Genomic DNA, 179574 nt, shown 5'->3' on the forward strand with positions numbered 1-179574 from the left:
GCCACCGACGACGTCAAGGACCCCTGGGACGAGGACGACGACACCGCCACCCCGGCACCCGTCGCCCAGACCCAGCCCGAGCCCGAACCGGAGTCAAAGCCGGAGCCCGTGCCTGAACCGGAGCCTGTACCGGAGCCGGAATCGACGCCCGAGCCCCCGAAGCCGGCGAGCGCCATACCGCCTGGCGATCAGGTCAAGGACCCCTGGGACGAGGACTGAGTGACCCAGGACGAGAGGGGCGTGGCCACGGCCGCGCCCCTCTCGCATGCGCCCTCCGCCCAGACGACACGAACTGAGCCCCCAGCTCACAACTGTCCCCTTGGGCACGGGCGGCGAGGATCCTGAGCGCCACCTATCGTGTCCCGAGGCCGTCTCACCACCTGCCGACGGAGGACCCATGACCATCTGCCTTGCCTACGCGCCGACCGAGCCGGGTCGTGCCGCCCTGCGCCACTGCGTCGCCGAGGCCCGCGCGACGGGCTGCGACGTCCTGGTCGTGAACGCGGCGCGGGACTGGCACGACACCCCCGCCGAGCTCGACGACGACGCCGTGCGGGAGGTCGAGGAGCAGCTCGACGGGGCAGGGGTGACCTGGCGGTGGCACGAGGGGCCGCACGGGCTGAGCGGCGCCGACGAGATCCTCACCGCGGTGGAGGAGGTCGACGTCACGCTCGTCGTCATCGGTGTCACCGACCGCTCTCACGTGCAGAAGCGCATCGTCAGCGACACCACCAAGCAGGTCCTGCTGGACGCGTCGTGCGCGGTGCTGGCCGTCCGGGCCGATCATGAGGCACCGGCGTTCGCCTGACCCGGGTCGGTCCGAGGCTCTCGGCCCCAGGAGGCTCAGGTCAGGTCGGAGCGGTGGAAGTTGTGGAACGAGCGGCTGGCCGTCGGGCCCCGCTGCCCCTGGTAGTGCGAGCCGTAGACCGCGCTGCCGTAGGGGTGCTCGGAGGCCGAGGTGAGCCGCATGAAGCAGAGCTGGCCGACCTTCATGCCCGGCCAGAGGACGATCGGCAGGGTCGCCACGTTGGACAGCTCCAGCGTCACGTGACCGGAGAACCCGGGGTCCACGAAGCCGGCGGTGGCGTGGGTGAGGAGCCCGAGGCGGCCGAGCGAGGACTTGCCCTCCACGCGCGCGGCCAGGTCGTCCGGCAGCGTGACCGCCTCGAGGGTCGACCCGAGGACGAACTCCCCCGGGTGCAGGACGAAGCCCTCGCCGGACTCGACCTCGACGAGCCGGGTGAGCTCCGGCTGGTCCTGCGCGGGGTCGATCACGGGGTACTTGTGGTTGTCGAACAACCGGAAGTAGCGGTCGAGGCGCACGTCGACGCTCGACGGCTGCACCATCTCCGGTTCGTAGGGGTCCAGGACCACGCGGCCCTGATCGATCTGGGCCCGGATGTCGCGGTCGGAGAGCAGCACGACGGTCACGCTACCGCTCCAGGCCCCGCCGCGGCCGACGACGACCCGAGAGCGGTGACGGTGGTCGGGCGGTTCGGTGGCGGGAACGCTCGAGAGTTTGGGTATGCTGGCTCCCACGTCAGCACGCTGGTGCTGGTCGCGGGTGTAGTTCAATGGCAGAACAGCAGCTTCCCAAGCTGCCAGTGCGAGTTCGATTCTCGTCACCCGCTCCATTTGTCCGGCTCGTGCCGATTGCCCCTTCGCAACTGCCCCTGATCTGTGGGTTCGCGTGGATTCCGCGTGGCAGATGCTCCAATATGGCCCTATGCATTCACGGACTGGGGTCGCCGCAGCACTCGGCGTACCACTGGTCCTCCTCCCGGCGGTGGCCTCCCTCGTCCTTCCTGGCGTGGGAGCTCCCCTGCTCTGGATCTCCGCGCTGGTCGCCTCCGCGGCCGCCGCCGTCGCCGGCCTGCGCAGTCGTGGCCTGGACCGCGCCGGGTGGTTGCTCTTCGCCGCGGCGATGGCGCTCAACGGGGTCGCCAACCTCCTCTACGTCGCGGTCGGCCCGGGCCTCGGGCTCACGCCCTCGGTGATGTATGCCGTGGCCACCTGCCTGATCCTGCAGGCCGTGGAGTGCTTCGCCGGGGACTCGGCCCGCAGGCTCACCACCACGATGATCCACGCCACGCTGCTCACCACGTGCCTGTGGACCGCCGTCTGGCACTTCGACCCCCAGCGCTGGCTCAGCGGGTTCGCCCTCGGACCGGGGCTGCAGCCCGCCCTGGTCGTCATCGGCCTCGTCGGTGGGATCGCGGCCGCCATCATCAGCTGGCTGCTGGTCGTGCCGGCGCACCGCGGGCGGGCGCGCGGCATCCAGACCGTGGTCGGGGTGTCGGTGCTGGCCTCCACCGTCGGCGACCTGCTGACCTATCTCCTGCCGGGCGGGGGCGCCTGGGCCGTGTCCCAGAGCCTGTGGATCCTGCAGTGCGGGCTGCTGACGTGGTCGGCGATGCTCGTCTCCCGGCGCCCCGCCGCGCCCCTCGCCCGCACGCTGCACGACCCGCACCGCGACCTCTTCGTCGTCAGCGGCCTCAGCCTGCTCGTGGGGGCGGCCCTCATGCTCTCGGTGGGCTCGCTCGGGATCGACGCCGGGACGGTGCGCGCCCTCTGCTTCATCCTCTTCCTGCTCGTCGCCCTGCACCTGCACGAGGGGCACCACTCCCGCCAGCTGGCGAGCTCGGTGCAGGAGCAGGAGCGCCACATGCGGCTGCTCGTCAGCGAGACGCGCGACATCATCATCGAGCTCGACCGCACCGGCCGGGTCATCTTCGCCTCCCAGGCGCTCAGCACCATCCTCGGCCTGCGCGAGAGCGACCTCGCGGGGCAGCACATCAGCGACGTGCTCCCCGACGTGTCGCCGGAGGTGCTGGCCCACCTGACCTACGCCCCCAACGCGCGCATGCAGTCCACGCTGCGGCTCGAGTCGGCCCTCACCACCACCAGCGCCGCGGTCGTGCACGTGGAGTCCGTCATCACTCCCCTCGCCCGGGGCTACCTCGTGGCCGTCCGGGACGTCTCCGAGCGGGTCGGCCTGCAGTCGCGGCTGCAGCACGTGACCTACCAAGACGTCGTCACCGGCCTGCCCAACCGGACCAGCCTCGACCGGGCCGTCCGGCACCGGCTCTACGAGTCCGCCACCGGTGAGATCTCCCTGCTGCTCGTCGACCTCGCGACCGCCGGCCTCGCCGACAACACCGTGGGCGACGACGCCCGCGAGGAGCTGCTCCGCACCGTCGCCCGCACCATGCGCGCGACGATCCGCACCGGCGACTCCCTCGCCCGGTTCAGCGACCAGCGGTTCGCCGTGCTGCTGCGGCAGGGCACGGACGGCGCGCAGGCCCTGGCCGAGGCGCAGCGCATCGTCGACGCCGTCAACCGCCCGGACCTGATCCCCGACATCACGCTGCGCACCAGCGGCGGCCTGTGCATCGGCGGGCACACGGGCCTCGAGCTGGTGCGCAACGCCGAGCTCGCCCTGCGCCAGGCCACCCGCGAGGGACCGGGCACCGTCCGGTCCTTCGAGCCGACGATGCTCGCCCAGTTCGCCCGGACCCGGGACCTGCGCCGCCGCCTGGCCCGACCGCCGGGGCCGGACCGGTGGACGGTGCTCTACCAGCCGATCGTCAACCTCCGGGCCGAGCAGGTGACGGGCGTGGAGGCGCTGCTGCGCTGGACCGACCCCGAGGGCGACTTCATCGGCATCGAGGAGGTGATCCGGCTCGCCGAGGAGTTCGGGTCGATCATCTCCATCGGCACCTGGGTCCTGGAGCAGGCGGTCGACCAGGCCCTGCAGTGGTTCCGCCTCGGGAACCCCCTCACGGTGGCGGTCAACATCAGCGTCCACCAGCTCGTCGCCCCGGGCTTCGCCGGCACCGTGCACCGCGTCCTCGACGAGTCCGGGCTCCCGCCCGAGCTGCTGATCCTGGAGATCACCGAGACCGTCGTGCTCGAGCAGACCGAGGAGACGGTGGCCACGCTGGAGGAGCTCCGCACCCTCGGCATCCGGGTCGCCATCGACGACTTCGGCACGGGCTACTCCGGCCTGGCCAACCTGCGCGCGCTCCCCCTCGACATCCTCAAGATCGACCGGACCTTCGTCCAGGGGCTCGGCGAGTCCGGCGGCGACGAGGCCGTGGTCGCCGCCGTCTCCCGGCTCGGGCGGGAGCTCGGGCTGACCATCACCGCCGAGGGCATCGAGACCCGCGCCCAGGAGGCCCGCGCCCGGATGCTCGGCATCACCGCCGCCCAGGGCTACCTCTACGCCCGACCGCTGCCTGCCGGACAGATCCTGCCGCTCGCCGAGCAGCTCGCCGGCGGCGTGGTGCTGGACCTGTGACGGGCGTGGCCGTCATCACGTGTTCCGCGAGTTCCTTGCGAGCGCCTACTCGCCAGTAGCATCATGGGACGACCCGTGAGCCGCGCGGGCACGTCATACCTGCCGCACCACCGCACCACCTGACAGGCAGGACGTCACGGAAGGGGACCCCCTGATGGGGCACTACAAGAGCAACGTCCGAGACATCGAGTTCAACCTCTTCGAGGTCTTCGGGCGCCAGGAGGTCCTGGGGCAGGGGCTCTACGAGGACGTCGACACCGACACCGCCAAGGAGATCCTGCACGAGGTCGCCCGCCTCGCCGAGAACGAGCTGGCCGACAGCCTCATCGACTCCGACCGCAACCCGCCCGTCTACGACCCGTCGACCTACTCGGTGACCATGCCCGAGTCGTTCAAGCAGTCGTACAAGGCCTACATCGACGCCGAGTGGGGCAACCTCGACGTCCCCGCCGAGCTCGGCGGCATGGTCGTCCCGCCGTCGCTGCGCTGGTCGCTCGCCGAGCTCGTCTGCGGCTCCAACCCCGCCGTCCACATGTTCGCCGCGGGCTACTCGTTCGCGAACCTCCTCTACTACCTGGGCAACGACGAGCAGAAGAAGCTCGCCAAGCACATCGTCGACAAGGGCTGGCACTGCACGATGGTGCTGACCGAGCCCGACGCCGGGTCCGACGTCGGCGCCGGCCGCACCAAGGCCACCGACAACGGCGACGGCACCTGGAGCATCGACGGGGTCAAGCGCTTCATCACCTCCGCCGAGTCCGACATGGTCGACAACGTCGTCCACTTCGTCCTCGCCCGGCCCGAGGGCGCCGGCCCCGGCACCAAGGGCCTGTCGCTGTTCATCGTCCCCAAGTTCCAGGTCGACCTCGAGACCGGCGAGCTGGGCGAGCGCAACGGCGCCTACGTCACCAACGTCGAGCACAAGATGGGCCTCAAGGTGTCCACGACCTGCGAGGTCACCTTCGGCCAGAACGGCACCCCGGCCGTCGGCACCCTGCTCGGCGACGTGCATGACGGCATCGCCCAGATGTTCAAGGTCATCGAGAACGCCCGCATGTTCGTCGGCACCAAGGCCATCGCCACGCTCTCGACGGGCTACCTCAACGCGCTGGAGTACGCCAAGGAGCGCGTGCAGGGCTCCGACATGACCAACCCGGCCAAGGACGCCCCGCGCGTCACCATCACCCGCCACCCCGACGTGCGCCGCTCGCTCATGCTGCAGAAGGCCTACTCCGAGGGCCTGCGCGCCCTCGTGATCTACACCGCCACGCAGCAGGACACCCTCGCGATGGCCCAGGGCGGCGACCCCGGCGCGGAGCTCCCCGAGGGCGACGACGCCGCACGCCTGGCCATGAAGGTCAACGACCTGCTGCTGCCCATCGTCAAGGGCGTCGGATCCGAGCGCGCCTGGGTGCTGCTCGGCACCGAGTCCCTGCAGACCATCGGCGGCTCGGGCTTCCTGCAGGACTACCCGATCGAGCAGTACGTCCGCGACGCCAAGATCGACACCCTCTACGAGGGCACCACCGCGATCCAGGGCCAGGACTTCTTCTTCCGCAAGATCATCCGCGACAAGGGCACCGCCCTGGCCAAGGTCGCCGAGGAGATCCAGGCGTTCGCCGAGAACGGCCCCGAGGCGCTGGCCGAGGAGCGCGTGCAGCTCGGGAAGGCGCTCGAGTCCGTCCAGGGCATCCTCGGCTACATGGCCGGCGAGCTGATGGACTCCGACCCGCGCAAGGACGGCGACGTCCGCAACGTCTACAAGGTCGGCCTCAACACCTCGCGCCTGCTGCTCGCGGCGGGCGACCTGGTCGTCGGTTGGCTGCTGCTGCGTCAGGCCGAGGTCGCCCAGGCGGCGCTCGACGCCGGCGCGTCCGGCAAGGACCAGGACTTCTACACCGGCAAGGTGGCGGCGGCCTCGTTCTTCGCCAAGACCGTGCTGCCGCAGCTGCGCTCGCAGATGGTCATCGCGCAGATGACGGACCTGTCGATCATGGACGTGCCCGAGGCGGCCTTCTGAGCCGAAGCCCCCGTATGCCGTGAAAGACCGCCCGCCGCCTCGCGAGTCCTCGCGAGGCGGCGGGCGGCTCGGCATACAGGGCCTGGATCGAGCGGCGCCTCAGAGTCGGCAGAGCGCCCCAACACTCGGACCTACCTCAGGTAGTCACACTCGCCGGGGTTGGCACGCCAGGCGAGTGTGACTACCTGAGGTAGGTGTGACGAAGGCGGGTGGATGTGCCTAGCCGCGGTGGGGCTGCAGGGCGGCGCCCACGAGGCCGGCGGCCAGGGTCGCGCCCGACGCCGGGTCGATCACCAGGAACGCACCGGTGGCCCGGTCGTCGAGGTAGTCGTCGACAGCGACGGGCTCGGCCAGCCGCAGCTCGACCCGCGCGATGTCGTTGAGCTGCACCGGGGCTCCCGGCGCGACCCACGTGAGCGAGTCGACGTCCCAGTGGTCCCCGACGGTCGTCAGGATGCCGCGGGTGGTGCGGGTGCCGGCCTTGACCAGGACCCGCTGCCCGGCGGACGCCGGACGCTCGTCGAGCCAGCACACCGTGCCCGAGATCTCCTGCACCGCACGGGGGCTCGACGCGACCGTGGACAGCACGGAGCCGCGCCCCACGTCGAGCTCGTCGCGCAGCCGCACGGTCACCGACTCTCCGGCGCCGGCGACCTGCACGGAGCCGGCCGGGGTGTCGATGCCCGTCACGACGCTCGTAAGTCCGCCTGGCGTCACGGTGATCTCGTCACCGACGGCGACCCGGCCGGACGCGATCCGCCCGGCCAGCCCCCGGTAGTCCGGGTGCTCGGCGGTCCGCGGACGGATCACCAGCTGCACGGGCAGGCGCAGGGGGCGGTCGATCTCGGCCGCCGCGTCGTCGAGGTCCTCCAGCAGGGTGAGCAGCGGCGGCCCGGCATACCAGCGGGCGACCCCCTCGGAGCCGACCGGCTCGGTGCTCACCACCCCCTCGCCCGTGAGCGCCGAGATCGGCACGATGCGGACGTCGCCGAGACCGAGGCGTGTGGCGATGTCGGCGACCTCGCGGGCCACCTCCTCGAACCTCCCCTGGTCCCAGGCGATCGCGTCCATCTTGTTGAGCGCCACCACGACGTGCGGCACCCCGAGGAGGGCCATGACGGCGAGGTGTCGCCGGGTCTGCGGCAGGACGCCGTTGCGGACGTCGACCAGCACCAGCGCGGCGTCCGCGGTGGAGGCGCCGGTGACGGTGTTGCGGGTGTACTGCGTGTGACCCGGGGTGTCGGCCAGCACGAAGCTGCGCCGCGGCGTCGTGAAGTAGCGGTAGGCCACGTCGATGGTGATGCCCTGCTCGCGCTCGGAGCGCAGACCGTCGGTCAGCAGCGCCAGGTCGACCTGCTCCGAGCCGCGACGGCGGCTCGCGGCCTCGATGGCGTCGTAGGTGTCGGCGAGGATCGACTTGGTGTCGTGGAGCAGCCGGCCGACCAGGGTGGACTTGCCGTCGTCGACCGACCCCGCGACGACCAGCCGCAGCTGCCGACGCGTGGCCGAGATCTCGTCGATGACCCCGGTCGCGTCATACGTGCTCGTGCCCATCAGAAGTAGCCCTCTCGCTTGCGGTCCTCCATGGCGGCCTCGGAGAGGCGGTCGTCGGCGCGGGTCGCGCCACGCTCGGTGAGCCGGCTGATCGACACCTCGGCGATCACGTCGGCGATCGAGACGGCCGTGGACTCCACGGCGCCCGTGCACGATCCGTCCCCGACGGTGCGGTAGCGCACGGTGCGGCGCTCGACCGTCTCGCCCTCGCGGGGCCCGCCCCACGGGCCGCTCGTCATCCACATCCCGTCGCGGGCGTAGACGTCGCGGTCGTGCGCGTAGTAGATCGACGGGAGCTCGACGCCCTCGCGCTCGATGTAGTGCCACACGTCGAGCTCGGTCCAGTTGGACAGCGGGAAGACGCGGGTGTGCTCGCCCGGCGCGTGGCGCCCGTTGTAGATCTGCCACAGCTCGGGGCGCTGCGTGCGCGGGTCCCAGCCGCCGAAGGCGTCGCGGATCGAGAACACGCGCTCCTTGGCGCGGGCGCGGTCCTCGTCGCGGCGCGCCCCGCCGAGGACGGCGTCGAACTTCTCGGCGTTGATGGAGTCGAGCAGCGGGATGGTCTGCAGCGGGTTGCGGGTGCCGTCGGGGCGCTCGGTCAGGCGGCCGTCGGCGATCCACTCCTCGACGTGCGCCACGACCAGCTGCAGCCCGTGCTCGGCGACGATGCGGTCGCGGAACTCGATGACCTCGGGGAAGTTGTGCCCCGTGTCGACGTGCAGCAGCGTGATCGGCAGCGGAGCCGGCGCGAGCGCCTTGAGGGCCAGGTGCAGGAGCACCGCGGAGTCCTTGCCGCCGCTGAACAGCAGCGCGGGCCGGTCGAACTCGGCCACCACCTCGCGGATGATCTGGATGCCCTCGGCCTCGAGGGAGTCCAGCGTCGTCAGCGTCCGCGGCGCCGTGGTCAGGGTGGTCGTCATCGCAGCCCCTTGTCGGTGAGCAGGGTCCGGAGGGCGGAGACGCTCTCCGTCAGCTCCTGGTCGGTCGTGTCCAGCCGTATGTCGGGAGCCACCGGCGGCTCGTAGGGGTCGCTGACACCCGTGAGGGTGGTGACCTCGCCACGGGCGGCGGCGGCGTAGAGCCCCTTGACGTCGCGGCGCGCGCACTCGTCCACGGGGGTCGCGACGTGGGCCTCGAGATAGGTCACGCCCGACGCCTCGTGGTCGGCGCGGACCGCGGCGCGCGTGTCGGCATACGGCGCGATCACCGGCACGAGCGCGACGACACCGTTGCGGGCGAGCAGCCGCGCGACGTAGGCCACACGCTGCACGTGCGTGTCCCGGTCCTCGCGCGAGAAGCCCAGTCCCGCAGACAGGTTGGTGCGGATCTCGTCGCCGTCCAGCACCTCGACGCGTCGGCCGTCGGCGCGCAGGTCGCTCGCGAGCGCCTCGGCGATCGTGGACTTGCCGGCGCCCGAGAGGCCGGTCAGCCAGACCGTCGCGCCACTCACAGCTGGATCCCGCACTCGATCTTGGCGGTGCCGCTCCAGCGGCCGGCGCGGGCGTCCTCGCCGGGGGCGACCCGTCGGGTGCAGGGGGCGCACCCGATCGAGGGGTAGCCCTGGTCGAGCAGCGGGTTGCGGACGACGTCGTGGCGCTCGGCGTACTCCGCGACGTCCTGGTCGGACCAGGACGCCAGCGGCGCGACCTTGACGATGAGCCGGCGCTCGTCGAAGCCGATCACCGGGGTGTCGCGGCGGGTCGGCGACTGGACGCGGCGCACGCCGGTGGCCCAGGCCTCGAGCTCGCCGAGGGCGTCGTCGAGGGGATGGGTCTTGCGCAGGGCGCAGCACAGGTCGGGGTCGCGGTCGTGCAGGGCGACGCCATGCTCCGCGTCCTGCTCGGGGACGGTCTGGGCGGCCGTGAGGGTGATGACGTCCAGCCGCGTGCGACGCACCGTCTCGTCGCGGGTGGCCAGCGTCTCGGGGAAGTGGTAGCCGGTGTCCAGGAAGTACAGCCGGGTGCCCGGCGCCACCTGGTCGACCAGGTGCCCCAGGACGCCGTCCTGCATCGACCCGGCGACGGCCCAGCTCTCCCCGAACTCGCCCGCGGCCCAGGCGACCACGTCGTGGGCCGAGAGGGTCTCGAGGTGGGCGGCGTCGCGCTCGACCAGCTCGCGCAGCTCCTGCTCGGAGCGCAGGGTGGTGACGCTCATGACACGACTCCTTCGTGCGACAGACCGACGAACCGGACGACGAAGACGCGCGTGCAGTCCAGGCACCGCCAGGCGCCGCGGGGCTCCTCGACGGGGCGCAGGTCCTCCTCGGCGCAGTAGGGGCAGTGCATGACGGCCGCCCGCTGGGCGCCGTCCGCCCCGGGGACGTGCGAGCCCGCACTCACGACAGGGCCTCGTCGTCCACGCGGATCGTCCACTGGGCGAAGGTCTCGTCGTCCTGGCGGTCGGCGACGTACCTCCGCACGACGCGCTCGACGTAGTCACCGAGGTCGGCCTCGGTGACCTTGTGGCCACGGATCTTGCGGCCGAAGCCCGCCTCAGCGCCGAGCTGGCCACCGAGGTGGACCTGGTAGCCGGGGACACGGTTGCCGTCGCCGTCGCGCACGATCTGGCCCTTGAGGCCGATGTCGGAGGTCTGGATCCGGGCGCACGAGTTGGGGCAGCCGTTGAGGCTGATCCCGACCGGCTGGCCGAGCTCGGGCTCGATGTCTGACAGGCGCACCTCGAGGTCCTCCACCAGCGAGGTGGCGCGGTCCTTGGTGTCGACGATCGCGAGCTTGCAGAACTCGATGCCGGTGCAGGCCATGGTGCCGCGGCGCCAGGCGCTCGGGCGGGCGGGCAGACCCAGCGCGTCCAGGTCGGTGACCAGGGCCTCGGCCTGCGCGGGGTCGACGTCGAGGACGACGACCTTCTGCAGCGGGGTGAAGGCGATGCGCCCGCCGCCGTGCCGCTCGACGGCGTCGGCGAGACCGCGCAGGGTGGTGCCGCGGACGCGACCGACGGTCGGGGTGACGCCGACGTAGACGCGGCCGTCCTTCTGCTCGTGGATGCCCACGTGGTCGATCGGCTCGCGGGGCGCCTCGGCAGCGGGGCCGTCGACGAGCGCGCGGTGGAGGTACTCCCCCTCGAGGACCTTGCGGAAGCGCTCGGCGCCCCAGTCGGCCATGAGGTACTTCAGGCGGGCGCGGTTGCGCAGGCGGCGGTAGCCGTAGTCGCGGAAGATCGCGCAGACGCCCTCCCACACCTCGGGGATCTCGTCCAGGGGGACCCAGGCGCCGAGGCGCTGGGCGAAGTGGGCGCTGGTGGACAGGCCGCCGCCGACGAGCAGGTCGAAGCCCGGGCCGTGCTCGGGGTGCACCACACCGACGAAGGACACGTCGTTGATCTCCGGCACGGTGTCCCACTGCCAGGAGATCGCGGTCTTGAACTTGCGCGGCAGGTTGGACAGCTCGGGGTTGCCGATGTAGCGGCGCTTGATCTCGAGGATCGCGGGCGTCGGGTCGACGAGCTCCGCCGCGGCGATGCCGGCGACGGGCGAACCGAGGATGGCGCGGGGCACGTCGCCGCACGCCTCGGTCGTCGACAGCCCGACCTCCTCGAGGGCGTTCCAGATCGCGGGGACGTCCTGGATGCGGACCCAGTGCAGCTGGATGTTCTGCCGGTCGGTGACGTCCGCGGTGCCGCGCCCGTAGCGCTCGGACACGTCGGCGATGGCCCGCAGCTGCGGCAGCGTGAGCGCCTGGCCGTCGACGCGGATGCGCATCATGAAGTACTCGTCGTCGAGCTCGTGCGGCTCGAGCGTGGCGGTGCGGCCGCCGTCGATGCCAGGACGGCGCTGGGTGTAGAGCCCCCACCAGCGGAAGCGACCGCGCAGGTCGTCCGACGGGATGGACGCGAATCCCTCACGGGCGTAGATCTGCTCGATGCGCTCGCGCACCGCCAGCGGGTCCTCGGCAGCCTTGAACTCCTCGTTGTGGTTGAGCGGCTCGCGGTGTCCGAGGGCCCACTGCCCCTCGTTGTCCCCGCCGGCGCGGGGCCGAGCGGCACGCGTGGTGGTGGTCGTCATCTGGGGTCCTCTCCGGGCGGTATGCCGAGGCGGGTCGTCGCTGGGCGGGCCGGGGGTCCGGCGGTGCGGGGACGACCCGGGTGAGGGTCGTCGTGCGTGTGGGGGGTGGCGGTCGCCCGCGTCGGGCCGCCGTGGGTCGGTCGTGGGCGTCTCGTGGGGCGTGGATAGACGCGCTCAGCGACCGCGACAGCTCGTCGCACCCAGCCGGCACAGGTCGACGTGACGTCGCGTCACGGCGTGGAACTCGGTGCTGGCCATGACACGACCATGCCACAGCGGGAACCGCGATGCATAACGAGACCGTCCCCCAACGATAATTTCTCATTATGCGAGAGGAGGAGGCGCCCAGCGGGTCCTCCGCCGCGCGACAGGCGCCTCGGCTACCGTGTCGCAATCCCGCAGCCCGCAGCCCCCAGCCAGGAGAAGCACCATGCTCGACACGATCGACGGCCTCCCCGTCCACGCCCTCGTCGTGCACGTCGTCGTGGTGGTGGCTCCGCTGACGGCGCTGCTCGCCGTCGTCTACGCCGTCGCCCGGCGTCGGCGGGCCGGCCTGCGTCTCCCCCTCGTCGTCGGCGCCGTGGTCACCGGGGCCTGCGGCTGGGTCGCCGGCCAGTCCGGGCACCGCCTCGAGGCCAGGGTCACCGGCGGCAGCCCGCCCAACGAGCTGCTGCAGCGGCACACGCAGGCCGGTGAGCTGCTGCAGCCGGCCTGCGTCGCGTTCATGGTGCTCGTGCTGGTCGCGGTGGCCGTGCTGAGCCGGCTCGACGGCGGCACCCACGGCACCGCTCACGCCGGCGGGCCCGACGGGCAGCCCCGCGCGCCGGAGAGGTCGGCCGGGCGGCGCCTGCTCGCCGGAGCCCTGGCGGGACTGCTCGTGCTGGCCGCCGCCGCCCTGACCTACCAGACCGTCGTCACCGGTCACGCCGGCACCAAGGCGGTCTGGAGCAGCATCGTCGGCTGAGCCCCAGGCGGGGCCGAGCGTCAGGCGTCAGGCGAGGGAGTTGGCCTTGAGCCACTCGTTCGCGACGTCCTCGGGCTTCTTGTGGTCGACCGAGACCTTCTTGAGCATGTCCGTCAGCCCCTGGGTGTCGAGCTTGGCCGAGACCGCGTTGAGCGCATCCTTGCCCCTTGCGTCGAGCTTGCCCTTGACCGCGAGGGGCAGGACGTTCTGCGCGGCGAAGAAGTTCTGCGGGTCCTGCAGCACCTGGAAGTCGTTGACCTGGATGGCCGGGTCGGTGGTGAAGATGTTGGCCATGTCCACCTGGCCGTTCTTGAGGCCCTGGACGGCGAGCGGCCCGCCGGCGTCGAGCTTGCGGAACTGCTTGAACTTCAGGCCATAGGTCTTCTCCAGCCCCGGGATGCCGTAGGAGCGCGACTGCCACTCGGCGGGCCCGCCGATCGTCAGCTGCTCGGACTTCCCCTTGAGGTCGGCGATCGACGTGACCCCCAGCTCCTGGGCCTTGGCCCTGGTCATCACCACGGCGTCCTTGTCCTCGGCCTTGGCGGGCTCGAGGACCTCCAGGTGCGCGGGCAGCCCGGCCTTGAGCTCGGTGATGATGCCGGCGGAGTCGTTGGCCTTGGCGTCCTTGTTGAAGTAGCGGTCGATGGCGCCGGAGTACTCCGGGATGACGTCGATCGAGCCGTCCTTGAGGGCGGGGATGTAGGTCTCGCGCGAGCCGATGCCGAGGCGCGTGTCGACCTGGACGCCCTTGGCCTTGAGGGCTCCGGCATACAGCTCGGCGAGCAGCTTGGACTCGGGGAAGTCGGCCGAGCCGACGGTGATGCCGCCGCCCGAGCCGCCGGCGGCGGTGGTCGACGAGGAGCTCGTGGCGAGGGGGTCGCTGCCGCCGCCCCCGCAGGCGGACAGCCCGAGGGCGAGGACGACGCCCGTGGCCAGGGTGAGGGTGGTGCGCGTCATGGTGGTCTCCTCCAGGTGGGTCACGCCGCGGGCGCGGTCGTGCGGTCGGTGGTGGTCGAGGTGGCGTCCGAGGTGGTGCCCTCGGACGGGTCCGACGGCCGTATGCCGCCCCGGCCCGCCCGGTTGCGCCGTGAGGTCGTCGCGCCGGTGAGCCCCCGCGAGACGACGAGTCGCTGGACGAGCGTCAGGACCAGGTCGACGGCGAGGGCGAGCAGCGCGACGAGGATGCCGCCGCCGGCCATCTGGGCGTAGTCGCGGGCCGCCTGCCCGTCGATCAGGTAGCGCCCGAGGCCGCCGATGGACACGGTGGCGGCGATCGTCGCGGTGGCGATGACCTGCATGGTCGCCGAGCGGAGCCCGGACATGATCAGCGGCATCGCGCACGGGACCTCGACCTGGCGCAGGACCTGCGCGCCCGTCATACCCATGCCCTTGGCGGCGTCCCGGGCCGCGGGGTCGACCTGCTCGACCCCGCTGTAGGTGCTGGCGAGGATCGGCGGGATGGCCAGCACGACCAGGACGAGGACCACGGGGACGAGGAAGGCGGCGTCGCCCTGCAGGCGTGGGCCCAGCAGGATGATCGCGAGGAAGAGCAGGCCGAGGGTGGGGATCGAGCGGGCGCCGTTGAGCAGGTTGACGACGGCGACCTTGCCCTTGCCGGTGTGCCCGATCCACAGACCGAGGGGTATGGCGATCAGCGCCGCGAGCAGGACGGTCAGCGCGGTGTAGGCGAGGTGCTCGACGATGCGGGTGGGGATGCCTTCGGGCCCGGACCAGTGGGTGGGGTCGGACAGCCAGCCGAGGAGCGAGGAGATCATGCGCGTGCCTCCGCCCCGCGGCGCCAGGGCGTGAGGGCCCGGGCGACCAGGTTGATGACCAGGTCGAAGAGGAAGGCCAGCAGGACGCACGCGACGATCCCGACGACGATCGGGTCCATGAAGCCGGTGGAGAAGCCGTCGGTGAACAGGGTGCCGAGCTGGGGCATCCCGATGAGGGCGGCCACGCTGACGATGGACACGTTGCTGACGGCGGCGACGCGCAGGCCGCTCGCGATGACCGGCACGGCCAGCGGCAGCTCGACGGTGAGCAGCCGGCGCACGCGCCCGATGCCCATGGCCGTCGCGGCCTGACGGACGTCGTCGGGCACCGAGGACAGGCCGTCGACGACCGTGCGCACGAGCAGGGCGACGGTGTAGAGGGTCATCGCCACGACGACGTTGACCGGGCTGATGATCTGGGTGCCGAGGATCAGCGGCATGAGGATGAACAGCGCCAGGGAGGGGATGGTGTAGAGCAGTCCCGAGCCGATGACCAGGGGCTGGCGCACCCATCCGTAGCGGGTCGCGAGCCAGCCGAGCGGCAGCGCGACGAGCAGCCCGATGATCAGCGGCACGCCGGACAGCCAGACGTGCTGCAGGGCGAGCTGCAGGATGTCGGTCAGGTTGTCCCGCGCCCAGGTCATCCCACGCCCTCCTCGACGGGCGACGCCGTGACGGGATCTGCCTCCGGCTGCGACGCGTCCGGCTGCTGCCGCTGGATCTGCGCCAGGACGTCCTGGGCCAGCACGGTGCCGACGAAACGACCGTCGGCGTCGGCGATGACGCCCTTGCCCGTCGGCGAGGACAGGGCCGCGTCGAGGGCGGCGCGCAGCGTGCCACCCTCGCGCCCGACGGTCCCGCCGCGGTGCAGCAGGGTGCGGTCGAGCGTGTCCCGCACGGCCTCGACCCGGACCCAGCCCTGCGGCCGGCCGTCCTCGTCGAGGGCCAGCACCCAGGGCTCGCCGGCCGCGACCTCGCGGAGCCGCCCGGCGGAGTCGCCGACGCGGACGGTGGGCTCGTCGAGCAGGGGCAGGCGCGGGGCCTTCTGGAAGGCCAGGCCGCGGTAGCCGCGGTCGCGCCCCACGAAGTCGGCCACGAAGTCGTCGTGCGGGTCGCGCAGCAGCCGCTCGGGGGTGTCCAGCTGGGCCAGGGTGCCCCCGACCCGGAGCACCGCGATCTGGTCGCCGAGCTTGACGGCCTCGTCGATGTCGTGGGTGACGAAGACGATGGTCTTGCCGAGCTCGTCCTGCAGGCGCAGGAACTCGTCCTGCAGCTGCTCGCGCACCACGGGGTCGACGGCGCTGAACGGCTCGTCCATCAGCATGACCGGCGGGTCGGCCGCCAGGGCGCGGGCCACCCCCACGCGCTGCTGCTGGCCGCCGGACAGCTGCGCCGGGTAGCGCCGGGCCAGGTCGGGGTCGAGCCCCACGACCTCGAGCAGCTCCATCGCTCGCGACCGGGTGGCGGCCTTGTCGCTGCCGAGCAGCCGCGGCACCGTCATGACGTTGTCGAGGATCGTGCGGTGCGGGAACAGGCCCGCGTGCTGGATGACATAGCCGATGCCGCGCCGCAGCTCGTCGGGGTTCATCGACCCGGTGTCCACGCCGTCGATCGTGATGGTGCCGCTGGTCGGCTCGATCATCCGGTTGATCATCCGCAGGCTCGTCGTCTTGCCGCAGCCCGAGGGCCCGACGAACACCGTGATGCGGCCGGTCGGTGCCTCGAGGGTCAGCCCACCGACGGCCGTGGTGCCGCCCGGGAAGGTCTTGGTCACGCTGTCGAAACGGATCATGCCGAGAGGCTTCCTGACGTGAGGGGACGCGCGTTGGGCAACCGTACCCACCAGCCGGGCCGCGGTGCGTCCTAGCGCGCGGTGAGCGCGTCGTCGGCCTGGCGGGTCCGCGCGGCCCTCGCGGCGACCATGGGCCCGGCGGCGCGGACGGCATACAGTCCCGGTGTGCGCACGCGAGGAGTGGTCCTGGCCGTCGAGGCCCTCCTCGACGTCCCCGGCGCGACCGCCCGCGCGATGTCGATCGAGGGGCGTTCCGCCGGGCACCCTCGCTACGAGCGCCCCCTCCCTGGCGAGGGTGCCGTCGAGCGGCTCGGGGCCGCACGGGCCGGTGTCGTCCAGCCGTATGCCGACGCCCGGCCGGCCCTCGACCACCTCCTGGCGGCGGGGATCCGGGTCGCGGTGCTGGTGCGGCGCGAGGACCACGTCCTGCGCCGCGGGCTCGAGCGGCTCGGCCTCGACGAGCGGGGGGACCGCCGGGTCCTGGTCCTCGGGCCGGACGCCCTGGCGGGATCAGCCGCGGCGTCCGACCTCTGCCGCGCGGCCTGCGCAGCCCTCGGCACGCGCCTGGACGAGACCGTCGTCGTCGGCGACGCCCCTCTCGTCCAGGGCGCCCTCCACGCGGGCCTGCGGGCCGTGTGGATCAACCGGGCCGACCGCCGCGAGCTGGAGGACGTCCCCACCATCCCTGCGCTGGACTCCCTCCCGACCGCGCTGGCCCTGGACTGACCGGATCGATCGGCCCAGCGAGACCACGCGCGCAGGACAACGATCGACGCTTCGCGAGCATCGGGGGATCTAGTCCGAGTCAGTGGGTATGCAGGCGACATCGAGGTCCCGCGATCCGCGGGCCCGCCAACGCTCAAGCCCCGGGCGTTCGCCACCAGCAGGTCATCACACCCCACGAGAGGGGCTGCCATGTCGAACCCCACGTTCGATCCCCGCACCACCAACGCCGAGCCGTCCACCAAGGACGTCGCCGCCGACGAGGCCAAGAACGTCGCCGGCACCGCCCAGCAGGGCGGCCAGCAGGTCGCCGACACCGCCAAGGTCGAGGCCCAGCAGCTGGCGGGCGAGGCCAAGGGCCAGGCCCAGGACCTCTTCCACCAGGTGCGTTCCGAGGCCACCACGCAGATCTCCGGCCAGCAGCAGCGCCTGGCCGGCTCCCTGCGCACCATCTCCGGCGAGCTGGACCAGATGGCCCACGGCGCGGACACCGCGACCGCGTCCGGTCTCGTCTCCCAGGCCGCCGGCACCGTCGACCAGGTCGCCGGCTGGCTCGAGAACCGCGAGCCCGCGGACGTCCTCGACGAGGTCCGCCGCTACGCCCGCCGCAACCCCGGCACCTTCCTGGCCGGCGCCGCCCTGCTCGGCCTGATCGGCGGCCGTCTGACGCGTGGCCTGCAGGCCGACGCGCAGCGCAACGAGGCCTACGACGCGCGCTACGACACGCAGCGCCGCTCCTACGGCTACGTCGAGACCACCGCCCCGCGCGCGGGCTACGTCGAGACCACCTACCCCGAGGGCACCCGCGTCGAGGGCACCAGCGTGGGCGCCCAGGACTACGCCCGCGACGGCTACGGCACCGAGGTCTACGACCAGGAGGTCACCACGACCACCTACGCCCCCGAGACGACCACCTACGTCGAGGGCCGTGGCGACGAGCGCCCCGGAGCGGGTGACCTGCGCCGATGACCCAGTTCGACAACTCGCACGGCGCCACCGCCGCAGGCGCGGACCCGTTCCCGCGGGAGCCGCTCGCCCCGGGCGACGTCCGGCCCGCGGAGCCCCTCGAGGGCTCGCACCAGACGTACGAGAAGGGCGAGCTCTCCGCCGTCGGAGCCCTGCTCGGTGACATCGCCAACGACATGACGACGCTCCTGCGCCAGGAGGCCGCCCTCGCCAAGCTCGAGGTGCAGCAGTCGGCCAAGTCCGCCGGCAAGGGCGTGGGACTCCTCGGCGGGGCCGGGGTGGCAGGCCACTTCGTCCTGCTGTTCCTGTCCATCGCCCTGTGGTGGGGCCTCGGCACGGCGATGGACAACCACGTCCTCTCCGCGCTGATCGTCGCCGCCATCTGGGCCGTGATCGCCGCCGTCCTGGCCTCCATGGGCCGCAAGGACCTCAAGAACGTCAAGGGAGCACCGCGCACGATCGAGACCGCCAAGCAGGTCCCCGATGCGCTCAAGGGAAACGAGAACCGCGCATGAGCTACGACAACACCCCCACCAGCAGCAACGACCCCGAGCAGCTGCGCCGCGAGATCGAGCGCACCCGGGGCAACCTCAGCCAGAACGTCAACGCCCTCGGTGAGGCCGTCGACCCGAGCAACGTCGCCAAGCGTCAGGCCGAGAAGGTCCAGGACCGCGTCGTCGGCGCCGGCCGCGGCATCAAGGAGCGAATCATGGGTTCGAACGACGACGAGTACTACTACGCCGACGGTCGCCGTCGCTACTACGCCGACGACACCCACCAGTCGGGCCCCGGCGTCGGCCAGCGCCTGAGCGACACCGGCGACCGCGTGTCGGGGGCCGCCTCCGACGCGGGTGACCGCGTCCGCGACGCTGCCGGCACCGCTCGCGACAACCTCGAGCAGGCCCCGGCCGTGGCGCGCCGCAAGACCCGCGGCAACCCGATGGCCGCCGGCCTGATCGCGCTCGGCGCGGGCTGGCTCGTCGGCTCCCTCCTCCCGGTGTCGGAGCGCGAGCGCGAGCTCGCCGTCCGCGCCAAGGAGGCGGCGCAGGACAAGGGCCAGCCCCTCGTCGAGGGCGCCAAGTCCGTCGCCCAGGACGCCGCCGACAACCTCAAGGCCCCCCTGCAGGAGGCCGCCGAGTCGCTCAAGGAGAGCGCCCAGGAGAGCGTCGACAAGGTCACGGGCGAGGGCCAGGACGCCGCCCAGGAGGTCAAGGCTCAGGCCCAGGACTCCAAGGAGAACGTCCAGCAGAAGCAGAAGAACAGCTGATCGCAGCACCACCTAGCAACGCTGAGCAGCACCGAGGGGTGGGTCCGGGCCTGATGGCCTGGCCCACCCCTCGGCCGTGCCCGCACCTCGTATGGCGGGGCGCGGGTCCCGGCATACGGGCTAGCTCTTGGCCTTGCCGCCCTTGCTGCGCTTGTCGTCCTTGCTGCGCTTGTCGTCCTTGCTGCGCTTGTTGCTCTTGCTGCCCTCGTCGCCGTCGATCAGCGAGGCCGCGTGGTCCGGCACGTAGCGCTGCAGGTCGCGCGGCGGCCGCTCGTAGCCCTTGGCCTCGGGCCGCACCGGGATCGTGACCTCCGGCGGGTCGATGTGGAGGTAGGGGATCGAGTCGAGCAGGTGCTTGATCACGTTGAGCCGCGAGCGCTTCTTGTCCTCGGACTCGACCACGTGCCAGGGCGAGCTGGGAAGGTCGGTGTGGGCGAACATCTGGTCCTTGGCCCGGGAGTAGTCCTCCCAGCGCGTGATCGACTCGAGGTCCATGGGCGACAGCTTCCAGCGCCGCATGGGGTCACCGAGCCGGGAGCGGAAGCGCTTCTCCTGCTCGACGTCGGACACGCTGAACCAGTACTTGCGCAGGATGATCCCGTCGTCGAGGAGCATCTGCTCGAAGACGGGGCACTGCTGCAGGAAGCGCTGGTACTCCACCTCGGTGCAGAAGCCCATGACCCGCTCGACGCCGGCCCGGTTGTACCAGCTGCGGTCGAAGATCACGATCTCGCCGGCGGCGGGCAGGTGCTCGACGTAGCGCTGGAAGTACCACTGGGTCCGCTGGCGCTCGGTCGGCGCGGGCAGGGCCGCGACCCGCACGGTGCGGGGGTTGAGGTACTGCGTGATGCGCTTGATGGCCGAGCCCTTGCCGGCCGCGTCCCGCCCCTCGAAGACGATCACGACCCGGTTGCCGGTCTGCTTCACCCACTGCTGCATGGTCACGAGCTCGGACTGCAGTCGCTCCAGCTCGTCCTCGTAGGCCTTGGAGGGGAGCTTGGGCGGCTTGGTGGCGTGGGCCTCGGGGTTGTTTCCGGTGGACTTCTGCGTCATCTGCCCATTGTCCCGGCGATCAGTAGCGGTCGCGCGGCAGGGTCGTGTCGTGGTGCTCGATGATCGCGTCGTGACGGGTGTGGCGGCGCTGCTGGTTGATGATCAGCGACAGCACGAGCGACAGCGCGCCGGCGCCCATCAGGATGAGGCCGATCATGCCGAGGTCGATGCTCGGGATCGCGTCCTGGACCGCGAACTTCAGGACCGCGCCGACCACGAGGAGAAAGATGCCGAGGCCGATGCCCATGGGGTGCTCCGTAACGTCCGGCCCCGTCCGGGTGACGGGGCGATGCGCCCATTACGTACCCTTTGGGTTGCCGTTCGTCACTCATCGTCAACACGTTCACCCTTTTAGCGGTCACGTGCCACGCAGATCGAGCCTGAGCTCGGTCGTCGCCCCGTCCACGAGGACGACCGGGATCCCCCAGTCCTGCTGGTAGAGATGGCAGGCCGCGTGCTCGGGCACCTCGCCGGTGACCGGGTCGCCGTCGCAGGCCGCGGCCCGGACCGAGACGTGCAGGATGCCGTCGCCCACCCGGGGGTCGAGGTGCAGCCGCCGGGTCAGCCCCTGGGCCGTGCCCGAGCCCTCGCGCAGCAGCGCCTCGGGCGAGCTCGACACCATCAGCTGCGTCGGGTCGCCCCAGCGCAGGTCGAGCTTCTGCCCCGTCGGGGGCACGAAGTCCACCACCAGGTCGACCTCACCCGGGGCGATCTCGGTGCGGGGCCGCTGGGTGGTGTGCGCGAGACCGTCGACCCGGCGAGCCACGGGCGGTATGCCGATCCGCTCGATCCGGTGGGCCGCCGACTCGACGACCAGCAGGGTCTCGTCGTCGTCCACGAGGACGTCGCTGGGCTCGGCCAGGTCGCCGAGCAGCGTCGACACCTCGCCGCTCGCGGGGTCGTAGCGGCGCACCGCGCCGTTGTAGGTGTCGGCGACGGCGACCGAGCCGTCCGGCAGGACGCCCACCCCGAGCGGGTGCTGCATCAGGGCCTGCGCGGCCGGGCCGTCGACGTGACCGAAGTCGAACAGGCCCTGCCCCACGACGGTCTCGACCTGGACGGCCGGGGCGAGATCCGCTGCTGCGACGGCCCCCTGGCCGCCGGTCGGCGCCACGGTGACGCGTCGCAGCGCGGAGGTCTCGGAGTCGGCCACCCACAGGACCTCCCCGTCGGCGGAGACGGCGAGCCCCGACGGCTGCGCGAACCAGCAGTCGCCCCCGCCCCCGTCCCGGATCCCCTCGGCCGAGGTGCCGGCCAGCACCTGGATCTCGTTGTCCGCCGGGTCGGCTCGCAGGTCGAGCGACCAGAGCTGGTGGGTGCCGGCCATGGCGACGACGAGCCGGTCCTGCCACCAGGCGAGGTCCCAGGGGGTCGACAGGTCCTGCGCGAGCGCCGGTCCCCCGCCGGTGCGCTCGCGCAGCTGGGAGCCGGTGCCGGCGAGCGTGGCCCACTCCCCCGACGCCAGGTGCAGACCCCGCACCTGGTGGTTGACGCTGTCGGCGACCGCGACGTCCACGCCGGTGCGGGCGGCCAGCTCGGGTGGCAGCAGCAGCACGCCCTGCGGCTCCGCGAGGGGCGGCTGGGCGGCATACCGCCTCTGCTCGGTCACGAGATCGGGTGCCAGCCGGACGATCTCGTGGTGCGCGGTGTCGGACACGAGCACCGAGCCGTCGTCGAGCCGGACCGCCTTGCCCGGGAAGCGCAGCGGCGAGGTGGGCGGCGGCGGGGCGACGTAGGGGCCGTCCCCGCGGCGCAGGGTCCCCTTGGCGTCGTGCTCGGCGAGCAGCTCGCGGACGAGGACCTCGAGGCCGTGGGCGTGACCCTCGCCCGACATGGACGCGACGACATAGCCCTCGGGGTCGATCACGACGAGGGTCGGCCAGGCGCGCGCGGTGTAGGCCTGCCAGGTGACCAGGTCCGGGTCGTCGAGGACGGGGTGGTGCACGGCGTAGCGCTCGACGGCGGCGGCGAGCGCGTCGGGGTCGGCCTCGTGGACGAACTTGGGCGAGTGGACGCCGATCAGCACGAGGCTGTCGGAGAACTCCTGCTCCAGGGGCCGCAGCTCGTCCAGGACGTGCAGGCAGTTGACGCAGCAGAAGGTCCAGAAGTCGAGGACGACGACCTTGCCCCGCAGCTCGGCGAGGGTGACCTCGCGCCCCCCGGTGTTGAGCCACCCCCGGCCGACGAGCTCGGGGGCACGGACGCGGGCACGACGATCAGCCATGACACGCAAACCTACCCCCGGTGAAGGCATCGACCGGCCCTCGTCCGCCAGGCTGATGCCTTTACCCCCGGCGGGTCTGGTCGTGGCCGGCGATCCGGCCCAGCCGCTCGTTGTAGGCCCGCAGCTCGGCGTCCTCGTCGCGCTCCGCCTCGCGGTCGTAGCGCCGGGACTCGCGCGAGTCCGAGCGCACCCAGTCCGCCACCACCAGCAGCGCCAGGATCATGGTGGGGAGCTCACCGATCCCCCAGGCGATGGCGCCGCCGTCCTGCTGGTCCTGCAGGAGGTTCCAGCCCCAGCCGAGCTGCAGCGCCTGGTAGAAGGTGGGCGCGAGCAGCGTCGTCCCGGACATCAGCGCGATCCCGAACCACGCGTGGAAGCCGAGCGTCCCCAGCAGCAGGACCAGGCGGCCCGGCGCCGGCCACTTGCGCGGGCCCGGGTCGACGCCGATCAGCACCCACGCGAAACCGTAGCCTGCCAGCACGAAGTGGACGACCATGAGCACGTGCCCGGTGTGGGTGCGCAGCGCGAGCTCGAACAGTGGCGTGAAGTAGAAGACGATCAGGCTCGCGTAGAAGTTGATCGCCGCCACCAGGGGGTTGGCCATGAACCCCACCCAGCGGGAGCCGAGGGCCGCGCTCAGCAGCTCGCGCAGCCCGAACGACCCGTCGTGCCGCGGCCTCAGGACGCGCAGCGCCAGCGTCGAGGGCGCGCCGAGGACCAGGAGCATCGGGACGCCCATCATCAGCGCCATGTGCATCGACATGTGCCACGAGAAGGACACCTTGCCGAGCACCCCGGGCCCGCCCTGCGTCGCGAGCAGGAAGATCGCGTGCCCGGCGAGCCAGGCCAGGGTGCGGGTGACGGGCCAGCGGTCGCCGCGCCGGTGCAGCACGCGCACCCCGTGCAGGTAGAGCCCGACGGCGATGAGCGACAGCGACAGCCACAGCCAGTCGACGCGCCACGTCGCCAGCCAGGACCAGCCCTGCGGCACGGCCGGCGCCGGGTAGCCCGTGAGCGACTCGGCCGCCGTGATGCCCGCCTGGACCTCGGGGACGGGCGGGGCCGACCGCGACAGGGCGACCCCGAGCCCGACGGCGAGCCCCATGACGGCGAGCTCGATGGCGGCGAACCGGGCGAACCCGGCGGCCAGGGCGGGGTTCTCCCGCAGGCGAGCGACATACGCGCGCCGTTGCCGCAGGCCGACCAGGGCGAGGGCCACGAGCAGGAGGACCTTGAGCACGATGAGCAGGCCGTATGCCGACGCGAGCCCCCGCCACGAGCCGACCCGCACGGCGGCGTTGAGCAGGCCGGACAGCGCGACGAAGCCCAACGACCAGGTCGCCACGTGGGAGTAGCGCTCGACGGTGACGCCCAGGTCCCGCCCGCGCAGGAGGGGCCGCAGGACGAGGATCCCCAGCAGGCCACCGAGCCACAGGACGGCGCCGAGCAGGTGGTACTGCAGCGACGTCACGGCCGTGTCGTGCGCGACCGACCCTGCGGCGTGACCCGCGAGGCCGAGGGGGAAGAGCGCGAGGAGGCCGAGGACGAGCATCCAGGCGAGGGTGTAGCGCGAGCGGCCCACGGCGGCGCCGGTGGTGACGACCATGCCGATGAGAGCCGAGACCACGGTGGCCCGGATGGCGTCGAAGCTCATCGCGAAGGCCCCGAACTGGTCCCCGAACTGCGGGTCCGTCGGGGACATGCCGGCGGCGTCGGCGAACGTGAGGACCACCCCGGCGAGCCCCGCGACGACCCAGATCATGCCGGTCAGGCTGGCCGCGCGGGCCGCCGTCACGCGCCGGGTCCCCTCGCGGTCGTCGGGCACCAGCATCGTGCCGACGAGGAGCAGGCCGACCGTGGCGGCGAGCGCGACGTCGTGGACGGCGCGGACCAGGGGCAGGCCCCAGCGGACCGAGGGGCCGGCGTCGCCGAGACCCGTCACGAGCTCGGTGAAGGCACCCGTCGCGAGCCCGCCGGCCAGCAGCGCGACCAGCGCCCCGACGAGAGGGACCGTCGCGATCACCGTGCGGGCCTCCCGAGAGTCGTCCCGGTGGGGCGTGGACGGGGACGCGACCTGGGTGCTGCTCACCCCTCCAGCCTAAGGCGACGCAGGGACGCGGTCGGCTCCGCCCGTCGTTAGGGTGGGGCCATGCCCATCCACCCGGCACCACCCACGGACCTGCCCGGCCTCGTCAACGCCTTCGCGCACACGGGACAGGCCGTCACCGACCTCGGACGCGGGCTCACCGACGAGCAGCTCGCGCTCCCGACCGACTGCCCCGGCTGGACGGTCAAGGACCACGTCTCGCACGTCGTGGCCGTCGAGTCCCACCTCGAGGGGCTGCCCGAGCCGCACGTGGACGTGCCCGGCTACGACCACGTCCGCAACGACCTCGGCCACTTCATGGAGGCCGGCGTCGAGGCGCGCCGCTCGCGCGCCGGCGTGGACGTCGTGCGCGAGCTGGAGTACGTCCTCGGCCGGCGGGTCGCGACCGTCGGCAGCCCGGGACTCGAGCTCGACTCCATCGTCGCCGGCATGCAGGACCGACCCACGACCATCGGCGAGCTGCTCCGCATGCGCACCATGGACATCTGGGTGCACGAGCAGGACATCCGCGCAGCCCTCGACGAGCCCGGCAACCTGGACTCCCCCGCCGCCGCGGTGTTCGTGGCGTCGGCGGTGCGGACCGTGCCCCAGGCCATCGCCCGTCGTGCCGAGGTGCCCATCGGCGACACGGTCATCCTCGAGCTCACCGGCCCCGTGACCGCCCGCATCGGGGTGCGGGTCGAGGACGGCACCGAGGAGGACCCGCGCCCCCACGGCGTCGTGCTCTTCGGCGGCGAGGGGGACCAGCAGTCGTCAGGCAACACCACGACGACCATGCGGGCCATCGACCCCAACACCCAGATCACCACGGCCAAGCTGTCCACCAGCGCGTTCGGACGCCTCGCCGCGGGCCGCCGCTCGGTCGACGAGGTGACCTACACCGTGGCCGGGGGCGACGAGGACGTGGCGCGGCGCGTCCTGGCCAGCCTCCGCTTCACCCCCTGACGAACGCCGCCCACCCGGCACACCCCGTCCGCCCCATCCGCCCCGTCCGCCCGAGCGGTCTCGCGAGAGTTGAGGCTTCAGCAAATTAGTTGTATGCTGCAAGCAAATGAATACGCCACACCCTGCGCCTGAGCATCTCCTCGGCCCCTCCACCGATCTCGGTGCGAGCATGACGCGGGCGGCCAAGGCGAGCATCGTCCTCAAGCACATCTCCCCCCTCCCGATGTCCGGGATCGAGCATGCCGCGCTGCCCGTCCTCTTCGCCGCCCACGACCAGCCCCGACGGGTCTCCGACCTCGCCGCCGCCTGCCACCTCGACGTCTCGACCACCAGCCGTCAGGTCAGTGCCCTCACCGCGCTCGACCTGGTGACCAAGCAGGCGGACGACCGGGACCGCCGGGCCCAGGTCATCGCGATCACCGACACCGGTCGGGAGCTCGTCATACGACTGCGCGAGGAGCGCGCCGCCCGGTTCGCCCAGATCCTGCACGACTGGGACGCCCACGACATCCAGGCCCTCAGCGGCCTGCTCGACCGATATGCCGACGCCGTCGAGCGTCACCTGCACTCTCAAGGAGCCTGATGGCCAGCACCACCCCCGCCTCCCCGGCAGCGTCCGGGGAGCTCTCCCACAAGCAGATCGTCACGATCATCCTGGGCCTGATGGCCGGGATGTTTCTCGCCGCGCTCGACCAGAACGTCGTCGGCACCGCGATCAAGACCATCGCCGACGACCTCCACGGCCTGGACCAGCAGGTCTGGGTCACGACGGCCTACCTGATCACGTCGACGATCTCGACCCCGATCTACGGCAAGCTGTCCGACATCTACGGCCGCAAGCGCTTCTACCTCGCCGCCATCACGATCTTCGTCGCCGGCTCGCTGCTCTGCACGATCCCCCAGACGATGTACCAGCTGGCCGGCGCCCGCGCCGTGCAGGGCCTCGGCGCCGGTGGTCTCATGTCGCTGGCCCTCGCCATCATCGGCGACGTGGTCCCGCCGCGCGAGCGCGCCAAGTACCAGGGCTACTTCCTGGCCGTCTTCGGCACCTCGAGCGTGATCGGCCCGGTCCTCGGCGGGTTCTTCGCCGAGCGCGACTCCATCCTCGGCCTCGCCGGGTGGCGCTGGATCTTCTTCATGAACGTCCCGATCGGCCTGATCGCCTTCGCCGCCGTCATGGCGACGCTGCACCTCAACCACACCCCGCGCAAGGCCCGCATCGACTGGGCCGGGGCCACCACGATCATCGTCGGTCTGGTGCCGCTGCTCCTCGTCGCCGAGCAGGGCCGCACCTGGGGCTGGACCTCGGCCGCGTCCCTGGCCTGCTTCGCCATCGGCCTGGCCGGCATCGCGGCCTTCATCTGGTCCGAGGCGCGCGCCGGTGACGACGCCCTGATCCCCCTGCGCATCTTCCGCAACCGCACCATCGTCATCTCGCTCACCGGCGGCTTCGTCATCGGAGCCGGCATGTTCGGCGGCATGATGTCGATCCCGCTCTACCTCCAGATCGTGCACGGCTCGTCGCCCACCACGTCGGGTCTGCAGATGCTCCCCATGGTCGTCGGGATGATGCTGGCCTCGATCGTGTCCGGCCAGCTCATGAGCAAGACCGGACGCATCAAGATCTTCCCGCTGATCGGCGTGACGCTCATGACGATCGTCCTCTTCGCGCTGTCCCGCATCACCGCCGACAGCAGCCTCACCTGGGTCATGACGCTGATGTTCTTCTTCGGCCTCGGGCTCGGCAACACGATGCAGCCCCTGACCCTGGCCGTGCAGGCCGCGGTCGAGCCGCGCGAGATGGGTATGGCGACCTCCTCGGCCACGTTCTTCCGCCAGATCGGTGGCACGCTCGGCGTCGCGATCTTCTTGTCCGTGCTGTTCAACTCGCTCGGCGACAGCATCAAGGACGCCTTCACCAGCGCCGCCAAGGACCCGAGCTTCCTTGCCGCCCTGCGTGACCCGGCCGTGTCCGCCTACTCACCGGAGTCGGCGGGGCTCGTCAAGGGCATGGCCAGCGGCCAGGGCGCCAGCGGTCTCGGCAACGTCGGCGCGGACTCCTCCATCATCGACAAGCTGCACCCTGCCCTGTCCCACCCCATCAAGGCGGGCTTCGCGACGTCGATGGACCACGTCTTCCTCCTCGGGGCGATCGTGTGCGGGATCGGTGTCCTGGTCCTGGCCTTCCTGCCGAACGTGGTGCTGTCCAACCAGTCGGCGCAGGCAGCGATGGCCGCCCAGCGGGCCAAGTCCGACCGGGGCCTGCTGCCGCTCGGTGACGACGCCTCCGAGTCGGACAAGCGCCTGCACGACAGCCTCGAGAAGTTCCTGCTGGACGCCGCGGCGTTCGAGACCGGCGGACACACCTTCGACGAGCTGCAGGACACCTGGGACCACCTGGAGGACCACCAGCTGGACCCGCACCGCAAGGGTCGCCACCGCGCGTCCGACCCCGCCACCCACTGATCCGCTGATCCGCTGGTCGGCCTGAGGTGGTCACATCCGCTTGGCGTGCCAACCCAGGCGGACGTGACCACCTGAGGTAGGTCCCCTCGGGGTCGGGCTATCGTGACGAGCATGAGCGAGACTCCCGACAGCGCTTCTCCGCGCACCCGCTGGGCCGAGCTGGTCGGCGACGACGGGGGCGCGGACTACGAGCGCCGCATCCAGCAGGTCCTCGACCTGACCTATGCCGCCGGCGGGAACCCGCACGGCGAGGCCGAACTCGTCGTTTCGCTGCTGCCCGAGGGCGGCCGCGTGCTCGACGCCGGTTGCGGCACCGGCCGGGTCGCCGTGCGCCTGGCGGAGCTCGGCCACCCGGTCGTGGGCGTCGACGCCGACCTGTCGATGCTGCGGGTCGCCGCCGACCGCAACCCACGGATCCCCTTCTGGCTCAGCGATCTCGCCGACCTCGACGTCCCGCAGGGCATCATCGGCGCGGGCTTCGACGTCGTCCTCCTCGCGGGCAACGTCATCCCCCTGCTCGCGCCAGGCACCCTCCACCAGGTCGTCCGCAACCTCGCCGGCGTCCTCAAGCCGGACGGGGTGCTGGTCGCCGGGTTCGGGCTCGACCACGAGCACCTGCCCGCCGGCGTCGAGCCCACTCCCCTCTCGGACTACGACCGAGCCTGCGCCGCAGCGGGACTCGAGCTGTCCGAACGCCGTGGCACCTGGGAGGGCGGGGACTTCACCGGCGGGTCGTATGCCGTGAGCCTCCACCGGCACGCCACCAAGGCCCCCAGCCCCCTGGGGCGACTGCGGTCGTTGCTGCACCGCTGACGCACCCGTCCCAGTAGCGGACGGTCCCGCCTCGCGGCGACCCCGTGAGGCACAGTGGTGCGCGGACCGCAGCGGTCCGGCATACGACGACATCACTCGACCCACGGGAGCCACCGTGCCCAGCCAGGCCACCGAACCCACCTATGTCCTCACCCTCACCGCGCGCCCCGACGTCGTGGGGATCGTGCACGGGGTGAGCGGGTTCCTGGTCGAGCACGGCTGCACGATCCTCGAGTCGAGCCAGTTCGGCGACCCTGAGGCGGACGCGTTCTTCATGCGCGTGCAATTCAGCGGGCCGGTGCCCGAGATCGACCGACTGCGAGCGGACTTCGCGCCGGTGGCCGAAAGGTTCGCGCTCACCTGGGACCTGCAGGACGCCGCCCGCCCCACCCGCACGCTGCTCATGGTCAGCCGCTTCGGCCACTGCCTCAACGACCTGCTCTTTCGCGCCCGCATCGGCGCCCTCAACGTCGAGATCCCTGCCGTCGTCTCCAACCACGAGGACTTCCGCACGCTCGTCGAGGGCTACGGCATCCCCTTTCACCACGTCCCCGTGACGCGCGAGACCAAGGCCGAGGCCGAGGGGCGCCTGCTGGAGCTCGTCGACGAGCTGGACGTCGAGCTGGTGGTGCTCGCTCGCTACATGCAGGTGCTGTCGGACGACCTGTGTCGCGCGCTGGACGGGCGGGCCATCAACATCCACCACTCGTTCCTGCCGAGCTTCAAGGGCGCCCGCCCCTACCACCAGGCCCACGCCCGCGGCGTCAAGCTGATCGGCGCGACCGCGCACTACGTCACCGCGGACCTCGACGAGGGGCCGATCATCGAGCAGGACGTCGCGCGCGTCGACCACTGGGCGGCGCCGGAGCGGATGGTCGCCATCGGTCGCGACGTGGAGACGCAGGTCCTCGCCCGCGCGGTCGAGTGGCACGCCGAGCACCGGATCATCCGCGACGGCCACCGCACGATCGTCCTGCGCTGACGCCCTGGGCGCTCACGCGCACGCAGCCGTCGCACCCGACCATCGCACCCGCCGTCCCCGGTCTGGACCTCCAGCCCCCGTCTTGCCGTGCAGCCCCCGTCTCCTGCTGCAGCGCAAGACAGGAGACGGTCGCCGAGACAGGAGACAGTCGCCGAGACGGGAGACAGTCGCCGAGACAGGAGACGGTCGCCGAGACAGGGAACGGACGCCGAGACAGGAGACGGTCGCCGAGACAGGAGACGGTCACCGAGACAGGAGACGGTCACCGAGACAGGGAACGGACGCCGAGGCGCCAGCACACGCAATGGCGGGGCCGGACGCGTCGCGCCCGACCCCGCCGTCATACGACTGAGACCGCTCAGCCCCAGACGAGCCCGCGGGCCGGGTCCTCGAGCACCTTGGCGACGTCGGCCAGGAACCTCGAGCCGAGCTCGCCGTCGATCAGCCGGTGGTCGAAGGACAGCGCGAGCTGCGTGATCCAGCGCGGCACGATCTCCTCGGACCCGTCGGCCGCGGTGACGACCCAGGGCTGACGACGCACCGCGCCGAAGGCCAGGATCGCGGACTCGCCGGGGTTGATGATCGGCGTGCCCGTGTCGACGCCGAAGACGCCGACGTTGGTGATCGTGATCGTGCCGCCGGACATCTCGGCGGGCTGCGTGCGCCCGGCCCGGGCGGTCTCGACGAGCGAGCCCATGGCCTGCGCCAGCTCGAGCATCGACAGGCGGTCGGCGTCCTTGATGTTGGGCACCATCAGACCGCGCGGCGTGGCGGCCGCGATCCCGAGGTTGACGTAGTTCTTGTGCACGATCTCCTGGTTGGCCTCGTCCCAGGTCGCGTTGACGCCGGGGTTGCGGCGGCTGGCGACGATCAGGGCCTTGGCGACGACGAGGAGCGGCGAGACGCGGACGTCCTTGAACTCCTTGTCCTTCTTGAGCCGGTCGACCAGCGCCATCATCTCGGTGACGTCGACGGTGATGAACTCGGTCACGTGCGGCGCCGTGAACGCCGACCCGACCATGGCCTGCGCGGTCACCTTGCGCACGCCCTTGATCGGGATGCGCACCTCGCGCTCGGCGTCGCCGGCCAGACCCCTCGAGCCGTATGCCGGAGCGCCCGCCGCCTCCTGGGGCTGCGCGCCTCCCGCGAGGTAGGCGTCGACGTCGGCGCGCGTGACCGCGCCGCCGTCACCCGTGCCGGTGACGGCCGTGAGGTCCACGCCCTTGTCCTTGGCGTACTTGCGGACGGGGGGCTTGGCGAGGGCCTTGCCGGGACGGGATCCCGCGCCGTCGGCGACCTCGACCGCGACGCCGTGCGGGTCCACGACGGTCGGGTGGGTCATCTCGGTGGCCGCCGCGACCTGCGCGAAACCACCCCAGGACTCGGGGTTCTTGGTCTCGCTCGGGGTGGGCAGCGGGCCGCGCTGGTGCTTGCGGGGGCGGCGCTTGGCGTCGGTCACCTTGGGGCCGTAGCCGACGAGGACCGCGACGCGCTCCTCCTTGGGGGCGGCGGACGTGCCCGTCCCCATGGCCTCGTCGACCTGGGCCTGGGTGGCCGCGGCGGACGCGTCGTCGGGCTCGGCCGGGGCGTCCCCACCGCCGGTGCCGTCGTCGATGGCGATGATCGGGGTGCCCACGTCGACCGTCTCGCCCTCGGGCGCCATGATCTGGGCGACGGTGCCGGCCCACGGGATCGGCAGCTCGACCAGGGACTTGGCGGTCTCGATCTCGACGACGATGTCGTTGACCTTGACCTCGTCGCCCTCCTTGACCTTCCACGTCACGATCTCGGCCTCGAGCAGACCCTCACCGGGGTCCGGGAGGTTGAACTTCCTGATTGCCATGTGAATTCGCTCCTCTCGGGCTCAGTGGGCCAGGACGCGGTCGACGCCGTCGAGCACGCGGTCGAGGTCGGGCAGGAAGTGCTCCTCGTACTTCGAGGGCGGGTAGGGCAGGTAGTAGCCCGTGACGCGCTGCACCGGCGCCTCGAGCTGGTAGAAGCAGCGCTCCTGCACCTGGGCCGCGATCTCGGAGCCGAGACCGAGGAAGGACGCGGCCTCGTGGACGACGACCAGCCGACCGGTCCGCTCGACCGACGCGCAGACGGTGTCGATGTCGAGCGGGCTGACCGAGCGCAGGTCGATAACCTCGAGCGAGGTGCCCTCCTCGGCGGCCGCCGCGGCAGCCTGGATGCAGGTCTTGACCATGGGGCCGTAGCAGACGACCGTGACGTCGGTGCCGGGCACGATCACGTTGGCGCCGTAGAGGCCTCGCGGCGCGGACGGCGCCTCGAGGTCGACCTCGCCCTTCTCGTGGTAGCGCCGCTTGGGCTCGTAGAAGATCACCGGGTCGTCGGACTCGATGGCCTGCTGGATCCCCCAGTAGGCGTCCTCGGGGTTGGACACGAAGACCGTGCGCAGCCCCGCGGTGTGGGCGAAGTAGGCCTCGTTGGACTCGCTGTGGTGCTCGACCGCCCCGATGCCGCCACCCATCGGGATGCGGATCACCATGGGCAGCCGGAGCTTGCCGCGCGAGCGGTAGTGCATCTTGGAGACCTGGGACACGATCTGGTCGAACGCCGGGTAGACGAAGCCGTCGAACTGGATCTCCGCGACGGGGCGGTAACCCCGCAGCGCCATACCGACGCTCGTCCCGATGATGCCGGACTCGGCCAGGGCCGAGTCCATGACCCGGTGCTCGCCGAAGTCCTTCTGCAGGTGCTCGGTGATGCGGAAGACGCCGCCGAGCTTGCCGACGTCCTCTCCGCACAGGACGACCTTGGGGTCGCGCTCCATGGCGGCGCGGAGGCCGGCGTTGATGGCCTTGGCAATGGTCAGCTTGGTCATCGTTCAGTCCTCGAAGCTCGCGGCGTAGGCAGCGAACTCCGCGCGCTGCTGCTCGATCAGGGCGTGGTCGTCCTCCACGTAGACGTGGTCGAACATGCCGTGCGGGTCGGGCTCGGTCATGCCGATCGTCCCCGTGCGGATCTCCTCGGCCAGGGCGTCGGCCTCGCGCTGCAGGTCGTCGAAGAACGCCTGGTCGGCCTTGCCGGAGCGGATGAGATAGGCCCGCAGCCGCTGGATGGGGTCGCGGTGCTTCCACACCTCGACCTCGGCGTCCACGCGGTACTTCGTCGGGTCGTCCGAGGTCGTGTGTGCGGACATGCGGTAGGTGAAGGCCTCGATGAACGACGGGCCCTGGCCGTCGCGGGCCCGGTCGAGCATCGCCTTGGAGACCGCGTACGACGCCAGCACGTCGTTGCCGTCGACGCGGATGCCGGGGAACCCGAACCCGTTGGCGCGGTGGTAGAGCGGGCCGCGGGTCTGGCGCTCGTTGGGCTCGGAGATGGCCCACTGGTTGTTCTGGCAGAAGAACACGATGGGGGCGTTGTTGACGCCGGCGAAGACGAAGGACTCGTTGACGTCGCCCTGCGCGGTGGCCCCGTCGCCGAAGAAGGCGACGACCGCGGCGTCGCGGTCGGGGTCGCCCGTGCCCACGTCGCCGTCCAGCGTGATCCCCATCGCGTAGCCGGTGCCCATGAGCACCTGGTTGCCGATGACGATCGTGTAGAGCTGCATCCCCACCTCATTGGGGTCCCACCCGCCCTGGTCGACGCCCCGGAACTGCGACATCACCTGCAGGGGCTTGACGCCGCGGCACCAGCCGACGCCGTGCTCGCGGTAGCCGGGGAAGGCGTAGTCCTGCTTGCGCATCGCCCGGCCGACCCCGATCTGGGCGGCCTCCTGGCCGAGCAGCGAGACCCACAGGCCCAGCTCGCCCTGACGCTGCAGCGCCGTGCCCTCGGTGTCGACGCGGCGGATGAGGAACATGTCGCGGTAGAAGCCGCGCAGGTCCTCGTCGGTCAGCCCGTCGAGATAGCGGGAGTACTCCGGGTGGTCGATGCGCTCCCCCTCGGGGGTGAGCAGCTGCACCATCTCCGGCCCGCCATAGGCGTCACTGCCGCCTGGGCGGGCGACGACGTTGTCGCTCATGGGTGATCTCCTTCGATCCTCGGGCCGGGCAGGGTCGCTGCTCGGCCCGGCTCGGGGCCACGACGGGCGGGGTCACCGCCCAGGTCCGGCCTCGTCGAGGTGACGACGTCGGGCCGGTCGCTCGTGGCGGTCAACACGTCCCGTCGGACGCTTGGGCCTGGCGAGGGCAGCGTACCTGCCCGCCACGCCCCTGTCGCCAGCCGGGTCAGGGCGCGCTGCGAGCAGGGGTGCCGCGCGGGGCGCTCGCCGGGGACGCAGCCGGGGGCGCCGCCGGAGCGGTCGTCGCCGTGGGCGAGTCCTCGCCACCGACCCCGCCGGTGCGGCTCGGGCTGGGGCCGGGCTGCGGCGACGCGGTCGGGGCGGGCGACGTCGGCACCGCAGTCGTGGGCGTCGGCGTCGGTGTCGGCAGGGGCCCGACGATCGACCCGGGCGTGGTGGGGGTGCCGGGTGTGGGGGTCGGCGAGCCGGGACCCGTGGGGCTCTGGCCGGGGCCGGTGGGGGTGGTGCTGGGATCGGTGGGCGTGGAGCCGGGCGTCGTCGTCGGGTCCGTGGTCCCGGGCGCGGGCTCCGTGGGGGTCGGCGGGCTACCCGTCGACGGCTCGGGCACCGGCTCCGTCATACGACGCATGATCGGGTCCTCCCCGACCGGGTCGGGCTCGGCGGGGACGTCGCCCGGCGGCTGCGTGGGAGGCGGCGTGCGGTCGGGCGTCGTCGGCGCCTGCGCGATGAGCGGGGACGCGTTGCTCGCGCCGTCGTCGACGACCGGGCCGGCCTCGGGGGCCGGGACCGGCCCCAGGTCGGCCATGGAGGCCAGCACCTCCTCGGCGTCGACGCCGGTCAGCGGCTCGGCCACCTCGAGCAGCGGCAGCAGGGCCGCCAGGGCCTCGAGGCGCTCCTGCGCGGGCTCGATCACGGTCTGCTCGAGCACCTGGCCGCGCGGCGCTGCGGACAGCAGGACGACGCCGTCGAGCGGGTCCGAGGGAGCCACCGGCGCCTCGGGTCGTTGGGCCTGCTGCACGACGATCGCCCGAGACACGGAGGGACCCTGGGCGATCAGGTCGTCCGTCGATCGGCCGGGCTCGTATGCCGGTCCCCCGGTCGCCGTCAGGCCGGGGGTCGTGGTCGACCCGCCGCCGAGCACCCCCTCCAGGGTCCCGGGGCCGGTCATCAGCGACAGGCCCGCCAGGCCGAGGGTGGCGGAGACACCGAGAGCCGACAGGGCGAGGGCCGGCCTCCAGGCCGCCCCCCCCTGCCGTCTCGTGGGCCTGTGCCTAGACCCGGGTGTCTCCATGCTCTCCATGGTGCGGTCACGGCACGGTCACCGACAAGTGAACCGGAGGCAAACCGTCCCTGCTGACTAGTCACCCGGCTGGACGCGCGTCCGGACACGGTCAGCGACCTCGAGCAGGCGCGTGTTGGCCTCCTCCTCGCCGATGGTGATGCGGACGCCGTCGTTGCCGTACTGCCGCACGACCAGCCCGGCGTCGCGGCACGCCTCGGCCAGCTCCGTGCAGTGCTCCCCCACCGGGAAGTACACGAAGTTGGCCTGGGTGTCGGGCAGGCGCCACCCCTGCTCGGCCAGGCCACGCGTCACACGGTCACGCTCCGTGACCAACGCCTCCACCCGCTCGTCCAGCTCGGCGAAGAGGCCGAGGCTGGCGACGGCGGCGTCCTCGGCGATCCGCGAGACGCCGAAGGGCAGGGCGCACTTGCGCAGCGCCGCCGCGACCTCGGAGGGCGCCACGGCATACCCGACCCGCAGCCCGGCGAGGCCGTAGGCCTTGGAGAAGGTCCGCAGCACCGCGATGTTGGCGTGGTTGCGGTAGAGGTCGAGCGCGTCGGGCGTCTCGGGGTCGCGGACGAACTCGAGGTAGGCCTCGTCGATGACGACCAGGACGTGCGGCGGGACCGCGGCCAGGAAGGCCTCGAGCTCGTCGGCGTGGACCGAGGGCCCGGTGGGGTTGTTGGGCGTGCAGACGATGACCAGGCGGGTGCGGTCGGTGATGGCCGCGGCCATGGCGTCGAGGTCGTGGCGCTGGTCGGCGGTGAGCGGCACCTGCACGCTGGTGGCCCCGGCGAGCGCGGTGACGATGGGGTAGAGCTCGAACGAGCGCCAGGCGTAGACCACCTCGTCGCCCGGGCCGCAGGTGGCGGTCACGAGCTGGGTGAGGACGCCGGACGACCCGGTGCCGGTCGCGATGTGGTCGTTGGGCACCCCGAGGAAGTCGGCGAGCGCCTGCGTCAGCTCGGTCACCGCCATGTCCGGGTAGCGGTTGACCGTGGTCGCGGCCGACGCGATGACCTCGAGCACGCTCGGCAGCGGCGGGTAGGGGTTCTCGTTGCTGCTGACCTTGTAGGTCGTGCGGTCGGGCAGCTCCGGCGCCGGGCGACCGGGGACGTAGGCGGGGACGCTGGCGAGCGCCTCGCGCAGCCGCACCTCGCTCTCGGGGGTGGCCGCGTCGTCGCGGTCGGGGCTGAGCTCGCTGGTGGCGGCATCGGCTGCGGTCATGGCACCACCATATGCGGGGGCCGACATGTCACCATATGGCCATGAAGAACTTCGCGATCAAGACGCTCGTCAACGGCATCGCGCTCTGGGTCGCGGCCATGGTGGTCTCCGGGATCCACCTCGGCGAGGACAAGCCCTCGCTCGCCACGCGCCTGCTGTCGATCCTGCTGGTGGCCATCGTGTTCGGGCTGATCAACGCGGTCGTGAAGCCGGTCGTCAAGCTGCTGTCGCTGCCGGCGATCATCCTCACGCTGGGGCTGTTCACCTGGGTGATCAACGCCCTCATGCTGCAGGTCACGTCCTGGCTGGCGGGTCCGCTCGGGCTGGACTTCCGGGTCGACAGCTTCTTCTGGGACGCGATCCTCGGCGCCCTGGTCGTGGCGTTCGTGTCGCTGCTGCTCAACATCCTGCTGCCGGACGCCGACGAGGTCTGAGCCCCCACCATTGGTCACCACTGACGCTGTGGATCGTTCAAGGGGTGCGCGATTCATCCATCGGTGACCAATCACGCTGTGGATCGTTCAAGGGGTGCGCGATTCGTCCATTGGTGACCAATGACGAGGGTGGTTGTGGTCGTGGTGGTGGTGGTTGTGGTGGTGGGGCCGGCTCAGGCGCGGGGGTGGCCGTCCACGAGGTATGCCGTGCCGCTGCCGGCCGGGGTGGCGGCGAGGCGCTCCAGCAGGGTCACGACATACGGCGCGCAGTGCTCCCGGACCTGCTCGGGCGTGGCCCAGTGCAGGGCGCGGATCTCGCGCGGCTGCAAGGTGACCCGGTCCACCAGGTCGGCCGGGTGCACCCCGCCGTCGAAGACGAACAGGGTGGCGTCGCTCCAGCCGCGATAGGGCGGGAGCCAGTCGACGACGAGCAGGTCGCGGGCCGGCAGGTCCAGCCCGAGCTCCTCGGCGACCTCGCGCTCGGCCGTGGCGGACGGCGGCTCACCGGGGTCGACGATGCCACCGGGCAGGTCCCACTCGCGCTTGTAGGTCAGCTCGCAGAGCAGCACACGCCCGTCGGGGTCGCGCAGCAGCGTCTGGGCGATGTTGCGCTTGGTGGGCATGGTGGTGTTGAGGACGCCGAGGAAGCCTTCGCGGGTCTCGGGGCCGGGGTCGCTCGCCAGGCGGGCCATGACGACGCGGTCGCCGTGGCCGGGACCGATGCCCCGCATGGTGCCCTCGTGGCGCAGGCCGAGGCGGGCGGCCACCCGGTGCGTGACGACGTCGTCGGGGTCGTGCAGCGCCTGGACGCGGCGCCACCCGCGGGCGATCCCCGCGGCGACCTGCTCGCGCAGCGCCTCGACCTCGGCCAGGTCGTCGGGCGAGTGCCCGGACAGGTCGAGCTCGACGATCCCGCCGCCGATCTCCCGGACGATCACCGGCGCACCAGCAGGTCGCGGACGGCCTCGGCCACCTCGATGACCAGGTCGCGGCTGGCGCGCGAGACCCCCATGGCGTTGACGTCGCCGTGGGTGCCGTCCTCGTCGACCCGCAGCGTGACGGGGACGCCGGCCTCCTCGAGGCGCGCGGCATAGGCGAGGCCCTCGTCGCGGAGCACGTCGAACGCCGACACCAGGACATAGGCGGGCGGCAACCCACCGAGGTGGCGCGCGAGCAGCGGCGAGGCGTCGGGGTGAGACGCCTGCTCGGGCTCGCGCAGGTAGTGGGAGGCGTACCAGTCCATCGTCGCCTCGGTGAGGAAGAAGCCGGTGGGGAACAGCGCGTAGGACCGCGACTTGCGGGACCAGTCGGTGACGGGGCTGACCAGCACCTGCAGGTCGGGACCGCCGGCCTCGTCCTCGACGGTGCGGTGGCACACGACGGCCGCGAGGTTTCCGCCCGCGCTGTCGCCCATCACGGCGATGGGCGTGGAGGCGTCGCCGCCGAGCTGCTCGCGGTGGTCCCGCACGTGGCGGAAGGCCGCCACCGCGTCCTCGACGGCGCACGGGAAGGCCGACTCCGGCGCCAGGCGGTAGTCGATCGAGACGACGGTCAGCCCGGCATAGCGCGCGACGAAACGGCATACGGGATCGGTGCTGTCGAGGGAACCGGCCACGAAGCCGCCGCCGTGGAAGTAGACGACGACGCCGCGGGGCGGCTCGCCCGGCGTGGGGTCGTAGGTGCGCGTGCGGATCGAGCCCGCCGGGCCCGGGAACGCGTCGTCGCGGATCGAGGCGACGTGGGGCTGGTGGCCGAAGAGCCAGGCCTCGGTCTCGATCTCGGCGCGCCACTGCTCCGGCGTCAGCTCGGCCGCGTCGCTGCCCGGCGCGAGGTCGAGCATCCGCAGCGCCACCTGGACGTCCGTGCGCAGGGTGTGGCCGTCGACGCGCTGCGGCCGGCCCGCGACGAGGCGCAGGACCGGCCGGGGCAGGCGCGCGACGCCACGCAGCACGGACTGCGTGGCGCGCAGGGTCAGGGGACGGCGGGTCGAGGGCACGTGCCCATCATGCCCGCGACTCCCCGAACTTGACCGCCGCAACACCCGCGAGGATGAGCGCACCGCCGGCCAGCTGCACGAGGCCCGGGAGCTCGCCGAGCAGGAGCCAGGCGATGAGCACGGCGAACACCACCTCGGTGAGCCCCACGAAGGACGCGACGGTCGAGCCGAGGCGCCGCGTCGCCGCCACGCCGAAGCCGTAGGCCACGGCCGCGGCGAGCAGGACCAGGCCGAGGACGGGCACCCACCAGGGCGCATCCAGGCCGGCGAGGACGACGGGGGCGGTGGTGGCGACCATCGGGATGGCGCCGACCGCGCCGGCCAGGCCGAGGACCGCGCCACCGACGACCATGCCGCCGGCCGCGAGGGCGATGGGCGGCAGGTCCTTGGTCTCGCGGGCGCCGAGCAGGAAGTAGGTCGCGTTGCAGCACGCCGCCGCGAGGCCCCACAGGAGGCCGACCGGGTCGATGCCGATGCCGCCGAACAGGTCGATGACCAGGGCGAGCCCGGCCATGGACAGGGTCGCGCCGAGCAGCGTCGCGGGCGAGGGGGTGCGGCGGGTGCGGAGCCACAGGTAGCCGACGATGAGGACGGGAGCGAGGTACTCCAGCAGGAGGGCGACGCCGACGGACAGGTGCGTGACGGCGTTGAAGTAGAAGAGCTGGCTGCCGGCCACGGCGACCACGCCATAGGCCAGGATGACGCCCCAGTTGTCAGCGAAGGCGCGCAGCCGGTGGCGCATCAGCCAGAGTGCGGGTATGCCGAGGGCGAGCGCGGCTCCGGCGATGCGTGCGGTGACGGCGGCGCCGGGGCTCCAGCCCGCCTCGAGCAGCGCCTTGGCGAAGGACCCGGACGTCGCGAAGCCGACCGCCGAGATCAGGGCGAGGACCAGGCCGCGCGAGACGCCGCGCGGGCGGCTCGGCGTCGGGCGCTCGGTGGCCTGCTCGTCCGGGACGTGGGGCAGCGGGTCGACGTCGACCTGGCCGAGGCGCAGGGAGTCCACGACCGGGTCCGCGGGGGTGGGGGCAACGGTGAGGTCGGTGGGGTCGACGCGGTCGGTGGTGCGGGTCATGGCGGTCATGGGCACTCCTCTCGAGGGCTTCAGGGCACGACGGTCGTGACGCACGTCAGCGAGCGTTATGAGCAAAGTGGGTTTACGCTCATGACGCTAGACCTGCTCCCCGTAAGGAGTCAAGATGACTTTTGCCCATGACACCCGCGACGCTCTGGTATCGACGGCCGCGCTGGTCAACACGGGCGTCGAGCCGGCGACCCTGCGGACCCTGGAGGACCTCGAGGAGTTCGTCGGGCAGTTCGGCTACACCGGGGCGCGGGCGCACGACGAGCGCGAGCTGGCGGGCGTCATACGGTTGCGTCGCGAGCTGCACCGGCTGTGGGAGCTCGACGAGGAGGGCGTGGTCGGCCTGGTCAACGACCTGCTCGCCCGCCACCAGGCGCTGCCGCAGGTGGTGCGCCACGAGGGCTGGTGGGACTGGCACCTGCACGCCATCTCCAGCGAGGCGCCGCTGGCCGACCGCATCGCCGTCGAGTCCGCGATGGCGATGGTCGACGTGGTGCGGTCCGGCGAGCTCGACCGGCTGCGGGTGTGCGAGGCCGAGGACTGCGACGGCGTGATCGTCGACCTGTCCAAGAACCGCTCGCGCCGCTACTGCGACCGCGGCTGCGGCAACCGCATGGCCGTCCAGGCCTACCGCTCCCGCAAGACCTACCGCGGGTAGAGGCATCGACCGGCCTTCGTTCAGCAGGCCGATGTTCCCGAGGCCGGCTGATGGGTCTACCTGAGGCAGTCACGTCCGCCCGGGTTCGCACGCCAGGCTGATGTGACCAAGGCGGGCTGATCCTGCGGCCCCGTGCGCAGCCGGGAACTCACATGCACAACGCGCGATCTGGAGCGGTCGGCCTGCGCGTTTGCGCCGTTGTGCGTGCGAGTTCTGCGGTCGGGGCGAGGAGTGGGACCCGCTGCGGAACCAACTGCTGCAGATGCGCGGCACTCCCGACACCCACCTGTTGCGGCACAACGGAACTCGTGGTCAGCCCAACCGGGAGTGCAGCAGTTGTGCACGGATGGGGACCGTCCGCGCATGGGGTGGCCGGCTCGTCATACGGGCTGGCGGGAGCCGGAGACGGCGACCTGGCGTGAGGCCGGCGTCCGGCATACGACCACGAAGCATGCTCAGGCGGAGGGCCCGGCGACATCCGGCCCCGGACGCCCCCTCCCCGCACGCGACTCCCGCACCAGGGCCAGGAAGTCGTCGACGTCTCCCGGGGTGACGGTCATGCTGCCGGGAGGCTCCTCCCCTGTCAGGTCCTGGATCGCGACCGACAGCCGCTCCATCTCGGCGTCCAGGTGCGACGCGGCGTCCGCGGCGTCCCGCAGGCCCTGGGCGATCTCGGCCGGGACCTCGTGGTCGTACTTGTAGAAGATCTTGTGCTCCAGGCTCGCCCAGAAGTCCTGCGCACTCGTGCGGAACTGCATCTCGACGGGCACCTGGACGCTGCCGTCCGAGAGGAACACCGGGATCTCGACGATGGCGTGCAGCGAGCGGTAGCCGCTCGGCTTGGGACTGGCGATGTAGTCCTTGACCTGGAGGAGCCGGACGTCCGACTGGCGGCAGAGCAGCTCCTGGATCCGGTACACGTCCGGCGTGAAGCTGCACACGACCCGGACCCCGGCGATGTCGCGGATCTCCCGCCGGAACTCGTCCAGGCTGGGCCCGCAGCCCGTCTTGCGGGCCTTGGCGATGATGCTCTCCATCGACTTCAGCCGGCTCGAGACGTGCTCGATCGGGTTGTAACGGTGCAGCTGCTGGAACTCCTGCTGGAGGATGCGAACCTTGGTCTCGATCTCCTGGATCGCGAACTGGTACGCCGTGATGAACTTCGTCAGCTCGACGCGGGCCTCGCTGAGCGAGGTCAGGATCTCGGGCAGCTCGGCGGAGACGTCGTCGCCACGGCCCGGACGCTCGGAGAGGGGATCGTCCACCCGGTCACACTAGACGTGCTCTGCCGGACGTGCGCCAGACCGGTCGCAGTGACTCAGGGCGAGGTGCGCGCCCGCGCGACCCGTCGCAGCGTGGACCCGGCGAAGAACGCGACGAACCGGGCGGTGGTCCGAGCCCTGCGGGCACGGGTGAAGCCGCGGCCACGCACGGCGCCCATCAGGCTCAGCAGATCTCGCCGGCCGATCCGCAGCACGACGGGCAGGGCCGGCCCGGTGCCGTCCTCCCTCTGCACGGTGGCGCGCAGGGTGGTGAGGTCGCGGAGCACGGACGCCGGGGCCCGGCCGCTCATCGTCTTGCTCCCCGACAACCGCCACGGCTCTCCGGCGTCGCCGTGGAGGTGCAGCTCATAGCTCATCGCCTGCGCACTCCCGTCGGCAAACAGGGACAGCGTGCCCGCGGCGGGCGCGGAGACCAGGTGCCCCTCCACGTCGACCGTGCCCTCCACCGCGAGCGTGTGGGTGGGGTCGGCGAGGAAGAGGTCGATGCTGCGCGCCACCGCCGTGAGCTGCATCGTCACGCGCGGCAGGCCCGGCGCCGAGGAGACCATGCGCTCGCTGAAGGTGACGCCGCCTCCGCTGGTCACGGCCCTGAGCTCGGCGGAGAAGCTCGACGCGGCGTCCTCCGGGACGACCCTCGAGGTGACGTCGGGCCACTCGGGAGCGCGCCAGTGGGGGCGCCCGTCGCGACGGATGATGGCCTCCAGGGACTGCTCGGCCGCCGCCAGGATGGTCGCCGAGGGGTTCACGCCGGTGGACGCCGGCAGGACCGAGCCGTCGACCACGAACAGCCCGGGGTATCCGTGAACCTCACCGACCTCGTCCACCACCCCGGTGGCCGCGTCCAGGCCTGGCGGGACGCCGCCGAGGGGATGCACGGTGGTCGTCCTGCGCAGGAGCGACCAGGTGACGGGGTTGTAGAGCCGGGCGTCGAGCAGGCTGGCCAGCAACGGCCCGACCCGGCGCTGCGAGCGGATCAGGTGGGTCTGCCAGCGGTTGCGCCAGGAGAGCACGGCCTTGCCGGACCTGTCGAGGCGCAGCGTCCCCTCACCGGAGTCGTGCCCCATCGCGAGCACGGTGAACATGCGTCGAGGGTCGGGGCCCGCGAACCGGCGCCGCCACCACCTGCGGACCTGCCGGCCGGGCACGATGGCGCCGAAGAGCTCCTGCAGGGCGACGGGGAACGCGCCGTCCTGCACCTGGTACCAGACCGAGCCCCGCCCCTCGGGCACGTCCAGGATGGTGGTGCTGGTGATCGTCGGTCCGGTCGTCATGTCGCCGCGCTCCTCGCGCAGCTCGGCGAGGGTCAGGAAGTCGCCGTTGCCGGAGAAGCTGTGCCCGAGGAGCGGCGAGAGGTGCGGGAGGGTGCCGGTGACGTCACGCGACCGCAGGAGCAGCTCGGTGGTGGCGACGGCGCCGGCGGCCAGGACGACGCGAGGGGCCCGCCACTCACGCGGGGCGACCGTGGCGTCGCTCGGCGTCCGCGCCGTGACGACGTAGCCACCGTCGACCGGCGTGACGGCCGTGACCTCGGCGTCGGTGATGCTGCGCGCGCCGTGCGCCTCGGCTACGGCGAGGTAGGTGACGTCCAGGGAGTTCTTGGCCCCCTGGTTGCAGCCGAGGACGCACTCCCCGACGAAGGAGCAGCCGCGCCGAGGCACCCCGTGACGATTCGCGCGCCATACCTCCGGGTCGCCGAAGGTCACGGCCAGGTTGGGACGCACCGTCGCGTCCGGGCGGCCACGCAGGGCCATCAGCTGCTCGACCAGGACGGTGCGCGGCGTCGGCTCCCCCGTCCTCGGGTCGTCTCCCACCGGGGACACGTCGAGCATGTGGGCGGCCAGGTCGTAGTAGGGGTCCAGCCCGGCCCGGCGCAGATGGGCCGGCCAGCGCTCGCTGAACGCGGCGTCGAAGGGCCGGGCGAAGACGTTGGCGTAGGCGAGCGATCCACCTCCCCAGCCGGCGACCTGCACGGCGAGCATTCCCTTGAGCCAGCGGATGTCGTAGAGCCCCTGGCCGATCCGCCACAACCACCCGGCCGCCAGCCGGGGATCCCGGGGGAAGTCGCCTGGCCCCCAACGCCGTCCACGCTCCAGGACGATCACGGTGGAGCCCGCCTGGGCGAGCCGGGCCTCCGCGACCGCACCGCCGAAGCCGCTGCCGACGACGATCACGTCGGCGTCGAAGGCGTCGAAGGTGCCGAAGGTGTCAGGCATGGCTCGCCTCCTCCCAGCGGGTCCCCTCCCACGGTAGACCTGCCTGCTGAGGGTGGGGAGGGGCCTCGGGCACCGCGTCGGCGTGGCACCGTGGCAGGTGCGAAGGCACATCACGGTGCTGGTCGCAGAGGGCGCAGGAGGACCTTGGATGACCACGCACGACCACACCTACGACCTGACCGTGACGTGGACCGGCAACCGGGGCACCGGGACCGGCTCGTATGCCGGGTACGCCCGCGACCACGAGGTCAGCGCAGCGGGCCCGACCCCCATCGCGGGGTCCGCCGACCCGGCCTTTCGCGGCGACCCGTCCCGCTGGAACCCCGAGCAGCTGCTCGTCGCCTCGCTCGCCCAGTGCCACATGCTCTGGTACCTCCACCTCGCGGCGCAGGCGGGGGTCACGGTGGTGGCGTACGAGGACCACCCGCACGGCGTGATGAGGACCGGGGCGGACGGTGCGGGGCAGTTCGAGCGGGTCACCCTGCGGCCACAGGCCACCGTCACGGCCGGCAGCGACGTCGACCTGGCTCGGCGGCTGCACGCTGACGTGCCCGGCCTGTGCTTCATCGCGCGGTCGGTGAGCTTCCCGGTCGACCACGAGCCCGAGATCCTGGTCGCGCGCGAGCCCGGGTCCGAGGCCGGGTCCGAGACCGCGCCACCGGAGCCGGCCGCGGCTAGGGTCGAGGAGGCAGTACGTCCCGCACCGCAGGAGAAGCACTGACATGAGCGACGTCCAGGTCACCGACAACGCCGACGAGCACCGCTACGAGGCCCGGATCGACGGGGAGCTGGCGGGTTTCGCCGAGTACCTCCTCACCGACGAGCTCGTCGTGTTCACCCACACCGAGGTGGACCCGGCCTACGAGGGCAAGGGGGTCGGCAGCGCCCTGGCGCGCTACGGCCTCGACGACGTGCGCGAGCAGGGGACGCGCAAGGTGATGCCGCAGTGCCCGTTCATCAAGGGGTGGATCGAGCGGCACCGCGACTACGTGCCGCTCGTCTACGGCGCTTGACGTCAGGTCCACGTGAGGTGATCGGCTGGTCTCCCGAGCCGCTTACGGCGACGCCACCGCACCCGCAGGAGACGCCATGACCTGGACCATCGACGACGACACCGTCCGCGCCCTGCTCACGCCCGGCGACGCCGTCGGCTGGATGGAGGAGGCCCTCGCCCGCCACCACGCCGGCACCCTCGAGGCGCCACCTCGTCTGGCAGCGCCGCTCGGGGGTGGCCGGCTCGTCCTCACCGCCGGGCACAGCGGGGACGAGTTCTACGGCTACCGCACCTACGACACCCTCCCCACGACCTCCGACGAGCAGGTCACTGTCGCGCACGACACGACGACCGGGCGCGTGCTGGCCGTGCACGTCGGGCATGCCCTCGGGGCGTGCTGGACCGGCGCTCTGGGCGGGGTGGCCACGCGGCACCTCGGGCCTGGGAGCGATGACGTGACCGTGGGGATCGTCGGCGCCGGGACGCAGGCGTGGGCGCAGCTCTGGGCCCTCACGGCGAGCCTCACCCCGAGCGCCGTGCGCGTGACCTCCCGCACGCCGGCGGGCCGCGAGGCGTTCGCCGACCGCGCCCGGCGCGAGCTGGGGCTCTCCGTCGAGGCCGTCGCGTCGCCCCGGGATGCCGTCGCCGGTGCGGACGTCGTCATCCTGGCCACCTCCAGCAGCTCCCCCGTCATCGACGCCGCCTGGCTCGACCCCGACGTGCTCGTGATCACCGTGGGGCCCAAGCAGGTGGGGCGCGCCGAGCTCGCGGTGGACCTCGTAGCGTGCGCCGACCTGGTGGTCACGGACTCGCCGGCCCAGCTGCGGGCCTACGACCCGCCGGCGCTCGTGGCCGACGCCGGGATGGCCGACCGCGTGGCGTCGCTCGGGGAGATCGTGGCCGCGTCGGGAGGGCCGGCAGCAGAGGGTTCGACAGGGCCGCAGCGTCGCGGGCGGCGCGTCTACCTGTCCGTCGGCCTGGCCGGCACCGAGGTGCACCTCCTCGGTCGCCTCTGGGAGCAGCACGGGCGACAGGCCCCGGTATGACGCCACGCCGCCGCCTCGCGGTGATCTGCGAGGCGGCGGCGCTCCGGCATACGGCCTCGAGCCCCAGACATCGCGGAGACCTGGGCACCGTGCTCGGTGCCCAGGTTTCCGCGATCCCGAACCGGCAGGATCCGCCTGAGGCAGGTCAGGAGCCGGAGCCGGCCATCTGACGACCCGTCTCGAGGTAGGTCTTCATGCCGGCCAGCACCCACGGCCAGCCGCCGCCACCCTGCGCCGCGTCGCCGCTGCCCTCGATGTCCTGCGCGGTATTGGGCGCGCCCGTGCAGTCGTGCGTGAGGGTGAGCGCCGTGAGGGGGCCGTCATACTCCGTGAGCTCCCAGGTCAGGGTCGTCTCCTGCTGGTGCCACGCGGCGATCCAGCTCTGGACGAGCCTGCGGGGCGGGTCGGACTCCAGGACGCGTCCGGTGACGGCGATGTCGCCCATCCCCATCTGCTTCATCTCCTCGGTCGTGTGGCTGACGTAGTCGCCGCCGTCGCGAAGGTCGTACTCGACGATGCCGCCGTAGCCGTACTTGGTGCTGAGCTCCGGCGTCGTGATGGCATCCCACACGCGCTGGGCGGGGGCCTCGATGTAGACCCGGAAGACCTGGATCTCGGGGGCCTGGCGCTCGGTCGTGGCGGTGCCGGCGGTGCTGGTGGTGGTGCTGGTGGTCTGGGTGTCGCTCATGGGGATTCCTCCAGTGATCGTTTGAGGTCGATGAGTGCTGAGACGTGGTGCTGGGTGTACTTGTCGATCCAGCGGTCGTGGATCAACCGGATGGGGACGGGGTTGAGATGGTGCAGCTTGGTCCGCCCCTGCTTGCGGGTCGTGACCAGCCCGGCGTCCTCGAGGATCCGCAGGTGCTTGGCCACGCCGTATCTCGTCATCTCGGTGCGTCGCGCGACGACGGCCTCCAGCTCGCCCTGGGTCCGACCGTCCTGGTCGAAGAGGGCGTCGAGGAGCAGCCGCCGCGTCGGGTCGGCCAGCGCCTTGAACACCAGGTCGTCATCCACACCTCGACCATAGGTGACCAAAAAGTCACCTGTCAAGGGATAGCGCGTCGCACGTGCGACGTCAGCGCTCCGAGCGCGAGAGATGCCCGCCCGTATGACGGGCCCGCCGCGTCGCGGGGACCTGGGATGCGCCGGGGCGCGCCGGCATACCGGCGTCGCTCGAGGTGGGTCGGCCGAACCAGGTCAGGGCGCCAGGTCAGGCCGTGATGACGCGGGTGCCGGCGACCCGATCGTGGGGCGGGCGTCCAGCCCCGGCCACCGTCATCGCGACCATCACGACGAGGAGCACGTCCACGAGGATCGTGCCTCCCATCGCCACCGCGTCGCCGCCGTCGAGGCGACCGCTCGCTGCGCTGAACGCGACCAGGTGACCCAGCGACCAGGGGATCGCGATCTTGGCGGTGTTGCGCGCGAGCGCCCTGCCGATCCCGGGCGTTCCCGAACCCGTCGTGACCCGCAGGCCCTCGCGCCGCTTCCCCCAGGTCGCGGCGCTCGGGCCCGACTCGGCACGAGCCGCGATCAGGGTGGCGAGCACCGGCGGCACGGAGCTCAGGATCCCGAGGAAGACAGGGTGGTCCGACCACCCGTTCATGACGGCGACGACGCCGATCGGCACCGTCGCGACCGCGATCGCGAGATAGCCGAGGCAGTCCCGCCCGTACGCACGGGCCCGTCGTAGCGCAAGCGGGTGCAGGTGCATGGTTCACCCCACGGTCGGTCGGGAGGGTCCGGGCACCCAGCCTACGCACGCCGGGCGGTGCCGGGGAGGGGCTCATCCGGGCCGGTTCAGCGCTCCCAGCGCGACAGACACACGGCCGTATGGCGGGCCCGCCGCCTCGCGGGGATCGGTGATGCGCCGGGCGGTCGGCATACGAGATCGGCCCCGAGCGCGGAGACCTGGGCACCATGCACGGTGCCCAGGTCTCCGCAATCTTGGCGTGGGACAGATCCGCCTGGGTTCGACACATCAGCCTGGCGTGCCAACCCAGGCGGACCTGACTACCTGAGGTAGGTCAGACGTGGCGGCGGCTCGTGATCACGCGGAACCGGTTGGCGACGAACGCCGCGTCGGAGTAGGCCGCGTTGGCCGCCGGGTTGGCGCCGGTGCCGTGGTAGTCCGAGAACGCCGAGGTCTGGTTGACGAAGACCTGACCGGTGAGGTTCTCCGAGAGGGCGACCCCGCCGTCGGCCGCGGCCTCGCGCGCCTCCTCCAGCACGGCCTGCGAGGTGGAGTAGACCGACGCCGTCATCGCGCCGTGCTCGGCCACCGTGTCGGCGAGCTGGGCGAGCGACTGCTCGGTGGACTCGGTGGCGATCACGAACGACACCGGCCCGAAGTACTCCTGGGTGTAGACGTCCTCGTGCCGCACGTCGAGCTGCACGATCCCGGGCGTCCGCACGACGGCGTCCGGCCACGCGGGGTGGGTCACGGCGCGCGTGTCGAGCACGACCCGCCCCTCCCCCTCGGCGGCGATCTCGGCGAGCGACCCGGCGTTGGAGCGGACCTTGTCGTTGACGGTGGCGCCGAGGACCTCGACGGCCTTGGCGTCGTCGCCGGTGAAGCGCGCGACCGCGGCGCCGAGCCGGTCGGCGAACTCGTCGGCGGACAGGTGCCCCTCGTCGGTGTCGACGCCGGTCTTGGGGACGTAGATGTTCTGCGGGGCGGTGCACATCTGCCCGGAGTAGAGCGAGAGGGAGAACGCGAGGTTGCCCAGCGTCGCCTTCAGCGCGTCGGTGGAGTCGACGACGATCGTGTTGACGCCGGCCTTCTCGGTGTAGACGAGCTTGCCGCGCGCGGCCGCCTCGGTCTCGAGCCAGGCGCCGAAGCCCGGCCCGCCGGTGTAGTCGATGATCGCGATCTCGTCGCGCTCGGCGAGGTCCTTGGCGAGGGTGCCGCCGTCGCGGTCCGCGGCCAGCTGCACCAGCGCCCGGTCGAAGCCCGCCTCGGCCAGGACGTCGCGGCAGACGGCGACCGTGATGGCCAGCGGCAGGATCGCGCGCGGGTGGGGCTTGATGACGACGGCGTTGGCGGTGGCCAGCGAGGCGAAGATGCCGGGGTAGGCGTTCCACGTCGGGAAGGTGTTGCAGCCGATGACCAGGCCGACGCCACGGCCGACGACCTTGTAGTCCTTCTGCAGGCGCAGGGGCTCGCCCTTGGCGGGCTTCTCCCAGGTCACGGACGCGGGGATGCGCTCCTGCTCGACCAGGGCGGCGGTCACGGCCTCGAGTGCGCGGTCCTGCGCCTCGGGGCCACCGGCCTGGAAGCTCATGACGAACGGCTGACCGCTCGTGTGCATGACCGCATTGGCCATCTCGAAGGACCGCTTGTTGAGCCGGTCGATCATCTCGACGCAGACGGCCGCGCGGACCCGGGGACCGGCGTCACGCCAGGCGCGCATGGCCGCGCGCGCCGCCGGGAGCGCCTCGTCGAGGTCGAGCACGGGATAGGTGATCGCGAGGGTCGGGCCGTATGGCGACACCTCGTCACCCACCCGATCGCCCGTCGACGGCTGGTCGTCCAGCGGCGCGAAGGCGGAGCCCACGTGCGCGTCATACGCGGCGAGGCCGGACTCGGCGGAGCCCTCGCCGTAGACGCGGGGGCTCGGGGAGGCGGGATAGCGGGAGTAGAAGCTGCGGGTGCGCAGCGCCTCGGCGGCCTCGTCGAGGGTGGCCGCGTGGGCGTCGAGGAATGGGTGGCTGGGCGTCGTTGCCTGGGTGGTCACGTCCCGATCCTAACGAGGGGTTCGCCTCGCCGCGAGGCTGCCGACGTGCCACGATGCGTGCATGAGTGACCACGCGAGCGAGCAGTCGAGCACCACGCCCGCAACGGGGCGGATCGCGGTCGTCGGGGCCGGGGCGATGGGGTCCGGGATCGCCCAGGTCGCCGCGCAGGCGGGGCACGAGGTCGTGCTCGTCGACGCGCGGGACGGCGCCGCCGAGGAGGCGATCGAGCGGCTGCGGGCGACGCTCGGCCGACTCGCCGACAAGGGCCGCATCACCGCCGACGAGGCCGCTGCGGCCGCGGGTCGGCTGCGGGCCGCCGAGGACGTCCGGTCGCTGCCGGCCTGCCGGCTCGTGATCGAGGCGGTGGTGGAGGACCTCGAGGTCAAGCGTGAGATCTTTGCCACGCTGGCCGCCCGCCAGGACGCCGACACCATCCTCGCCTCCAACACCTCGAGCCTGTCGATCACCGCCATCGCCGAGGGCATCGCGCACCCCGAGCGCATCATCGGCCTGCACTTCTTCAACCCCCCGCCCCTGATGGCGCTGGTCGAGGTCGTGCGGGGCGCGCGCTCGGGCGCGGACTCGGTCGAGGAGGCCTGCGAGCTGGTGCGCGCGTGGGGCAAGACGCCCGTGCGGTGCGCCAGCACACCGGGATTCATCGTCAACCGGGTGGCGCGGCCCTTCTACGGCGAGGCGCAGCGGATGGTCGCCGAGGGCATCGCCGACGCGGCGACCATCGACGCGGCGCTGCGCGGGGCGGGCTTCAAGATGGGGCCGTTCGAGCTCACGGACCTCATCGGGCAGGACGTCAACCTCGCGGTCGGCACGTCCGTGTGGGAGCAGACCGACCACGACGCGCGCTACGAGCCGACGGCCTACCAGCAGGACCTGGTGGCGCGAGGGGCGTTGGGGCGCAAGACCGGTCAGGGCGTCTATCGGTATGACGACAGCGGCCGGGCGCTGGACGCGTCGCCGGACGAGGCCGCGGTGGAGCTGCTCGTCGGCGGCCCGGTGCGGACCGACCCGGTCGCCCGCACGCTGGCGATGCTCGTCAACGAGGCCCTGGCGGTCGTGGTGCGCGGCGAGGCGTCCGCCGAGGACGTGGACACCGCGATGCGCCTCGGCACCAACTACCCGCGCGGCCCGATCGAGTGGGGGCGCGAGATCGGTTTCGACGTGATCAAGGACCAGCTCGAGGAGCTGGCCGCGATCTATCCGGGCGGCCGCTACCGACCGTCCAAGGCCCTCACCCAGGACCTACCTCAGGTAGGCACATCCGCCGGGGTTAGCACGCCAGGCTGATGTGACGACCTGAGGTAGCACATCCGCCGGGGTTCGCACGCCAGGCTGATGTGACGACCTGATGGTAGGTCACGACGAAGGAGTCGCATGCTGGATCCGGATCTGGCCCACGTCCGCACCATGTGGGACGAGGACGGCGCCTCGCGCCACCTCGGCATCGAGCTCGTCGAGGTGTCGATGGCCGACGGCCTCGGCCGGGCCCGCACCCGCATGGCGGTCACCGACACCATGGTCAACGGCCACCGCATCATGCACGGCGGCTACATCTTCACCTTCGCCGACTCGACCTTCGCCCTCGCCTGCAACGCCGGCGGCGAGCTGACCGTGGCGGCGGGCTGCGACATCGACTTCGTCCGCTCCGCCGCGCTGGGCGACGTGCTCCTCGCCGAGGGCGTCGAGCGAGCGCGGTACGGCCGCAACGGGATCACCGACGTCACCGTCACGCGCGAGAGCGACGGTGAGCTCATCGCCCACTTCCGTGGACGCTCCCGCGCCCTCAAGCCCCGACCGAGCGCCTGACCCACGCAGCCACCGGACCAGCAGCCATCGCCCGAGCAGGCCACGACGAAGGAGTCGACATGACACTGCCCCCCATCGACGAACGACCCGACCTCTACGACGACGCCGAGCGCTGGTCCGTCGACGAGCTCCGCGCACACCAGCTCGAGCGCCTCCAGACGACGGTGCGGTCGGCATACGACCACGTCCCCCACTATCGCCGCCAGCTCGAGGAGCGCCAGGTCCACCCCGACGACATCACGGCGCTCGAGGACGTCCGGCTCCTGCCGTTCACGTCCAAGAAGGACCTGCGCGACAACTACCCCTTCGGGCTGTTCGCCGTGCCGCGCGAGCAGGTCGTCCGGGTCCACGCGTCGTCCGGCACCACGGGCAAGCCGACCGTCGTGGGCTACACCCGCGAGGACATCACCACCTGGGCCACCCTCGTCGCCCGCTGCATCCGCACCGCCGGCGGACGTCCTGGCGACCTCGCCCACATCTCCTACGGCTACGGCCTGTTCACCGGCGGCCTCGGCGCGCACTACGGCGCGGAGCACCTGGGCTGCACGGTCGTGCCGGCGTCGGGCGGCAACACCGAGAAGCAGATCCAGCTCATCCAGGACTTCAGGCCGCGCATCATCTTCGTCACCCCGTCCTACTTCCTGTCGATGATCGACGCGATGGAGGCGCTGGGCATCGACCCGCGCGAGACCTCGCTCGAGCTGGGGCTGTTCGGCGCCGAGCCGTGGACCGAGGCGATGCGCCAGGAGATCCAGGAGCGGGTGGGCATGCACGCCACGGACATCTTCGGGCTGTCCGAGCTGATGGGGCCCGGCGTCGCGCAGGAGTGCGTCGAGACCAAGGACGGCCTGACGCTGTGGGAGGACCACTTCCTCGCCGAGATCGTCGACCCGTTGACCGACGAGCCGGTCGCCGACGGGGAGCAGGGCGAGCTGGTCTTCACGTCGCTCACCAAGCAGGCCATGCCGGTGCTGCGCTATCGCACCCGCGACCTCACCCGCCTGCTGCCGGGGACCGCGCGCCCCGCGATGCGCCGCCTGGAGAAGATCACCGGCCGCACCGACGACCTCATGATCGTGCGCGGCGTCAACGTCTTCCCCACCCAGATCGAGGAGATCGTGCTGGGCATCGAGGGGCTCTCGCCATACTTCCAGTGCGTCCTCACCCGCCCCGGCCGCATGGACGAGCTGACCATCCGGATCGAGGCGCAGCACGGCGTCGGCGAGGAGCGGAAGCGGGCGATCGAGCGCGAGCTCAAGCACCACATCAAGTCCCGCATCGGCACCACGGCCCGCATCGAGATCCTGCCCGAGGGCGGGGTCGAGCGGTCGGTGGGCAAGGCGCGCCGGATCGTGGACGAGCGCGGGATGTCCTGACCACCGTCCGGCCACCGCGAGTAGCACCCCAGGTGCTACCTTTGCTCGTATGACGCAGACCATCGGCATCCGTGAGCTGCGGCAGCACGCCAGCCGCTACGTCGCCGCCGCGCACGCGGGCGAAGAGATCCTCGTGACCGACCGCGGCCACCCGATGGCGCGGCTGGTGCCCCTGTCGCCGCTCGAGCAGCGCATCGACTACCTGGTGCGCAAGCACGGCGCCCATCCCCCCGCCGATCCGAGCATCAAGGCCTGGGAGATCGAGCCCGCACCGAACGACGGCACCGACACCCAGGCCATCCTGGACGAGGGCCGGGCCGACCGCTTCTGATGGCGACCTATCTCGACACGTCGGCACTGGTCAAGCTCTGCACCACGGAGGCCGAGTCGCTCGCGCTGAGGCGGTGGCTGGCCGACGCTCCCCAGCCGCTCGCCACGTCCATCGTGGGCGAGGTGGAGCTCGGCAGGAGCATGGCCAAGGTCGGCGGGGCTGCAGCGTCCGTCGCCGAGACGCTGCGACGTGCTCTGGTCATCCTTCCGCTGACCCCCGCCGTGGCCGAGCGGGCCCGCCGGCTGCCGCCGGGCGTGCTGCGCTCGCTCGACGCCATCCACGTCGCGACCGCTCTGGAGCTGGGCGAGGACCTCACCGCGGTGGTGAGCTATGACCAGCGGATGATCGACGCGGCGACGGCGGCGGGGCTCGAGGTCGTCTCGCCAGGACGGGACTGACGCGAGGGGCGGCGGCCCGTGCGGAGGGGGCGCGGCATACATGACACGATGCGCCCGTGAAGAAGACCGAGGCCGTCCGTGACGGCGAGCGCTGGTGGTGGGGCCCGCAGCCTCCGGGCGACCACCCCCCGCAGGTGATCGACTCCTGGCTGGTGCAGGAGGGGCGGTCGCGGCGCCCGGAGCGACACATCCAGCGGTTCGCCGCGACGGCCGAGTTCTTCGTGCACTTCCAGGACCTGGACGTCGTCGTCGACGAGGTCTTGGCACGAATCCCTCGCGCCGACAGGTGGTTTCCGCGGCTGGAGGCCTACAACGACGCCGTCGCCCTGTGGCTGCGGCCCGCGAGCGACACCCCCACCCAGATCTCGCTGTGGATCGCCGACGTGCCGGACCCGCGCAAGTGGCCGCACATCAAGGGCCCTGACCTGGTCGTGCAGCGCCAGCTGCAGCTGCGGGCACGCGAGCTCGGCGCCGACGACGCACTGCTGTGGCGGGTCGAGGAGCGGCTGCCCGAGGCCGTCGAGGCGACCTACTCAGCCCTGGTGTGGTGGGACGGCCAGCACTTCGTCACGCGCCCGCTCGACGAGCTGTCCCTGCCCTCGGTCACGATCGAGTGCCTCGAGATCGCCCTCGCCGACACCCCGCACCCGCTGACGCGCGGTCGCGTCTCGGTCGACGCCCTGCTCGACAAGCCCGTCTGGGCGGTCAATGCCGCACGCGGGGTCCAGGCCGTGACGAGCTGGGTCCTGCCCGACGGCGCGATCCGCGACACCCCGCACGGCGCCGTCACGTCCGGGCTCGACGACCTGCTCCGCACCGCCCTCGAGGAGACCATCGGGCCGTTGCCCGAGCAGCTCACGACATGATCGTAGAACCGCTCGGTCTCGCCGTCGACCCCGGCGCTGCCTACACCGCGCTGTTCGGCGAATCCCGTTGGGCCTGCTGGCTGGACAGCGCGCGGGCCGAGCCCGGTCTGGCCCGGTTCTCCTATCTCGGATCGCCCGGGCCGGAGGGTGAGGTGCTGACGTATGACGTCGGCCGGGGCCATGTCGTGGTCACCGCCGGTGGCCGCAGCCGCCGCGAGGACGGGACGATCCTGGACGCGTTGCGGCGCCGGGCCGCGCCGCCCGAGGATGCCGCGCCGCCCGAGGATGCCGCGCCGTTCGAGCTGGTCGACGGGTGGGTGGGCTACCTCGGCTACGAGCTGAAGGGCGACCTCGGCGCCACCAACCGCCACACGTCGCCCCACCCCGACGCCGTGTGGATGCGCTGCGACCGGCTCCTCGCCCTCGACCACGAGACCGGCGACGCCTGGCTGGTCGCGCACGGCGACTCCGCTGCCGCCTGGGCGGCATGGGCGCGAGATCGATTGTCGGGCGCGGCTTCTCGCGCTCCGGGGATCACCCGAGCGCTATGGCCGGATGACGAACCGCGCCGCCCCACAGCGCATCTCGCTCGCGACGTCGCGCAGTACCGCCAGGACGTCGAGGCCTGCCTCGACGCGCTGCGGCGCGGCGAGTCCTACGAGATCTGCCTGACCGACACGGTTCTCGCGGAGTCGCACGACGACCCGTTCGACATCTATCTGCGGCTGCGCCGGCTCAACCCGGCCCCGCACGCGGCCTACCTCCGCCTCGGGGACCGGCACGTCCTGTCGGCCAGCCCCGAGCTGTTCCTGCGCGTGACGCGTGACGGCGAGGTGTCCACCAAGCCGATCAAGGGGACGGCAAGGCGTCATACCGACCCCACCCACGATGCCCGTGCCGCAGCCGATCTCGCCGCCGACGCCAAGACCCGTGCCGAGAACCTCATGATCGCCGACCTGCTGCGCAACGACCTGTCACGCGTCTGCGACCCGGCGACGATCCACGTGCCTCGACTCATGCACGTCGAGTCCTACGCGACCGTGCACCAGCTCGTGACGACCGTGCGCGGGCGGCTTGCCGAGGACCGCACCGCGATCGACGCCCTCGAGGCGTGCTTCCCCGGCGGGTCGATGACGGGCGCCCCCAAGCACCGCACCATGCAGATCATCGACGAGCTCGAGACGCGGGCGCGCGGGATCTACTCAGGGGCACTGGGTTTCGTCGACCGCAGCGGCGCGGTGGACCTGTCCGTCGTGATCCGCACCGCCGTCATGCACCACGGGCAGGTCGAGATCGGCGCGGGCGGGGCGATCGTCCTGGACTCGGACCCGCAGGCCGAGACCGACGAGATGCTGCTCAAGGCCGCCGCCGTCCTACCCGCCCTCCGACCCTGACCTTCCCGGTCGCGATCGGGTGACTTCACTGCTCGTCTACCCGCAGCAGACTCACCCGATGCCGCGGGGTGGGGCCAACAGGCGCGTCAGGGCTTTCGCGCCACCTGGTCGGCCCAACGCCCGAGATCGCCGAGCCAGCCGATCGTGCCGATGCTGGTGTAGACCACGTCGAAGTGACCGGTCACGGCGGCGCGGGCGTCGAGCACGTCCGATTCGACCCACGTGACCTCGGTCCCGGTCGTGGCGGCGAGCCGACGCGCGGCTGCCAGCGACGACAGCGAGAAGTCGACCCCCGTCATACGACCGCCGGCGCGGGCCAGGCTGATGGTGTCGGTGCCGATGTGGCACTGCAGGTGCACGACGTCGAGGCCGCGCAGCGAGCCCTGCGGCAGGTGGGCGGCGAGGGCGGGCAGGTCGTCGCTGACCACGGTGGAGAGGTATGCCGGGTCCTCGGCGTAGCGCTCGATCCCGTAGGCGACCTCGTGCAGGCCCGCCCGCTCGTCCCAGTTGGCGCGGTTGGCGTCCCGGGCGACGGCCCAGTCGACGTCGACGTCGGTGCCCTGCTGCTCGCTCATGGCCAGAACCTACCGGGGGCCGAGGCATCAGCCTGGCGAACGAAGGCCGGCCGATGCCTCGGCCCCCGGCGGGTCAGGGCTGGGCGGCGAAGACGCCGATGACGGGGTTCCACTCGGTGACGTCGATCCCGGCGACGAGGCCGTGCTGCTGGAAGGGATCGTCCCCCAGCAGCGAGCGCACCTCGTCGGCGCTGTCGGCGCGGAGGATCAGCAGCGCCGACGCCGGCTTCACGTCGACGTAGGGACCGGACGCCTGCAGCGACCCCGCCTCGGCGAGCCGGCCGAGGAACGCGCGGTGCTCGGGCCGGATCTCGTCGAGGCGGGGGTCGTCGGAGTAGGAGTAGCGGACTGCGTAGTAGGCCATGGCCACACCCTAGGCGGCGCTGGGGTCCTCCCACCCGTCGGCGCCGGCCCGCTCGGCGCCGATGGTCGTGTCCGGGCCGTGCCCGGTGTGCACGATCGTGTCGTCGGGCAACGCAAAGAGCCTGGTGCGGATCGAGTCGACGATGGTGTCGTATGACGAGAACGACCGTCCCGTGGCGCCCGGGCCTCCCTGGAAGAGGGTGTCACCGCTGAACACGCGCCCCAGCTCCGCGCTGTAGAAGCAGGTACCGCCCGGCGTGTGCCCCGGCGTCGCGATCGCCCGCAGCGTCACCCCGCCCACGGTGATCTCGGTGCCGTCGACGATGTCCTCGTCGGGCTGGCGCGTGTCATAGGTCTGCTGCCACAGCTCGAGGTCGTGCGGGTTGAGCCAGATCGGGGCGCCCGTGGCCTCCGCGAGAGCGGCCGCCTGGTTGACGTGGTCGTCGTGCGCGTGCGTGCACACGATCGCCGCCAGCCGACGCTCGCCGACGGCGGCGGCGATGGCCGAGGCGTCATGCGGGGCGTCGAAGACCACGCACTCGTCATCGTCGCCGACGATCCACACGTTGTTGTCGACGTCCCAGGTGCCCCCGTCGAGGGAGAACGTCCCCGACGTGACGAGCTGCTGGACCTGCACGTCGCCGGCCATCAGAGCGTCACCACCGAGCGGAGGACGTCACCGCGCTTCATGGTGGCGAAGGCCTCCTCGACGTCGCCCAGCCCGATCGTCTCGGACACGAACGCGTCCAGGTCGAGCCGCCCCTGCAGGTAGAGGTCGACGAGCATCGGGAAGTCGCGGGAGGGCAGGCAGTCGCCATACCAGCTCGACTTGAGCGCACCGCCCCGACCGAAGACGTCGAGCAGCGGCAGCTCGATGCGCATGTCGGGCGTCGGCACGCCCACCAGGACGACCGTGCCCGCGAGGTCGCGGGCGTAGAACGCCTGCTCGTAGGTCTCGGGGCGACCGACGGCCTCGATCACGACGTCAGCGCCGTTGCCGTCCGTCAACGCCTGGACCGCCTCGACGACGTCCCCGTCGGCCGGGTCGATCGTGTGCGTCGCCCCCAGCTCGCGCGCCTTGTCGAGCTTGCGGGGGTCGGTGTCGATGCCGATGATCGTGGCCGCGCCCGCGAGACGCGAGCCCACGACGGCCGCCATACCGACCCCACCGAGGCCGATGACGGCGACCGAGTCGCCGCGGCCGACGTTGCCCGTGTTGATGGCTGCGCCGAGCCCGGCCATGACGCCGCAGCCGAGCAGGCCCGCCGCCTCGGCCCCGGCGCGCTCGTCGACGCGCGTGCACTGGCCGGCCGCGACCAGCGTCTTCTCCGCGAAGGCCCCGATCCCCAGCGCCGGCGTCAGCTCGGTGCCGTCCGTGAGCGTCATCTTCTGCGTGGCGTTGTGCGTGGCGAAGCAGTACCACGGGCGTCCGCGGCGGCAGGCCCGGCACTCCCCGCACACCGCACGCCAGTTGAGGATCACGAAGTCCCCGACCGCCACCTCGGTGACGCCCTCACCGACGGCGCTGACCCGGCCGGCGGCCTCGTGCCCGAGCAGGAACGGGAACTCGTCGTTGATCCCGCCCTGCTGGTAGTGGTAGTCCGTGTGGCAGACGCCGCACGCCTCGACGTCGACGACGGCCTCGCCGGGTCCCGGGTCCGGGACCACGATGTCGACGAGCTCGACCGGCTCGCCCTTGGCTCGGGAGATCACTCCCTTGACGGTGGTGGGCATTGGGGCGCCCCTTCCTGGCCTCGCGGCCGGTTGTCTCTCCGCCCACCATCCCAGTGCCCAGCCCCGATCCGGTCAACCTGCCGTATGACGCCCGCCGCGATCGCCGGCCTCCGCGAGTCCCGGGCGGTGGGGCGAGCAGCGGGGCACCACGAGCGGGGTCCCGGACTCGGGGTCGGGGATCACGCTCGCGTCGAGGGCGAACACCTCGCGCACCATCTCCTCGGTGAGCACGTCGGCGGGTGCGCCCTGCGCCGCGACGACGCCGGCCCGCATGGCGACGAGGTGGTCGGCATACCGCGCCGCCAGGCCGAGGTCGTGCAGCACCATGACGACCGTGGTGGCCCGCTCGGCGTTGAGGGCGGCGACCAGGTCGAGCATCTCGATCTGGTGGGTGAGGTCGAGATAGGTCGTCGGCTCGTCGAGCAGCAGCAGGTCGGTCTCCTGCGCGAGGGCCATGGCGATCCACACGCGCTGACGCTGGCCACCGGACAGCTCGGCGACCGGGGCGTCGGCGAGCGAGCTGGTGCCCGTCTCCGCCAGGGCCCGCTCGACGGCCTCGGCGTCGTGCGCCGAGCTGCGCCGCCACAGCCCCTGGTGGGGGTGCCGGCCGCGGCCGACGAGCTCGGCGACGGTGACCCCCTCGGGCGCGACGGGGTGCTGGGGCAGCAGGCCGAGGGTGCGGGCGACGGTCCGGGTGGGCTGCTCGTGGATGGGGCGTCCGTCGAGCAGCACGGCTCCGGAGAGCGGCCGCAGCAGGCGAGCGAGACCGCGCAGCAGCGTCGACTTGCCGCAGGCGTTGGGGCCGACGACGACGGTCACGCGACCGTCCGGGATCTCGAGGGTGAGGTCGCGGACGACCGGCTCCCCGCCGTAGCCGAGGGTCAGGTCGCGGGTGGCCAGTCGGGTCATCAGAGGGTTCCTTCGGTACGGCCGCGGGTCATCAGCCAGAGCAGCACGGGGGCGCCGGTGACGCCGGTGACCACGCCGGCGGGCAGGTGGACGTCGGGGATCACGTGGCCGCCGATCAGGTCCGCGGCGACCACCACGACCGCGCCGACGAGGGCCGCGCCGACGATCGTCGGGCGACCGCGGTCCAGAGCCCGGGCGATGGGCCCGGCCATGAACGCCACGAAGGCCATCGGCCCCACCGCCGCCACCGCGAGCGCAAGCACGACGACGCCGACGGCGAGGAGCAGGTCCGCGGCGTGGCGCCGTCCCCCGAGCCCGAGCGCGAGGTCGTCGCCGAGCTGCAGCGCGGGCAGGTCCCGGCTCGCGACCCAGAGCAGCAGGTATGCCGCGACCGACGTCACGGCCAGCCACCGGATCGTCGTCCAGTCCGCCTGGCCGAGGCTGCCGGTCAACCACCGGAGCACGAGCTGGGTGTCGAACTCGTCGGCGCGGGTGAAGAGGTAGTGGACGACCGAGGCCAGCACCGACGAGACGCCGACGCCGACCAGGACGAGGCGCTCGCCGGTGGACTGCGCGACGACCCGCACGAGGACGGCCACGACCAAGGCCCCCGCCACGGCCAGGAGAGACAGCGTCGGCCCGCTGAGGCCGAGCACCACGATGCCGACGACCGCGGCGGCCGAGGCGCCCATGCCGACGCCGACGATGTCGGGGCTGGCCAGCGGGTTGCGCAGGACGGTCTGGAAGGTCGCGCCGGCCGCGCCGAACGCAGCACCGGCGAGCAGGCCTAGGACGGCCCGGGGCAGGCTGCTCTCCATCAGGATGAAGCTCGCCCCCGGGATGACCTCGCCCCGCAGGATCGCGACGGCGTCGACGACGGGGATCACCAGGTCCCCCAGCAGGGCTCGCGCGACGGCCAGGCCGAGCGCGAGGACCGCGAGGACGACGAGGAGAACGCGGTGGTGGGTGCGCCGGCTCAGCGAACGCCGCGCGTCGCGGGTCGCGGGCTCCCGCACGGCGAGGGTGCTCACAGCCGCCCCCGTCGCACGGCCCACACGAAACCGGGCAGGCCGACCATCGCCGTCATGATCCCGACCTGCACCTCCGACGGCGGCAGCACCACGCGTCCCACGGTGTCGGCGGCGGCCACCAGCGCCGCCCCCAGCACGGCGCTGAGCGGCAGCACGCGACCGTGGGCCGGACCGACGACGGACCGGGCGGCGTGCGGGACCAGCAGCCCGACGAAGCCCACGGGCCCGGCGAGGGCGGTGGCGCCGGCGGCCAGCAGCACGGCGACCGCACCCACGGCCCAGCGGGTGCGGGTGGGGTGGGTGCCGAGGGCCGCGGCGACGTCGTCACCGAGCGCCAGCGCGTCGAGCCGCCGAGCGAGGACCAGCGACAGCACCGCCCCCACGACCAGCACGGGACCGACGGCGGCGAGCAGAGCGAGGTCGCGCCCACCGATGGTCCCCACCTGCCAGAAGCGGAACGCCTGCAGCGTGCCGTGGTCCCCCAGCAGCAGGGCCGTCGACACCGAGGTGAGCGCGGCGGTCACGGCCGCGCCGGCGATGGTGACCGAGCCCGGCCGCAGGCCCCCGCGCGACACCGCCGCCAGCAGGTGCACGACGATCGCGGCGACCGCTGCCCCCACGAACGCGGCGCCCACGTGCGCCAGCGGCGCGGACAGGCCGCCGATGCTGATCGCCACCACCATCGCGAGCGACGCCCCGGCGGACACCCCGAGGATCCCGGGGTCCGCCAGGGGGTTGCGCGTCAGCCCCTGGAAGCAGGCCCCCGAGAGCCCGAGCGCCGCGCCCACGACGACCGCCAGCACCGTCCGGTCGACGCGCGCCATCGCGATCGCGTACAGCGGGTCGGCGGGGTCGAGCAGGGCGCTGGGCGCGACCGCCCGCGAGCCGACGAGCAGCGACGCGGCGAGCGCGACCAGCAGGACCAGCAGCGGTGAGAGGGCCCGGACGGCGGCCGGCGCGGGGACGGCCCGGCTCATGCGCCCTTGACGGCCTTGACCACGCCGGGGAGGTACTTGTCGATGATGAACGGCATCGACAGCGGGCTGGGGTTGGTGACCGACAGGCCGATCTGCTTGTCCACCTCGGCGTAGGCGTGCCCCGACTTCAGCGCCGGGATCTGGCCGATCAGCGGGTTGGCCTTGAACGACGCGATGTCGGCGGGCTTGTCGGCATACGTGAGGAGCACGTCGGACTGGATCGTCGAGGCCTGCTCGGCTGAGACGTTGCCGTAGAACTGGCCGGGCTTGACGGCGGTGCCGACGATCGGCGCGCTCCTGAGGCCGAAGGCCTCCAGGGCGCGGACCCGGTTGTCCTCCTTGCCGTAGATGCCGATCTGCGACAGGTCGGTCGTGGTGAGGTAGGCGAAGACCATGGTCTTGCCGGCGAGCTCGGGGTGAGCCGCCTTGGCGTCCGCGACGACCTTGTCGGTCTGCGCGCGGACGGCGGTGGCCTTGGTGGGGCGGCCGAGGGCCTTGCCGACCGTCTCCAGCGAGGTCGTCCACGGCGTCACCCACGGCGCACCCGGCTGGGCGACGACCGGCGCGATCTTGGACAGCTTGTCGTAGTCCGCCTTGGTCAGGCCGGAGCTGGTGGCCAGGATGACGTCGGGCGCGAGCTTGGCGATCTCGGTGACGGGGATGCCGTCGGTGTCGTCGTAGCGCGTGGGGGTCTTGCCGCCGAGCCTGGCCACGGCCGCGTCGAACCAGTCGGTGGACTTGCCGGCATTGCCGCCCCACGTCATCGCGGTCGCGCCCACCGGCACCACCCCGAGCGAGACCGCCATGTCCTGGTCGACCCAGCCCACGGTCGCGACCCTGGTCGGCTCCTTGCTGATCGTGGTCTCGCCGAAGGCGTGCTTGATGGTCACCGGGAAGGCGCCCTGCTCGGCGGCGCTGCCCTGGGACCCTGGGGACGCGGTCGCGGACGTGGCCGCGTTGCCCCCGGACGTTGACCCAGACGAGCCCGCGCCGCAGGCGGCGAGGGCGAGCGTCGCGGAGGTGAGCACCAGCAGGGAACGGCGGGTCAGGGGCACGAGAGGTCCAATCGTCGGTAAGGCTTGCCTAAGTTAGGCAAACCTTAGCCCTATCGCTCGGCGGCGTGCGACCCGTCCCACAGCGCGCTCGTAGGCCGGACCCCTAGGGTGGGGAGCATGCGCGTTCTCGTCAGCGGTGGCGCCGGCTACATCGGCTCGCACACCACCCTCCAGGTCCTTGCCGCCGGTCACGACGTGGTCGTGGTCGACAACTTCTCCAACGCCAAGCCGTCCGTGATGGCCCGGCTCGAGGCCCTCGCGGGGCAGCCGATCGAGGTCCACGGCTTCGACCTGACCGACCGCGACAAGACCGAGCACCTGTTCGCCACCGAGCAGTTCGACGCGGTCATCCACTTCGCGGGGTTCAAGGCCGTCGGCGAGTCCGTCGAGAAGCCGCTCGAGTACTACGAGAACAACCTCGACTCGACCTTCTCCCTCGTGCGCGCGATGCAGCGCCACGGCGTCAAGAAGCTCGTGTTCTCCTCCAGCGCAACGGTGTACGGCGAGGACGCGCCCGTCCCGATGAAGGAGGACTTCCCCACCTCCGCCACCAACCCCTACGGCTGGACCAAGGTGATGATCGAGCAGATCCTGCGCGACGTCGCCGTGGCCGACCCCGAGATGCGGATCGCGCTGCTGCGCTACTTCAACCCCGTGGGCGCCCACCCGTCGGGCACGATCGGCGAGGACCCGCAGGGCATCCCCAACAACCTCGTGCCGTTCATCGCGCAGGTCGCCGTGGGCCGCCGCGAGCACCTCAACATCTTCGGCGATGACTACGACACCCCCGACGGCACCGGCCTGCGCGACTACATCCACGTGGAGGACCTCGCCGCCGGCCACGTCGCCGCCCTCAACCGCCTCGGCCAGGTCGACGACGCCGTCTCCACCTGGAACCTCGGCACCGGCCACGGCACCTCGGTCAAGGAGATGCTCGCGGCCTTCAGCCGCGCCGTCGGCCGCGACCTCCCCTACCAGGTCGCCCCGCGCCGTCCGGGCGACATCGCAGCCTCGTATGCCGACCCCTCTCGCGCCAACCGCGAGCTCGGGTGGCAGGCCACCCGGACCGTCGACGACATGTGCGCCGACACCTGGCGCTGGCAGTCCGGCAACCCCGAGGGCTACCCCAGCTGACCGGTCTCTCCGGCGCGTGCCGAGGCGTGCGCCGCAGAGTGGTCGCAGAGTCGACGTCTGCGACCCCCTGACGTCGGGTTCGTGACCACTCTGTCGCGAGCCCGCGCGGCTAGCGAGACGGTGCGGGACCGGCATACCTGCCGGCGCTTGTGAACTCTGTCACAAGCGGCCCCGGAGGCCCTGGGTCGTTGGGGATGGCGGTGCCGCGAATACCTCACGGGCGGACCGGCATACGAGCTCCGCATCGATTTGCACAACGCCCGTGTTGTCAAAAACCGCAGGTCACGGGCGGGTTGCAAACCCTCAGCCGGGTCCGGGGGGCTACCCAGCCTGAGTAGGCTCGACGGGTAACCAAAGGTCTGACCTCCGGAGATGTCATGGACAACCTGGACCTTGCGCGATGGCAGTTCGCCATCACCACCGTCTATCACTTCCTCTTCGTGCCGATCACCATCGGCCTGTCGGCGATCGTCGCCGGCTACCACAGCGCCTGGGTGCGCACCCGCAAGCCGGAGTACCTCCGGCTCACCAAGTGGCTGGGCAAGCTGTTCACCATCAACTTCGCCCTCGGTCTCGTCACCGGCATCGTCCAGGAGTTCCAGTTCGGGATGAACTGGTCGGACTACTCGCGGTTCGTCGGCGACATCTTCGGCGCCCCGCTGGCGTTCGAGGCGCTGCTGGCGTTCTTCCTTGAGTCGACCTTCCTCGGCCTGTGGATCTTCGGCTGGGGCCGGATCCCCGAGAAGCTGCACGCGTGGACCATGTGGATCGTGCACATCGGCACCGTGCTGTCGGCGTACTTCATCCTCGCCGCGAACTCGTTCATGCAGAACCCCGTCGGCTACCGGTTCAACCCCGAGTCCGGTCGCGCCGAGATGGCCGACTTCGTCGCGGTGCTGGTCAACAAGGTCCAGCTCGTGACCTTCCCGCACGTCATCCTCAGCTCCTACATGACCGGCGGCGCCGTCGTCGTCGGCGTGGCGCTGTGGCACTGGCTGCGCAAGGGCCCGATCGCCGACCGTGACCGCGAGATGTACCGCAAGGCCGTCCGCGTCGGCGCGATCGTCTCCCTGGTCGCCTCGCTCGGCGTCGTCGTCACCGGCGACCTCCAGGGCAAGGTCATGACCGAGGTCCAGCCCATGAAGATGGCTGCGGCCGAAGGGCTCTACCGCACCGAGAAGTCCGCGCCCTTCTCGATCCTGACGATCGGCTCGCTCGACGGCCAGGACGCCACCCGCATCATCGAGGTCCCCGGTCTGCTGAGCTTCCTCGGCACCGGTTCCTTCGGCGGCGAGGTCAAGGGCATCCGCGACGTGCAGGCCGACTACCAGCAGAAGTACGCCGGCAACCCGCGCACCGCGGACCAGGCCACCAACTACGTCCCCAACATCCCGACGACCTACTGGACCTTCCGCCTGATGATGGGCGTCGGGTTCGTGTCGATGGCGCTGTCGGCGCTGGCGCTGTGGGTGACGCGCAAGGGCAAGACCCCGCCGAGCGCCCGCTGGTGGAAGCACGTCGTGATCTGGAGCCCGCTGCTGCCGGTCTTCGCGATCTCGTTCGGCTGGATCTTCACCGAGGTCGGCCGCCAGCCGTGGATCGTCTTCGGCGAGATGACGACCGCCAACGGTGTCAGCCCGTCCGTGCCGGCCTGGTCCGTCCTGGTCTCGATGGCCGTCTACACCCTGCTGTATGCCGCGCTGATGGTCGTCGAGGTCAAGCTCTTCCTGAAGTACACCCGAGTCGGGGCCGAGCCGGTCGACGAGTCCTCACCCGCCGACGCAGGCGAGGACAAGCCCCTCGTCTTCGCCTACTGAGGTCGTTGGAGAGACACCATGGAACTCACCGTCATCTGGTTCATCCTCATCGCCGTCCTGTGGACCGGCTACTTCGTCCTCGAGGGCTTCGACTTCGGCGTCGGCATGCTCCTCCCGATCCTCGGCAAGGGCCGCGACGAGCTCGACACCGACAACCGACGCCGCGTCCTGCTCAACACCATCGGCCCCCACTGGGATGGCAACGAGGTGTGGGTCCTCACCGCGGGCGGCGCGACCTTCGCGGCCTTCCCGCACTGGTACGCCACCCTCTTCTCCGGGTTCTACCTGCCGCTGCTGCTCATCCTCGTCGCCCTGATCATCCGCAACATGGGCTTCGAGTACCGGCACAAGCGCGACGACGACACGTGGCGCCGCAACTGGGACCTGTGCATCATCATCGGCTCGTTCCTGCCGGCGCTGCTGTGGGGCGTCGCGTTCGCCAACATCGTGGCGGGCGTCCCGATCAACGCCGACAAGGAGTTCACGGGCACCCTGTTCACCCTGCTCAACCCGCTCGGCCTGCTCGGCGGCGTGACCACGCTGCTGCTCTCCCTCACCCACGGCGCCGTCTTCGTCGCGCTCAAGACGAGCGGCGAGATCCGTGACGAGGCGCGGGCCTTCGCCTGGAAGTCCGGGATCGCCGCGGCCGTCGTCGCCGTCGTGTTCCTCGTCTGGGTCATGATGCTGACCGGCAACGCCGCCTCCTGGATCCTCGCGGTCCTCGCCGCCGTGGCGCTCGTCGTCGGCCTGCTCATGACCCGCCTCGGCCGTGACGGGGTGGCCTTCACCGGCACCGCCGCCGCGATCGCGCTGGCCGTGTGGGCGCTGTTCGCCGCGCTGTTCCCCGACGTGATGCCCTCCTCGACCAACCCGGCCTGGAGCCTCACCCACGAGAACGCCGCCAGCACCGACCTGACGCTCACGATCATGACGGGCGCCGCCCTGGTCTTCACGCCGATCGTGCTGGCCTACACCGCGTGGACCTACTGGATCTTCCGCAAGCGCATCTCCACCCACCACATCCCGCCGGCGCACGAGCCGCGCGAGGTGGGCGAGCTGGAGGCGCAGGCAGCGGCGACGGCGGCTGCGCCGGCTGCGGGCGGGACGCGCACCACCGGGGACGACCACGTCGCCGGGGGCGAGCACCGCGACCGCTGAGTCCGCCCGGACCTCCCAGGATCGTGAGGGTTTCGTCCAACGATGTTGGAGGAAACCCTCACGATCTTTGTGGAGGGAGGTGAGCGACCCTGTGACGACGACGACCCTGCGACACCGATGACACCGACGACGAGGAGCTCCCCCGCGTGAAGCCCTTCGACCCCCGCCTGCTGCGGCTGCTGCCCGGTGCCCGACGACCCGTCCTGGCCCTCGGCGCGATCGGGGTGGCTCAGGGCGTCGCGGCCATCGTGCAGACCTTCGCGGTGGCGGCGGTCGTGGTGGCGGTGGCACGGCATACGGCCCTGTGGGGACCCCTCTGGCTCCTGGCCGCCGTGCTCGTGGTCCGCGCCCTGCTCACCGGCGCCACCGAGCTCGTGTCCTCCTGGGCCGGGACCGAGGTCAGCGCGGGCCTGCGGACCCTGCTGCTGCGCACCTGGCTCGGCCGGTCCGCCGACCAGCGACCGGATCCCGCCACCGCCCAGACCCTGGCCGCGCAGGGCACCACCAGCGTCGAGACGTATGTCGCGCGCTACCTGCCCGCGCTCGTGGCCGCCGCCGTGCTGCCGGTGCTGGCGGTCGTGACGCTGGCCTTCGTGGACCTGTGGTCGGCGCTCATCGTCGTGCTGACGCTGCCGCTGCTGCCGCTGTTCGCCGCGCTGATCGGCAAGGCGACCGCCGACGCGTCCGACAAGCGGTGGCGGGCCCTGGCCACCCTCGCCGGGCACTTCGTGGACATGATGCGGGGGCTGCCGACGCTGTCGGCCTACGGCCGGGCGAGCCGGCAGAGCGCCACGATCCGCGAGGTGTCGCAGCGGCACCGGACCGCGACCGTGGCGACGCTCAAGCTGGCCTTCCTGTCGTCAGCGGCCCTCGAGCTGCTCGCCACCATCTCGGTGGCGCTGGTGGCGGTCGCGGTCGGCATCCGCCTGACCTGGGGCGACATCGGTCTCGGCACGGGGCTGGCGGCGATCCTGCTGGCGCCCGAGGCGTACTGGCCGATCCGGCGCGTGGGTCAGGAGTTCCACTCGGCCGCGGACGGGGCGCAGGCGCTCGACGACATCCTCACGGCGACGTCCCCCACTCCCACCCCCACCCCCACCCCCGCCGACCGGTCAGTTACCGACACCCCCACCACCGCCGAGCGGTCACTTCCCGACACGACACCCCGTCCAGAACTGACCAGTCGACGAGAGCAGCCCGCCGAGCGGTCACGTCACGACACGGGGGTCGCCCGGCTGGAGGGCGTGACCTATCGCTATCCCGGGGCCACGCGCGACGTCCTGCACGACCTCACCCTCACCGCGGCGCCGGGCCTGACGGTGATCACCGGGCCGTCGGGAACGGGCAAGACCACCGCCCTCGAGCTCCTCTGCGGGCTGCGCGAACCCACCACGGGCACAGCATCCCTCGTCCCGTCGCACCTGGTGACGCAGCGCCCCTTCCTGACCGCCGGCTCCATCCGGGCCAACCTCACCCTCGCCGACGAGGCGGACGACGACCGGCTCTGGTCGGTGCTGCGGCAGGTCGGGCTCGAGGACCTGGTCCGGGGGCTGCCGGACGGGCTCGGCACGCCGCTCGGGGACGACGGGTTCGGGCTGTCGGCGGGCCAGCGGGCGCGCCTCGGGATGGCGCGGGCCCTGCTGTCGACGGCGCCGCTCGTGGCCCTCGACGAGCCCACAGCGCACCTCGACCCCGCGTCCACCGCGCTCGTCGACGACGTCGTGCGCTCGCTCGCGCGCGACCGGGCGGTCATCGTCGTCACGCACCGCGCCAGCCTGGTCGAGCACGCCGACCACCTCGTCACCCTCTCCCCCGTCGTCCAGGAGGTCGCGCGATGAGCTCGGTATGGCGAACGCCCCCGGGCATCCGGGGCTCCGCGCTGATCGGCGGTCTGGCCACGGCCAGCGGGATCGCGCTCACGACGACCTCCGGGTGGCTGATCGTCGCCGCCTCGCACCGGCCGCAGATCCTCACGCTGATGGCGGCGATCGTGGCGGTGCGGGCGTTCGGCATGGCCAGGCCGGCGTTCCGCTACTGGGAGCGGGTGCGGTCGCACGACGCCGCGCTCGGTGACCTGGCGGACCAGCGGGTCGCGGCGTATGACGCCCTCGTGCCCCTCACCCCCGCCCGGCTCGGACGGCGGTCCCGCAGCGAGGTGCTGGGCGGCGCCGTCGACGACCTCGAGGACCGGGTGTATGCCGAGATCCGCGTCGTCGTCCCCGTCCTCGGGTCCCTCGTGGCGGGGCTGCTGACGGTGCTGGCGACGGCGCTGTTCAGCTATGTCGGGGCGGTGATCGTCGCCGCCATGCTCGTGGCCTGCGGGCTCGTCGCCTGGCTCGTCCTCGCGAGCGAGCGCGCGGCGCAACGAGACTGGCTGGACGCCCGGGCCGAGGTGTCCCGCGTCGCCGGCCTCGTCACCGCCAACGCCCTGGAGCTGCAGGCGATCGGGGCGACCTCCGCGTCGGGCGTGTGGATCCAGGCCGCGCAGGCCCGGCTGGCTGCGGCCAACGCCCGGCGGGCGCGGGGACGAGCCCTCGGCATGGCGCTCACCGGGATCGCTTGCGGCGCAGGCACGGTCGCGATGGCGGTGCACGCACACGGGCTGGTGGCGGGCGGGTTCAACGACGCCATCGCGGCCCTGCTCGTGCTGACCCCCGTGGCGGCGGCCGATGCGTTCACGCCGGTGCCGGACGCCATGGGCGCCTGGGCCCGCGCCGAGGGGAGCCGGGTCCGGCTCGACCGCCTCCTCGCCCAGGACCCGCCCCTCGGAGTGCACGGATCCGTCGAGGCGCCAGGGGATTCCGGCATACCCCCGCGGTTGGCTCTCGACGAGGTCACGGCGCGCTGGACGGCGGACCGCGACGCCGTCGGACCCGTCACCGCCGCCATCGAGCCCGGCGAGTCCGTGGTGATCACCGGCCCCAACGGCGCCGGCAAGTCCACGCTGCTCGCGGTGCTCGCGACCCACCTCGACCCGGCGTCGGGGAGTTATCGCCTCGACGGCCTCGACAGCCGGTCCGCGTCCGTCGAGTCGCTGCGCGCCCGGGCCGCAGTGCTGGACGACGAGCCGCACGTCTTTGCGTCGACCGTGCGCGAGAACCTTCGTCTCGCCCGCCCGTCCGCCACGGACGACGAGGTGACCGCGGCCTTGGAGCGCGGCGGGCTCGGCGGGTGGCTGCGCGGGCTGCCCGAGGGGCTCGACACGATGCTCGGCACGGGCCACCGCGGCGTCTCCGGCGGTGAACGCGCCCGCCTAGGGCTGGCTCGCGCGATCCTGTCGGGGCGGCCGGTGATGCTGCTCGACGAGCCCGTCGCCCACCTCGACCACGCCACCGCCAACGAGGTGCTCGACGACCTGCTCGCCGCGCGCGAGGGCCGGACGCTGGTGATGGTGAGCCACCGCGAGGACGCCGTGGCGGGGTTCGGGCGCGAGCTCCGACTCGGTTGATCCCGCGCACGTCCCCCCGCGCACGTCCCCCCGCGCACGTCCCCCGACCCTGCCCCCGCCCCCGCCACGATCGTGAGCGTCTCGTCCAAGAATGCTGGAAGGAACCCTCACGATCTGGGTCATTGTGCGGGGGTGCGGGTGGGAGGTCAGGGGCGCGCGAGGGCGGACCGCACGGCCGCCTCGATAACCCCGTCGTCCGCACCCGCGGCGCGCGCCGTGGCGACGAAACCCAGCGCCAGCTCGTCCAGCCCGGGCCCCGAGTCGGCCACCACCAGCGACGAGCGGGCGAGCTCTGCGGCACCGGCAGCGACCGTCGTCCCGGCGCGGCGGGCCGTCCGCACGATCCCGGACGCCTCCAGCTCCTTGTAGGTCCGCGCCACCGTCCCGGCCGCCACCCCGAGGTCGGCGGCCAGCTGCCGCACGGGCGGCATCCGGGCCCCCTCGGTCACGACGCCGCTCGCCACGTGCACCAGCACCTGACGCCGCAGCTGCTCGTAGGGCGGCGTGGGGTCGGCCGCGTCGACCCGCAGACCCACGCTCATGCCGACACCTCGGTGGCAGGGCGCGCCACCAGCGAGTCCCGGTGCGGGGCAAGGACCCTCACGAGGCTCCACAGGGTCAGCACACCCACGACCGCGGCGACGGCACCGACGACGGTCCCGGATGCGCCGAAGGGGTTGGTCGCGCACATCCCGTCCCCGGCGTGGGCCAGACGCATCCAGGCGATCAGCAGGGCCGGCACCGCGAGCGCCCCCGAGGCCAGCCCGGCGCCCGCGACCAGCGCCCCGGACGACCACCGTCGCAGCGCGTCGTCCGCCCGCACCAGGTCGGCGTCGCTGCCGTCACGCGGACGCCCCGCGACGAGGCGCAGACCCCAGGCCGTGGCGGCGAGACCGACGAGCCAGACCAGCAGCGCCGGGGCGAGGTAGAACGAGCCGAACCACGGGCTCGAGCCCCCGCTCGCGGCCCAGCCCTCGGGCGTCGTGCAGGCATAGGTCAGCTGCCGCCCGTCGGCCCCCTGCAGGCGCAGGCCGATGATCACGGCCGCCAGCAGGGCGAGCGCCAGGATCCCGGACACCACCGCCTGGCCGCGCGGCACGTAGTCCCTCACCCGCCGGTGCTCGAGCCCCGCGGCGGGGCCGGTCGCCATACGGCCGATGGAGAGCTGACCGAGGACCAGGGTGAGCAGGCCGACGACCACCCCGGCCACCGGTGCCGTCGCGATCAGCCGACCGCGGCCCGTGGCGGCGAGCCCCACCACCGCCAGCAGCCCGAGCAGGACGGCCAGGAGGCGAGAACGTCGGACGAGAGCCTGAGCACGCAGGAGACGTCCGAGATGGTCGTCGACGACCACCGGGCGCCCGCCGAGGCTGAGGACCAGCGCGGCCACGAGGCAGGCGCCGGCCAGCACGACGACCACGACGAACAAGGGATAGAGAGCCAGCATGACGACCTCCTGCTTGTGCCAGATGTTTGACACAACGAACTGTGCGCCTGCCACGTCTTTGTGTCAATAGGGAAGCACAAACAACCGCGAGATACTGGCAGGCATGGCCGACTACCGCATCTGCGTCATCTGCTCGGGCAACATCTGCCGCTCCCCCATGGGCGAGGTGATCCTGCGCCACCTGCTCGACGAGGCCGGGCTGGGTGACCGTGTCGAGGTCGACTCGGCCGGCACCGGCGGCTGGCACGAGGGTGACGGCGCCGACCCGCGCACCCTCACCTCGCTGACCAGCGGCGGGTATGACGGCTCCGCCCACCGCGCTCGCCAGTGGCAGCACGCCTGGTATGCCGACCGCGACCTCGTCCTCGTCGCCGACCGCGGGCACGAGCGCGAGCTGCAGCGGCACGCCCCGACCGAGCAGGACCGCGACAAGGTCCGGTTGATGCGGGAGTTCGACGACGACGCCGTGGCGGCGGGGACGCTGGAGGTCGACGACCCGTACTACGGCGACGCGGCGGACTTCGACCGGTGCCGGGACGAGGTCGAGGCGGCGATGCGCGGCGTCGTGGAGCACGTGCGCGAGCAGCTCGACGCCTGAGCCGCGGGCCGGCACCGGTCGCGCACTCGCCGGGCGGCAACGGCGCCGGACGCCCACTCGCCGGACGCCGAGGGGTCGCAGATGCCGGGAATCACGGCGTGTCGCGCGACTATGCGACCCCTCGGTGCGGCGGCGCGCGGCGTCATACGGGCTCGATCTGCCTGACAAGCCGCACCCGCTCTGCTGGACTGGACCCCGTCGCCACCGACCGACCCGCCCGGCCACCCGTCAGACCAGACCGCCAGAACAACTGGACCAGCCAGACTGCCGAGGAGCACCCATGTCCGTCCGCGAGACCCCCTGGCCGCTCGGCACGCCCTGCTGGCCGGACCTGATGTGCGACGACCCGAGGGCGGCGGCGCGGACCTACGCGACGCTCTTCGGGTGGGAGATCGAGGAGGGGCACGACGGCTACCTGCTCGCGCTGCGTGACGGCAGGCGGGTCGCGGGGATCGGGCCCAAGCCGCCGACCGCGCCGTGGCCCGCGGTGTGGACGACCTACCTCGCCGTCGACGACACCGACCGCGTCGCCGCCCTCGAGCGGGAGCACGGTGCCGAGCAGCTCCTCGCCCCGACCGACATCCCGGGCCAGGCGCGGATCGCCCTCCTGGTCGACCCCGCCGGCGCCCACCACGGGCTGTGGCAGGCGGGCGGCCTCGTCGGGGCCGAGCGCTACAACGAGCACGGGTCCCTGGTGTGGAACGAGCTGATGGTGCGCGACCACGAGGAGGCGATGGGCTTCTACGGCGAGGTCTTCGGCCACTCCTACGAGGTGATCGAGGAGGACGACGGGTCCTTCGCCTACGCGCAGGTGGTGACCGCCGACGAGCGGCTGGTGTGCGGGCTGGGGCGCATCGGCGACGAGTACGGCGACCAGTTCCGCCCCCACTGGATGACCTACTTCATGAGCGACGTGCCCGCCGCCACCGTCTCGGCCGTCCAGCGGCTCGGCGGGCGGGTGCTGATGGACGTGGTCGACGGGCCGTTCGGGCAGCTGGCCGTGCTCGAGGGCCCGCAGGGCGAGGTGTTCAGCGTCATCCGCCCGGACCACGTCGACGAGGACTGACCCCCGACCGAACCCGTCCAGGCAGGAAAGTCCGGTCGACCGGCGGCAGGTCCGGCGCGAACTGACTAGGGTCAGGGCCATGGATGCAGCGCAGCGCCTCACGGCCCTCACGGCCGCCGTCGATGCCATCTCGGCCAACGGGACCAACCTGGCCGCCGAGGTCGAGTGCCCCACCTGTCCCGGGTGGACGGTCGAGGACGTCGTCGACCACCTGGGCCGGGTCTATCTCTGGACCGTCGAGGCCACCCGCGGCACCGAGCGCCCATCGATGGGCGAGCGGGAGCAGGGAGACCTGACCCTGGGCGAGTGGTATGCCGACTGCGGCCGCCGCATGCTGGACCGGCTGCGCGAGGCCGACCCCGCCGCCGGGTGCTGGACCTTCGACCGCGACGACCGCACGGTGGGATTCTGGATCCGGCGGCAGCTGCACGAGACGACGATCCACTGGGTCGACCTGGCGCGCGCCCACGGCATCGAGGCCGAGATCAGCGACCACGTCGCCGACGACGGGATCGACGAGCTGCTGCACCTCTTCGTGCCGCGCCGGATCGAGGACCCGCAGACCGCGCTGCCCCTGCCGCTGCAGATCCGCGCCACCGACACGGGATCGGTGTGGTGGGTGCAGGAGGCGGACGGGGTCGTGTCGGCGGGGCGCGGCGAGGAGGGCGAGTCGGTCGCCGAGATCCGCGGCGAGGCGGTGGAGCTCTATCTCGCGCTGTGGGGTCGCAACAGCCGGGAGGCGCTGCACGTCGACGGCGAGGCCGCCCCGGCGCGCGGCTTCCTGGCGCAGCAGCTCTGCCCCTGACCCACCCCGGGGTGCCGGGGCCTCGCGGCACACGACCGGGTCAACGGCGGCGGCGGACCCGCGTCTCGTCCCACACCGGCTCGTCCGACTCGTAGACCTCACCGTCCGCGCCGAACACCAGGAACCGGTCGAAGCCGCGCGCGAACCACCGGTCGTGCGTCACCGCGAGCACCGTGCCGTCGAACGCCGCGAGGCCCTCCTCGAGCGCCTCCGCCGAGTGCAGGTCGAGGTTGTCGGTCGGCTCGTCGAGCAGCAGCAAGGTGGCCCCGGACAGCTCGAGCATCAGGATCTGGAAGCGCGCCTGCTGCCCACCGCTCAGCGAGTCGAAGGTCTGCTCGGAGGATCTCGCGAGCTCGTAGCGGTCGAGCACGCGGGCCGCCTCGTCGCGGGTGCGACCCTGACGGTGGTCGTCGCCTCGGTGGAGGATGTCGAGCAGGGTGCGTCCGGCATACGCGTGGTGCTCGTGCGTCTGCGCGAACCACCCTGGGCGCACCCGGGATCCGAGCCGTGCGACGCCGGTATGACGGACCCTGGGCGGTCGCGCGTCGCCGACCGGGCGGTGCTCGACGTCAGGATCGGATCCGCCGGCCGCGAGCAGCCGCAGGAAGTGCGACTTGCCGGAGCCGTTGGAGCCGAGGACGGCCACGCGCTCGCCGTACCAGACCTCGAGGTCGAACGGCTTCATGAGCGAATCCGCCTGGTCTGCCTGCGGATCCGGCGCGAGGAGCTCGAGCCGCTCGCAGATGACGGCGCGCTTGGCGGTGCGCCCGCCGGTGAGTCGCATGCGGACGTTCTGGTCGCGGGCGACCTTCTCGGGAGGCCCGGCGTCCTCGAAGCGGCGCAGTCGCGTCTGCGCCGCCTGGTAGCGCGCGGCCATGTCCGAGTTGTAGGCCGCCTTCTGCTTGTACATGAGGACGAGCTGCCGGAGCTTGGCATGCTCCTCGTCCCAGCGCTTGAGCTGCTCCTCGAGGCGGGCGTTGCGCTCGGCCCGGGCCTCGTGCCAGGTGGCGAAGCTCGCCGGGTGCGTCCAGGAGCTGGCTCCCGCCGCGCCGGGCTCGAGCGTGACGACGCGAGTCGCCGCCTGGCTCAACAGCTCTCGGTCGTGGCTGACGAACAGCACGGTCTTGGCAGTCTCGCGCAGTCGCAGCTCGAGCCACCGCTTGCCCGGCACGTCGAGGTAGTTGTCGGGCTCGTCGAGCAGGAGCACCTCGTCCGGGCCCCGCAGCAGGGCCTCGAGGACCAGCCGCTTCTGCTCGCCGCCGGACAAGGTCGACGCCGAACGCCACTGCGCCTGCTCGAAGCTCACGCCCAGCGCCGCGACCGTGACCGTGTCCCAGACGGTTTCGTGCTCGTAGCCGCCGGCGTCGCCCCAGTCGGCGAGCGCCTGGGCGTAGGCCATCTGCGTCGGCTCGTCGTCGACCTCCATGATCCGCAGCTCGGCGGCATCGACCGCCTGTGCTGCCAGGCGGATTCGCTGGGGCGCGACCCCGACCAGGAGGTCCCGGACGGTCGAGTCGTCACGCACCGACCCGATGAACTGCCGCATCACGCCCAGCCCGCCGCTGCGCGTCACCGCGCCGCCGTGCGGGTCGAGGTCCCCCGCGATGATCCGCAGCAGGGTGGTCTTGCCGGTGCCGTTGGGGCCGATCAGCGCCACGACCGCCCCGTCGCCGACCCGGAAGCTCACCTCGTCCAGCAACGGCCGCCCGTCGGGGAGGGTGAAGGAGATCTGGTTGAGGTCGACGTGTCCCACCTCGCCACCCTCGCAGCCCGCCGGGTCGCCCCGCCACCCCTTTGACCTACCTCAGGTGGTCACGTCCGCCCGGGTTAGCACGCCAGGCGGATGTGACCACCTGAGGTAGGCACATCCACCTGGGTTCGCACGCCGGCCTGCTACCGACCCGACGCCGCGGGCTTCTGACCTCGCAGGACCGTGCCGTCCTTCAAGGTGAGGTCGAAGGTCGCTGCGGCGGTGTCGGCGCCCTCGGGCAGCTCGGCCGTGAACGCACCGTTCTGCAGGGTGGCCGTGGCGGACCGGCCTCCGGCGTGGACCGTGACGGCCGTGACGTCGACGCCCGCTCGCCCGCTGACGGTCACGAACATCGGACCGCCCTCGGAGGCGCCGCCCCCGTGCGTGATGGCTGCGACCTGGCGGGCCCCGGGCTCGACCTGCGTGCCCTGACCAGCCTGACGCCCCTGGTCGCCGGCGTTGGGGGCGTCCTTGACCACCCGGCCGTCCGTGAGCGTGAGGTCATAGGCCTCGGCGGGGCCGGGAGCGTTCGGAGGAGTCTGCGCCGCGGGCCACCAGGCGGCGAAGCTCCCGCCGGTCACCGTCGCCTGGATGCTCTGGCCGGCGGTGCGGATCGTCACCGCCGTGACGCCCGGGCCGACCCGTTCGGTCGTGAAGGCATAGGTCCCCTCAGGGCCCGAGCTCCTGCCACCGCCCCACCACTCGATCTGCCCCGGCCTGAGCGCGGCGGGGACGGCGGAGTCCTTCGTCGCCAGGCCGCCGGTCGCGCCGTCCACCTGCGACGGGTCGTCCGCGCCGAAGAAGCACTGCTGGGTGCTGCCGTCCGGCGCGCTCATCGCCAGGAACAGGAAGTTCCCCCGCTTCTCGGCGACGACGGTGCGGATGGCGCCCGGGTCCGTGGTCGGTCGCTGGTCGGCAGGCACGTCCTGGGACATGGAGGACAGGCTGCCCCGGAGGCCGTCGCGGCAGGCCTGCTCGGCCGTCGCGCGGGTGGCGGCGTCCACGGGCTGCGGGGTGGCGCTCCACGAGGCGTAGGCGGTCGACCCGCCGACCCCGCCCGGACCGCCGGTGACGGCGAAGACGGTGGCGAGCCCGGCCGCGGCGGCCGCCGGGATCAGCCAGCGGGCGGCGCGACGCCGGCCACCGTGCTCGGGGCGGCCACCGTGCTCGGGGCGGCCACCGTGCTCGGGGCGACCACCGCCTCGGGTGCGGCGACCGCCCCCGAGGTCGCTGACCGGACCCTCGGCGAGCAGGGTCGAGAGCAGGGCGTCCTTGCGCGCGGCCTGGCCCGGCCCGAGGTCGCGGTCGGCGACGTCGAGGGACCGCAGGGCGCGGTCGAGCTGTGCATCGGTGCTGGTCATGACGGGATCTCCTGACGGATGGGTGCGGTGGCGGCGGCCCCGTCGAGATGACGGCGCAGCGCCCGCGAGCGCGCGACAGGCGGTGGCGGTAGGCCGTGGCGCTGATGTCGAGCACCCGGCCGGCGTGCTCGGACGTCAGCCCGTCCAGGGCGGTGAGGGCGATGACCTCCTGGTCGTCGGGATCGAGCAGCGCCCACGCTCGGGCGAGGTCGAGCCTCGAGACGGCAAGGTCGGCGCCGTCGGGCTCGTCCCCCGCGCCGGACGCCACCGTCGCGATGCGGACGCCCAGGGCCTCCTGCCGCCGGTGGGTGCGGTGGTGGTTGAGCAGGCAGTGGTGGGCGATGCCGAACATCCAGGCCCGCGCGTCGTCGAGCGACTCGGGCAGGTCCGCCACCCGGCGCCAGGCGACGGTCATCGCCTCGGCGACCACGTCCTCGGCCCCCGTCACGACGCGTCGTTGGACATAGCGGAGGACGTCCGCGTAAGCGGCGTCATACGCGGCGGTGAAGCGGGCCGCGCTCCCCGCCGAGCTGCTGGGTCTGTGTCTCACACCCCGCTCCTGTCCGGCAGACGCACCGGTGTGCCATGGCACTGCTCATGAACCTACCCCCGGCGGGATCATCAGCCGGGGGAACCAGGGCCGGTCGATGCCTCGGCCCGCGGCGGGTCAGGGGGATCACCCATAGGCCGCCCCCAGGAGCCCCACCTAGGGTGAGGAGCATGACAGCCGAGGGGGAGAGCGTCGCCCGGGGGACCCCGGTGATCCGCACACGCGGCATCACCATGGAGTACCCCCGGGTCCGGGCGCTGGACGATCTGTATCTCGACGTGGGCGACGGGGTCACGGGCCTGGTCGGCGCCAACGGCGCCGGCAAGTCGACCCTCATCAAGGTGCTGCTGGGGCTGCTGCCCCCGACGAGCGGCGACGCGCAGGTGCTCGGCCACGACGTGCGCTCGGAGGGCGCGTCGATCCGGGCCCGCGTCGGCTACATGCCCGAGCACGACTGCCTGCCGGCCGACGTCAGCGCCAGCGAGTTCGTCGTGCACATGGGCCGTATGTCGGGCCTGCCCCACACGGTGGCCCGGGAACGGGCGGCCGACGTGCTGCGGCACGTGGGGCTGGCCGAGGAGCGCTACCGCGTGATGGGCGGCTACTCCACCGGCATGAAGCAGCGGGCCAAGCTCGCCCAGGCGCTCGTGCACGACCCCGACCTCGTCCTGCTCGACGAGCCGACCAACGGCCTCGACCCCGCCAGCCGGGACGACATGCTCGACCTGGTGCGGCGGATCGGGACGGACTTCGGCATCTCGGTGCTCGTCACGAGCCACCTGCTCGGCGAGCTCGAGCGGGTCAGCGACCACGTGATCGTCCTGGACGGCGGGCGGCTGCTGCGGTCCTCGGCGACGTCGGAGTTCACCGAGGCGACGGGCACCCTGCTGGTCGAGGTGCTGGGCACCGCGACCGACCGCGACCGGCTCGGCCAGGCCCTCGCCGAGCGTGGCCTGCAGTGCCACCCCGTCGACAACGCCGTCGAGGTCGTGCCGCCACCCAGCGGTGAGGTCGGCGGGGTCGACATACGAGACCTGGTGCGCGACACGGTGATCGATCTCGACCTGGGGCTGGTGCGCATCCAGGAGGGACGGCACCGGATCCAGGACGTCTTCGCCATCCGCGAGGAGGTGCCGCAGCCATGACCGCCCGCATCCACGACCTCGGCTACCGCGGCTACGACGGCGAGCGCCTCGACGAGGGGGCCGTCGCCCGCTCGCTCTACGTGCTCGGGCTGCGGCACGCGTTCGGCCTCGGCCGGTCGATGAAATCCCGCCTGCTGCCCCTCGGCCTGCTGGCCGTCTCCGTGCTCCCGGCGCTGGTGATGGTCGCGATCACGGTATTCGTCAAGCTGGACCGGCTGCCGATGACCTACGACCGCTACGCCGACACCATGCAGACGATCACCGCGATCTTCGTCGCCGCGCAGGCCCCCGTGCTGTTCTCGCGGGACCTGCGGTTCCGCACCCTCCCGCTCTACCTCGCCCGGCCGATGCGGCGCAGCACCTATGTCCTGACCCGGCTGGCGTCGCTGTTCACCGCCATCCTGATCGTGGTCACGCTGCCGGTGATCGTGCTGTGGCTGGGCGCCCTGCTCGGCCGGCTCCCCTGGCAGGCCCAGACCACCGACATGCTCAAGACCCTGCCCCTGCTGGTGCTCCTGGCCGCCCTCCTCGCGGCGATCGGGGGGCTCCTGTCGAGCCTCACGACCCGGCGCGGGATCGCCGTCGTGGCCATCGTCGCCACGCTGTTCGTCAGCTCGGGGGTCGCCAACTCGATCGCCGCCATCGCCCAGTCCGCCGACGGCTCCACCCCCATCCAAGGCGTGTGGGCCGGCGCGCTGAGCCCGTGGACGCTGGTGGGCGGTCTCGGCACCTGGTGGTTCGACTTCGCGCCCAACCTCGCACCCCCGCGCGACCTCGCCGACGGGGCCGTCTATCTCGGGGTCGCGGCCCTCGTGATCCTCGGTGGGACGGCGCTGCTCCTGCGCCGCTACGCGAAGGTGGGGTCGGCATGAGCACCCTCGCCCTGCACCAGGTCTCGCGCTGGTTCGGCGACCTCGTCGCCGTCAACGACATAACGATGGACATCGGACCCGGAGTCACGGGCCTGCTCGGCCCCAACGGCGCCGGCAAGTCCACCCTGATCGCGCTCATGTCGGGCTTCCTGTCCCCCTCGGCGGGGTCGGTGACGCTCGACGGCGAGCCCACCTGGCGCAACCCCGGCGTCTACCGCCACCTCGGGCTCGTGCCCGAGCGCGAGTCCGTCATGGAGCACCTGACGGGGCGGGCGTTCGTGCGGGCCAACGCCGAGCTGCACGGCCTGCCCGACCCCGGCGCCGCCGCCGAGGCCGCGATGGAGCTCGTCGAGATGAACGACCCGGCGTCGCGGGTCATCCGGACCTACTCCAAGGGCATGCGCCAGCGCATCAAGATGGCCAGCGCGCTCGTCCACGACCCGGCCGTGCTGCTGCTCGACGAACCCTTCAACGGCATGGACCCACGCCAGCGGATGCACCTCATGGAGCTCCTGCGGCGCATGGGGTCCGAGGGCCGGACCGTGCTGTTCAGCTCGCACATCCTCGAGGAAGTCGAGCAGGTCGCCCGGCAGATCGAGGTCGTGGTGGCCGGACGCCACGCGGCGAGCGGCGACTTCGGCGCCATACGGCGTCTCATGACCGACCGACCCAACCACTATGTCGTCCGCTCGTCGGACGACCGCCGGCTCGCCGCCGCCCTGGTCGCCGACCCGTGCGTCCGCGGAGTCTCGTTGCGGCCCAAGGGCGGTCTGGACGTCGAGGCCGTCGACTTCGGCCGGTTCACCCACGTGCTGCCCCGCGTCTCGCGCGACCTCTCGGTCCGCCTGATCGAGGTCAGCCCCACCGACGAGTCGCTGGAGAGCGTCTTCTCCTACCTGGTGTCCTCATGAATCCCACCGTGATCCGCCTCGCCTTCTCCTCCCTGCTCGGCCGCAGCCGATCCCTCGGGCTGCTCGCGCTGCCGCTCGTGCTCCTCGCGGTCTGCCTGCTCGCCCGGCTGGCCGGCGGGGAGCCGCAGTCCACCGACGGCACCCTCGGACGCGCCGTCATGTCCGGGCTCGGGCTCGCCGTCGTCGTCCCCATGCTGGCCCTGCTCGTCGCCGCCCAGCTGCTCGGCAACGAGATGGACGACGGCACCATCGCCTACCTGCTGTCCAAGCCGATCCCCCGCTGGCACATCGTCGTCAGCAAGCTCATCACCGCGATCACGGCGACGCTGCTGCTCGGGGCGGTGCCGATGATGCTCGCCTCGCTGGTCCTCGACCACACCGACCTCGGCAAGGCGCTCGGGTGGGGGGTGGGTGCGGCGGTGGCGTCCGTGGCCTACTCGGCGCTGTTCCTCGCGCTGTCGTCGATGACCAAGCACTCTGTCGTGTGGGGCCTGATGTACCTCCTCGTCTGGGAGGGTGCCCTCGCCACCCTGCTCGAGGGCATCTCCTGGCTCAGCATCCGGTCGTGGAGCACCCGCATCGCCGGCTGGGCGGGCGACATGTCGGTGATCAGCGTCGACAGCGCGCCCCTCGGCTATGCCTGGATCGCGTCGGGCGTGGTGCTCGTGGCGGGGACCGCGTGGGCGGCATACCGCCTGCGCGGCCTGTCGATCACCGGGGACGACTGACCTGGCCGCGGTGCCGGCCGGACATCTCGCCGACGTCAGGCCGCCCGCCTGCCCGGAGCGCTCCCGACAGCGTTCGTGCGCTCGCAGCTCACGAACTGCCGGTCTCAGGCGCCGAAATCGGACGTTCGTGAGCTCGGAGCGCACATCTGCACGTTCACGACGCCGGCGCCGTGCAGAGTCAGCGCTCCCAGCGCGGCCCCCGCACGCCCCCACGACCCGCACCGTGCACAGTCAGCGCTCCCAGCGCTCCCAGCGCTCCCAGCGCACCCGAGGCGCGGGCTCGCGTCATGCGGTGGCCACGAGGGGCGGCGGGCGGCTCGCCATACGGGCTGGAGGGGTCAGGACCGGCCCGCCCGCACGATCGGGTGGACTCGGCCACCGTGATGAGTAGCGTTCTCCACCCGATGACGACGAGCCAGGGAACGGGTGGATTCGGCCACCGTGATGGGTGGCGTTCTCCACCCGACGAGGACGCGCCAGGGATCCGCCTGGGTTCGACACATCGACCTGGCGTGCCAACCCAGGTCGATGTGACTACCTGAGGTAGGTCAGGAGGTGGGGACGTTGGCCTCCAGCTCGGTCAGCCAGAGGCGCGGCGAGGCGTCGGAGGGCATGCGCCAGTCGCCGCGAGGTGACAGCGAGCCGCCGTTGACGACCTTGGGGGCGTTGGGCAGCGCCGAGCGCTTGAACTGCTGCGTCACGAACCGCTTGCAGAACACCTCGAGCCAGCGCCGGATCTCGGCCAGGTCGTAGGCGACCCGCTGGTCCTCGGGGAACCCGGGCGGCCACTCCCCTGCCTCGGCGTCGTGCCAGGCGTGCCACGCGAGGAACGCGATCTTGGACGGGCGGTAGCCGCGCCGCAGCACGTGGTAGAGCGAGAAGTCCTGCAGCGCATAGGGGCCGATGGACGCCTCGGTCGACTGGGGCTTCTCGCCCTCGCGCGTCGGCACGAGCTCCGGCGTGATCTCGGTGCCGAGGATCGACGTCAGGGTCTCCCCCACCTCGTCCGAGAACTGGCCCGACGTCACGACCCAGCGGATGAGGTGCTGCATCAGCGTCTTGGGCACGCCGGTGTTGACGCCGTAGTGGGACATCTGGTCGCCGACGCCGTAGGTGCACCAGCCGAGCGCGAGCTCGGACAGGTCGCCCGTGCCCACGACGATGCCGCCCTGGTGGTTGGCGAGGCGGAAGAGGTAGTCGTAGCGCAGCCCAGCCTGGACGTTCTCGAACGTGACGTCGTAGACCTCCTCGCCGCGCCCGAAGGGGTGGCCCATGTCCGTCAGCATCTGCGTGGCGGCCGGCCGGATGTCGAGCTCGGCGAAGGTCACCCCGAGCTGCTCGGAGAGGCGCTGCGCGTTGGTCTTGGTGTGCTCGGTCGTCGCGAACCCCGGCATCGTGTAGGCCAGGATGTCGCTGCGCGGACGCCCGAGCCGGTCCATCGCCTGCGCGCACACGAGCAGCGCGTGGGTCGAGTCCAGGCCGCCCGAGACCCCGATCACGGCCTTGGGCTGACCGATCGCCCGCATCCGCTGCTCGAGCCCGGACACCTGGATGTTGTAGGCCTCGTAGCAGTCCAGCGCCAGCCGCTCCGCCTCGTCCGGGACGAACGGGAAGCGGTCGACCTTGCGCCGCAGGCCGATGTCGCCGGTGGGCGGCTCGAGCGCGAACTCGACCGTGCGGAAGGCGGACACGCGGTCGGCGTGGGTGCGGCGGTTGTCGTCGAAGGTGCCCTGCCGCAGCCGCTCCGCCACGAGCCGCTCCAGGTCGACGTCGGCCACCGAGCGGGCCGGGCCGGCCGGGAAGCGCTCGGACTCGCCGAGCAGGTCGCCGTTCTCGTAGACGAAGGTCTGCCCGTCCCAGGACAGGTCGGTGGTCGACTCACCTTCGCCGGCCGCGGCATACAGGTATGCCGCCAGGCACCGCGACGAGGCGGAGCGCGCGAGGAGCTTGCGGTCCTCGGCGCGGGCCACCGTGATCGGGGATCCGGACAGGTTGGCGAGGATCGTGGCGCCGGCGAGCGCGGCCTCGGCCGACGGCGGCACGGGCACCCACATGTCCTCGCACACCTCGACGTGCAGCACGAAGCCCGGCACGTCGGTCGCGTCGAAGAGCAGGTCCGGGCCGAACGGCACGCGGACGCCTGCGACCTCGATCTCGCCGCGGACGTCGTCGCCGGGTGCGAAGTGCCGCCGCTCGTAGAACTCGCGGTAGGTCGGCAGGTTGGACTTGGGGGCGACGCCGAGGACGCGTCCGCGGTGGATGACGACGGCGCAGTTGTAGAGCCGGTTGCGCCAGGCGAGCGGGGCGCCGACGACGAGCACCGGTGTCAGCGAAGCGGTCTCGTCGACGATGCGGGTGAGCTCGCGACCCACCGCTTCGAGGAGGGGCTGCTGCAGGAGCAGGTCCTCGAGCGCATAGCCCGACACCGCGAGCTCGGGGAAGACGCCGAGCGCCACACCGTCGTCGTGCAGCTCGCGCGCCACGGCGACGATCGAGTCGGCGTTGCGGGCGGGATCGGCGATCGCGGTCGGTGCGGTGCAGGCGGCCACGCGCGCGAAGCCGTGGTGGTAGGCGCTGTAGAACGACTCGGCTGGCATCCCGCCATCCTGCCACCCACCCCGCGCGGAGCCCTGCTGGTCGCCCCTCCACGCGCCATTGGTCACCAATGACGTCCCAGAGCCATGCTTGAACGATCCAAAACGTCACTGGTGACCAATGGTGGAGGCCTGATCGGGCGGTTGGGGATCCTGGGCCGTATGGCGGAGGGGCCTACCGCGTCTGGGGTCGCCGCCCGGTGGCCCGGCCACGGCGCGGGCGATGCTGCGCTGCGACGCCCTGGGCCACGAGCAGGTCGGTGCGATAGGGGATCACCTCGCGCAGGTAGATCGTGGTGGAGGTGCGAATCACGCCGGGCGACAGGCGGATCAGCTCCGAGACGCGATAGAGGTCGTCGGGGCCGGTGGCCACCACGCGGACCAGCAGGTCCGTCTCGCCGGCCGGCGCCATGCACTCGACGACCTCGGGGATGCGGCTGAGCGACGCGATGGCGGCGTCGATCTGGTGCTGGTCGAGCTCGGCCGCCACGTGCGCCGAGACGCCGTAGCCCAACGACTCCGGCGTGACGCGGGACGAGTGCCGTCGCAGGACCCCGTCCTCGCGCAGCCGCTCGAGCCGGGCCTGCACCGTGCCGCGGGCGAGGCCGGTGCGCTGCGCGAGCAGCATCACCGTCATGCGGGGATCCTCGTCGAGCGCCAGCACGATCCGACGGTCGGTCTCGTCCAGGGCCATGAACGCCTCCTGTCCCACCACGCCCTCGCGCGGTGGTCGGTCTGATCGATGTTGCGCACCTCGCCGCGCGCGGATCGATCATATCGACCAATGACGGTGTTGGCTGTTGCGCAGGTTGATCGTCATACGGTCTGATCGAGGTCAGCAGGGTCGACGGGACACCATCTCGACGACCCGGGCCGGCCTCACCACCACGAGCGTCGACCCGAGAGGAACGGCGCGACGCCCACGAGGCCGAGCGGCGGACCAGCCGGCAGCGCACCCGCTGCGGACCTCCTCGAGAGCACCAGCGCCAGGGGCGCCGACGACACCGTCGGCGCCCCTGCTGCATGCGGACCTACCCCAGGTAGTCACATCGACCGGCGTTAGCACGCCAGGCGAGTGTGACTACCTCAGGTAGGTCCGGCGGATGACAAGAATCCTTGACATGCGAGGCGCCCCCGGCATACGGTCGAGAAGTCAAGCATCCTTGACATCGGCGATCAGGAGGGGCGATGCCCGACAGTCCGCTGCGTACGCGCCGCCAGGCCGCCGGCCTCACGCAGGCCGACCTGGCCGCGAGCGTCGGCGTCTCGCGGCAGACCGTCGTGGCGATGGAGCGCGGCGACTACGCACCCAGCGTCTATCTCGCCCTCCGCACCGCCCGCGCCCTGCACACCACGGTGGAGGAGATCTTCACCCTCGACCAGGAGGACCACGCATGACCCAGCGCAGCACACGGCCCGGCCGGCTCGAGCGGCTCGGCGACCGGTTCCTCAACCTGGACTCGCCGACCTACGGCGACGAGCGCGAGCGCGCGGTCGTCCTCGCGGCCTCGTCCCTCGCCGCCTCCGTCGGCCTGGTCGCGCTCATGGCCTTCACGATCCTGCTGGCCCTCACGGGACTGCCCACCGTCGGCTTCGCCCTGTGGATCCTGGCCGTGCTGATCTCCCTCACGATGACGGGCTACGCCAAGGCCAAGGGGGTCGACATCCAGGCGCTCGGGAGCCGAGGGTCGGGGCGGCTGACGACGTGGGCGACCATCGCGAGCTTCGGCACCGTGCTGGTCTGGGTCCTCGCGACCTACTACTGGGTCACGAACGGCCACGGCGTGCTGCCCGTGAACTGGTCCCCGGACCTCAGCACACCCGCCGGGAGCGGCGACCAGCGGGGCTGGCTCCGATCGATGCTGGTCGGCGCCGTCGGCGGAGGACTCGTCGGCACCGTGTGGATGCTGATCGACAACGCCCGCCGGCGCAAGGCCGCTCGCGCCCAGCTCGAGGAGTCCGACCGCCGGGAGCTGCCCGACGAGGACTGAGCGGCGGGCGGCATACGGCCTGGCTGGCAGAATGACGACCATGGCCTCCCTCGCTGACGTGACCCCTCCCATCGCCCTCGGTGCCCTCGACGGTCGCTATCGCAAGGCCGTCGCGCCGCTGGTCGACCACCTGTCCGAGGCCGCGCTCAACCGGACGCGCGTGCACGTCGAGGTCGAGTGGCTGATCCACCTCACGCAGCACCAGGTCGTGCCGGGCGTCCGCCGGCTCACGGACGACGAGGTTGCCCGGCTGCGAGCGGTCGTCACCGACTTCGGGGCCGAGGACATCGCCGAGCTCGCCGAGATCGAGCGCGAGACCGTCCACGACGTCAAGGCGGTCGAGTACTACCTGCAGCGCCGCGTCGACCGGATCGCCCCGGGCGACGCCGCGCAGCTCAAGCAGCTCATCCACTTCTGCTGCACGAGCGAGGACATCAACAACCTCAGCTATGCCCTGATGATCCAGGGGGCGGTCCGCGAGGTGTGGCTGCCCAAGGCCCGGTCGGTCGTGGACCAGCTCGCCGAGATGGCGCGGGCGCTGCGCGACGTCCCGCTGCTCGCCCACACGCACGGCCAGCCGGCCACGCCCACGACCATGGGCAAGGAGATCGCCGTCATGGCGCACCGCCTCGGCCGGCAGCTGCGGCGGATCGAGGGCCAGGAGTTCCTCGGCAAGCTCAACGGCGCCACCGGCACGTATGGCGCCCACCTCGCCGCCGTCCCCGACGCCGACTGGGCCGCGATCTCCGAGGCCTTCGTCGAGGGGCTCGGCCTCACCTGGAACCCCCTCACCACGCAAATCGAGAGCCACGACTGGCAGGCCGAGCTGTATGCCGACACCGCCCGCTTCAACCGGATCCTGCACAACGTGTGCACCGACTTCTGGACCTACATCTCCATGGGCTACTACGCGCAGGTGCGCGGCCAGGGCACGGTCGGGTCGAGCACGATGCCGCACAAGGTCAACCCGATCCGCTTCGAGAACGCCGAGGCCAACCTCGAGGTGTCGTGCGCGCTGCTCGACGTGCTGGGGTACACGCTGGTGCAGTCGCGGCTGCAGCGTGACCTGACCGACTCCTCCATGCAGCGCAACGTCGGGACGGCATACGGCCACTCGATGCTGGCCCTGGACAACGTGGCTCGCGGCCTCGCCGGTCTGGACGCGGTCCCGGCCCGCATGGCCGCCGACCTCGACGGCAACTGGGAGGTGCTCGGCGAGCCGGTCCAGTCGGCGATGCGGGCGCTCGGGGCGCAGGGCGTCGCGGGGATGGACAACCCCTACGAGCGGCTCAAGGAGCTGACCCGCGGGCGCCGCATCGGGCAGACCGAGCTCGTGGAGTTCGTGCGCGGGCTGGGGCTGCCCACGGAGGTCGAGGAGCGGCTCGCCGCCATGACCCCGCAGACCTATGTCGGCCACGCCTCGGAGCTGGTCGATCGCCTCGGCTGACAGGATGGGCATCATGACCCGTAGCAGCCTGCGCCTCGCCGCGCCCGTCCTCGCCCCCGTCTGCGCCTCCGTGCTGGCCCTGTCGGCGTGCGGCGGCGGCACGTCCACGACCGCCGGCACGAGCACGACGAGCGCAGCCGCCGGCGCCTCGCCGTCCGCCTCGGCCGCATCGTCCAGCGCGGCGACCGGGACCGCGACGCCGACGAGCGCGCCCGCGGACTGCCCGACCGAGGCCACGCGGACGTTCGCCAAGACGCGCTTCGTCGCCGACGTGGGTCTCGCGGCCGGGACCTTCCACCGCTGGATCTACAAGCCCTACCAGGAGGGCGCCTTCCAGCAGGGCGCACAGGGACGCCGGACCGCCATCGCCAAGGCCGTCGCCGTGGCCGCGCTCGACGTCAAGCTGATCAGCAACGCCTACGAGAACGTCAAGGCCGACCCGCAGCTCTGCCAGGCCATCGGCGGACCGCTCGGCAGGCTCAAGGACCAGACCACCACCATGAAGGATCAGATCACCAAGGGTGACCTGAGCTCGATCGCCGCCACCGAGGCGCTCGTCTCGGCCGTGCTCGGCAGCTCGCAGAAGGCCGGCCTCCCCATCGAGGAGACGACCGACCAGAGCAAGGCCGGCGTCGGCGGCTGATCGCCCCCGCACCCAGCGTCGTATGGCGGGACGCCCCGCACCCGACATCGGGGCTACTCCTGGTGGTGAAAGCCACCAGAAGTAGCCCCGATGTCCGGTGATCACCTGGTTGGGGGTGCCACGGGCCGCATGGCGGGCAGGTCCCGCACGTGGGCCGCCGCCGGGGGCACACTGACGAGGAGGCCAGGCCACGGGTCCGGCCGGCGTCCGCGCTAGGAGGTTCCTCATGTCCACCAACCCGATCGACACGTGGGTCACGGTGCCTCGCCGCCTGCGCCGCTACGCCGAGGTGCTGGCGCCGGGCGTGTGGTGGATCGGCCACGAGGCGGTCGACGCCTCACGCGCGCGGGCGCTGCTGCTCGACGACGACTTCGCCGTCGTGCCGATCAAGGGGGACCACCTCACGACGATGAGGCAGGGCCAGGCCGCCGTCGCCGCCGCGCTGCGCCTGCCCGGGTCGGCCGCCGTCAACCTCGACGGGCTGGTCGACGCCCTGCGCGACCTCGACCTGTGGTGGCCGCGCACCCGCCGCATCGTCCTGCTCTGGTCCGAGGCCCACGTGCTGCGCGAGGCGGACCCGGCCGGCTTCGACGAGCTCGTGTCGGTCCTGTCCGAGGCGCACCAAGGCCTGTGGCGCTCCGAGCGTGACGCCGCCGTCACCGGCGACGAGCACGAACGCGTCCTCGAGACCGTCCTCGTCCCCGCCACCGACGCCGCGCGGATGGACCCCACGGATCCCGCGATCCAGTGAGCCGTATGCCGTCCGCCCGCCGCCTCGCAGCCCTGCTGCTCGGCGGCGGCGTGCTGCTCGCGGGGTGCACGACTCCGGCCACCCCGGGCGGTGACGGCGACCCGACGACGACGGCGGCCACCGGCATACGGCCTGCGACCCCCACGACCAGCACGACCAGCACGGCCGGCACCACCAGTCCCCGCTCGACCAGTCCCCGCTCGACCAGTCCCCGGTCGAACAGCCCCCGGTCGACGGGCCGGTCGATCCCACCCTGCTCGCCGCAGGAGCTGCCCGCCCAGGTGCCCCCGGTGATCGAGGCGATCCGCGCGGGCGGCCCGTTCCGGCACCCGCGCAACGACGGCGTGACCTTCGGCAACCGCGAGCGCCTGCTGCCGCTGGAGCAGCGCGGCTACTACCGGGAGTACACCGTGCCCACGCCCGGTGCCTCGACCCGCGGCGCCCGCAGGATCATCACCGGCGGCGGCGCGGCGCGCAGCCCGCTGCACTGGTACTACACGGCCGACCACTACGAGAGCTTCTGCGAGATCCCGCGGCCCTGACTGCCGCCCATGGGACTCGCGAACAGGACTGGTGCCCGGCGCCGCCCGGACAGCCTGGGGCCGCGGGGCCCGCGTGGTGCAGGCTGGTCCCATGGCAGGCAAGCAGGCGCAGCGACTCAGCAGGGTCATCGCGCGGTACGCGAAGGACCTCCCCCAGGTCCAGGCGGCGACGGACGAGTACGTCGCGCTGGTGACCCAGCTGCTCGACGACGCCGGCATCAACTACCTCGCCGTGACCGGGCGGGCCAAGTCCGTCGAGTCCTATGCCGCCAAGGCCGCGCGTCGTGTCGGCGGCCGGCTCGTCCACCGCCACCCCGAGACCGAGATCACCGACCAGGTCGGCGTGCGCGTCGTGACGTATGTCCTGGCCGACGTGGAGGCCGTGGCCCAGCTGCTCGGCGCCCAGCTCGTCCTGCTCGACGACCGCGACATGGGTCAGGAGACCGCCGCCCAGGGCCGGTTCGGCTACTCGAGCCGGCACCTGCTGGTGCAGCTCGACCCCGCCCGCGAGAGCGCCGGCGGACCGATGGCCGGGCGCAAGGCCTCGGTGCAGGTCCGCACCGTCCTGCAGCACGCGTGGGCCGAGTTCGAGCACGACATCCGCTACAAGGGCTCGGTCCCCGAGGAGCACGGCCCCGACCTCGACCGTCGCTTCACCCTCGCCGCGGGCCTGCTCGAGCTCGCCGACCAGGAGTTCTCCACGATCCGCGAGCGCCTCCGCGACGCCGGCGGCCCCTCCACCGAGACCGACGAGGACGACCCACGCATCAGCGGGTCGGACCTCGCGGCCTTCCTCGCCGGGCAGTTCGCCGAGGCCGGCTGGTCCCGCACCGACCACTACTCGTGGGTCTCGGGGCTGCTGCTCGAGCTCGGCATCACCTCGCTCGCCGAGCTGCGCGACGTCCTGCGCGGCGTCGACCACGCCGCCATCGAGGCGCGGATGGCCTACCACTACCCGCCCGGGGCGGTCCGCCGCCTCGACGACGCGCTGCTGTGGGCCTTCGGCGAGCGGTATGTCGCCCTCCACGGCAACGCCCACCGCCGTCCCCTGCTCGGGGCCCGCCTGGAGCGGCTGCGCAGCGACGCCTGACCGCACCTCCATCCCCGGCGCGTGCGGACGTGCGCTCCGAGCTCACGAAGGTCGCGTCCGGGCCACCCCCACCAGACATGTGAGCGCTCCCAGCTCACGAAGGTCGCATCCGGGCCACCCCCACCAGACATCTGAGCGCTCCCAGCTCACGAAGGTCGCATCCGGACCACCCCCACCAGACATCTGAGCGCTCCCAGCTCACGAACGCCGCGCCCCAACGCGGCGGTGGCGGAACTAGGCTCGTCCTCATGGGATTCGACGAGGGCCGCGACGAGACCATCCGCTACCACGAGGAGCTCTACTCCGCGCCTGAGGCGCACGATCCTGACGCCTGGCTCAACCGGCCGGCGCCGATCGTGATGGACGCGCTCGCGCACCTCGACCGGACGCGCCCCGTCCGCGTCTATGACCTGGGCGCCGGATCGGGGCGGCACGCCATACCGCTGGCGAGGGCACTGCCCGCGGGCTCGCGCGTGGTGGCGGTCGACCTGCTCGACATCCCGATCCAGCAGCTCAAGGAGCGCGCCGCCCACGAGTCGGTGGGCGACGTGGTGATCCCCGTGGTCGCCGACCAGGAGACGTACGAGTTCGACCGTGGCCCAGCCGATCTCGTCCTCGGGGTCTCGACGCTGGAGCACGTGTCCAGCCGGGACGCCTTCGTGGCCCTGCTGGAGCGGATGCGCGACGCGACCGCCCCGGGCGGCGTCCACGTGCTGGTGATCGCGACCGACCGGCGCGAGGTCGTCGACGGCGAGACCCGGGCGGCCCGGGTCGAGCTGGACCTGGGCCACGACGACGCGTGCGCGATCCTCGAGCAGGTGTATGCCGGGTGGCAGGTGCACGAGAGCTCGTCGCCGCAGACCTCGGTCGCCGAGGACCGCGACGGCCAGGCCTACGACCTGGTGTCCCGCAACGTCCGACGCGTCCTGCAGCGACCGGCCGACTGACCCGCGCCCCGATGCGCTGCCACCCGAGTCGCACCCCGCCGCGGGGAATACCCCATGGGGGTATACAGTTGATCCCATCATGAGCAGCGACACGTGCCCGCACCCGCCCGCCCCGGCCTACGTCGAGAGCGACCACAAGGACGCCTACCTCAAGCGCCTCAAGCGCATCGAGGGCCAGGTCCGCGGCGTGCAGCGCATGGTCGACGAGGACACCTACTGCATCGACGTCCTCACCCAGATCTCGGCGATCACCAAGGCGCTGCAGGCCGTCAGCCTCGGCCTGCTCGAGGACCACATCGGGCACTGCGTCGTCGGCGCCGCCCGTGAGTCCGACGAGGCCGCCGCCGCCAAGGTCGCCGAGGCCTCCGCCGCCATCGCCCGTCTCGTCAAGAGCTGACCGCACCACCCACCCCACCCCCGACAACGTGAGCGTTCCACCCGAGAATGCCGGACGAAACACTCACGATCCTGGGACGACAAGGAGATCCGACATGAGCCAGACCACCACCATCACCGTCAACGGCATGACCTGCGGCCACTGCACGAGCGCCGTCACCTCCGAGCTCAAGGAGATCCAGGGCGTCACCGACGTCGCGATCGACCTCGTCGCGGGCGGCGACTCCCCGGTCACCATCACCAGCGAGGGTCCCGTCGACCCGGCCGCGATCACGGCCGCCGTGGACGAGGCGGGCTACACGGTGGTCTCGTGACCGCGACCCGTATGACGACCAGCCCGCCCGACGAGCAGCAGGCCGAACGCACGGTCGACCTCGCGATCGGCGGCATGACCTGCGCCTCCTGCTCGAGCCGGGTGGAGCGCAAGCTCAACAAGCTCGACGGGGTGCAGGCGAGCGTCAACCTCGCCACCGAGAAGGCCCACGTCACCTATCCGACCGCCCTCAGCGTCGCCGACCTGGTCAAGGTCGTGGAGCAGACGGGCTACACTGCCTCCGAGCTGCGGGCGGGGCGTCGAGCGGGGTCCGGCGAGGGCCTCGCCGAGACCGAGACGGGGGCCCAGGCCGGCAGCGGTCCGGCATACGCCATCGACCAGGTGATGAGCCGCGCGTCCCTGCGCACCCGGCTCGAGATCGCCCTGCCGCTGACCGTGTTCGTCGTCGTCATGGCGATGGTTCCGGCGGCGCACCACCTGCTGGGCGGCGTGCGGCCGTGGGCCGAGCTGGTGCTGACGATCCCCGTCGCGATCTGGGCGGCGTGGCCGTTCCACCGGTCCGCCGTGATCAACGCCCGCCACAAGGCCTCGACCATGGACACGCTGGTGTCGATCGGCGTGACCGCGGCCTTCTTGTGGTCGGTCGTCGCGACGTTCGCGGGCAGCACCGGGCACATGTACTACGAGGTCGCGGCGGTCGTCACGACCTTCCTGCTGGCCGGTCGCGTCGCCGAGCACCGGGCCCGCACCGCCGGGCGATCGGCGCTCACCAGCCTGCTCGAGCTGGGCGCCAAGGACGTCGCGGTGCAGCGCATCGACCCGCAGACCCGCGTCACCCGCGAGGTCCGCGTGCCGATCGAGGAGCTGCAGGTCGGTGACCAGTTCGTCGTCCGCCCCGGCGAGAAGGTCGCCACCGACGGCATCGTCGTCGACGGCAGCTCCGCGCTGGACCGCTCGGTCGTGACCGGCGAGTCGATCCCCGTGGACGTGACGCCCGGCGACGAGGTCACCGGCGCCACCACCAACGCGCACGGCCGGCTCATCGTCCGCGCCACCCGCGTCGGCTCCGAGACGACCCTCGCCTCGATCACCCGCCTCGTCGAGGCCGCCCAGACCGGCAAGGCTCCGGTGCAGCGGCTGGCCGACCGGATCTCCGCGGTCTTCGTGCCGGTGGTGCTGGTCATCGCGGCGCTGACCTTCGCGGGGTGGCTGGTCGCCGGGCAGGGCGCCGCCGCCGCGCTGTCGGCCGCCGTGTCCGTGCTCGTCGTCGCCTGCCCCTGCGCGCTCGGCCTCGCCACCCCCACGGCGCTGCTCGTCGGCACCGGCCGGGGCGCCGAGCTGGGCGTGCTCATCAAGGGCCCGGAGATCCTCGAGTCCACGCGCCGTATCGACACCGTCGTGCTGGACAAGACCGGCACCGTCACGACCGGCAAGGCCACCCTCGTCGACGTGACGCCGAGCGGACGGCTGACCCCGACCGCCGCCCTGCAGGCCGCCGCCTCCGTCGAGGCCGGCTCCGAGCACCCCGTCGCCCAGGCGATCGTCCGCGCCGCCCAGCAGCGCGACATCGAGCTGCGCCCGATCGCCGACTTCACCAACCTGCCCGGCATGGGGGCGCGCGCCACCATCAAGGGCACCGAGGTGACCGTCGGCAAGGCCAGCCTGTTCGACGTCGTCCCCGGCGACCTCGAGGGTCTGGACCGCGTGGGCACCACCGTCCACGTCGGGTGGGGTGGCGTCGCGTACGCCGCCCTCACCGTCGCCGACGAGGTCCGCCCGACGTCCCCCGCCTCGCTCGAGGCGCTGCGCGACCTCGGCCTGCGCACCATGCTCCTCACCGGCGACAACAAGCGGACGGCCCGTCAGGTGGCCGAGGAGGTCGGCATCAACCCGGCCGACGTCATCGCCGAGGTGCTGCCGAGCGACAAGCACGAGGCGATCGCCCGGCTGCAGCGCGAGGGCCGGGTCGTGGCCATGGTCGGCGACGGGGTCAACGACGCCGCCGCCCTGGCCCAGGCCGACCTCGGGCTGGCGATGGGCAGCGGCACGGACGTCGCGATCGACTCCGCGGACATCGTGCTGGTGCGCCCCGAGATCGGGGCCGTGGCCGACGCCATCGGCCTGTCCCGGCGCACGCTGGCGATCGTCAAGCAGAACCTCGCCTGGGCGTTCGGCTACAACGTCGTCGCGATCCCGCTGGCCGTGCTCGGCCTGCTCGACCCGATGGTGTCGGGCGCGGCCATGGCCCTGTCCAGCGTGCTCGTGGTGACCAACAGCCTGCGGCTCAAGGCTTTTGGTCGGGCGCGCACCTGACCTGAGCCCGCGAGGGAGCTCGTATGCCGAGAGCCCCCCGCCACCAGACGTGAGGTCTGGTGGCGAGGGCTCTTTCTCGTCATACGGCCGAACCCGCCGGGGGTAAAGGCATCAGCCTGGCGAACGAAGCCCGGCCGATGCATCCGCCGGGGGTAGGGCCATCAGCCGGGGTTGGACACGTCGGCCCGCGGTGCGAACCCAGGCGGGTGTGACGACCTGAGGTAGGTCAGATGGTGACGTCGCCGGTGGGGGTCTGGAAGGTCACGGCCAGCAGGCCGGCGCTCCCGGCCGGCGCCACGAACTCGAAGTCGATGACCGACGACGTCGCGTCGGCGTCCATGCCCAGCCAGTCCCGCACGCGGTCAGGCGACCCACCGATGGTCAGGTGCTTGATGGTGACCTCGCTGGTGGCGGCGGCCGACGGGTGCACGCTGCCCTCGTCCCACTGCACGAAGAACGGCAGCTGCGGGTCGGCGATCAGGCCCTTGACGCCGAGCTGGCGCCAGGTGTGGGTGACGCCGTCCGGGCGGGTGCGGTTGCCGGACACGGCCTCGCGGCCCACGCGCTGCTCGACCTGGGCGATGTCGTCGACCCGGATCACCCAGCCCATCCAGCCGCCACCCTGCTCGGAGCGCAGCCGCACCGCCTGCCCGAAGGGGGCCTTGTCGGTCACCGGGTGGTCGAGGACCTCGACGACCTCGACGTAGCGCTCGTGCGCGAGGGGCAGGACGATGTTGCGGGTGCCGAAGCGGGGGTGCACCCCGCCGTAGACCGGCTCCACCCCGAGGCGGGCCGCCAGACGCTCGGCGGTCGCGATGGAGCCATCCGGCTCGGCGGCATAGGAGACGTGGTCGACGCGCATGGCCACATCGTGACACAGGTCATGCCGTGCCCTTGAACCCAGGTCAGCCGGTGGCAGCCCGGCGCTGGCGCACGGCCTCGTAGATCACGATGGCCGCCGACGTCGCCACGTTGAGGGAGTTGGCCCGCCCCGTCATGGGGATGCGGACGCGCACGTCGGCCGCGGCCATGAAGTCCTCGGTGAGGCCGGCCTTCTCCGTGCCGACGGCGATCGCGACCGGTCCGGTGTAGTCGACGTCGGTGTGCTCGACGTCGGTGTCCGGGGTGGCGGCGACCACGAGCACGCCCCGGTCGCGGCATACGGCCAAGGTCTCCTGCGTCGATGCCGACGCGACCGGCACGGAGAACACCGTGCCCTTGCTCGACCGCACGAGGTTGGGGTTGCCCCAGTCGGTGACCGGGTCGGCCGCGACGACGGCGTGGATCCCCGCGGCGTCGGCGGTGCGCAGCATGGCACCGAGGTTGCCGGGCTTCTCGACGCCCTGGCACACGAGCAGGAAGGGGTCGGCCGGCAGCGTCAGCTCCTCGAACCCGCGCCCCACCGACCGCACGACCGCGAGGAACCCGTCCGGGCCCTCGCGGTAGGCGACCTTCTCGAACGCGACGCGACCCAGCCGCACCACCTCTGCGCCGCCGGCCTGCACGTCCCGGACGACGCGCGTCTGGCGGTCGGGGTCGAGCATCAGCTCCGGGCAGTAGAAGAGCGTCTGCGGCCGCACCCCCGCCGACAGCGCGAGCTCGAGCTCTTCGTAGCCCTCGAGGAGCGTCACCCCGCTCTCCTCGCGGGCACGCCGACGACGCAGCCCGGTCAGGGCGCGCAGCCGTGGGTTGGCCGGGGAGGTGATGACGAGCTCGTGCATAGGGCACACAGCATGCCACGCGGGACGCCGACCCGGTGAGGCGCCCCCGAGCGTGGTCGCGCAGGTGGGAGAGTGGAGTCCATGACGAGCCGCCCCGCGCCGATGACCCGATTCGCCGTACGCCAGCGGATCACGCCGATCGTCAACCGCTACGAGATCCGCCGGCTCGACGACGCCGGCAACGAGGGTGAGCTCCTCGCCCTCGCGCAGCAGAAGCGGATCGCGCTCAAGGAGCTGGTCACCTTCTACACCGACGAGTCGCGATCGACGCCGGTGTTCGCCTTCCGCGCCCGCCAACGCATCGACCTGGGTGCGACCTATGACGTAACCGACGCCTCCGGGGCCCAGATCGGGTGGTTCCGCAAGGACTTCGCGAGGTCGCTGCTCCGCTCGACCTGGCACCTCGGCACCGCGGACGGCCTCGAGGCCACCGGCACCGAGCGCAGCCAGGGCATCGCCATCGCGCGCCGCCTGATGGAGAACCTGCCCGTCGTCGACGCGTTCCCCATCCCGTGGGTGTTCCACTTCGACTTCACCGCCGGTGACGGCACCCCGGTCCTGACGTCCGAGCGCAAGCTGTCGGTGCGCGACCGGTATGCCGTCACCCTCCCCGTCGCCCCCAACGGCTGGCAGCTGGACTGGCGCGTGGGCGCCGCGATGGCCGTGGCGCTCGACGCCCTGCAGGCCCGCTGACCGTCCCCGACAACGGATCACACGGATCACCGATCACCCCGACCGACGCAGGAGAGAACGTGCAGAACCAGGTCCGCGCCAGCATCGCCGTCCTCGCCGTCGTGGCGGTGGCGGTCGCCGCCTGGATCGGGGCGAGGTCCGGTCTGGTCGCGGGGTTGGGGACCGGCGTCGTCGCGCTCGGGCTCGTCGCCGCCTATGGGTGGTGGTCGTTGCGCGGGGGACGGCATACTCCCTGGGCCGAGGCTCGCGGGTCCGTCCGGGACGGCCACGCGGTCGTCCTGTGGAAGCCCGGCTGCCGCTACTGCGAGCGCCTGCTCCGCGCCCTCGGAGCGGACGAGCGCGTGACCTGGGTCAACGTCTGGCGGGACCCCGACGCCAACCAGGCCGTCAGGGACCTGAACGGCGGGGACGAATACACGCCGACGGTCCTCGTGGGCTCGGCCGTCCTCCGCAACCCCACCGCCGAGGAGGTCGTCGCCCACCTCGGGTGACCGGGGCAGCCCCACCCGGCCGTATGCCGGAACCGCCCGCCCCCATCGACGGGTGTCAGCGGAGGGAGGCGACGACGCTGTCGATCTGGCGCCCCGAGAGGCGACCGGCCCCTTCCTGCAGCAGCAGGAAGGTCGCCCGGCGGCCACGGACGCCGACCACCTCGAGCCAGGTCGCCGTCTCACCCGCGAAGGTGCGCCGGTCCACGAGGTCGGGGCTGGCGCGCAGCGGCTCGTAGGTGAACGGGGCGTCGCCCCTGCCGCGGCACGACTCGGCCTGGCCGCGGTAGAGGTCGACGAGCCGGCGGGCCGCGGCCTCGTCGGGGAGCTCGACCGTCACGGTGGTGCCCGACGCGCCGCCGGGTCCGCGATAGGTCCCCTCGAGGGCCGCGGTCGGCACGGGATAGCCGGCGGGCACCTCCTGGCACCCCAGCCCGAGCAGCTCGTGCGCGGTGGACCGTGGGTCGCGCGCGTTGACCCAGGTGCCGTTCGGGATGTAGGCGCCGTCCGCGCCGTCCCCGACGGCCGTCGTCCAGCCGGACGGGGTCGGCAGGGCGCGCTGGTCGAGCGCCCCGGCCCTGGTGGCGGCGGGGGCGGTCGGCAGCGGCGGCTCGACCACGACCGGCTCGGGGGGCGAGGTCGCGGGCGAGGTCGGAGGGGCGGTTCCCGCTGAAGTGGGAGACGAGGTGGCCGCCGCCGACCCCGGCGCTGAAACTCCTCCGGTGGACGAGGGCGCTTGCGCCGCAGCGGTGGTCGCTGCCCCTGCGGACGCCACTGCCCCAGAGGTTGTCGGCGACCCGGAGGGTGTCGGTAACCCGCTCGAGCAGGCGGCTACCGGGCCCAGCAGCGCCGCCAGCCCCAGCGCCGCGAGGCAGCGGGCCGGCATACGACCGGTCATCGCTGGAAGTGCTGCCAGTCGAAGCCGCTCAACCAGGTGAACCCGTTGCCCAGCAGCGCCTTGGTGAACGGCGTCGACGGGGTCAGCATCCCGGGGCGGTAGGGCGTGCGCGCGACGTAGGCCTGGCCGTTCTTGGGCAGCCAGACGCCGGACGGGATGCGGTAGGGGTTCTCGACGGTGTTGATGTCGACGGAGGTGCCGTAGCTGTGCGGGGACATCCGGTAGGGGTTGCCCGTCACGCGCCGGCAGTTGAAGCCGTTGGTGTTGTCGTGCTCCATCGAGATGATGTCGTCGCCGCCGTAGACGCTGGCGTCGCGCATCTCCCGGATCGGGAACCTCCCGTTGAACGCCGTCTGGAAACTGTTGAGGATCGGGGTGACGTTCGCGGTCCGGATGACGAGGCGCCCGCGGTGGATCCGCCCGTCGAAGCCCCAGTGGTTCATGTCGATGGTGCGCAGGCTGGCCGGCCCGACGGGGCATCCCGCGCGATGGGTGCGCGGCACGTCGGCGGCGACCGTCCCGCGCACGACCGGGTCCATCACCGCGACGCGGTTGATGCCGCGGGACGGGCTGGCCGCGACGACGCCGTTGGGCACGGTGATGGCCGTCCGCACGGTGACGACGCCGACCGCTCCCTGGCCGTAGGTCAACGGGAGCGTGAAGGCGCCCCCTGCGCGCGTCGTGCCGATCTGGGAGGTGCGCCACCCGGCTGGCGTGAGCACCTCGGTTCGGACCCGGATGCCCGCGATCCGCGGCGAGACGACGCCGGTCACGGGCGGGTTCTTGAGCGTGTCGGTCGCGGGCGGCACCGTCATGGTCACCGACGGAGCGACCACCGCGCGCGCCACCTGAGCCGACGCGGGTGCACCCTCGACCACGGCCTGATAGCTGCTCGTGCCCACGGCCCCCATCGGGCCGGTCCACGAGAACGCGCCGCTCGTCCCGGTGGTCGCGGTCGCGACCTGCACGTATGCCGCCGCACCCGGCGCCTTGCGCAGGATCCGCACGGGCGTGCCGGCCCGGGCCGGCAGGACCATGCCGACGACCCGGGTCTGCCCGACGCCGGCCACCCAGTCCCACCCTCCGCATCCCGCGCACTGCAGCGACACTCGCACCTGCTGGCTGTCGTGGGTGCGCGGCGCGGTGGGCCTCGGCGAGGGCGGCGGCGCCGGCGGGGTCGTGCTCGTGGGTGCGCCGACGGGAGCACCTGGCGCCTCGCTCGTCGGGGCCGAGGTGGTCGGGGCCGAGGTGGTCGGGGCCGAGGTGGTCGGCGCGGCGGTGGCCGGGTCGTCGGCAGAGGCAGGGCGGGTCGGTGCGCCGGGCAGGGAGCTGCCAGCCGGCAGGCTGCTCGGCGCCGGGGCCGGTGTGCTGCCCGCGAGCGCCCAGGCGGACGGGGCCACCCCGAGCGCGCCTGCGGCAGGCACGAGCACGGCGGCCATGGCGAGTGCTGTTGAACGGCGCATCATCGGTCCCCCAACCTGACTTTCGGTCGATGATAGACACACGCACAGTCACGTCAGCAGGTTGCACCGCTCTGAGACCAGCTCGACGAGTGCCCGTCGGACCGTCAGACCGTCCGACGGTCCGGGGGGCCGCCCGGTCGACGGCGAGGCGTCAGTCGATGAGGGAACGCAGGACGGGCACGAGCCCGTCGTCGTCGACGTGCCCGGTGACCTCGTCCGCGGCGGCCTTGACCTCGTCGGGCGCATTGCCCATCGCCACGCCGCGGGCGGCCCAGGACAGCATCTCGAGGTCGTTGCGCTGGTCCCCGACGGCGACCGTGTCGGAGGGGTCGACGCCGAGCTTGCGGCGCACGAGCTCCAGTGCGGACGCCTTGGAGACGCCCTCCGGCGCGATGTCGAGCCAGGCCGAGAAGCCCACGGCATACGAGACCCCGTGCAGACCCACGGCGTGCACCTGGGCGAGGAAGTCCTCGACCGGGGTCTCGGGCTGGCGCAGGGTCACGCGGGTGGCGGGGGTGTCGATGAGCTCGTCCCAGCCGACGACGCGAATCTTGCCGTCCAGCTCGCCGTCGGGGAAGGGCGCGTTGACCTTGAAGCCCTTGCCGAGCTCCTCGACGGCGGCGAGCGCGCCGGGCATCTTGTCCTGCAGCAGCCGCAGCGACGGTCCGGGGTCGAAGGTCACGACCTCGGTGAACTTGTAGCCCTTGCGCTTGTGGGGGTCGAGCTTGAGGGTGACGGCGCCGTTGGAGCAGACGGCGCGACCCTGGCTGATCCCCAGCGTGCGGATGATCGGCATGGTGGCGACGCACGCGCGTCCGGTGGCCATGACGACGTGCACCCCCGCGTCGGCCACCGTCTGGACGGCCTCCTGGACGGCGGGTGACAGCTCACGGGCGTGGTTGATGGTGGTGCCGTCGATGTCGAGGCAGACCATGCGGGGGCGGTGCGCCATCGGTCAGCGGCCCGCCGGGGTCAGGAGCTCGCGGCCGCCGAGCCAGGGGCGCAGCGCCTCGGGCACGCGCACCGACCCGTCGGCCTGCTGGTGGTTCTCGAGGAGGGCGACGATCGGCCGGGTGCTGGTCGCCATGGTCCCGTTGAGGGTCGCCACCACGCGCGTGCCGCTGCCCTGCGGGTCGCGCTCGCGGATGCCGAGCCGGCGCGCCTGGAAGGTCGTGCAGTTGGACGTCGACGTCAGCTCGCGGTAGCGCTCCTGGCTGGGGACCCAGGCCTCGCAGTCGAACTTGCGCGCGGCCGGCCCGCCGAGGTCGCCCGCCGCGACGTCGATGATGCGATAGGGCAGCTCGAGCGCGTCGAGGATCCGCCGCTCGATGCGCAGGAGGTTGTCATGCTCGGCCTCCGCGTCCTCGGGGCGGCAGTAGACGAACATCTCCGTCTTCTGGAACTGGTGGACGCGGAAGATGCCCTTGGTGTCCTTGCCGTGGCTGCCCGCCTCGCGGCGGTAGCAGGTCGAGGTCGCGGTGTAGCGCAGCGGGCCGTCCGACAGGTCGATGATCTCGTCGAGGTGGTAGCCCGCGAGGCCGACCTCGGAGGTGCCGGTGAGGTAGAGCTCGTCTGCGGGCAGCTGGTAGACCTCGTCGGCGTGGCTGTCGAGGAAGCCGGCGCCCGCCATCGTCTGCCCCTTGACCAGGTTGGGGACGACGAGCGGGACGAAGCCCTCCTCGGCGGCGATCTGCTGACAGAGCCCCATGAGGGCGTACTCCAGCCGCGCCCCGTCGCCCTTGAGGTAGTAGAAACGGCTGCCCGCGACCTTGGCCCCGCGCTCCAGGTCGATGCTCCCGAGCGCCGTGCCGAGCTCGACGTGGTCCTTGACGTCGATCCCCTCGGCCGCGAAGTCCCGTGGCGTACCGACGGTCTCGCGCAGCTCGAAGTCCTCCTCGCCGCCGGTGGGCACACCGTCGACGATGACATTGCCGATGCGGTGGGCGATGACGTCCATCTCGCGAGCGGCCTCGTCGGCGGCCTGCTCGAGCTCCTTGACCTGCGTGCTCAGCTCACCGGCCGTGGCCCGGGCCGCCTCGGCCTGCTGCCTCAGCTGCTCCGCGTCGTCGGCGCCGGCCTTCCTGGCCCGCTGCGCCTGACCCATGAGGGCGCCCACGTCCTTGGACACCGACTTCTGCTCCGCCCGGAGCGCCTCGAACCGGGACTGCGCCGCGCGACGACGCTGGTCCAGCTCGAGGATCTGGTCGACGAGGGTGTCGTCCTCGCCGCGGGCACGTTGCGACTTCCTGACCCGCTCGGGGTCGTCGCGCAGCAGCTTGATGTCGATCACGGATTCAGCCTAGTGGCCTGCGACGACACCCCTCCACCTCGTATGCCTGACGGGCCGGGCGCTCGCGTGGTCGCCGCCTCGGCCCCGGTGGCAGGACGCGGCATACGACCCGGGGCCACGAGGCGGCACCGATCGGGCCCAAACGGGGTTAGCCCAGGCATTCGCACGGGTACCGTTCAGGCGTGCCAGACATGTGGATCCTCGTCATCGGCGTCGCCGTCCTGCTGCTCGTGCTCGTCCTCGCCACCCGGGGACGATCGGGTGCAGCGCGGCCGTCGGACGCGGCCGGCAGCTCCGACAGCACCGACAGCACCGACAGGGCTGCTGGCGCCTCGACCGGCGTCGCGAGCGAGACCACCCCCGAGCCGGAGCCGCTCCCCCGCGCCGCGGTGATCGTCAACCCCACGAAGTTCGACCACGTCGCCAAGGTCCGCGACGAGGTCCGCGCGCTGTGCCAGGAGACCGGCTGGGACGAGCCGCTCTGGCTGGAGACGACCGAGGACGACCCGGGCTCGGGCCAGACCAAGGAGGCGCTCGACGCGGGGGTCGACGTGATCTGCCCGCTCGGCGGCGACGGGACCGTGCGCACGGTCGGGAGCGAGATGGCCCGCGCCCGCTCCGAGGTCCCGATCGGCCTGCTGCCCGGCGGCACCGGCAACCTGCTGGCCCGCAACCTCGACCTGCCGGTCGACTCGCTGCGCGACGCCCTGGCCATCGCCCTGACCGGCGAGGAGCGCGTCATCGACGTCGGCGTGCTCCGCGTCAACCCTGCCCCGATGGACGGCGAGGGCGAGGTCGATGACCAGCCCGTCGACGCCGAGGCGCTGGCCCCGGAGGACACCGGCCCCGAGGAGCTGCACTTCCTGGTCATGGCCGGCATGGGCTTCGACGCGGACATCATGGCCGACGCGCCCGAGGGCCTGAAGTCCAAGGTGGGCTGGGCCGCCTACCTCGTGTCCGGCGCCAAGCACCTGTGGGGCTCCCAGTTCAAGGCCCAGGTCACGACCGACACCGAGACCTTCTCCCGGCGCACGCGCAGCGTCATCATCGGCAACTGCGGCAAGATCCAGGGCCTGGCGCTCATGCCCGAGGCCCAGGTCGACGACGGCAAGCTGGACGCCCTCATGCTGTCCCCCGACGGTGGCATTGGCTGGGGCGCGGTGCTCCTGCGCCTGGTCACCGCCAAGCGCAAGGGTCACCACCGCGTCACGCACCACACCACGCGCAACATCACCGTCAACGCCAGCCGCGCGGTCCAGGTCCAGCTCGACGGCGACACCATCGGCGAGCGCACGTCCATCAGCGCCCACGTCCTGCCCGCAGCCCTGCGGGTCCGCGTCGCCTCCGCCACCGCCTCCGCCACCCCGGCCTCGGGCGCCTCCAAGGGGGACGTCGCCGCGTGAGCCCCACCCGGCGGACCAGCCTGCGAGGACGGCTGCGGCGCCACCATGCGCGCCAGCTCGCCCGCGCCGTGCTGACCGCCGTGGTGCTCAGCGCACCGGTCATCGCCCTCGCCGTGCTCGTGCAGCAGCGGTTCGCCCCGCTCATGGAGCTGGACCAGCGCGCGATCGTCGCCGCCACGGACGTCACCCGTGCGCACCCCGACCTGCGCTCGGCGCTCGTCCTGTGGCAGGAGATCTGGCAGCCGTGGCGGGCCTACCTCGCCGCGACGCTGGTGTGCCTGTGGACCTGGCGCGCTCGCGGCATGACCGCCCGCTCCTGGTGGGCGTGGATCACGATGATGCTGGGCTGGAACCTGTTCTTGCAGGTCAAGCTGCTCGTCCAGCGAGCGAGGCCGGTCGTCGACGACCCGGTGTCCCACGCGCCGGGCTACAGCTTCCCGTCCGGGCACGCCGCCAACACCGCAGCCATCTGCATGGTCCTGGTGGTCCTGCTGTGGCCGCTCCTGCGGACCCGCGCCCAGCGCGTCGTCGCCGTCGTGCTCGCCGCGGTGGCGACGGTCACGGTCCTGCTCGACCGCGTCTACCTCGGCGTCCACTTCCCCTCCGACGTGACCGCCGGCCTGCTCCTCGCGGCGGCCTTCGTCTACGGCTCGTGGCGCGGCTTCGTCCACGTGCCGGCGACCGGCGAGCACGGCATACCGGCCAACCCGGCCGACCCCACCGACCCCACCGACCCCAGCACCGAGCGCACCGAGGCGCTCGGCACGAGGAGAACCTGACATGCCCTTCCTGCTGCGCTACGACCTCGACAGCTCCCGCCCCAGGGCAGGAGCGGCGTTCAAGGATCTCCTCGTGCGCGCCATCGCGCCGGGCATCGTGCTGTTCCTCGCGATCTACGGCTTCGGCCTGGCCCTGATGGGCCCGCTCAAGAGCTGGGACACCGCCGAGGAGCCGATCAACAAGGACCTCGAGTCGGGTCGCACCAGCCTGTGGAACTCCGTCACGATGGTGTGGTCGCACATCGGCAACACGGAGTACATCATCGGGTCCTGCCTGATCATCATCGCCCTGGTCTGGTGGCGCACCAAGGAGTGGTGGTATGCCGTGATCCCCGGCATCGCCATCGCGCTGCAGGCCAGCATCTTCGTCGCCGCGACCGAGCTCACCGGCCGCCCCCGGCCCGAGGTCAGCAAGCTCGACCCGGCGCCCCCGACCTCGTCCTACCCCAGCGGGCACGTCGGCGCGGCCACCGCGTTCTACCTCTCCCTCGCCTTCATGGCGCACCGGATCGACAACGTCGTCCTGCGCCGCCTCGTCCAGTTCGTGTGCGTCCTGATCCCGTTCCTCGTGGCCTACGCCAGGGCCTACCGTGGGATGCACCACGTCATCGACATCGTCGTAGGCATGCTCAACGGTGTCCTGTGCGCGCTGATGGCCTGGCTCTGGTTGCGCCGCAAGGAGGCTCGTTCGTCATGATGGCCCCGCACCACTACCACTTCGACCACGTGTGGCAGGTGCCGCTGCCGCTCGGCGAGGCCTACGACGTCCTGCTCGACGTCGACCGCTACGCGCAGTGGTGGCCCCAGATCCGGGCCACCGAGCCGCTGCCCGGGGACGCCCGACGCCTGTCGGTGCGCTCGCTGATCCCGGTGACGCTCAAGATCGTCGCCACCAAGCAGATCCTCGACCGCGACAACGGCGTGCTGCGCGTCGGCCTCGCCCAGGACCTCGTGGGCTATGCCCAGTGGGACCTGTCCTGGCAGGGCGACACCACCACCGCCGCCCGCTGGACCCAGGACGTCTATCTCACCAACCAGCACCTCGAGCGCATGCCGGTGACCAGCCACCGTCTGCTGCGGATCAACCACACGCACATGATGCGGGCGGGCGAGCAGGGGCTGCGCAAGTACCTCGCCGTCAGGCCAGACGCGTCATCTGCTGAGCAGTGATCCCGCTGCGGTCCACCCGATAGACCTTGGCGTCGTCGCGCTCGGTCACGCACGCCTGGACCTTGCCGTCGAGGACGTGCAGCGCCGCGCCGTCGTCGGCCGCCCAGCCCACCGGCAGCTCGCCCTCGCGCACCCACGACAGGTAGTGCGGGGCGCGCTCCGCCTCGCTGTCGAAGTGCGGCGAGAAGGACCCGCGCACGAAGCCCAGGCCGCCGCGCCAGGGGTCGATGCCGCCGAACGAGTCGGTCGTGCACGCCTCGCACCAGACGTTGGCCCCGGCACTCGTGCCGGCGAACACCACGTCACGCTCGGCCCGCAGGTCCCGCACCGCCTGGCTGACCCCGTGCGCGTCCCACAGCGCCATGAGGTTGACGGTCGAACCGCCCCCGACATACAGCAGGTCGATGTCCCCGAACCGCTCGAGGGCGTGCCGGGCGTCCTGCCACAGCGTGAGCACCATCGTCTGCACGCCCAGGCCGCCGAAGGCCGTGAGGAAGCGGTGGACGTACTCCGGGTCGTCGGCGGACGCTGTGGGCGCGAAGCAGACGAGGGGGTTGGACCTGCCCGTCAGCTCCAGGGCGTACCGGTCGAGGGCCGTGGCCGCGTTGTCGGGCGACATCGAGAAGCCGCCGCCACCCATGCAGAGGATGTGCGTCATGCCTCGACCCTAGTCAGCGGTCCCGGTCGTCGCGCGGCAGGGGTTGCTCCGGCCCGGGTGAGACGCCCCACACCTCGGCGCTCAGGGGGTGCGCAGCGAGCGCAGCCAGGACCGCGCGTGCTGGAAGTCCGCGTCCTGCGTGCCCGCGGCGACGGTCGCGGCGAGCCGGTCCGCGCGCGGATAGCTGCCGAGGAAGCGCACGTCCGCGCACACCCTCCGCAGGCCCATCAGCGCCTCGCCGACCCGCTCGTCGTCGACGTGCCCCTCGATGTCGATGCTGAAGCAGTAGCGGCCCATGCCCTCCCCGGTCGGGCGGGACTCGAGCCGGGTGAGGTTGATCCCCCGCACCGAGAACTGCTCGAGCAGCCCGAGCAGCCCGCCCGGGTGGTCCTCGTGCTGGTAGAGGACCATCGTCGACTTGTCGGCGCCGGTGGGCGCCGGACCGCTGCCCGGCCGGGACACCAGCACGAAGCGCGTGACGGCGGCTCGGTTGTCGCCGATGTCGCCGGCCAGCAGCTCCAGGCCGTGCACGGTGGCGGCGACGGGCGCGCACACGGCTGCGTCATACGGGGTCTGGTCCTCGGTCGGCCCACCGAGGCCGGCCGCGGCCGCCGCCGTCGACAGGGTCGGCACGTATGCCGCCTCGGGGAGCCGCGTGGACATCCAGCCGCGGACCTGGGCCCAGGCATGGGAGTGGGTGCCGACGGCGCGGACGTCCGCGAGCGTCACGCCCGCCGGTGCCGCGAGGACGAAGGTGATGGGGACGAGCATCTCGGCGACCACCACGAGCGGGTCGCCGGTGGCGAGGGCGTCCAGGGTGGCGCTGACGCCGCCCTCGACGGAGTTCTCGATCGGGACGACGGCCGCGTCGACCTCGCCCGCGCGCAGGGCCGCGAGGGCCGAGTCGACCGAGCCGTGAGGCACCCGCTCGGCGTCGGGCGCGGACGCCTCGGGCCGCTGCAGCAGCGCCTGCTCGGTGAAGGTCCCGGCCGGACCCAGATAGGCGTAGCGCATGCGGACTCCCTCGACGCGGGTGGACGCCCGCCGCCGCGGGTGCGGGGGCAGGCGTCCACGATCATGGCTCAGTCCGACGCGGTCAGCGCCTGCCTGAACGTCATGCGAGACGAGGTCTGCATGAGCGAGCGGCGGTACATCCGCTCGCCGAGGACCATCGCGACGGCGGCGAAGGCCAGGGTGAGCGCCAGGGCGATGACGCCCTCCCACCACTGCGCCGAGCCGTCCATGAGGCGCGTGGGCATGAGCATCGAGGAGAGCACCGGCACGTAGGACAGCGCCACCCGCCACGCCCCCGCCGCCATGAAGGAGGCGAAGAAGCCGATGATCAGCACCATCGTCAGCGGGGTCGTGGTCTGCTGGAGGTCCTCGTTGCGGGTCGCGAGAGAGCCCGCGACCGCCCAGATGCAGGCCAGGGCGAGGAATCCCGCGAGGAAGAACAGGACGTACCAGATCGCCGCGGTCGCCACCCCGCCGAGCATCTCCTTGAACGGGGTGAAGCTGATCCCGACGAGCCCGACCGCGAGGTAGAGCACGATCTGGCCGACCGCGATCACGGTGTTGCCGATGACCTTGCCCGCGAGCAGCTGCCGCACGGGGATGGCCGAGGCGAGGATCTCGACGATGCGCGACTGCTTCTCCTCGATCACCGACTGGGCGATCTGCATGCCGAACATCAGCGCCGCGAAGTAGAAGAGCATGGCGAACACGCCTCCGACGACCTTGGCGGTGACCTCCTTGGACACGTCGGTCCCGGACAACGTGCGGGTGGTCACCGCGGTCTGCCGGCTGATGGCCTCGGGGGTCGTGCCCGCCCTGGCCGCCGTGGTGGCGAGCGTCTGCGAGGTGAGCACCTGACGGGTGGCCGAGGTCAGGTCGGTCGGCGCGGTCTCGTTGCTGGTGATCTGCCAGCCCTCGCCGGAGCGGGCGAGCAGGACGTCAGCATCACCGTCCTGGACCAGGCGCTCGGCGGCCGCCTGGTCGGCGACCTGGGTGACCTTGACCTCGTCGGAGTCGTCGCCGGCCGACATGGTCCGACCCACCGCCTCCGCGAGCGTCCGGCCCTCGGCCGAGGCCACGGCGACCGTCGTGGCGCTGGTGCGGCTCGCCATCCAGCCCTGGAACCCGGTGATCCCGATCAGCAGGACCATGGTGATGACGGTGCCGATGATGAAGTTCTTGTCGCGCAGCTTGACCGCCATCTCCCGGGCGGCGACCAGCTGCCAGGCGTTGCGGGGCGCGCGGCCCCCGCCCGGTGCCGCGGCGCCCTGACCTGCCGGCGTCGACGGGGAGGGATGCGTCTCGGGGGCCATCTGGGTGCTCATGCCGTCACCTCTCGGTAGATCTCGCTCAGGCTGGGGCACACGCGGGCGAACTCGGTGACCGTGCCGCGTGCGAGGGCCTCGGTCAGCAGCCGGCGGTCGGCGCCGGCCTCGAGCAGCTCGACCAGGGCCGACGGGCCGTCGACGTCGACCACGTGCAGCCCCGGCTGGGACCGCACCCATCCGGCGTCGCCGCCCAGGACGATGCGATGACGCTGCGGCCCCCTCGACCGCAGCTCGTCGGCGGTGCCCTGGGCGACGACGCGGCCCTTGCTCAGCACGACCAGGCCGTCGCACAGACGGTCCACGAGGTCGAGCTGGTGGCTGGAGAAGAGCACGGGCACGCCGGTGCGGGTGTGCTCTCGCAGGAGGTCGACCATCGTGTCGACGCTGGCCGGGTCGAGCCCGGAGAACGGCTCGTCCAGGATCATCACGCGGGGCCGGCTCATCACGGCCGCGGCGATCTGCACGCGCTGCTGGTTGCCGAGCGACAGCGACTCGAGCTTGTCCTTGGCGCGGTCACCGAGGCCGAACCGCTCGAGGTGCTGGTCCGTCGCCTGCTGGGCGTCCGGGCGCGACATCCCGTGCAGCCGACCGAGGTAGACGAGCTGGTCGGCGATCCCCTGCTTGGGGTAGAGGCCGCGCTCCTCGGGCATGTAGCCGAACGTGCGGCGGTCCGCGGTGGTCACCTCATGACCGTCCCAGCGCACCTCGCCCTCGTGGATCTGCAGCAGGCCCATGATCATCCGCATGGTCGTCGTCTTGCCGGCGCCGTTGCCGCCCACGAAGCCGATCAGCTGCCCCCTCGGCACCGCGAACGACACGTGGTCCACGGCGGTGTGGTCGCCGAACCGCCGCGTCAGGTCCTGGACCTCGATCACGTCTCACCCCTCCTCGTGCGGGTGGCCCCGGAAGCGGTTCTTCCGGCATACGGCCTGCTCGCACCACCCAACCTAGGAGGTCGCGAGGGGGCGCACCTCCCCCGCGAGGATGATCTCGTCGCGGGGCTACTCCCCCGGCTGGATGAGGCCCGACTCGTAGGCGAGGACCACGGCCTGCACCCGGTCCCGCAGGTGCAGCTTGGCCAGGCAGCTGGACACGTGCGTCTTGACCGTCGCCTCGCCGACGAAGAGCTCGCGGGCGATCTCGGCGTTGGAGAGCCCGCGGCCCACGAGGACGAGCACCTCGCGCTCCCGCTCGGTCAGGGTGGCCAGGGCGGCCGTATGCCGGGAGCCGGCCGCCGTCTCGGCGGGTGCGGGACCCTCGGCCGCCGCCATCTGGGCGATGACCCGGCGGGTGACCTCGGGAGCGAGGAGGGCGTGCCCGTGGCCGACCGCGCGGACGGCGTCGACGAGCTGGTCGGGGTCGGCGTTCTTGAGCAGGAAGCCGCTGGCGCCGGCGCGCAGCCCGTCGAAGAGGTAGTCGTCGTTGTCGAAGGTGGTGAGGATGAGGACCTTGGCGAGGTCCTCGGCGGCGATCACGCGGGTCGCCTCGATCCCGTCCATGACCGGCATCTGCACGTCCATCAGGACCACGTCGGGGTGCAGGCTGCGGGCCTGGTCGACGGCGACCGCGCCGTTGGCGGCCTCGCCGACGACCTCGAGGTCGTCCTCGACCGACAGCATCAGCCGGAACCCGTTGCGCACCAGCGCCTGGTCGTCCGCGAGCAGCACCCGCAGGACCTGCGCGCCGCCCACCATGTCGTTCCCCCGGTCGTCCCCCATGGCCGACACCCTAGCGACCTGCTCGGACGCAGGTGTCCCCAGTCCTCGCTGGCAGGCGTCCCCTGTCCTCGCTGGCAGGCGTCACGTGCCCCCGGCCGCGCGGCCCCGGTCACGAGCCGGAGGTCAGCGGGAAGCGCACGCGGACGCGATAGCCACCCGTGGCCCGGGGGCCGATCTCGGAGGTGCCGCCGTGGGAGGCGATGCGCTCGCGCATGCCGAGCAGCCCCAGCCCCGACCCGGACGTGCCGGAGCGGGGCCGTCCCTCGTCGAGCACCTCCGCCTCGACGAATCTCCGCTCACCCTCGCGGTCGATGCGCACGACCACCCCCGCGGCGTGCGCGGTCGAGTGGCGGCGGACGTTGGCGAGCGCCTCCTGGACGGTGCGATAGATCGACAGCCCGACCGGCATCGGGACCTCGGTGAGCGCACCCGGCCGGTCCTCGACGACCTGGTAGGTGACGGTGAACCCCGGGCGCGACGCGGCGTTGACCAGCTCGGCGACCTGGTCGACCCCCGGCTGGGGAGCGCGGTCGCGGTCTGCAGCCGCGTCGTCGGTGGCCGCTGCACCGGGGTCGCCCCCGGTCGGCCGGTCCGTGCGGCGCAGGGTGCCGAGCAGCCCGCGCATCTCGCCGACGGCCTGCCGCGAGGACTCCTCGACCTGGCCCAGCGCCGCGGCCGCCGCCTCGGGGTTGCGGTCCAGCACACGGCGGGCAGCCGCAGCCTGGACCCCCATGACCGAGACGTGGTGGGCGACGACGTCGTGCAGCTCGCGAGCGATCCGCAGCCGCTCCTCGACGACCTTGCGGTCGGCCAGCTCGTCGGCCTGCTGCGCGAGCTGGACCGACTGACGCTCGAGCAGGTCCCGCGAGCGCGCCTGCCGCCAGGCGGCCTGGCCGCCGACGATGCCGCCGCCGAAGTAGACGAGGTTGGTCACGACGTCGAAGACGACGGAGGCCTGGACGATCGGGAACAGCCCCTGGGCGGGCCGGACGTCGTCGCGACGGTCGAGGATCTCCTGCACCGCCGTGCCGAGGGCGTACTGCCAGGCGATCCAGCCGAACATCAGGACGAGGACGGCCCCGACCAGCCCGAGCATGGCCCGCCGCGAGCGCGCCCACGCCACCCCGGTGAACAGCGCGAAGACGTAGACGCACTGCATCGTGAAGCCCCGCATGACCTCCGGCACGGTGATGCCCACGAGGAACATGTGCAGCTGGAGGATCCCCATGACGAGCAGCGGGTGGCTGCGCCGCCAGACCAGCGGCAGCGTGCCGAGGGCGATCAGCAGGTGCTGGACCCACACGGGATGGTCGACGTAGCGGGGGTCGGCGATGCTGCGGACGAGCTCCATGCCGAGCGCGCCCCAGACCCACAGCGCCAGGGCGATCCACAGGTCGTTGCGACGTTGGGACGCCGTCGGCCCGGGGCGCTCCCAGAGGTCGTCGACGGCGAAGAACGCACGGATGCGCTCGCCCGCGGCGGTCAGGGTGGTGGCCATGGCCGAGATCCTAGGGGCGAGCACCGACGGACCACCTCCCTCTCGAGGTGGAGAAGGACCCGCACCTGCTGGTCGTCCTGGTCGTCCTGGTCGATGGCCCGGCCCGTCGGCGGCCTGGCCCGTAGGCGGGTTGCTATGCGGGCGGTGCTGAGGCGGGCTGTCGCCTGCGCCTGACGTGCGCGCTGCGCCTGAGCGGGTCTGTCAGGGGTGCGTCCTAGGCTGACGCCGTGACCGCCCCTTCCCGCCTGCTCGCCCTGCTGGGCGGTATGACGGCCCTGTGCCTCCTGCTGCTCGGCGTGGTCACCGGGGCCGGGGTCGCCGCGGGCGCTCCTCGCGCTGCCGCCTCCGTCCGGCCGGCCACCGAACGGCCGGCCACCGAGCGGCCGGGCCCCGGCCCGGTCGTCGTGGTGGGTCTGCCCGGGCTGGACGCCCACGACCTCGACCCCGCCCGCACGCCCTCCCTGTGGTCGATGCTGGAGGGTGGCGCATCGTCCTCGCTGATCGTGCGGTCCGTGCACCTCACGACCTGCCCGGTCGACGGGTGGCTGACTCTCGGCGCGGGCGGGCGCGCGGCGCAGCCCGACCAGGGCGACGACCCGCGTCCGCCCTGCTCAGCCCTCCCCTCGGTCGGGTCGGACGGCGTGATGACGGGGTGGCAACGCTATGTCGAGGCGGCGTCCCGCACCCGCCAGGACAGTCGGCTCGGCAGCCTCGCGGCGACGCTGGGACAGCGGGGCGACTGCGTCGCGGCGATCGGGCCTGGTGCGGCGGTCGGCGCCGCCGACGGCGACGGCCGGGTGGGGAGCGCGACGGCATACGAGCCCTCGACGTTGCCGGCCGACCTGGCCCGGTGCCCGGTGACGCTCGTCGACCCGGGCGGGCTGACGACCCGCGACCGGGGTGCGCGGGCGACCCAGCTGGCGGGGCTCGACGCCCGGCTCGGCGAGGTGCTGGCCGCCACGCCCGAGAACGCCACCGTGATCGTCGCGGGGCTGGCCGACGACGGGCCCGCCGAGCGCGTGCGCGTCGTGCTCGAGAGGGGTCCGGGCATCGCGCCCGGCACGCTGCGGTCCTCGGCGACCCGGCAGGACGGCATGGTCCTGCTGACGGACCTGGCCCCCGAGGTCGTCGCGCTGCGCGGAGGCAGCGGGCCGGCGTCCTGGACCGGCGACGCGTGGACCGTCCTTCCCGACGACGGCACGGCGGCGGCGCGCCGGGAGACGATGGTCGACACGGCGCAGGCGGCGCACCAGGTGCAACCGCTCGCCGACCCCTTCTTCAAGACCTGGGCGATCGGGCAGCTGGTGCTCTACCTCGGGGCGCTTCTGCTCGCGCGACGCTCGTCTACCGGCGACGCGACGCGCAGGCGGCTGGCGCGTGGCGTGCGCGCGGTGGCCGTGGTCGCGGCATGCGTCCCCGCCGCCACCTATCTCGCGGCGCTCGTCCCCTGGTGGCGGGTGGGGCCGCCGCTCCTCACGCTCAGCGCCGTCGTGGCCGCCGTCGCCCTCGTGCTCGGATCCATGGCGCTGGCCGGCCCCTGGCGGCGCCACCCGCTCGGGTCGCCGGCCGCGGTGGCCGCCATCACCGCCCTCGTCATCGCCGGCGACGCCGTCACCGGCTCGCGCCTCACGCTCTCCACGCTCATGGGCGAGCAGCCGACGATCGGGGGCCGGTTCTACGGCCTCGGCAACGTGGCGTTCGCGCTCCTGGCCACGTCGGTCCTGCTGCTCTGCGTCGCGGTGGCCGACCTGGGCGCGCGTCGCGGCCGTCCGCGAGCCGGCGCCCTCGCCGCGCTGGCGATCGGTCTGGTCGCCGTCGTGGTCGACGGGTCTCCCACCTGGGGAGCCGACCTCGGCGGGCCCGCCGCACTCCTGCCCGCCGTCGCTGGTCTGGTCGTCGTGGCGCTCGGGCTGCGCCTCGGCTGGGGACGGGTCCTGATGGTCGGCCTCGTGACGGTCCTCGCCCTCGTCGGGCTGGCGGTCGTGGACTACCTGCGGCCCGCGTCGTCCCGCACGCACCTCGGACGGTTCGTCCAGACCGTGCTCGACGGCGGCGCGCTGGACGTGATCACCCGCAAGGCCCAGCAGAACCTCGACATGCTCACCGGCTCTCCCCTGGCGATGCTGATCCCCGTCGGCCTGGTCCTCGTGATCGTGGCCCTGCTGCGCCCGCACTCAGCGCTGGGTCGGCCCCTGCTGCCGGCCTACGACCGCGTCCCGCTGCTGCGCACCGGGCTGATCTGCATCGTCGTCATGTGGTTGATCGGCTTCGTCATGAACGACTCCGGCACCGCCATCCCCGCCGTCGGCGCTACGGTGCTCGTGCCACTGCTGATCGCTGCCGTGCTGGACGCACGAAGGACCGACCGCAGATTCAATCGAGGAGGCCGAGGAACTGGCGGCGCGCCCTCATGGCGTGGATGACGAGCTGGTTGCCGCTGTCGAAGGTCACGATCACGAGCTCGAGAAGGCGTCCATGGCGGTCGAACCCCAGCACGAATTGCTTGGCAGGGATGTCGTCGTCCGGCTCACTCTCGTACGCACGATGAGCGACGGCGTGCAGGATATCTTTCTCGCCGATGCCGTGCTTGAGGGCCGAATGGTTGACCCTCACGCGACGTAAGCGCGGATCGCCGCTCGGATGATGTCCGAGCGGCTCGTGTTCTCGTGCTCCGCACGCTCATCGAGGGCTCCGATGAGCGAGACGTCGAGCCGGACGGGGACGACGCGACCCGGACCATCGCCCTTCGACTTGCGGCCACGCTTGCGCAGCGCCTCGACGTCATAGCCGCGTTCCGCCTCATCAGCCCAGGCCTGGATCATCTCGTCGGTGACCGGCACCCCGTTGACTGTCTCCATCATCAAATCGTATTACGATATAGGCAACCCCGACAAGACCCTCTGAACGCCGATCTGCAGCATGCCTAGGCGCTCCCCGGGCTGAGAGGCGAAGTCAGTGACCTAGGGTGGGATGGTCTCGCGCATCGCGAGAGACACTCTCCTCACGATGATCTGGGGGCCTGTCGTGCAGACCATGGTGATGACGGGTGCGAGCCGGGGCATCGGGGAGAGGCCCTCGCGAGGATCGTCGATGCCGCCCCAGGCGCGCACGTGCTGGTCGTCGTCCGAGACGCGGCGCGACAGGCCTGGGCGTCAGCGTTCGACGAGGTTCGGCTCGTCGAGGCAGATCTGGCCAGGCTGCCCGACGTCGCTTCTGCCGCTCAGCACATCGCTCGCCTCGTCGACAGCGGCGAGGTGCCCCCGATCTCGACGATGGTGCTCAACGCCGGCATCCAGCGCGTGGATGCGAACGGCCGCACCGAGGATGGCTTCGAGCCGACGTTCGCGGTCAACGTCCTGGCCAACCACGTCCTCGTGAGGAGCTTGGCCGATCGGCTCCAGCCAAGGGGGCGGGTGGTGATCACCGTCAGCGACACCCACTTCGGCGACCTGAGGCACAACCTGGGCATGGTCCCAGGCCCGCAGTGGCGAGATCCTCACGTCCTGGCCAGGCCCGGCGCTTTCGACCGGCCGGGCACCCTGCGGGCCGGCCGCACCGCGTACTCGACCAGCAAGCTGGCAGCGATCCACCTGATGCACGAGTACGCCCGCCGCTACCCCGAGCGGGTCGTCCTCGGCTACAACCCGGGCTTCGTGCCCGCCACCGGACTTGCTCGCGATGCGGGCCCGCTCACCCGCTACGCGATGCAGCACGTGCTCCCCCTGCTGGCCAGGACTCCGGTCGTCGGCACGGTTCAGGGCGCCGGACGTCAGCTGGCCGACCTCGCCCTGGGGCGACTCGACGCCCCGGCCGGCGCCTACGTCGACCGCGACCGGGTCGCCCGCTCCTCGCCTCAGTCCTACGACCCGGCCCGTGAACGGCAGCTCTGGGAGGCCGCCGAGAGGCTGACCGGCCGCGCGTGACCGAGCTCGTCTCGTCGAGCCACGAGGGCGGCACGACGCGGTTGCCAGCACCCGAGGGCCGGCTCCTGCTCGACGGCACCATGATCAGGTGGAGCGGGACCGCCTCTGCGCGTCACAGCTGCAGGTGCAGGCGCAGGGCCTCGTCGACGGCGGCCATGAGGTGCGCGGGGACCCGGCCCACCGCCGACCCCACACGCTCGACGGCGATCGAGCACACCTGCTCGGCCTGAGCCTTGGAGTCCACCCGGAGGCCGGTCTCGCTCGCCGCGAGCAGCACCTGGAACGGAAAGACCCGCTCGACGTTGCTGGTGACCGGCACGACGGTCACCGCTCCGCGACCGAGCCGTCGTGCCGTCGTGTTGGCCCGGTCGTTGCTGACGAGGACAGCAGGGCGACGCTTGTCGGCCTCGCTGCCGCGCACCGGTTCGAGGTCGACCAGGACGATCTCACCCCGCAACATCGGTGAGCCCGTCCGACGAGGCCGGAGCCCACGCATCCTCGTCACCCAGGACGGCCCATTCTTCCCAGGCGGCGGCATAGGCGGCCTCCAGCTGCGGGTCCTGGAGACGGCGAATGGCCTGCTGGACGCCGGCCGACCTCGACTCGAGCCCGGACTGCTCGACATACCGGTCGAGGGCCGCGAGATCCTGGGCGCTGAGACTCACACTCACCTTCATGCCACGACACTACCCGGATAGCATCGCGATTACTACCCAGGTAGCACCCTCATTCGACCTCCGAGGACCTGGGGCCGCGACCCGGCGCCTTCTCCGGATCGTCCTGCGCAGGCATGAGGAACACGTACGCCTCCCACGGGGCCACCCCCTCAGGGTGACTCCACCGGGACCTACCCGAGCGCGACCCGTACTCGCGGACCACCGCCTGCAGCCGCTCCTGGAGCTCCGCGCCCTCCTCGGGCGTGAGCCACAGGCGCTCCCGCGACACCATGCCGACCTCGTCGGACCCCTGATCGGCGCGCGCCAGCATGCGATGAACCCCGGCCTGGAGGTCCTCGAACCAGGAGGACAGCGATCGTCGGCTGGTGGTGGATCCGGCCAGCCGGTGCGCCTCCGGCGTGATGGCGATCGAGGTGGCGGCGCTGCGCCACGGCCGCTCACGACGGTCGCCGGTGGTCTCGTCGCGGGTCGCGATCCCCCACCGCTCCAGGGCGCGCAGGTGATAGCTGGTGGCCGACGGGGTCAGGCCCACGAGACGCGATGCCTCCGTGGCGGTCAGCACCTCCCCGGCATACAGCTCGGCGATCAGCCGCTGGCGTGCGGGGTGCGCGATGGCTCGCAGAGCCTGCGGATCGGTGATCGTGAGCGCGTCGGGTCGGCCGGCCATGAGGCCAGGCTAGTTGCCGGGCTCATCATGAAGCAGTACCTTCACATATGTGAAACAAATCCTTCACACCTATGGCGCTGCCTTCTCGCACCGGGACGCGGTCATCCTGCTCGCCGCCGGAGCCCTGTCGACGGTCGGTGACGCCATGGCGCTGGTCGCCCTCACGCTGCGGACGCACGACACCCAGGCCGGGCCGTATGCCGTGGCCGGCCTCCTCGTGTGCTTCGCCCTGCCCCTGGTGCTGACCATGGGGATCGCTGGATCCGTCGCGGACCGCGCGGACTCGCGCACCGTCCTCGTCACCGGCAGCCTGGTCCAGGCAGCGGCCGCCGGGGGGCTGGCGCTCACCACCGACTACGCCGCGACGCTCGTCCTCGTCGCCCTCCTGCAGACGGCGTTCGCCTTCACCAGCCCCCTGTGGACGAGCCTGCTGCCGCTGGTCGCCGGGGACGAGCTGGCCGGTGTCCTCGTCTCGCTGCGCCAGGGCCTGCGCACGGCCTCCACCCCCGTCGGCGCGGCCGCTGGCGGGCTGCTCGTCCAGCACCAGGGCGCGTCGGCAGCCCTGGCCATCGACGCCGCGAGCTTCCTCGCCCTGACCGTCGCGGCGCTCCTGCTGCGCACCCGCCGCCGGCGGGCCGCACAGCCGGATCGCCTCTCGGCCTCCCCGGGGCCGGCGCTCCGGATCCTGCGCGGCCACCCGACGACCGGCATCCTCGTGGCGGCCGTGCTGCCGTTCATCCTGACCCTGGAGTCCGTCAACGCCGTCGAGGTCTACCTGCTGCGGGACGTGCTGCACGCGAACGCGGCCGACTACGGATGGGCCGAGGCTGCCGCCGGGGTCAGCGCCACCGTCGGAGCCCTGCTGGCCGGAACCGTCACCACCTCCTCACGGCGGGCCCGGCTGCTCCTGGGGACGCTGGTGCTCGTCGCGGCCACCCAGGCCGGGCAGGGACTGGCGATCTCGGTGGGAGTCTTCGTCGTCCTGGGATGCGTGGTCGGCGGCCTCCTCGGCGCCACCAACACGTGGCTCATCGCCGTCCTCCTCGCCGAGATCCCGGACCGCGAGCGCGGCCGGGTCCTGGCGGCGGTCGAAGGGGCGGCACGCGCCTGCACGGTGGCGGCGCTCGCGCTCGGCGGGACGCTCAACCTGCTGGTGGGGCCGCGGACGGCATACCTGGTCGTCGGCGCAGCCGGACTGGCGATCAGCACGACGGGCGCCATCGCCCACCACCGAGCAACGCGGGCGACCCCAGCAACCCCAGCAGCCGGGCCGACCCCGGTGAGCCCGGGCACCAACGACGAGGTCGCTCAGCCCGAGTGAGGCCCGACCTGCTGCGCCCAGCGGCTCCAGCGCACGCGCTCGTGCGACCGGACCAGCTCGACGATCGCCCAGATGCCGGTGACCAGCGCCAGGGCGAGGCCACCCCAGGTCATCACCATCGTCCAGGCCGGTGGCCCGCTGGACCCGGCGTCGGCGAGGTCCATCCCGATGGAGCAGCCGACGGCCCACAGCGCCGCCCCTAGCAGGGCCAGCCCCGCCAGGATGGCGGCCTTGGCGTAGCTGCGGATCCAGCCGCGATCGCTCTGCATGACGTGGTTCCCTCCCCTTGTCAGCGTGCAGCCCCACCGTCGCACCGCGACCTGAGAGATGACCGGACGCCGTTCGGCGACGGGCACCCGTCAGGGGTCGACGGCGCGACGTGCACGGCGTACGCTCGATGTATTGATCCGAATGCACTTCGGATCAAAGTGCACCGCCCCCGGGCCAACCATCGGCGGGCACAAGAGCCGAGGAGTCCTCATGGGCACCAGCGCATCTCCCGCCAGCATCGTCATGTCCCGCATCTTCGACGGAGGCTTCGCCACCGGCGACGGGGCCATCGTCGACGAGCTCTGCTCCCCCGACCTGGTCAAGCACCAGTTCGGCCTCGCCGGCACCGGCCAGCAGGCCATCGAGCACGTCAAGGCCGCGATGCGGGACGTCCACACGGCCGTGCCCGACATCGCCTTCACCATCGATGACGAGGTCGAGGACGGCGACACCATCTGGGTCCGCGTGCGGGCGCAGGGCACGGCGACCGGACCCTTCTTCGACCCGCCGAGCAGACGGCCGCTGGACTTCACCGTGGTGGACGTCGCCCGGGTCGTCGACGGCCGCATCGTCGAGCACTGGGGCGTCCCGGACCGGTTCGCCATGCTGGCCCAGTCGGGGGTGCTCGAGCGCCTAGGCTGACCGCGCAGCACGACCCCCACTCTCAGGAGCCGCATGAGCGCGTCGGCCGACGCCACCTCGCCCCGGCGCTACCGCTCGTCGAGGCGCACCGAGCAGGCGGCCGCCACCCGCGACCGGATCGTCGACGCGGCACGTCACCTCGTCGTCGAGCAGGGGTATGCCGCCACCACCGTCTCGCAGGTGGCCGCGCGCGCCGGGGTGGCGGTCGACACGGTCTACGCGGCGGTGGGCCGCAAGCCGGAGCTGCTGCGGCAGGTGCTGGAGACGGCCATCTCGGGCACGGACACCGCCGTGGCCCCCGAGGACCGCGACTACGTCAGGGCCGTGCGGGCGGCCCCGACCGCGCGGGCCAAGCTGGCGGCCTACGTCGACGGGCTCCTGCTCCTGCAGCCGCGCCTGGCGCCGGTCGTGCTCGCGCTGCGCGACGCCGCCGCCACAGACCCCGAGTCGGCGGATCTGTGGGGCGAGATCACGCAGCGTCGGGCGGGCAACATGCGTGACTTCGCACGAGACCTCAGGGCGACGGGCGAGCTGCGGGCGGACCTGGACGACGGCGAGGTCGCCGACATCATCTGGAGCATGAACGCCCCGGAGTACTGGACCCTGCTCGTCGACGAACGCGGCTGGAGCAAACAGAGATTCGGGGCGCATCTCGTGGACTGCTGGTCACGGACGCTGCTCGCCCACCCGTGAGGGCCGGGCAGCTCAGGCGCTCGGTCGGGCAACAGCTCAGGCGCTCGGTCGGGCAGCGCGGCGGGCCCGCAGGCGCCGCACGGCGAGCGCCCGCCACACGTCGCGGTACTGCGCGGCCCGGTGCAGCTGGCCACGCCAGTCCGAGCCGGTGACGCGGTGGTGCACCGCGCACGGCACCTCGACCACCCGCAGTCCGGCGGCGAGCACGTCGATCGTCATCGCCGTCTCGACGCCCCACCCGGCCGCCAGGGGTTGCGCCGCGTCGTAGGCCTCGCGGGTCAGGCAGCGCATCCCCGACAGGGGCTGCGTGGGCGTCCAGCCCGTCAGCGACCGGATGCCCTCACGAGCCAGCCGCACCACGAACCCGTGACCCCCACCGGCGGAGCGCTGCGGGGGCAGGATCGCGATGGCGAGGTCGGCCTCGCCGCCGGCCACGGGCGGCACGAGCACCCCCACCTCGGCGGCGGAGTCCTCGAGGTCCGCGTCGACGAGCAGCAGCAGCCGCCGGGCCGTCCCGGTCCGGCCCTCGTGCTCGTCGCGGCGCTCGACCACGGCCGCCCCGGTCTGCAGGGCGGCGGCCTTGCCGCGGTTGCGGGTGTGCCGGGCGACCACGGCGCCTGCGCCATGGGCGATGGACTGCGTGCCGTCGCGCGACCCGTCGTCGACGACGACGACCAGGTCGACGCCGGGGATGGCGGACGCGGCCCGGATCGTCGAGGCGATCCGCGCGGACTCGTCCTTGGCCGGGATGACGACCGCCACCGGCCGTGCGTGGTCACCGCTCACGGCGGACCCTCCGTCAGCGCAGGGTGATCTGGCGGCTGAGCAGACCCGAGCGAGCCCGTCGCTCGTCCGCCGACAGCGGCGTGCTGCCGGCCAGGGCCTCGGCATACCGCTGCTGCATCTGCTGGGCGGGGTCGGAGAAGGAGGCGGGGTCCGCCTCGGGGTCGACCTCCCAGACGGGGATGAGCAGCCCGCAGGCGCGGAAGGCGCCGAGCAGGCGGTGGGTGTCGGTCAGGGCGCTCTCGCCGCGCGCGTGCAGGCGGGCGAGTGCGTCGGTGGCGGCATCCTCGTCGTCGGGGAGCACCTGGCGGACATAGGCACGGTCGCCGATGAGGCACCAGTAGGCGGACCGCACGCCGTCCAGCTTGACGGTGGGGATGGCGCTGTCGTTGGCGCGCTGCAGCGACTCGCGCCCCTCTTCGTCGAGGTCGCCGTCACCGACCCAGAAGTCGAAGCCCTCGTGCACCGTGATGTCGAGGGGGGCGGACGGGTCGAGGAGGTCCTGCAGGCGGGGGGTGTCCTCGGTGGCGAGGGGCAGCGTCGCGACCGGGCTGCCGGGCTCGGTCTCGGCGGCGGCCAGGAGCACCTGGGCGAGGTCGCGGCTGGCGTCGCCGCTGCTCGTCCCGGACTGCAGGCCCGCCAGGACCTCACCGTCCGCGCGGCGCAGGCCGGGCCAGGCGAGGGGCAGCACCGTCACGAGCGTCGCGCTCGACACGTCGGCCACCGGCTCGCTCAGCGTCACCGTGGCCGTCGCCGCGGGCACGATCTCGCGCATCGCCACGAGGTCGGTCTCGCTCTCCATCCCCTCGAAGGGACGGCGCGCGAACGGCGCGGGACGGATCTTCTTGGTGTCGCCCTTGCGGCGGGATGCCTTACCCATGTCCGCCACCCTATCGGGGCGCGCTGGTCACCAGCCCTACGGTCACAGGCGCCACACCCCGGCGTCATTGGTCACCAATGACGTCCCGGCACGTCATGTGAACGATCCAAAGCGTGACTGGTGACCAATGGCGGCATTGGCGGGGGTCAGCGGGTGCGGCGGCGGGACGGGCCGCCGAGAGCCGCCCAGACCGTGCGGGCGCCGTTCGGCTGGTCGAGGTAGCCCCACTCGTGGGCATAGGCGCGCACGATGCGCAGCCCGCGGCCGCGCGTCTGCCACGGGGTGATGCGCACGGGCTGCGGCGTGGAGTCCGAGCCTCCGTCCGTGACGTCGACCTCGACGACCCCCTTGCGCAGGGTCCAGTGCACGCGCAGGACGTCACCAGGCATCGGTCCGGCGTGCTGCACGGCGTTGGCGACGAGCTCCGAGATGGCCTGGACGGCCTCGTCCAGCGTCGCGTCGGCGACGCGCTCGTCCGCCAGGCTGGCGCGCAGCTCGGCCCGAGCCTGCTCGGCGGACGTCGCGTCCCACGGCACCATCACGGTCTTGTCGACCTCGTCCAGGTTGCGCACCCGCGGTGGCATGGGCTCGTCCTCTCGTGCAGCGGCGCGGCCGGTCCGACGGCATACGTGCCTCGGCCGACCGCCAGTGAGCAGGGGTCCAGATGACGCGTCCCCCTGCGTGGGTTCGTCCTCGCCCGGATACCCCATAGGGCTCGCGCGGAACCCCTGCACGCGGTCGGTCTCACGGGTCGGGGGCGACCTCCCGCGCGCATAGGTCGAGGGGGCGAGGGGTAGGTGAGCGGAGATATCCGTCGCCGCGAGCAAGGGAGCCACCATGAGCGACCAGCACGATCTGCGCACCGAACGATCCCACGAGGGCCTCGGCCGCCAGGAGAGCGATCGCCACGACGCCCCGGCAACGGTCACCCGCAGCGAGGAGGAGCTCTTCGTCACCACCCGCCCGGTCGAGAGCGGCCGGGTGCGGGTGTCCAAGCGCGTCGTCACCGAGGAGCGGACCATCACCGTCCGCCGCGAGGAGCTCGTGGTCGAGGAGCTGCCGGCTCGGGCGCCCCTGCCGCCGGACCACGACGGCGTGACCGGCGCCGGTGACCGCGACGCACAGGGGCGGGGCAACCCCGCGAAGGAGGCAGCCCTGGCCGCGGGCGAGCCGCACCGTCCTCAGGGCCACCGCGACGACGACGAGCTGCACCAGGACGCCGCGATCGAGATCGTCCTCCACGAGGAGCAGGTCGTCACGCGGGTCGTGCCGATCGAGCGCGTCCGGGTCTTCGTGGACCGGGTGACGCGCGAGCAGGTCGTCGAGGCGGAGCTCGCCAAGGAGGTCGTCAGCCTCGAGCGCGAGGACACCCCGCGCGCCGACCGCTGATCACCGACGGCTGATCACCGGCCGCTGCGGGCCAACCGCTGACGGCCGGACCGCTCTGCGACCCGCGCGCCCTAGGGCGTCGTGGGGCGGGCGGTTGGTCGGTCGAGCCACGCCTCCGCCACGGTCGCGAACGGCTCGGCCTGGGTCTCGACGAGCACGAGCATCCGCCGCGCCTCCGCCTCGGCCGACGTGACGAGCTCCGGCGGATAGGCGAACTCGACCTGGTGGTCGGCGAACTCATCCTCGTCGTCGACGTAGATGCGCCCGTTGCGGCGCTCCACGACGTCCAGGTCGAGGTCCACCATCGAGACGGTCGCCACCCCGTCCACGCGTGACCACAGGGGCACCGTCGTGATGTCCACGTAGTGCCGCACCTTGTGCGGATCCGCGTTGGTGGTGAGGACGTGCCCAGACTGGCGCGGGACGCACACCACGCTGTGGTGCTCGTTGTCGAAGGATCGCCCGGGGCGGGTGATCGGGGCGCCCACCGGCACCGCGACCCAGTGGCCGTGCTCGTCGCGGCCGAGGTAGGACCCGTCATACCTCCAGTGCGGGCCCCCGTCCCACTTGCTGAAGCGGATGGCGACGGGCTCCCCCTCGACGAGGATGAGGGGCTCTCGGGGCTGCTGCTCGTTCACCTGCCAGAGACTAGCCCCCGCCCTTTGCGACAATGGGCGCGTGCCCCTCCTCTCCCGCCTGTATGACGATCTCCTGCGCCCCGCCCTCTACTCCGTCTCGGGCGGCGACGCCGAGCAGGTCCACGCGCGCACGCTGCGCCTGATGGCCCTCGCCGAGCGCCGGCCCGAGCTGCTCGCGCCGCTGCGGTCGAGGTGGGCGACCGACGCCCCGGTCGAGGTGGGCGGGGTGCGCTTCGGCAACCGCGTGGGTCTGGCCGCCGGCATGGACAAGGACGGGCGCGCGCTGTCGGTGTGGCCAGCCCTCGGGTTCGGCTTCGTCGAGGTGGGGACCGTCACGCGGCACCCGCAGCCCGGCAACGACCGGCCCCGGCTGTTCACCCTGCCGAAGTCGGACGCCGTGATCAACCGGATGGGCTTCAACAACGCCGGGGCCGACGCCCTGGCCGACCGCCTCGACGCCCACCGCCCCGCGGGCACGCTCGGCATCAGCATCGGCAAGTCCAAGGTCACGCCGCTCGGGGAGGCGGTGGAGGACTACCGCTACTCCTTCGGCCGGCTGGCGCGGCACGCGGACTACGTCGCCATCAACGTGTCCTCGCCCAACACCCCGGGCCTGCGCGAGCTGCAGGACAAGGGCGCGCTGCGCGAGATCCTGTCCGCGCTGCGCAGCGACAGCGCCGCGGTCGGGCGGGAGGCGGGGCGCGATCTGGGGCACGAGGCACACGACGCAGCGCACGCGGTGCCGATCTGGGTCAAGGTCGCGCCCGACCTCACCGAGCCCGCACTGGCCGAGCTGCTCGCGGTCTGCCTGGACGTGGGGGTGGCCGGGATCATCGCGACCAACACCACCCTGTCCCGCTCCGGCCTGGACCAGACCGAGCTGTCGTATGCCGCGCAGCCGGGCGGCCTCTCGGGTGCTCCGCTCCGCGCTCGTGCGGTCGAGGTGGTGAGGTTCGTGCACGACGAGACGGCCGGCGCGCTGCCGATCATCGGGGTGGGCGGGCTCCGCTCGGCGGACGACGCCCTGGCCATGCGTGACGCCGGGGCCTCGCTGGTGCAGGTCTACACGGCGTTCGCGCTGCACGGGCCGATGGTGGTGCGAGAGCTGGCGCGAGCGCTGGCCTGAGTCGGCCGGCGGTGGCTTGACCGGACCCGGACAGGCCACCGCCGCCGCACCCGCGTGGCCGACGAACGGCAGGCGGAGGTGCGGCGGCGGTGCGAGAGCTGCTCGGCGGCTCAGTTCTTGAAGGCGTCCTTGACCTTCTCGCCGGCCTGCTTGAGGTTGGCGCCCATCTGGTCGCCCTTGCCCTCGGCCTGCAGCTCCTCGTCGCCGGTGACCTTGCCCGTGGCCTCCTTGGCCTTGCCGGACACGTCCTGACCCTTGTTGTCCATCTTGTCGTCGAGACCCATGAGGTTTCCCTTTCGTTCGACTGGCCCGGTCCGTGACGACCGGTTCCCCCGAACCTACCCCGCGTGAGTCCCGCTCACACCTGGCGGGCGAGTGGTGCTTTCGTCGGTCCTGGCCGCGGCCAGCTGCGGCGGGGTCACGAACAGAGCCTCCGCCACCCTGGCCCCGCGCAGGTCGGCGTCCCGCAGGTCGGCACCCAGCAGGTCCGCGCGCGCCAGGTCGGCGTCGCGCAGGTCGGCCGCGATCAGCAGCACTCCCCTCAGGTCCGCGCCGCGCAGGTCCGACCCGGCCAGTGCCGCCCGGACCAGGTCGGCCCCCGGCCTGATCCGGCGGTCGGCGCCGGTCCCGCTCCGGCCGTCGGCGCCGGGTCTGAGCCGGCGGTCGGCTCGGGCACTCCCCCGGCTGTTCGTATGCCGAGGGCTTCGCCCCGCCCGGCGCACGGCGACGCTGACGTCACGCAGGGCCGGGCCCACGCGCGCGCGCACCGCGGTCACGTCGAGCGCGAGGAGGTCCTGCGCCGTGCCGCCGGCGAGGGCGTCCACCTCCGCCGCGAGCTGCCTGCACCGGCGCGTGAGGTCGGGCGCGACGGCATACGAGATCGCCTGCGCGAGGAGATAGCTCATCTCGTGGAGCTGGTGCACGACCGGGAGGACCGAGAACATCCGCGCCGGCAGACCCGGGTCGGGGTCGTCCCGCCACGTGCGTCCGCGAAAGGTCTCCTGCATGACGCGCTGACCCGCGCCGAAGCAGTCGAAGGTCACGCAGCCGCGCCAGCCCGTCTCGGCCAGCCGGTCGTGGATGCCGCAGCGGTCGTCGATGAGCAGGTTGCCGCACGGCACGCCGCCGGGCTTGTCGACGGGGAAGTCCGCACCGCGCGAGAAGGGCAGCGCGACGCAGCACAGGCCGGCGCAGCGCGAGCAGTCCGGGCGAAGCTCAGTCACGAGGAGGGGTGATCAGCGTGAAGATCTCGCCGTCGGGGCCGGCCGCGGCGACCAGCCGCCCGTGCTCGAAGTCCCAGGGCTCCTGCAGCACGGAGCCACCGATCTCGGGCAGCAGTGCCGCGGCGCCGTCGACGTCGTCGTGCTGGAAGCAAACGGTCCAGGCCGAGGGCACACCCTCGCCGCCGCCGGTCTGGTCCGCACCCGTCTGGCCGATGCCACCGGCGGGACGCTCGCCGCCGGGGACGCTGAACATGGAGTACGCGCCGTCGCCCATCCCGATCTCCTCGTAGGTGAACCCGAAGGTCCGCGAGTAGAAGTCCTGGGCCGCCACGTAGTCGGGGGTCATGAGGTCGAGCCAGGTCGGGGCTCCGTGCACGTCAAGGATCCGGAAACCCGTGTGCTCCAACGACTCCCACGCCCCGAAGGCGGCGCCCGTGGGATCGCTCCACAGGCCCATCCGGCCGAACGGGCCCACCTGCATGGGCTCGAAGATCGTCGTGGCGCCGGCCTCCTGGACGCGACCGCCGGTGGCCTCGACGTCGTCGGTGGCCAGGTAGACGGTCCACACGTGCGGGGAGGCCTCGAGGCCCGGCATGGTCGGCGACAGCCCGGCCACGGGCTGCCCCTGCACGGTCGCGTTGCCGTAGCCGCCGTACTGCTCGTCGGAGTCCGTGAACTCCCAGCCCAGCAGCTGGCCGTAGAAGCGCTGGGTCCGGTGCAGGTCGATCGCCATCAGGTCGACCCAGCAGGGGGTGCCCGCCGGCCAGGGTGTCGTGTGCTCGGTCATGCGGATCTCCTCCGGCGAAGGCACGAACCACGGTGGCCGTGCCGTCGGTCCCAGCCTAGCCAGCGGCACCGACAGGGTGTTCGCGTCAGCTCCCAGCACCAGGTGCGGACATCACCGGGACGTCGATGAAGGCTCAACCTATTCTGTCCGCATGTCAGCGAGCCCCGACGACGTCCGACGTCTCGAGCGCGTCTGGTCCTGGAGGTACGTCGATCCTGCGGCGTTCGCCGACGGCCTCGCGATCGTCCCCCACTCGCCGGAGAGGCTCGTCCTCGAGGCCTTCCTCGCCTGGCGGGAGCAGCGGCTCGACGAGGCGCTGACGATGGTGTCGCAGATCCTGGAGACCCCGCACCTCGCCTGGGGCTGGCGCTCCCGTGCCAGGGGCGTCCAGGGCGTCGTGCTGGTCGAGCTGGGCCTCGTCGAGGAGGGCGTGGCCGCCCACCGGGAGCAGTGCCGCCTCGCGGAGGAGGAGGACGACACCGTGGGCCTGGCCCGCGGGCTGACCAACCTGGGCAACGCGTTCGAGTTCGCGAGCCCCGACCAGTCCCGCCACTTCTACCTCGAGGCGATCGAGCTGGCGCGGACCTTCCGCGAGGAGCACACGCCGTCGGCGAGCACCGAGTCCATGGCCATGGAGGCGCTGGCCATCAGCAACCTGCACGACGTGCAGCTGCGCCACGGCATCCGCCTCGCGCCCGAGATCCCCGGCCTAGCGACGGCCGAGGAGCTCGCGCGCAAGGGCTGGCCCGAGCTGGGGCACCACATCCGCGCGGTGCGCGTGCGCACGCGGCTGGAGCTCGGCGAGACGGAGGGCGCCCTCGAGCTGGCCCGGGACCTGCCGGACCCCGCCTCCATGCGCGATGTCACCAACGCCATCAGCGTGGTCCGCACCCGAGCCGTGATCAGCGGCGTGCAGGGTCACCCCGAAGGGGGGTGCGCCCTGATCGACGCCGTCCTCCCCCGGGTGTCCCTCCCCTTCCAGATCGAGCTGCTGGATGACCTCGTGGGGCTGCGGGAGAGCGCTGGCGACCTGCGGGGGGCCCTGGAGGCATCGCGGCGGCTTTCCGAGGCGATCCTCACCTGTCACGCCTCGCAGGCCCGCACCGCTGTGCTCGCCCTCGAGGTGTGGCACCGGACCCGCGACGCGGAGGAGCTCGCGCGGCAGGCCACCAAGCGGGCCGACGGCCTGCGCGCGGCCATGGCCGACCTGCGCCGCAACCACGAGCAGGTGCGGGAGATGACGACCCGGGACGTCCTCACCGGGCTGCACAACCGGCTGCACCTGTGGGACGTGGGCGAGCAGATGACGGCGACGCCGCCGGACCAGCCGGCCGCGCAGGTGGCGCTGGCGGACCTCGACGGGTTCAAGGCCGTCAACGACAGCCGGGGGCACGCGACCGGCGACGCCGTGCTGCGGCAGTTCGCGGCGGCCCTGCGCGCCGCGGCGAGGCCCGAGGACCTGTGTGCCCGCTACGGCGGCGACGAGTTCGTGGTCGTGCGTCCCGCCGGGGTCGGTGGATCGCTCGCGGACGACCTCGAGAGTCTCACCCGGCTCGGAGCCGTGCGGGACGGTGAGCCCGTGCGCGCCAGCATCGGCGTGACGACGGTGCGCGACGGCGACTTCCAGCACGGCCTCGACCGCGCCGACCAGCTGATGTACCTCGCCAAGCAGCGCGGTGGCGCGCAGGTGGCCCGCGAGCCCGGCACCTGACCGAAGCCCCCGCCAGCAGCCCCCGGTCAGGAGCCCCGGCAGGAGCCCCCGTCAGCGCGGGTGGGTCTCCTGCCAGCGCCGCATCGCGTCCTTGAGCTCGGCTCCGAGGTAGGTGAACAGCTCCGCGTCCTCGGCCAGCTGGGATCCTGCAGGGCTGCGCTGCCCGACCGCCTCGGCGCCGGACCTCAGCACGCTGGACCACAGGTCCAGGACCTCCAGCCCGCGCACCATGTAGCCGGCCCACATGCCCCGGTCCAGCACGAAGTGGTCGCGTCTCGACCCGCGCTCCCGGGTCCGGCGCACCAGGGTCAGCTGCTCGAGATATCGCACCGCCCCGGACACCGCCGCCGGGCTGGCCTGGAGGGACTGGGACAGCTCGCTCGACGTCGCCCTGCCGTCGTCCAGGGTCAGCAGGTGCGCCAGCACGCGAGCCGACATCCGGGGCATGCCCGCCGACGCTCCGACATCCGCCAGCCGGTCCACGAACTCGTCTCGTGCCCTCATGTCTGTCACAGCCCCACACTACCCGAAGCCTTCAACTCATACATATGTAACTGAGACTTCACAAACATCTGAATGATAAGTAGTGTCGAGTCATCGGTCCGTTCCCGGACCTCTAGGGAGAAGTCAGCAATGAGCGGTGACGAGATCACCCCAGCACCAGCCATCGAGGTCGTGGACCTCACCAAGACCTTCGGCCCCACGACCGCGCTCGACGGTCTCTGCCTGACCGTCGCCACAGGTCAGGTCCACGGCTTCCTCGGGCCCAACGGCGCCGGCAAGTCCACCACGATCCGGGTCCTGCTCGGCCTGCTCCGCGCAGACTCCGGGGCCAGCCGCGTCCTCGGGATGGACCCGTGGCAGGACGCACCCGCCCTGCACCGGCGCCTCGCCTACGTCCCCGGAGACGTCAGCCTCTGGCCCGGCCTGTCGGGCGGCGAGGCCATCGACCTGCTCGGGCGGGCCCGCGGGGGCCTGGACCCGCGGCGCAAGGCCGACCTGCTGGAGCGCTTCGAGCTCGACCCGCGCAAGCGGTGCCGCACCTACTCCAAGGGCAACCGGCAGAAGGTCGCCCTCGTCGCCGCCCTCGCCTCCGACGTCGAGCTGCTCCTGCTGGACGAGCCGACGAGCGGCCTCGACCCCTTGATGGAGCGCGTGTTCACCGACGAGATCCGCGACGAGCGTCAGCGCGGCAGGACAGTGCTCCTGTCGAGCCACATCCTGTCCGAGGTCGAGCTCCTCTGCGACCACGTCAGCATCATCAAGGCCGGCCGCATCGTCGAGTCCGGCACCCTCGCCGACCTGCGGCACCTCACCCGCACCCAGGTCACGGCGGTGGTCGAGCACCCCGAGATGCTCGACCACGGCAACCTCTCCGTCATGCCCGGGGTTCACGACCCCGTCGTCGAGGGCGACCGCCTCACCTGCCAGGTGGACGACCACGCCCTGTCCGACCTGCTGGCGCGCCTCGGCCCGCTCGGCGTCCGCGCCCTCACCAGCACGCCCCCCACGCTCGAGGAGCTCTTCCTGCGCCACTACGAGGGGGCCGAGCGATGAGCACCGCCACCCTCCCGCCGCGGCACCGCACGCAACGGACGCCGCGCCAGGGCCGTGGCGGCGACACCGCGATCACCGGCACCTCGCTGCTCGCGCGCGCGCTCGTGCGCCGGACCCGCTGGTCGTGGCTCGCCTGGATCGTCTGCCTGGTCGCGATCTTCCCCGCCACGGCCGGCGCCTACCGCCAGTCGGTGCCCGACACCGCGGCGGGCGCCGAGATGGCGCGCACCCTGGCCGCCAACCCGACCATGCGGGCCATCCTCGGTCCGCCGTTCGACCTGTTGAACGTCGGCCCGTTCGTCATGTGGCGGGTCGGCACCTTCGCGATCGCGCTCGCCGGGATCATGGCGATCCTGGGCGTGGTCAAGGGCACCCGCGCCGAGGAGGAGGACGGTCGCCTCGAGCTCCTGCGGTCGGGAGCCGTCGGTCGGCACGCCCCGCTCGCCGCGTCCGCCCTCGTCTCGCTCGCCGGGTGCGCAGCCGTCGGGCTGCTGGCCGGTGCCGCGATGGCCGGTCCCAGCGGCGACGTCATCGGGTCGGTCGCCCTCGGCCTCGCGGTGGGACTGGGTGCCGCGGTGTGGGTCGGCGTCGCCGCGGTCGCCGCGCAGGTCACCGAGTCGGCGCGAGGCGCAAGAGGTCTCGCCCTCGGAGCGCTGGGCGCGGCATACGGCCTGCGAGCCGTCGCCGACGGCTCCGACCCGATGATCACCGGGCTCCAGTGGGCCAGCCCGCTGGACTGGCCGGCCCTGTCCCGACCGTATGCCGACGAGCGCTGGCTCGTCCTGCTGCTGCCGGCCGCCCTCACGGCTGCCCTGGTGGCCCTGGCGTTCGTCCTCGAGGGACGGCGAGACCACGGCGCGGGGCTGCGACCGGCTGCCCTTGGGCCGGCCGACGCCTCGCGCTCCCTGCGCGACGCCCCGTCGTTGACCTGGCGGCTCGACCGCACCACCGTCGTCTCGTGGTCGATCGGGCTGGCGATCTTCGCCTACGGCATGGGGACCCTCGCGTCCAGCCTCAGCACGCTGCTCGCCGACAACCCCGTGCTCGCCGAGCGATTCCGCAGGATGGGCGCCGGGGCGCAGGACCTGCAGGACGCGTTCTACGTCGCCATGATCGGCATCCTCGTGCCGATCGTCGCGCTGCTCGCCCTGCAGCTGTTCGGTGTCCTGCGCCGCGAGGAGGAGCGCGGCCACGCCGAGCTGCTCCTGTCGACGGCGGTCTCCCGCCCGCAGCTGCTCGTCAGCCACGTCGCCGCAGCCGTGCTCGTCCCCACCCTCGTCCTGGTCGGGCTCGGCTTCTTCATGGCGCTGCCGCAGGTCGTCGCCGGCGACGGGCTCGGTCTCGCCGTCACCCTCGCCGGGGCGGGCCTGGCCCAGCTGCCCGGGGTCCTCCTCGTCCTGGGGCTGGCCGTCGCCCTCCACGGCTGGTTGCCCCGGCTCGGCCTGGTTCCCTGGCTCGTCGTCGGCTGGTCGCTGGCCATGTCCTGGTTGGGGGAGGTGATGGGCCTGCCCGAGGCGCTCGTCCGAGCCACGCCGTTCGCCCCGCTCCCCCGCCTGCCCGTAGAGCAGCTGGCGTGGACGCCGATCGTCGTGAGCCTGCTCGTCGCCCTGGCCCTGATGGCCGTCGGCCTGGTCGGCTACCGGCGGCGGGACCTGTCAACCGGATGAACTCTGAGTGAACCCCCCTGCCCCTGCGGGGCGAAGTCCGACAGCATGGCGTCCCACGGGCATGACCAGCACGGACATCGCCCCGGGGGGCACGACGGGCAGGGGGACCCGCATGAAGCGCATGGTGGGCGTGGCGCTGGCTGCGCTGCTGGCGGTGGGGGTGGTGCTCGCGGTCGTCCTCGGGCCCCGGATCGGCCGGGACGACCCGGGGGCGGGATCCGGCAACGGGGCGGGAGCTGCCGGCGCGACCACCTCGGGGCTCAGGACGGTCCGTGGCGCCGTGGGGTCCGAGAAGGAGGCCTTCTTCCGTGACGCCACGGTGCGTCAGGCCTTCGCCCGGCACGGGCTCGACGTCCAGGTGACCCCGGTGGGATCACGTGACATCGCGGCCATGACGGACCTGGCCACCTACGACTTCGCGTTCCCCTCGTCGGTCCCGGCGGCCGACCGGATCCGTCGTGCAGGCAAGTCCAAGGGCACCTACTCCCCGTTCTTCTCGCCCATCGCGGTGGCGTCCTACCGACCGATCGTGGACGTCCTGCGCCGCCAGGGCATCGTCACCAGCGGGCCGGGAGGCGCCCAGACGATCAGCATGGCCAAGTACTACGCGCTGGCGCAGAAGGGCACCCGCTGGGACCAGATCCCCGGCAACGACGCCTACCCCGCCGGCAAGAACGTCCTCATCACCACCACGGACGTCCGGCGGTCCAACTCCGCCGCGATGTACCTCGCCCTCACCAGCTACGTGGCGAACGGCGGGCGCGTGGTCCCGTCCTCGACGGCCGCGGCCCAGGTCGTGCCCAAGGTGTCGCCGCTCTTCCTCGACCAGGGGTATGTCGGCGGGTCGAGCGAGGGACCCTTCGAGGACTACCTGTCGGCCGGCATGGGCAAGACGCCGATGGTGCTCATCTACGAGTCGCAGTTCCTCGACCGCCAGATCCGCAAGGACGGCTCGATCACCCCCGACATGGTCCTGCTGTATCCCACCCCTGACGTGCTGTCCAAGCACACGCTGGTCGCCCTGGGGGACACCGGGAGCCAGGTCGGCCGCCTGCTGACCTCGGACCCCGAGCTGGTCCGGGCCGCCGCCCGCTACGGCTTCCGGCCGCAGCAGCGCGCCGTGCTCACCTCGGTGCTCAAGGAGGCCGGGGTGGCGCCGCCCCCCGACCTGGTCGACGTCATCGAGCCCCCGACCTACGAGGTGCTCGAGTCGCTCATCACCGGCGTCGAGAAGCTCTACGGCTGAGGGGGATCGACGATGCACCGGTTCCATCGCGCAGCAGGCACCGCCGCCGTCCTCGTCGTGGGCGTCGTCGGCTCGCTCGGTCTCGCGGCCTGCGAGTCCACGCCGGACCGCACCGGGTCGACGGCCAGCGCCTCGTCGGCCTCCGCCGCCGACCCCTCGACCCTGCGCGTCCTGGCGGGATCGGAGGTCAAGGACATGGCCCCGATCCTGGAGGAGGCGCGGCAGGCCACCGGAGTCACCGTCGAGCTCCACTACGCAGGCACCCTCGACGGCGCCGAGCAGGTCGCCTCCGGCGCCGCGGGCCGGTCGTACGACGCCACCTGGTTCTCCTCCAACCGCTACCTCGGGCTGCTGCCCGGCGGCAACCAGGCGCTGGCGTCCTCGACCAAGGTCATGGCCTCCCCCGTGGTCCTCGGCGTCCGCCCCGCCAAGGCCACCGAGCTCGGGTGGGACCGCACGCCGCCGACCTGGGCGCAGATCTCCCAGGCCGCCGCGGCCAAGAAGTTCACCTACGGCATGACCAACCCCGCCACCTCCAACAGCGGCTTCTCCGCGCTGGTCGGTGTCGCCACGGCGCTCGCCGGGGGCGGATCGGCGATCGACGGCCGACGGGTCGCGGCCGTCAAGCCGCAGCTGACCCAGTTCTTCTCCGGGCAGAGGCTTACCTCGGGGTCGTCGGGCTGGCTCGCCGAGCGCTTCCTGGAGCAGAGCGCGAACGGGCAGAGCGGCTCCGGCGGCTCGAGCCGGTCCGTGGACGGACTGATCAACTACGAGTCGGTGCTGCTGGGCCTGGGCGAGGGCGAGAGCACGGCGTCCAGCCGGCTCACCCTCGTCCGCCCCAAGGACGGGGTCGTGTCAGCCGACTACCCGCTGTCCCTCCTGACCACGGCCCAGGCCAAGCGCGGCGCCTACCAGAAGCTCGCGGACTGGCTGCGCACCCCGGACGCCCAGCGGGCGATCATGCAGCGCACGCACCGTCGACCCGTCGTGCCGGGCGTGCCGCTCGACCCCGCCTTCGGTCGGCAGCTGCTCGTGGAGCTGCCGTTCCCGGCCCAGCGCAGCACCGCGGACGGGCTCATCGCCACCTACCTCGACGAGGTGCGGCGACCCAGCCAGACGATCTACGTCCTGGACGTGTCGGGGTCCATGAACGGTGACCGGATCACCCAGCTCAAGCGCGCGTTCGCCACCCTGTCCGGGCAGGACGTGACCGGCACCGAGCAGTTCACGACCTTCCGCCCCCGCGAGCGGGTGACCGTGATCCCGTTCAGCGACGAGGCCCGACAGGCCGAGTCGGTGCAGCTCGACCCCCGTGACCCCAAGGCTCAGCTCGGGGCCATCAACCGTGAGGTCTCGGCGCTGCAACCCGCCGGGGGCACGGCGATCTACTCCGCCCTGGACCGGGCGTACCAGACGGCGCGCGAGCAGGTGCGGGCCAACCCCGACACGTTCACGTCGGTGGTGCTGATGACCGACGGCGAGAAGACCGCAGGGATCGACGCGGCGCAGTTCCTGCGCACGTATGACGGCCTCCCGGACGAGGCGAAGGCCGTCCCGACGTTCACCGTGCTCTTCGGGGAGTCCGACGCCGACGAGCTGCGCGAGATCGCCACCCGCACGCACGGCAAGGTGTTCGACGCCCGCACCTCGTCGCTGCCCGCCATCTTCAAGGAGATCCGTGGCTACCAGTAGGTCCGAGAACCTCGGCTCCCGGTTCGCCCGCTACCTGGGCTCGACGCGCAACATCGTCGGGTCGGTCGCAGCCCTCGGCGCGCTCGGCGCCACCGTCCCCACGGGCGTCGCAGGACCGGTGTGGCCCCTCGTGGTCGCGGGGACCTACGGGATCGGGGCGCTGCTGAGCCCGCGCGAGCGCGCCAGCTTCGCGCCGTCCGGGTTCGCGTCGACCCGGGCCCAGGCCGCGGAGCTCCAAGGGCACCTCGCCGAGCTCGGAGCGCGCGTGCGCCGCTACGACAATCGCCTGCCCGACGACGTGCTCACGGCATACGGCCGGATCGAGGAGGGGCTGTCCGAGGTGCTGGTCCGCGCGGACTCGCTCACCGCGGAGTCCGACCGGTTCTTCGTCGTCGGCCGCATCGTCGACGACTACCTGCCGGCCGCGCTCGAGACCTATGCCAACCTGCCGCGGTCCTTCGCCATGCGGCACCGCGCCGAGGGGCGGCGGACGGCCCACGAGGAGCTCCTCCACCAGCTCGGCATCATCGAGACCCAGATCGAGCAGATCGCCGCGGCCATCTATGCCGGTGACGCGGAGACGCTCGCCGCCAGGAGCAGGTTCTTGGAGGATCGCTTCGCGGACTCCTCGTTGCGGCTCCCGCCCCGCCCGTAGCCGCCTCGCCGGCGCTGGGAGATAAAGCCGTCGAGGCTCAGGACGCAGGCGACCGGGCCCCCCGTGAAGGACCCGGCCGGGCGCCTCCCCCTCGCGCGCCCGACCGGGCGTCGTGCTGGGAAGCCCGGTTCTTGGGATAGGTTACAACACTTGTTGTGCCGATAATGGGTACATGCCCGATCGTCGTACCTCCGTGCTGGAGGCCGCCATCCAGCTCCTGGCCGAGGGCGGCGCCAAGGGGCTGTCCCACCGCTCCATCGACCGGGCGCTGCGAATCCCGTTGGGCAGCACCGCGAACTACTTCCCGACGCGGCAGTCGCTGGTGGACGCGATCCTCCTCCAGATCGAGGCGCGGGACCTTCAGGCGTACTACCCGATCGCCCCCGGATCCGATGTCCACGATGCGGACGTCCTGGTCGACTTCCTCGTGGAGTTCATCCGCGTGGCCGCGCTCGAGGACGGCGGGATCCACACCCGCGCCCGGCTCGCGCTCGCCTCCGAGGGGGGCGTCGACCTGTCCGAGCACCGTCGCCGCCAGGTCAGCGGCCTGGCCGAGCTGGTGGAGGCGGTGGGCACCCCGGCGCCCTTCCGGGTCGCGATGACGGTGTCGGCGCTCATGGACGGGACGATCCTCCACCTGATGACGGGTCAGGTCGAGCTGGACCCGGCCGCCACCCGATTCGCGCTCCACCAGCTGCTCAGCCACTGACCCTCGCCCCGCGCGCAGACGCCGGCCGGCACGGCCCTAGGCTCGGCGCATGACCGCGTCACCCGGCCGCCGCATCGGCCTGCTTCCCAAGATCATCATCGCCATCGTCCTCGGCATCGTCTGCGGGCTCTTCTTCCCCGACTGGCTGACCCGGGTCTTCGTGACCGTCAACGGACTCTTCGGCAACTTCCTCGGCTTCGTCATCCCGCTGATCATCCTCGGGCTCATCGCCCCGGCCATCTCCGAGCTCGGCGCCGGCGCCGGCAAGTGGCTCGCCATCACCACGGCGATCGCCTACGGCTCCACCCTGTTCGCCGGGTTCCTGGGCTTCGGGGTGAGCATGGCGGTGCTGCCGGGTCTGCTGGCGGACAAGAAGGTCGGCTCGGTCGCCAACCCCGAGGACTCCCTGCTGGCGCCGTACTTCAAGGTCGAGATGGCTCCGGCCTTCGGCGTCATGACCGCCCTGCTGCTGGCCTTCGTGATCGGTGTCGCGCTCACCACGATCAAGGGCGACGTCATCCACCGCGGCTTCGTCGAGTTCCGCGAGGTCATCAACAAGGTCATCACCGCGATCATCATCCCGCTGCTGCCCATCTACATCTTCGGCATCTTCCTCAACATGACCGCGGCGGGCGAGACCTACAACGTCATCACGACCTTCCTCGGCGTGATCCTCATGGTCTTCGCCCTGACGGTGGTCCTCCTGCTCATCCAGTACTCCGTCGCGGGAGCCATCGCCCACCGCAACCCGCTGCGGATGCTGCGAGAGCTGCTCCCGGCCTACGCCACCGCCCTCGGCACCTCGTCCTCCGCCGCGACGATCCCCGTGACGCTGCGCCAGACCATCCGCTCCGGCGTCTCGGAGCCCGTGGCGTCGTTCGTCATCCCCCTGTGCGCGACCATCCACCTGGCCGGCTCGACGCTCAAGATCACCTGCTTCTCGCTCGCCGTGATGCTCCTCTACGGCCTCCCCATCCACACCGGGACGATCGTCGGCTTCATCATGCTGCTCGGCATCATGATGGTCGCCGCCCCGGGCGTCCCCGGCGGCGCGATCATGACGGCCACCGCGCTCCTGCAGAGCCAGCTCGGCTTCAACGCGGGGCAGGTCGGCCTGATGATCGCGACCTACATCGCGATCGACTCCTTCGGCACCGCCACCAACGTCACCGGGGACGCGGCCATCGCGCACGTCGTCGACACGCTCGCGCGACGCGACCGCCGCCGCCACGGCGAGCCTGACCTCCACGACGGGACGGCTCTCGCCTGACTCAGGTCGAGCCCCGGCGCCCCGCGTCGGCGAAAGGGCCCCCGAGCACGCTGCTCGGGGGCCCTTCGACGTCGCCGGGGCAGCGTCAGTCCGCGGCGACGGCCAGCAGACCGCCGGTGATCGCGACGTTGGACATGAAGTGGTTGCGCTCGACGAAGGCCTTGCGCGGGTCGTCCATCGACCAGAACGCGTGGCCCGCGACGTTGGTGGGCTGCAGCAGGGCCGCGAGCGCGAGCGCCGAGGCACGCGGCGCGATGCCCAGGGCCAAGGACGCACCGCAGGTGATCATGGCGGCGCCGTTGAGCCGCACGAGGTCGGCCGGGGCGGCGAGGTCGGGCAGCCCGTAGCGCTGCCGGGCCGCGTCGAGCAGCCCGCCGGTGTAGGTCTGGTCCTTGAGCTGGTTGAGACCTCCCATGACGAACAGGGAGCCCAGCATCAGACGGGCGGCGGCCTTGACGGGGTGGATCATCGGGAGCCTCCGGGAGGTCGGGGTGCGTGGGGTCCACGCTACTGCGCAGCCGTCCCTGCCCCCATCGCGCCTGAGAGGATGAGGCATGACCGAGCTGCCCGTCCTTGACCTGCGACGGGCGCGGGTGGTGGTCCCCGCGCCGGGCGACGGCCCCGGGAGCTGGGCTGGGGCCGCCACGGGGCGAGCGCGGCACCCGGGTCACGGCCTGGCTGGGTGACGACCCGCTGACCGTGACCTACGACGGGCGACCGGACGCACGCCGCGAGCGCCTCACGCGACTCACGTGGCCCCGCGGGTCCGACAGCTCACATGTCTCCAGCGCCTCGACCGCGGCGCGGTGCTGGTGGGGGCCTCAGGCGAGCTGGAGCGTCGCGACGCAGGTGGGGCTCGTGCCGTCGGTGGCGAAGGGTGCCTTCACCGTCTTTCCGCCATACGCCACCGTGATGGTGCCGGTGACGTCGCGGGGCAGCCAGAAGCCCACGAACCCGTTGGCGTAGGTCGTGACCTGCTCGTCCACGAGGGCCTTGCCGTCCGCGTCGGTGATGGTGACCTTCATCGTCTTGTCGGCGAGCTCGCCCTGGCAGCCGGTGAGGTGGTGGTAGAAGCACTCGTGCGTCTGCGAGACGTAGGGTGCCATGGAGAGGTAGAAGGAGTCGCTGGGGATCGGCAGCGCGGCGGTGGCGCCGGAGGGGTCGGTCAGCTGCAGCTCACCCTGGCGGACCGAGCCCTTGAGCCCCTTGGCCTTGTCGTCCTGGGTGCGGTCCAGCTCGGACACGATCGCCTTGACGTCCTTGCCGGCGAGACCGTTGCGGGCCAGGAAGGCCTGGGCGTCACCGGCCCCCGCGCCGGATCCCTGGGTCGACCCCGACGCTGACGACGACGCAGCCGCGCTGGGGGTCGCGGCCGCGGCGTTCTGGGAGGAGGAGTTCTGGGCGGTCTGGCTCGAGCAGCCCGCGAGGGCGAGGGCCAGCGAGAGGGCGGCGATGGTGAGGGCTCGGGTGCGCATGGGGGCTCACGCTCCTAGGGGTGGATGCGCCGGGGGCGGTCGAGACTCCATGGTCTCAACCGCCCCCGGCCGCTCGCGCACCGGCCCCCGCATCAGGCGTGCGGGTGCCCCTGCACCTTGTCGACGAGCTTGACGCCCTCGACGTCGACGTCCGGCACGATCCGGTCGAGCCAGCGAGGCATCCACCACGCGCGCTCGCCGAGCAGGTGCATGACGGCGGGCGTCAGCGTCATCCGGATCAGGAAGGCGTCGATGAGGACGCCCAGGGCCAGGCCGAAGCCGATCGGGCGGATCATCGTCAGCTCGGCGTGCACGAAGCCCGCGAAGACCGACACCATGATGATCGCCGCCGCCGTCACGACCGCGGCCGCGTGGCTGAAGCCCGTCCGCACGGCCCGGCGTGCGTCCTCGCCGTGGACGTGGGACTCGCGCATCCCCGAGACGAGGAACATCTGGTAGTCCATCGCCAGGCCGAACAGCACCCCGATGAGCAGGATGGGCAGGAAGCTGAGGATGGCGCCGGGGTTGGTGACCCCGAAGATCGACCCGAGCGTCCCCTCCTGGTAGACGGCGACCACGCCGCCGAACGCCGCGGCCAGCGAGAGCAGGAAGCCTCCGGTCGCGATGAGGGGGACCACCACCGAGCGGAACACCATGAGCAGCAGCACCAGCGACAGTCCGACGACGATCAGCAGGTAGGGCGGCAGCGCGTCGGCGAGCTTCTGGGAGATGTCGATGTTGGCGACGGTCTGCCCGGTCACCTTGACGTCGGCCCCGGTGACCTCCTTGATGAAGGGCGCGTCCTCGCGGATCTGGTGGACGGCGTCCACCGTCGCCTGGTCGGCCGGGCCCTTCTTGGGGATGGCCTGGTAGACCGCGGTGCGCCCGTCCTTGCTGAGGCCGGCGGGCATCACGCTGACCAGGCCGGAGTTGAGCTTGAGAGCCTCGGCGACGTCGAGCTGGCGGTCCTTGGCGGCCAGCTCGTCGAGCCCGGCGGGCAGCGTGGCGACGGCGACGATGGGTCCGTTGGCGCCCTCGCCGAACTTCTCGCCGATGGTGGCGTAGGCCTGGTAGCCGGTGGACGACTGAGGCTCCGACCCCCCGTCCGGGAGACCGAGGCGCAAGCCGGCGGCCGGGGCAGCCAGGAAGGCCACGAGAGCCAGACCGGCCACGATCGCGGGCCAGGGGTGACGCGTGACGATCGCCCCCCACCCACGGTCGGCGTGCTCGGCGTCGCGCGGGTGCTCGTCCGTCAGGGACTCGCCGCGGGCGTTGAAGCCGTGCTTGCGCCACGTCCGCCGCGGCAGCATGCGGTGGCCCGCGAGCGACATCAGGGCCGGCAGCAGGGTGAGGTTGATGAGGACGGCGCAGGCCACGGTCCCCGCCGCGGCGAAGCCCATGGTGCCGAGGAAGCCGATACCCGTCACGGCGAGCGCGGCCAGCGCGATGAACACCGTCATCCCCGCGAAGGTCACGGCGTTGCCGGCGGTCCCGACGGCGAGCGCGATGGACTCGGTCCGACCCATGCCGGTCTTGAGCTGCTCGCGGTGCCGGTTGACGATGAAGAGCGCGTAGTCGATGCCGACGGCGATACCGATCATCAGGCCGAGGGCAGGTGTCACGGAGTTGAGCTCGACGACCTTGCTCAGCGCCAGGGTGGCGCCGGTGCCCAGCGCGACCCCGCCGATGGCCATGAGCAGGGGCAGGCCCGCCGCGACGAGGGTGCCGAGCATGACCATCAGGACGATGGCGGCGATGACGATGCCGATGATCTCGCCGGGGCCGATGACGCTGGAGACGTCCTCGACGAGCTCCTTGCCGAAGTAGGTCTTGACGCCGGTCTTGGCCAGCTGCCCCTCGATGGCCGTGACCTGCTGCCGCTGCTCGGGGGAGACGCTGTGGATCTCGTCCTTGAAGCGCACCTGCGTCATGGCGGCGGTGCCGTCCGCGGAGACGAACCTCGTGTCCTTGGTCAGGGCGACCTCGCGCTGACCGAGGGCCAGCTCGCGCTTGCCGCGCTCGAGCTGGGCGCGTCCGTCGGCGAGCTGCTTGGTGCTGGCCGCGAGCTTGGCCCGCGCGTCCGTCAGCTGTTGGCCCTTGAGCAGCCCGAGCCTGGCGGCCCCGTCGACCTGACCCTGACCCTTGGCCAGCTCGGCCTCGCCGGCGCGCAGCCTGCTCTCGCTGGCGTCGAGCTGCTTCTGGCCGTCGGCCGTCTTGCGCTGCGCCTCGTCGAGCTGCTTCTGCGTGGCGAAGGGGTCGATGGCGTCCGCCACCTGCGGGAGCGCCTCCCAGTCGGTGACGGCCTTGGCGACGGCGGCCTGCTGGGCGGGGGTGAAGCGCCCGGACTCGGTGCGGAAGACGACCGTCCCGATACCGCCCGCCGCGTCGGGGATCTCCCGCTTGAGGGTGTCGAGGGTCTGCTGGAACTCCAGCCCTTCGACGGTCATCGTGCTGCTGAGGGGCGTCCGGAAGGCCGCGGCCGCCCCGGACACACCGCCGAGCAGCAGCAGCCAGGCGATGATCACGGCCCAGGGCTTGCGGGCCGAGAAGAGGCCTAGGCGATAGAGCAGGGTGGCCATGTGTCGGTCGCTCCGATCGGTGGGTGGTGCAGCGTTGGTGGGTGCAGCGTCGTGGGTGTCAGCAGGTCAGGATCGTGGGGCGAAACCGTCGGCGAGATGGCTCATCGCCTCGACGAGGAGGGAGCGGAGGCGGGCGACCGAGGCGTCGTCCGCGTGGCCGCGATCACCGTCGTCGACGTGCTGCTCGTCCGCCCAGGCGTCGACCGCCACCCGCCCCGCGGCCATGATCATGGCGGCCTGCACGTGGACGTGCAGGGGCGGGGTGTCCTCGGGGAGCCGACGCCCGAGGGACTCCGCCATACGGCCCTCGGCGTAGTCCCACACCTGGCGCTCGACGGTCATCGCGGGACGGGTGTCGCGGCAGAGAACCATGACCTCGACGAGCTGGTGGAGCTCGCCGGGCACCACTCCCTGCGTGAGCGCTTCGACAGCCGCCTCGGGGACCGGCTCGTCGAGGGGACGCTCGTCGAAGGCGGCGAGGGCACGCGCCACGAAGTCCGTCGCGGGCACGGACAGGACGGCCTCGGTGGTCGGGAAGTAGTTGAAGAAGGTCCGTCGGGACACACCGGCGCGGTCGGCGATCGCTTCGGCGCTCAGTGCCTCGACACCGGACGCCCTCGAGATCTCCAGCGCCGCGTCCACGAGGGCGGCCCGGGTCTCTCGCTTGGCGACGTCACGGCGGTTCTCCACGGCCCAACCCTATGCTCGTTGCACCCAGTGCACCAAATGCACAGCGTGCACCCACGGATCAGGGCCGAGAGGCTGTAAATCAGCCGCGAAGCTTCCCAGTCATAGGGGCGAGCTGGTCGAGCATGCCGGCGAGCTCGGCCGGGCGCCGGTCGAGCGGGGCCAGGCCGTCGTCGCCGAAGTCGGTGAACAGCCCGAGCGCGACCTGAGCCCGAACGCCGACCATCTGGAAGTTGGCGACCGAGGTGCGCCAGTGCTCGACCGCACGGACACCGCCGTCAGCGCCGTACGACACGAAGCCGACCGCCTTGCCGATCCACTCGCCACCCAGGCTGTCGAAGGCGTTCTTGAACGCGCCCGGCACCGAGTGGTTGTACTCCGGGGTGACGAAGACGAAGCCGTCGCAGGCGTCGATCGCCTGGCTCCAGCGCGTGACCCGCTCGTCGTCGTACTGCCTCTTGGCCGCGCCGGGGACGGCGGCGCTGGTGAGCAGCGGGACGTCGAAGGCCTTGAGGTCGATCAACTCGTAGTCCGCGTCGCCGCGAGCCTGGGCGCCCTCGAGCACCCAGCGGGCGACGGCCTCGGCCTTGCGGCCCTCGCGGATGGATCCGATGATGATGCCGATCTTCACGGTGCGCTCCTGGTAGTGGGGTTGATCCGTCAACCAGTGTGGCAGCCGAGGCACCTCCAGCGGGGGTCGTCAGCGCGCGTCCATCCCCCAGCCGTAGCTGACGAGGGGTGCGACCTCGCCGAGCACGTCGGCCAGGTCTGCCGGCACGGAGACGAAGTGGAACGGGGCGGGCCCGCGCCAGTGCCACACCTCGGCAGCGAAGGAGACCTCGACCGGATCCAGCAGCATGCGCTCCATCCCGCGAGCCTACGGAGGGTTGCGGTCGATCGGCGTCCGGTGCCGTGGGGGTGGCCCTCAGCGGCGCAGGTCTCGCGGCAGCTCCTCGAGCAGTCGCAGCCAGAGCTCGCTGGCGGTGGGATAGCTGGGGACGGCGTGCCGCAGCACCGACACGGGGACCCGGCCGGTGATGGCGATGGTCGCCGCGTGGAGCAGCTCTCCCGCGTCCGGACCCACGAAGGTCGCACCCACCACCGTCCTGGAGGCGCGGTCGACGACGAGGGAGGCTGTGCCGGAGGCGTCGTCGCGGAGGAGGGCCGCGCCGGCCGCCCCCGTGAAGGGGACCTCGACGACCTCGACCTCAGCCTCGCCGTAGCGCTCCCGGGCCTGGGCCGCCGTGAGGCCCACCCAGGCCACCTGCGGATCGGTGAACACCACCTGCGGCACGGGCACCTCGTCCGGCTCGGGCTCGGGCTCTGCGCCGGTGGCGCGGGCGGCCAGCCGCTGGCCGAGGACGCGGGCGCGGTACTTGCCCCAGTGCGTGAGCGGCGCCTCCCCGCTGGCATCGCCCACAGCCAGGAGCCAGTCCAGCACCTCTCCCCGGCTGCCGTCCGAGGACGAGCTCGTATGACGGAGAAGGGCGTCCGCGTCCAGCCCCACCGTCTCGAGCCCGACGTCGTCGAGGCGCGGGCGTCGTCCCGTGGCGAGCAGCAGCTCGTCGGCCACCACCTCCTCGGCCTCACCGTTGATGAGGCGAACGGTCCCGCCGTGGACGCGGCCGAGGCCCGTGTCCTCGGCGTCGTCACGGCGGCACTCCGTCACCTCGACGCCCAGGCGCACGTCGACGCCGGCCCCGCGCAGGGCCTCGAGCACGGCGTCGGACGCGAAAGGCTCGGCACCGCCGAGCAGCCGGTCGCCGCGGACCAGCATCGTGACGCGCGAGCCCAGGGCCGCCATCCAGGTCGCGGCCTCGCACGCGACGACACCGCCACCCACGATCACCAGCCGTTCCGGCACCTCCACCACGCCCGTGGCGTCCCGAGAACCCCACGGCTGGGCGGCGGCATACGGCTCGGGCACGACGGGGCTGCTGCCGGTGGCGATCACGACGGCGTGGCGGGCGTGCAGCACCAGCGGCGCCTGTCCCTCCCGCGCGACCTCCACGGTGCGGGAACCGGTGATGCGGCCATGTCCGCGCACCACGTCGATGCCCGCGCCCTCGGCCCAGTCGACCTGCCCCGAGTCGTCGTAGTGCGACACCCACTCGTCCCGCCGCGCCAGCAGCGCCGTGACGTCGAGGTGGGGACGGGCCACACCACCGAGGTGGGCCGCGGTGGACGCCACCTCGATGGGTCGGAGCAACGCCTTGCTCGGCATGCACGCGTAGTAGGAGCACTCGCCTCCCACCAGCTCGCGCTCCACCAGGACGGCCGTCAGACCGGAGTCCTCCGTGGCGTACTGGGCGATGTTCTCGCCCACGGGGCCGCCCCCGAGGACGACGACGTCATAGGTCTGGTCGGCGCTCATGCCCCCAGTCTGCCCGTGCCCGGCGTCCTACCACGGTCTGACGAGGTGTCGACCTGAGGCCGATGCCGCCGACCTCGGCCTCTGGCGAGTCTGGGGGCATGGCACACACCACCCCGCACCCTCGCCGAGGCCGCCGAGGCCGTCGAGTCCTGATCCGCCTCGGTGCGTCCCTCCTCGTTGTCTCCCTGCTCGCGCTCCTGGCGATCTGGCAGCTGGGCCCCCGCTACGGGCTCTACCTCGTGCCGCCGTCCCCGGCCGCGTACGCCGACGACGCCCTGCAGAAGATGGACCAGGGCTACTACGCGCAGGGCCCGGCGTGGGAGGCAGCGCGAGCCAAGGCCGTGCGCGACACCCGGGACGCGTCGAGCCATGCCGACACGCTGCCCGCGCTGCGGGAGGCCGTGGCCGTCGCCGGCGGCAGGCACTCGAAGATCTTCCCTGCGGGCGAGTCGCTGTCGTCCTTCGACAAGGACCGCCCGCTGCCGACCGTGACGCGGACCGGCCCGGTGACCACGATCACCGTCCCCAAGGTGAGCGCCGAGGACCAAGGCTTCCAGCAGCGCTACGCCAAGACCCTCACCCACGGGATCGCCGGCGCCGACGCCGCCACGACGTGCGGCTGGATCGTCGACACCCGCCACAACCACGGTGGCGACATGCGCCCGATGCTGGCCGGGCTGTCCCCGCTGCTGGACGACGGCAAGATCGCGGGCTTCGTGACGCGGACGGGCGGCACGACCGACGTGACCGTCGCCGGTGGCACGATCCGCGTGGGCGGTGCGGACGCCATGTCCGCCGAGTCGCGCCCGAAGTCCACCAAGCCCGTCGCCGTCCTGCAGGGCCCCGACAACGGCAGCTCGGGCGAGGTCGTCGTGCTGGCCTTCAAGGGCGCACCGGGCGCGCGGTCCTTCGGAGCGCCGACGGCGGGCTACTCGTCGGCCAACCAGACCGTCAGGCTGTATGACGGGACGCAGATGCTGCTGACCACCGCGCTCGACACGGACCGCCACGGCAAGACCTATGGTGGCCCGATCGCTCCCGACCAGGTCGCTCCCGTCGACACAGCCCATGAGGCAGCGCGGACGTGGCTCCAGCAGCAGTGCCGCTGATGGAGGTCAGGTGAGCAGGGCGTCCGTGGCGTCGTCCGTCGCGCCACCAAAGTAGCGCTCCAGCACAGCGGAGAAGGCCTGGTCCTGCGGGTCAGCGCGGTGGAAGAGGGTCATGGACGAGCGCAGCTTCATGGCGTCGATGCCACCCATCACGGAGTCAGCGGTCGCCTCCTGAGGCAGCGCCAGGAGCGCGTCGCAGCACTCGTGCAGTCGAGGTCCGAGGACGGGATGCGCGAGGTAGGCGCTGGCCTCGTCGAGGTCCGAGGACGGGATGCGCGAGGTAGGCGCTGGCCTCGTCGAGGTCCGCGATGCCGTAGCGGACGGCCATGCCGCTGTGACCCAGCCCGCGAACCTGGGGCAGCACGAACCACATCCAGTGGCTGGTCTTGCGACCACGGCGTAGCTCGGCCAGGGCCTGGTCGTAGGTGCCGTTCGCATCCTGGGCCTGCACGAAGCGCGAGAGGTCGTCCATGCGGACCACTGTGCCACCGGATGCACTGTGCCACCGGATGCACAGCGCCACCCGGGAGCACAGCGCCACCCGGTGCAGACCCCAGCGCCAACGGGTGCACAGCGCGGCGACTCGCTCAGGCCGTGAGGTGATGCTGCGGGTCGGGCTCTGCGGGGTCAGGTGGTTCGGGGTTGCGCGGTTCCAGGGTCAGGCCGTCCGGGGTCGGGAGGGTCGACGTCCGGTGGGCTGACCTCGTTCGGGAGGGGCTCTGACGAGCCCGATTCCGGTGGCTTGGGGCGCCAGCTCGCGCCGACGCGGGTGACGTCCCACTCCACGCGCGTCCCGTCGGGGGTGACACGGCCGGTGATGTCGTGGTGGTGGATGAACGTGTGGTGGTAGTGGCAGACCAGGGCGAGGTTGTCGAGGTCGGTCGCGCCGCCGTCGGCCCAGTGGGTGATGTGGTGCGCCTGGGACCAGGAGGGCGGGGACTGGCAGCCGGGGAAGGTGCAGCCGCGGTCGCGGACGCACAGCGCCGTGCGTTGCCAGGGCTTGGCCGTGCGCTCCGTGCGCCCGACCACCAGGGGCTGCCCGTCCTTGCCGACGTAGACCCGGGTCAGGTCGGCGCCGCACGACAGCAGGCGGGTGTCCTGGGGCAGCAGGGTGGTGCCGAGCTCGTCACGGCCGGCGACGGGGCGTTCGCAGTCGCAGTCCTGGCCGGGCAGGGGTCGACCGAAGCTGTCGCGGGCCTGGTGCTCGCACGCGCGGTGCAGCGCCTCGATCGGCAGGATCAGGGCGACCTGGGTGGAGGCGCCGAGGGGGCCGGTCTCGCCCAGTCCTGCGACCCTGGCGAACGCAGCGACCAGAGCGTCGGCGCGGCGCTGGCCCGCCGTGCGCAGGTCTCGCGCCCCGGTGTCGGGGTCGGGGCTGGGGGCGGCGAGTGCCGTGAGTGCGGCGTCGACGATCGCCTTGTCCGCAGGTGGCAGCCTCGCCTCCAGGCGCCACATGCCGTCCGCCAGGGGCCGGAATGCCGTCACGGCGCGTCGGGACTGCTGGTGCTCGTGCTCCCGGTCCTCGCTGGGGCGGGTACCGAACCGGGCGAGCATCTCGTCGTGGAACTCCCGCAGGTCTCGGCGGCTCATCGAGCCCCGGGCGAGCTGCACCGCACCCTCGACGATCGCGTCGTGCGTGGCCGGGTCGGTCGCTCCGAACAGCTCGGCGATGCACTCTGCGGCGGTGATCGCGTCCCCCGGGGTGACCTCGCCGCTCGTCATCGCGTCACGCAAGGAGGCGTGGGATGCGGGGGTGGTGGCGTCGATGGCCCGGGCGATCAGGGCGGCCTCGTTGTGCTTGACCGCGGCGCCGGCGTCCACGAGCCACTGCGCGGGGGTGCGCGAGCCGGACTCCAGCACCACGCCACGGGTCTTTGCCTCGGCCGTGGTCGCGACCAACGCCCCGCGGGCGACCACCATCAGCTCCGACAGCTCGACGGCCAGAGCGGCCAGGTCCTGACCCTGGACGGACGGCAGACCCCCACCGATCGTGCGCAGCGCGTCGAGAGCTCCGGTCAGGGAGCCCCTCGCGTCGAGCACGTCGATGTACGTCATACAGGGAGAATATCGAAAGAAGACTCGAAACTGAAGACACTTCGGAGTTATTTGTCCATGTTTGACCCTATGCGCTTGTGGACCGACGCAGCGTGATGCTCCGGACGAAACGCCGCTCGATACGACCCGAGTCGTCGTCGAGGACGGTCTCGTCCGTCGGCCGCCAGCCGGCGCGTTCGTAGGCCCGCTTGGCGCGGTCGTTGGCGTCGATGACGAGGAGCTCGAGCCGGGTCCACCTGCCGGTGCGGCCATGCTCGTCGACCGCCCCCAGGAGCGCGGGGGCGATCCCCCTCCCCCAGGCCCCCGGATCGACGGCGAGATAGAACAGCTCGAGCGCGTCCCCCCGCGGCGCCACGAGAGCGAACCCCGCGGCCACCCCGTCCGCCTCCGCGAGCAGCAGGACCGCCCCCGGCAGGGCCAGGCGCCGGCGGATGCCGACCGCCACCTCGTCGAGCGGCCGGGTCGTCGTGAGGTCATCGCGACGCGCCACCGCCTGGGACCAGATCCGAGCTGCGGCGAGCACGCCCGCATCGTCAGGTACAGCGGCGCGCACGTCGATCAACGCGCGGTCAGGGAGGGGGCGGGTCGTCAAACGGCCATGAAAGCACCGACGCCGCGACGCGCTGATCAACCCAGGTGCCGCTCCACCACGCGCAGGTCGAGCCCCTCGATCGCCTCGAAGTCGGCTGGGTTGGCCGTGTAGACGGGCAGGCCGTTGGCCAGCGCGGTGGCGGCGATCAGGGCGTCGTAGGCCCTGGCCGAGGGCTTGCGCCCGGCAGACCGCAGACTCGCCGCGATCCGACCGAACGATCTCGCCGCGGATGCATCGAAGGGCAGTGGGTCGAAGTCCGCCTCGGCCTGCTGCAGGTGTGCCTGACGCGCTGCCCGCTGCTCCGAGGTGCGCGCGACGAGCGGTCCGACCGACAGCTCCGCGAGCGTGATCGCGGTGATGACCGGCTCGTCCGGCAGGGACGCGGGGTCCAGCGAAGCCAGGTCGATGACCGCGGAGGTGTCCAGGACTCCGCGCGGGTCGGTTCCGCTCACAGGCTGGGGTCCAGGAGCGCGTCGATGTCGGCCTGCAGCGACCGGGCGTCGACGTGCGGGAGGGCTTGCCGTCGCCGCACCAGCTCCGTCGCGGTCAGACGCCGGCATGGCAGAGGCGCGACGGTAGCGACCGGTTCGCCGTCGCGCGTCACGGTCAGGCTCTCGCCCCGCGCGACGCGAGCCAGCACGTCGGCGCTGCGGTTGCGCAGGTCCCTCACCGTGACGCTGTCCATGCCACGAGCGTATCACCGGTGATACGCAACGGGGGTTCGGGGCGTTGTCGGTCGTGGTCACTAGGTTGACGGCATGACCAGCGAGCAGTGGGACGGGGAGGCCGAGACCTTCGACGACGAGCCGGATCACGGGTTGCGCGACGAGACGACGCGGGCGGCCTGGCGGGACCTGCTGCTGTCGGTGCTGCCACCGGCGCCAGCGCGGATCGCCGACATCGGGTGCGGCACGGGCACCCTGTCACGCCTCCTCATGGACGAGGGGTACGACGTCGACGGCCTGGACCTTTCCCCCGCCATGATCGAGCGGGCGAGGACCAAGGTGCCGGAGGCGACCTTCGTCGTGGGGGACGCCGCGGCACCTTCCCTGACACGCGGTGCGTATGACGTGGTCCTGTGCCGTCACGTCCTGTGGGCACTGCCGGATCCCGTCGCAGCCCTCGCACGCTGGGTGGCTCTGCTGCGCCCCGGCGGAGCGGTCGTCCTGGTCGAGGGGAGCTGGACGACGGGCGCCGGCCTCACCGCTGACGAGACGGTCCGGATCGTCAGGTCCGTCCGGGCGGAGGCCACCGTCCAGCACCTCCCCGACGCCGTCTACTGGGGCAAGGAGGTCGCCGACGAGCGTTACCTCGTCGTCAGCCGCCGGTGACGGGACAGGGTCCACATCCGGGCCGTATGTCGGGCCCCGGGGCGATAGCGTGAGCCGGGACACCCCGTCTCCCCGTGGAGGTCCCATGGAACCCCGCCAGCCCGTCCCGCCGTTCACCCGCGAGACCGCCCTGGCCAAGGTGCAGGCCGCAGAGGATGCGTGGAACACGCGTGACCCCGAGCGGGTCGCCGGCGCCTACACCGTCGACACCGTATGGCGGAACCGCGACGAGCACCTGCAGGGCCGCGAGGAGGTCATCGCGTTCCTCACCCGCAAGTGGGAGCGGGAGCTCGACTACCGCCTCCGCAAGAACCTCTGGGCGTTCACGGACGACCGGATCGCGGTGCGCTTCCAGTACGAGTGGCGTGACGCCGACGGGCAGTGGTGGCGGGCGTACGGCAACGAGCTGTGGGAGTTCGACGAGCTGGGCTACATGCGGCGGCGCGAAGCCTCGATCAACGACGCGCCCATCGACGAGAGCGACCTGCGCGTCACGCCCGGCGACGGCGACCTCCCCACCTGGTGAACGCGCCTGGAGGATCGGCCTGCGCCAGGACGGGCAGGAGCATCCCCGCCATGACCACGGTGAACGCACTGTTCTTGAGGATGTCCTCGACGGGGCTCGCGGCGGGCCAGCCGTAGCCGAGAACAAGGAGGAAGGCGAAGAAGCCGAGGATGGCGACGACAGCCACCCGAGTGCTGCGTCCACCCAGCAGGAGGCACACGCCCACCCCCACCTCCCAGGCCGCCAGCACCAGCGTCAGTCCGGCGATGTGCGGCATGACGAAGCCCTCCCACAGGTCCTCCAGGGGGCGCCACAGGGCTGTCGATCTGTAGACGGCATACCCCTCGGGTGCCGCACGCCCCTGGACCAGGTGGGCGACGCCGCCGCCGAGGAAGACCGTGGCGAAGACCCACCGGACGACGATCCCGTAGCGGCGCATCAGCTCTCCCGCAGATGGGTCGACCGGAAGTGCCGGACGTGCGCGGCGAGCATCGCCCGCGCGCGCTGCTCGTCCGCCTCGCCGGTCTCGGCCAGCTGGATCAGCGCGAGGACAGGGCCGAAGAACGACAGCGCGACCATCTCGGGGTCGAGGCCGGGACGGAGCTCGCCCGTGGCGATCAGCTCGGTGAACACCGCGCTCTGGAAGGCCACCGGCCTGCCGACCCAGTAGTCCCGCAGACGGCGGCCGATCTCGGGGTCGCGGTACTGGTTGACGACGAACAACCGGCGGAGAGCCACGAGCTCAGCATCGTGCAGCACCGCCGTGAAGAAGCCGTCGGCGACCTCGACCAGCCGCTGCTCCGTGATGCCGACATAGGCGGGCACGGCGGCCGGAGGTGAGTCGACGACGACGCCCAGCCCGCTCGCGACCGTGGCCAGGCGGGCGTCAGCGCGCTCGAGCAGGGCGTCGAAGATCTCCTGCTTGGACCCGAAGTGCTTGTAGACCGAGCTCTCGCGGATCCCGACGTCGCGGGCCAGGTCGCGGATCGACGTCCCACCCCAGCCGTCGCGCGAGAAGCGCTCCAGGGCCGCCGCGAGCAGGCGCTCCCGCGTGGGTAGCGAACGATCGTTAGCCATACGTCGACGCTAGCAGTCGCGTGCCTCGGGCGCCAGGGTCGCAAGTCCCCGCACGGGCTCGGACAGGTGAGACGCTGCCCACCTGACCCACCTGCGCACCAAGGAGGCCCCGTGACCCGCGACGACTGGCAGCGCACGTCCCCGCCCAGTGAGCAGCTGGACTGGAGCACGCTCTGGGAGGACGAGCGGCACGGCGGCTGGCAGGTCCAGGCCGCCACCCGGGAGACGGACGGCTGGACGCGGCCCAACCTGCGCCTGCAGCTCGGTGACGAGGGCCGCCGCCTCACGGGTGCGGCCTGCGTGTGCGTCCGCCGCGACGGGGCCGAGCCGCGGGTCCTGCTCGTCGACCAGCAGCGGCCCGCGCCAGGGGTGCGACTGTGGGAGATCCCGCGCGGCATGGTCGATCCCGACGACGCCTCACCGGCCAAGGCCGCCCTGCGCGAGCTCGCCGAGGAGACCGGCATGGTGGCCTCGCTCGAGGCCGAGCTCGGCGAGATCTATCCGGACACAGGGGTGTTCGCGGGGTCGGTTGCCGTGGTGCTGGCGGCGTTCGTCCGGCAGGGCGAGGGACAGGACGAGGACGAGCCCGAGGTCGACGCGACGCGGTGGTTCACCCGCGACGAGGTCCGCGGACTGATCACCCAGGGTCGGCTGCGGGACGGCATCAGCCTCGGGGCCCTGGCCCTGGCGGACGTATGGCGACGGGACGTCCCCGTCAGCGCCTCATCATCCGCGTGATCGCGACGCCGAGCAGGCACAGCGCCCCACCCAGCAGCATCACGGGCGTCGGGGCCTCGCCCAGCAGCAGCCAGGACAGCACGATGGCGACGGCCGGGACGACATACGTGGTCGCCGAGGTGCGCCCGGCCGAGGTCCGCATCAGCACGTAGGCCCAGGTCGTGAACGCGAAAGCCGTTGGCAGCACACCCATGTAGACGATGCTCAGGGTCGCGCCGAGGGGTGCCGTCACGAGGTCGTGGGCCAGCCGCCCCGACCAGGGCAGCAGCGCCACGGCGCCAGCGGTCGCGCCGAGCCAGGTGAGGGTCGTGGAGTCGACGGTGCGCATCAGGTGCTTCTGCACCAGCGTGGCGCCGGCATAGAGGACGGCCGCGGCGAGCGCCAGCAGCAGTCCCGTGATCGCGAGGTGGCCGCCGGAGGACTGCAGGCCGATCAGCACCACGCCGAGGAAGGACACCGGCGCGCCGATCAGCAGCCCGCGCGGAAACCCTTCTCCGAGAAAGAGTCCCGCGAACACCACGACCATCAGCGGCGCGAGGTTGACGATCATCGCGGCGGTCCCCGCGTCGACGGTCTGCTCGGCGACGTTGAGCGCGAGGAGGTAGAGGCAGAACCACCCGACACCCCACGCGATCACCAGCGGCACGGATCTCCTTGGGGGCCAACGGATCCCCGAGCGGGCGGCGATGATGCCGAGCACGACGCTGCCGACGAACATGCGCAGCAGAGCCATCGACCCCGCGTCGTAGTGCGGCCCGGCATACCGGATCACGATGAACGACGACGCCCACAGGACGACGGTCGCGGCGGCGGCGAGCAGGACGCGCGGCTCGTTGGCCTGGTCGCGCGTCGTCTCGATGGTCGGTGCGGTCACGGTCTGATCATCTCCCTCGGGTGGGTGACGGACGCTCTCGCGTCCAGGGTGGTCGGTCGACGGTTCGGTGCCGGGCGCACGGTCGTGGTGCTTCGATGGGCCGTATGACGACGCCCGCCCACCCCGACCTCGCCCTCGTCGCGCGGGCCCTGGCCGACGAGTCGCGGGCCTCGATGGTGATGGCGCTGCTCGACGGGCGAGCCTGGACCGCAGGCGAGCTCGCGTCCCACGCCGGGGTGGCCCGGTCGACGGCCTCGGCGCACGTCGACCAGCTCGTGGCGGCGGGACTGGTGTCGGAGCTGCGGCAGGGGCGGCACCGCTACGTGCGCCTGCGGGACGCCCAGGTGGCCGACGCCGTCGAGGCGCTCGCCGCGCTGAGCCCGCGGGTGCGACCCGCGACCGCGTCGCTGAGCGGGCAGCGCGTGGACGCCGAGCTGCAGGCCGGCCGCACCTGCTACCGGCACCTCGCGGGCCGCCTCGGGGTGTGGCTCACGGAGGAGTGGCTGCGGCTCGAGATCGTCTCGGACGACTGGGAGCTCACTGCCGTCGGTCGCGCCTGGCTGGACGGCGTCGGCTTCCAGTGCCCCGCGGCGGCCCGGCGTCCGCTGGTGCGTCCGTGCCTGGACTGGACCGAGCGGCGCGAGCACGTGGCGGGCCTGGCGGCGGACGGATTCGCGCAGCACGCCTTGGATCTCGGCTGGCTCGAGCGTCGATCGCACCGTCGCTCGGTCGAGCTCACCCCCGCGGGGTGCACGGCCCTCTCCGCGTCCGGCCTGCGTGTGGACGAGCTGCCCGCCGGTCACCTCAGCAGCCCGTAGGCGGGACGACGCCGTGGTGCAGCAGTCGCGCCACCCACGACGACCGGCGCGTGCTGCTGGAGCGGCGGGTGCCGCGGGAGGGGCGGCCGACCCGGGACCGGTCCATCACGTCACGGGCGGGAGCGGTGGGCCTCATGTCAGGTAGACGTGCGGACGGCGCCTGGTGTGAGTACGCCGCCGCCACGGGCACCCGCAGGACGTCGAGCTCCTGCTGCACGCGGGCGAGGTCACGGTCGTCGGGATAGCGGCTGGTCATGGTGTTCATGTCATCAACGGTCACCCGCGCGACCCGTTAGCACAAGCGAACGTTTCTTCATGACCATGCAGTGTTGCTGTATGGTCGTGCCATGGTCGACGTCAACCGCCTCAGGGTCTTTCGTGCCGTCGTCGCGAGCGGGTCGGTCAACGCCGCCGCGCAGCACCTCGGCTACACCCCGTCAGCCGTCAGCCAGCACCTCGCCACCCTGCAGCGCGAGACGCGGCTGACCCTCGTCGAGCGCAACGGCCGCGGCATTGCCCCCACCCCCGTCGGCCTCGAGCTCGCCTCGCGCAGCGACGATCTCATCGGCAGCCTGACCCGCCTCGACGGCGTCATCGAGGACCTGCGCGAGGGGCGCACCGACTCCCTCTCCGTCTCGTCCTTCGCGTCCGCGGCCGAGGAGTGGCTCCCCGGCGTCGCGGCGGCGGTACTCCAGGAGTTCCCCGACGTGCAGTTCACGTTCCGGCTCAACGAGGTCGAGACCACGCAGGTCGTGTCCGCAGACATCGACATCCGCAGCGAGTTCCTCGACGAGCCACCCACCGCGATGACGGGCTACGAGCGCCACGTCCTCACGACCGAGCCGTACGTCGTCGTCCTCCCCCGCGACCACCCGCTAGCCCAGCAGGACGAGATCCGCTTCGGCGAGCTGGGCGACGTGCCGTGGATCGACAACGACCCCGGCGACACCACCTGCGGCAGAGTCGTGCGGATGGCGGCCAGCTCGTGCGGCATCAGCCCACGGTTCGTGGCGTATGCCGGAGACCACCACGGCGCCGTCGCGTTCGTGGCCGCCGGGCTCGGGATCGCCGTCATGTCCCGGCTGGCGGCCGCCACGCTGCCGCCGGGAGCGGTGGCGCGACCCCTGGTGTCCCCCACCCCGGAACGACGGATCGTGGCGTTCGTGCACGGGTCGGCGATGCTCAAGCCCGTCGCGCGACGGGTGGTCGAGCTCCTCTCGGATCGGGTCGGACCAACGGCCTAGAACCCGACGATCTGTGGCAGAGCCGAGCGGACACGTGGGCCCACGCGGCGTCGGCGGGTCAGGCTGAACTGCGGACGCACCTTTGCCACGTGCCGGTGGGCGCGGACGCGGCGTTCGTGAGCTGCGAGCGCACGAACGTCCGTGGAGGCCGTCCCGAACCGCACTTTTGTGAGCTCCCAGCGCGCGAACGTCCGCCGAGGGAGCCCCGTGCCGCACCTTTGTGAGCTCCGAGCGCGCGAACGCCGCGCCTGGGCCGCACGCGACGGACCAGCCGAGCAGACGGGCCCGGCCGGAGTCGAGCCTAGGCCGGGGTCGCGCTGCTCGCCGGCTCCGCCCGCCGCAGTGCCGGCACCCACGTGAGGGCGGCGCCGCAGGCGTGCAGGCTCGCCGCGAGGAGGATCGCGGTCCGCACGCCCCAGTGCTGGGCGACCGGGCCGGCCACCAGGGCGCCGACCGACGCCGCCGCCCCCCAGCCGATCAGCCGTGCTGCGCTCGAGACGCGGGACAGGAGCTCGTCGGGGATCACCTGCTGCCGCCAGGTCACGACCGAGGTGTACTGCAGCGTGTGGATCCCCACGTAGGACAGCAGGATCGGCACCGCGAGGGCGAACCGATCGACCGACGCGAGCACGAGGGCCAGCAGCGTCACCACGGGGAGCAGACGCCGCGTCAGCCGGATGGCGCCGAGCGCGCTCATGGCCCGGGCAAGCACCAAGGACGACAGGAGCGCGCCGAGCCCCCATGCGGCATACAGGAGTCCGAACCTCCACCCCGACGTCCCGATGCCGAGCACCCGGTCGCACCACACCACCGTCACGGCGAGGATGCTTGCGGCACCGGCGGATCCGAAGATCGCGACGATCGTCATGGGCCGCAGCAGCGGATGGCGTGCCAGGTAGGCCAGCCCCTCCCCCACGTCGCGGCCGAGCTGGCGCGCCCCCACCCGGCCACCGGGCCGTGACGGTGACAGCGCGCGCGAGATGCCCCGGATCAGCAGGGCGCTCGCGGCGAAGCTGGCGGCGTCGACGATCAGCAGCGTGCCGGGCTCGACCACGGCGAGCAGCAGACCGACGACCGCCGGCCCGGCCGCGTCGAAGACCGAGACGGTGCCGTAGACCTTGGCGTTCGCCTCCGGCAGCCGCGCCCGCCCCACCAGCGTCGGCAGGGCACCCCAGTTGGCGCCGTCGAAGATCGTTGCGGCAGAAGCGGACACGAAGGCCGCCACGAGCAGGTGCGCGATCGACAGGTGCCCGAGCAGGTGGGCGACGACGATCGAGCCGATGGCGAGCGCCGCCACGACGTCGGCGCCGACCATGAGCGCGCGCCGGTCGAGCCGGTCCCCGAGGGCCCCTCCGAGCAGCCCGAAGAACACGAAGGGCAGCGTGTCCATCGCGGTCACCACGCCCGTCCAGGTCGCCGACCCGGTGAGGCGATAGACGAGCACCGGCAGGGCGACGTAGGTGATCGCCGAGCCCAGCATGGACACCGCGCGGGACGCCCAGTAGCGGACGAAGTCCGGGCCCCGCCAGAGACTCTCGGAGGTCATCAGGCGTACGCCGGGCGTCCGGCCCCGGGGCCGGAGCCCCCCGCGGAGGAGCCCGAGTCGGACCCGGTGTGCCAGGACAGGTGCTCGCGCAGCGCGGCCTCCACGAGCCGGCTCAGGCTAACGCCGTCGTCGATCGCGTGGTGCTTGACCTCACGGACCAGCTCAGGGGGCAGGTAGACGTTGAACTGGCTCTTCGTCGTACGGCTCGCTGTCATGCTAGCATCCTACCAGCGGCCTCGACCGGGTCGAGCCGCCCCGGCTCGACCGTCACCGGCTCCGTGCAGAGGCGACGAGCCTGCACCGACTGATCGGGGCTGCTTCTGGTGGTCATGGCCACCAGAAGCAGCCCCGATCTCGCGTCGCCCCAGAGCGGTCAACGCGGGAGCTGCTGGGCCACCCCGTCGAGCAGCGCCTCGAGCGCGAACGTCAGCGAGCCCGTGGGGTCGCCGGCATTGGCCGCCGCCGAGCCCACCCGGTCGGCCACCGGGACCCGCAGGTCACCCATGGCCTCCGCGAGCGCGGGGCCCATGCGCTCCCACCACTGCTCGTCGGTCAGGCCGCTGGCCGCGCGCGTGCGCTGAATGCCGATCTGCCAGCGGGCGGCACCCGCGGCGAGATTCGTGATCGAGGAGAGCAGCCGATCCATGGCGACGTCGCTCAGCCCAATCCCGTCCAGGGCCGCCAGCTCCTGGTCGTACTTCACGAGGACCCCGGGCCCCAGCACGGGACGCGCCGGCGTGACGTCGACCGACCACGGGTGGGCCAGCGCGTGCTCGTAGGTGCGACGAGCGATGTGTCGCGCCGCCTCGCGCCAGTCGCCGACGTCGGCGGGCGCGCGCTGCCCGGCATACGTCTGCGCCGCCAGGCGGTCGACCATCAGCTCCACGAGCTCTGCCCGGCCGGGCACGTAGCCGTAGAGCGTCATCGCCCCCACGCCCAGCCGGTCGGCGACGCTGCGCATCGTGACGGCGTCGAGGCCGCTCTCGTCCGCGATCGCCAGGGCCGCGTCGGTGATCGCCGGCACCGAGGTCGCGCCCCGCCCCGAGGGCTGGTCGGACGCCCACAGGAGCGCGAGCAGGGCTGTGGGGTCTCCGGGGCGGGTGGCCTTCCTGGGCATGGGGAACATCCTGGCAGCCCATGGTGTTCGTACGTTGTACGATAAACGTACAACGTACGAAGGAGTGATCGGCAGCCATGGATCCCACCATCTGCACGCAGGACCTGACCAGGACGTATGACGGAACCGCCGTGGTCGACGGCGTGACCCTCACGGTCCGGCGAGGGCGCGTGTGCGCCCTCCTCGGCCACAACGGCGCCGGCAAGACGACGCTGGTGCGCATGCTCAGCACCCTCACCAGGCCGACGTCGGGCATCGCCAGCATCGCCGGGCACGACGTGGTGACCCGGCCGGATGCCGTCCGCCGGCACACGGCCCTGGTCGGACAGGCCGCCTCGGTCGACGAAAGACTCAGCGGCAGGGACAACCTCGTGCTCTTCGCCCGGCTCCGCGGCCGGGACAAGGCGTCGGCGACCGCCCGCGCCGGCGAGCTGCTCGAGCGGTTCGGCCTGAGCGACGCGGCGGGCCGGCCGGTGCGGACCTACTCCGGCGGGATGCGTCGCAAGCTCGACCTCGCGGCGGCCCTGGTGGACGACCCCACCGTGCTCTTCGTCGACGAGCCCAGCACCGGCCTCGACCCGCGGGCCCGGCGCGACCTGTGGCACGACCTGCGCGCCCTCGCCGACGCGGGCACGACGATCCTGCTCACGACGCAGCACCTCGAGGAGGCCGACGCCCTCGCCGACGACGTCGTCATCCTGCGCCAGGGGCGGGTCGTCGCGGCCGGCACCATCGGCGAGATCCGGCGCCTGGCGGGCGAACCCAGGATGGAGCTGCGCGAACCGAGCCTCGAGGACGTCTATCTCACCCTCACCGCGACGGAGGTGACGGCATGACCAGCCTCGTCCACGAGTCCACCCTGCTGGCCGGGCGCACCGCCCGCCACTGGCGCGCCCAGCCCGGGGCCTTCCTCCTGACCGCCGCCTTCCCGCTGCTGGTCCTGCTGCTCATGACCGGGCTGCTCGGGGGCGCCATCGCCGGCGGAACCCGCTCCTACCTGCAGCTCGCGGTGCCCGGGATCCTTGCGGTCACGATGCTCTTCGGCCTGGAGACGACCATGATCGCGGTGGCCGGCGACGCGGCGACGTCCGTCACGGATCGGTTGCGCTCCTTGCCGATCCGCGCCCTGTCGGTGCTCGGCGGACGCGGCCTGGCGGACGTGGCGGCCTCGGTGATCGGTCTCGCGCTCGTGGTCCTCGGCGGGCTCGCGCTGGGCTGGCGCCCCGGATCCTTCGCCGGCCTGGCCGTCGCGGCGGTCCTGCTGCTGTGGCTGCGCATCGGCCTGCTCTGGGTCGGGATCTACGGCGGGCTCACGGCCCGTGGCCCCGAGTCGGTCGCCGCCGTGCAGATCCTCGTGTGGCCGATCAGCATGCTGTCGACCGCGTACGTCGACCCGACCACCATGCCGACCTGGCTGGGGCTGGTCGCCGAGCTCAACCCCCTGTCGGCCACCGTCACGGCGGTGCGCGAGCTGTGCGGCGCCTCCACGATCGTCGGCTCGACCTGGGCCACGGAGCACGCCATGGTGCTCGCGGTGGTGTGGCCGGCGCTGCTCACGGCGGCCTTCCTGCCCCTGTACGTCCGCACCTATCGCCGCCTGGGGGACTGAGATCGCGTCGCGGCGCAGGAGGTTCGGCATACGGTGAGGACATGCCGTCGCTGATGTCCCGGACCGTCGTGCCGCTCCTCCTGCGCGCGATGCGCGCCAACCGGCCGTTCCTCACCGAGCAGGGCGCCCGGCGGCGCCTGGCGGAGGTGACCACCCGGCCTCAGGCCTATGGCCCACCGCGCCTGCTGCGCAAGGACGTTCGCATCGACGTGGAGCGGGTCGACGGCTGGCCGGTCTACACGATCCGTCCGCGGTCCGGCGAGCCGGTGGGCGGCGTCGTCTACGCCCACGGCGGCGGGTGGTACGGCGAGATCGCCCGCCAGCACTGGGAGCTCACCGCGCAGGTGGCCGCCGAGGCGCAGGTGGCGGTGACCGTGCCGATCTATCCGCTCGTGCCCTACGGGACCGCGGCGCAGGTGGTGCCGGGCTTCGCCGACCTGGTCCTGCGCAGCCAGGAGCGCTGGGGCACCACCGCGCTCGCGGGTGACTCCGCCGGTGGCCAGATCGCGCTGTCGGCGGCGATCCTGCTGCGGGACAGGGACGCTCGGGTCCTGCCGCGGACGCTCCTGATCGCCCCCGCCCTGGACCTGTCGCTGACGAACCCCGAGATCGACGCGGTGCTCCCCCGCGACCCCTGGCTCGGTCGCGACGGCACGCGCGTCCACATCGACCTGTGGCGCGACGGGCTGCCCCTCGACGACCCGCTGGTCAGCCCGCTCGCGGCGGACCTCGCCGGGCTCGGCCCGATCAGCCTGTATGTCGGCACCCGGGACATCCTGTGGCCCGACGCACGCGTCCTGGTCGCCCGGGCGCGCGAGGCCGGCGTCGAGCTCGACCTCCACGAGCAGGAGGGGCTCGTGCACGTCTATCCCCTCACCCCGAGCCCGGAGGGCCGGGCGGCGCGCACGTCGATCGTGTCCACGCTGGCCCGGGCGGTTGCGGTGCTGCCAGGCATGGACGAGGTCTAGGCCCGACGCGGCCGCGGCCGCGGCTCGGTGAGCGAGCCGGCCGCCGGGGTGGACCAGCTCGCGAGCAGCGCGAGCGCCTCGGCGGTCGGCGAGTCCGGCGGCGCGGTGTAGACGTTGAGCCGCTGCCCGGCGTCGCCCGGCAGCTCGAAGGACTCGAAGTCGAGGGTCAGGTCCCCGACGAGCGGGTGGTGCAGGCGCTTGCTCCCGCTGCGGTGGTAGCGCACGTCGTGCGAGGCCCACCGCTGCCTGAATCGCTCGCTGCGCGTGGACAGCTCGCCGATCAGGTCCTGCAGGTCCTTGTCGTAGGGGTCGCGCCCGGCCTCGACCCGCAGGAAGGCGACCGAGTCGTCCAGCAACTTGTCGTAGTCCGTGAAGAACTCCGCCGCAGCGGGATTCAGGAACGCGAACCGCGCGCTGTTGGGGTGGTCGCTCTCGTCATACAGGGGGCTGTAGAGCGCCCGTCCGATCGCGTTGGCGGCGAGCACGTCGAACCGCCCGTTGCGCAGGTAGGCCGGCGCCGGCATGAGGTCGAGCATCCGCTGGATGGTGGGGCGCACCCGCGTGCGGCTGGTCGTGCGCCGAGAGGGCTTGCGGGTGCTGGCCGTTCGCACGAGGCGATAGAGGTGGTCGCGCTCGGCCTCGTCGAGCTGCAGGGCGTGCGCGACGCCCTCGAGGACGCTCTCCGACACGGATCCGACGTTGCCCCGCTCGAGGCGCGTGTAGTACTCGACGCTGATCCCCGCGAGCAGCGCCACCTCCTCGCGTCGTAGGCCCGTCACGCGCCGGTTGGCGCCGTAGATCGGCAGCCCCGCCTGGTCGGGCGTGAGCCGGGCCCGCCGGGTGGCGAGGAAGTCGCGGATGTCGTCCTTGGGATTCACGTCCTCCACCGTAGGTCGCCGCGTCGACCGCCAGGGAGGCCCTGGCGATACCCGTCTCGACCCGCCCTCCCACGCACGTCAGGCGTGGTGGGCGGCCGCGGCCCTGGGCAGGAGCAGCATGAGGGCGGCCGCGACGACATACGCGCCCACCTGCCAGGGCATGACGGTCGCGAGCGCCTGGCCGTATGCCGGAAGGCCCGCCGCGGACGGTGATCCGGGCTGCGCCAGCGCGGCGAAGAACACCGTGCCGAGGACGGCGATCCCCGCGGCGCCGCCGAGCTGGGTGACGGTCGACAGCACCCCGCCGGCGGCGCCCGCGTCGCGTCCGGGCACGCCGGCGAGCACGACGTTGACCAGGATCGGGGCGGCGAGCCCCAGGCCCAGGCCGCCGACGAGCAGCGCGAGGGCGAGCCACCAGTAGCCCGGGTCCGCGCCTTCCCGCACGAGGACCCAGACGAGGGCCTGGGAGGCGGCGAGGACGAGGGAGCCGGTGACGAGCAGCGCGCGACCGGCCCTGGCCGCAAGGCCGATCCCGATGCCCGAGGTGATCATCGAGCCGATCGCGTAGGGCAGCATGACCAGGCCCGTGTCCCACGCGGACCGCCCTGTGCCGAGCTGCAGGTAGAGCGACAGGGTGAGGAAGAAGGACCCGATCGCGCCGAAGAACAGCGCCGACGCGGCGAAGCCGGCCGCGAACGTCCGCAGGCGCAGGAGGGCGGGGTCCAGGACGGGCTGCCCGCCGGACGCCGCGACGCGGCCCTCGTGCGCGAGGAAGGCGCCCCCGAGCAGTAGCCCGGCGCCCAGCAGCACCCACCCCCACCACGGCCAGCCCCACTCGCGGCCCTGCACGAGCGGCAGCAGGACGAGGACGACCGCGGTGGCGGCGAGCAGGGCGCCGACGACGTCGAGGCGAGCGCGTTGCCGCGCCGTCGACTCGGGCAGGACGCGGGCGCCGAGCACGAGAGCGACCACCGCGATCGGCACGTTGACCCAGAAGATCGTGCGCCAGCCGAGGCCGAGCAGGTCCGCCTCGACGAGCAGCCCGCCGAGCAGGGGGCCGGCGACGGCGGCGAGCCCCTGGACGGCGCCGTACGCACCGAACGCCCTCGCCATCTCGGCCGGCGCGAACGACGACCGGATGATCCCGAACACCTGCGGCACCATGAACCCGCCGGCGAGTCCCTGGAGCACGCGGGCCGCGACCAGGGCTCCCGCCGACGGGGCCAGCGCGCACAGCGCCGAGGCGACGGCGAACGCCGCGAGGCTGGTCAGGAAGACCCGGCGTCGCCCGAAGTCGTCCCCGATGCGACCGCCGGTGATCAGGCCGGAGCCGAGGGCGAGCGTGTAGCCGGCCAGCATCCACTGCAGCTGGGCGTCGCCGGCGTGCAGGTCACGGGCGATGGCCGGGGCGGCCACCATCACGATCGTGGCGTCCAGCAGGTCCATGAAGGACGCGAAGAGGACGACGAGCAGGGCGATCCCGGCCGCTCGGCCGGACACGGTGCCCGCCGCGGGAGGGTGCTCGTCGTGCGTCGTCTGCGTTGGCTGTGGAGTCTGGGTCGTTTCGGCTGGCTGGGTCGGCTGGTTGATGTCCATGCGTCGACGGTGACAGCGGTAGCGGTCACCGAGTGGCCGCTGCTCGTGCGACGCTGAGTTCATGGCCAGGACGTCCGCGCGGATCCTGCGGCTGCTGTCGCTGCTGGAGGCACGCGCCGAGTGGGGCGGCGACGACCTCGCGACCCGGCTGGAGGTCAGCCCACGGACGCTGCGGCGCGACGTCGACACCCTGCGCGAGCTGGGCTACCCGGTCGAGGCGATCAAGGGCCCCGGTGGGGGCTACCGCCTCGGGGCGGGCAGCAGGCTGCCGCCGCTCGTGCTCGACGACGACCAGGCCATCGCCATCGCGGTGGCCCTGCAGACCGCTCCCGCCACCGTGGCCGGCATCGACGACGCCGTCGCCCGGGCGCTCACGACCCTGCGCCAGGTCATGCCCGCCCGGCTGCGCGCCGCCTCGGAGGACCTGGACCTGACGACGCTGCGCAACTACTGGGAGTTCTCCGCGCCCCCGATCGACGTGGCCACGCTGCGGGCGGTCGGCGCCGCGATCCGGACGCAGCACGTGCTCCGCTTCGACTACCTCGCGCCCGAGCCGACGCTCGACGGGCCTGCCGGAGACCACGAGCTCCGGCCTCCGCGCCGGGTGGAGCCCCACCACCTGCTCGTGTGGGCGGGCCGGTGGTACCTCGTGGCCTACGACCTGGACGACCGCGCCTGGACCGTCCTGCGCGTGGAACGGATCCGGCACCGCGAGCCGCCGGGGCCGTCCTTCGTGCGACGAGCGCTCCCGGACGAGGACCTCGGCCGCTACGTCCGCGAACGGGCCGACCGGGGCGACACCGCCGCGCAGTGGCCGTGCGTCGGGAGCGCCGTGCTCGAGCTCCCGGCCACGCTGGTGGCGCGCTGGGCCCCCGGCGGGTCCGTGGTCGAGGACCTCGCCGACGGCCGCTGCCGGCTCGTCGTCGGCGCCTGGTCCTGGGCCGGGGTGGCCGGCCTCTACGTCACCTTCGACACCCAGCTGTATGACGTCCAGCCCCCAGAGCTGGCCGCCGCCCTGCGCCAGGTCGCCGCGCGGTTCGGCGGGGCGCACCTCACCGACGCAGGTGGAGCACCGCCGCCCGCGCCACCTCGCCGATCACCGCGTCGACGCGGTGGTGGATCTGCAGGCTCCGGGACGAGGTGAGGACCGACACGGCATACGCCCGCCCGTCCGGATAGGTGACGTAGCCGACCTCGTGGCGCACGGCGAGCAGGGTCCCCGTCTTGCCCCTCACGTCGAGGTCCGCAGCCGGGAAGCCCGAGGCGAGGCGGTTGCGGACCAGCTGGGCCCCCATGAGGTCGACGACCTCGCGGTCGGCCTGCGACCCGCCGGCCGCGCGACGGTGCATCTCGGCCAGGAAGCCCGTGAGCGCCGCGGTCGTGCCGCTGCTGACGCGTGCGGGGTCGAGCGGATCCAGGGTCCGCGGATCCGTCCGCAGCAGCGCCGCGTCGTCGAGCCGCTCGCGGCGGCGCTGGTCCTCGAGGAGCTCGAAGATCCGTCGCATCGGCGCGCGCAGCCGCAGGTGCGGCAGGCCCAGCCGGGCGAGGGTCTCCCGCACGCGATCGGCCCCGACGAAGTCCCAGATCGCGTCCGCGGCGCCGTTGTCGCTCAAGGACATCGCGTAGTACGCCGCGTCGCGGGCACTCATCGTGATGGGGTCGCGGAGGCGGCCGGTGCCGACCGGTCCGATCGTGCGGTGGGCCGGGTCGAGGACGAGCGGCGTCGATGCGTCGAGCTCCCCTTCGTGGTGCAGCGTCAGCAGCACCCAGACGAGGGGCAGCTTCGCGACCGAGGCGAGGGGGCGGGGCGTCGACCCGCCCACGTCGACGCCCGCCCCGGTCGTGAGGTCCACGGCGGTGACCGACCCGTCGACCTGCACGGCGTCGAACGCACTCCGGACCTGCTGCTCGATGGTCATCAGATCCCCCACTGCCCGCGCTCGACGACGGTGGTGGTGTCCGCCAGGGAGTCCTGACCGGCCAGGTCCGCCCACCACCGGGCCACCTCGTCGGTCGCGACCGGGTGCAACCACGGTGCCCCGCACCGCAACACGCTCGTCCGGACCATCTGATCACCGCTCAGCGGGCACCAGATCACCCCAGCGTCGTCGGCCGTCAGCCGCGTCGTGATCAGGTGCAGCGTGCCGAGACGGGCCCGGGTCGTGGCGGTGGCGTGGTCGAGCGAGACGTCGACGCTCTCCGCGGGCAGCCCGAAGCGGTCCAGCAGCTCGAGCAGCCGCTTGCCGTGCTGGGTCGCCACGTCCTCGGGGTCGAGGGCGACGGGCAGGTCACGCAGGTCACTCGGGTGGGCCACGGCGTCGACGTGCCTCAGCCCGGTCACGCCGAGTCGCGCCACGCTCCGGCTCGGCGGCGGGCCGGACGCGGGGGATCCGGGTGGCAGCACCGCCGCGTCGACCTCACCGCTGTCGAGGGCCCGCGCCCGGTCTGGGGCCGCCGCGATGACCGGATCGACGGGGGCGCCCACCCTCCCGGCGAGATCCTCGAGCGCCGGCACCAGCAGGTCTGAGGGAATCCCCGGCGGCAATGCCACGCGAAGCCGGTCGGGCTGCCCCGGCGTGGCGCCGACGACCTCTCGGAGCTCGTCGAGCGCCTCCAGGATGGCGTGCGCCCGAGGCACGAGGGCGGCGCCCTCCGGGGTCAGCCGCACCGAGCGCGAGGTCCGGCGAAAGAGCGTGACCTGGAGCTCGTCCTCGAGGCGGCGGATGGCCTGGCTCAGCGGGGGCTGAGCGATGCCCAGGCGGTCGGCGGCGCGCGAGAAGTGCAGCTCGTCCGCGACGGCCACGAAGTACCGCAGGTGCCGCACCAGGTCCACGGATCCAGACTACTTGGCTATCGATAACGATTGATAGCCCTATTGGACCTGATGCCTCGCCACCTGGTGCGCTGATGGCCTGACCACCACCCAGCTCGGGGGCCGGCCAGCAACCCAGGGGGACGTCATGACGAGGCTCGACCACCGATCGGCCGCGACGAAGGCGGCCGGCCTCGCGCTGGGCGCCCTGACAGCCTCCGTGGCAGCCCTCTCCGCGTGCTCGACGATCCTGCCGTCGGAGCAGGACCGAGCCCGCGACGCCGTGGAGCGCTTCGCCGCGGGGATGGCGACCGGCCAGGTCGAGACGGAGAGCCTCACCCGCGACAGCCGGGACCGGGCCGCCAGCGAGACGCCGCTGATCCTGGCCGGCCTCGGCGACCGCCGCCCCGGCGTCGCCGTCGTGAGCGTCGAGAGGCCCGTCGGCGACGGCGTCACGCGCCTGGATGCGCAGGTGCGATACACGTGGCAGATCCGCGACGGACTGCCCCCGTGGAGCTATGTCGCGACCGTGCCCGTCGTCCGCACCGACGACGGCTGGCGGGTGCGGTGGACCCCGTCGGCGGTGGTGCTGGGGCTGGACGCCCGCCAACGCGTGCGGGCGTTGCGGCTGGCTGCTCCACGCGGCGAGGTCCTCGGCGCCGGAGGGCAGCCCCTCGTGGTCGACCGGCCGGTGCTCCGCGTGGGCATCGATCGCGCGAAGGTCCCCGCGGCAGAGGCGGCCTCGTCCGCCCGCCGGCTCGCGGCCGCCGTCGGGATCGACCCTGAGCCGTATGCCGGACGCGTGACGGCCGCCGGCCCGCAGGCCTTCGTCGAGGCGCTGGTGCTGCGCGTCGGCCAGGACCCCGAGGGCGGCGACGGCACCGACCTGTCCACGATCCCCGGCGCCAGCACCATCAAGGAGACCCGACCGCTCGCTCCCACGCCGGGATTCGCCTCGACGATCATCGGCCGGGTGGGTCCGGCGACGGCGGAGGTCGTGCAGCGCTCACAGCGTCTCCAGGGTTCGCAGGGGTCCCAGGTTGCCGTCTCCGCCGGAGACCTGGTGGGTCTCGACGGCCTGCAGGCCAAGCGGGACGGCGAGCTGCGGGGCCGCGCGGGCTACGAGATCGAGCGCGTCCACGAGAACGGCGTCACCGAGCCGCTGCACACGGTGAAGCCCGAGCCGGGCCGGCCGCTGCGCACCACGCTCGACGCCACCGCCCAGCTGGCGGCCGAGCGTGCCCTCGCCGACGTCGACCCGGCGGCCGCCGTGGTCGCCATACAACCGTCGACGGGCGAGGTGCGCGCCGTCGCGACGGGCCCCGGCAGCAAAGGCGCGCCGACCGCGACGCTGGGGCTCTATGCCCCCGGCTCGACCTTCAAGGTCGCCACTGCGCTCGCCCTGCTGCGGGCCGGGGTCACCCCCGAGACCACGACACCGTGCTCCCAGCGGGCCACCGTCGACGGACGCAGCTTCAAGAACTACGACGACTACCCGGCCGACCGTCTCGGCGACATCAGCCTGCGCACGGCGTTCGCCAGCTCGTGCAACACCAGCCTGATCTCGTTGCGGGACAAGGCGACCCAGCAGAGCCTCGCCGATGCCGCGGTCGCCCTGGGCCTGGGGACCGATCCGGCACTGGGCGTGCCCGCGTCGCTCGGGTCCGTGCCCCGCGAGGCGGTCGGCACCGAGCACGCCGCCTCCCTCATCGGTCAGGGCAAGGTGCAGACCACCCCGCTCGGCATGGCCACCGTGGTCGCGAGCGTCGCCGCCGGCCGCGTCGTGCGGCCCCGCCTGGTCCTGGATGCGCCGGACCCCGCGGGCGACGCACCGCGGCACCCCCTGACCGAGACGGAGGCGTCCGCGCTGCGAGACCTGATGCGCCGCACCACGACCGAGGGCAGCGGCCGGCTCCTCGCGGACGTCCCCGGCGCGCCTGTGCTGTCCAAGACGGGGACGGCGGAGTACGGCAGCGAGGCACCACCGCGCACGCACGCCTGGATGGTGGCGGTCCAGGGCGACCTGGCCGTCGCCGTCTTCGTCGAGGACGGGGCGGGAGGCGCGCACACTGCGGGCCCGGTCCTGGAGCTGTTCCTGGTCGACGTGGGCGCGGCACGATGAGGCAGGGGCGGGTCATGACGGCGCTGACGGTGACGCGGCTCCTGGCGGCGTTCGTGACCACCTCCCTCGTGATGGGGGTGCTGGCAGCGGGTCTCGTCATACCGCCCCTGGCCGGGCTGGGCACCGCGGCGAGGTCGGGCACCGAGCTCTACGACGCCCTCCCCTCCGAGCTCACGTCCGTCGTCCCCGACCAGCAGTCCCAGCTACTAGCCGCCGACGGCCGGACCGTGATCGCCACGCTCTACAACGAGAACCGCATCGTCGTGCCGCTCACCGCCGTCGCCCCGGCGATGCGTCACGCGCAGGTGGCGATCGAGGACCACCGCTTCTACGAGCACGGAGGCGTCGACCTCGAGGGCATCGGCTCGGCCGTGGCCGGGGCCGCGATGGGCGGAACGGCCCGGGGTGCGTCCACCCTCACGCAGCAGTACGTCAAGGTCACCCTCGAGACCGCGGCCCGGCGTCGCGGGGACCAGGCCGCCGCCCGGGCTGCCACGGAGGTCAGCGCGGCCCGCAAGGTCCAGGAGCTGAAGTACGCCGTCGCCGTCGAGCGCCGGCTGAGCAAGGACCAGATCCTGCAGAACTACCTCAACCTCGCGTACTTCGGCGACGGCGCGTACGGCGTCGAAGCGGCCGCGCGGCACTACTTCGGCACGACCGCGGCACGGTTGACCGTCCCCCAGGCCGCGACCCTCGCCGGGGTGGTGCAGCAGCCCGGCGCCAACGACCCGGTCCACAACCCGCGTGCGGCGCTGGCCCGCCGCAACACGGTGCTCGGCGAGATGCATCGCTACGGCTACCTCGACGCCGCCGGGCTGCGGAGCGCTCGCGCAGCACCGCTCGGTGTCGTTCGTGCCGCGCCGCCACGCAACAGCTGCGCGGCCTCCCCCTATCCCTTCTGGTGCGACTACGTCCTGAGCTGGTTGCGCGAGCAGCCGGCCCTCGGCCGGACCCCGCAGGAGCGGGAGGGCCGGGTCCGCACCGGCGGTCTTCGTATCGTCACGACGCTCGATCCGCGGCTGCAGTCCTCGGCGACCACAGCGATGGCCGAGACCATCACGGCCCGGGACTACCCCCGGTATGGCGCCGCCGCCGTCACGCTCGAGACCCGCACGGGCAAGGTGCGGTCCATGGTGCAGTCGGCGCGCTACGGCAGGTCAGGGCGCACTGAACCCGGTGCGACGCAGGTGAACTGGGCGACCGACTTCCGGCACGGCGGGTCGGGCGGGTTCAGCGTCGGCTCGACGATGAAGCTCTTCGCCGTCGTGGAGGCCGTCCGCCAGGGGCTGTCCCCTGACCACGTCATCACCGGCATCCGCCCGGAGCACAGCCGGTGGTACCCGCACGACTTCCAGCCAGGCTGCTCGGTCGGGCCCGCCGGCTGGCCGGTCAAGAACGCCGAGGGCGAGTCCGACGCCCCGCAGCTGAGCCTGCGCGAGGCGACGGCTCAGTCGGTCAACACGGCCTTCGTCGCCCTCGCGTCCGAGACCGGCACGTGCCGGATTCGCGACACCGCGCTCGCCATGGGTATGCACACGTCCACCGGCGCCGACCGCACCGCCACCGACGGACGACCCCTGTCGTCCGTGGCGCCGATCATCCTGCTCGGTGCGGACGCGAGCCCCACGACCATGGCGCAGATGTATGCCGCCGTCGCCAACCGTGGCATCTCCTGCCCCGCCACCCCGATCGAGTCCGTCACCGGCAGCGACGGCACGCCGCTGGACCTGCGCCAGGCGGGGTGCCGCCGCGTCCTCGACGAGCGGGTCGCCGACCAGGCCGCCGACGTCTTCACGTCCGTCATGACCGAGGGGACCGGCCGCGCCGTCCAGCTGGGCCGCCCCGCCATCGGCAAGACCGGCACCGACGAGGACAACGAGACGTGGTTCACCGGCGCCACCCCGGACTACGCCACGTCCGTGTGGGCGGGCACCCCCGACGAGAACCGCCGCGACTGGACCTACCCGACCCTGCACGACGCGACCGGGCGGGCACGCACGGTGCGGGCGCAGGCCTTTCGCATCCCCGGGCCGATCTGGCAGGGCATCATGCGCTCGGCCCACGAGGGTCGGCCGGTGCAGGCCCTGGCCGTGCCGCCGCACGCGCCCCCGCGCGTGACCCCACGCGCCACCCCGGCACCGCCAGCCCGACGGCGAGCAGGCTCAGGGCCAGACCGCCCACCTGCTGCGCCGACAGCACCTCGCCGAGCATCAGCCAGGCCCACACCGCCGTGACGGGCGGCGTGAGATAGAGCAGGGTGCTGGTGGCGGTGGCCCCGAGCTGCCGCAGGCAGGCGACATACGAGGCATAGCCACCCAGCCCCGACAGCACCACGAGCCAGGCCAGCGCGACCAGGAGACGACCGTCGACCTCCACCCTCAGACCGGTGGTGGCCAGCGCGTATGCCGTGAACGCCCCCGCGGCCAGGACGACCTGTGCCGTCAGCGACGGCAGGATGCCCGTCCGTGGTCGCCACCGCCGCTCGAGCAGGGCCGACCCCGACAGGCCGAGCACGCTGGCGACCGGCAGGAGCAGCGCGGCACCACCACCCGCGAGCGCAGCCCCACCCGTGGTCAGCGCGACCGCCGCCAGGCCCAGCGTCAGGGCGGCCCAGCCACCTGCCCCCAGACGATCTCCCCAGGCCAGCTGCCCCGCGACGGCCACCAGCATCGGCTGCAGGGCGCACACCAGAGCGGTCGTACCGGCGTCGACACCCGCTGCAGTCGCGGCCCACACCCCGCCGAGGAACACCACGTGGGCGAGCAGCCCGAGCGTGGCCTGCTGCCAGAGCTCGGTGCGGGTCAGCCGCGTGCGGGTCGGGGCGACGACCGCCACCAGGAGCAGCGCGGTGATCAGGTAGCGCCAGGCCAACACTGGCGAGGGATCGGCCGACCCGGAGGCGAGCACCGCTCCGACGAAGCCCGAGCTCCAGCACACGACGAACGCGGCACCGAGGAGAACCTTTGTCATGCCCGCAGGTAAACATACCGGTCGGTATACTGTCAGTGCACCGACATCGAGAGGAGCGGCCATGGACCCGCTGCGACGCCCGGTCATGCCCACCCCCGAGACGACGGCCGTGGGGCGACGGATCCTCGACGCCGGCAGCCGCCTCTTCTACGAGCGGGGGATCACCGCAACGGGCATCGACCTGGTGTGCGAGGAGGCGGGGACGACGAAACGCACGCTCTACCAACGGTTCGGGTCCAAGGACGGGCTCGTCGCGGCCTATCTCGCCGGGCAGGCGCACGACTGGCAGACCCACCTGCTCGAGGGCCTGGACGGCATCACGGACCCCGACGACAGGGTCGCCGAGGTGTTCGCCATCGCCCGAGAGCGCGCGAGCACCCAGCGCCGCGGCTGCGCGTTCGTCAACGCGTGGGCCGAGCTCGGGGACCACGCCGGATCGGCGGCCGACGTCGTGCGCGAGGAGAAGGCCTGGATGCGAGCGCTGCTCACCGACCTGACCGGGTCCGAGCAGCGGGGCGCGATCGTGCACCAGCTCTACGAGGGGGCCCAGGTGTGCGCGACCATCGAGGGCGACCTGTCCGCCTTCGACCGCGCTGCTCAGGGCAGCGCTGCCCTCGGCAGCATCTGAGGCCACGGCCTCCCGCGCGGGCGCACCGTGGACACATGACCACCGAATCCCCGCCCGCCGGGCGCACCCTCGACGAAGACCTCTACCGCCGCCTCTTCGACCGCCGCACCCTGCTCCTCGGGGAGCCCCTCGAGGACTGGAACGCCAACCGCCTGTGCAACGGCCTCGTGCTGCTCGCCGCAGAGGACCCGGCCGCCGACATACGGCTGCTCATCAACTCCCCGGAGGGTCGGTGCCGGGGATGCTCGCCATCCGCGACTGCCTGCGCGCGATCCCCCATGACGTGGTGACCGTCGACGTCGAGATGGCTGACGGCGCAAAGCAGTTCTGCTCCACGTCGTGACCTCCTTCGACCAGGTGCTGCCCGCCTCCCGGCGCCCTGTCGGACTCGCCGGACCGCCCGGTGGACCTCTGCGTCAACTGACCCGGCGGCTCGATCCCGGCGATGCTCGGGATCTACGACGCGATGCAGTATGTCCGCTGCGCGGTTGCCGTATGACGCCGCCCATGGCCTCGCGCCACAGCGGCTCGGCGGCGGGCCCCGCCTCGGGAAGCGGATCACGGTCCTCATGGCATCACGATAGGTCCGAGGTCGCGCCGAAGGTCGGGTGACGAGGAGCGCCGGCATCGCCGCCTTGTGCTCGGCGATCACCTCAGCACCGATCCACCGATGCTCGAGATCGGGTGAGTTTGCGGTGGGTAGGCCATCACCTGACTCACCCGATCTCGACGCCGCCACGCATGGCGGGAGGCCAGGGAGGTCAAGCGCGATCACCGTCTGGCGCTCGCGCGAGCGTCTCCTGTCATCGGTGCGCGAGGTGCTGGCGCGCCACGTCCGCGAGACGTGCATGGACTCCGTCGAAGACCGCTGCACCGCCACCCAGCAGCTGCGTGGGCATCTTCGCGACCATCGTGTAGTTGGTGTCCACGACATTGCCCGCCGGCGCCAGGCCCGCCTGACTCACCAGCTGGAGTGCATCGAGCAGGTCCAGGCCGGTCAGCTCGCAGACCCAGAGCACCATGTCGCGCTGGCTCACCCGGAAGGCGTCCTCCAGGGGCTTCGCGGAGCCCGTGGACATGATGAAGGTGTCGTCCTGCAGGCGCGGCCACGACAGCGGGCTCCCCTTGATGACGTCGACCACGATCGTCGTGGACATGGCCGCCTCGACGGCCGTCCCGCACACCTCGCCCTCGCCCTGTCGGCAGTGCCCGTCGCCGATGGCGAGCAGCGCGCCTGGTTCGTTGACAGGGAGATAGACCGTCGTGCCGGACCGCAGCTCGGGGGTGTCCATGTTGCCGCCGTGCGCGGCGGGCGTGATGGACATCGTGCGTTCGCCGGCCGCCGGCGCCACGCCCACCGTCCCGTGGAACGGGTCCAGGGGCAGCTCGACGCTGAAGTCGCTGCGCCGGGCCTGGTAGCGGCATACGCCGCGGGCGGTGTCCACGTCGTAGACCCAGACCCGCTCCTCGAGCGCGTCGTGCAGCATCGCCGTGGTGCCGGTCGAGGTCAGCGCACCGAAGTGCGGGAAGGTCGACGACACGGCCCAGTCACGACGGGGTCGGATCTCGGCGAAGTGCACCGCCAGCGTGTCGCCGGGCTCGGCCCCCTCGACATGGATCGGCCCGGTCACCGGGTTGAGGTGGGCGAGGTCGCACACCTGCGAGGGCAGGTCCTCCGTGGTGCGGATGCGTCCGCCGAAGCAGTCCTCGGTGTCGACCTGGACGATCGACCCGGCGGGCACCCGCAACCGCGGGGCATGGCCCCCGAAGGTGTAGGCGACGTTGTCAGCGGTGGGCTCGAGCGAGAACACCTCGGTCATCACGAATCCTCCATGCCGGCCAGCTGCGGCTCTCGGTTGCGGGACTTGAAGACGAGCAGGATGACGACGCCGATGGCCAGCCACACGAAGGCCAGGACCTGCGCGGCCACCTTCGCATTGATCACCACGAAGAGCAGGATCCCGAAGCCGATCAGCGGGTAGACCAGGTGCCGCAGCCAGTCGCGGCTGCCCTGGCGACGGACGAAGTGGTTGATCACGGCCAGGTGCAGCACGAGGAAGGCCGACAGGGCGCCGAAGTTGACCAGGGTGCTGAGGAGCGTGATCCCGTCGTCCCGCGCGGCCATGTACAGCCCGACGACGAGGGACACGGCAGCCGTGACGAAGGTGGCGTTGACCGGGACCCCGTGCCGCTTGCTCACCACGGCGAGGAAGGACGGCAGCTGGCGGTCACGCGCCATCGCGTAGAGCAGCCTGGACGTGGCCGCCTGCGCGACCAGGGAGTTGGCGAAACCCCAGGCGATCGCTGTGGCGATCGCGGTGAGGGTGGCCAGCCAGGCGCCACCACCGACCCGGGCCGCGTCGTAGAACGCGGTGCCGTCCGGATCACCGTTGGCCAGCAGGGCCGGAGCGTCCGGTACCAGCATGCTGGCGACCCAGGTCTGGACGATGAAGAGCGTGCCCGCGAGCAGCAGCGCGGCGACCATGGCGCGCCCGATGGTCCTGGTGCCCTCGCGGTTCTCCTCGGCGAGCATCGAGATGCCGTCGAACCCGAGGAAGGACAGGACGGCCACAGAGACGGCTCCCAGGACGAGGGGCCAGGTGAAGGTGCCGGGGTTGAAGAACGCGTCCAGGCTGAACCCGTTGCCCTTGCCCTGGGCCACCGCCACGAGACCGATGACCAGGAAGATCCCCAGCACCACGAGCTCGGCGAGCAGCATGACCTTGTTGACCTTGGCGGTCATCTCGATGCCCATGTAGTTCACGATCGTGTTGAGCACGATGAAGGCCACGAGCCACACGGGCACGGGGATGCCCGGCACGATCGAGCTCATGGCGACGCTCGCCACGAGATAGAGCAGGGCGGGGATCAGCACGTAGTCCAGCAGGATGACCCACCCGGTGAGGAAGCCCACCCACGGACGGAACCCGCGTCCGGCATACGTGTAGACCGAGCCAGCCATCGGGAACGCCTGCACCATCTGGGCGTAGGAGTTCGCGGTGAACATCATGGCGAGCATGCCGATGGCATAGGTCAGCGCGACCATCCCGCCCGAGGACTGGTAGACGCTGCCGAAGATGCCGAACGGCGCGATCGGCACCATGAAGATGAGGCCGTAGACGAGCAGGTCGGTGAAGGTCAGGGACCGGTGCAGCTCCTGCTTGTAGCCGAACTCCTCCAGCGTGTGCTGGCCGTGGTGGTCGTGCGAGGGCGTGGATGAGGTGCTCACGGCCACTCCTAGTGTCAGATGGAACGATTCCAGATGGAAGGATAATCGGGCCGGGTCCAGCAAAGCGCCAAGGCCTTCTCAGATCTCGGTCAGACGGAGGCCACAGGGACGAGGTCCAGCCCGTCCGCGCACGCCAGCCTCGAGGGGCGAGCCGGGAGAGGCGGCAGACCGGCGCCGGGTCGTATGGCGGACAGGCCGCCCACTCGGGCTGCCGACGACACGGAGTAGAGCGCGTCGTAGCACCCGCGCGCGTAGACACCCAGCTGCGGCGCGGCAGCCCCCCAGCGAGCCGCGTAGCGTGCCGCGAACCCGTCGGCGTTGTCACCGACGTACCAGTCCATCGCGGCATACAGCTCTCCGCTGCCGTCACCTCCCACCTCGAGGAGACCCACCTCGTCCAGCGAGCCCGACACCCTGACGACCTTGCCCAGCAGCCGCGACCCGGCGAACGCCCGGTTGAAGTGCGCGAGATCGCGCCCCACCAGCGAGAGCAGGACGACGTCCACCCGGATGCTGCCCAGCCAGTCGACGAGACGCTCGCCGTCGACCTCCCCGAGCGGCACCAGGGTCGAGCCACGCACCACGCCGCCCGCCTCCCGCACGAGCCGGGTCGCCACCCGGTGCACCGCCTGCGGCCAGATGTAGTCATTACCCACCAGTGCCCAGCTCCGAAGACCCGCGTCCACGAGGGATCGGACCGGAGCGGCCAGCTGGCGGCGGGGGTCAGGGCCGATCAGCCCCACCCCCGGCAGCCTGGAACCGCCCTCGTGCGGGGCGGCGAAGACGTAGGGAACGCGGCCGGAGGCGACCGGTTCCAGGGCGCGGTGGACGTCGCTCGTGTGGAAGCCGACGACGGCGTCGACAGACCCCGCGTCGACCAGCCGGCCCAGCTCCCGGGCGCTGCCTGCCGGCGACTGACCGGCGTCCACGAGCGTCACCGTGAGCCGACAGCCCCGGACTCCGCCCGCGTCGTTGATCTCCTCGGCCGCCAGGAGGGACGCAGCCAGGGCGGCCGGCCGAGCCAGCCCCAGGGCCCCGGACCGGGGCAGGGCCAGGGCCACGCGGAACTCCTCCGACGGCCCGAGGACGAGCGAGTCGAGGTAGTCCACGATCAGGGGGGAGTCAGGCATCGGGTCAAGTATGGTCGGACGACTGACGTCAGAAAGGACCCATGGCGATGCCTGACCGGCCGTGCCCCGTGGATGACCTGCTGACGGCCGCCCGCTCGTTGACCAGAGACCTGTCCAGCATCCTCGAGCCCGACCTGGGCCTGACGGTCGACCAGTGGCGCACACTCCGACGCCTCGACCCGCTCTCCGGCGTCACGATGACTGACCTGGGCGAGGGTCTGGGTGCACCTGCGGCCACCACCACACGCCTGGTCGACTCCCTGGTGGACCGTGGTCTGGTGCACCGCCGCGCCACCGACGGAGATCGCCGACGCGTCCTCGTCCTGCAGACGCAAGAGGGCGCCCAGCTGGCTCGACGCGCCGACGGCATCGTGTCGGAGCACTCCGCGGCTCTGCTGTCGCGAGCGCGGGGGCAGCACCAGCTAGCAGAGCATGTGCCAACGGCCCCTCGATGACTCCCCATGCGCCACTAGGGTGAGCGCATGCGCACCACGACCGGCCTCGCGGCCCTCGGTGTCGGCGCGGTCGCCGGCCTGGGGGTCGGCGCCCTGCTCGCCGCCCGACAGATCAGCGGACCCCAGCGGCCGGCGCTCGACTACGGGTTCACGCCGTTCGAGGTGGGGGTCGACTCCGAGGACGTGACGTTCACGGCGGAGGACGGCATACGACTCGCCGGGTGGTGGCTCGACCGGCCGGGCTCGGAGCAGGTCGTCATCGTCTGCCACGGCCATCGCGGCAACAAGGCCGACATGCTCGGCATCGGGCCGGGGCTGTGGCGGGCAGGCTTCACGGTCCTGATGTTCGACTTCCGCGGCAACGGGGCGTCCGCCGACGGGCCGCAGTCCTTGGCGCACTACGAGCAGCGCGACCTCGAGGCGGCGATCGACCTGGTGGCCGAGCGGCGCCCCGACGCGGAGATCGACGTCGTCGGCTTCTCGATGGGTGCCGCCGTGTCCATCCTCGTGGCTGCGCGGGACGAGCGGGTCGCCCGTGTCATCGCCGATTCCTCCTTCGCCGACGTGCGTGGGGTGGTCGCGGCGGCGGCGCGCGGGCTGCGGCTGCCGCCGATGCCGCTGGTGGACCTGGTGGATCGCGCGACGCACCTGCGCTACGGCTACCGGTTCCACGAGGTCGAGCCCGTCGAGGTCGTCGCGGCGATCGCCCCGCGAACGCTGCTCCTCGTCCACGGCACCGACGACTCCGTCATCCCCGTCGAGCACGCCCACCGTCTCGCGGAGGCGGCCGGCGAGGGCTGCGAGCTGCGGATCGTGGAGGGAACCGAGCACTGCGGGGCCTACTTCGCGGATCGGCCCGGCTACATCGCCCGCGCCGCGGGGTTCCTCCGGCGCCGCTGACCCCCTCCGGCCGTCATTCCTGCTCCCGCTCCTGGTCGCGGAGGTGCTCGCCCAGGATGCGGATGGCGTTGGCCGCGCACGGGAAGCCCATGTCGGGGAACGCCTGGACCAGGGCCGCGATCACGCGCTCGGGGTCGTTTCCGGCGCGCAGCACCCCAGCGAGCCGCCCCAGCCCGACCGTGGCGGCGGTGCCGAGGGGGTAGGCCAGCGCGCCGACGACGTACCACGGCGCGGCAGACGGCAGACGCAGACGAGGGGCGACCCGGTCCGTCGCCAGCCGGTCCCAGCACTCAGATGCTCAACGAATGAGTCGTTTCGGACACGGCCTTGCCGGGCCCTCCCCCGCGGTGACACGATCACGCGAACTCGACGACGAGCCAAGGAGACTCCCATGTCGCACCGCCGCACCCTCGAGCATCGCGCCGCCGCAGCCCTGTCCGTGGCCGCGTTGGGGGCGACCGCCCTGGCGCCATACGCGCAGGCCACCCCCCTCAGCTCCGCCGCTCCTGCCACGTCCCGCCCCGGCCACACGGCCGTCCTGTCCGCCCGCTGCCTCGACCGCACCGTCCCCCTCACCGTCGAGGAGCAGCGCCTCGCCGCGCGGATGCCCGACCCCGCTGCACCCTCCCGCCTGAGCCGTATGCCGTTCGCGCAGGAGATGATCGCGGGTGGGGGCTTCGAGCGCGTCGCTCCCCAGATCGTCGACCGCCTGTGCCGCACCCGCGACGCCCGGGCAGCGCGCAGGCTCGCCGAGCAGGAGGGACGCGCGCTGTGGCAGGCGGCCGTGAGGCGCGTGCAGTCCACGGGCACCGTGCGGGGCAGCCTGCCGCGCAGCGACGACCGGCCCCTCTACTGGACGCGCCTGCAGGTCACGGCGGCGCTGCGGCAGTGGAAGCCCCGCGGCGGCATCACCGCGGCCGAGCGCGAGCAGGTCATCGAGACCTTCGAGAAGGCCTCGCGCGGCATGACCGACATCTCCTACCCCGCCGGGTCGCGCGTGGCGCGCGTCCTCGCCAGCGGCTTCGACCCCTACACCCTCGACGGTGGTGATGCCGGTGACGCCCCGGGGGCGGCCGGCAACAACATCCGCCACGGGAACCCCTCAGGCGCAACGGCGCTCGCCATCGACGGCACCACCCGCGTCGGCAAGGACGGACGGCGTCAGGTCGTCCACGCCTATGTCCTGCCGGTCAACTACACGGAGTTCGAGTCCGGCTGGATCGAGGACACCGTCGGCCCGCACATGAAGCCCGGTCCGCGCGCCCTCACCTCGTCGTTCACCATCAGCCAGGGCCGCGAGGGCCGCTTCGACCTCGAGGTGTGGAACGGCCGCTACCACGGTGTCTCCGCCGGCAACGACGGCAGCTGGCCCTGCCGCCCCATCAACGGCGTCCCGCAGCTCGCGATCAACAACCCCGGCTGCAACACCCAGCCGCCGGCGCGCTGGGGCAACCCCCGCGTCTTCGACCTGTTCGACCCGCCGCAGTGGACGACGGCGTCGCTGCCGTTCCAGCGCATGATCGAGGGCGGCACCGGCACCAACCTGACGCCTCCGCCCGGCGCGCCGTGGACCGCCGGCCAGGGCTTCCCGGTCATCCGCAACACGAGCTTCACGGAGTTCCCCCGCTGCGACTCCCCCGAGCGCGTCACCCTCAACGCGGCGGCGGACGGCGGGATGCAGCCCTCCCAGCCGGGCACCCCTCCCTCGGAGGGTTCGTGCTCGTATGCCGGGGGCGGCGGCAACTACCTCTCGAACGAGTCCGGCTATCGCAACACCCTGCTCCGCGACCGGCTGGGCCGTGACATCCCCGCCGGGCACATCCACACGCCGATCATGCAGCACTTCGAGGAGGGCAACCGGTTCGCGCCGAGCGACCCGACCTTCGACGCGTGGCGTCGCGTGATCGTCGCGCAGACCGCGGCCCTCATCGGCGTCGCCGCCGCGCGCTGACCTGCGCTGACCCGGGCTTGCGGCGGCCCTCGTCCGCCTCGCCGCCCTGGACGAGCCGCCGCTGCGCTTCGCCGCTGGCGCGGACGCCCTGGAGACCTTCGAGGCCAAGGCGAAGTCGCTCCTCGAGCAGGCTGACGCCCATCGCGACCTGTCGGCCAGCCTGGCGCACGACGACGCCTGACCACCCTCCGAGGCGCCGCTGACCCGTCGGTGACGCGCGTCTGCCCGGGCAGCCTGGAGGGGCTGTCCGGGTGGACGTGTCTGTGGAGGGGCCGGCTGGCGGTCGCTGCGTGGCGGGTCAGGCGGTGAGGGCGTGGTGGCCGGGTGGGCGCGGGGTTGGGTCGCCGGGTGGGCGTGACCGTTGCCCGCCTGGCGGTGGCTGCCCGTGTCCGTCGTCGGGTGGTTCGCGTCCCGCGCTGGGAGCGCCCGCGCCTGAGGCAGCCTTCGCGCCCGCCCCAGTCCCCGTGCTCCCGCCGGCACCCGCGCCAGCACTGACGTGGTCGTCAGCGTCGGGCCCGGTGCTGCTGTGGTCGGGGTCGGGTGGTGGGGTGGGGTGCCAGCCGGTCCAGGTGTGGGTGATGTCCCACTGGACGCGGGACCCGTCGGCGGTGACCCGCCCGGTGATGTGGTGGGCGTGGATGAACCGGTGGTGGTGCCCGCACACCAGGGCCAGGTTGGCCAGGTCGGTCGGACCGCCGTCGGCCCAGTGCACGATGTGGTGGGCCTGGCACCACGACGCGGGCGCGTCGCAGCCGGGGAAGCTGCACCCCCCGTCACGCACCTCCAGGGCGCGACGCTGCCGGGCGGTGGCCAGACGAGTGGTGCGCCCCACGTCCAGGGGCCGACCGACCGGGTCCAGCCAGACCGGGGTCACGTCAGCGCCGCAGGTCAGCTCCCGCGCGGCGCGGGGCCCCAGGATCGTGCCCAGGTCGTCGACGCACGCGGCCGGGACCGGACACCCGCACGGCCCCCCGCCAGCGGTGCCGCGCCACAGCCCGAACGCGTCCTTGGCGCGGTGCTCGCACGGCTCCAGCA

The 179574-nt window shown here is 72.4% G+C and carries 187 protein-coding genes, 1 tRNA gene and 3 pseudogenes; 91 read left to right on the forward strand and 100 right to left on the reverse strand.

The annotated features are described in order from the left end of the window. Together K313_RS24080 and K313_RS21895 are read left to right on the forward strand one after the other, a co-directional pair. Nucleotides 1-219 (forward strand): hypothetical protein (locus K313_RS24080; RefSeq protein ID WP_034251116.1); only part of this gene is annotated, 219 nt, incomplete at its 5' end. Between the two features lie 178 nt (nucleotides 220-397). Next, entirely contained in the window at nucleotides 398-808 is a 411-nt protein-coding gene (locus K313_RS21895) for a universal stress protein (protein WP_019285281.1), read from the forward strand. 35 nt (nucleotides 809-843) lie between these two features. On the opposite strand, the gene dcd is transcribed toward K313_RS21895, so the two are convergent. Next, a complete protein-coding gene (dcd, locus tag K313_RS0101355) occupies nucleotides 844-1422 on the reverse strand; it encodes a dCTP deaminase (RefSeq protein WP_029210103.1) in 579 nt (192 codons plus the stop codon). Between the two features lie 138 nt (nucleotides 1423-1560). On the opposite strand from dcd, the gene K313_RS0101360 reads away from it, so the two are divergent. The 3 genes from K313_RS0101360 to K313_RS0101370 all read left to right on the forward strand — a co-directional run bounded on the left by K313_RS0101360 (nucleotide 1561) and on the right by K313_RS0101370 (nucleotide 6320). Further along, nucleotides 1561-1634: transfer RNA gene (locus K313_RS0101360), tRNA-Gly, on the forward strand. Between the two features lie 176 nt (nucleotides 1635-1810). Further along, complete coding sequence (locus K313_RS21900; protein ID WP_029210104.1) at nucleotides 1811-4300, forward strand: putative bifunctional diguanylate cyclase/phosphodiesterase; 2490 nt, start codon at nucleotides 1811-1813, stop codon at nucleotides 4298-4300. 154 nt (nucleotides 4301-4454) lie between these two features. Next, on the forward strand, nucleotides 4455-6320 hold the full coding sequence (locus K313_RS0101370; protein ID WP_029210105.1) for an acyl-CoA dehydrogenase: 1866 nt from the start codon (nucleotides 4455-4457) through the stop codon (nucleotides 6318-6320). Between the two features lie 219 nt (nucleotides 6321-6539). On the opposite strand, the gene K313_RS19605 is transcribed toward K313_RS0101370, so the two are convergent. Genes K313_RS19605 through K313_RS0101400 form a run of 6 tightly spaced genes read right to left on the reverse strand, consistent with a single transcriptional unit; the run spans nucleotide 6540 to nucleotide 11895 of the window. Then, nucleotides 6540-7874: a sulfate adenylyltransferase subunit 1 gene (locus K313_RS19605; protein WP_034251120.1), complete on the reverse strand. Its 1335-nt coding sequence runs from the start codon at nucleotides 7872-7874 to the stop codon at nucleotides 6540-6542. Next, nucleotides 7874-8794: a sulfate adenylyltransferase subunit CysD gene (gene cysD, locus K313_RS0101380; RefSeq protein WP_029210106.1), complete on the reverse strand. Its 921-nt coding sequence runs from the start codon at nucleotides 8792-8794 to the stop codon at nucleotides 7874-7876. Before cysD ends, K313_RS19605 begins: the two co-directional genes overlap by 1 nt. Next, on the reverse strand, nucleotides 8791-9324 hold the full coding sequence (gene cysC, locus K313_RS0101385; protein ID WP_029210107.1) for an adenylyl-sulfate kinase: 534 nt from the start codon (nucleotides 9322-9324) through the stop codon (nucleotides 8791-8793). Before cysC ends, cysD begins: the two co-directional genes overlap by 4 nt. Continuing rightward, nucleotides 9321-10028 (reverse strand): phosphoadenylyl-sulfate reductase, encoded by a 708-nt coding sequence (locus K313_RS0101390; RefSeq protein ID WP_029210108.1) that lies wholly within the window; start codon nucleotides 10026-10028, stop codon nucleotides 9321-9323. The genes cysC and K313_RS0101390 overlap by 4 nt, the downstream gene beginning before the upstream one ends. After that, the gene (locus K313_RS0101395; protein ID WP_019285290.1) at nucleotides 10025-10213 is read right to left on the reverse strand and encodes a hypothetical protein; all 189 of its coding nucleotides are present in this window, start codon (nucleotides 10211-10213) and stop codon (nucleotides 10025-10027) included. Before K313_RS0101395 ends, K313_RS0101390 begins: the two co-directional genes overlap by 4 nt. After that, nucleotides 10210-11895 carry a nitrite/sulfite reductase gene (locus K313_RS0101400; RefSeq protein WP_029210109.1) on the reverse strand — a complete coding sequence of 562 codons (1686 nt, stop codon included), beginning with the start codon at nucleotides 11893-11895 and terminating at the stop codon, nucleotides 10210-10212. Before K313_RS0101400 ends, K313_RS0101395 begins: the two co-directional genes overlap by 4 nt. 430 nt (nucleotides 11896-12325) lie before the next feature. Between K313_RS0101400 and K313_RS0101410 the strand changes: the two genes are divergently transcribed. Next, complete coding sequence (locus tag K313_RS0101410) at nucleotides 12326-12859, forward strand: DUF2231 domain-containing protein (RefSeq protein WP_029210110.1); 534 nt, start codon at nucleotides 12326-12328, stop codon at nucleotides 12857-12859. 27 nt (nucleotides 12860-12886) lie between these two features. Here K313_RS0101410 and K313_RS0101415 read toward each other — a convergent pair whose 3' ends face one another. Genes K313_RS0101415 through K313_RS0101430 form a run of 4 tightly spaced genes read right to left on the reverse strand, consistent with a single transcriptional unit; the run spans nucleotide 12887 to nucleotide 16426 of the window. Then, nucleotides 12887-13816, reverse strand: coding sequence for an ABC transporter substrate-binding protein (locus tag K313_RS0101415; protein ID WP_029210111.1), 930 nt, complete (start codon nucleotides 13814-13816; stop codon nucleotides 12887-12889). 20 nt (nucleotides 13817-13836) lie between these two features. Next, nucleotides 13837-14634 (reverse strand): ABC transporter permease, encoded by a 798-nt coding sequence (locus tag K313_RS0101420; protein WP_029210112.1) that lies wholly within the window; start codon nucleotides 14632-14634, stop codon nucleotides 13837-13839. Continuing rightward, on the reverse strand, nucleotides 14631-15278 hold the full coding sequence (locus K313_RS0101425; RefSeq protein ID WP_019285295.1) for an ABC transporter permease: 648 nt from the start codon (nucleotides 15276-15278) through the stop codon (nucleotides 14631-14633). Before K313_RS0101425 ends, K313_RS0101420 begins: the two co-directional genes overlap by 4 nt. Next, on the reverse strand, nucleotides 15275-16426 hold the full coding sequence (locus K313_RS0101430) for an ABC transporter ATP-binding protein (protein ID WP_029210113.1): 1152 nt from the start codon (nucleotides 16424-16426) through the stop codon (nucleotides 15275-15277). The genes K313_RS0101425 and K313_RS0101430 overlap by 4 nt, the downstream gene beginning before the upstream one ends. Before the next feature lie 165 nt (nucleotides 16427-16591). Between K313_RS0101430 and K313_RS0101440 the strand changes: the two genes are divergently transcribed. The 4 genes from K313_RS0101440 to K313_RS0101455 all read left to right on the forward strand — a co-directional run bounded on the left by K313_RS0101440 (nucleotide 16592) and on the right by K313_RS0101455 (nucleotide 19382). Further along, the gene (locus K313_RS0101440) at nucleotides 16592-17152 is read left to right on the forward strand and encodes an HAD family hydrolase (protein WP_156911091.1); all 561 of its coding nucleotides are present in this window, start codon (nucleotides 16592-16594) and stop codon (nucleotides 17150-17152) included. A 189-nt stretch (nucleotides 17153-17341) separates the two neighbouring features. Beyond that, nucleotides 17342-18118 carry a hypothetical protein gene (locus K313_RS21905; RefSeq protein ID WP_051273956.1) on the forward strand — a complete coding sequence of 259 codons (777 nt, stop codon included), beginning with the start codon at nucleotides 17342-17344 and terminating at the stop codon, nucleotides 18116-18118. Beyond that, nucleotides 18115-18630 (forward strand): phage holin family protein, encoded by a 516-nt coding sequence (locus K313_RS19615; protein ID WP_029210115.1) that lies wholly within the window; start codon nucleotides 18115-18117, stop codon nucleotides 18628-18630. The genes K313_RS21905 and K313_RS19615 overlap by 4 nt, the downstream gene beginning before the upstream one ends. After that, entirely contained in the window at nucleotides 18627-19382 is a 756-nt protein-coding gene (locus tag K313_RS0101455; RefSeq protein WP_029210116.1) for a DUF3618 domain-containing protein, read from the forward strand. Before K313_RS19615 ends, K313_RS0101455 begins: the two co-directional genes overlap by 4 nt. 120 nt (nucleotides 19383-19502) lie before the next feature. Here the strand turns inward: K313_RS0101455 and ppk2 are convergent, their stop codons facing one another. The 4 genes from ppk2 to K313_RS0101475 form a co-directional block, all read right to left on the reverse strand. Continuing rightward, nucleotides 19503-20435 (reverse strand): polyphosphate kinase 2, encoded by a 933-nt coding sequence (ppk2, locus tag K313_RS0101460; RefSeq protein ID WP_029210117.1) that lies wholly within the window; start codon nucleotides 20433-20435, stop codon nucleotides 19503-19505. Nucleotides 20436-20454: 19 nt separating this feature from the next. Further along, on the reverse strand, nucleotides 20455-20682 hold the full coding sequence (locus K313_RS0101465; protein ID WP_029210118.1) for a DUF6458 family protein: 228 nt from the start codon (nucleotides 20680-20682) through the stop codon (nucleotides 20455-20457). A 111-nt stretch (nucleotides 20683-20793) separates the two neighbouring features. After that, a complete protein-coding gene (locus tag K313_RS0101470) occupies nucleotides 20794-22659 on the reverse strand; it encodes an NHL domain-containing thioredoxin family protein (protein ID WP_029210119.1) in 1866 nt (621 codons plus the stop codon). 61 nt (nucleotides 22660-22720) lie between these two features. Continuing rightward, nucleotides 22721-24748, reverse strand: coding sequence for a bifunctional copper resistance protein CopD/cytochrome c oxidase assembly protein (locus K313_RS0101475; protein WP_029210120.1), 2028 nt, complete (start codon nucleotides 24746-24748; stop codon nucleotides 22721-22723). Between the two features lie 60 nt (nucleotides 24749-24808). Between K313_RS0101475 and K313_RS0101480 the strand changes: the two genes are divergently transcribed. The 5 genes from K313_RS0101480 (at nucleotide 24809) to purU (ending at nucleotide 29972) form a co-directional block, all read left to right on the forward strand. After that, on the forward strand, nucleotides 24809-25711 hold the full coding sequence (locus K313_RS0101480) for a maleylpyruvate isomerase N-terminal domain-containing protein (RefSeq protein WP_029210121.1): 903 nt from the start codon (nucleotides 24809-24811) through the stop codon (nucleotides 25709-25711). 169 nt (nucleotides 25712-25880) lie between these two features. Beyond that, nucleotides 25881-26294, forward strand: coding sequence for a MarR family winged helix-turn-helix transcriptional regulator (locus K313_RS19620; protein ID WP_019285308.1), 414 nt, complete (start codon nucleotides 25881-25883; stop codon nucleotides 26292-26294). After that, entirely contained in the window at nucleotides 26294-28177 is a 1884-nt protein-coding gene (locus K313_RS0101490) for an MDR family MFS transporter (protein WP_029210122.1), read from the forward strand. The genes K313_RS19620 and K313_RS0101490 overlap by 1 nt, the downstream gene beginning before the upstream one ends. A 111-nt stretch (nucleotides 28178-28288) precedes the next feature. Then, a complete protein-coding gene (locus K313_RS0101495; protein ID WP_029210123.1) occupies nucleotides 28289-28990 on the forward strand; it encodes a class I SAM-dependent methyltransferase in 702 nt (233 codons plus the stop codon). Nucleotides 28991-29105: 115 nt separating this feature from the next. Beyond that, complete coding sequence (purU, locus tag K313_RS0101500) at nucleotides 29106-29972, forward strand: formyltetrahydrofolate deformylase (RefSeq protein WP_029210124.1); 867 nt, start codon at nucleotides 29106-29108, stop codon at nucleotides 29970-29972. A 358-nt stretch (nucleotides 29973-30330) separates the two neighbouring features. Here the strand turns inward: purU and K313_RS0101505 are convergent, their stop codons facing one another. The 5 genes from K313_RS0101505 to hisC all read right to left on the reverse strand — a co-directional run bounded on the left by K313_RS0101505 (nucleotide 30331) and on the right by hisC (nucleotide 36472). Next, a complete protein-coding gene (locus K313_RS0101505; RefSeq protein WP_029210125.1) occupies nucleotides 30331-31815 on the reverse strand; it encodes a dihydrolipoamide acetyltransferase family protein in 1485 nt (494 codons plus the stop codon). 21 nt (nucleotides 31816-31836) lie between these two features. Further along, nucleotides 31837-32817: an alpha-ketoacid dehydrogenase subunit beta gene (locus K313_RS0101510; protein ID WP_019285312.1), complete on the reverse strand. Its 981-nt coding sequence runs from the start codon at nucleotides 32815-32817 to the stop codon at nucleotides 31837-31839. Between the two features lie 3 nt (nucleotides 32818-32820). After that, a complete protein-coding gene (locus K313_RS0101515; RefSeq protein WP_029210126.1) occupies nucleotides 32821-33963 on the reverse strand; it encodes a thiamine pyrophosphate-dependent dehydrogenase E1 component subunit alpha in 1143 nt (380 codons plus the stop codon). Nucleotides 33964-34168: 205 nt separating this feature from the next. Beyond that, entirely contained in the window at nucleotides 34169-35131 is a 963-nt protein-coding gene (locus K313_RS0101520) for a hypothetical protein (RefSeq protein WP_029210127.1), read from the reverse strand. A 189-nt stretch (nucleotides 35132-35320) separates the two neighbouring features. Then, on the reverse strand, nucleotides 35321-36472 hold the full coding sequence (hisC, locus tag K313_RS0101525) for a histidinol-phosphate transaminase (protein ID WP_029210128.1): 1152 nt from the start codon (nucleotides 36470-36472) through the stop codon (nucleotides 35321-35323). A 41-nt stretch (nucleotides 36473-36513) separates the two neighbouring features. Here hisC and K313_RS0101530 point away from each other — a divergent pair, with 41 nt between their 5' ends. Beyond that, nucleotides 36514-36906 (forward strand): phage holin family protein, encoded by a 393-nt coding sequence (locus K313_RS0101530; RefSeq protein ID WP_029210129.1) that lies wholly within the window; start codon nucleotides 36514-36516, stop codon nucleotides 36904-36906. 173 nt (nucleotides 36907-37079) lie between these two features. Here K313_RS0101530 and K313_RS19625 read toward each other — a convergent pair whose 3' ends face one another. From K313_RS19625 to K313_RS19630, 3 genes are read right to left on the reverse strand one after another with little or no spacing between them, the layout of a single operon-like run. After that, nucleotides 37080-37844 (reverse strand): NUDIX hydrolase, encoded by a 765-nt coding sequence (locus K313_RS19625; RefSeq protein ID WP_240483915.1) that lies wholly within the window; start codon nucleotides 37842-37844, stop codon nucleotides 37080-37082. After that, nucleotides 37841-38902: an alpha/beta hydrolase gene (locus K313_RS0101540; protein ID WP_029210131.1), complete on the reverse strand. Its 1062-nt coding sequence runs from the start codon at nucleotides 38900-38902 to the stop codon at nucleotides 37841-37843. Before K313_RS0101540 ends, K313_RS19625 begins: the two co-directional genes overlap by 4 nt. A 7-nt stretch (nucleotides 38903-38909) precedes the next feature. Further along, on the reverse strand, nucleotides 38910-39983 hold the full coding sequence (locus K313_RS19630; RefSeq protein WP_240483916.1) for an EamA family transporter: 1074 nt from the start codon (nucleotides 39981-39983) through the stop codon (nucleotides 38910-38912). Between the two features lie 115 nt (nucleotides 39984-40098). Between K313_RS19630 and K313_RS0101550 the strand changes: the two genes are divergently transcribed. Then, a complete protein-coding gene (locus K313_RS0101550; RefSeq protein ID WP_029210132.1) occupies nucleotides 40099-40641 on the forward strand; it encodes a CGNR zinc finger domain-containing protein in 543 nt (180 codons plus the stop codon). 455 nt (nucleotides 40642-41096) lie between these two features. Here K313_RS0101550 and K313_RS19635 read toward each other — a convergent pair whose 3' ends face one another. Both K313_RS19635 and K313_RS19640 read right to left on the reverse strand, forming a co-directional pair. Beyond that, on the reverse strand, nucleotides 41097-41906 hold the full coding sequence (locus K313_RS19635) for a GTP pyrophosphokinase (protein WP_029210133.1): 810 nt from the start codon (nucleotides 41904-41906) through the stop codon (nucleotides 41097-41099). A gap of 53 nt (nucleotides 41907-41959) precedes the next feature. Beyond that, a complete protein-coding gene (locus K313_RS19640; RefSeq protein ID WP_029210134.1) occupies nucleotides 41960-44137 on the reverse strand; it encodes a GMC oxidoreductase in 2178 nt (725 codons plus the stop codon). Nucleotides 44138-44285: 148 nt separating this feature from the next. Between K313_RS19640 and K313_RS0101565 the strand changes: the two genes are divergently transcribed. The 3 genes from K313_RS0101565 (at nucleotide 44286) to K313_RS0101575 (ending at nucleotide 46177) form a co-directional block, all read left to right on the forward strand. After that, complete coding sequence (locus tag K313_RS0101565; protein WP_029210135.1) at nucleotides 44286-44858, forward strand: OsmC family protein; 573 nt, start codon at nucleotides 44286-44288, stop codon at nucleotides 44856-44858. A 1-nt stretch (nucleotide 44859) separates the two neighbouring features. Continuing rightward, on the forward strand, nucleotides 44860-45150 hold the full coding sequence (locus K313_RS0101570) for a GNAT family N-acetyltransferase (RefSeq protein ID WP_029210136.1): 291 nt from the start codon (nucleotides 44860-44862) through the stop codon (nucleotides 45148-45150). A gap of 76 nt (nucleotides 45151-45226) precedes the next feature. Continuing rightward, nucleotides 45227-46177: an NAD(P)-binding domain-containing protein gene (locus tag K313_RS0101575; RefSeq protein ID WP_029210137.1), complete on the forward strand. Its 951-nt coding sequence runs from the start codon at nucleotides 45227-45229 to the stop codon at nucleotides 46175-46177. 145 nt (nucleotides 46178-46322) lie between these two features. Here K313_RS0101575 and K313_RS0101580 read toward each other — a convergent pair whose 3' ends face one another. The 4 genes from K313_RS0101580 to paaN all read right to left on the reverse strand — a co-directional run bounded on the left by K313_RS0101580 (nucleotide 46323) and on the right by paaN (nucleotide 49914). Beyond that, nucleotides 46323-46865 carry an SRPBCC domain-containing protein gene (locus tag K313_RS0101580; RefSeq protein WP_029210138.1) on the reverse strand — a complete coding sequence of 181 codons (543 nt, stop codon included), beginning with the start codon at nucleotides 46863-46865 and terminating at the stop codon, nucleotides 46323-46325. After that, a complete protein-coding gene (locus K313_RS0101585) occupies nucleotides 46862-47191 on the reverse strand; it encodes an ArsR/SmtB family transcription factor (RefSeq protein ID WP_029210139.1) in 330 nt (109 codons plus the stop codon). The genes K313_RS0101580 and K313_RS0101585 overlap by 4 nt, the downstream gene beginning before the upstream one ends. 196 nt (nucleotides 47192-47387) lie before the next feature. Continuing rightward, nucleotides 47388-47891: an RDD family protein gene (locus tag K313_RS0101590; protein ID WP_029210140.1), complete on the reverse strand. Its 504-nt coding sequence runs from the start codon at nucleotides 47889-47891 to the stop codon at nucleotides 47388-47390. A 313-nt stretch (nucleotides 47892-48204) separates the two neighbouring features. Further along, on the reverse strand, nucleotides 48205-49914 hold the full coding sequence (gene paaN, locus K313_RS0101595) for a phenylacetic acid degradation protein PaaN (protein WP_029210141.1): 1710 nt from the start codon (nucleotides 49912-49914) through the stop codon (nucleotides 48205-48207). 61 nt (nucleotides 49915-49975) lie between these two features. On the opposite strand from paaN, the gene K313_RS0101600 reads away from it, so the two are divergent. The 7 genes from K313_RS0101600 (at nucleotide 49976) to pabB (ending at nucleotide 56101) form a co-directional block, all read left to right on the forward strand. Beyond that, nucleotides 49976-51217: a 3-hydroxyacyl-CoA dehydrogenase NAD-binding domain-containing protein gene (locus K313_RS0101600; protein WP_029210142.1), complete on the forward strand. Its 1242-nt coding sequence runs from the start codon at nucleotides 49976-49978 to the stop codon at nucleotides 51215-51217. 87 nt (nucleotides 51218-51304) lie between these two features. Beyond that, the gene (paaI, locus tag K313_RS0101605; RefSeq protein ID WP_205621784.1) at nucleotides 51305-51736 is read left to right on the forward strand and encodes a hydroxyphenylacetyl-CoA thioesterase PaaI; all 432 of its coding nucleotides are present in this window, start codon (nucleotides 51305-51307) and stop codon (nucleotides 51734-51736) included. A gap of 59 nt (nucleotides 51737-51795) precedes the next feature. Further along, nucleotides 51796-53112: a phenylacetate--CoA ligase PaaK gene (gene paaK, locus K313_RS0101610; protein WP_029210144.1), complete on the forward strand. Its 1317-nt coding sequence runs from the start codon at nucleotides 51796-51798 to the stop codon at nucleotides 53110-53112. Nucleotides 53113-53161: 49 nt separating this feature from the next. Next, the gene (locus K313_RS0101615) at nucleotides 53162-53443 is read left to right on the forward strand and encodes a type II toxin-antitoxin system Phd/YefM family antitoxin (RefSeq protein ID WP_029210145.1); all 282 of its coding nucleotides are present in this window, start codon (nucleotides 53162-53164) and stop codon (nucleotides 53441-53443) included. After that, nucleotides 53443-53841, forward strand: coding sequence for a type II toxin-antitoxin system VapC family toxin (locus K313_RS0101620; protein ID WP_029210146.1), 399 nt, complete (start codon nucleotides 53443-53445; stop codon nucleotides 53839-53841). The genes K313_RS0101615 and K313_RS0101620 overlap by 1 nt, the downstream gene beginning before the upstream one ends. 56 nt (nucleotides 53842-53897) lie before the next feature. Next, on the forward strand, nucleotides 53898-54707 hold the full coding sequence (locus K313_RS21910; RefSeq protein WP_029210147.1) for an aminotransferase class IV: 810 nt from the start codon (nucleotides 53898-53900) through the stop codon (nucleotides 54705-54707). Next, the gene (gene pabB / locus K313_RS0101630; protein ID WP_029210148.1) at nucleotides 54704-56101 is read left to right on the forward strand and encodes an aminodeoxychorismate synthase component I; all 1398 of its coding nucleotides are present in this window, start codon (nucleotides 54704-54706) and stop codon (nucleotides 56099-56101) included. The genes K313_RS21910 and pabB overlap by 4 nt, the downstream gene beginning before the upstream one ends. A gap of 86 nt (nucleotides 56102-56187) precedes the next feature. On the opposite strand, the gene K313_RS0101635 is transcribed toward pabB, so the two are convergent. From K313_RS0101635 to K313_RS0101670, 8 genes are all read right to left on the reverse strand, one after another. Then, the gene (locus K313_RS0101635; protein ID WP_029210149.1) at nucleotides 56188-56676 is read right to left on the reverse strand and encodes a methyltransferase domain-containing protein; all 489 of its coding nucleotides are present in this window, start codon (nucleotides 56674-56676) and stop codon (nucleotides 56188-56190) included. A gap of 73 nt (nucleotides 56677-56749) precedes the next feature. Continuing rightward, nucleotides 56750-57040 carry a YciI family protein gene (locus K313_RS0101640; RefSeq protein ID WP_029210150.1) on the reverse strand — a complete coding sequence of 97 codons (291 nt, stop codon included), beginning with the start codon at nucleotides 57038-57040 and terminating at the stop codon, nucleotides 56750-56752. Between the two features lie 9 nt (nucleotides 57041-57049). After that, the gene (locus K313_RS0101645) at nucleotides 57050-57688 is read right to left on the reverse strand and encodes an MBL fold metallo-hydrolase (protein ID WP_029210151.1); all 639 of its coding nucleotides are present in this window, start codon (nucleotides 57686-57688) and stop codon (nucleotides 57050-57052) included. Then, nucleotides 57688-58773 carry an S-(hydroxymethyl)mycothiol dehydrogenase gene (locus K313_RS0101650; protein WP_029210152.1) on the reverse strand — a complete coding sequence of 362 codons (1086 nt, stop codon included), beginning with the start codon at nucleotides 58771-58773 and terminating at the stop codon, nucleotides 57688-57690. Before K313_RS0101650 ends, K313_RS0101645 begins: the two co-directional genes overlap by 1 nt. Before the next feature lie 72 nt (nucleotides 58774-58845). After that, a complete protein-coding gene (locus K313_RS0101655; RefSeq protein WP_029210153.1) occupies nucleotides 58846-59682 on the reverse strand; it encodes an ABC transporter ATP-binding protein in 837 nt (278 codons plus the stop codon). Continuing rightward, nucleotides 59682-60713 carry an iron chelate uptake ABC transporter family permease subunit gene (locus tag K313_RS0101660; protein WP_051273964.1) on the reverse strand — a complete coding sequence of 344 codons (1032 nt, stop codon included), beginning with the start codon at nucleotides 60711-60713 and terminating at the stop codon, nucleotides 59682-59684. The genes K313_RS0101655 and K313_RS0101660 overlap by 1 nt, the downstream gene beginning before the upstream one ends. Continuing rightward, nucleotides 60710-61690, reverse strand: a complete 981-nt coding sequence (locus tag K313_RS19650; RefSeq protein ID WP_051273958.1) for a FecCD family ABC transporter permease — start codon at nucleotides 61688-61690, stop codon at nucleotides 60710-60712. Before K313_RS19650 ends, K313_RS0101660 begins: the two co-directional genes overlap by 4 nt. Further along, nucleotides 61687-62745, reverse strand: coding sequence for an iron-siderophore ABC transporter substrate-binding protein (locus tag K313_RS0101670; protein ID WP_029210155.1), 1059 nt, complete (start codon nucleotides 62743-62745; stop codon nucleotides 61687-61689). Before K313_RS0101670 ends, K313_RS19650 begins: the two co-directional genes overlap by 4 nt. A 117-nt stretch (nucleotides 62746-62862) precedes the next feature. Here K313_RS0101670 and galE point away from each other — a divergent pair, with 117 nt between their 5' ends. The 5 genes from galE (at nucleotide 62863) to cydC (ending at nucleotide 70302) form a co-directional block, all read left to right on the forward strand. Beyond that, nucleotides 62863-63879 carry a UDP-glucose 4-epimerase GalE gene (gene galE / locus K313_RS0101675; protein WP_029210156.1) on the forward strand — a complete coding sequence of 339 codons (1017 nt, stop codon included), beginning with the start codon at nucleotides 62863-62865 and terminating at the stop codon, nucleotides 63877-63879. Between the two features lie 377 nt (nucleotides 63880-64256). Beyond that, nucleotides 64257-65696: a cytochrome ubiquinol oxidase subunit I gene (locus K313_RS0101680; protein WP_029210157.1), complete on the forward strand. Its 1440-nt coding sequence runs from the start codon at nucleotides 64257-64259 to the stop codon at nucleotides 65694-65696. Between the two features lie 18 nt (nucleotides 65697-65714). After that, nucleotides 65715-66854 (forward strand): cytochrome d ubiquinol oxidase subunit II, encoded by a 1140-nt coding sequence (gene cydB, locus K313_RS0101685; protein WP_029210158.1) that lies wholly within the window; start codon nucleotides 65715-65717, stop codon nucleotides 66852-66854. A 146-nt stretch (nucleotides 66855-67000) separates the two neighbouring features. Beyond that, a complete protein-coding gene (gene cydD, locus K313_RS0101690; protein WP_029210159.1) occupies nucleotides 67001-68692 on the forward strand; it encodes a thiol reductant ABC exporter subunit CydD in 1692 nt (563 codons plus the stop codon). Next, entirely contained in the window at nucleotides 68689-70302 is a 1614-nt protein-coding gene (gene cydC / locus K313_RS0101695) for a thiol reductant ABC exporter subunit CydC (protein ID WP_029210160.1), read from the forward strand. Before cydD ends, cydC begins: the two co-directional genes overlap by 4 nt. A gap of 146 nt (nucleotides 70303-70448) precedes the next feature. Here cydC and K313_RS0101700 read toward each other — a convergent pair whose 3' ends face one another. Both K313_RS0101700 and K313_RS0101705 read right to left on the reverse strand, forming a co-directional pair. Continuing rightward, nucleotides 70449-70844 (reverse strand): GntR family transcriptional regulator, encoded by a 396-nt coding sequence (locus K313_RS0101700; protein WP_029210161.1) that lies wholly within the window; start codon nucleotides 70842-70844, stop codon nucleotides 70449-70451. Next, nucleotides 70841-71749 carry a hypothetical protein gene (locus K313_RS0101705; RefSeq protein WP_156911092.1) on the reverse strand — a complete coding sequence of 303 codons (909 nt, stop codon included), beginning with the start codon at nucleotides 71747-71749 and terminating at the stop codon, nucleotides 70841-70843. Before K313_RS0101705 ends, K313_RS0101700 begins: the two co-directional genes overlap by 4 nt. A 103-nt stretch (nucleotides 71750-71852) precedes the next feature. Here K313_RS0101705 and K313_RS0101710 point away from each other — a divergent pair, with 103 nt between their 5' ends. From K313_RS0101710 to K313_RS21915, 3 genes are all read left to right on the forward strand, one after another. Further along, complete coding sequence (locus tag K313_RS0101710) at nucleotides 71853-72347, forward strand: low molecular weight protein-tyrosine-phosphatase (RefSeq protein WP_029210163.1); 495 nt, start codon at nucleotides 71853-71855, stop codon at nucleotides 72345-72347. A gap of 280 nt (nucleotides 72348-72627) precedes the next feature. After that, complete coding sequence (locus K313_RS0101715) at nucleotides 72628-73413, forward strand: VOC family protein (RefSeq protein WP_029210164.1); 786 nt, start codon at nucleotides 72628-72630, stop codon at nucleotides 73411-73413. Between the two features lie 79 nt (nucleotides 73414-73492). Then, complete coding sequence (locus tag K313_RS21915; RefSeq protein WP_029210165.1) at nucleotides 73493-74218, forward strand: maleylpyruvate isomerase family mycothiol-dependent enzyme; 726 nt, start codon at nucleotides 73493-73495, stop codon at nucleotides 74216-74218. Nucleotides 74219-74258: 40 nt separating this feature from the next. On the opposite strand, the gene K313_RS0101725 is transcribed toward K313_RS21915, so the two are convergent. The 3 genes and pseudogenes from K313_RS0101725 to K313_RS24350 all read right to left on the reverse strand — a co-directional run. Further along, nucleotides 74259-75971, reverse strand: coding sequence for an ABC-F family ATP-binding cassette domain-containing protein (locus K313_RS0101725; RefSeq protein ID WP_029210166.1), 1713 nt, complete (start codon nucleotides 75969-75971; stop codon nucleotides 74259-74261). 140 nt (nucleotides 75972-76111) lie between these two features. Beyond that, on the reverse strand, nucleotides 76112-77329 hold the full coding sequence (locus K313_RS0101730; RefSeq protein ID WP_029210167.1) for a hypothetical protein: 1218 nt from the start codon (nucleotides 77327-77329) through the stop codon (nucleotides 76112-76114). Nucleotides 77330-77444: 115 nt separating this feature from the next. Then, nucleotides 77445-77921 (reverse strand): annotated as a pseudogene (locus K313_RS24350) (RNA polymerase sigma factor); the annotation flags it as partial. A 128-nt stretch (nucleotides 77922-78049) separates the two neighbouring features. Here K313_RS24350 and K313_RS0101740 point away from each other — a divergent pair. The 4 genes from K313_RS0101740 to K313_RS0101755 are packed head-to-tail and all read left to right on the forward strand — an operon-like array spanning nucleotide 78050 to nucleotide 81535. After that, complete coding sequence (locus K313_RS0101740; protein ID WP_051273959.1) at nucleotides 78050-79024, forward strand: ABC transporter ATP-binding protein; 975 nt, start codon at nucleotides 78050-78052, stop codon at nucleotides 79022-79024. Further along, nucleotides 79021-79896 carry a hypothetical protein gene (locus tag K313_RS0101745; protein ID WP_029210170.1) on the forward strand — a complete coding sequence of 292 codons (876 nt, stop codon included), beginning with the start codon at nucleotides 79021-79023 and terminating at the stop codon, nucleotides 79894-79896. Before K313_RS0101740 ends, K313_RS0101745 begins: the two co-directional genes overlap by 4 nt. After that, nucleotides 79893-80807 carry an ABC transporter ATP-binding protein gene (locus tag K313_RS0101750; RefSeq protein ID WP_029210171.1) on the forward strand — a complete coding sequence of 305 codons (915 nt, stop codon included), beginning with the start codon at nucleotides 79893-79895 and terminating at the stop codon, nucleotides 80805-80807. The genes K313_RS0101745 and K313_RS0101750 overlap by 4 nt, the downstream gene beginning before the upstream one ends. After that, nucleotides 80804-81535: an ABC transporter permease subunit gene (locus tag K313_RS0101755; RefSeq protein ID WP_029210172.1), complete on the forward strand. Its 732-nt coding sequence runs from the start codon at nucleotides 80804-80806 to the stop codon at nucleotides 81533-81535. Before K313_RS0101750 ends, K313_RS0101755 begins: the two co-directional genes overlap by 4 nt. Before the next feature lie 548 nt (nucleotides 81536-82083). On the opposite strand, the gene K313_RS0101760 is transcribed toward K313_RS0101755, so the two are convergent. Both K313_RS0101760 and K313_RS0101765 read right to left on the reverse strand, forming a co-directional pair. Next, nucleotides 82084-84132, reverse strand: a complete 2049-nt coding sequence (locus K313_RS0101760) for an NAD(+) synthase (protein WP_029210173.1) — start codon at nucleotides 84130-84132, stop codon at nucleotides 82084-82086. 172 nt (nucleotides 84133-84304) lie between these two features. Beyond that, nucleotides 84305-84823, reverse strand: a complete 519-nt coding sequence (locus tag K313_RS0101765; protein WP_019285356.1) for an Lrp/AsnC family transcriptional regulator — start codon at nucleotides 84821-84823, stop codon at nucleotides 84305-84307. A gap of 494 nt (nucleotides 84824-85317) precedes the next feature. On the opposite strand from K313_RS0101765, the gene K313_RS0101770 reads away from it, so the two are divergent. From K313_RS0101770 to K313_RS0101820, 11 genes are all read left to right on the forward strand, one after another. Continuing rightward, complete coding sequence (locus K313_RS0101770; protein WP_019285357.1) at nucleotides 85318-85527, forward strand: helix-turn-helix transcriptional regulator; 210 nt, start codon at nucleotides 85318-85320, stop codon at nucleotides 85525-85527. Further along, complete coding sequence (locus tag K313_RS0101775; protein WP_029210174.1) at nucleotides 85524-86120, forward strand: hypothetical protein; 597 nt, start codon at nucleotides 85524-85526, stop codon at nucleotides 86118-86120. The genes K313_RS0101770 and K313_RS0101775 overlap by 4 nt, the downstream gene beginning before the upstream one ends. A 31-nt stretch (nucleotides 86121-86151) precedes the next feature. Continuing rightward, nucleotides 86152-87567, forward strand: a complete 1416-nt coding sequence (purB, locus tag K313_RS0101780; RefSeq protein WP_420804892.1) for an adenylosuccinate lyase — start codon at nucleotides 86152-86154, stop codon at nucleotides 87565-87567. A 13-nt stretch (nucleotides 87568-87580) separates the two neighbouring features. After that, on the forward strand, nucleotides 87581-88210 hold the full coding sequence (locus tag K313_RS21920) for a hypothetical protein (RefSeq protein WP_029210176.1): 630 nt from the start codon (nucleotides 87581-87583) through the stop codon (nucleotides 88208-88210). A 226-nt stretch (nucleotides 88211-88436) separates the two neighbouring features. Beyond that, complete coding sequence (locus tag K313_RS0101790; RefSeq protein WP_029210177.1) at nucleotides 88437-88961, forward strand: barstar family protein; 525 nt, start codon at nucleotides 88437-88439, stop codon at nucleotides 88959-88961. A gap of 5 nt (nucleotides 88962-88966) precedes the next feature. Further along, on the forward strand, nucleotides 88967-89503 hold the full coding sequence (locus K313_RS0101795; RefSeq protein WP_029210178.1) for a guanyl-specific ribonuclease: 537 nt from the start codon (nucleotides 88967-88969) through the stop codon (nucleotides 89501-89503). 91 nt (nucleotides 89504-89594) lie between these two features. Then, complete coding sequence (locus K313_RS0101800; RefSeq protein ID WP_019285363.1) at nucleotides 89595-90593, forward strand: GTP pyrophosphokinase; 999 nt, start codon at nucleotides 89595-89597, stop codon at nucleotides 90591-90593. Between the two features lie 248 nt (nucleotides 90594-90841). After that, the gene (locus K313_RS0101805; RefSeq protein WP_029210179.1) at nucleotides 90842-91540 is read left to right on the forward strand and encodes a class I SAM-dependent methyltransferase; all 699 of its coding nucleotides are present in this window, start codon (nucleotides 90842-90844) and stop codon (nucleotides 91538-91540) included. Nucleotides 91541-91619: 79 nt separating this feature from the next. Further along, entirely contained in the window at nucleotides 91620-91937 is a 318-nt protein-coding gene (locus tag K313_RS0101810; RefSeq protein WP_019285365.1) for a metal-sensitive transcriptional regulator, read from the forward strand. 94 nt (nucleotides 91938-92031) lie between these two features. Next, complete coding sequence (locus K313_RS0101815; RefSeq protein WP_019285366.1) at nucleotides 92032-92250, forward strand: heavy-metal-associated domain-containing protein; 219 nt, start codon at nucleotides 92032-92034, stop codon at nucleotides 92248-92250. Further along, nucleotides 92247-94523, forward strand: coding sequence for a heavy metal translocating P-type ATPase (locus tag K313_RS0101820; RefSeq protein WP_420804893.1), 2277 nt, complete (start codon nucleotides 92247-92249; stop codon nucleotides 94521-94523). The genes K313_RS0101815 and K313_RS0101820 overlap by 4 nt, the downstream gene beginning before the upstream one ends. 226 nt (nucleotides 94524-94749) lie before the next feature. Here the strand turns inward: K313_RS0101820 and K313_RS0101825 are convergent, their stop codons facing one another. Continuing rightward, entirely contained in the window at nucleotides 94750-95385 is a 636-nt protein-coding gene (locus K313_RS0101825) for a VOC family protein (RefSeq protein ID WP_029210181.1), read from the reverse strand. Between the two features lie 43 nt (nucleotides 95386-95428). Further along, nucleotides 95429-96244, reverse strand: coding sequence for an RNA methyltransferase (locus K313_RS0101830; protein WP_019285370.1), 816 nt, complete (start codon nucleotides 96242-96244; stop codon nucleotides 95429-95431). A gap of 81 nt (nucleotides 96245-96325) precedes the next feature. On the opposite strand from K313_RS0101830, the gene K313_RS0101835 reads away from it, so the two are divergent. Together K313_RS0101835 and K313_RS24355 are read left to right on the forward strand one after the other, a co-directional pair. Beyond that, nucleotides 96326-96937: an LURP-one-related family protein gene (locus K313_RS0101835; protein WP_029210182.1), complete on the forward strand. Its 612-nt coding sequence runs from the start codon at nucleotides 96326-96328 to the stop codon at nucleotides 96935-96937. A 59-nt stretch (nucleotides 96938-96996) separates the two neighbouring features. After that, nucleotides 96997-97428 carry a glutaredoxin family protein gene (locus tag K313_RS24355; protein WP_029210183.1) on the forward strand — a complete coding sequence of 144 codons (432 nt, stop codon included), beginning with the start codon at nucleotides 96997-96999 and terminating at the stop codon, nucleotides 97426-97428. A gap of 55 nt (nucleotides 97429-97483) precedes the next feature. Here K313_RS24355 and K313_RS0101845 read toward each other — a convergent pair whose 3' ends face one another. Together K313_RS0101845 and K313_RS21925 are read right to left on the reverse strand one after the other, a co-directional pair. Then, nucleotides 97484-98044, reverse strand: a complete 561-nt coding sequence (locus tag K313_RS0101845; RefSeq protein ID WP_029210184.1) for a hypothetical protein — start codon at nucleotides 98042-98044, stop codon at nucleotides 97484-97486. Nucleotides 98045-98319: 275 nt separating this feature from the next. Continuing rightward, nucleotides 98320-99432, reverse strand: coding sequence for a M15 family metallopeptidase (locus K313_RS21925; RefSeq protein ID WP_156911093.1), 1113 nt, complete (start codon nucleotides 99430-99432; stop codon nucleotides 98320-98322). 22 nt (nucleotides 99433-99454) lie between these two features. On the opposite strand from K313_RS21925, the gene K313_RS0101855 reads away from it, so the two are divergent. After that, nucleotides 99455-99805: a hypothetical protein gene (locus K313_RS0101855; RefSeq protein ID WP_156911094.1), complete on the forward strand. Its 351-nt coding sequence runs from the start codon at nucleotides 99455-99457 to the stop codon at nucleotides 99803-99805. 132 nt (nucleotides 99806-99937) lie between these two features. On the opposite strand, the gene K313_RS0101860 is transcribed toward K313_RS0101855, so the two are convergent. Both K313_RS0101860 and serS read right to left on the reverse strand, forming a co-directional pair. Then, on the reverse strand, nucleotides 99938-100720 hold the full coding sequence (locus K313_RS0101860) for an HAD family hydrolase (RefSeq protein WP_338021317.1): 783 nt from the start codon (nucleotides 100718-100720) through the stop codon (nucleotides 99938-99940). A gap of 21 nt (nucleotides 100721-100741) precedes the next feature. Continuing rightward, nucleotides 100742-102076 (reverse strand): serine--tRNA ligase, encoded by a 1335-nt coding sequence (serS, locus tag K313_RS0101865; protein ID WP_029210187.1) that lies wholly within the window; start codon nucleotides 102074-102076, stop codon nucleotides 100742-100744. A 191-nt stretch (nucleotides 102077-102267) separates the two neighbouring features. Between serS and K313_RS19670 the strand changes: the two genes are divergently transcribed. Genes K313_RS19670 through K313_RS0101885 form a run of 4 tightly spaced genes read left to right on the forward strand, consistent with a single transcriptional unit; the run spans nucleotide 102268 to nucleotide 105428 of the window. After that, nucleotides 102268-103479: a diacylglycerol/lipid kinase family protein gene (locus K313_RS19670; protein ID WP_029210188.1), complete on the forward strand. Its 1212-nt coding sequence runs from the start codon at nucleotides 102268-102270 to the stop codon at nucleotides 103477-103479. Continuing rightward, nucleotides 103476-104258 (forward strand): phosphatase PAP2 family protein, encoded by a 783-nt coding sequence (locus K313_RS19675; protein ID WP_156911095.1) that lies wholly within the window; start codon nucleotides 103476-103478, stop codon nucleotides 104256-104258. Before K313_RS19670 ends, K313_RS19675 begins: the two co-directional genes overlap by 4 nt. 1 nt (nucleotide 104259) lies before the next feature. Next, entirely contained in the window at nucleotides 104260-104955 is a 696-nt protein-coding gene (locus K313_RS0101880) for a phosphatase PAP2 family protein (RefSeq protein WP_029210190.1), read from the forward strand. After that, nucleotides 104952-105428: an SRPBCC family protein gene (locus K313_RS0101885; RefSeq protein ID WP_029210191.1), complete on the forward strand. Its 477-nt coding sequence runs from the start codon at nucleotides 104952-104954 to the stop codon at nucleotides 105426-105428. The genes K313_RS0101880 and K313_RS0101885 overlap by 4 nt, the downstream gene beginning before the upstream one ends. On the opposite strand, the gene K313_RS0101890 is transcribed toward K313_RS0101885, so the two are convergent. The 6 genes from K313_RS0101890 to K313_RS0101915 all read right to left on the reverse strand — a co-directional run bounded on the left by K313_RS0101890 (nucleotide 105397) and on the right by K313_RS0101915 (nucleotide 111644). Beyond that, nucleotides 105397-106086: a Type 1 glutamine amidotransferase-like domain-containing protein gene (locus K313_RS0101890; RefSeq protein ID WP_019285380.1), complete on the reverse strand. Its 690-nt coding sequence runs from the start codon at nucleotides 106084-106086 to the stop codon at nucleotides 105397-105399. The genes K313_RS0101885 and K313_RS0101890 overlap by 32 nt on opposite strands. A gap of 81 nt (nucleotides 106087-106167) precedes the next feature. Then, nucleotides 106168-107100, reverse strand: coding sequence for a prephenate dehydratase (gene pheA, locus K313_RS0101895; RefSeq protein ID WP_029210192.1), 933 nt, complete (start codon nucleotides 107098-107100; stop codon nucleotides 106168-106170). A 68-nt stretch (nucleotides 107101-107168) separates the two neighbouring features. Then, nucleotides 107169-108425 carry an ABC transporter permease gene (locus K313_RS0101900; RefSeq protein ID WP_029210193.1) on the reverse strand — a complete coding sequence of 419 codons (1257 nt, stop codon included), beginning with the start codon at nucleotides 108423-108425 and terminating at the stop codon, nucleotides 107169-107171. Further along, a complete protein-coding gene (locus tag K313_RS0101905) occupies nucleotides 108422-109303 on the reverse strand; it encodes an ABC transporter ATP-binding protein (RefSeq protein ID WP_029210194.1) in 882 nt (293 codons plus the stop codon). The genes K313_RS0101900 and K313_RS0101905 overlap by 4 nt, the downstream gene beginning before the upstream one ends. 126 nt (nucleotides 109304-109429) lie before the next feature. Further along, nucleotides 109430-110146: a response regulator gene (locus K313_RS0101910; protein ID WP_240483917.1), complete on the reverse strand. Its 717-nt coding sequence runs from the start codon at nucleotides 110144-110146 to the stop codon at nucleotides 109430-109432. Between the two features lie 109 nt (nucleotides 110147-110255). Continuing rightward, entirely contained in the window at nucleotides 110256-111644 is a 1389-nt protein-coding gene (locus K313_RS0101915) for a sensor histidine kinase (protein WP_029210196.1), read from the reverse strand. 227 nt (nucleotides 111645-111871) lie between these two features. On the opposite strand from K313_RS0101915, the gene K313_RS19680 reads away from it, so the two are divergent. Next, on the forward strand, nucleotides 111872-114067 hold the full coding sequence (locus K313_RS19680; RefSeq protein ID WP_029210197.1) for a hypothetical protein: 2196 nt from the start codon (nucleotides 111872-111874) through the stop codon (nucleotides 114065-114067). Here K313_RS19680 and K313_RS22795 read toward each other — a convergent pair. Both K313_RS22795 and K313_RS0101930 read right to left on the reverse strand, forming a co-directional pair. Continuing rightward, nucleotides 114018-114257 (reverse strand): DUF4258 domain-containing protein, encoded by a 240-nt coding sequence (locus K313_RS22795; RefSeq protein WP_084412336.1) that lies wholly within the window; start codon nucleotides 114255-114257, stop codon nucleotides 114018-114020. The genes K313_RS19680 and K313_RS22795 overlap by 50 nt on opposite strands. Further along, entirely contained in the window at nucleotides 114254-114484 is a 231-nt protein-coding gene (locus tag K313_RS0101930; RefSeq protein WP_308191443.1) for a ribbon-helix-helix domain-containing protein, read from the reverse strand. The genes K313_RS22795 and K313_RS0101930 overlap by 4 nt, the downstream gene beginning before the upstream one ends. Before the next feature lie 270 nt (nucleotides 114485-114754). Here K313_RS0101930 and K313_RS19685 point away from each other — a divergent pair, with 270 nt between their 5' ends. Next, a complete protein-coding gene (locus K313_RS19685) occupies nucleotides 114755-115567 on the forward strand; it encodes a Rossmann-fold NAD(P)-binding domain-containing protein (protein WP_205621785.1) in 813 nt (270 codons plus the stop codon). Nucleotides 115568-115679: 112 nt separating this feature from the next. Here the strand turns inward: K313_RS19685 and K313_RS0101940 are convergent, their stop codons facing one another. From K313_RS0101940 to K313_RS21930, 3 genes are read right to left on the reverse strand one after another with little or no spacing between them, the layout of a single operon-like run. Then, nucleotides 115680-116027 carry a type II toxin-antitoxin system PemK/MazF family toxin gene (locus tag K313_RS0101940; protein WP_029210199.1) on the reverse strand — a complete coding sequence of 116 codons (348 nt, stop codon included), beginning with the start codon at nucleotides 116025-116027 and terminating at the stop codon, nucleotides 115680-115682. Next, nucleotides 116014-116244 (reverse strand): ribbon-helix-helix domain-containing protein, encoded by a 231-nt coding sequence (locus tag K313_RS0101945; protein ID WP_019285392.1) that lies wholly within the window; start codon nucleotides 116242-116244, stop codon nucleotides 116014-116016. Before K313_RS0101945 ends, K313_RS0101940 begins: the two co-directional genes overlap by 14 nt. A 49-nt stretch (nucleotides 116245-116293) precedes the next feature. Continuing rightward, nucleotides 116294-116911 (reverse strand): winged helix-turn-helix domain-containing protein, encoded by a 618-nt coding sequence (locus K313_RS21930; protein WP_029210200.1) that lies wholly within the window; start codon nucleotides 116909-116911, stop codon nucleotides 116294-116296. Nucleotides 116912-116960: 49 nt separating this feature from the next. Here K313_RS21930 and K313_RS21935 point away from each other — a divergent pair, with 49 nt between their 5' ends. Next, nucleotides 116961-118232 carry an MFS transporter gene (locus tag K313_RS21935; protein ID WP_029210201.1) on the forward strand — a complete coding sequence of 424 codons (1272 nt, stop codon included), beginning with the start codon at nucleotides 116961-116963 and terminating at the stop codon, nucleotides 118230-118232. Here the strand turns inward: K313_RS21935 and K313_RS0101960 are convergent. Then, the gene (locus tag K313_RS0101960) at nucleotides 118220-118501 is read right to left on the reverse strand and encodes a hypothetical protein (RefSeq protein WP_019285395.1); all 282 of its coding nucleotides are present in this window, start codon (nucleotides 118499-118501) and stop codon (nucleotides 118220-118222) included. The two genes, K313_RS21935 and K313_RS0101960, sit on opposite strands and share 13 nt — an antisense overlap. A 211-nt stretch (nucleotides 118502-118712) precedes the next feature. Here K313_RS0101960 and K313_RS0101965 point away from each other — a divergent pair, with 211 nt between their 5' ends. Together K313_RS0101965 and K313_RS0101970 are read left to right on the forward strand one after the other, a co-directional pair. Continuing rightward, entirely contained in the window at nucleotides 118713-119144 is a 432-nt protein-coding gene (locus K313_RS0101965; protein WP_029210202.1) for an ester cyclase, read from the forward strand. 33 nt (nucleotides 119145-119177) lie between these two features. Then, nucleotides 119178-119837 carry a TetR/AcrR family transcriptional regulator gene (locus K313_RS0101970; RefSeq protein ID WP_029210203.1) on the forward strand — a complete coding sequence of 220 codons (660 nt, stop codon included), beginning with the start codon at nucleotides 119178-119180 and terminating at the stop codon, nucleotides 119835-119837. A gap of 36 nt (nucleotides 119838-119873) precedes the next feature. Here K313_RS0101970 and K313_RS0101975 read toward each other — a convergent pair whose 3' ends face one another. The 3 genes from K313_RS0101975 to K313_RS0101985 all read right to left on the reverse strand — a co-directional run bounded on the left by K313_RS0101975 (nucleotide 119874) and on the right by K313_RS0101985 (nucleotide 122084). Continuing rightward, complete coding sequence (locus K313_RS0101975) at nucleotides 119874-120623, reverse strand: glycosyltransferase (protein ID WP_029210204.1); 750 nt, start codon at nucleotides 120621-120623, stop codon at nucleotides 119874-119876. 13 nt (nucleotides 120624-120636) lie between these two features. Further along, the gene (locus K313_RS0101980; protein ID WP_029210205.1) at nucleotides 120637-121500 is read right to left on the reverse strand and encodes a DUF5926 family protein; all 864 of its coding nucleotides are present in this window, start codon (nucleotides 121498-121500) and stop codon (nucleotides 120637-120639) included. A 146-nt stretch (nucleotides 121501-121646) separates the two neighbouring features. Further along, nucleotides 121647-122084 (reverse strand): ATP-binding protein, encoded by a 438-nt coding sequence (locus K313_RS0101985; protein WP_029210206.1) that lies wholly within the window; start codon nucleotides 122082-122084, stop codon nucleotides 121647-121649. A 253-nt stretch (nucleotides 122085-122337) separates the two neighbouring features. Here K313_RS0101985 and K313_RS23810 point away from each other — a divergent pair, with 253 nt between their 5' ends. Further along, nucleotides 122338-122889, forward strand: a complete 552-nt coding sequence (locus tag K313_RS23810) for a DUF2382 domain-containing protein (protein ID WP_029210207.1) — start codon at nucleotides 122338-122340, stop codon at nucleotides 122887-122889. Nucleotides 122890-122960: 71 nt separating this feature from the next. Here the strand turns inward: K313_RS23810 and K313_RS0101995 are convergent, their stop codons facing one another. Further along, nucleotides 122961-123527 carry a DUF402 domain-containing protein gene (locus K313_RS0101995; protein ID WP_029210208.1) on the reverse strand — a complete coding sequence of 189 codons (567 nt, stop codon included), beginning with the start codon at nucleotides 123525-123527 and terminating at the stop codon, nucleotides 122961-122963. 40 nt (nucleotides 123528-123567) lie between these two features. On the opposite strand from K313_RS0101995, the gene K313_RS19710 reads away from it, so the two are divergent. Beyond that, nucleotides 123568-124653, forward strand: coding sequence for a quinone-dependent dihydroorotate dehydrogenase (locus tag K313_RS19710; protein WP_034251132.1), 1086 nt, complete (start codon nucleotides 123568-123570; stop codon nucleotides 124651-124653). Nucleotides 124654-124763: 110 nt separating this feature from the next. Here the strand turns inward: K313_RS19710 and K313_RS19715 are convergent, their stop codons facing one another. Genes K313_RS19715 through K313_RS0102015 form a run of 3 tightly spaced genes read right to left on the reverse strand, consistent with a single transcriptional unit; the run spans nucleotide 124764 to nucleotide 126663 of the window. Beyond that, nucleotides 124764-124937, reverse strand: coding sequence for a CsbD family protein (locus K313_RS19715; RefSeq protein ID WP_019285404.1), 174 nt, complete (start codon nucleotides 124935-124937; stop codon nucleotides 124764-124766). Between the two features lie 54 nt (nucleotides 124938-124991). Further along, nucleotides 124992-125876, reverse strand: coding sequence for a pentapeptide repeat-containing protein (locus K313_RS0102010; protein WP_019285405.1), 885 nt, complete (start codon nucleotides 125874-125876; stop codon nucleotides 124992-124994). Further along, entirely contained in the window at nucleotides 125869-126663 is a 795-nt protein-coding gene (locus K313_RS0102015; RefSeq protein ID WP_029210209.1) for a VOC family protein, read from the reverse strand. The genes K313_RS0102010 and K313_RS0102015 overlap by 8 nt, the downstream gene beginning before the upstream one ends. 151 nt (nucleotides 126664-126814) lie before the next feature. Here K313_RS0102015 and K313_RS21945 point away from each other — a divergent pair, with 151 nt between their 5' ends. Beyond that, nucleotides 126815-128374: a GGDEF domain-containing protein gene (locus tag K313_RS21945; protein ID WP_029210210.1), complete on the forward strand. Its 1560-nt coding sequence runs from the start codon at nucleotides 126815-126817 to the stop codon at nucleotides 128372-128374. 51 nt (nucleotides 128375-128425) lie between these two features. Here K313_RS21945 and K313_RS0102025 read toward each other — a convergent pair whose 3' ends face one another. Beyond that, complete coding sequence (locus K313_RS0102025) at nucleotides 128426-128878, reverse strand: GbsR/MarR family transcriptional regulator (RefSeq protein WP_029210211.1); 453 nt, start codon at nucleotides 128876-128878, stop codon at nucleotides 128426-128428. Between the two features lie 129 nt (nucleotides 128879-129007). Between K313_RS0102025 and K313_RS0102030 the strand changes: the two genes are divergently transcribed. From K313_RS0102030 to K313_RS0102060, 7 genes are all read left to right on the forward strand, one after another. After that, on the forward strand, nucleotides 129008-129931 hold the full coding sequence (locus K313_RS0102030; protein WP_029210212.1) for an ABC transporter ATP-binding protein: 924 nt from the start codon (nucleotides 129008-129010) through the stop codon (nucleotides 129929-129931). Next, the gene (locus K313_RS0102035; protein WP_029210213.1) at nucleotides 129928-131598 is read left to right on the forward strand and encodes an ABC transporter permease; all 1671 of its coding nucleotides are present in this window, start codon (nucleotides 129928-129930) and stop codon (nucleotides 131596-131598) included. The genes K313_RS0102030 and K313_RS0102035 overlap by 4 nt, the downstream gene beginning before the upstream one ends. A 61-nt stretch (nucleotides 131599-131659) precedes the next feature. Beyond that, a complete protein-coding gene (locus K313_RS0102040; protein ID WP_205621787.1) occupies nucleotides 131660-132844 on the forward strand; it encodes a hypothetical protein in 1185 nt (394 codons plus the stop codon). Nucleotides 132845-132856: 12 nt separating this feature from the next. After that, nucleotides 132857-134536: a vWA domain-containing protein gene (locus K313_RS0102045; RefSeq protein ID WP_029210214.1), complete on the forward strand. Its 1680-nt coding sequence runs from the start codon at nucleotides 132857-132859 to the stop codon at nucleotides 134534-134536. After that, entirely contained in the window at nucleotides 134523-135191 is a 669-nt protein-coding gene (locus tag K313_RS0102050) for a hypothetical protein (protein WP_029210215.1), read from the forward strand. The genes K313_RS0102045 and K313_RS0102050 overlap by 14 nt, the downstream gene beginning before the upstream one ends. A 172-nt stretch (nucleotides 135192-135363) precedes the next feature. Then, entirely contained in the window at nucleotides 135364-135900 is a 537-nt protein-coding gene (locus K313_RS0102055; RefSeq protein ID WP_156911097.1) for a TetR/AcrR family transcriptional regulator, read from the forward strand. Nucleotides 135901-135949: 49 nt separating this feature from the next. Further along, nucleotides 135950-137170 carry a dicarboxylate/amino acid:cation symporter gene (locus tag K313_RS0102060; protein ID WP_029210217.1) on the forward strand — a complete coding sequence of 407 codons (1221 nt, stop codon included), beginning with the start codon at nucleotides 135950-135952 and terminating at the stop codon, nucleotides 137168-137170. 85 nt (nucleotides 137171-137255) lie between these two features. On the opposite strand, the gene K313_RS0102065 is transcribed toward K313_RS0102060, so the two are convergent. Continuing rightward, a complete protein-coding gene (locus K313_RS0102065) occupies nucleotides 137256-137639 on the reverse strand; it encodes a DoxX family protein (protein ID WP_029210218.1) in 384 nt (127 codons plus the stop codon). A gap of 85 nt (nucleotides 137640-137724) precedes the next feature. Here K313_RS0102065 and K313_RS24665 point away from each other — a divergent pair, with 85 nt between their 5' ends. Continuing rightward, nucleotides 137725-137856 carry a hypothetical protein gene (locus K313_RS24665; RefSeq protein WP_275442616.1) on the forward strand — a complete coding sequence of 44 codons (132 nt, stop codon included), beginning with the start codon at nucleotides 137725-137727 and terminating at the stop codon, nucleotides 137854-137856. A gap of 135 nt (nucleotides 137857-137991) precedes the next feature. On the opposite strand, the gene K313_RS0102070 is transcribed toward K313_RS24665, so the two are convergent. From K313_RS0102070 to K313_RS0102095, 6 genes are all read right to left on the reverse strand, one after another. Beyond that, entirely contained in the window at nucleotides 137992-138645 is a 654-nt protein-coding gene (locus tag K313_RS0102070) for a CueP family metal-binding protein (protein ID WP_029210219.1), read from the reverse strand. Between the two features lie 92 nt (nucleotides 138646-138737). Beyond that, nucleotides 138738-141224, reverse strand: coding sequence for an MMPL family transporter (locus K313_RS0102075; RefSeq protein WP_029210220.1), 2487 nt, complete (start codon nucleotides 141222-141224; stop codon nucleotides 138738-138740). A gap of 66 nt (nucleotides 141225-141290) precedes the next feature. After that, complete coding sequence (locus K313_RS0102080; protein ID WP_029210221.1) at nucleotides 141291-141914, reverse strand: TetR family transcriptional regulator; 624 nt, start codon at nucleotides 141912-141914, stop codon at nucleotides 141291-141293. Nucleotides 141915-141993: 79 nt separating this feature from the next. Beyond that, complete coding sequence (locus K313_RS0102085) at nucleotides 141994-142542, reverse strand: NADPH-dependent FMN reductase (protein ID WP_029210222.1); 549 nt, start codon at nucleotides 142540-142542, stop codon at nucleotides 141994-141996. 69 nt (nucleotides 142543-142611) lie between these two features. Next, on the reverse strand, nucleotides 142612-142779 hold the full coding sequence (locus K313_RS22800; protein ID WP_240483918.1) for a DUF1905 domain-containing protein: 168 nt from the start codon (nucleotides 142777-142779) through the stop codon (nucleotides 142612-142614). Between the two features lie 57 nt (nucleotides 142780-142836). Further along, on the reverse strand, nucleotides 142837-144285 hold the full coding sequence (locus K313_RS0102095) for a dihydrolipoyl dehydrogenase family protein (protein WP_029210223.1): 1449 nt from the start codon (nucleotides 144283-144285) through the stop codon (nucleotides 142837-142839). 98 nt (nucleotides 144286-144383) lie between these two features. Between K313_RS0102095 and K313_RS0102100 the strand changes: the two genes are divergently transcribed. Continuing rightward, nucleotides 144384-145394, forward strand: coding sequence for a S41 family peptidase (locus K313_RS0102100; RefSeq protein WP_029210224.1), 1011 nt, complete (start codon nucleotides 144384-144386; stop codon nucleotides 145392-145394). Nucleotides 145395-145400: 6 nt separating this feature from the next. Here the strand turns inward: K313_RS0102100 and K313_RS24830 are convergent, their stop codons facing one another. The 6 genes from K313_RS24830 to K313_RS0102125 form a co-directional block, all read right to left on the reverse strand. After that, nucleotides 145401-145544, reverse strand: coding sequence for a DUF1810 family protein (locus K313_RS24830; RefSeq protein ID WP_420804894.1), 144 nt, complete (start codon nucleotides 145542-145544; stop codon nucleotides 145401-145403). A gap of 7 nt (nucleotides 145545-145551) precedes the next feature. Further along, the gene (locus K313_RS19725) at nucleotides 145552-145866 is read right to left on the reverse strand and encodes a DUF1810 family protein (RefSeq protein WP_338021318.1); all 315 of its coding nucleotides are present in this window, start codon (nucleotides 145864-145866) and stop codon (nucleotides 145552-145554) included. Nucleotides 145867-146021: 155 nt separating this feature from the next. Continuing rightward, a complete protein-coding gene (locus K313_RS21950; RefSeq protein ID WP_029210225.1) occupies nucleotides 146022-147449 on the reverse strand; it encodes an HNH endonuclease signature motif containing protein in 1428 nt (475 codons plus the stop codon). A 67-nt stretch (nucleotides 147450-147516) separates the two neighbouring features. Then, nucleotides 147517-148002 (reverse strand): GNAT family N-acetyltransferase, encoded by a 486-nt coding sequence (locus K313_RS21955; protein WP_338021320.1) that lies wholly within the window; start codon nucleotides 148000-148002, stop codon nucleotides 147517-147519. A 74-nt stretch (nucleotides 148003-148076) separates the two neighbouring features. Beyond that, entirely contained in the window at nucleotides 148077-148493 is a 417-nt protein-coding gene (locus K313_RS0102120) for a type II toxin-antitoxin system VapC family toxin (protein ID WP_029210227.1), read from the reverse strand. Beyond that, nucleotides 148490-148726: a type II toxin-antitoxin system Phd/YefM family antitoxin gene (locus tag K313_RS0102125; protein WP_029210228.1), complete on the reverse strand. Its 237-nt coding sequence runs from the start codon at nucleotides 148724-148726 to the stop codon at nucleotides 148490-148492. The genes K313_RS0102120 and K313_RS0102125 overlap by 4 nt, the downstream gene beginning before the upstream one ends. A 73-nt stretch (nucleotides 148727-148799) precedes the next feature. Here K313_RS0102125 and K313_RS0102130 point away from each other — a divergent pair, with 73 nt between their 5' ends. Together K313_RS0102130 and K313_RS0102135 are read left to right on the forward strand one after the other, a co-directional pair. After that, nucleotides 148800-149372, forward strand: a complete 573-nt coding sequence (locus K313_RS0102130) for a class I SAM-dependent methyltransferase (RefSeq protein ID WP_029210229.1) — start codon at nucleotides 148800-148802, stop codon at nucleotides 149370-149372. A gap of 85 nt (nucleotides 149373-149457) precedes the next feature. Beyond that, on the forward strand, nucleotides 149458-149898 hold the full coding sequence (locus K313_RS0102135) for a nuclear transport factor 2 family protein (RefSeq protein WP_029210230.1): 441 nt from the start codon (nucleotides 149458-149460) through the stop codon (nucleotides 149896-149898). Here the strand turns inward: K313_RS0102135 and K313_RS0102140 are convergent. Both K313_RS0102140 and K313_RS0102145 read right to left on the reverse strand, forming a co-directional pair. Then, nucleotides 149864-150316 (reverse strand): hypothetical protein, encoded by a 453-nt coding sequence (locus K313_RS0102140; protein WP_029210231.1) that lies wholly within the window; start codon nucleotides 150314-150316, stop codon nucleotides 149864-149866. The genes K313_RS0102135 and K313_RS0102140 overlap by 35 nt on opposite strands. After that, the gene (locus K313_RS0102145) at nucleotides 150316-150954 is read right to left on the reverse strand and encodes a TetR/AcrR family transcriptional regulator (RefSeq protein WP_029210232.1); all 639 of its coding nucleotides are present in this window, start codon (nucleotides 150952-150954) and stop codon (nucleotides 150316-150318) included. Before K313_RS0102145 ends, K313_RS0102140 begins: the two co-directional genes overlap by 1 nt. Before the next feature lie 111 nt (nucleotides 150955-151065). Here K313_RS0102145 and K313_RS21960 point away from each other — a divergent pair, with 111 nt between their 5' ends. Further along, on the forward strand, nucleotides 151066-151692 hold the full coding sequence (locus K313_RS21960; RefSeq protein WP_029210233.1) for an NUDIX hydrolase: 627 nt from the start codon (nucleotides 151066-151068) through the stop codon (nucleotides 151690-151692). Here the strand turns inward: K313_RS21960 and K313_RS0102155 are convergent. After that, the gene (locus K313_RS0102155) at nucleotides 151670-152566 is read right to left on the reverse strand and encodes a DMT family transporter (protein ID WP_029210234.1); all 897 of its coding nucleotides are present in this window, start codon (nucleotides 152564-152566) and stop codon (nucleotides 151670-151672) included. The genes K313_RS21960 and K313_RS0102155 overlap by 23 nt on opposite strands. Before the next feature lie 104 nt (nucleotides 152567-152670). On the opposite strand from K313_RS0102155, the gene K313_RS0102160 reads away from it, so the two are divergent. After that, on the forward strand, nucleotides 152671-153384 hold the full coding sequence (locus K313_RS0102160; RefSeq protein ID WP_029210235.1) for an ArsR/SmtB family transcription factor: 714 nt from the start codon (nucleotides 152671-152673) through the stop codon (nucleotides 153382-153384). On the opposite strand, the gene K313_RS0102165 is transcribed toward K313_RS0102160, so the two are convergent. Beyond that, nucleotides 153371-153649: a hypothetical protein gene (locus K313_RS0102165; protein ID WP_029210236.1), complete on the reverse strand. Its 279-nt coding sequence runs from the start codon at nucleotides 153647-153649 to the stop codon at nucleotides 153371-153373. The genes K313_RS0102160 and K313_RS0102165 overlap by 14 nt on opposite strands. A gap of 82 nt (nucleotides 153650-153731) precedes the next feature. Between K313_RS0102165 and K313_RS0102170 the strand changes: the two genes are divergently transcribed. Next, nucleotides 153732-154628, forward strand: coding sequence for a LysR family transcriptional regulator (locus K313_RS0102170; RefSeq protein WP_029210237.1), 897 nt, complete (start codon nucleotides 153732-153734; stop codon nucleotides 154626-154628). A 301-nt stretch (nucleotides 154629-154929) separates the two neighbouring features. Here K313_RS0102170 and K313_RS0102175 read toward each other — a convergent pair whose 3' ends face one another. The 3 genes from K313_RS0102175 to K313_RS0102185 form a co-directional block, all read right to left on the reverse strand. After that, the gene (locus K313_RS0102175) at nucleotides 154930-156174 is read right to left on the reverse strand and encodes an MFS transporter (RefSeq protein WP_029210238.1); all 1245 of its coding nucleotides are present in this window, start codon (nucleotides 156172-156174) and stop codon (nucleotides 154930-154932) included. Further along, entirely contained in the window at nucleotides 156174-156389 is a 216-nt protein-coding gene (locus K313_RS0102180) for a ribbon-helix-helix domain-containing protein (protein WP_019287396.1), read from the reverse strand. The genes K313_RS0102175 and K313_RS0102180 overlap by 1 nt, the downstream gene beginning before the upstream one ends. Nucleotides 156390-156547: 158 nt before the next feature. Next, nucleotides 156548-157291 (reverse strand): TetR/AcrR family transcriptional regulator, encoded by a 744-nt coding sequence (locus K313_RS0102185; RefSeq protein ID WP_029210239.1) that lies wholly within the window; start codon nucleotides 157289-157291, stop codon nucleotides 156548-156550. Nucleotides 157292-157368: 77 nt separating this feature from the next. Between K313_RS0102185 and K313_RS0102190 the strand changes: the two genes are divergently transcribed. The 3 genes from K313_RS0102190 to K313_RS0102200 are packed head-to-tail and all read left to right on the forward strand — an operon-like array spanning nucleotide 157369 to nucleotide 159868. Beyond that, nucleotides 157369-158127, forward strand: coding sequence for an ABC transporter ATP-binding protein (locus K313_RS0102190; RefSeq protein ID WP_029210240.1), 759 nt, complete (start codon nucleotides 157369-157371; stop codon nucleotides 158125-158127). Beyond that, nucleotides 158124-158900, forward strand: coding sequence for an ABC transporter permease (locus K313_RS0102195; protein WP_029210241.1), 777 nt, complete (start codon nucleotides 158124-158126; stop codon nucleotides 158898-158900). The genes K313_RS0102190 and K313_RS0102195 overlap by 4 nt, the downstream gene beginning before the upstream one ends. 41 nt (nucleotides 158901-158941) lie before the next feature. Then, a complete protein-coding gene (locus tag K313_RS0102200; protein ID WP_029210242.1) occupies nucleotides 158942-159868 on the forward strand; it encodes an alpha/beta hydrolase fold domain-containing protein in 927 nt (308 codons plus the stop codon). Here the strand turns inward: K313_RS0102200 and K313_RS0102205 are convergent. Further along, on the reverse strand, nucleotides 159865-160746 hold the full coding sequence (locus K313_RS0102205; RefSeq protein WP_084412373.1) for a helix-turn-helix transcriptional regulator: 882 nt from the start codon (nucleotides 160744-160746) through the stop codon (nucleotides 159865-159867). The two genes, K313_RS0102200 and K313_RS0102205, sit on opposite strands and share 4 nt — an antisense overlap. A 78-nt stretch (nucleotides 160747-160824) precedes the next feature. Further along, the gene (locus K313_RS0102210) at nucleotides 160825-162342 is read right to left on the reverse strand and encodes an MFS transporter (protein ID WP_029210244.1); all 1518 of its coding nucleotides are present in this window, start codon (nucleotides 162340-162342) and stop codon (nucleotides 160825-160827) included. A gap of 61 nt (nucleotides 162343-162403) precedes the next feature. Here K313_RS0102210 and K313_RS0102215 point away from each other — a divergent pair, with 61 nt between their 5' ends. Continuing rightward, entirely contained in the window at nucleotides 162404-163486 is a 1083-nt protein-coding gene (locus K313_RS0102215; RefSeq protein ID WP_029210245.1) for a helix-turn-helix transcriptional regulator, read from the forward strand. On the opposite strand, the gene K313_RS19745 is transcribed toward K313_RS0102215, so the two are convergent. After that, nucleotides 163395-164261 (reverse strand): serine hydrolase, encoded by an 867-nt coding sequence (locus tag K313_RS19745; RefSeq protein WP_084412357.1) that lies wholly within the window; start codon nucleotides 164259-164261, stop codon nucleotides 163395-163397. The genes K313_RS0102215 and K313_RS19745 overlap by 92 nt on opposite strands. After that, the gene (locus K313_RS24670; protein ID WP_029210246.1) at nucleotides 164261-165175 is read right to left on the reverse strand and encodes a LysR family transcriptional regulator; all 915 of its coding nucleotides are present in this window, start codon (nucleotides 165173-165175) and stop codon (nucleotides 164261-164263) included. The genes K313_RS19745 and K313_RS24670 overlap by 1 nt, the downstream gene beginning before the upstream one ends. A gap of 127 nt (nucleotides 165176-165302) precedes the next feature. On the opposite strand from K313_RS24670, the gene K313_RS0102230 reads away from it, so the two are divergent. Then, nucleotides 165303-167276, forward strand: coding sequence for a penicillin-binding transpeptidase domain-containing protein (locus K313_RS0102230; RefSeq protein ID WP_029210247.1), 1974 nt, complete (start codon nucleotides 165303-165305; stop codon nucleotides 167274-167276). 71 nt (nucleotides 167277-167347) lie between these two features. Continuing rightward, nucleotides 167348-169177 (forward strand): annotated as a pseudogene (locus K313_RS0102235) (transglycosylase domain-containing protein); the annotation flags it as partial. 145 nt (nucleotides 169178-169322) lie between these two features. Here the strand turns inward: K313_RS0102235 and K313_RS24365 are convergent. Then, a complete protein-coding gene (locus tag K313_RS24365) occupies nucleotides 169323-170246 on the reverse strand; it encodes a DMT family transporter (protein ID WP_084412359.1) in 924 nt (307 codons plus the stop codon). Nucleotides 170247-170307: 61 nt separating this feature from the next. Between K313_RS24365 and K313_RS0102240 the strand changes: the two genes are divergently transcribed. The 3 genes and pseudogenes from K313_RS0102240 to K313_RS24770 form a co-directional block, all read left to right on the forward strand. Next, nucleotides 170308-170874, forward strand: a complete 567-nt coding sequence (locus K313_RS0102240; RefSeq protein ID WP_029210249.1) for a TetR/AcrR family transcriptional regulator — start codon at nucleotides 170308-170310, stop codon at nucleotides 170872-170874. Between the two features lie 35 nt (nucleotides 170875-170909). Further along, a complete protein-coding gene (locus tag K313_RS0102245; RefSeq protein ID WP_029210250.1) occupies nucleotides 170910-171164 on the forward strand; it encodes an ATP-dependent Clp protease proteolytic subunit in 255 nt (84 codons plus the stop codon). 140 nt (nucleotides 171165-171304) lie between these two features. Beyond that, nucleotides 171305-171373: pseudogene (locus K313_RS24770) on the forward strand (hypothetical protein); the annotation flags it as partial. A gap of 304 nt (nucleotides 171374-171677) precedes the next feature. Here K313_RS24770 and K313_RS0102250 read toward each other — a convergent pair. The 3 genes from K313_RS0102250 to K313_RS0102260 form a co-directional block, all read right to left on the reverse strand. Then, on the reverse strand, nucleotides 171678-172694 hold the full coding sequence (locus K313_RS0102250; RefSeq protein WP_019287378.1) for an acetamidase/formamidase family protein: 1017 nt from the start codon (nucleotides 172692-172694) through the stop codon (nucleotides 171678-171680). Then, entirely contained in the window at nucleotides 172694-174103 is a 1410-nt protein-coding gene (locus K313_RS0102255) for an APC family permease (protein ID WP_019287377.1), read from the reverse strand. The genes K313_RS0102250 and K313_RS0102255 overlap by 1 nt, the downstream gene beginning before the upstream one ends. Nucleotides 174104-174192: 89 nt before the next feature. Continuing rightward, nucleotides 174193-175233, reverse strand: coding sequence for an ABC transporter substrate-binding protein (locus K313_RS0102260; protein WP_029210251.1), 1041 nt, complete (start codon nucleotides 175231-175233; stop codon nucleotides 174193-174195). A 47-nt stretch (nucleotides 175234-175280) separates the two neighbouring features. Here K313_RS0102260 and K313_RS19755 point away from each other — a divergent pair, with 47 nt between their 5' ends. Beyond that, the gene (locus K313_RS19755) at nucleotides 175281-175688 is read left to right on the forward strand and encodes a MarR family winged helix-turn-helix transcriptional regulator (protein WP_156911098.1); all 408 of its coding nucleotides are present in this window, start codon (nucleotides 175281-175283) and stop codon (nucleotides 175686-175688) included. A 27-nt stretch (nucleotides 175689-175715) separates the two neighbouring features. Next, complete coding sequence (locus K313_RS0102270; RefSeq protein WP_029210252.1) at nucleotides 175716-176588, forward strand: alpha/beta hydrolase; 873 nt, start codon at nucleotides 175716-175718, stop codon at nucleotides 176586-176588. 13 nt (nucleotides 176589-176601) lie between these two features. Here the strand turns inward: K313_RS0102270 and K313_RS23350 are convergent, their stop codons facing one another. Next, the gene (locus K313_RS23350; RefSeq protein WP_156911099.1) at nucleotides 176602-176742 is read right to left on the reverse strand and encodes a hypothetical protein; all 141 of its coding nucleotides are present in this window, start codon (nucleotides 176740-176742) and stop codon (nucleotides 176602-176604) included. Nucleotides 176743-176979: 237 nt separating this feature from the next. Between K313_RS23350 and K313_RS0102280 the strand changes: the two genes are divergently transcribed. After that, nucleotides 176980-178539, forward strand: a complete 1560-nt coding sequence (locus K313_RS0102280) for a hypothetical protein (protein ID WP_029210253.1) — start codon at nucleotides 176980-176982, stop codon at nucleotides 178537-178539. Nucleotides 178540-178837: 298 nt separating this feature from the next. Here the strand turns inward: K313_RS0102280 and K313_RS23355 are convergent. Further along, a partial coding sequence (locus K313_RS23355; RefSeq protein ID WP_034251146.1) for an HNH endonuclease signature motif containing protein occupies nucleotides 178838-179574 on the reverse strand: 737 nt, incomplete at its 5' end.

The organism is Arsenicicoccus bolidensis DSM 15745 (genome assembly GCF_000426385.1).
Classification (GTDB): domain Bacteria; phylum Actinomycetota; class Actinomycetes; order Actinomycetales; family Dermatophilaceae; genus Arsenicicoccus; species Arsenicicoccus bolidensis.

Bases quoted from the DNA above. Each gene is read 5' to 3' on its own strand.
- K313_RS21895 (WP_019285281.1), top strand. From the start codon at position 398: ATGACCATCTGCCTTGCCTACGCGCCGACCGAGCCGGGTCGTGCCGCC.
- K313_RS0101370 (WP_029210105.1), top strand. From the start codon at position 4,455: ATGGGGCACTACAAGAGCAACGTCCGAGACATCGAGTTCAACCTCTTC.
- K313_RS19605 (WP_034251120.1), bottom strand. From the start codon at position 7,874: ATGGGCACGAGCACGTATGACGCGACCGGGGTCATCGACGAGATCTCG.
- cysD (WP_029210106.1), bottom strand. From the start codon at position 8,794: ATGACGACCACCCTGACCACGGCGCCGCGGACGCTGACGACGCTGGAC.
- K313_RS0101390 (WP_029210108.1), bottom strand. From the start codon at position 10,028: ATGAGCGTCACCACCCTGCGCTCCGAGCAGGAGCTGCGCGAGCTGGTC.
- K313_RS0101400 (WP_029210109.1), bottom strand. From the start codon at position 11,895: ATGACGACCACCACCACGCGTGCCGCTCGGCCCCGCGCCGGCGGGGAC.
- K313_RS0101410 (WP_029210110.1), top strand. From the start codon at position 12,326: ATGCTCGACACGATCGACGGCCTCCCCGTCCACGCCCTCGTCGTGCAC.
- K313_RS0101415 (WP_029210111.1), bottom strand. From the start codon at position 13,816: ATGACGCGCACCACCCTCACCCTGGCCACGGGCGTCGTCCTCGCCCTC.
- K313_RS0101420 (WP_029210112.1), bottom strand. From the start codon at position 14,634: ATGATCTCCTCGCTCCTCGGCTGGCTGTCCGACCCCACCCACTGGTCC.
- K313_RS0101425 (WP_019285295.1), bottom strand. From the start codon at position 15,278: ATGACCTGGGCGCGGGACAACCTGACCGACATCCTGCAGCTCGCCCTG.
- K313_RS0101430 (WP_029210113.1), bottom strand. From the start codon at position 16,426: ATGATCCGTTTCGACAGCGTGACCAAGACCTTCCCGGGCGGCACCACG.
- K313_RS21905 (WP_051273956.1), top strand. From the start codon at position 17,342: ATGTCGAACCCCACGTTCGATCCCCGCACCACCAACGCCGAGCCGTCC.
- K313_RS19615 (WP_029210115.1), top strand. From the start codon at position 18,115: ATGACCCAGTTCGACAACTCGCACGGCGCCACCGCCGCAGGCGCGGAC.
- K313_RS0101455 (WP_029210116.1), top strand. From the start codon at position 18,627: ATGAGCTACGACAACACCCCCACCAGCAGCAACGACCCCGAGCAGCTG.
- ppk2 (WP_029210117.1), bottom strand. From the start codon at position 20,435: ATGACGCAGAAGTCCACCGGAAACAACCCCGAGGCCCACGCCACCAAG.
- K313_RS0101465 (WP_029210118.1), bottom strand. From the start codon at position 20,682: ATGGGCATCGGCCTCGGCATCTTTCTCCTCGTGGTCGGCGCGGTCCTG.
- K313_RS0101470 (WP_029210119.1), bottom strand. From the start codon at position 22,659: ATGGCTGATCGTCGTGCCCGCGTCCGTGCCCCCGAGCTCGTCGGCCGG.
- K313_RS0101480 (WP_029210121.1), top strand. From the start codon at position 24,809: ATGCCCATCCACCCGGCACCACCCACGGACCTGCCCGGCCTCGTCAAC.
- K313_RS19620 (WP_019285308.1), top strand. From the start codon at position 25,881: ATGACGCGGGCGGCCAAGGCGAGCATCGTCCTCAAGCACATCTCCCCC.
- K313_RS0101490 (WP_029210122.1), top strand. From the start codon at position 26,294: ATGGCCAGCACCACCCCCGCCTCCCCGGCAGCGTCCGGGGAGCTCTCC.
- K313_RS0101495 (WP_029210123.1), top strand. From the start codon at position 28,289: ATGAGCGAGACTCCCGACAGCGCTTCTCCGCGCACCCGCTGGGCCGAG.
- K313_RS0101505 (WP_029210125.1), bottom strand. From the start codon at position 31,815: ATGGCAATCAGGAAGTTCAACCTCCCGGACCCCGGTGAGGGTCTGCTC.
- K313_RS0101510 (WP_019285312.1), bottom strand. From the start codon at position 32,817: ATGACCAAGCTGACCATTGCCAAGGCCATCAACGCCGGCCTCCGCGCC.
- K313_RS0101515 (WP_029210126.1), bottom strand. From the start codon at position 33,963: ATGAGCGACAACGTCGTCGCCCGCCCAGGCGGCAGTGACGCCTATGGC.
- K313_RS0101520 (WP_029210127.1), bottom strand. From the start codon at position 35,131: ATGACCGGCCCCGGGACCCTGGAGGGGGTGCTCGGCGGCGGGTCGACC.
- hisC (WP_029210128.1), bottom strand. From the start codon at position 36,472: ATGACCGCAGCCGATGCCGCCACCAGCGAGCTCAGCCCCGACCGCGAC.
- K313_RS0101530 (WP_029210129.1), top strand. From the start codon at position 36,514: ATGAAGAACTTCGCGATCAAGACGCTCGTCAACGGCATCGCGCTCTGG.
- K313_RS19630 (WP_240483916.1), bottom strand. From the start codon at position 39,983: ATGACCGCCATGACCCGCACCACCGACCGCGTCGACCCCACCGACCTC.
- K313_RS0101550 (WP_029210132.1), top strand. From the start codon at position 40,099: ATGACTTTTGCCCATGACACCCGCGACGCTCTGGTATCGACGGCCGCG.
- K313_RS19640 (WP_029210134.1), bottom strand. From the start codon at position 44,137: ATGCCTGACACCTTCGGCACCTTCGACGCCTTCGACGCCGACGTGATC.
- K313_RS0101565 (WP_029210135.1), top strand. From the start codon at position 44,286: ATGACCACGCACGACCACACCTACGACCTGACCGTGACGTGGACCGGC.
- K313_RS0101570 (WP_029210136.1), top strand. From the start codon at position 44,860: ATGAGCGACGTCCAGGTCACCGACAACGCCGACGAGCACCGCTACGAG.
- K313_RS0101575 (WP_029210137.1), top strand. From the start codon at position 45,227: ATGACCTGGACCATCGACGACGACACCGTCCGCGCCCTGCTCACGCCC.
- K313_RS0101580 (WP_029210138.1), bottom strand. From the start codon at position 46,865: ATGAGCGACACCCAGACCACCAGCACCACCACCAGCACCGCCGGCACC.
- K313_RS0101590 (WP_029210140.1), bottom strand. From the start codon at position 47,891: ATGCACCTGCACCCGCTTGCGCTACGACGGGCCCGTGCGTACGGGCGG.
- K313_RS0101600 (WP_029210142.1), top strand. From the start codon at position 49,976: ATGAGTGACCACGCGAGCGAGCAGTCGAGCACCACGCCCGCAACGGGG.
- paaI (WP_205621784.1), top strand. From the start codon at position 51,305: ATGCTGGATCCGGATCTGGCCCACGTCCGCACCATGTGGGACGAGGAC.
- paaK (WP_029210144.1), top strand. From the start codon at position 51,796: ATGACACTGCCCCCCATCGACGAACGACCCGACCTCTACGACGACGCC.
- K313_RS0101615 (WP_029210145.1), top strand. From the start codon at position 53,162: ATGACGCAGACCATCGGCATCCGTGAGCTGCGGCAGCACGCCAGCCGC.
- K313_RS0101620 (WP_029210146.1), top strand. From the start codon at position 53,443: ATGGCGACCTATCTCGACACGTCGGCACTGGTCAAGCTCTGCACCACG.
- pabB (WP_029210148.1), top strand. From the start codon at position 54,704: ATGATCGTAGAACCGCTCGGTCTCGCCGTCGACCCCGGCGCTGCCTAC.
- K313_RS0101635 (WP_029210149.1), bottom strand. From the start codon at position 56,676: ATGAGCGAGCAGCAGGGCACCGACGTCGACGTCGACTGGGCCGTCGCC.
- K313_RS0101640 (WP_029210150.1), bottom strand. From the start codon at position 57,040: ATGGCCTACTACGCAGTCCGCTACTCCTACTCCGACGACCCCCGCCTC.
- K313_RS0101645 (WP_029210151.1), bottom strand. From the start codon at position 57,688: ATGGCCGGCGACGTGCAGGTCCAGCAGCTCGTCACGTCGGGGACGTTC.
- K313_RS0101650 (WP_029210152.1), bottom strand. From the start codon at position 58,773: ATGCCCACCACCGTCAAGGGAGTGATCTCCCGAGCCAAGGGCGAGCCG.
- K313_RS0101655 (WP_029210153.1), bottom strand. From the start codon at position 59,682: ATGACCCGACTGGCCACCCGCGACCTGACCCTCGGCTACGGCGGGGAG.
- K313_RS19650 (WP_051273958.1), bottom strand. From the start codon at position 61,690: ATGAGCCGGGCCGTCCCCGCGCCGGCCGCCGTCCGGGCCCTCTCACCG.
- galE (WP_029210156.1), top strand. From the start codon at position 62,863: ATGCGCGTTCTCGTCAGCGGTGGCGCCGGCTACATCGGCTCGCACACC.
- K313_RS0101680 (WP_029210157.1), top strand. From the start codon at position 64,257: ATGGACAACCTGGACCTTGCGCGATGGCAGTTCGCCATCACCACCGTC.
- cydB (WP_029210158.1), top strand. From the start codon at position 65,715: ATGGAACTCACCGTCATCTGGTTCATCCTCATCGCCGTCCTGTGGACC.
- cydC (WP_029210160.1), top strand. From the start codon at position 68,689: ATGAGCTCGGTATGGCGAACGCCCCCGGGCATCCGGGGCTCCGCGCTG.
- K313_RS0101700 (WP_029210161.1), bottom strand. From the start codon at position 70,844: ATGAGCGTGGGTCTGCGGGTCGACGCGGCCGACCCCACGCCGCCCTAC.
- K313_RS0101705 (WP_156911092.1), bottom strand. From the start codon at position 71,749: ATGCTGGCTCTCTATCCCTTGTTCGTCGTGGTCGTCGTGCTGGCCGGC.
- K313_RS0101710 (WP_029210163.1), top strand. From the start codon at position 71,853: ATGGCCGACTACCGCATCTGCGTCATCTGCTCGGGCAACATCTGCCGC.
- K313_RS0101715 (WP_029210164.1), top strand. From the start codon at position 72,628: ATGTCCGTCCGCGAGACCCCCTGGCCGCTCGGCACGCCCTGCTGGCCG.
- K313_RS21915 (WP_029210165.1), top strand. From the start codon at position 73,493: ATGGATGCAGCGCAGCGCCTCACGGCCCTCACGGCCGCCGTCGATGCC.
- K313_RS0101730 (WP_029210167.1), bottom strand. From the start codon at position 77,329: ATGACCAGCACCGATGCACAGCTCGACCGCGCCCTGCGGTCCCTCGAC.
- K313_RS0101740 (WP_051273959.1), top strand. From the start codon at position 78,050: ATGACAGCCGAGGGGGAGAGCGTCGCCCGGGGGACCCCGGTGATCCGC.
- K313_RS0101745 (WP_029210170.1), top strand. From the start codon at position 79,021: ATGACCGCCCGCATCCACGACCTCGGCTACCGCGGCTACGACGGCGAG.
- K313_RS0101750 (WP_029210171.1), top strand. From the start codon at position 79,893: ATGAGCACCCTCGCCCTGCACCAGGTCTCGCGCTGGTTCGGCGACCTC.
- K313_RS0101755 (WP_029210172.1), top strand. From the start codon at position 80,804: ATGAATCCCACCGTGATCCGCCTCGCCTTCTCCTCCCTGCTCGGCCGC.
- K313_RS0101760 (WP_029210173.1), bottom strand. From the start codon at position 84,132: ATGCCAGCCGAGTCGTTCTACAGCGCCTACCACCACGGCTTCGCGCGC.
- K313_RS0101765 (WP_019285356.1), bottom strand. From the start codon at position 84,823: ATGGCCCTGGACGAGACCGACCGTCGGATCGTGCTGGCGCTCGACGAG.
- K313_RS0101770 (WP_019285357.1), top strand. From the start codon at position 85,318: ATGCCCGACAGTCCGCTGCGTACGCGCCGCCAGGCCGCCGGCCTCACG.
- K313_RS0101775 (WP_029210174.1), top strand. From the start codon at position 85,524: ATGACCCAGCGCAGCACACGGCCCGGCCGGCTCGAGCGGCTCGGCGAC.
- purB (WP_420804892.1), top strand. From the start codon at position 86,152: ATGACGACCATGGCCTCCCTCGCTGACGTGACCCCTCCCATCGCCCTC.
- K313_RS21920 (WP_029210176.1), top strand. From the start codon at position 87,581: ATGACCCGTAGCAGCCTGCGCCTCGCCGCGCCCGTCCTCGCCCCCGTC.
- K313_RS0101790 (WP_029210177.1), top strand. From the start codon at position 88,437: ATGTCCACCAACCCGATCGACACGTGGGTCACGGTGCCTCGCCGCCTG.
- K313_RS0101795 (WP_029210178.1), top strand. From the start codon at position 88,967: ATGCCGTCCGCCCGCCGCCTCGCAGCCCTGCTGCTCGGCGGCGGCGTG.
- K313_RS0101800 (WP_019285363.1), top strand. From the start codon at position 89,595: ATGGCAGGCAAGCAGGCGCAGCGACTCAGCAGGGTCATCGCGCGGTAC.
- K313_RS0101805 (WP_029210179.1), top strand. From the start codon at position 90,842: ATGGGATTCGACGAGGGCCGCGACGAGACCATCCGCTACCACGAGGAG.
- K313_RS0101810 (WP_019285365.1), top strand. From the start codon at position 91,620: ATGAGCAGCGACACGTGCCCGCACCCGCCCGCCCCGGCCTACGTCGAG.
- K313_RS0101815 (WP_019285366.1), top strand. From the start codon at position 92,032: ATGAGCCAGACCACCACCATCACCGTCAACGGCATGACCTGCGGCCAC.
- K313_RS0101825 (WP_029210181.1), bottom strand. From the start codon at position 95,385: ATGCGCGTCGACCACGTCTCCTATGCCGCCGAGCCGGATGGCTCCATC.
- K313_RS0101830 (WP_019285370.1), bottom strand. From the start codon at position 96,244: ATGCACGAGCTCGTCATCACCTCCCCGGCCAACCCACGGCTGCGCGCC.
- K313_RS0101835 (WP_029210182.1), top strand. From the start codon at position 96,326: ATGACGAGCCGCCCCGCGCCGATGACCCGATTCGCCGTACGCCAGCGG.
- K313_RS0101860 (WP_338021317.1), bottom strand. From the start codon at position 100,720: ATGGTCTGCCTCGACATCGACGGCACCACCATCAACCACGCCCGTGAG.
- K313_RS19670 (WP_029210188.1), top strand. From the start codon at position 102,268: ATGTGGATCCTCGTCATCGGCGTCGCCGTCCTGCTGCTCGTGCTCGTC.
- K313_RS0101880 (WP_029210190.1), top strand. From the start codon at position 104,260: ATGCCCTTCCTGCTGCGCTACGACCTCGACAGCTCCCGCCCCAGGGCA.
- K313_RS0101885 (WP_029210191.1), top strand. From the start codon at position 104,952: ATGATGGCCCCGCACCACTACCACTTCGACCACGTGTGGCAGGTGCCG.
- K313_RS0101890 (WP_019285380.1), bottom strand. From the start codon at position 106,086: ATGACGCACATCCTCTGCATGGGTGGCGGCGGCTTCTCGATGTCGCCC.
- pheA (WP_029210192.1), bottom strand. From the start codon at position 107,100: ATGCGCTACGCCTATCTGGGTCCGGCCGGGACCTTCACCGAGCAGGCG.
- K313_RS0101900 (WP_029210193.1), bottom strand. From the start codon at position 108,425: ATGAGCACCCAGATGGCCCCCGAGACGCATCCCTCCCCGTCGACGCCG.
- K313_RS0101910 (WP_240483917.1), bottom strand. From the start codon at position 110,146: ATGGGGGACGACCGGGGGAACGACATGGTGGGCGGCGCGCAGGTCCTG.
- K313_RS0101915 (WP_029210196.1), bottom strand. From the start codon at position 111,644: ATGGCCACCACCCTGACCGCCGCGGGCGAGCGCATCCGTGCGTTCTTC.
- K313_RS0101940 (WP_029210199.1), bottom strand. From the start codon at position 116,027: ATGTTGCGGGGTGAGATCGTCCTGGTCGACCTCGAACCGGTGCGCGGC.
- K313_RS0101945 (WP_019285392.1), bottom strand. From the start codon at position 116,244: ATGAAGGTGAGTGTGAGTCTCAGCGCCCAGGATCTCGCGGCCCTCGAC.
- K313_RS21930 (WP_029210200.1), bottom strand. From the start codon at position 116,911: ATGGCCGGCCGACCCGACGCGCTCACGATCACCGATCCGCAGGCTCTG.
- K313_RS0101960 (WP_019285395.1), bottom strand. From the start codon at position 118,501: ATGCAGAGCGATCGCGGCTGGATCCGCAGCTACGCCAAGGCCGCCATC.
- K313_RS0101965 (WP_029210202.1), top strand. From the start codon at position 118,713: ATGGGCACCAGCGCATCTCCCGCCAGCATCGTCATGTCCCGCATCTTC.
- K313_RS0101970 (WP_029210203.1), top strand. From the start codon at position 119,178: ATGAGCGCGTCGGCCGACGCCACCTCGCCCCGGCGCTACCGCTCGTCG.
- K313_RS0101980 (WP_029210205.1), bottom strand. From the start codon at position 121,500: ATGGGTAAGGCATCCCGCCGCAAGGGCGACACCAAGAAGATCCGTCCC.
- K313_RS0101985 (WP_029210206.1), bottom strand. From the start codon at position 122,084: ATGCCACCGCGGGTGCGCAACCTGGACGAGGTCGACAAGACCGTGATG.
- K313_RS23810 (WP_029210207.1), top strand. From the start codon at position 122,338: ATGAGCGACCAGCACGATCTGCGCACCGAACGATCCCACGAGGGCCTC.
- K313_RS19715 (WP_019285404.1), bottom strand. From the start codon at position 124,937: ATGGGTCTCGACGACAAGATGGACAACAAGGGTCAGGACGTGTCCGGC.
- K313_RS0102015 (WP_029210209.1), bottom strand. From the start codon at position 126,663: ATGACCGAGCACACGACACCCTGGCCGGCGGGCACCCCCTGCTGGGTC.
- K313_RS21945 (WP_029210210.1), top strand. From the start codon at position 126,815: ATGTCAGCGAGCCCCGACGACGTCCGACGTCTCGAGCGCGTCTGGTCC.
- K313_RS0102025 (WP_029210211.1), bottom strand. From the start codon at position 128,878: ATGAGGGCACGAGACGAGTTCGTGGACCGGCTGGCGGATGTCGGAGCG.
- K313_RS0102030 (WP_029210212.1), top strand. From the start codon at position 129,008: ATGAGCGGTGACGAGATCACCCCAGCACCAGCCATCGAGGTCGTGGAC.
- K313_RS0102035 (WP_029210213.1), top strand. From the start codon at position 129,928: ATGAGCACCGCCACCCTCCCGCCGCGGCACCGCACGCAACGGACGCCG.
- K313_RS0102040 (WP_205621787.1), top strand. From the start codon at position 131,660: ATGACCAGCACGGACATCGCCCCGGGGGGCACGACGGGCAGGGGGACC.
- K313_RS0102045 (WP_029210214.1), top strand. From the start codon at position 132,857: ATGCACCGGTTCCATCGCGCAGCAGGCACCGCCGCCGTCCTCGTCGTG.
- K313_RS0102055 (WP_156911097.1), top strand. From the start codon at position 135,364: ATGCCCGATCGTCGTACCTCCGTGCTGGAGGCCGCCATCCAGCTCCTG.
- K313_RS0102060 (WP_029210217.1), top strand. From the start codon at position 135,950: ATGACCGCGTCACCCGGCCGCCGCATCGGCCTGCTTCCCAAGATCATC.
- K313_RS0102065 (WP_029210218.1), bottom strand. From the start codon at position 137,639: ATGATCCACCCCGTCAAGGCCGCCGCCCGTCTGATGCTGGGCTCCCTG.
- K313_RS24665 (WP_275442616.1), top strand. From the start codon at position 137,725: ATGACCGAGCTGCCCGTCCTTGACCTGCGACGGGCGCGGGTGGTGGTC.
- K313_RS0102070 (WP_029210219.1), bottom strand. From the start codon at position 138,645: ATGCGCACCCGAGCCCTCACCATCGCCGCCCTCTCGCTGGCCCTCGCC.
- K313_RS0102075 (WP_029210220.1), bottom strand. From the start codon at position 141,224: ATGGCCACCCTGCTCTATCGCCTAGGCCTCTTCTCGGCCCGCAAGCCC.
- K313_RS22800 (WP_240483918.1), bottom strand. From the start codon at position 142,779: ATGGAGCGCATGCTGCTGGATCCGGTCGAGGTCTCCTTCGCTGCCGAG.
- K313_RS0102095 (WP_029210223.1), bottom strand. From the start codon at position 144,285: ATGAGCGCCGACCAGACCTATGACGTCGTCGTCCTCGGGGGCGGCCCC.
- K313_RS0102100 (WP_029210224.1), top strand. From the start codon at position 144,384: ATGGCACACACCACCCCGCACCCTCGCCGAGGCCGCCGAGGCCGTCGA.
- K313_RS24830 (WP_420804894.1), bottom strand. From the start codon at position 145,544: ATGGGTGGCATCGACGCCATGAAGCTGCGCTCGTCCATGACCCTCTTC.
- K313_RS19725 (WP_338021318.1), bottom strand. From the start codon at position 145,866: ATGGACGACCTCTCGCGCTTCGTGCAGGCCCAGGATGCGAACGGCACC.
- K313_RS21950 (WP_029210225.1), bottom strand. From the start codon at position 147,449: ATGACGTACATCGACGTGCTCGACGCGAGGGGCTCCCTGACCGGAGCT.
- K313_RS0102125 (WP_029210228.1), bottom strand. From the start codon at position 148,726: ATGGACAGCGTCACGGTGAGGGACCTGCGCAACCGCAGCGCCGACGTG.
- K313_RS0102130 (WP_029210229.1), top strand. From the start codon at position 148,800: ATGACCAGCGAGCAGTGGGACGGGGAGGCCGAGACCTTCGACGACGAG.
- K313_RS0102135 (WP_029210230.1), top strand. From the start codon at position 149,458: ATGGAACCCCGCCAGCCCGTCCCGCCGTTCACCCGCGAGACCGCCCTG.
- K313_RS0102140 (WP_029210231.1), bottom strand. From the start codon at position 150,316: ATGCGCCGCTACGGGATCGTCGTCCGGTGGGTCTTCGCCACGGTCTTC.
- K313_RS0102145 (WP_029210232.1), bottom strand. From the start codon at position 150,954: ATGGCTAACGATCGTTCGCTACCCACGCGGGAGCGCCTGCTCGCGGCG.
- K313_RS0102160 (WP_029210235.1), top strand. From the start codon at position 152,671: ATGACGACGCCCGCCCACCCCGACCTCGCCCTCGTCGCGCGGGCCCTG.
- K313_RS0102165 (WP_029210236.1), bottom strand. From the start codon at position 153,649: ATGAACACCATGACCAGCCGCTATCCCGACGACCGTGACCTCGCCCGC.
- K313_RS0102170 (WP_029210237.1), top strand. From the start codon at position 153,732: ATGGTCGACGTCAACCGCCTCAGGGTCTTTCGTGCCGTCGTCGCGAGC.
- K313_RS0102175 (WP_029210238.1), bottom strand. From the start codon at position 156,174: ATGACCTCCGAGAGTCTCTGGCGGGGCCCGGACTTCGTCCGCTACTGG.
- K313_RS0102180 (WP_019287396.1), bottom strand. From the start codon at position 156,389: ATGACAGCGAGCCGTACGACGAAGAGCCAGTTCAACGTCTACCTGCCC.
- K313_RS0102185 (WP_029210239.1), bottom strand. From the start codon at position 157,291: ATGCCCAGGAAGGCCACCCGCCCCGGAGACCCCACAGCCCTGCTCGCG.
- K313_RS0102190 (WP_029210240.1), top strand. From the start codon at position 157,369: ATGGATCCCACCATCTGCACGCAGGACCTGACCAGGACGTATGACGGA.
- K313_RS0102195 (WP_029210241.1), top strand. From the start codon at position 158,124: ATGACCAGCCTCGTCCACGAGTCCACCCTGCTGGCCGGGCGCACCGCC.
- K313_RS0102200 (WP_029210242.1), top strand. From the start codon at position 158,942: ATGCCGTCGCTGATGTCCCGGACCGTCGTGCCGCTCCTCCTGCGCGCG.
- K313_RS0102210 (WP_029210244.1), bottom strand. From the start codon at position 162,342: ATGGACATCAACCAGCCGACCCAGCCAGCCGAAACGACCCAGACTCCA.
- K313_RS0102215 (WP_029210245.1), top strand. From the start codon at position 162,404: ATGGCCAGGACGTCCGCGCGGATCCTGCGGCTGCTGTCGCTGCTGGAG.
- K313_RS19745 (WP_084412357.1), bottom strand. From the start codon at position 164,261: ATGACCATCGAGCAGCAGGTCCGGAGTGCGTTCGACGCCGTGCAGGTC.
- K313_RS0102230 (WP_029210247.1), top strand. From the start codon at position 165,303: ATGACGAGGCTCGACCACCGATCGGCCGCGACGAAGGCGGCCGGCCTC.
- K313_RS24365 (WP_084412359.1), bottom strand. From the start codon at position 170,246: ATGACAAAGGTTCTCCTCGGTGCCGCGTTCGTCGTGTGCTGGAGCTCG.
- K313_RS0102240 (WP_029210249.1), top strand. From the start codon at position 170,308: ATGGACCCGCTGCGACGCCCGGTCATGCCCACCCCCGAGACGACGGCC.
- K313_RS0102245 (WP_029210250.1), top strand. From the start codon at position 170,910: ATGACCACCGAATCCCCGCCCGCCGGGCGCACCCTCGACGAAGACCTC.
- K313_RS0102250 (WP_019287378.1), bottom strand. From the start codon at position 172,694: ATGACCGAGGTGTTCTCGCTCGAGCCCACCGCTGACAACGTCGCCTAC.
- K313_RS0102260 (WP_029210251.1), bottom strand. From the start codon at position 175,233: ATGCCTGACTCCCCCCTGATCGTGGACTACCTCGACTCGCTCGTCCTC.
- K313_RS19755 (WP_156911098.1), top strand. From the start codon at position 175,281: ATGCCTGACCGGCCGTGCCCCGTGGATGACCTGCTGACGGCCGCCCGC.
- K313_RS0102270 (WP_029210252.1), top strand. From the start codon at position 175,716: ATGCGCACCACGACCGGCCTCGCGGCCCTCGGTGTCGGCGCGGTCGCC.
- K313_RS0102280 (WP_029210253.1), top strand. From the start codon at position 176,980: ATGTCGCACCGCCGCACCCTCGAGCATCGCGCCGCCGCAGCCCTGTCC.